At 62.5% G+C, this 227,325-nt stretch carries 203 protein-coding genes and 28 pseudogenes (2 of these 231 cut by a window edge); 101 read left to right on the top strand and 130 right to left on the bottom strand.

Annotated features, from left to right (window positions below; all coding sequences use genetic code 11):
- The 3 genes from ahcY to ACNJYB_RS26215 form a co-directional block, all read right to left on the bottom strand.
- Window positions 1-829: the 5' portion of an adenosylhomocysteinase gene (ahcY, locus tag ACNJYB_RS26205; RefSeq protein ID WP_439369359.1), read on the bottom strand. 593 nt of this gene lie to the left of the window's left edge; 829 of the gene's 1,422 nt are visible here — the first part of the coding sequence; its start codon is at window positions 827-829; its stop codon lies beyond the left edge, outside the window.
- Between the two features lie 122 nt (window positions 830-951).
- On the bottom strand, window positions 952-2,148 hold the full coding sequence (gene metK, locus ACNJYB_RS26210) for a methionine adenosyltransferase (RefSeq protein ID WP_439369360.1): 1,197 nt from the start codon (window positions 2,146-2,148) through the stop codon (window positions 952-954).
- Between the two features lie 62 nt (window positions 2,149-2,210).
- Window positions 2,211-3,566: a hypothetical protein gene (locus ACNJYB_RS26215; RefSeq protein ID WP_439369361.1), complete on the bottom strand. Its 1,356-nt coding sequence runs from the start codon at window positions 3,564-3,566 to the stop codon at window positions 2,211-2,213.
- A 174-nt stretch (window positions 3,567-3,740) separates the two neighbouring features.
- On the opposite strand from ACNJYB_RS26215, the gene ACNJYB_RS26220 reads away from it, so the two are divergent.
- On the top strand, window positions 3,741-5,459 hold the full coding sequence (locus ACNJYB_RS26220; RefSeq protein WP_439369362.1) for a caspase family protein: 1,719 nt from the start codon (window positions 3,741-3,743) through the stop codon (window positions 5,457-5,459).
- A gap of 504 nt (window positions 5,460-5,963) precedes the next feature.
- Window positions 5,964-7,079: an acyltransferase family protein gene (locus tag ACNJYB_RS26225; RefSeq protein ID WP_439369364.1), complete on the top strand. Its 1,116-nt coding sequence runs from the start codon at window positions 5,964-5,966 to the stop codon at window positions 7,077-7,079.
- Between the two features lie 57 nt (window positions 7,080-7,136).
- On the opposite strand, the gene ACNJYB_RS26230 is transcribed toward ACNJYB_RS26225, so the two are convergent.
- The 6 genes from ACNJYB_RS26230 to ACNJYB_RS26255 all read right to left on the bottom strand — a co-directional run bounded on the left by ACNJYB_RS26230 (window position 7,137) and on the right by ACNJYB_RS26255 (window position 13,077).
- The gene (locus tag ACNJYB_RS26230; protein WP_439369366.1) at window positions 7,137-8,255 is read right to left on the bottom strand and encodes a cobalamin-independent methionine synthase II family protein; all 1,119 of its coding nucleotides are present in this window, start codon (window positions 8,253-8,255) and stop codon (window positions 7,137-7,139) included.
- A gap of 68 nt (window positions 8,256-8,323) precedes the next feature.
- Window positions 8,324-9,037, bottom strand: coding sequence for an ABC transporter ATP-binding protein (locus tag ACNJYB_RS26235; protein WP_439369367.1), 714 nt, complete (start codon window positions 9,035-9,037; stop codon window positions 8,324-8,326).
- Window positions 9,030-9,785 carry an ABC transporter ATP-binding protein gene (locus ACNJYB_RS26240; RefSeq protein WP_439369368.1) on the bottom strand — a complete coding sequence of 252 codons (756 nt, stop codon included), beginning with the start codon at window positions 9,783-9,785 and terminating at the stop codon, window positions 9,030-9,032. The genes ACNJYB_RS26235 and ACNJYB_RS26240 overlap by 8 nt, the downstream gene beginning before the upstream one ends.
- Window positions 9,782-10,810, bottom strand: coding sequence for a branched-chain amino acid ABC transporter permease (locus tag ACNJYB_RS26245; RefSeq protein ID WP_439369369.1), 1,029 nt, complete (start codon window positions 10,808-10,810; stop codon window positions 9,782-9,784). Before ACNJYB_RS26245 ends, ACNJYB_RS26240 begins: the two co-directional genes overlap by 4 nt.
- Before the next feature lie 8 nt (window positions 10,811-10,818).
- Window positions 10,819-11,688, bottom strand: coding sequence for a branched-chain amino acid ABC transporter permease (locus tag ACNJYB_RS26250; protein ID WP_439369370.1), 870 nt, complete (start codon window positions 11,686-11,688; stop codon window positions 10,819-10,821).
- 210 nt (window positions 11,689-11,898) lie between these two features.
- Window positions 11,899-13,077, bottom strand: coding sequence for an ABC transporter substrate-binding protein (locus ACNJYB_RS26255; protein WP_439369371.1), 1,179 nt, complete (start codon window positions 13,075-13,077; stop codon window positions 11,899-11,901).
- 564 nt (window positions 13,078-13,641) lie between these two features.
- Here ACNJYB_RS26255 and ACNJYB_RS26260 point away from each other — a divergent pair.
- Window positions 13,642-13,935: a hypothetical protein gene (locus ACNJYB_RS26260; protein WP_439369372.1), complete on the top strand. Its 294-nt coding sequence runs from the start codon at window positions 13,642-13,644 to the stop codon at window positions 13,933-13,935.
- A 145-nt stretch (window positions 13,936-14,080) separates the two neighbouring features.
- Here the strand turns inward: ACNJYB_RS26260 and purU are convergent, their stop codons facing one another.
- Window positions 14,081-14,944, bottom strand: coding sequence for a formyltetrahydrofolate deformylase (gene purU / locus ACNJYB_RS26265; RefSeq protein ID WP_439369374.1), 864 nt, complete (start codon window positions 14,942-14,944; stop codon window positions 14,081-14,083).
- A gap of 139 nt (window positions 14,945-15,083) precedes the next feature.
- On the opposite strand from purU, the gene ACNJYB_RS26270 reads away from it, so the two are divergent.
- Together ACNJYB_RS26270 and ACNJYB_RS26275 are read left to right on the top strand one after the other, a co-directional pair.
- Window positions 15,084-15,926, top strand: a complete 843-nt coding sequence (locus ACNJYB_RS26270; RefSeq protein ID WP_439369375.1) for a uroporphyrinogen-III synthase — start codon at window positions 15,084-15,086, stop codon at window positions 15,924-15,926.
- 123 nt (window positions 15,927-16,049) lie between these two features.
- Window positions 16,050-17,312: an MFS transporter gene (locus tag ACNJYB_RS26275; RefSeq protein WP_439369377.1), complete on the top strand. Its 1,263-nt coding sequence runs from the start codon at window positions 16,050-16,052 to the stop codon at window positions 17,310-17,312.
- Between the two features lie 6 nt (window positions 17,313-17,318).
- Here the strand turns inward: ACNJYB_RS26275 and ACNJYB_RS26280 are convergent, their stop codons facing one another.
- Window positions 17,319-17,993, bottom strand: a complete 675-nt coding sequence (locus ACNJYB_RS26280; RefSeq protein WP_439369378.1) for a Crp/Fnr family transcriptional regulator — start codon at window positions 17,991-17,993, stop codon at window positions 17,319-17,321.
- A gap of 334 nt (window positions 17,994-18,327) precedes the next feature.
- Here ACNJYB_RS26280 and ACNJYB_RS26285 point away from each other — a divergent pair, with 334 nt between their 5' ends.
- The 6 genes from ACNJYB_RS26285 (at window position 18,328) to ACNJYB_RS26310 (ending at window position 25,594) form a co-directional block, all read left to right on the top strand.
- On the top strand, window positions 18,328-19,149 hold the full coding sequence (locus ACNJYB_RS26285) for an ABC transporter ATP-binding protein (protein ID WP_439369379.1): 822 nt from the start codon (window positions 18,328-18,330) through the stop codon (window positions 19,147-19,149).
- Entirely contained in the window at window positions 19,146-21,077 is a 1,932-nt protein-coding gene (locus tag ACNJYB_RS26290) for a long-chain fatty acid--CoA ligase (protein WP_439369381.1), read from the top strand. Before ACNJYB_RS26285 ends, ACNJYB_RS26290 begins: the two co-directional genes overlap by 4 nt.
- 220 nt (window positions 21,078-21,297) lie before the next feature.
- Entirely contained in the window at window positions 21,298-22,191 is an 894-nt protein-coding gene (locus tag ACNJYB_RS26295; protein WP_439369383.1) for a branched-chain amino acid ABC transporter permease, read from the top strand.
- A 3-nt stretch (window positions 22,192-22,194) separates the two neighbouring features.
- Window positions 22,195-23,268, top strand: a complete 1,074-nt coding sequence (locus ACNJYB_RS26300; RefSeq protein WP_439369384.1) for a branched-chain amino acid ABC transporter permease — start codon at window positions 22,195-22,197, stop codon at window positions 23,266-23,268.
- A 42-nt stretch (window positions 23,269-23,310) separates the two neighbouring features.
- Window positions 23,311-24,594, top strand: a complete 1,284-nt coding sequence (locus ACNJYB_RS26305) for an ABC transporter substrate-binding protein (RefSeq protein ID WP_439369385.1) — start codon at window positions 23,311-23,313, stop codon at window positions 24,592-24,594.
- A 160-nt stretch (window positions 24,595-24,754) separates the two neighbouring features.
- The gene (locus ACNJYB_RS26310) at window positions 24,755-25,594 is read left to right on the top strand and encodes an ABC transporter ATP-binding protein (RefSeq protein ID WP_439369387.1); all 840 of its coding nucleotides are present in this window, start codon (window positions 24,755-24,757) and stop codon (window positions 25,592-25,594) included.
- Between the two features lie 58 nt (window positions 25,595-25,652).
- Here ACNJYB_RS26310 and ACNJYB_RS26315 read toward each other — a convergent pair whose 3' ends face one another.
- Window positions 25,653-26,807, bottom strand: coding sequence for an AGE family epimerase/isomerase (locus ACNJYB_RS26315; RefSeq protein ID WP_439369389.1), 1,155 nt, complete (start codon window positions 26,805-26,807; stop codon window positions 25,653-25,655).
- Between the two features lie 86 nt (window positions 26,808-26,893).
- Between ACNJYB_RS26315 and ACNJYB_RS26320 the strand changes: the two genes are divergently transcribed.
- The 5 genes from ACNJYB_RS26320 to terL all read left to right on the top strand — a co-directional run bounded on the left by ACNJYB_RS26320 (window position 26,894) and on the right by terL (window position 32,964).
- Window positions 26,894-28,117 (top strand): phenylacetate--CoA ligase family protein, encoded by a 1,224-nt coding sequence (locus ACNJYB_RS26320; protein WP_439369390.1) that lies wholly within the window; start codon window positions 26,894-26,896, stop codon window positions 28,115-28,117.
- 705 nt (window positions 28,118-28,822) lie between these two features.
- Window positions 28,823-29,746, top strand: coding sequence for a hypothetical protein (locus tag ACNJYB_RS26325; protein WP_439369392.1), 924 nt, complete (start codon window positions 28,823-28,825; stop codon window positions 29,744-29,746).
- A 59-nt stretch (window positions 29,747-29,805) separates the two neighbouring features.
- On the top strand, window positions 29,806-31,137 hold the full coding sequence (locus ACNJYB_RS26330) for a site-specific DNA-methyltransferase (RefSeq protein WP_439369394.1): 1,332 nt from the start codon (window positions 29,806-29,808) through the stop codon (window positions 31,135-31,137).
- Entirely contained in the window at window positions 31,130-31,528 is a 399-nt protein-coding gene (locus ACNJYB_RS26335; protein WP_439369395.1) for a DUF5681 domain-containing protein, read from the top strand. Before ACNJYB_RS26330 ends, ACNJYB_RS26335 begins: the two co-directional genes overlap by 8 nt.
- A complete protein-coding gene (terL, locus tag ACNJYB_RS26340; protein ID WP_439369396.1) occupies window positions 31,525-32,964 on the top strand; it encodes a phage terminase large subunit in 1,440 nt (479 codons plus the stop codon). Before ACNJYB_RS26335 ends, terL begins: the two co-directional genes overlap by 4 nt.
- Window positions 32,965-33,026: 62 nt before the next feature.
- On the opposite strand, the gene ACNJYB_RS26345 is transcribed toward terL, so the two are convergent.
- Window positions 33,027-33,416, bottom strand: coding sequence for a hypothetical protein (locus tag ACNJYB_RS26345; protein WP_439369398.1), 390 nt, complete (start codon window positions 33,414-33,416; stop codon window positions 33,027-33,029).
- 240 nt (window positions 33,417-33,656) lie between these two features.
- Here ACNJYB_RS26345 and ACNJYB_RS26350 point away from each other — a divergent pair, with 240 nt between their 5' ends.
- Genes ACNJYB_RS26350 through ACNJYB_RS26360 form a run of 3 tightly spaced genes read left to right on the top strand, consistent with a single transcriptional unit; the run spans window position 33,657 to window position 36,215 of the window.
- Entirely contained in the window at window positions 33,657-34,517 is an 861-nt protein-coding gene (locus tag ACNJYB_RS26350) for a YqaJ viral recombinase family protein (protein WP_439369399.1), read from the top strand.
- On the top strand, window positions 34,501-35,658 hold the full coding sequence (locus tag ACNJYB_RS26355) for an ERF family protein (protein WP_439369400.1): 1,158 nt from the start codon (window positions 34,501-34,503) through the stop codon (window positions 35,656-35,658). The genes ACNJYB_RS26350 and ACNJYB_RS26355 overlap by 17 nt, the downstream gene beginning before the upstream one ends.
- Complete coding sequence (locus ACNJYB_RS26360; protein ID WP_439369401.1) at window positions 35,655-36,215, top strand: hypothetical protein; 561 nt, start codon at window positions 35,655-35,657, stop codon at window positions 36,213-36,215. Before ACNJYB_RS26355 ends, ACNJYB_RS26360 begins: the two co-directional genes overlap by 4 nt.
- A 623-nt stretch (window positions 36,216-36,838) precedes the next feature.
- Here ACNJYB_RS26360 and ACNJYB_RS26365 read toward each other — a convergent pair.
- From ACNJYB_RS26365 to ACNJYB_RS26375, 3 genes are all read right to left on the bottom strand, one after another.
- Window positions 36,839-38,440: a right-handed parallel beta-helix repeat-containing protein gene (locus ACNJYB_RS26365; protein WP_439369402.1), complete on the bottom strand. Its 1,602-nt coding sequence runs from the start codon at window positions 38,438-38,440 to the stop codon at window positions 36,839-36,841.
- 153 nt (window positions 38,441-38,593) lie between these two features.
- Window positions 38,594-38,773: a hypothetical protein gene (locus ACNJYB_RS26370; protein WP_439369403.1), complete on the bottom strand. Its 180-nt coding sequence runs from the start codon at window positions 38,771-38,773 to the stop codon at window positions 38,594-38,596.
- A gap of 28 nt (window positions 38,774-38,801) precedes the next feature.
- Window positions 38,802-38,987: a hypothetical protein gene (locus tag ACNJYB_RS26375; RefSeq protein ID WP_439369405.1), complete on the bottom strand. Its 186-nt coding sequence runs from the start codon at window positions 38,985-38,987 to the stop codon at window positions 38,802-38,804.
- A 640-nt stretch (window positions 38,988-39,627) separates the two neighbouring features.
- On the opposite strand from ACNJYB_RS26375, the gene ACNJYB_RS26380 reads away from it, so the two are divergent.
- The gene (locus ACNJYB_RS26380; protein WP_439369407.1) at window positions 39,628-39,789 is read left to right on the top strand and encodes a hypothetical protein; all 162 of its coding nucleotides are present in this window, start codon (window positions 39,628-39,630) and stop codon (window positions 39,787-39,789) included.
- A 376-nt stretch (window positions 39,790-40,165) separates the two neighbouring features.
- On the opposite strand, the gene ACNJYB_RS26385 is transcribed toward ACNJYB_RS26380, so the two are convergent.
- Window positions 40,166-40,774, bottom strand: coding sequence for an IS3 family transposase (locus ACNJYB_RS26385; protein WP_439369408.1), 609 nt, complete (start codon window positions 40,772-40,774; stop codon window positions 40,166-40,168).
- A gap of 1,056 nt (window positions 40,775-41,830) precedes the next feature.
- Here ACNJYB_RS26385 and ACNJYB_RS26390 point away from each other — a divergent pair.
- Window positions 41,831-42,187 carry a hypothetical protein gene (locus ACNJYB_RS26390; protein ID WP_439369409.1) on the top strand — a complete coding sequence of 119 codons (357 nt, stop codon included), beginning with the start codon at window positions 41,831-41,833 and terminating at the stop codon, window positions 42,185-42,187.
- A gap of 1,226 nt (window positions 42,188-43,413) precedes the next feature.
- On the opposite strand, the pseudogene ACNJYB_RS26395 reads toward ACNJYB_RS26390, so the two are convergent.
- The 3 pseudogenes from ACNJYB_RS26395 to ACNJYB_RS26405 all read right to left on the bottom strand — a co-directional run.
- Window positions 43,414-43,851: pseudogene (locus ACNJYB_RS26395) on the bottom strand (ATP-binding protein); the annotation flags it as partial.
- Between the two features lie 63 nt (window positions 43,852-43,914).
- A pseudogene (locus ACNJYB_RS26400) lies at window positions 43,915-44,058 on the bottom strand (transposase domain-containing protein); the annotation flags it as partial.
- A gap of 113 nt (window positions 44,059-44,171) precedes the next feature.
- Window positions 44,172-44,918 (bottom strand): annotated as a pseudogene (locus ACNJYB_RS26405) (tyrosine-type recombinase/integrase); the annotation flags it as partial.
- A 72-nt stretch (window positions 44,919-44,990) separates the two neighbouring features.
- Between ACNJYB_RS26405 and tnpA (ACNJYB_RS26410) the strand changes: the two are divergent.
- Genes tnpA (ACNJYB_RS26410) through ACNJYB_RS26425 form a run of 4 tightly spaced genes read left to right on the top strand, consistent with a single transcriptional unit; the run spans window position 44,991 to window position 48,032 of the window.
- A complete protein-coding gene (gene tnpA / locus ACNJYB_RS26410) occupies window positions 44,991-45,452 on the top strand; it encodes an IS66-like element accessory protein TnpA (RefSeq protein WP_439369410.1) in 462 nt (153 codons plus the stop codon).
- Complete coding sequence (tnpB, locus tag ACNJYB_RS26415; protein WP_027577378.1) at window positions 45,449-45,802, top strand: IS66 family insertion sequence element accessory protein TnpB; 354 nt, start codon at window positions 45,449-45,451, stop codon at window positions 45,800-45,802. Before tnpA (ACNJYB_RS26410) ends, tnpB (ACNJYB_RS26415) begins: the two co-directional genes overlap by 4 nt.
- Before the next feature lie 50 nt (window positions 45,803-45,852).
- Window positions 45,853-47,412 (top strand): IS66 family transposase, encoded by a 1,560-nt coding sequence (tnpC, locus tag ACNJYB_RS26420; protein WP_439375492.1) that lies wholly within the window; start codon window positions 45,853-45,855, stop codon window positions 47,410-47,412.
- The gene (locus ACNJYB_RS26425) at window positions 47,409-48,032 is read left to right on the top strand and encodes a UPF0149 family protein (protein ID WP_439369411.1); all 624 of its coding nucleotides are present in this window, start codon (window positions 47,409-47,411) and stop codon (window positions 48,030-48,032) included. The genes tnpC (ACNJYB_RS26420) and ACNJYB_RS26425 overlap by 4 nt, the downstream gene beginning before the upstream one ends.
- 32 nt (window positions 48,033-48,064) lie before the next feature.
- On the opposite strand, the pseudogene ACNJYB_RS26430 reads toward ACNJYB_RS26425, so the two are convergent.
- The 7 genes and pseudogenes from ACNJYB_RS26430 to ACNJYB_RS26460 form a co-directional block, all read right to left on the bottom strand.
- Window positions 48,065-48,328, bottom strand: a pseudogene (locus ACNJYB_RS26430) (site-specific integrase); the annotation flags it as partial.
- Window positions 48,325-48,531 (bottom strand): hypothetical protein, encoded by a 207-nt coding sequence (locus tag ACNJYB_RS26435; RefSeq protein WP_438102164.1) that lies wholly within the window; start codon window positions 48,529-48,531, stop codon window positions 48,325-48,327. The gene ACNJYB_RS26435 and the pseudogene ACNJYB_RS26430, both read right to left, overlap by 4 nt.
- Window positions 48,532-48,585: 54 nt before the next feature.
- A complete protein-coding gene (locus ACNJYB_RS26440; protein ID WP_439375648.1) occupies window positions 48,586-49,251 on the bottom strand; it encodes a tyrosine-type recombinase/integrase in 666 nt (221 codons plus the stop codon).
- Between the two features lie 14 nt (window positions 49,252-49,265).
- Window positions 49,266-49,478, bottom strand: a complete 213-nt coding sequence (locus ACNJYB_RS26445) for a tyrosine-type recombinase/integrase (protein ID WP_439375649.1) — start codon at window positions 49,476-49,478, stop codon at window positions 49,266-49,268.
- 184 nt (window positions 49,479-49,662) lie between these two features.
- Window positions 49,663-49,845: pseudogene (locus ACNJYB_RS26450) on the bottom strand (integrase); the annotation flags it as partial.
- A 32-nt stretch (window positions 49,846-49,877) separates the two neighbouring features.
- A complete protein-coding gene (locus ACNJYB_RS26455) occupies window positions 49,878-50,207 on the bottom strand; it encodes a site-specific integrase (protein WP_439369412.1) in 330 nt (109 codons plus the stop codon).
- Between the two features lie 430 nt (window positions 50,208-50,637).
- Window positions 50,638-50,757 (bottom strand): annotated as a pseudogene (locus ACNJYB_RS26460) (IS66 family transposase); the annotation flags it as partial.
- Window positions 50,758-51,005: 248 nt separating this feature from the next.
- Here ACNJYB_RS26460 and ACNJYB_RS26465 point away from each other — a divergent pair.
- Window positions 51,006-52,192: pseudogene (locus ACNJYB_RS26465) on the top strand (IS110 family transposase).
- 63 nt (window positions 52,193-52,255) lie between these two features.
- Here ACNJYB_RS26465 and ACNJYB_RS26470 read toward each other — a convergent pair.
- Window positions 52,256-52,588, bottom strand: a pseudogene (locus ACNJYB_RS26470) (IS66 family transposase); the annotation flags it as partial.
- A gap of 162 nt (window positions 52,589-52,750) precedes the next feature.
- Between ACNJYB_RS26470 and istA the strand changes: the two are divergent.
- Window positions 52,751-54,263: pseudogene (gene istA, locus ACNJYB_RS26475) on the top strand (IS21 family transposase).
- 36 nt (window positions 54,264-54,299) lie between these two features.
- Window positions 54,300-55,072, top strand: a pseudogene (istB, locus tag ACNJYB_RS26480) (IS21-like element ISBj11 family helper ATPase IstB).
- Between the two features lie 137 nt (window positions 55,073-55,209).
- Here istB and tnpC (ACNJYB_RS26485) read toward each other — a convergent pair.
- Together tnpC (ACNJYB_RS26485) and tnpB (ACNJYB_RS26490) are read right to left on the bottom strand one after the other, a co-directional pair.
- Window positions 55,210-56,142 (bottom strand): annotated as a pseudogene (gene tnpC / locus ACNJYB_RS26485) (IS66 family transposase); the annotation flags it as partial.
- A 114-nt stretch (window positions 56,143-56,256) separates the two neighbouring features.
- On the bottom strand, window positions 56,257-56,604 hold the full coding sequence (gene tnpB / locus ACNJYB_RS26490) for an IS66 family insertion sequence element accessory protein TnpB (protein WP_439369413.1): 348 nt from the start codon (window positions 56,602-56,604) through the stop codon (window positions 56,257-56,259).
- A 305-nt stretch (window positions 56,605-56,909) separates the two neighbouring features.
- Here tnpB (ACNJYB_RS26490) and tnpA (ACNJYB_RS26495) point away from each other — a divergent pair, with 305 nt between their 5' ends.
- The 4 genes from tnpA (ACNJYB_RS26495) to ACNJYB_RS26510 are packed head-to-tail and all read left to right on the top strand — an operon-like array spanning window position 56,910 to window position 59,951.
- The gene (tnpA, locus tag ACNJYB_RS26495; RefSeq protein WP_439369410.1) at window positions 56,910-57,371 is read left to right on the top strand and encodes an IS66-like element accessory protein TnpA; all 462 of its coding nucleotides are present in this window, start codon (window positions 56,910-56,912) and stop codon (window positions 57,369-57,371) included.
- Entirely contained in the window at window positions 57,368-57,721 is a 354-nt protein-coding gene (tnpB, locus tag ACNJYB_RS26500; protein WP_027577378.1) for an IS66 family insertion sequence element accessory protein TnpB, read from the top strand. Before tnpA (ACNJYB_RS26495) ends, tnpB (ACNJYB_RS26500) begins: the two co-directional genes overlap by 4 nt.
- A 50-nt stretch (window positions 57,722-57,771) precedes the next feature.
- On the top strand, window positions 57,772-59,331 hold the full coding sequence (tnpC, locus tag ACNJYB_RS26505) for an IS66 family transposase (RefSeq protein WP_439375492.1): 1,560 nt from the start codon (window positions 57,772-57,774) through the stop codon (window positions 59,329-59,331).
- A complete protein-coding gene (locus ACNJYB_RS26510) occupies window positions 59,328-59,951 on the top strand; it encodes a UPF0149 family protein (RefSeq protein ID WP_439369411.1) in 624 nt (207 codons plus the stop codon). The genes tnpC (ACNJYB_RS26505) and ACNJYB_RS26510 overlap by 4 nt, the downstream gene beginning before the upstream one ends.
- Before the next feature lie 39 nt (window positions 59,952-59,990).
- Here ACNJYB_RS26510 and ACNJYB_RS26515 read toward each other — a convergent pair.
- From ACNJYB_RS26515 to ACNJYB_RS26550, 8 genes and pseudogenes are all read right to left on the bottom strand, one after another.
- Window positions 59,991-60,179 (bottom strand): annotated as a pseudogene (locus ACNJYB_RS26515) (transposase); the annotation flags it as partial.
- 320 nt (window positions 60,180-60,499) lie between these two features.
- On the bottom strand, window positions 60,500-61,003 hold the full coding sequence (locus ACNJYB_RS26520; RefSeq protein ID WP_439369414.1) for a D-glycero-alpha-D-manno-heptose-1,7-bisphosphate 7-phosphatase: 504 nt from the start codon (window positions 61,001-61,003) through the stop codon (window positions 60,500-60,502).
- A 690-nt stretch (window positions 61,004-61,693) separates the two neighbouring features.
- Window positions 61,694-62,308, bottom strand: coding sequence for a hypothetical protein (locus tag ACNJYB_RS26525; RefSeq protein WP_439375650.1), 615 nt, complete (start codon window positions 62,306-62,308; stop codon window positions 61,694-61,696).
- A 420-nt stretch (window positions 62,309-62,728) separates the two neighbouring features.
- Complete coding sequence (locus ACNJYB_RS26530) at window positions 62,729-62,950, bottom strand: hypothetical protein (RefSeq protein WP_439369415.1); 222 nt, start codon at window positions 62,948-62,950, stop codon at window positions 62,729-62,731.
- Between the two features lie 250 nt (window positions 62,951-63,200).
- Window positions 63,201-64,142 carry a GDP-L-fucose synthase gene (fcl, locus tag ACNJYB_RS26535; protein ID WP_439369416.1) on the bottom strand — a complete coding sequence of 314 codons (942 nt, stop codon included), beginning with the start codon at window positions 64,140-64,142 and terminating at the stop codon, window positions 63,201-63,203.
- Window positions 64,123-65,193 carry a GDP-mannose 4,6-dehydratase gene (gene gmd / locus ACNJYB_RS26540; protein WP_439369417.1) on the bottom strand — a complete coding sequence of 357 codons (1,071 nt, stop codon included), beginning with the start codon at window positions 65,191-65,193 and terminating at the stop codon, window positions 64,123-64,125. Before gmd ends, fcl begins: the two co-directional genes overlap by 20 nt.
- Window positions 65,194-66,329: 1,136 nt before the next feature.
- On the bottom strand, window positions 66,330-66,572 hold the full coding sequence (locus ACNJYB_RS26545; RefSeq protein ID WP_439369418.1) for a hypothetical protein: 243 nt from the start codon (window positions 66,570-66,572) through the stop codon (window positions 66,330-66,332).
- 195 nt (window positions 66,573-66,767) lie between these two features.
- Entirely contained in the window at window positions 66,768-68,180 is a 1,413-nt protein-coding gene (locus tag ACNJYB_RS26550) for a mannose-1-phosphate guanylyltransferase/mannose-6-phosphate isomerase (protein WP_439369420.1), read from the bottom strand.
- Between the two features lie 210 nt (window positions 68,181-68,390).
- Between ACNJYB_RS26550 and ACNJYB_RS26555 the strand changes: the two are divergent.
- Window positions 68,391-68,619, top strand: a pseudogene (locus ACNJYB_RS26555) (capsular biosynthesis protein); the annotation flags it as partial.
- A 285-nt stretch (window positions 68,620-68,904) separates the two neighbouring features.
- Here ACNJYB_RS26555 and ACNJYB_RS26560 read toward each other — a convergent pair.
- From ACNJYB_RS26560 to ACNJYB_RS26615, 12 genes are all read right to left on the bottom strand, one after another.
- The gene (locus tag ACNJYB_RS26560) at window positions 68,905-69,846 is read right to left on the bottom strand and encodes an NAD-dependent epimerase/dehydratase family protein (RefSeq protein ID WP_439369421.1); all 942 of its coding nucleotides are present in this window, start codon (window positions 69,844-69,846) and stop codon (window positions 68,905-68,907) included.
- Window positions 69,843-71,090, bottom strand: coding sequence for a glycosyltransferase family 4 protein (locus ACNJYB_RS26565; RefSeq protein ID WP_439369422.1), 1,248 nt, complete (start codon window positions 71,088-71,090; stop codon window positions 69,843-69,845). The genes ACNJYB_RS26560 and ACNJYB_RS26565 overlap by 4 nt, the downstream gene beginning before the upstream one ends.
- Before the next feature lie 24 nt (window positions 71,091-71,114).
- Window positions 71,115-72,296: a glycosyltransferase family 4 protein gene (locus ACNJYB_RS26570; protein WP_439369423.1), complete on the bottom strand. Its 1,182-nt coding sequence runs from the start codon at window positions 72,294-72,296 to the stop codon at window positions 71,115-71,117.
- On the bottom strand, window positions 72,293-73,222 hold the full coding sequence (locus tag ACNJYB_RS26575; RefSeq protein ID WP_439369424.1) for an NAD-dependent epimerase/dehydratase family protein: 930 nt from the start codon (window positions 73,220-73,222) through the stop codon (window positions 72,293-72,295). The genes ACNJYB_RS26570 and ACNJYB_RS26575 overlap by 4 nt, the downstream gene beginning before the upstream one ends.
- Before the next feature lie 2 nt (window positions 73,223-73,224).
- Window positions 73,225-74,076, bottom strand: coding sequence for a class I SAM-dependent methyltransferase (locus ACNJYB_RS26580; RefSeq protein WP_439369425.1), 852 nt, complete (start codon window positions 74,074-74,076; stop codon window positions 73,225-73,227).
- Entirely contained in the window at window positions 74,066-74,635 is a 570-nt protein-coding gene (locus tag ACNJYB_RS26585; RefSeq protein WP_439369426.1) for an acyltransferase, read from the bottom strand. Before ACNJYB_RS26585 ends, ACNJYB_RS26580 begins: the two co-directional genes overlap by 11 nt.
- A gap of 125 nt (window positions 74,636-74,760) precedes the next feature.
- Entirely contained in the window at window positions 74,761-75,849 is a 1,089-nt protein-coding gene (locus ACNJYB_RS26590) for a glycosyltransferase family protein (protein ID WP_439369427.1), read from the bottom strand.
- Between the two features lie 3 nt (window positions 75,850-75,852).
- The gene (asnB, locus tag ACNJYB_RS26595; RefSeq protein WP_439369428.1) at window positions 75,853-77,670 is read right to left on the bottom strand and encodes an asparagine synthase (glutamine-hydrolyzing); all 1,818 of its coding nucleotides are present in this window, start codon (window positions 77,668-77,670) and stop codon (window positions 75,853-75,855) included.
- 23 nt (window positions 77,671-77,693) lie between these two features.
- A complete protein-coding gene (locus ACNJYB_RS26600) occupies window positions 77,694-79,253 on the bottom strand; it encodes a lipopolysaccharide biosynthesis protein (protein WP_439369430.1) in 1,560 nt (519 codons plus the stop codon).
- Window positions 79,243-80,379, bottom strand: a complete 1,137-nt coding sequence (locus tag ACNJYB_RS26605; RefSeq protein WP_439369432.1) for a DegT/DnrJ/EryC1/StrS family aminotransferase — start codon at window positions 80,377-80,379, stop codon at window positions 79,243-79,245. The genes ACNJYB_RS26600 and ACNJYB_RS26605 overlap by 11 nt, the downstream gene beginning before the upstream one ends.
- A 13-nt stretch (window positions 80,380-80,392) precedes the next feature.
- The gene (locus tag ACNJYB_RS26610; RefSeq protein WP_439369434.1) at window positions 80,393-80,860 is read right to left on the bottom strand and encodes an acyltransferase; all 468 of its coding nucleotides are present in this window, start codon (window positions 80,858-80,860) and stop codon (window positions 80,393-80,395) included.
- Complete coding sequence (locus ACNJYB_RS26615) at window positions 80,857-82,020, bottom strand: Gfo/Idh/MocA family protein (protein WP_439369435.1); 1,164 nt, start codon at window positions 82,018-82,020, stop codon at window positions 80,857-80,859. The genes ACNJYB_RS26610 and ACNJYB_RS26615 overlap by 4 nt, the downstream gene beginning before the upstream one ends.
- A 412-nt stretch (window positions 82,021-82,432) precedes the next feature.
- Here ACNJYB_RS26615 and ACNJYB_RS26620 point away from each other — a divergent pair, with 412 nt between their 5' ends.
- A complete protein-coding gene (locus ACNJYB_RS26620; RefSeq protein WP_439369436.1) occupies window positions 82,433-83,737 on the top strand; it encodes a hypothetical protein in 1,305 nt (434 codons plus the stop codon).
- 40 nt (window positions 83,738-83,777) lie between these two features.
- Here the strand turns inward: ACNJYB_RS26620 and ACNJYB_RS26625 are convergent.
- Window positions 83,778-84,431: pseudogene (locus ACNJYB_RS26625) on the bottom strand (integrase core domain-containing protein); the annotation flags it as partial.
- Between the two features lie 68 nt (window positions 84,432-84,499).
- On the opposite strand from ACNJYB_RS26625, the gene ACNJYB_RS26630 reads away from it, so the two are divergent.
- On the top strand, window positions 84,500-85,552 hold the full coding sequence (locus tag ACNJYB_RS26630; protein ID WP_439369438.1) for an IS110 family transposase: 1,053 nt from the start codon (window positions 84,500-84,502) through the stop codon (window positions 85,550-85,552).
- A gap of 239 nt (window positions 85,553-85,791) precedes the next feature.
- Here the strand turns inward: ACNJYB_RS26630 and ACNJYB_RS26635 are convergent.
- A pseudogene (locus ACNJYB_RS26635) lies at window positions 85,792-86,055 on the bottom strand (transposase); the annotation flags it as partial.
- Between the two features lie 210 nt (window positions 86,056-86,265).
- Complete coding sequence (locus ACNJYB_RS26640; protein ID WP_439369440.1) at window positions 86,266-87,099, bottom strand: hypothetical protein; 834 nt, start codon at window positions 87,097-87,099, stop codon at window positions 86,266-86,268.
- 264 nt (window positions 87,100-87,363) lie between these two features.
- On the opposite strand from ACNJYB_RS26640, the gene ACNJYB_RS26645 reads away from it, so the two are divergent.
- The 7 genes and pseudogenes from ACNJYB_RS26645 (at window position 87,364) to ACNJYB_RS26675 (ending at window position 95,666) form a co-directional block, all read left to right on the top strand.
- A protein-coding gene (locus ACNJYB_RS26645) for an IS3 family transposase (RefSeq protein WP_439369441.1) occupies window positions 87,364-88,586 on the top strand; the annotation gives its coding sequence in 2 pieces (ribosomal slippage) (window positions 87,364-87,700 and window positions 87,700-88,586; 1,224 coding nt in all).
- Window positions 88,587-88,785: 199 nt separating this feature from the next.
- A complete protein-coding gene (locus ACNJYB_RS26650) occupies window positions 88,786-89,646 on the top strand; it encodes a tyrosine-type recombinase/integrase (RefSeq protein WP_439368084.1) in 861 nt (286 codons plus the stop codon).
- 6 nt (window positions 89,647-89,652) lie between these two features.
- Window positions 89,653-90,834 carry an IS91 family transposase gene (locus ACNJYB_RS26655; protein WP_439375460.1) on the top strand — a complete coding sequence of 394 codons (1,182 nt, stop codon included), beginning with the start codon at window positions 89,653-89,655 and terminating at the stop codon, window positions 90,832-90,834.
- Window positions 90,835-91,237: 403 nt separating this feature from the next.
- A pseudogene (locus ACNJYB_RS26660) lies at window positions 91,238-92,143 on the top strand (IS5 family transposase); the annotation flags it as partial.
- Window positions 92,144-92,166: 23 nt separating this feature from the next.
- The gene (locus tag ACNJYB_RS26665) at window positions 92,167-93,210 is read left to right on the top strand and encodes an IS110 family transposase (RefSeq protein WP_128944741.1); all 1,044 of its coding nucleotides are present in this window, start codon (window positions 92,167-92,169) and stop codon (window positions 93,208-93,210) included.
- A 286-nt stretch (window positions 93,211-93,496) separates the two neighbouring features.
- Window positions 93,497-93,985 (top strand): annotated as a pseudogene (locus ACNJYB_RS26670) (IS5/IS1182 family transposase); the annotation flags it as partial.
- 820 nt (window positions 93,986-94,805) lie between these two features.
- Window positions 94,806-95,666, top strand: a complete 861-nt coding sequence (locus ACNJYB_RS26675; protein WP_439369442.1) for a hypothetical protein — start codon at window positions 94,806-94,808, stop codon at window positions 95,664-95,666.
- A gap of 251 nt (window positions 95,667-95,917) precedes the next feature.
- On the opposite strand, the pseudogene ACNJYB_RS26680 reads toward ACNJYB_RS26675, so the two are convergent.
- A pseudogene (locus tag ACNJYB_RS26680) lies at window positions 95,918-96,358 on the bottom strand (IS630 family transposase); the annotation flags it as partial.
- A 97-nt stretch (window positions 96,359-96,455) separates the two neighbouring features.
- On the bottom strand, window positions 96,456-99,248 hold the full coding sequence (locus ACNJYB_RS26685) for an NF038122 family metalloprotease (protein ID WP_439369443.1): 2,793 nt from the start codon (window positions 99,246-99,248) through the stop codon (window positions 96,456-96,458).
- 1,513 nt (window positions 99,249-100,761) lie between these two features.
- On the opposite strand from ACNJYB_RS26685, the gene ACNJYB_RS26690 reads away from it, so the two are divergent.
- The gene (locus ACNJYB_RS26690) at window positions 100,762-101,955 is read left to right on the top strand and encodes a CaiB/BaiF CoA transferase family protein (RefSeq protein ID WP_439369445.1); all 1,194 of its coding nucleotides are present in this window, start codon (window positions 100,762-100,764) and stop codon (window positions 101,953-101,955) included.
- A gap of 791 nt (window positions 101,956-102,746) precedes the next feature.
- Window positions 102,747-103,154 (top strand): hypothetical protein, encoded by a 408-nt coding sequence (locus ACNJYB_RS26695; protein ID WP_439369446.1) that lies wholly within the window; start codon window positions 102,747-102,749, stop codon window positions 103,152-103,154.
- Window positions 103,155-103,652: 498 nt separating this feature from the next.
- Here the strand turns inward: ACNJYB_RS26695 and ACNJYB_RS26700 are convergent, their stop codons facing one another.
- The 8 genes from ACNJYB_RS26700 to ACNJYB_RS26735 all read right to left on the bottom strand — a co-directional run bounded on the left by ACNJYB_RS26700 (window position 103,653) and on the right by ACNJYB_RS26735 (window position 112,044).
- Window positions 103,653-103,925 (bottom strand): hypothetical protein, encoded by a 273-nt coding sequence (locus ACNJYB_RS26700; protein ID WP_439369447.1) that lies wholly within the window; start codon window positions 103,923-103,925, stop codon window positions 103,653-103,655.
- Window positions 103,926-103,992: 67 nt separating this feature from the next.
- On the bottom strand, window positions 103,993-104,931 hold the full coding sequence (locus tag ACNJYB_RS26705; RefSeq protein ID WP_439369448.1) for a leishmanolysin-related zinc metalloendopeptidase: 939 nt from the start codon (window positions 104,929-104,931) through the stop codon (window positions 103,993-103,995).
- A 258-nt stretch (window positions 104,932-105,189) separates the two neighbouring features.
- Window positions 105,190-106,707, bottom strand: a complete 1,518-nt coding sequence (locus ACNJYB_RS26710; RefSeq protein ID WP_439369449.1) for a tripartite tricarboxylate transporter permease — start codon at window positions 106,705-106,707, stop codon at window positions 105,190-105,192.
- Between the two features lie 12 nt (window positions 106,708-106,719).
- Window positions 106,720-107,262: a tripartite tricarboxylate transporter TctB family protein gene (locus ACNJYB_RS26715; protein ID WP_439369450.1), complete on the bottom strand. Its 543-nt coding sequence runs from the start codon at window positions 107,260-107,262 to the stop codon at window positions 106,720-106,722.
- Between the two features lie 181 nt (window positions 107,263-107,443).
- The gene (locus tag ACNJYB_RS26720) at window positions 107,444-108,418 is read right to left on the bottom strand and encodes a Bug family tripartite tricarboxylate transporter substrate binding protein (protein WP_439375651.1); all 975 of its coding nucleotides are present in this window, start codon (window positions 108,416-108,418) and stop codon (window positions 107,444-107,446) included.
- Window positions 108,419-108,561: 143 nt separating this feature from the next.
- Window positions 108,562-109,359 (bottom strand): enoyl-CoA hydratase/isomerase family protein, encoded by a 798-nt coding sequence (locus ACNJYB_RS26725; protein ID WP_439369451.1) that lies wholly within the window; start codon window positions 109,357-109,359, stop codon window positions 108,562-108,564.
- A gap of 137 nt (window positions 109,360-109,496) precedes the next feature.
- Complete coding sequence (locus tag ACNJYB_RS26730) at window positions 109,497-110,696, bottom strand: pyridoxal-phosphate-dependent aminotransferase family protein (RefSeq protein WP_439369452.1); 1,200 nt, start codon at window positions 110,694-110,696, stop codon at window positions 109,497-109,499.
- A gap of 94 nt (window positions 110,697-110,790) precedes the next feature.
- Window positions 110,791-112,044, bottom strand: a complete 1,254-nt coding sequence (locus ACNJYB_RS26735) for a pyridoxal-phosphate-dependent aminotransferase family protein (protein WP_439369453.1) — start codon at window positions 112,042-112,044, stop codon at window positions 110,791-110,793.
- A gap of 82 nt (window positions 112,045-112,126) precedes the next feature.
- Between ACNJYB_RS26735 and ACNJYB_RS26740 the strand changes: the two genes are divergently transcribed.
- From ACNJYB_RS26740 to ACNJYB_RS26750, 3 genes are all read left to right on the top strand, one after another.
- On the top strand, window positions 112,127-112,876 hold the full coding sequence (locus tag ACNJYB_RS26740; RefSeq protein ID WP_439375652.1) for a GntR family transcriptional regulator: 750 nt from the start codon (window positions 112,127-112,129) through the stop codon (window positions 112,874-112,876).
- Between the two features lie 103 nt (window positions 112,877-112,979).
- Window positions 112,980-115,952 carry an FAD-binding and (Fe-S)-binding domain-containing protein gene (locus tag ACNJYB_RS26745; protein ID WP_439369454.1) on the top strand — a complete coding sequence of 991 codons (2,973 nt, stop codon included), beginning with the start codon at window positions 112,980-112,982 and terminating at the stop codon, window positions 115,950-115,952.
- Window positions 115,945-116,373, top strand: a complete 429-nt coding sequence (locus tag ACNJYB_RS26750) for a GlcG/HbpS family heme-binding protein (protein WP_439369455.1) — start codon at window positions 115,945-115,947, stop codon at window positions 116,371-116,373. The genes ACNJYB_RS26745 and ACNJYB_RS26750 overlap by 8 nt, the downstream gene beginning before the upstream one ends.
- A gap of 129 nt (window positions 116,374-116,502) precedes the next feature.
- Here the strand turns inward: ACNJYB_RS26750 and ACNJYB_RS26755 are convergent, their stop codons facing one another.
- Together ACNJYB_RS26755 and ACNJYB_RS26760 are read right to left on the bottom strand one after the other, a co-directional pair.
- Window positions 116,503-117,285 (bottom strand): enoyl-CoA hydratase/isomerase family protein, encoded by a 783-nt coding sequence (locus ACNJYB_RS26755; protein ID WP_439369456.1) that lies wholly within the window; start codon window positions 117,283-117,285, stop codon window positions 116,503-116,505.
- 129 nt (window positions 117,286-117,414) lie between these two features.
- Window positions 117,415-119,502: a molybdopterin oxidoreductase family protein gene (locus tag ACNJYB_RS26760; protein ID WP_439369457.1), complete on the bottom strand. Its 2,088-nt coding sequence runs from the start codon at window positions 119,500-119,502 to the stop codon at window positions 117,415-117,417.
- Window positions 119,503-119,712: 210 nt separating this feature from the next.
- Here ACNJYB_RS26760 and ACNJYB_RS26765 point away from each other — a divergent pair.
- From ACNJYB_RS26765 to ACNJYB_RS26780, 4 genes and pseudogenes are all read left to right on the top strand, one after another.
- A pseudogene (locus ACNJYB_RS26765) lies at window positions 119,713-120,686 on the top strand (Bug family tripartite tricarboxylate transporter substrate binding protein).
- 13 nt (window positions 120,687-120,699) lie between these two features.
- The gene (locus ACNJYB_RS26770; RefSeq protein ID WP_439369459.1) at window positions 120,700-121,170 is read left to right on the top strand and encodes a (2Fe-2S)-binding protein; all 471 of its coding nucleotides are present in this window, start codon (window positions 120,700-120,702) and stop codon (window positions 121,168-121,170) included.
- Entirely contained in the window at window positions 121,167-123,293 is a 2,127-nt protein-coding gene (locus tag ACNJYB_RS26775) for a molybdopterin cofactor-binding domain-containing protein (protein WP_439369460.1), read from the top strand. The genes ACNJYB_RS26770 and ACNJYB_RS26775 overlap by 4 nt, the downstream gene beginning before the upstream one ends.
- Window positions 123,290-123,988: a molybdate ABC transporter substrate-binding protein gene (locus ACNJYB_RS26780; protein ID WP_439369461.1), complete on the top strand. Its 699-nt coding sequence runs from the start codon at window positions 123,290-123,292 to the stop codon at window positions 123,986-123,988. The genes ACNJYB_RS26775 and ACNJYB_RS26780 overlap by 4 nt, the downstream gene beginning before the upstream one ends.
- Before the next feature lie 14 nt (window positions 123,989-124,002).
- Here ACNJYB_RS26780 and ACNJYB_RS26785 read toward each other — a convergent pair whose 3' ends face one another.
- The 4 genes from ACNJYB_RS26785 to ACNJYB_RS26800 all read right to left on the bottom strand — a co-directional run bounded on the left by ACNJYB_RS26785 (window position 124,003) and on the right by ACNJYB_RS26800 (window position 127,760).
- Window positions 124,003-124,809 carry an SDR family NAD(P)-dependent oxidoreductase gene (locus ACNJYB_RS26785; protein ID WP_439369462.1) on the bottom strand — a complete coding sequence of 269 codons (807 nt, stop codon included), beginning with the start codon at window positions 124,807-124,809 and terminating at the stop codon, window positions 124,003-124,005.
- A gap of 78 nt (window positions 124,810-124,887) precedes the next feature.
- Window positions 124,888-126,180 (bottom strand): TRAP transporter large permease, encoded by a 1,293-nt coding sequence (locus ACNJYB_RS26790; RefSeq protein ID WP_439369464.1) that lies wholly within the window; start codon window positions 126,178-126,180, stop codon window positions 124,888-124,890.
- Entirely contained in the window at window positions 126,171-126,722 is a 552-nt protein-coding gene (locus ACNJYB_RS26795) for a TRAP transporter small permease (protein ID WP_439369465.1), read from the bottom strand. The genes ACNJYB_RS26790 and ACNJYB_RS26795 overlap by 10 nt, the downstream gene beginning before the upstream one ends.
- 66 nt (window positions 126,723-126,788) lie before the next feature.
- Complete coding sequence (locus tag ACNJYB_RS26800; protein WP_439369466.1) at window positions 126,789-127,760, bottom strand: TRAP transporter substrate-binding protein; 972 nt, start codon at window positions 127,758-127,760, stop codon at window positions 126,789-126,791.
- Between the two features lie 296 nt (window positions 127,761-128,056).
- Between ACNJYB_RS26800 and ACNJYB_RS26805 the strand changes: the two genes are divergently transcribed.
- Window positions 128,057-128,833, top strand: a complete 777-nt coding sequence (locus ACNJYB_RS26805; RefSeq protein ID WP_439369467.1) for a cyclase family protein — start codon at window positions 128,057-128,059, stop codon at window positions 128,831-128,833.
- A gap of 10 nt (window positions 128,834-128,843) precedes the next feature.
- Here ACNJYB_RS26805 and ACNJYB_RS26810 read toward each other — a convergent pair whose 3' ends face one another.
- The 3 genes from ACNJYB_RS26810 to ACNJYB_RS26820 all read right to left on the bottom strand — a co-directional run bounded on the left by ACNJYB_RS26810 (window position 128,844) and on the right by ACNJYB_RS26820 (window position 130,775).
- Entirely contained in the window at window positions 128,844-129,572 is a 729-nt protein-coding gene (locus ACNJYB_RS26810) for a Crp/Fnr family transcriptional regulator (RefSeq protein ID WP_183239786.1), read from the bottom strand.
- Window positions 129,573-129,840: 268 nt separating this feature from the next.
- Complete coding sequence (locus tag ACNJYB_RS26815) at window positions 129,841-129,966, bottom strand: hypothetical protein (RefSeq protein WP_439369468.1); 126 nt, start codon at window positions 129,964-129,966, stop codon at window positions 129,841-129,843.
- Window positions 129,967-130,061: 95 nt separating this feature from the next.
- On the bottom strand, window positions 130,062-130,775 hold the full coding sequence (locus tag ACNJYB_RS26820) for a Crp/Fnr family transcriptional regulator (protein ID WP_439369470.1): 714 nt from the start codon (window positions 130,773-130,775) through the stop codon (window positions 130,062-130,064).
- A gap of 158 nt (window positions 130,776-130,933) precedes the next feature.
- Between ACNJYB_RS26820 and ACNJYB_RS26825 the strand changes: the two genes are divergently transcribed.
- Window positions 130,934-131,251, top strand: coding sequence for a c-type cytochrome (locus ACNJYB_RS26825; protein WP_439369471.1), 318 nt, complete (start codon window positions 130,934-130,936; stop codon window positions 131,249-131,251).
- Window positions 131,252-131,257: 6 nt separating this feature from the next.
- Here ACNJYB_RS26825 and ACNJYB_RS26830 read toward each other — a convergent pair whose 3' ends face one another.
- The 3 genes from ACNJYB_RS26830 to ACNJYB_RS26840 are packed head-to-tail and all read right to left on the bottom strand — an operon-like array spanning window position 131,258 to window position 134,271.
- Window positions 131,258-132,361, bottom strand: a complete 1,104-nt coding sequence (locus tag ACNJYB_RS26830) for an ABC-type transport auxiliary lipoprotein family protein (RefSeq protein ID WP_439369472.1) — start codon at window positions 132,359-132,361, stop codon at window positions 131,258-131,260.
- A gap of 3 nt (window positions 132,362-132,364) precedes the next feature.
- Window positions 132,365-133,132, bottom strand: coding sequence for an ABC transporter ATP-binding protein (locus ACNJYB_RS26835; protein ID WP_439369474.1), 768 nt, complete (start codon window positions 133,130-133,132; stop codon window positions 132,365-132,367).
- A gap of 2 nt (window positions 133,133-133,134) precedes the next feature.
- Complete coding sequence (locus ACNJYB_RS26840) at window positions 133,135-134,271, bottom strand: ABC transporter permease (RefSeq protein ID WP_439369476.1); 1,137 nt, start codon at window positions 134,269-134,271, stop codon at window positions 133,135-133,137.
- A 175-nt stretch (window positions 134,272-134,446) separates the two neighbouring features.
- Here ACNJYB_RS26840 and ACNJYB_RS26845 point away from each other — a divergent pair, with 175 nt between their 5' ends.
- A complete protein-coding gene (locus ACNJYB_RS26845) occupies window positions 134,447-134,722 on the top strand; it encodes a hypothetical protein (protein ID WP_439369478.1) in 276 nt (91 codons plus the stop codon).
- Window positions 134,723-135,220 (top strand): phage holin family protein, encoded by a 498-nt coding sequence (locus ACNJYB_RS26850; protein ID WP_439369480.1) that lies wholly within the window; start codon window positions 134,723-134,725, stop codon window positions 135,218-135,220.
- 9 nt (window positions 135,221-135,229) lie between these two features.
- Here ACNJYB_RS26850 and ACNJYB_RS26855 read toward each other — a convergent pair whose 3' ends face one another.
- Entirely contained in the window at window positions 135,230-137,923 is a 2,694-nt protein-coding gene (locus tag ACNJYB_RS26855; RefSeq protein ID WP_439369482.1) for a bifunctional acetate--CoA ligase family protein/GNAT family N-acetyltransferase, read from the bottom strand.
- A gap of 70 nt (window positions 137,924-137,993) precedes the next feature.
- On the bottom strand, window positions 137,994-138,833 hold the full coding sequence (locus tag ACNJYB_RS26860) for a universal stress protein (protein WP_439369484.1): 840 nt from the start codon (window positions 138,831-138,833) through the stop codon (window positions 137,994-137,996).
- A 175-nt stretch (window positions 138,834-139,008) separates the two neighbouring features.
- Between ACNJYB_RS26860 and ACNJYB_RS26865 the strand changes: the two are divergent.
- The 3 genes and pseudogenes from ACNJYB_RS26865 to ACNJYB_RS26875 all read left to right on the top strand — a co-directional run bounded on the left by ACNJYB_RS26865 (window position 139,009) and on the right by ACNJYB_RS26875 (window position 142,537).
- Window positions 139,009-139,991, top strand: a pseudogene (locus ACNJYB_RS26865) (zinc-dependent alcohol dehydrogenase family protein).
- A 24-nt stretch (window positions 139,992-140,015) separates the two neighbouring features.
- The gene (locus ACNJYB_RS26870; protein ID WP_439369486.1) at window positions 140,016-141,551 is read left to right on the top strand and encodes an AAA family ATPase; all 1,536 of its coding nucleotides are present in this window, start codon (window positions 140,016-140,018) and stop codon (window positions 141,549-141,551) included.
- Window positions 141,552-141,562: 11 nt separating this feature from the next.
- Window positions 141,563-142,537: a CHAD domain-containing protein gene (locus ACNJYB_RS26875; RefSeq protein WP_439369488.1), complete on the top strand. Its 975-nt coding sequence runs from the start codon at window positions 141,563-141,565 to the stop codon at window positions 142,535-142,537.
- Here ACNJYB_RS26875 and ACNJYB_RS26880 read toward each other — a convergent pair.
- The gene (locus ACNJYB_RS26880) at window positions 142,534-144,372 is read right to left on the bottom strand and encodes a PHA/PHB synthase family protein (protein WP_439369490.1); all 1,839 of its coding nucleotides are present in this window, start codon (window positions 144,370-144,372) and stop codon (window positions 142,534-142,536) included. The two genes, ACNJYB_RS26875 and ACNJYB_RS26880, sit on opposite strands and share 4 nt — an antisense overlap.
- Before the next feature lie 188 nt (window positions 144,373-144,560).
- On the opposite strand from ACNJYB_RS26880, the gene ACNJYB_RS26885 reads away from it, so the two are divergent.
- Entirely contained in the window at window positions 144,561-145,289 is a 729-nt protein-coding gene (locus ACNJYB_RS26885; protein ID WP_439375653.1) for a CBS domain-containing protein, read from the top strand.
- A 15-nt stretch (window positions 145,290-145,304) separates the two neighbouring features.
- On the opposite strand, the gene ACNJYB_RS26890 is transcribed toward ACNJYB_RS26885, so the two are convergent.
- The 3 genes from ACNJYB_RS26890 to ACNJYB_RS26900 all read right to left on the bottom strand — a co-directional run bounded on the left by ACNJYB_RS26890 (window position 145,305) and on the right by ACNJYB_RS26900 (window position 148,115).
- Window positions 145,305-145,769: a RidA family protein gene (locus tag ACNJYB_RS26890; protein WP_439369492.1), complete on the bottom strand. Its 465-nt coding sequence runs from the start codon at window positions 145,767-145,769 to the stop codon at window positions 145,305-145,307.
- 15 nt (window positions 145,770-145,784) lie between these two features.
- The gene (locus ACNJYB_RS26895) at window positions 145,785-147,476 is read right to left on the bottom strand and encodes a benzoate-CoA ligase family protein (protein WP_439369494.1); all 1,692 of its coding nucleotides are present in this window, start codon (window positions 147,474-147,476) and stop codon (window positions 145,785-145,787) included.
- 147 nt (window positions 147,477-147,623) lie between these two features.
- On the bottom strand, window positions 147,624-148,115 hold the full coding sequence (locus ACNJYB_RS26900) for a MarR family winged helix-turn-helix transcriptional regulator (protein ID WP_035971233.1): 492 nt from the start codon (window positions 148,113-148,115) through the stop codon (window positions 147,624-147,626).
- A gap of 278 nt (window positions 148,116-148,393) precedes the next feature.
- Here ACNJYB_RS26900 and ACNJYB_RS26905 point away from each other — a divergent pair, with 278 nt between their 5' ends.
- Both ACNJYB_RS26905 and ACNJYB_RS26910 read left to right on the top strand, forming a co-directional pair.
- Entirely contained in the window at window positions 148,394-149,569 is a 1,176-nt protein-coding gene (locus ACNJYB_RS26905) for an ABC transporter substrate-binding protein (RefSeq protein ID WP_439369497.1), read from the top strand.
- A 30-nt stretch (window positions 149,570-149,599) separates the two neighbouring features.
- A complete protein-coding gene (locus ACNJYB_RS26910; protein WP_439369499.1) occupies window positions 149,600-150,058 on the top strand; it encodes a cupin domain-containing protein in 459 nt (152 codons plus the stop codon).
- Window positions 150,059-150,122: 64 nt separating this feature from the next.
- Here the strand turns inward: ACNJYB_RS26910 and ACNJYB_RS26915 are convergent, their stop codons facing one another.
- The 4 genes from ACNJYB_RS26915 to ACNJYB_RS26930 all read right to left on the bottom strand — a co-directional run bounded on the left by ACNJYB_RS26915 (window position 150,123) and on the right by ACNJYB_RS26930 (window position 155,518).
- Entirely contained in the window at window positions 150,123-151,373 is a 1,251-nt protein-coding gene (locus tag ACNJYB_RS26915) for a flavin-dependent oxidoreductase (protein WP_439369500.1), read from the bottom strand.
- 52 nt (window positions 151,374-151,425) lie between these two features.
- Window positions 151,426-153,777: a bifunctional salicylyl-CoA 5-hydroxylase/oxidoreductase gene (locus ACNJYB_RS26920; protein ID WP_439369502.1), complete on the bottom strand. Its 2,352-nt coding sequence runs from the start codon at window positions 153,775-153,777 to the stop codon at window positions 151,426-151,428.
- A gap of 103 nt (window positions 153,778-153,880) precedes the next feature.
- The gene (locus ACNJYB_RS26925) at window positions 153,881-154,717 is read right to left on the bottom strand and encodes an enoyl-CoA hydratase family protein (protein WP_439369504.1); all 837 of its coding nucleotides are present in this window, start codon (window positions 154,715-154,717) and stop codon (window positions 153,881-153,883) included.
- A 39-nt stretch (window positions 154,718-154,756) separates the two neighbouring features.
- A complete protein-coding gene (locus tag ACNJYB_RS26930; protein ID WP_439369506.1) occupies window positions 154,757-155,518 on the bottom strand; it encodes an SDR family NAD(P)-dependent oxidoreductase in 762 nt (253 codons plus the stop codon).
- Between the two features lie 213 nt (window positions 155,519-155,731).
- On the opposite strand from ACNJYB_RS26930, the gene ACNJYB_RS26935 reads away from it, so the two are divergent.
- From ACNJYB_RS26935 to ACNJYB_RS26955, 5 genes and pseudogenes are all read left to right on the top strand, one after another.
- Window positions 155,732-156,529: an alpha/beta fold hydrolase gene (locus tag ACNJYB_RS26935; RefSeq protein ID WP_439369508.1), complete on the top strand. Its 798-nt coding sequence runs from the start codon at window positions 155,732-155,734 to the stop codon at window positions 156,527-156,529.
- Window positions 156,530-156,541: 12 nt separating this feature from the next.
- Window positions 156,542-157,831: an acyl-CoA dehydrogenase family protein gene (locus ACNJYB_RS26940; protein WP_439369510.1), complete on the top strand. Its 1,290-nt coding sequence runs from the start codon at window positions 156,542-156,544 to the stop codon at window positions 157,829-157,831.
- A 2-nt stretch (window positions 157,832-157,833) separates the two neighbouring features.
- The gene (locus ACNJYB_RS26945; protein WP_439369512.1) at window positions 157,834-159,360 is read left to right on the top strand and encodes a class I adenylate-forming enzyme family protein; all 1,527 of its coding nucleotides are present in this window, start codon (window positions 157,834-157,836) and stop codon (window positions 159,358-159,360) included.
- Window positions 159,357-160,445, top strand: coding sequence for an NAD/NADP octopine/nopaline dehydrogenase family protein (locus tag ACNJYB_RS26950; protein WP_439369514.1), 1,089 nt, complete (start codon window positions 159,357-159,359; stop codon window positions 160,443-160,445). The genes ACNJYB_RS26945 and ACNJYB_RS26950 overlap by 4 nt, the downstream gene beginning before the upstream one ends.
- A gap of 3 nt (window positions 160,446-160,448) precedes the next feature.
- Window positions 160,449-161,439: pseudogene (locus tag ACNJYB_RS26955) on the top strand (3-hydroxybutyryl-CoA dehydrogenase).
- Here ACNJYB_RS26955 and ACNJYB_RS26960 read toward each other — a convergent pair.
- The 6 genes from ACNJYB_RS26960 to ACNJYB_RS26985 form a co-directional block, all read right to left on the bottom strand.
- Complete coding sequence (locus tag ACNJYB_RS26960; RefSeq protein WP_439369516.1) at window positions 161,436-162,482, bottom strand: peptidase M29; 1,047 nt, start codon at window positions 162,480-162,482, stop codon at window positions 161,436-161,438. The pseudogene ACNJYB_RS26955 and the gene ACNJYB_RS26960 sit on opposite strands and share 4 nt — an antisense overlap.
- A 39-nt stretch (window positions 162,483-162,521) precedes the next feature.
- Entirely contained in the window at window positions 162,522-163,289 is a 768-nt protein-coding gene (locus tag ACNJYB_RS26965) for an ABC transporter permease (protein ID WP_439369518.1), read from the bottom strand.
- A complete protein-coding gene (locus ACNJYB_RS26970) occupies window positions 163,286-164,071 on the bottom strand; it encodes an ABC transporter permease (protein WP_439369520.1) in 786 nt (261 codons plus the stop codon). Before ACNJYB_RS26970 ends, ACNJYB_RS26965 begins: the two co-directional genes overlap by 4 nt.
- Window positions 164,068-164,913, bottom strand: a complete 846-nt coding sequence (locus tag ACNJYB_RS26975; protein ID WP_439369522.1) for an ABC transporter ATP-binding protein — start codon at window positions 164,911-164,913, stop codon at window positions 164,068-164,070. The genes ACNJYB_RS26970 and ACNJYB_RS26975 overlap by 4 nt, the downstream gene beginning before the upstream one ends.
- A 125-nt stretch (window positions 164,914-165,038) precedes the next feature.
- Window positions 165,039-166,733: a dihydroxy-acid dehydratase gene (ilvD, locus tag ACNJYB_RS26980; protein WP_439369524.1), complete on the bottom strand. Its 1,695-nt coding sequence runs from the start codon at window positions 166,731-166,733 to the stop codon at window positions 165,039-165,041.
- Window positions 166,734-166,810: 77 nt separating this feature from the next.
- On the bottom strand, window positions 166,811-167,794 hold the full coding sequence (locus ACNJYB_RS26985) for an ABC transporter substrate-binding protein (RefSeq protein ID WP_439375654.1): 984 nt from the start codon (window positions 167,792-167,794) through the stop codon (window positions 166,811-166,813).
- Window positions 167,795-167,972: 178 nt separating this feature from the next.
- On the opposite strand from ACNJYB_RS26985, the pseudogene ACNJYB_RS26990 reads away from it, so the two are divergent.
- A pseudogene (locus tag ACNJYB_RS26990) lies at window positions 167,973-168,140 on the top strand (NAD(P)-binding domain-containing protein); the annotation flags it as partial.
- Between the two features lie 67 nt (window positions 168,141-168,207).
- Here ACNJYB_RS26990 and ACNJYB_RS26995 read toward each other — a convergent pair.
- The 9 genes from ACNJYB_RS26995 to ACNJYB_RS27035 form a co-directional block, all read right to left on the bottom strand.
- On the bottom strand, window positions 168,208-168,771 hold the full coding sequence (locus tag ACNJYB_RS26995; protein WP_439369526.1) for a flavin reductase family protein: 564 nt from the start codon (window positions 168,769-168,771) through the stop codon (window positions 168,208-168,210).
- A 9-nt stretch (window positions 168,772-168,780) separates the two neighbouring features.
- Window positions 168,781-170,010: an acyl-CoA dehydrogenase family protein gene (locus ACNJYB_RS27000; RefSeq protein WP_439369528.1), complete on the bottom strand. Its 1,230-nt coding sequence runs from the start codon at window positions 170,008-170,010 to the stop codon at window positions 168,781-168,783.
- A gap of 161 nt (window positions 170,011-170,171) precedes the next feature.
- A complete protein-coding gene (locus ACNJYB_RS27005; RefSeq protein ID WP_439369530.1) occupies window positions 170,172-171,434 on the bottom strand; it encodes a CaiB/BaiF CoA transferase family protein in 1,263 nt (420 codons plus the stop codon).
- Window positions 171,435-171,662: 228 nt separating this feature from the next.
- On the bottom strand, window positions 171,663-172,091 hold the full coding sequence (locus tag ACNJYB_RS27010; protein WP_439369532.1) for a GNAT family N-acetyltransferase: 429 nt from the start codon (window positions 172,089-172,091) through the stop codon (window positions 171,663-171,665).
- A 53-nt stretch (window positions 172,092-172,144) separates the two neighbouring features.
- Window positions 172,145-172,444 carry a hypothetical protein gene (locus ACNJYB_RS27015; protein ID WP_439369533.1) on the bottom strand — a complete coding sequence of 100 codons (300 nt, stop codon included), beginning with the start codon at window positions 172,442-172,444 and terminating at the stop codon, window positions 172,145-172,147.
- Entirely contained in the window at window positions 172,441-172,824 is a 384-nt protein-coding gene (locus tag ACNJYB_RS27020; protein ID WP_439369534.1) for a hypothetical protein, read from the bottom strand. Before ACNJYB_RS27020 ends, ACNJYB_RS27015 begins: the two co-directional genes overlap by 4 nt.
- On the bottom strand, window positions 172,815-173,030 hold the full coding sequence (locus ACNJYB_RS27025; protein ID WP_439369536.1) for a hypothetical protein: 216 nt from the start codon (window positions 173,028-173,030) through the stop codon (window positions 172,815-172,817). The genes ACNJYB_RS27020 and ACNJYB_RS27025 overlap by 10 nt, the downstream gene beginning before the upstream one ends.
- 35 nt (window positions 173,031-173,065) lie before the next feature.
- On the bottom strand, window positions 173,066-173,215 hold the full coding sequence (locus ACNJYB_RS27030) for a hypothetical protein (RefSeq protein WP_439369538.1): 150 nt from the start codon (window positions 173,213-173,215) through the stop codon (window positions 173,066-173,068).
- A gap of 2 nt (window positions 173,216-173,217) precedes the next feature.
- Window positions 173,218-173,856 carry a hypothetical protein gene (locus ACNJYB_RS27035; RefSeq protein ID WP_439369540.1) on the bottom strand — a complete coding sequence of 213 codons (639 nt, stop codon included), beginning with the start codon at window positions 173,854-173,856 and terminating at the stop codon, window positions 173,218-173,220.
- A gap of 145 nt (window positions 173,857-174,001) precedes the next feature.
- Between ACNJYB_RS27035 and ACNJYB_RS27040 the strand changes: the two genes are divergently transcribed.
- On the top strand, window positions 174,002-174,667 hold the full coding sequence (locus ACNJYB_RS27040) for an FkbM family methyltransferase (RefSeq protein WP_439369541.1): 666 nt from the start codon (window positions 174,002-174,004) through the stop codon (window positions 174,665-174,667).
- Here ACNJYB_RS27040 and ACNJYB_RS27045 read toward each other — a convergent pair.
- From ACNJYB_RS27045 to ACNJYB_RS27080, 8 genes and pseudogenes are all read right to left on the bottom strand, one after another.
- On the bottom strand, window positions 174,664-175,677 hold the full coding sequence (locus tag ACNJYB_RS27045) for a phage tail protein (RefSeq protein WP_439369543.1): 1,014 nt from the start codon (window positions 175,675-175,677) through the stop codon (window positions 174,664-174,666). The genes ACNJYB_RS27040 and ACNJYB_RS27045 overlap by 4 nt on opposite strands.
- A gap of 77 nt (window positions 175,678-175,754) precedes the next feature.
- Window positions 175,755-175,976 carry a hypothetical protein gene (locus ACNJYB_RS27050; protein ID WP_439369545.1) on the bottom strand — a complete coding sequence of 74 codons (222 nt, stop codon included), beginning with the start codon at window positions 175,974-175,976 and terminating at the stop codon, window positions 175,755-175,757.
- Between the two features lie 128 nt (window positions 175,977-176,104).
- Entirely contained in the window at window positions 176,105-176,425 is a 321-nt protein-coding gene (locus ACNJYB_RS27055) for a hypothetical protein (RefSeq protein ID WP_439369547.1), read from the bottom strand.
- A complete protein-coding gene (locus tag ACNJYB_RS27060) occupies window positions 176,422-176,688 on the bottom strand; it encodes a hypothetical protein (RefSeq protein ID WP_439369549.1) in 267 nt (88 codons plus the stop codon). The genes ACNJYB_RS27055 and ACNJYB_RS27060 overlap by 4 nt, the downstream gene beginning before the upstream one ends.
- A 30-nt stretch (window positions 176,689-176,718) precedes the next feature.
- Complete coding sequence (locus ACNJYB_RS27065; RefSeq protein WP_439369551.1) at window positions 176,719-177,312, bottom strand: hypothetical protein; 594 nt, start codon at window positions 177,310-177,312, stop codon at window positions 176,719-176,721.
- A 264-nt stretch (window positions 177,313-177,576) separates the two neighbouring features.
- Window positions 177,577-178,035 carry a hypothetical protein gene (locus ACNJYB_RS27070; RefSeq protein WP_439369552.1) on the bottom strand — a complete coding sequence of 153 codons (459 nt, stop codon included), beginning with the start codon at window positions 178,033-178,035 and terminating at the stop codon, window positions 177,577-177,579.
- Window positions 178,036-178,342: 307 nt separating this feature from the next.
- Window positions 178,343-178,657 (bottom strand): annotated as a pseudogene (locus tag ACNJYB_RS27075) (phage terminase large subunit); the annotation flags it as partial.
- Window positions 178,645-178,881 carry a hypothetical protein gene (locus ACNJYB_RS27080; protein ID WP_439369554.1) on the bottom strand — a complete coding sequence of 79 codons (237 nt, stop codon included), beginning with the start codon at window positions 178,879-178,881 and terminating at the stop codon, window positions 178,645-178,647. The gene ACNJYB_RS27080 and the pseudogene ACNJYB_RS27075, both read right to left, overlap by 13 nt.
- A 316-nt stretch (window positions 178,882-179,197) precedes the next feature.
- On the opposite strand from ACNJYB_RS27080, the gene ACNJYB_RS27085 reads away from it, so the two are divergent.
- Complete coding sequence (locus tag ACNJYB_RS27085; RefSeq protein WP_439369556.1) at window positions 179,198-179,755, top strand: hypothetical protein; 558 nt, start codon at window positions 179,198-179,200, stop codon at window positions 179,753-179,755.
- Here the strand turns inward: ACNJYB_RS27085 and ACNJYB_RS27090 are convergent.
- Window positions 179,749-180,063: a hypothetical protein gene (locus ACNJYB_RS27090; RefSeq protein WP_439375655.1), complete on the bottom strand. Its 315-nt coding sequence runs from the start codon at window positions 180,061-180,063 to the stop codon at window positions 179,749-179,751. The two genes, ACNJYB_RS27085 and ACNJYB_RS27090, sit on opposite strands and share 7 nt — an antisense overlap.
- A gap of 698 nt (window positions 180,064-180,761) precedes the next feature.
- Here ACNJYB_RS27090 and ACNJYB_RS27095 point away from each other — a divergent pair.
- Together ACNJYB_RS27095 and ACNJYB_RS27100 are read left to right on the top strand one after the other, a co-directional pair.
- Window positions 180,762-180,950 (top strand): hypothetical protein, encoded by a 189-nt coding sequence (locus ACNJYB_RS27095; protein WP_439369557.1) that lies wholly within the window; start codon window positions 180,762-180,764, stop codon window positions 180,948-180,950.
- 187 nt (window positions 180,951-181,137) lie between these two features.
- Complete coding sequence (locus tag ACNJYB_RS27100; RefSeq protein ID WP_439369560.1) at window positions 181,138-182,649, top strand: FAD-dependent monooxygenase; 1,512 nt, start codon at window positions 181,138-181,140, stop codon at window positions 182,647-182,649.
- Window positions 182,650-182,800: 151 nt separating this feature from the next.
- On the opposite strand, the gene ACNJYB_RS27105 is transcribed toward ACNJYB_RS27100, so the two are convergent.
- The 3 genes from ACNJYB_RS27105 to ACNJYB_RS27115 all read right to left on the bottom strand — a co-directional run bounded on the left by ACNJYB_RS27105 (window position 182,801) and on the right by ACNJYB_RS27115 (window position 186,380).
- Window positions 182,801-184,375: a hypothetical protein gene (locus ACNJYB_RS27105; RefSeq protein WP_439369561.1), complete on the bottom strand. Its 1,575-nt coding sequence runs from the start codon at window positions 184,373-184,375 to the stop codon at window positions 182,801-182,803.
- 450 nt (window positions 184,376-184,825) lie between these two features.
- Window positions 184,826-185,449, bottom strand: coding sequence for an imm11 family protein (locus ACNJYB_RS27110; RefSeq protein ID WP_439369563.1), 624 nt, complete (start codon window positions 185,447-185,449; stop codon window positions 184,826-184,828).
- A gap of 157 nt (window positions 185,450-185,606) precedes the next feature.
- Entirely contained in the window at window positions 185,607-186,380 is a 774-nt protein-coding gene (locus ACNJYB_RS27115) for a DUF4261 domain-containing protein (RefSeq protein ID WP_439369565.1), read from the bottom strand.
- A gap of 157 nt (window positions 186,381-186,537) precedes the next feature.
- Here ACNJYB_RS27115 and ACNJYB_RS27120 point away from each other — a divergent pair, with 157 nt between their 5' ends.
- The 3 genes from ACNJYB_RS27120 to ACNJYB_RS27130 all read left to right on the top strand — a co-directional run bounded on the left by ACNJYB_RS27120 (window position 186,538) and on the right by ACNJYB_RS27130 (window position 188,314).
- On the top strand, window positions 186,538-186,852 hold the full coding sequence (locus ACNJYB_RS27120; protein ID WP_439369566.1) for a hypothetical protein: 315 nt from the start codon (window positions 186,538-186,540) through the stop codon (window positions 186,850-186,852).
- Window positions 186,853-187,859: 1,007 nt separating this feature from the next.
- Window positions 187,860-188,060, top strand: a complete 201-nt coding sequence (locus tag ACNJYB_RS27125; protein ID WP_439369568.1) for a hypothetical protein — start codon at window positions 187,860-187,862, stop codon at window positions 188,058-188,060.
- Window positions 188,057-188,314, top strand: a complete 258-nt coding sequence (locus tag ACNJYB_RS27130; protein ID WP_439369570.1) for a hypothetical protein — start codon at window positions 188,057-188,059, stop codon at window positions 188,312-188,314. Before ACNJYB_RS27125 ends, ACNJYB_RS27130 begins: the two co-directional genes overlap by 4 nt.
- On the opposite strand, the gene ACNJYB_RS27135 is transcribed toward ACNJYB_RS27130, so the two are convergent.
- Window positions 188,284-188,532, bottom strand: a complete 249-nt coding sequence (locus tag ACNJYB_RS27135; protein WP_439369571.1) for a hypothetical protein — start codon at window positions 188,530-188,532, stop codon at window positions 188,284-188,286. The two genes, ACNJYB_RS27130 and ACNJYB_RS27135, sit on opposite strands and share 31 nt — an antisense overlap.
- Before the next feature lie 797 nt (window positions 188,533-189,329).
- Between ACNJYB_RS27135 and ACNJYB_RS27140 the strand changes: the two genes are divergently transcribed.
- Window positions 189,330-189,515 carry a hypothetical protein gene (locus ACNJYB_RS27140; RefSeq protein ID WP_439369574.1) on the top strand — a complete coding sequence of 62 codons (186 nt, stop codon included), beginning with the start codon at window positions 189,330-189,332 and terminating at the stop codon, window positions 189,513-189,515.
- Here ACNJYB_RS27140 and ACNJYB_RS27145 read toward each other — a convergent pair.
- On the bottom strand, window positions 189,508-189,714 hold the full coding sequence (locus ACNJYB_RS27145) for a DUF3606 domain-containing protein (protein ID WP_439369575.1): 207 nt from the start codon (window positions 189,712-189,714) through the stop codon (window positions 189,508-189,510). The two genes, ACNJYB_RS27140 and ACNJYB_RS27145, sit on opposite strands and share 8 nt — an antisense overlap.
- Before the next feature lie 533 nt (window positions 189,715-190,247).
- Here ACNJYB_RS27145 and ACNJYB_RS27150 point away from each other — a divergent pair.
- The 3 genes from ACNJYB_RS27150 to ACNJYB_RS27160 all read left to right on the top strand — a co-directional run bounded on the left by ACNJYB_RS27150 (window position 190,248) and on the right by ACNJYB_RS27160 (window position 193,918).
- Window positions 190,248-190,979 carry a Crp/Fnr family transcriptional regulator gene (locus ACNJYB_RS27150; RefSeq protein WP_439369577.1) on the top strand — a complete coding sequence of 244 codons (732 nt, stop codon included), beginning with the start codon at window positions 190,248-190,250 and terminating at the stop codon, window positions 190,977-190,979.
- A gap of 260 nt (window positions 190,980-191,239) precedes the next feature.
- Window positions 191,240-192,526, top strand: coding sequence for an NRAMP family divalent metal transporter (locus tag ACNJYB_RS27155; RefSeq protein ID WP_439369579.1), 1,287 nt, complete (start codon window positions 191,240-191,242; stop codon window positions 192,524-192,526).
- A gap of 177 nt (window positions 192,527-192,703) precedes the next feature.
- On the top strand, window positions 192,704-193,918 hold the full coding sequence (locus ACNJYB_RS27160) for a mandelate racemase/muconate lactonizing enzyme family protein (RefSeq protein ID WP_439369582.1): 1,215 nt from the start codon (window positions 192,704-192,706) through the stop codon (window positions 193,916-193,918).
- 6 nt (window positions 193,919-193,924) lie between these two features.
- Here ACNJYB_RS27160 and ACNJYB_RS27165 read toward each other — a convergent pair whose 3' ends face one another.
- The 4 genes from ACNJYB_RS27165 to rocF all read right to left on the bottom strand — a co-directional run bounded on the left by ACNJYB_RS27165 (window position 193,925) and on the right by rocF (window position 197,251).
- On the bottom strand, window positions 193,925-194,206 hold the full coding sequence (locus ACNJYB_RS27165; RefSeq protein ID WP_439369583.1) for a hypothetical protein: 282 nt from the start codon (window positions 194,204-194,206) through the stop codon (window positions 193,925-193,927).
- 104 nt (window positions 194,207-194,310) lie between these two features.
- On the bottom strand, window positions 194,311-194,853 hold the full coding sequence (locus tag ACNJYB_RS27170; RefSeq protein WP_439369584.1) for a c-type cytochrome: 543 nt from the start codon (window positions 194,851-194,853) through the stop codon (window positions 194,311-194,313).
- On the bottom strand, window positions 194,840-196,108 hold the full coding sequence (gene soxC, locus ACNJYB_RS27175; RefSeq protein WP_439369585.1) for a sulfite dehydrogenase: 1,269 nt from the start codon (window positions 196,106-196,108) through the stop codon (window positions 194,840-194,842). Before soxC ends, ACNJYB_RS27170 begins: the two co-directional genes overlap by 14 nt.
- Window positions 196,109-196,273: 165 nt before the next feature.
- Window positions 196,274-197,251 (bottom strand): arginase, encoded by a 978-nt coding sequence (gene rocF / locus ACNJYB_RS27180; protein ID WP_439369586.1) that lies wholly within the window; start codon window positions 197,249-197,251, stop codon window positions 196,274-196,276.
- 216 nt (window positions 197,252-197,467) lie between these two features.
- Here rocF and ACNJYB_RS27185 point away from each other — a divergent pair, with 216 nt between their 5' ends.
- Window positions 197,468-197,758 (top strand): hypothetical protein, encoded by a 291-nt coding sequence (locus ACNJYB_RS27185; protein ID WP_439369587.1) that lies wholly within the window; start codon window positions 197,468-197,470, stop codon window positions 197,756-197,758.
- Between the two features lie 16 nt (window positions 197,759-197,774).
- Here ACNJYB_RS27185 and ACNJYB_RS27190 read toward each other — a convergent pair.
- Window positions 197,775-198,281 (bottom strand): annotated as a pseudogene (locus ACNJYB_RS27190) (EAL domain-containing protein); the annotation flags it as partial.
- On the opposite strand from ACNJYB_RS27190, the pseudogene ACNJYB_RS27195 reads away from it, so the two are divergent.
- Window positions 198,282-198,497: pseudogene (locus tag ACNJYB_RS27195) on the top strand (hypothetical protein); the annotation flags it as partial.
- 271 nt (window positions 198,498-198,768) lie between these two features.
- Entirely contained in the window at window positions 198,769-199,101 is a 333-nt protein-coding gene (locus ACNJYB_RS27200) for a c-type cytochrome (protein WP_439369588.1), read from the top strand.
- A 192-nt stretch (window positions 199,102-199,293) separates the two neighbouring features.
- On the opposite strand, the gene ACNJYB_RS27205 is transcribed toward ACNJYB_RS27200, so the two are convergent.
- From ACNJYB_RS27205 to ACNJYB_RS27215, 3 genes are all read right to left on the bottom strand, one after another.
- Entirely contained in the window at window positions 199,294-199,635 is a 342-nt protein-coding gene (locus tag ACNJYB_RS27205) for a phasin (protein WP_018644784.1), read from the bottom strand.
- A 139-nt stretch (window positions 199,636-199,774) separates the two neighbouring features.
- The gene (locus ACNJYB_RS27210; RefSeq protein ID WP_439369589.1) at window positions 199,775-199,960 is read right to left on the bottom strand and encodes a hypothetical protein; all 186 of its coding nucleotides are present in this window, start codon (window positions 199,958-199,960) and stop codon (window positions 199,775-199,777) included.
- A 373-nt stretch (window positions 199,961-200,333) separates the two neighbouring features.
- Window positions 200,334-200,774: a hypothetical protein gene (locus ACNJYB_RS27215; protein WP_439375656.1), complete on the bottom strand. Its 441-nt coding sequence runs from the start codon at window positions 200,772-200,774 to the stop codon at window positions 200,334-200,336.
- Between ACNJYB_RS27215 and ACNJYB_RS27220 the strand changes: the two are divergent.
- Window positions 200,655-200,967, top strand: a pseudogene (locus tag ACNJYB_RS27220) (hypothetical protein). The gene ACNJYB_RS27215 and the pseudogene ACNJYB_RS27220 overlap by 120 nt on opposite strands.
- A 45-nt stretch (window positions 200,968-201,012) precedes the next feature.
- Here ACNJYB_RS27220 and ACNJYB_RS27225 read toward each other — a convergent pair.
- Together ACNJYB_RS27225 and ACNJYB_RS27230 are read right to left on the bottom strand one after the other, a co-directional pair.
- The gene (locus tag ACNJYB_RS27225) at window positions 201,013-201,588 is read right to left on the bottom strand and encodes a hypothetical protein (RefSeq protein WP_439369590.1); all 576 of its coding nucleotides are present in this window, start codon (window positions 201,586-201,588) and stop codon (window positions 201,013-201,015) included.
- 45 nt (window positions 201,589-201,633) lie between these two features.
- Complete coding sequence (locus tag ACNJYB_RS27230) at window positions 201,634-202,164, bottom strand: GcrA family cell cycle regulator (RefSeq protein ID WP_439369591.1); 531 nt, start codon at window positions 202,162-202,164, stop codon at window positions 201,634-201,636.
- Between the two features lie 163 nt (window positions 202,165-202,327).
- On the opposite strand from ACNJYB_RS27230, the gene ACNJYB_RS27235 reads away from it, so the two are divergent.
- Window positions 202,328-202,936 carry a S24 family peptidase gene (locus ACNJYB_RS27235; RefSeq protein ID WP_439369593.1) on the top strand — a complete coding sequence of 203 codons (609 nt, stop codon included), beginning with the start codon at window positions 202,328-202,330 and terminating at the stop codon, window positions 202,934-202,936.
- A gap of 103 nt (window positions 202,937-203,039) precedes the next feature.
- Window positions 203,040-203,315, top strand: coding sequence for a hypothetical protein (locus ACNJYB_RS27240; protein ID WP_439375657.1), 276 nt, complete (start codon window positions 203,040-203,042; stop codon window positions 203,313-203,315).
- A gap of 38 nt (window positions 203,316-203,353) precedes the next feature.
- On the opposite strand, the gene ACNJYB_RS27245 is transcribed toward ACNJYB_RS27240, so the two are convergent.
- Window positions 203,354-204,328 carry a quinone oxidoreductase family protein gene (locus ACNJYB_RS27245; RefSeq protein ID WP_439369594.1) on the bottom strand — a complete coding sequence of 325 codons (975 nt, stop codon included), beginning with the start codon at window positions 204,326-204,328 and terminating at the stop codon, window positions 203,354-203,356.
- Between the two features lie 226 nt (window positions 204,329-204,554).
- Here ACNJYB_RS27245 and ACNJYB_RS27250 point away from each other — a divergent pair, with 226 nt between their 5' ends.
- The 3 genes from ACNJYB_RS27250 to ACNJYB_RS27260 all read left to right on the top strand — a co-directional run bounded on the left by ACNJYB_RS27250 (window position 204,555) and on the right by ACNJYB_RS27260 (window position 207,229).
- Window positions 204,555-204,755 carry a hypothetical protein gene (locus tag ACNJYB_RS27250; RefSeq protein WP_439369596.1) on the top strand — a complete coding sequence of 67 codons (201 nt, stop codon included), beginning with the start codon at window positions 204,555-204,557 and terminating at the stop codon, window positions 204,753-204,755.
- A gap of 144 nt (window positions 204,756-204,899) precedes the next feature.
- Window positions 204,900-205,847, top strand: coding sequence for an AAA family ATPase (locus tag ACNJYB_RS27255; RefSeq protein ID WP_439369598.1), 948 nt, complete (start codon window positions 204,900-204,902; stop codon window positions 205,845-205,847).
- Between the two features lie 5 nt (window positions 205,848-205,852).
- Complete coding sequence (locus ACNJYB_RS27260) at window positions 205,853-207,229, top strand: vWA domain-containing protein (RefSeq protein WP_439369600.1); 1,377 nt, start codon at window positions 205,853-205,855, stop codon at window positions 207,227-207,229.
- A gap of 15 nt (window positions 207,230-207,244) precedes the next feature.
- On the opposite strand, the gene ACNJYB_RS27265 is transcribed toward ACNJYB_RS27260, so the two are convergent.
- Window positions 207,245-207,427 carry a hypothetical protein gene (locus tag ACNJYB_RS27265; protein WP_439369601.1) on the bottom strand — a complete coding sequence of 61 codons (183 nt, stop codon included), beginning with the start codon at window positions 207,425-207,427 and terminating at the stop codon, window positions 207,245-207,247.
- A 347-nt stretch (window positions 207,428-207,774) separates the two neighbouring features.
- Here ACNJYB_RS27265 and ACNJYB_RS27270 point away from each other — a divergent pair, with 347 nt between their 5' ends.
- The 3 genes and pseudogenes from ACNJYB_RS27270 to ACNJYB_RS27280 all read left to right on the top strand — a co-directional run bounded on the left by ACNJYB_RS27270 (window position 207,775) and on the right by ACNJYB_RS27280 (window position 209,864).
- Window positions 207,775-207,996, top strand: coding sequence for a hypothetical protein (locus ACNJYB_RS27270; RefSeq protein ID WP_439369602.1), 222 nt, complete (start codon window positions 207,775-207,777; stop codon window positions 207,994-207,996).
- A gap of 124 nt (window positions 207,997-208,120) precedes the next feature.
- Window positions 208,121-208,454: pseudogene (gene amiF, locus ACNJYB_RS27275) on the top strand (formamidase); the annotation flags it as partial.
- Window positions 208,455-208,544: 90 nt separating this feature from the next.
- A complete protein-coding gene (locus ACNJYB_RS27280; RefSeq protein ID WP_439369603.1) occupies window positions 208,545-209,864 on the top strand; it encodes a dicarboxylate/amino acid:cation symporter in 1,320 nt (439 codons plus the stop codon).
- An 8-nt stretch (window positions 209,865-209,872) separates the two neighbouring features.
- Here the strand turns inward: ACNJYB_RS27280 and ACNJYB_RS27285 are convergent, their stop codons facing one another.
- Complete coding sequence (locus ACNJYB_RS27285) at window positions 209,873-211,243, bottom strand: hypothetical protein (protein ID WP_439369604.1); 1,371 nt, start codon at window positions 211,241-211,243, stop codon at window positions 209,873-209,875.
- Window positions 211,244-211,349: 106 nt separating this feature from the next.
- Window positions 211,350-212,606, bottom strand: a complete 1,257-nt coding sequence (locus ACNJYB_RS27290) for an allantoate amidohydrolase (RefSeq protein WP_439369605.1) — start codon at window positions 212,604-212,606, stop codon at window positions 211,350-211,352.
- 404 nt (window positions 212,607-213,010) lie between these two features.
- Here ACNJYB_RS27290 and ACNJYB_RS27295 point away from each other — a divergent pair, with 404 nt between their 5' ends.
- The 6 genes and pseudogenes from ACNJYB_RS27295 to ACNJYB_RS27320 all read left to right on the top strand — a co-directional run bounded on the left by ACNJYB_RS27295 (window position 213,011) and on the right by ACNJYB_RS27320 (window position 218,885).
- On the top strand, window positions 213,011-214,123 hold the full coding sequence (locus ACNJYB_RS27295) for a BMP family ABC transporter substrate-binding protein (RefSeq protein ID WP_439369607.1): 1,113 nt from the start codon (window positions 213,011-213,013) through the stop codon (window positions 214,121-214,123).
- A pseudogene (locus tag ACNJYB_RS27300) lies at window positions 214,120-215,231 on the top strand (ABC transporter permease). Before ACNJYB_RS27295 ends, ACNJYB_RS27300 begins: the two are co-directional and overlap by 4 nt.
- Entirely contained in the window at window positions 215,231-216,157 is a 927-nt protein-coding gene (locus ACNJYB_RS27305) for an ABC transporter permease (RefSeq protein ID WP_439369608.1), read from the top strand. The pseudogene ACNJYB_RS27300 and the gene ACNJYB_RS27305 overlap by 1 nt, the downstream one beginning before the upstream one ends.
- A gap of 18 nt (window positions 216,158-216,175) precedes the next feature.
- Window positions 216,176-216,859 (top strand): biuret amidohydrolase, encoded by a 684-nt coding sequence (gene biuH / locus ACNJYB_RS27310; RefSeq protein ID WP_439369609.1) that lies wholly within the window; start codon window positions 216,176-216,178, stop codon window positions 216,857-216,859.
- Window positions 216,856-218,388 carry an ABC transporter ATP-binding protein gene (locus ACNJYB_RS27315; RefSeq protein ID WP_439369611.1) on the top strand — a complete coding sequence of 511 codons (1,533 nt, stop codon included), beginning with the start codon at window positions 216,856-216,858 and terminating at the stop codon, window positions 218,386-218,388. Before biuH ends, ACNJYB_RS27315 begins: the two co-directional genes overlap by 4 nt.
- Window positions 218,389-218,399: 11 nt before the next feature.
- Window positions 218,400-218,885: a nucleoside deaminase gene (locus ACNJYB_RS27320; protein WP_439369612.1), complete on the top strand. Its 486-nt coding sequence runs from the start codon at window positions 218,400-218,402 to the stop codon at window positions 218,883-218,885.
- A 207-nt stretch (window positions 218,886-219,092) separates the two neighbouring features.
- Here ACNJYB_RS27320 and ACNJYB_RS27325 read toward each other — a convergent pair whose 3' ends face one another.
- The gene (locus ACNJYB_RS27325; RefSeq protein WP_439369613.1) at window positions 219,093-220,199 is read right to left on the bottom strand and encodes a hypothetical protein; all 1,107 of its coding nucleotides are present in this window, start codon (window positions 220,197-220,199) and stop codon (window positions 219,093-219,095) included.
- Window positions 220,200-220,775: 576 nt separating this feature from the next.
- Here ACNJYB_RS27325 and ACNJYB_RS27330 point away from each other — a divergent pair.
- The 4 genes from ACNJYB_RS27330 to ACNJYB_RS27345 all read left to right on the top strand — a co-directional run bounded on the left by ACNJYB_RS27330 (window position 220,776) and on the right by ACNJYB_RS27345 (window position 225,480).
- Entirely contained in the window at window positions 220,776-222,347 is a 1,572-nt protein-coding gene (locus ACNJYB_RS27330) for an ABC transporter ATP-binding protein (RefSeq protein ID WP_439369614.1), read from the top strand.
- Entirely contained in the window at window positions 222,331-223,422 is a 1,092-nt protein-coding gene (locus ACNJYB_RS27335; protein ID WP_439369616.1) for an ABC transporter permease, read from the top strand. Before ACNJYB_RS27330 ends, ACNJYB_RS27335 begins: the two co-directional genes overlap by 17 nt.
- Window positions 223,409-224,326, top strand: coding sequence for an ABC transporter permease (locus ACNJYB_RS27340; protein ID WP_439369617.1), 918 nt, complete (start codon window positions 223,409-223,411; stop codon window positions 224,324-224,326). Before ACNJYB_RS27335 ends, ACNJYB_RS27340 begins: the two co-directional genes overlap by 14 nt.
- A 77-nt stretch (window positions 224,327-224,403) precedes the next feature.
- A complete protein-coding gene (locus ACNJYB_RS27345) occupies window positions 224,404-225,480 on the top strand; it encodes a BMP family ABC transporter substrate-binding protein (RefSeq protein ID WP_439375658.1) in 1,077 nt (358 codons plus the stop codon).
- Between the two features lie 110 nt (window positions 225,481-225,590).
- Here ACNJYB_RS27345 and ACNJYB_RS27350 read toward each other — a convergent pair whose 3' ends face one another.
- Window positions 225,591-226,940: an 8-oxoguanine deaminase gene (locus tag ACNJYB_RS27350; RefSeq protein WP_439369618.1), complete on the bottom strand. Its 1,350-nt coding sequence runs from the start codon at window positions 226,938-226,940 to the stop codon at window positions 225,591-225,593.
- 150 nt (window positions 226,941-227,090) lie between these two features.
- On the opposite strand from ACNJYB_RS27350, the gene ACNJYB_RS27355 reads away from it, so the two are divergent.
- Window positions 227,091-227,325, top strand: partial view of an FAD binding domain-containing protein gene (locus ACNJYB_RS27355; RefSeq protein ID WP_439369619.1) — the beginning only. It continues 590 nt past the right edge of the window; the window shows 235 of its 825 coding nt (coding positions 1-235); it begins with the start codon at window positions 227,091-227,093; its stop codon lies off the right edge, out of view.

Genomic DNA, 227,325 nt, shown 5'->3' on the forward strand with positions numbered 1-227,325 from the left:
CGGCCTGGCGCAGCGAGGCGGCCGAGCCCTTGCCGACGTCGCCGAAGCCGGCGACCATCGCGACCTTGCCCGACAGCATCACGTCGGTGCCGCGGCGGATGCCGTCGACCAGCGATTCACGGCAGCCGTAGAGGTTGTCGAACTTGGACTTGGTGACGCTGTCGTTGACGTTGATCGCCGGCCACAGCAGCGTGCCCGCCTTCTGCATGTCATAGAGACGATGCACGCCGGTGGTGGTCTCTTCGGAAACGCCCTTGATGCTCTCGGCGATGGCGGCGAAGTAGCCCTTCGGCTTTTCCTTGAGCTGCTTCTTCAGAAGCGCAAAGAACACTTCCTCTTCCTCGGAGCCGGGCTTGTCGAGGAAGGCGGTGTCGCCCTTCTCGGCGCGCAGGCCGAGATGGACGTACATGGTGGCGTCGCCGCCGTCATCGAGGATCATGTTCGGGTGACCGCCGCCGTGCCAGTCGAACAGCTTTGCGGTGTAGTCCCAGTACTCGGTCAGCGTCTCGCCCTTGACGGCAAAGACGGGAATGCCGGCGGCCGCGATCGCGGCGGCGGCGTGATCCTGCGTCGAATAGATGTTGCAGGAGACCCAGCGGATGTCGGCGCCGAGTGCGGCCAGCGTCTCGATCAGCACGCCGGTCTGGATCGTCATGTGCAGGGAGCCCGCGATGCGCGCGCCCTTCAGCGGCTGCTTCGGGCCGAACTCCTCGCGGGTGGCCATCAGGCCGGGCATTTCGGTCTCGGCGAGCGAGAGCTCCTTGCGGCCGAAATCGGCGAGCGAAATGTCCTTGACGATGTAATCGGTGAAGCCGGGCTTCGCGTTCATGGGGGTTCCTGTTTGTTGGGATCGTCATTCCGGGACGCTCGCAAAACGAGCGGACCCGGAATCCGTAAGGTGCGAGATTCCGGGCTCGCCGCTGTCGCGGCGCCCGGAAGGACGCAAGAGAACTAGAGCGCGCGCTTCAGCGGCTCGACGAGATCGGTCTTCTCCCAGGAGAAGCCGCCCTCGTTGTCGGGCGTGCGGCCGAAATGACCGTAGGCCGAGGTGCGCGCGTAGATCGGGCGGTTGAGGTCGAGATGGCTGCGGATGCCGCGCGGGGTGAGGTCCATCGCCTTGGCGGCGGCCTTCTCGAGCTGGTCCTCGGACACTTTACCGGTGCCGTGGGTGTCGATGTAGATCGACAGCGGACGCGCCACGCCGATGGCGTAGGCGAGTTGCAGCGTGCAGCGGTCGGCAAGACCGGCGGCGACGATGTTCTTGGCGACGTAGCGCGCCGCATAGGCCGCCGAACGGTCGACCTTGGTCGGATCCTTGCCGGAGAACGCGCCGCCGCCATGCGGGGCCGCGCCGCCATAGGTGTCGACGATGATCTTGCGGCCGGTCAGGCCGGAATCGCCATCGGGACCGCCGATGTAGAACTTGCCGGTCGGGTTGATGTGCCAGATGGTCTTCGGCGTGATCCAGTCCTTCGGCAGCGCCTCGCGCACATATGGCTCGACGATCTCGCGGACCTGGTTCGAGGTGAGGTCCGGAACCAGGTGTTGGTGCGAGACCACGATCTCGCGCACGCCGACAGGCTTGCCATTCTCGTACTGCACGGTGACCTGGCTCTTGGAGTCCGGACCGAGCACCTTCTCCTTGCCGGAGTGACGGGCTTCGGAAATGAGGCGGAGGATCTTGTGGGCGTAGAAGATCGGCGCCGGCATCAGATCCGGCGTCTCGTTGGTGGCGTAACCGAACATGATGCCCTGGTCGCCCGCGCCCTCTTCCTTGACCTCGCCGGGCTGCAGCGCATCGACGCCCTGGGCGATGTCGGCCGACTGCGGATGCAGCAGGATCTCGATGTCAGCAGTCTTCCAGTGGAAGCCTTCCTGCTCGTAGCCGATGTCCTTGATCGCGCCGCGCACGACGCTCTCGATCTGCTCGTTGGTGACCGACTTCGGACCGCGCGTCTCGCCCGCAATCACGACCTTGTTGGTGGTCGCAAGCGTCTCGCAGGCGGCGCGGATCTGCCACGGGTCGATGCCGGCTTTCGGCCCCTCGCGGTAGAACAGATCGACGATTTCATCGGAGATCCGGTCGCAGACCTTGTCCGGATGGCCCTCGGACACGGACTCGCTGGTGAAGAGATAGGACGCGCGCATCAAGTAACCCCTTGTTCCGCCACTCACGGCGGTTCGTTTACGATGTTTACCGTTGGATTGTGTCAATCACGCCGGCGCGAGATGACGTAGGATTCGTCAAGAAACCAGAGCCCGTTGTACTTTCTCAGCACGTCCCTGGCGGCATCCAGAGTGCGGCCGTTTTCAGCCATTTCTGTCAATCGGTCGTCCTCGATTTGCGCCACATACACCGCCGCGTTCCAGGCTGCAAAGGCTGTCGAGGTTCCGATGGAACCCGTTACCTCGTTGGGCAGCGCCTCCATGTCATACCTGAAGATTGAGCGGTTGTCTGCATAAGCGTTGAAATTTAAGTCGCGTCCCAACGATCCGAGTTCATACTTTACGGCGCGCAATAGTTCATGACGGCTGACCGCGAAAGGATTTTCTCCAGGCCAGATGGCCTGGATCATTTCCATGCCCGGATCCTGGCCATGGGAGTGGATACCGATCAGGCGCCCCCCCGGCCGCAGGGCACGCGCCAGAGGCGCAATGATCCGTTTTGCCCGGAAATTGACCGAGGACAGCGCGCGGTATGGCTGGGATGCAATCACGAGGTCGAAATTGGCCTCGGTCTGACCCGGCCGCGGAATGGTCGAATCCAGCAGGAACCTGTGGTCCTCGCGATAGAGAACGAGGACGACCGGCCGCTCATAGAGCGGCATGGCCGTTCGGGGACTGATCGCGGCGCGCCAGTTCTGCTCCAGGAACGGCCGGAGCTCGGCGATCTGCTGCTCGAACTCGCCCGATGAAGCGCCCCGCAGCGGGACCTCATGCCAGACGGTGGCCGCCGCAGCAGCAGGCGATGCCGGCGTCAGCCAAGGTGCCTCCGAATAGAACATATTTGTAAAGACAAAAACCGACGCCGGATGCTCGAAAATGCGGTCCGGAACCCTCTCCAGCGTCAGTCGCAGGTCCTCGAGGCTGAGCTCCTTGCCGGCCACGTAGAACGGCATATGCGGGTAACGCTGGTGCGTGGCGCGCAGCACCCGCGCCAGCACCGTGCCGTCGCCGACGCCGGCGTCGAAAATGCGCAGTGCCGGCGGACGCGGATGGATGGCGGAAAGCTCCAGCGCGACCCGGTCCGCGATCACCCGCTTCTCGCTGCAGGTGTGGACAAACAGCAGATATTTCTGGCGATTCTCGAAGAAGCGGAAATTGCCGCGGGGATCGCGCTTCTCGGGCGGCACCTGAAGCCCCCGTGGCGGCGGCAGGCCGCCGGTCGTCGATGCGGCGATATAGGCCTGGATCCGCTCCAGCGTATCGATGGTGATACGCTTGCCCTCACGCAGGCGCTGCACGAGCTTCCCATCGTTCACCGCACGACGGCCGAAGGTCGATTCGGCCATGCCCGCCTTGCGGCAGAACTCGGTGATTTGGCTCAGGATTTCGTCGTTCTTCATGGGTGGGAAGATGGTGGGCAGAGTAAATCGGCGACTGCCTCATAGCAAATTCTGCCCACCGGGGAAATAGGGACGAAATCCCTTCCTCCGCAGCGTTCGCATTGGCCGGAGGGGTGAACCCCTTGGCGCGGCCGCGCAACAAACAAGCGCCTCTCCTCCTCTGGGACGACCATCATGCGCCGCCTGCTTGTCGCGCTCTGCCTGCTCACCGCCGCGCTGTGGCCCGCATCCGCCTTGGCGCAGGCGCGCAACCAGCTCGGTCCGCTCTGCACCACCGAGACCACCCCGGCGGACCAGATGGTGGACGCCTGCACCAAGATCATCGCGCTCAAGGTGTTCAAGGGCGAGCAGCTCGCGACAGTCTATTTCTGGCGGGCCGTGGGCTGGAATAAGAAGGGTGACTACGCCAGGGTCATCACTGATGCCACCGAAGCGATCCGGCTGCAGCCGAGCCAGGCCGTCTTTAACCTCAGGGGCTCGGCCTATTACGACAAGGGCGACTACGACATCGCGATCGCCGATTTCGACGATGCGCTGAAGCTTGGGCCTCCCAGCGGCATCATCTTCCACAATCGCGGCAATGCCTGGCGCGGCAAGCGCGATTGCGCCAAGGCGATCGCGGACTACGATGCCGCAATCAAGATTGATCCGAAATCGGCGTTCTCGTTCCAGAACCGTGGCATCTCGAAAGAAGCGCTCGGCGATCTCGACGGCGCGCTCGCCGACATCAACCAGGCGATCCGGCTCGACCCGTCGCTGCCGCAGCCGCTGATCAACCGCACCTCGATCTGGCGCGCCAAGGGCGATTTCGATCGCGCCATCGCCGACGCCAGCGAAGCGATCCGGCTCGCCAAGGACAAGCCCCCGGTCAACATCATGACCCCGCCCAACAGCGTGCTGATCTCGGGCTACACCCATCGCGCGCAGGCCTATGAAGCCAAAGGCGACTACGCACGCGCGCGCGACGACTACAAGGCGACGCTGGCGATCGTGGCGTCCGACGCCGGCAGCAAGGCCAACCAGGCCACCGCAAAGGTGCGGCTATCGCTGGTGACGGATACAGCCGCGCCGATCCCGCGTGATGCGCCTTCGCCCGCGACGCAGCCAGCGGCATCCCCTGCCCCGCAGCAGACCGGCCCGGCACCTCTCCCCTCGCCCGCTCCGACGGTTCGCGGCACGCGCATGGCGCTGATCATCGGCAACGGCGCCTATGCGCATGTGAAGGCGCTGCCCAATCCGCCCAACGATGCGCGCGCGGTCGCGAAAAGCCTGCGCGAGATCGGCTTTATCGTTGCGGAGGGCATCGACCTCGACCGCGCGGCGATGCAGAAGATGACGCGCGACTTCCTGCGCGAGGCCGCCCGGGCGCAGGTCGCATTGGTCTACTATGCGGGCCACGGCGTGCAGGTCGACGGCCGCAACTATCTCATTCCCGTCGACGTCGAGCTCAAGCCTGGCACCGGCATGACCGACGCGATGATCGACATGGACACGATCATGGCCGGCCTCGACGACCAGGTCCGCACCAACATCCTGATCTTCGATGCCTGCCGCAACAATCCGATGGCGCAGCAGGTGGCGAGCGCCGGCACCAATCGCGGCATCGAGGGTGCCTCGGGCCTCGCCGCGCCCACGAGCCTGGGCGCCGGCGCGACGTTGGGGGCCGGCACGCTGATCGCGTTCGCCACCGCACCGGGCCAGGTCGCGCTCGACGGCGAAGGCGCCAACTCGCCGTTTTCCTCCGCGTTGTCCCGCCATATCGGCACGCCCGGGCTGGAGGTGCAGCAGATGCTCACGCGGGTGCGGGCGGAGGTGGTCTCGAGCACGAAGAACAAGCAGGTTCCGTGGTCGAATTCGTCGCTGCTGGGGGAGGTCTATCTTGCGGAGAAGTGAGGGCGAACATCCGATTACGACTGCGGCTCTAGCGGCCATAACGACACCACGCACCAGCGCGCTAAAATTGCAACAGCCAGCAAGATAGTCGAACGCAACCTGCGGCTGCTCTGTCCTGTCGCCTATCGTTATCCTACGATACCGATAACACCAACGAGTTGGTGGACTGGTGGTTGGGGGAACTTGTGGGAAAATTCGTTGCCGCCATCGGCATCGCCCTGTCTGTCTTGTTCGGATCACAACCTGGTTTCTCGCAAGGTGTACCATCGAGCGAAGCGGCGTTTGCCGCCGGCCCCGCCGACATTCCGCTGATCGATCAGGCAACACTGAAACTCTGGCAGGCGACTTCTTCGTGCCGAAGGCTGAAGTGGCATGGGTCATGCGCGCTCTCGGCGACCATTCGTCGGGCTCGTGCTCGGCACCCGGGAGAACGACCACTGGGTGGTCGTGATCAACTGCATCAAGGAAGGCTGACACCGCGGGGTTAGCCGAGGCAATATCGTCATGCCGAAAACGTCGACGTCGCCGGAGGCCCAGAAGCTCCTGGGATTGGAGGGGTTGCGCTTCCTTGCAACCGTCGCCGTCCTGCTCTGGCACTATCAGCACTTCGCCTTCACTGCCGGGCGCGCCGGCAATCTCACCAGAAGCGAGCTGCCATTCTACCGCGCTCTGTTCCCGTTCTACGAGGCCGGCGAATACGGCGTCTGGTTCTTCTGGTGCATCTCGGGATTCATCTTCTTCTGGAAGTATCGCGCCATCGTCGCCGATCGCAAGATCGACGGCCGGACCTTCTTCGTGTACCGGCTGTCGCGACTCTACCCGCTCCATATCGCGACGCTGCTCCTGGTCGCCGTGCTGCAGCCGATCTATTTCGCGCGGCTTGGCTTCTACTTCGTCTATCAGAACAACGATCTCCCGCACTTCATCGCGCAGCTGTTCATGGCGAGCGACTGGCTCCCGCCACGCAGCGAAAGCTTCAACGGACCGATCTGGTCGGTCTCGGTCGAGATCGTGGATTATGCGATCTTCTTCCTGGCGCTACGCTTTGTGACCGCATCCCCGCTGCTCAATCTGGTCGTGATCCTCGCCTCGATCACGTTCGGTACTCAGCTCGGGACCAGCCTGGCTTTCTTCTATGCGGGCGGGCTTGCCGCCATGGTCCGGCAGGCCGTTGCCTTGTCCCGGCATCGACGGACGTTGGAGGCAATGGCCGGGTGCGCCGTCATCGCGGTGCCCGCGGCGCTCTGGCTGGCGGACATCGAGCTGGTCCCGGTCGCCGGACCGCTGATGCTGACCTATGCCCCGATCCTGTTGTTCTGCTGCTCGCGCCAGCTCACCTTGCCGCGGCGGATCGAGACATTGCTGGAGACGGTCGGCAATATGACCTATTCCTGCTATCTCCTGCATTTCCCCATCCAGCTCGTCGTCGCGCTTGCCTGCGCCGCTCTGCAGCGCCCCATTCCCTATGGCAGCCACCTGTTCTGGGCGGCCTTCGTGCTGCCGTCGCTCGTCGCCTCGCACCTCACCTATCGCTGGTTCGAGGCGCCGGCGCAGCGACTGATCCGCAGCACTCTGCTGCGCAAAACAGAAGCGGGGCGGACAAGTCCGGCCCCGCTCTGATGTCGCCGATCGAGCAGCCCTGATGCCTCGCTCACGCGATGGCCCGGCTGCGCCGGATCACTGGCCCCACACTTCCTTGGCGATCTCGACCGCGAGGCCGAGCTTGGCCCACTGCTCCTCCTCGGAGAGGATGTTGCCCTCTTCGGTCGAGGCGAAGCCGCATTGCGGAGAGAGCGCGAGCTGCTCCAGCGGTGCGAACTTGGCGGCTTCCTCCAGACGGCGCTTGATGTCGTCCTTCTTCTCGAGCTCGCCGAACTTGGAGGTGATGACGCCGACCACCACGACCTTGTTGCCCTTGGGCAGGAAGCGCAGCGGCTCGAAGCCGCCGGCGCGGTCAGAGTCGTACTCAAGGAAGTAACCGTCGTAATTGGTGCCGGCGAGCAGGGTCTCGGCCACCGGCTCGTAGCCGCCCGAGGAAATCCAGGTCGAGCGGAAATTGCCGCGGCACACATGCGTCGTCACCACCATGTCGGCGGGCTTCTCGGCCAGCGCATAGTTGATGATGCGGGCATAGATCTGCTGCAGGCCGTCGGGATTGTCGCCGCGCTCGCGCGCCTTCTGCAATTCGTCCTGCGAACAGAGATAGGCCCAGACGGTGTCGTCGAACTGGAGGTAGCGGCAGCCGGCCTCGTAGAACGCCTTCACCGCCTTGCGGTAGGTCTTGCCGAGGTCCTCGTAGAAGGGGTCGAGATCGGGATAGACGTCCTTGGAGATCGACTTGCGGCCGCCGCGGAAGTGCAGCACGGCCGGCGACGGGATCGTCATCTTGGCGGTGACGTGGGCCTGATCGGCGACCTTCTTCAGGAAGCGGAAATGGTCCAGCATCGGGTGGTCGTCGGGGAAATCGAGCTTGCCGATCACACGCACCGCATCGTGGCGGGTCTGCACGCCGGTGAACTGGATGCCGGTGTCGGGGTGGAACAGCTCGCAGCCGGTGAGCTTGGCCAGGAAGTCGAAATGCCACCAGGAGCGGCGGAATTCGCCGTCGGTGGCGAGCTTCAGGCCCACCGAGGCCTGCTTGTGCACGACCTTCTCGATCTCCATGTCCTCGATCTTGCGCAGATCATCGGCCGAGATTTCGCCCTTCTCGAGCTTGGCGCGCGCTTCCTTGATCTTGGCCGGACGCAGGAGGCTGCCGACCTCGTCGGCGCGGAAGGGGGCTTTGGTTCGCTGCATTCTTGTTTCTCCCGAATTTCAGTCGGCGCTCGTTTTACTCCCTCTCCCGCTGGCGGAAGAGGCGAAGATTAGTGGGCCGCCCCTGCCACGCCAAGGTGGCGCTCCAGAACCGACGGGTCGGCCTTCAGCGCGGCGCTCGGGGCGTCGTGCACGATCGTTCCGCGCTCCAATATCACAACGCGGTCGGCGAGCCCCAGAATCTTTTGGGCATTCTGCTCGACGATGATGGAGCAGATGCCCCCAGCCCGGGTGATGGTCCCGATCGCTTTGAGCAGCTCCTCGACAATGATGGGGGCAAGCCCCTCGGTCGGCTCGTCCAGCAGCAGGACCTTCGGGTTGAGGGTCAGCGCGCGGCCGATCGCCAGCATCTGCTGCTCGCCGCCGGAGAGCTGGTTGCCGAAATTGCTCCGCCGCTCCTTCAGTCGCGGGAACATCTCGTAGACCTTCTCGACCGTCCAGGGGCCCGGCTGAGCCACGGCTGTCATGTTTTCCTCCACGGTGAGCGAGCGGAAGATGTTGCGCTCCTGCGGCACCCAGCCGATGCCGGCGCGCGCCCGCTGGTCGGGCCGCAAGGTCGTGACGTCGGTGCCGGCCAGTGCGACAGTGCCGGAGAAGCGGCGGGTGACGCCGACGATGGAGTTGATCAGCGTGGTCTTGCCGGTGCCGTTGCGGCCGAGCAGCGCCAGCACCTGCCCCTCGGCGAGGCTGAGCGTCATCTTCGGCAGCACCACCGCCTCGCCATAGCCGGCGCGAAGTGCATCGATTGCGAGCAGGTCAGACATTGACCGCCTCCTCGCCGAGATAGACCGCCTTTACCTGCGGATCGCGCGCGACCTGCTCGGGCGGGCCCTCGGTCAGCAGCGCGCCGGACACCAGCACAGAGATGCGGTCGGCAAAGGAGAAGACGAGATCCATGTCGTGCTCGATCAGCAGCACCGTGACGTCGCGCGGCAGCGCGCCGACCACGGCGAGAATGTCGTGCCTCTCGCTCTCGGGCACGCCGGCCGCGGGCTCGTCGAGCAACAGCACGCGCGGCTTGGCGGCGATCGCAACCGCGATCTCGAGCAGGCGCTGCTTGCCGTAAGGCAGCGTCACGGTCTCTTCGTTCATGACGTCGAGCAGGTGGAAGCGTGTCAGCAGCTCTGCGATCTCGCCGTTGACGTCGCCGCGCGTCCCCATGCGCCGCCACCAGTCGCCGCCATGGCCGAGGCGCTCTGAGACCGCAAGACCGATGGTCTCGAGCGGGGTCAGGTCGGGATAGAGCTGATTGATCTGGAAGGTGCGCGACAGGCCGCGCAGCACGCGCTTGTGCACGGGCAGGTCGGTGATGTCCTGGCCTTCGAGCAGGATGCGGCCCGAGTTCGGCTTCAGCACGCCGGTGAACTGGTTGATCACGGTGGTCTTGCCGGCGCCGTTCGGCCCGATCAGCGCGTGGCGGGCCCCCTGCTCGATCTTGAGGGACAAGTCGCGCGTGACGCGCAGACCACCAAAGGTCTTTTCGAGATTTTGGGTTTCGAGCGCGATGGTCATGCGTCGCTTTCCGGCACGGCGACGACCGCTCTACGTCCGGCAACCTGCCTGATGATCAGGTTCGGCACATACAGCACCCAGCGATGCAGGCGCTGGCGGCCGACCAGCACGATCACGACCAGCACGAGGCCGATCCAGAACTGCCAGTACTGCGGCGTGATGGTGGAGAACAATTCCTGGAGCATGCGGAACACCACCGCGCCGATCAGCCCGCCATAGAGATAACCGGTGCCGCCGATCACGAGCACCAGCATCAGGTCGGCGGAGCGCTCGAAGGCGAACACGTCGAGCGAGGCGATTGCGGTGGTCTGGGTGAACAGCGCGCCCGCAATGCCGGCATAGAACGCCGCGAGCGTGTAGATCGCAATCAGGCGCCGATTGACGGGGATGCCGATGGCGGCGGCGCGCAGCGGGTTGTTCTTGATGGCGCGCAGCGACAGGCCGAACGGGGAATGCACAACGCGGCGGGCGGACAGGAACAGCACGAACAGCACGGCGAGCGAATAGAAGAAGCCGGCCTTGCCGAACATGTCGAACGGGATCTCTCCCAAGATCGGCTGCATCTCGATGCCCTGCAGGCCGTCGGTGCCGCCGGTGATGTTGGAGAAGCGCTCGGCGAGCGCTTCCAGCAGCAACGCGATGCCGAGCGTCACCATCAGGCGCGTCAGATCGACGCCGCGGATCACCAGGAAGCTGGTGGCAAAGCCCAGCACCATCGCGGCGAGGCCCGCGACGATCAACGCCAGCACGGGCTCGTTGACGATGCCGTGCAGCGCCAGCAGCCCCGCCGCATAGGCGCCGACGCCGAAGAAGGCGGCATGGCCAAGCGAGACGATGCCGGCATAGCCGAGGATGAGATCGAGCGACATCGTGAACAGCGCGAGGCGCAGGATGTCCGTCATGATCAGATAGCGCGAGGGAAACAGAAAGCCGCAGGCCAGCACGATGAGCCAGAAGGCGACTTCGCCATAGTGCCAGCGCGCCTGGCGCTGGGCGTGATACCCGACGTCGGAGGCAGCGGTCATCGGCGTACTCAACGCGCGGCCGCGCGGCCGAACAGGCCGTTCGGGCGCCAGATCAGGATCACGATCATCATGGTGTAGATCACAAAGGGCCCCATCTTCGGCACGTAATATTTGGCGGCGACGTCACCGATGCCGAGCAGGAGCGAGGCCAGGAACGGGCCTGTTATGGAGGAGGAGCCGCCGACGGTGACCACGATCAGGAAGTAGATCATGAACTTCAGCGGGAAATACGGATCGAGACCGAGGATCTCGGCGCTGAGTGCGCCGCCGAGGCCGGCGAGCCCGCATCCGAAGGCAAAAGTGAAGGCGAACACTTGCGGCACGTTGATGCCGAGGCCGCTGGCGGCGCGGGGATCGTCGACTGCTGCGCGCAGACGGCTGCCGAAGCGGGTCTTGGCCAGCACCATCTGAAGCCCGATGGTGAGCAGGCCGCAGATCACGATGATCATCAGGCGGTAGCGGCCGATGCCGACGCCGAACAGGTCGAACTGCCCCTGCAGTGCGGCCGGCAGGTTGATGAACACGCGCGAGGAGCCCTGGATGTAGTCGACGGCCGCGACCGACATGAAGGTCAGGCCGATGGTGAACAGCACCTGGTCGAGATGGCTGCGCGTGTAGAGATGGCGGTAGAGCGTGCGCTCCAGTGCGATGCCGATCGCGGCGGCCGAGACGAAGGCGAGCGGCAGCGCGGCGAAGAACGGCCAGCCCATCCGGTTGACCAGCACCATGCAGACATAGCCGCCCGCCATGGCGAAGGCGCCATGGGCGAGGTTGACGAAGTTCATCAAGCCGAGCGTGACCGCGAGCCCGCAGGCGAGCACGAACAGCAGCATGCCGTAGGCAACGCCATCGAACAGGTTGGTGAGGATCGCGGTCATCAGCAGTCGAGGATCATCTCAAGTGTGGCCAAGGGCCGTGCTGCACTCCCTCTCCCGCTTGCGGGAGAGGGTTGGGGAGAGGGTGCTTCAACAACGAAGACTCCCCCAGAGGTGAGAGCCCTCACCCGGCGCTTCGCGCCGACCTCTCCCGCAAGCGGGAGAGGTAAGGCGAGCATGCCGAGAGAGCCCGGGATGACGCGCTTTCGAGCGTCACTTCTTGGTCTTGCCGAGATCCTTGACGGCCTCGAAAGTCGCGAACTCGACATTGTAGAGCTCGCCGTCGACCTTCTCGACCTTGCGGATGTAGATGTTCTGAACGATGTCGCGGGTCTCGGGATCGATCGAGATCGGACCGCGCGGGCTCTCCCACTTCTGGCCCTTCATCGCCTCGATCAGCTTGTCGCCATTGGTATCGCCATTGGTCTTCTTCAGCGCCTCGTAGATCAGGTGGATGCCGTCATAGCCGCTCACCGCCATGAAGCCCGGACGGTTGCCGAAGGCCTTCTTGTAGCCCGCGACGAAGTCCTTGTTCATCTGCGAGGGGTGCGCCGCCGAGTAGAGATGGGCGGTGACCGTGCCGAGCACGGCGTCGCCCATGTTGTTGAGCAGGTCGTCGTCGGTAACGTCGCCGGGTCCGATCACCTTGATGCCGGCCTTGTCGAGACCACGCTCGGCATATTGCTTCATGAAGTTGCCGCCCTGGCCCGCCGGCACGAACACGAAGATCGCGTCGGGCTTGGCATCCTTCATGCGCTGCAGGAACGGCGCGAAGTCCGGGTTGGCGAGCGGCGTCTTGACCTCCTCGACCACCTCGCCGCCGCCCGCGGTGAAGTTCTGCTTGAAGAAGTTGAGCGCGTCATTGCCGGGCGCGTAATCCGAGGTCAGCGTCGCGACCTTCTTGATTCCGTTCTTCACCGCCCAGTCCGCAATGATGGTCGAGGACTGCGCCAGCGTGAAGCTGGTGCGCACGATATAGGGCGAGCGTTCAGTGATGATGGACGTGCCGGCTGCCATGACGACTTCCGGAATCTTCGCCTGCGTCGCCAGCGGCGCGGCGGCGAGCGCTGCCGGCGTCACCCCGAAGCCGGCGATGAAGTTGACCTTGTCGTTGACGATCAGTTCCTGCGCGGCGGTCTTGGTCTTGTCCGGGATCGCGGCATCGTCCTTGAGGATGATCTCGATCTTCTTGCCGGCGACGGTGTCGCCCTTCTGCTGCATGTAGAGCTTGATCGCGTTCTCGATCTGCTTACCGGTCGAGGCCTGGCCGCCGGTCATCGGCAGGATGAGGCCGACCTTGACCGTGTCTTCCGCCTTGGCGGGCGCGACGGCCGCGAGGCCCGCGATGGCCGCGGCCGCTGCGGTACGCGAAAAAATCTTGAGTTCGAACATCAGATGTCCCTCCCCTTCATTTCTGCTTGTGAGCCGGACCGAGTGCCCGGTCCTTGCCGCGCTTTACCTACGGACGAGCCATGCCGTGCGGCCACATGGCGTCCTCTGCAACCCCGTTGTCAATCGGACGTTGGGCGACCATGCGGCCCGAGCCGCGTGATCTGCCTCGACAAGGGCAGGAGAGATTTGTACGATTGTACAAATATAATGGTCCTGTCAACGAAAAAGCCCTCATCGCGCCGGCCGATTTGGGCGGTGATTGTTGAGGCGCCACTTTAGGAAGTCCACACGACGCCGCAGATGGAGGATTCCGCCTCTCACTTGCAGAATCTGGACATTTCACCTGCTTCGCGGTGAAGACGCGCCACTGAGCCGAAATACGCGATGTATACCGTACCAGCTAAAGTCACCCCTTCAAGAGCAAAATCTACTTATTATAATACCTTCTTTGTATACAGCCCTACCGACCCTCGAATAGGCCAATTTTACTTTGAGGGCTATAGTTCGCACTGACGCCCATTCCGCGTCCCCTCATCCCGCGCCCGATCGGGCACGACCAAGAAGATGTCCATGCTTTCCCGTCCGCTTTCGATCGCTGCTGCAGTCGCCCTGCTCGCTTCCAGCCTGGCAGGCTGCGGCACGGTCAACGAGAAACTCTCGGCCGGCATGGGCGACTACGTCCCGCAATGGGCCGGCGGCCTGCCGGCGGATGCCCCGCCGCGACCGGGCACGCCGCAATACGACGCATACATGAAGGAACGCGAACGCAAGCGGCTGATGCCGGCGGCTGATCGCGAAAAGGAAGAACAGGCGCAGAAGGGCACGACAGGGACAGCGGCGGCCGGCGCGGTGCGTTGAGACGGTGCGCTCCCTCGCCCCGCTTGTGGGGAGAGGGGAGTCTCCACAGGGACGGTGAGAGCCGGACTCGCGGAGAGCCCTCTCACCCGAATTCGAGCTTTGCTCGAATTCGACCTCTCCCGCACGCGGGGAGAGGTGAAGCAGATCAATCCACGAACACCACGGTCTTGCGGCCGTTGAGGATGACGCGATCGTCGAGATGGTAGCGGATTGCGCGGGCGAGCACGCGACGTTCGATGTCGCGGCCCTTGCGGACGAGATCTTCCGGCGTGTCGCGATGGCTGATGCGCTCGACGTCCTGGTCGATGATCGGGCCTTCATCGAGGTCACGCGTGACGTAGTGCGCGGTGGCGCCTATCAGCTTCACCCCGCGCTCATGCGCCTGGTGATAGGGTTTTGCGCCTTTGAAGCCCGGCAGGAACGAGTGGTGGATGTTGATGCAGCGTCCCGAGAGCTTTGCCGACAGGTCGTCCGACAGGATCTGCATGTAGCGGGCGAGCACGACGAGATCGGTCTTCGTCTCGTCGACGAGATCCATGATCTGCGCCTCCTGCTCGCGCTTGGTCTGCTTGGTAACGGGCAAATGGTGGAACGGAATGCCGCCGAAATCGAGCCCGGCATAGACCTCGCGGGGATGGTTGGAGACGATCGCGGTCGGGATCATCGGCAATTCACCGGTGCGCCAGCGATAGAGGATGTCGACCAGGCAATGGTCGGATTTCGAGACCAGCACCATCACCTTGCGATGCGCGGCGCGGTCGCGCATCTGCCACTCCATGCCGAAACGCTCGGCAATCGCGGCAAAGCCGGTCTGGAGCGCCGCAAGCGCCACGGCAAGATCGGCCGCGGTGAACACCACGCGCATGAAGAACTTGTTGGTCTCGACGTCGTCGAACTGTTGGGCGTCGAGGATGTTCTGTCCATTGTGGGCCAGGAAGGTCGACACCGCCGAGACGATGCCGGGACGATCCGGACAGGACAGGGTCAGGACATATTGATGATCAGGCATGGCTCGTGATGAAGCTTTGTGCAACGGCCGCGGAACACCGCGATTTGGGCCCTGCTCTAGCACCGACGCTGGCCTTGCGCCAATCCCGCGCCCAGAGTCAGGATGAACGTACCATTGCGATTTATACCGGAGCTCGCCCATGGCCGACCGATTGAACGGCACCCGCATCCTGATCCTGGAAACACGCGAGGAGGCGCAGTTCTCGAAGCTTCTGGCCGAGCAAGGCGCCGAGGTCGTGCAATGCCCGATGTTCACCATCGAGGATGCGCCGGACCCCGCCCCGATCGAGGCCTGGATCCGCCGCGCCATCGCCAGGCCGTTTGACGATCTCGTGCTGATGACCGGCGAAGGCCTGCGGCGGATCATGAAGCTCGCGCGCGCTCGCGGGCTCGATCAGGCTCTGGTCACCTCGCTCGCGAAATCGCGAAAATTCACCCGCGGGCCGAAACCCGGCAAGGCACTGCGCGAGATCTCGCTCGAGGCGCAGCAGACCACGGAGAAGCCGACCACCGAGGGCGTGATCGAGATGCTGGGCAGGCTCGACCTGAAGGGGCGGCGCCTTGGCCTGCAGCTCTATCCCGACAAGGACCACAACGCGCTGACCGGCGCGCTCGCCGCGCAAGGCGCCGAGATCGATACCGTGCTGCCCTATGTCTATGATTCCAAGACCGCTGACGCCAATATCGTCGCCGCCATAGACGAGATGGCGGAGGGACGAATCGATTCCATCGCGCTGACCAATCTCGGCCAGGTCCGCCGCCTGATCGAAGCCGCCAAGGCGCATGGCAGCGAGGCGAAACTGCGCGCCGGTCTCGAGCGCACGTTGATCGCATCAGTCGGCCCGGCGGTTTCCGGCGAGCTCGCGGCGCATGGCTTGCGCACCGACGTGTCGCCGGCCGAAGAGGCCTATTTCATGCGGCCGCTGATCTCGGCGATGGCGAGAGCGCTGGCGGAACGGAAGGCGGCAAGCGCAGCGAGGTAAGAGCCGAGCGCGGGTGCGGCCTGCGCCAGCTGCGATTGACAGGCTCAGCCTCAGCGCTACGTTGCCGAACAGCAAGAAGAAACAACAAAGGCAGGGAATCGCCGTGACACGCGTCATCGCCTCTTGAGCAGAGGCGCGCGACCTTCAGCGCTCGCACCGTTCCGCATTCGCAACTATCGGTTCCAGTGGCCATCCGACCTGCTCACCTCGTGGGCGTTCGAGATTGAAACGCTGGTGCTCGGCTGGTACATTCTGGTCGAGACCGGATCGGTGCTGCTGCTGACCATTCTCGCCTCGCTGCAATATCTGGGAACGCTGATTGCACCGGCGCTCGGGATGGTCGGCGACCGTATCGGTCACCGCGATCTCCTCGTCGTGCTGCGCCTGACCTATACGGCGCTGGCCTCGACCATCATGGCGCTGGCGATCACCGGCCATCTGGCGCCGCTCAACGTCATGATCATCGTGACGATCATGGGCCTGATCCGCTCCTCCGATCTCGGCCTCCGGAGCGCGTTGCTCGCCGACATCATGCCGGCCGAGCAGCTGGTCGGCGCGATCAGCCTGTCACGCACGACCCAGGACAGCGCCCGCATTGCCGGAGCGCTGACCGGAGCCGGCCTCTTCGCCGTTCTCGGCATCGGATTGGTCTATGCGGCGGTCGCCGGCCTCTACCTCGCGGCGGCAATTCTCATGTCCTGCCTGACCCGACCGGAAAGGACCGTTGCCACGACCGATCTGCCGGCGAACAGCCGCGCCGTTTCAAAACTGCTGGGCGAGCTGAAGGAAGGGATTGTCTACGCCTGGAATGGCCCTGGAATGGGCGCTGCGCTGTGCGTCGCCTTCCTCGCCAATCTGACCGCGTTTCCCTTCACCGGCGGATTGCTGCCCTACATCGCGCGCGAAATCTTTCACACCGACCAGACCGGCCTCGGCTATCTCTCCGCGAGCTTCGCCGTCGGATCGCTGATCGGCTCGATCACGCTCAGCCTGGTCGGCGGATTGCGCATTGCCCGGCTTCTGATCGGCGCGACGCTGGCCTGGTACGCCATGTTGCTGGTGTTCGTCGAGATCAGGACGATGCCCGTCGCCATGGCCTGCCTCGTTCTCGCCGGCATCGCCCAGAGCATGTCGATGATCTCGGCGGCCGTCATCCTGATGCGCACGGCGAGCGCGCATCTGCGCGGCCGCGTGATGGGCGTGCGCATGATGGTGATCTACGGCCTGCCGCTCGGATTGCTCGCGGCCGGCAGCCTGATCGACACGATCGGCTATTCCGCGACAGGGTCACTTTACGCCGTCGCCGGCTTCCTCGCGATGCTGGCAATCGCGATCCACTGGCGCGCCGACCTCTGGCCGCTGCACGCCCCCGCCAACGCGCGGTGACGGTTTCTAATCCCCATACCCGCGCAGCCGCTCGACATTAAGGATGGTGACGCCGCCATATTCCAGCCGCAGCAGCCCTTCCTTCTCCAGCCGGTTCAGCGCGCGGTTGGCGTTCTGGCGGGACATGCCGGAGAGCGCACCGATCTCCTCCTGGGTGATCTCCAGATGCGCCGTCGATTCCGGATAAAGGATCGGGTTGAACAGCGAGGCGATGCTGCGTGCGAGCCGCGAGGTGGCATCGAGCGTGCGGTTGACCTCGAGCATGCCGATGAACTGGCCGAGCCGCTCGTTGAGCTGGCGCACCAGGAAGCGGTTGAAGCCGACGCTGTTCTCGAACAGCCACATGAAGGCGCTGCGCTCCATCAGCGCGACGCGGCTGCTGCGCAGCGCCACCACGTCGTAGCGGCGCGGCTCGTTCTTGAGCACGCTGCCCTCGCCGAACCAGGCCCCCGCCGTCAGCCCGGCAAGGCTGGTCTCCTTGCCGTCGCGCGACACCCCGCCCATCCGGGCAAGGCCGAAGACCATGCCGGCCCAATAGTCGAAATTGTCGCCGCGCATGAACACGGTCTCGCCGGTGCCGTAGGACCGCTCCGTGATTCCGGCGCGGGCGACCTCGATCTCCGCTTGCGTGAGCTCGCGCGACCAGGCGGCAACGCGCTTCAGATGATCCTCTGAAATCATGATCCCGAAGTCAGCCGCACCGTGTCGTCACTCCGCTCTTATGCTGCATCGCAACATCATCGTTCCGGCTCCCATCCGACGAAAGATGAAGGCCGCCTCGGTCCGAAAAACTTTGTCCAGAATTGTCAGGCCGGAGACATTTCAAAATAGCGCTTTCCCTTATTGAGAGCCACCTCGGGTGATGCGGCTTTTGATCCCAAACGGGGCCAAAGCGGCGACCGTCCGGTCGAGACCAATAGCTGCATGGTCTGGCCGGCACGGCCGTATTAGGATCGCCCGACAGAACCGACGAAGAGCGCCGCAGAATGCGCCATCACCGGGAGGGATTTGTTTGGTGGCTACCAGTCTCGAAGTGCGCGGCGTGTCCCTGCGATTCGGCGGCGTTCGTGCGCTGACCGATGTCAGCTTCGCCATCAAGGAGGGGGAGCTGTTCTCGATCATTGGCCCCAACGGCGCCGGCAAGACCTCGATCGTGAACTGTATTTCCGGTCGCTACAAGCCGACCGAAGGCCAGCTGTTCTACCAGGGCCAGGACATCACGGGGCTGACGCCGAACGCGCGGCCCAAGCTCGGCATCGGCCGCACCTTCCAGAACCTCGCGCTGTTCCACCACATGAGCGTGCTCGACAACATCATGGTGGGCCGCCATCACCTCCTGAAGAACAATTTCCTCACGGGCTCGCTGTACTGGCTCACCGGCGCGCGCAAGGAAGAGCTCGAACACCGCCGCAAGGTGGAAGAGATCATCGACTTCCTTGACCTGCAGTCGGTGCGCAAGGCAACCGCCGGCACCCTCCCCTACGGCCTGCGCAAGCGCGTCGAGCTCGCCCGGGCCATGGCGCTGGAGCCGCGCCTCATCCTGCTCGACGAGCCGATGGCCGGCATGAACTTCGAGGAGAAGGAGGACATGGCCCGCTACATCGTCGATCTCAACGAGGAGTTCGGCATGACGGTGGTGATGATCGAGCATGACATGGGCGTGGTGATGGATATCTCCCACCGCGTGATGGTGCTGGATTTCGGCCGCAAGATCGCCGAGGGCGATCCGGGCGCAGTGCTCGCCGATCCCCACGTCAAGCGCGCCTACCTGGGTGAAGAAGACGAGGCGCTGGTCGATCCCGACGATGCTCCTCCGGCGCAGGAGAGCGCGGCATGATGGATTACGCAGGCCGCGTCGCGCAGGCCGACACCTATCCCAAGATGCTGCGGCTCAATGCGAAAGAGCACGGCAACGAGATCGCGCTGCGCGAGAAGGACCTCGGGCTGTGGCGCATCTTCACCTGGAACGACTACCAGACGCGCGTGCGCGATTTCGCGCTCGGCCTGGTCGAGCTAGGTCTTGGTCGTGGTGACGTCATCGGCATCATCGGCGACAACCGGCCGGACTGGGTGGCGGCGGAAGTCGCTACCCATGCCATTGGCGGCCTCAGCCTCGGGCTCTATCGCGACGTGCTGGATGAAGAGGCCTCCTATCTCCTCAATTATGGCGAGGCGCAGCTGGTTTTTGCCGAGGACGAGGAGCAGGTGGACAAGCTGCTCACGCTCGCCGACCGCGTCGCGAAGCTGAAGCACATCATCTATTCCGATCCGCGCGGCATGCGGAAATACGACGACCCGCGCCTGATGTCGGCGGAGAAGTTTGCCGAGCTCGGCCGGGCCCGCGCCGCGCGCGAGCCGGAACTCTACGACAAGCTCGTCGATGCGACCAAGGGCGAGGACGTCGCGATCCTCTGCACGACGTCGGGCACCACCTCGCATCCAAAACTCGCGATGCTCGCCGCCGGCCGCGTACTCGGCCATTGCGCGACCTATCTTGCCTTCGATCCAAAGGGGCCGGACGACGAGTATGTCTCGGTGCTGCCGCTGCCGTGGATCATGGAGCAGGTCTACGTGCTCGGCAAGGGCCTGCTCTGCCGGATGAAGATCAACTTCGTCGAAGAGCCTGACACGTTGATGAACGATCTGCGCGAGATCGCGCCGACATTCGTGCTCTTTGCCCCACGTGTCTGGGAATCCATCGCCGCCGACGTCCGCGCCAAGGTGATGGATGCGACGCCGTTCAAGCAGCGCCTGTTCGATATCGGGATGAAGTCGGGCCTCGCCGCGCTGGAGCAGGGCAGGCGTTCGGGTTTCGCCGACGCGATCCTGTTCCGCGCGCTGCGCGACCGCCTCGGCTTCACCCGCCTGCGCTCGGCCGCCACCGGCGGCGCGGCGCTCGGCCCCGACACCTTCAAGTTCTTCCAGGCCATGGGCGTGCCGCTGCGCACGCTCTACGGCCAGACCGAATTGCTGGGCGCTTACACGCTGCACCCCGAGGGCAAGGTCGATCCTGACACGACTGGCGTGCCGATGGCCGACAGCGTCGAGATCCGCATCGACAATGCCGACATTCACGGCGTCGGCGAGATCGTGGTGCGGCACCCCAACATGTTCCTGGGGTACTACAAGAATCCCGAGGCCAGCATCGCCGACATCAAGGACGGCTGGATGTGCTCCGGCGATGCCGGCTACTTCAATGCCAACCAGCAGCTCGTCGTCATCGACCGCATCAAGGATCTCGCCGAAACCTCGCGCGGCGAGCGCTTCTCGCCGCAATTCATCGAGAACAAGCTGAAATTCTCGCCCTATATCGCGGAGGCCGTGGTGCTGGGCGCAGGGCGCGACGCGCTCGCGGCGATGATCTGCATCCGCTACTCGATCATCTCGAAATGGGCGGAGAAGAACCGCCTCTCCTTCACCACCTACAGCGACCTCGCATCGCGGCCGGAGGTCTATGCGCTGCTGCAGAAGGAGGTCGAGACCGTCAACGCCACGCTGCCGCCGGCACAGCGCATCTCGCGCTTCCTCTTGCTCTACAAGGAGCTGGACGCCGACGACGGCGAGCTCACCCGCACGCGAAAGGTGCGCCGCGGCGTCATCAACGAGAAGTACGAAGGCATCATCGACGCCATCTACCGCGGTGATTCCGACATCCCCGTCGATACCGTGATCCGCTTCCAGGACGGCACCACGCAGCGCGTGCGAACGACGCTGCGGGTGGTGGACCTCGGCGGACATGGCCACATGGCGGAGGCTGCGGAGTGAGCTTGCTTCCAGTCCAGCGCGCGATGCCTGCCGATGCGCCCTCTCCCCTTCTGGGAGAGGGCATCTTCGCCATCAGCCACACCCTCACTCGGGTGAGGGGTCCTCTCTCCGCACCGTCAGTGCGGAGACAACCCCTCACCCGCCTTCGCTTCGCGAAGCCACCCTCTCCCACAAGGGGAGAGGGGAAGAGCGCGCCGGAATTTTCAGCGAGCATCACTGCATGAACACAGCCTTCCTCGTTCAGCTCCTGGTCAACGGCCTCGTGGTCGGCACGCTCTATGGCGTGGTCGCGATGTCGTTCGTGCTGATCTACAAAGCGACGCAGGTCGTCAATTTCGCGCAAGGTGAGTTGCTGCTGGTCGGCGCCTGGGTGTGCTGGGCGCTGCTCGCCAAATACCAGGTGCCGTTCTGGATCGGCATGCCGATCACGCTGGTGTTCATGTTCGTGTTCGGCATCGCGGTGCAGGTCCTGATCCTGCGGCCGATGATCGGCGAGCCCATCATCTCGGTGATCATGGTGACAATCGGCCTCTCAACCGTGCTCCAGGCCACGCTGAAATGGATGTTCGGCGTCAACCCGCAACCGTTCCCGCGCGTGTTCGAGAGCCAGTCGGTCAGCCTGTTCGGCCTCCAGATCCAGACCGTCTATGTCATGAGTCTCATCGTCTCGGTCGCGATGATGATCGGCATGGCCTGGTTCTTCCGCGCCTCGAAATACGGCCTCGCGATGCGCGCCACCGCATTCAACCAGCAGGTCGCGCAGTCGCTCGGCATCTCCGTCAAAAGCGTGTTCGCGATGGCCTGGGCCATCTCGGCCACGGTGTCGGCCGTCGCAGGGGTCGTCGTCGCCGTGGTGAACGGTGTCTCATCGGGCCTCGCCGCCTACGGCATAAAAGTGTTCCCGGCGGCGATCCTCGGCGGGCTCGATTCGGTCGGCGGCGCCGTGCTCGGCGGCATCATCATCGGGCTGCTCGAGAACGTCGCCCAATATGTCGACAGCCAGTATCTTCACTGGGGCAATCTCTACGAGATCGCGCCGTTCTACGTCCTCATCATCGTGCTGATGATCAAACCCTATGGCCTGTTCGGCACCCACGACATCGAGCGGATCTGACCCATGGCCGGCCCTGCCCTCATCCCCGCTGGTGACTTCCGCACCTCGTACGCCGCGGACACCACGATCTTCCCGACCACCACCAGCCGCAACTTCGCGATCGCGGGCGTGCTGCTGCTGTGCCTCGCGCCGCAATTCTTCAGCGGCTATTGGCTCAGCATCCTGATCCAGATCGGCATTTTCTCGATCGCCGCGCTCGGCCTGAACATCCTCGTCGGCTTCACCGGCCAGATCTCGATCGGGCACGCCGCCTTCTTCCTGCTCGGCGCCTTCACCTCCGCCTACATCTCCAACAACGCACCGATCCCGGTGTTCTTCGCGATTCCGCTCGCGGGCGTGGTCACCGCGATGGTCGGGCTGATCTTCGGCATCCCGGCGGCGCGGCTGAAGGGCCTCTATCTCGTCATCGCGACGCTGGCCGCGCAATACATCCTGCTCGACTTCTTCTCGCGCGCCGAATGGTTCTCCGGCGGCTCGGTGCCGGCAAGCGCCGAGCCGTTCTCGATCTTGGGCTACACGCTGCGCGGCGACAGGCAGTATTTCTACGTCGTGCTGGCCTATGTGCTGGCGAGCTACATTCTCGTCACCAATTTGATGCGCACGCGCGACGGCCGCGCGCTGGTGGCGATCCGCGACCACTATCTCTCCGCCGAGATCATGGGCATCAACCTCACCAAGTACCGCACCCTGTCGTTTGGGCTGGCTGCCTTCTTCGCCGGCATCGCCGGCGCGCTCTACGCCCACTACCAGCTCGTGGTCTCGCAGGAGGGTTTCGGCATCGAGCGCTCGATCCTGTTCCTGGCCATGATCATCATCGGCGGCACCGGCTCCATCATGGGCACGCTGATGGGCACCGCCTTCGTGGTGCTGCTGCCTGAATCGATGGAGTTCGTCAGCCTCTATCTGAAGGGCGGCGCGATCGACAAGGCGCTGTCGCTCAACAACAACATCACCTTCCTGCGCGAGATCGCGATCGGGGTGATCATCATCGCATTCCTGATGTTCGAGCCCGACGGGCTGGCGCATCGCTGGCGGCAGATCAAGGCGTACTGGAAACTCTACCCGTTCTCACATTGAGTCGGGAAATCTCACTCAAACAATAACAGGAGGAACCGACCCATGAAGGCAAAATCCCTTTTGAGCACCGCATCGCTCGCGATCGCGGTCGCAGCCTTTTCGGCGAGCGCGCAGGCACAGATCGCGATCGGGCACCTTGCCGATTATTCCGGCGGCACCTCCGACGTCGGCACGCCCTACGGCCAGGCCGTCGCCGACACCTTCGCCTGGGTCAACAAGAACGGGGGCGTCGGCGGCAAGCAGCTCAATGTCGACACCAACGATTACGGCTACCAGGTGCCGCGCGCGATCGCGCTGTACAAGAAATGGTCGGCGCCGGACAGCAAGGTCGCCGCGATCATGGGCTGGGGCACCGCCGATACCGAGGCACTGACGGGGTTCCTCGCCCAGGACAAGATCCCGGATCTCTCCGGCTCCTACGCCGCCGCCCTGACCGATCCCGAAGGTGTCAGCGGCAAGGCCAAGCCCGCGCCCTACAATTTCTTCTACGGCCCGAGCTATTCGGACTCGCTGCGCGCGATGCTGATCTGGGCGGCCGAGGACTGGAAGGCCAAGGGCAAGTCCGGCAAGCCGAAGTTCGTGCACATGGGCGCCAACCATCCCTATCCGAACGCGCCGAAGGCCGCGGGTGAAGCGATGGCGCAGGAGCTCGGCTTCGAGGTGCTGCCGCCGCTGGTGTTCGCGCTGACGCCGGGCGACTACAGCGCGCAGTGCCTCAGCCTGAAATCGTCGGGCGCCAATTACGCCTATCTCGGCAACACCGCGGCCTCCAACATCTCGGTGATGAAGGCGTGCAAGACCGCTGGCGTCGAGATCCAGTTCCTCGGCAATGTCTGGGGCATGGACGAGAACGCCGCCAAGACGGCCGGAGATTCCGCCAACGGCGTGATCTTCCCCTTGCGCACCGCGGTAAGCTGGGGCGGCGATGCGCCCGGCATGAAGACGGTGATGGAGATCTCCAAGATGTCCGACCCGAGCGGCAAGGTCTATCGCCCGGTGCACTACATCGCCGCGGTCTGCTCGGCGCTGTACATGAAGGAGGCGCTCGACTGGGCCGCCAAGAACGGCGGCGCTACCGGCGAGAACGTCGCCAAGGGCTTCTACCAGAAGAAGGACTGGGTGCCGGCAGGCATGGAAGGCGTCTGCAATCCCTCGACCTGGACCGACAAGGACCATCGCGGCACGCTGAAGGTCGACCTCTACCGCACCAAGGTGTCAGGCGCGACCGACGGCGAGCTCAACGACCTCATGGCCAAGGGCACGATCAAGCTCGAGAAGGTCAAGACCGTCGAGCTGCCGCGCAAGCCGGAGCTGCTGGGATGGTGAGGCCGACTTTAACCACACGAACACTGTCATCCCCTGCCTTGCGCGCAATGCGCACTGGAGCGGGGGATACAGTACACCGAGGCTTCTCCGGGAATCTCAGGCGCCTCTGGAATACTGGGTCGTCCGGTCAAGCCGGGCGACGACAGCGGAGTAACAAAGCATGAGCGATACCGCAGACGCCGTTCGCCCCTCCCCGAGCATCGTGCCCGCACCGCCCCTCCTCGGCGTCCGCAACATCGAGGTCGTCTATGACGACGTGATCCTGGTGCTGCGTGGCCTCAGCCTCGACGTGCCCAAGGGCGCGATCGTGGCGCTGCTGGGGGCCAACGGCGCCGGCAAATCGACCACGCTGAAGGCGATCTCCGGGCTGCTCAAGACCGAGGACGGCGAGGTCACGCGCGGCGAAATCCTGTTCGAAGGCGAGCGCATCAACGGCATCGATCCCGACAAGATCGTCCGCCGCGGCATCTTCCAGGTGATGGAGGGCCGGCGCATCGTCGCCGACATGACGTCGCTGGAGAACCTCAAGCTCGGCGCCTTCACCCGCAGGGACGGCGAGGTCGATGCCGATCTCGACATGGTCTTCAACTATTTCCCGCGCCTGAAGGAACGCACCGGCCTTGCCGGCTATCTCTCCGGCGGCGAGCAGCAGATGCTCGCGATCGGCCGCGCGCTGATGGCACGACCTAAGATGATCTTGATGGACGAGCCGTCGATGGGCCTGTCGCCGCTGCTGGTGAAGGAGGTGTTTTCCATCATCCAGAAGATCAACCGCGACCTCGGGGTCACCATCCTCCTGGTCGAGCAGAACGCGCGCGCCGCGCTGTCGGTGGCGAGCCACGGCTACATCATGGAACAGGGCAAGGTCGTGCTCGACGGCACCGCCGACGAGCTGCGCGACAACGAGGACGTCAAGGAGTTCTACCTCGGCGGCGCCGGCGACCAGCGCAAGAGCTTTAAGAACCTCAAGAGCTTCAAGCGGCGCAAGCGTTGGCTGTAGCGTTTTCAAGCGAAGTGGGAACGGTCGCGTGAAGAAAACGCGTCAAAACAAGACAGCTCTAACCTTCCAAAACCTGCTCCGCTTCCGTGACTGCACAGAGAACATGATAGAACGACGACGCAGGAATGGTGTCGACCAGCGATTTGCCGTCGCGATCGAACTGGTCGTACCAGCCGCCCTTGACGGGATGGCTGAGATAATGCCGTTCAAGCCGCACCAGCGACGCGCGCGCTTCCGCCGCCGCGCCCGCCTCGCCGGACTCCGCCTGCGCGATCCACGCTTTGGCGATCTCGGTCTGCGGCCACAGCCGGCGCGTGCTGCGGCGGATGTTGCCGCTCGCGTCGCCCTCGTCGATCAGGCAGCCCGTCGCCTCGTCGCGATAGCGCAGCGCAGTCGTCAGCAGCTCCGCGCGCCGCTGCCCGGTCGGACACCCCGTGATGCGCTCAAATCCCTTCAGCAGCCAGACCCATTCCGCCTGATGGCCCGGCTCGACGCTGACCGGCTCGATCTTCGACCAGTCCTCCTCGAAATACTCCGACAACACGTGCTTCTCCTTGTCGTAGAGGTTGGCGAGGAACAGCGCGAAGAACTCGCCGGCACGGTTCTGGAACGCCAAGTCGTGGGTCGCGTCGAAGCACGCGATCAGCGCTTCGAACAGATGCATGTGCGGGTTCTGCCGACGCGGCAGCGAGACCGGCAGGCCTTCGTGGACGCCGCCGTGCGGCGAGCGCAGATGGCCGTCGAGAAAGGCGAGCAGCGTATCGATCTCGGCGCGCACCTGCGCATCCTTGTCGAGCGCGTAGACAGTCGCGAGCGCAAACAGGATGAACGCGTGGTCATAGGCATCGCGCCGGCCGTCCAGCACGGCGCCCTCCGGCGTCAGCCGGTGCACATAGCCGGGCCTGCCGTCGGGTGCCTTGGCCTTGGCCAGCAGGTGCTCCAGCCCCTTCAGCGCGATGGCGCGACCTTCCGGATACCAGCCCATCTGTGCCGCCTTGGCGTAGCAGTAGATCTGGCGCGCCTGCACGAACACCCGCCGCGGCGCGGCGGCATCCGCCGTGCCGTCCCGATGCAGCCGGTCGATGAAGCCGCCCGCTTGATGATCCCAGCCGAGGGTCGACCACAGCGGCATCGCATCCTCGATCATGCGGCGCTTCAGGCGCGCGACGACGCCAGCCGTCTCCTCCGCCGCCCTGATCGCTTCCTCCGCCATCTCTCACCCTCCACGTCCCGACAATGGCCGTCTGATACCCATGCCAGCGGCGGCGTGCAACGGATGCCACCCGGGAAAGATCAGCCATGACCGCCCATTACGACGCCCTCGAGACGCGCGAGCAGGCTTCGCGCGAGGCCGACTTGTTTTCGCGCCTGCCCGGCGTGCTGCGCAGCGCGATGACGGCACCCGCCTATGCCGAGCGGCTGAAGGGCGTGAATCCGGACGCCGTGACCACGCGAGCGGCGCTAGCGCGCCTGCCGGTGCTGCGCAAGTCGGAACTGCCGGCCCTGCACAAGGCCGCCGCGCCCTTCGGCGGCTTTGTGGCGGCGGCACCAGGCTCGTTCGCACGGCTTTTCACCTCCCCGGGGCCGATCTTCGAGCCGGAGGGACGGCAGGCTGATCCGTGGCGTGGCGCACGGGCGCTGTTCGCGGCCGGGTTCCGGGACGGTGATATCGTGCTCAACACCTTCAGCTACCATCTCACCCCCGGCGGCTTCATTTTCGACTCGTCCGCACGCGCACTCGGTTGCGCGGTGATTCCCGCGGGTCCCGGCAATGCCGAGCAGCAATTCGAGTTGATCGAAGCCTATCGTCCCGTCGGCTACAGCGGCACGCCGGACTTTTTGAAGATCCTGCTCGACGCGGCCGCAACCGCGGGCCGCGACGTCTCCTCGATCAAGCGCGCGCTTGTCTCGGGCGCGGCCTTCCCGCCCTCGCTCCAGGCCGAGATCAAGGCGCGCGGCATCGACGCCTACCAGGCCTTCGGCACCGCCGATCTCGGCCTCATCGCCTTCGAGACCGAGGCGCGTGAAGGCATGGTCGTGAACGAGGACCTGATCATGGAGATCGTCAAGCCCGGCACCGGCGATCCCGTGGCCCCGGGCGACGTCGGCGAGATCGTCGTCACCTCGCTCGACCCGCACCATCCCTGGATCCGGCTTGCGCTCGGCGACCTCACCTCCGCGCTGCCGGGCACCAGCCCCTGCGGTCGCACCAACATGCGCATCAGGGGCTGGATGGGCCGCGCCGACCAGACCACCAAGGTCAAGGGCATGTTCGTCCGTCCCGAGCAGGTCGCCGAGATCGGCAAGCGCCATCCCGCGCTCGGCCGCCTGCGCCTCGTCGTCACGCGCCAGGGCGAAACCGACGTGATGACGCTGAAAGCGGAAACTGCGGCAGCAAGCGAGGCTTTGCGCGAGGAGATTGCGGGCACCTTACGGGCGGTGACGAAGCTCGGCGGCGCGATCGAGCTGGTCGGCCACGGCGCGTTGCCGAACGACGGCAAGGTGATCGCGGACGAGCGCTAGCCCTCGTATCCCTGCTTACAGGGAATTCTGCAGGGAAAACACACGCACGAGCCAGGCCATCGAGTGAAACATTGCCAAAAAGTGCCTTTAAAATAGGGGATCCGGGCCGCGAAGCGTCAAGCCCGGATCAGGGAAATTTCGGCAGCGACCAGGGAATATCTGCGCACCGAACACGGAAGCTATAGTCGTCCATGTCTCGCACACTGCTCCTATGATCCGTTCTGTGCCGCAACAGCGGAATGAGGCGGCGCCCGATAGGTGCCTCATCGTTGCGTTCTGCGCTCCGCTCGAGCATCGAAATAGATGACGACTGCGAATGTAGCGCCCACTGCCACGACGCCAATACAGCCTGTGATCAACAAACCCGTAGCTTGATCAGTATTTCTGCCGTCATCTGGAAGGGCAATTCACGATTGATTAGCGCCTGAGGTAAACCGGCCGTGATCGATATTGGCCGATCGAGGCTGGGGCGACCCCGCACGTGGAACGGCATCCCGCGGCCGCCCCGACGAGTTCGCATCCTGGACTGGCGACCAACATGGTCGTCGGTTCTTATCAAACGGACGCTTATCCGATCCGTGGTCCGTAGTAGCCCGGTGCTCCAGACTCCTAGCCTAGGTCCACGGATCCGCTAAGGTTGATGGGCAAGCATTGCCGGGGGGAGCTACATTGATGCGCGCGTACCCACAATGGGGACGGATTGGAATGGTGCGGCTCGACGGACAATGCGATCCGCACAAGTGCGCAGCGCTCGCCGCAAATTCCGAGCTGCGTCAGGAGGATCGCGCGCCGCCGAGCCGTCTGCTGAGTGACGCGCAATTCGCCGAACTCAGGGCGCATCTGCCGCCGTTAGCCGGCCGCGACGCCGAGTGCCGAGCCTGGCTCGACCGCATCCGCGAGGTCGTACGGCAAGATAGCCTGCAAATGGCGCAGCAACCTAGCCGACGCGAGGTGCACGCCGGGTTGGCCGCGCTGCAGCAGCTTGTGCGCGATTTCCTGGAGCGCGTGGCAGTCCTGGGATCGCTGCCGGATTGGCAGGTCGAACAAGCGTCAATGGCACCCGACGGGCCGCTCAACGTCTTCTGCGCGATGCCCACGGCGCTCTATCACTTCGCGCGCTGCGCCCGGCATCAAGCCGAATGCAGCAGCGGGCTTGACGCGCATCTGGTCGCCTTCGCGGCGGCAGCGGTCGATCTGGCGGACGGTTTAAAATGGGCCGACGTCGTGTCGCAGGGCAAAGCCTCCGACGCGCTGCCACAAACCGGCGACTACGCGGTGCGCAGTTGGGCCGATGTCGTTCGGATCGCGCAACGACTGGATGTCGCGCTCGGCGCCGCCCTCAAGACTAGCAAGAGGTGCGGCGGCCCGGTGCCCAAGCGGATCATGGTCCAGGCCGTCGTGTGGCTCGCCAAGCTGTGGGAATATTATGGCGGCGAATTCACCCACAATCCCTACGTCGGAACCCGCTATGACGGCGAGCCACAAACACCTGCAGGTCACTTTGTGGTCAAATTCTTAGGGACGTGCGATTCTGGCCTTTTCGCGACGGCGGTCAGCCAATTCATCGCGCAAGCCGTCGCATCAAGAAACCGTCGCCGCCGGCAATTGTCGGGCGTAACGTCTTCCTAATAGCCGGCTGGCCCGCCCTGCCCCTTCAATTGGACATCGTCCATTGAGGGAGACAGCAGGTGCGCAACAATCCGCCGACGAATGGGTATACGCTTCGGCATGACCTCACGCCGACCTTGGTACCTATCAAGGAACTAAAGCCGCTCGGGCGCGAGACCCGCCGGCATCCCAAGAGCCAGATCGAGAAAATAGCGGCGAGCTTGCGGGAGTTCGGTTTCGTTCTTCCCGTTGTCGTTGACACCCTGCGCCAGGTCGTAGCTGGCTGGGCACTGGTGCTGGCAGCCCAGCTGCTCGGTCTGGATCAAGTGCCTGCGTTGACCATTGTCGATCTCAGCCAGGTGCAGCTACGGACTCTGAAGCTTACACTCAACCGGCTGGCCGAAGAAGCCAGTTGGGATGTCCAGGCCTTACGCCTTGAATTGACCGAGCTTCTGACCCTCGACCCCCACCTCGACCTGCAACTGACCGGGTTTTCGACCGGTGAACTCGACGTTGCGATTTCGGATTCAGAGGATTTGGAAGACGAGGTGCCTTCACCTGAGGCAGGGGCCTTGGTCACCTGGCCGGGCGATCTCTGGAACTTGGGGGAGCATCGTCTCGCCTGCGCCGATGCGCGGCAGGCGGCGAGCTATGGACGGCTGATGGAAGGTGCGCAGGCGCGCATGATTTTTGCCGATCCACCCTACAACGTCCCGATCCCTGGCCACGCGTCGGGCCTCGGCAAAATCAAGCACGCCGACTTTGCGATGGCATCGGGCGAAATGTCGAGCGTCGAGTTCGAGGCGTTCTTGGCCGAAGTCTGCACGCGGGTCTGCGACCACGCAGTCGAGGGCTCGCTACACTACATATGCATGGACTGGCGCGGTATGGGTCACCTGCTCAACGCCACCGGCCCCATCTATGACGAACAACTCAATTTGTGCGTTTGGAACAAACCGCGCCCGGGCATGGGGAGCTTCTACCGGTCCAAACATGAGCTCGTTTTCATCTTCAAGAAGGGCCGTGCGCCCCACCTCAACAATGTTCAGCTCGGCCGGCATGGCCGCAACCGCTGCAACGTGTGGGACTACCAAAACTCTTGGGCGCGGTCGCCGAAATCCAAGCTCGAGCTGCATCCGACCGTCAAGCCGGTCGGACTCGTGGCCGACGCGATCCGCGATTGCACCAACGAGCATGACATCGTGCTCGACCCGTTTGGCGGCGCCGGCACCACGCTCATCGCAGCGGAGCGGACCCGCCGCCGGGCGCGGCTGATCGAAATCGATCCCGCCTACGCCGATGTCACGATCCGCCGCTGGCAGCATCTGACCGGCAAGGTGGCGATTCACGCCGAGACCGGCGAGCCGTTCGGCCAGACCCGCACCGCTAACCCGGAGCGCGCCGGTGGCTAAGAAATCGGACCCCGGCATTGGCTATGGCAAACCTCCACTTCATAGCCGGTTCAAAAAAGGGCAGTCCGGCAACCCCCGTGGTCGTCCGAAAGGAAGTCTGAACTTCGCCACGGACCTGAAAAGAACGCTTCAGGCACCCGTCACGCTGAGCGACGGGGGGAAGTCACGACGTGTCACCACGCAAGAAGCCGCGCTGCTTCGCTTGCGGGAAAAGGCGCTCAAGGGCGACGTCAAGGCACTCGATCGTTTGCTCTCCTATGCGATGGCGGTGAGCGCCGACGCCGCGGAGCAGACCACGAAGGGCCCGTCTGCCGACGATGAGGCAATCCTTGATGCATTTCGCGCACAGCTTCTGGCCGAAGCCAACGGCGAGGAAGGTGGTGGCTCATGAAAGACGTTGTCGCCGCGCTGATCCGACGCGAGCTGCGCTTCTTCATCCAAAAGGCCTTCTACACGGTGTTCCCAGGCTCCACCTATCTGCACAACTGGCACATCGACGCAGTCGTCTATCAGCTGCTGCGTCTGGGATCAGGTGGAGGCGGCCGCCTCCACATCAACCAGCCGCCGCGTTCCCTGAAATCGCTGTCCATCTCGGTCGCCTACCCGGCCTGGCTGCTGGGCCACGATCCCACCCGCCGCGTCATCGTGGTCAGCTATTCCAACGATCTTGCCGCCGAGTTGCATCGGCAGTTCCGAATGGTGATCGATTCCGCTTGGTACCAAAATTTGTTTCCTGCCGTGCGCGTGGCAAAGGACACGGGGTCGGAGCTGGTGACCACGGCCGGAGGGAGCCGATACGCCACGTCCGTGGGCGGGACGCTGACCGGGCGTGGCGCCGACCTGATCATCGTCGACGATCCGCTGAAAGCGGAGGACGCGATGTCGGAGCCGGCGCGCAAGCGTGTGATCGATTGGTATGGCGGCACGCTCGTCTCTCGGCTCAACGATAAAGCGACAGGCCAGATCATTGTCGTCATGCAACGTCTGCATGAGGACGATCTGGCAGGTCATCTGCTGCAAACGGGCGAGTGGCACCATCTCGATCTTCCCGCCATCGCGGTCGAAGATGCTGAAATTCCGGTCGGGGCCAATCGATCCGTTCGGCGACACGTCGGCGATGTGCTGCATGCCGCACGCGAAGAGAGGGCAGTGCTCGACCGGATCAAGACCGAGATCGGCAGCCTGCAGTTCTCGGCGCAATACCAGCAACGGCCCATTCCAACCGAGGGAAACCTGATCAAGCGGGAATGGTTTCGCTTCTATGATCAGCTGCCGAGCGGCGGTGCAGCCGACGCTGTCGTCCAGAGCTGGGATACCGCCATGATGACCGGCAGCGCCAACGACTGGTCGGTCTGCACCACCTGGTGGATCAAGAAAAACGACTTCTACCTGGTTGATCTCTATCGCGGACGCCAACAATATCCCGATCTGCGGCGCTCCGTGACAGCGCTGGCAGCAAAATACCAGGCGGAAGCGATTTTGATCGAGGACGCCGGCCCCGGCATGATGATGTTGCAGGATCTGCAACACGATACGCCGAACGGCATGCCGCGCCCGATTGGCATCAAGCCGCTAGGCAGCAAGGTCGATCGAATGGCTGCGCAATCCTTCCGGATCGAAGCCGGGCAGGTTCACCTGCCGGCAAATGCACCATGGCTCGATGCCTATTTGCTGGAGTTGCTCGCGTTTCCGCAGGGCAAACACGACGATCAGGTCGACAGCACGTCGCAATTTCTGAAATGGGCGAGCAGCCGTGCCATGTTCGACGAGACCGGACTCAACATCATTTCGGTCGGCCGAGGGGACTACGATTATGGGTTTCCATAGCCGGCGGTCCCAGTTCGAGCGGGCGAGTTTCTCCAAAACAAAGCCAATAGCGCGTCGCGAATTCAGCCTTGCCCTGACGACCGAAGCGCGCGCTTCTGTTTCGCCAGAGCGGCCCGCTCGTAGCGCTCAAGGCCCTTAAGTCGCTTCACCTTTGCTGCGACGAGGCAATCCGACAGATCGGCCAACATCGCTTGGCGGATCCGTCGCACGCGCCAGAGCTCGCACTTGGCCTGCGCAACGGCGGCTGCGGTATGCGATCCGATCTCGCGCCCGAGGCCCGAGCCAATTGCGACCATCAGCGGCGCGAACGCTGGGTCGTCCTGTTTGCAGGTGCTGGCGAGTCCATGGCGCAAGGCGTTGTGGCTAGACTTGGCCTTGCCGCGCACCGTTTTTGGCCCGGTGCTGCGCTTCGCATTGCTGCGATTGGCTTCGATTTGTCGATGTGACGCCATGTCCGAAGTCCTTGGCCGTCGCTCGTAGCGACACCCCAAAAACTCGCTCCAAGATCTTGGAACTTCAAGATTTTTCTAGCCAAAAAGAGCAACAAACTTGCTGCAAAAGGACTGGCATTCTGCGGCAAAAGGAGCGTTACTGAATAGACCGGGCGCAACCGATGGCCCCGGTATCTCACCCCGCAGGTGCGGGGCCTTTGCTGGTGCGGCGGCAGGCCGCGTCGAGCTAAGGAGATACCGATGGCCACGATCTCAGTCCAAGACGCCGAGGTGCCACATCGCATCATCACGTTCAATCCCAGCGACCGGCGCGCCTTTGTCGGCGGCTCGGATGCCCGCATTATCATGGGCGATGACCAGGACGAACTCATTCGCTTGTGGCGGGAAAAGCGCGGCGAGATCGCGCCGCAAGATTTCGCGCAGAACCTGATCGTTCAGCTCGGCACCGTCACCGAAGAGCTCAACCGCAGCTGGTACCAGCGCTGCACCGGACAGGCGATCGCCGACATTCAGAAGCGGGTGCGGCATCCCGTCCACAGCTGGATGGCGGCAACGCTCGACGGCATTGTGGCTGAAACCGGTGCGGTGTTCGAGGCCAAGTTCATGCTGCCCTGGGCCTTCACCGAAGAGGCTGCGGCCGAGAAGCATATGGCGCAGCTGCAGCACAACATGTGGGTGGTCGCCGCCCGTTCGGCCGTGCTCTCGATCATCACCGGTGGCGGCAAATGGGTCGAGATCACCGTGCATGCCGATCCGCTCTACCAGCACCTGTTGCTGACGGCGGAAAAGAAGTTCTGGCGCTGCGTGCAGAGCGGCGAGCCGCCGCTCCTGTTCAACATCGAGCCGCCACGCCCGCGGCTTGCCGCCGTCAAGGTCATCGACATGACCGCCTCCAATCTGTGGGCCGAATGCGCGGCGACCTATCTGCGCACCCGGGACGCGCATGGCGAGCACGAACTCGCCAAGGCCGAGCTCAAGAAGCTCATGCCGGAGGATGCCAAGGAAGCGTTTGGCCACGGCGTTCGCGCCAAGCGCTCCAAGGCCGGCGCCGTCAGCTTTGATCCGGTTGAGATGGAGCGCGTCCATGCACCAGGCCAGTGAGCATATCGGCGCGATCGCAGTGGCGCTGGCCAAAGCGCAAGGCCAACTGACCAACCCGGAAAAGACCCTCACCGCTCAGATCCGCTCGCCATTCCTACGCGATGACGACCGGACTTTTCGCTACGCCTCGCTGGCCTCGGGACTTGAGATCGTGCGCAAAACTCTGAGCCAACAGGAGATCGCCATCATCCAGACCACGAGGGTCGAGGAAAACACCGGCACCATCCATCTCACCACCCTGCTTGCCCATTCCTCCGGCGAGTGGATTTCCTCGGACTGGCCGGTCTGCGCCGTCAGGGACGTCGAGGCGCCGCACCGGATGGGCGCGGCGCTCACCTATGCCCGCCGCTATGCCCTGTTCGCGCTGGTTGGGATTGCCGGCGAGGATGATCTCGACCCGCCTGATACCGTTGGCCCGCCGGGCACGGAGCCGCAAGCGCCCCTGAGCGCCAAACTCAAGCCGGCCATGGCCAACCGCGCACCTGTGCTGGGGCTGCCGCAATCCGCCGAGCTCCGCGAGCAGCTCTTGAGCCAGCTCGCCCCCCTAACCGCCAGCAACGACCTGCTCGCCTGGGCCAAGACCAGCCTGCCCCGCAAGAACGTCCTGCAGGAAGCCGACGCCCGGGTCGTCGAAGCCGCCTATCAGGTCAAGCTTGACGACGCCGGGCGTCCCACTGACCATGCGGCAGCAACGGAACCGGGGCCCTCGCCAGCGCCGCCCTTGGCGTCCGGTTCGGATACCGAAGCCGCGCTGCAGCCATCGCTGCCCGCCCCATCCGAGACAGGGCTCGCCCTTCCCAAGGAACCGCCCCGCAAGCGCAGCAAGGCGCACCTGTTATTTGTCCGCGAGCAACCCTGCCTCGTGTGCCAGCAAACCCCGTGCGATGCCCACCATCTGAAATTCGCTCAGCCCCGGGCGCTCGGCCGCAAGGTCAGCGATGAGTTTACTGTCCCCTTGTGCCGCGCCCATCACGAAGAACTACACCGGCACAGCAACGAACGCGCCTGGTGGGCGAACCTCCAGATCGCACCGTTGCCGGTGGCGCAAGACTTGTGGGCAGCGAGTTCTGTCCACGTGGCGACCACCGCGGCGATCAGCGGCACCGCATCCGCACAGCTTGGACCGGAGGCCTCCCGATGAACGGTCCCTGTCAACCGGCGCAGCTCACCGCCGCCGCCTTGCCGGTCGAGCTTGAAGTCCTGGCACCCCCGCCGCTACTATTGCCAGGCGAACAGCCTGAGCACTACCAGGCCCTGCGGCAGGCGATCTTTGCAGACCTTGTGCCGCGATCCGCCATCGAGTGGCTGCTTGCGATTGACGTCACCGAACTGTCCTGGGAAATCCAGCGCTACCGCATGTTACGGCACAAGCTGCTCGAAACCTATCGCCAACAGGCGATTGAGGCGGCGCTCCGGCGCATCGACCTGGTCGGGATTGCGCCCGACTTCGAAGAGGAGGCCGCCTATCACACCCTGCAAAATGCCTTAAGTTGGCGGATCGATCCGATCGCTGCCAGCGAGATCGACGCCCGGCTTGCAGCCTACGGCTTCGACGCAAACGCCATCAACACGGAAGTGTACGTGCAGGCGCGCGAAATCCTGGTCCTGTTCGAGGGGCTGCTCAATGCCGCTCAAACGAAACGCATGTTGCTGCTCCGCGAGATTCGGAATCAGCGCCTCGGACGACCGACGCGATGAAGGATGAGCTGATGACACGACAAAGAAGACGAAATACGCGCTCGAGGATCGGCTCACGCGGCTGCAAGCCTCCGAACCGTCCACGCCAAGGCCCGGAATCTGCGGACAACGATGGCGCAACCGGCTGGGGTCGCATGCGCGTTGGAAAGCTGCAGCGACGCCGCGATCGCGAACACCTGCGCTTCGTCGCCAAGCAGCCCTGCCTCGTTTGCGGCCGTACCCCGTCCGATCCGCACCAATCGCGGTTCGCGCAGCCCAAAGGCCTTCCGCCTCAAGGTGAGCGACGAATTCACCGTGCCGCTCTGCCGTGCCCATCACCGAGAGCTGCATCGAGCAAGCAACGAAGTCGCGTGGTGGTCTCGCGGCTAGCCATCGAGCCGTTGGAAGTGGCCCGCAGGCTTTGGCTGACAACGCACGACATCAAGCCATTGTAGCCGCACCTGCACGCGCTTCAGAGCTGCCGATCCGCGATTGCGTGCTTTTTGGCGACGCATCCGTTGCAACTCTGAAAACGAGGCAATGAATGCGATTAGAGCGATGACTGCAATAACCCAGGGAAAGGCCTTTCTCTTGGGCCGGCGCTCACCTTTTTGGGACGCAGACTCGGCATTGTTTTCAGCAGTTCAAAAATATCTGGAGCGTGCAGATATTGTCCTGGGCGATCTGGCACTGCTTGGCACCCTGCGAACCAAATTATCGGCAAGCTGGACGGTGCTCCTAGAAGCGAGTTGACTGATGTCGATACCGTGGCGAGTTGGCGAATCCACCAAATTGTGTGAGACCGAGACGTTCGACAGCTTCCGCGAAGCCGAGTCCGATAAGAATAAGATGCCGTAGCTTCCTTTTTGGATGTTGTTACTGTCGATCTTTAGATAGGCATAGGTGGCTCTACGAAACACACGGACTAGGATGCCAACGGCGCCCGCTATGTTGGCGACCGTATTGTTCGCAACGGTGATCTTGCCTGCATTGTTACCGGAGTTTAGCAGCCTGATTCCACCCAGCCTTGCGCTCACATAGTTGTTCGCGATCACCCATTCACTGTCCATAGTCGATGGCGCTATCAAAGTGATGCCATCCGCGGCGATATTAGACAGCCGATTGCCTGTAACGGTTGTTCCGACGGTACCGTTGAGGCTAATGCCTCCTTTCGGTAGCGTCGCAGTCGCGATCGAGGTTTGATGTTCGCAAATGTTGCCCTTGACTAGAGAGTTGGTCCACTGCCCGGCCATGTAGATGCAGTTGTCGCGGGCATTAAAGATGTAGTTGTTTTCGATGATAGCGTGCGCGCTGTATAGCGTGGTGCTCGGACTCTCGTTCTCATACGTCATGATGGCGTATGAGCCAACATCGTTGAAGATGCCGCCAAGCTGGCCGTTGTTGTAGATTTGATTGCCGGAGATCACCACGTCCTGGACATTGTGAAACGCCTGCACGCCGGTCTTGATGTAGTCGGCGCGCATGTGATTGTTGGTGATTTGCACGGACTTCACGAAGGAATTCGGCGTTGGATTGTTGCTGCCATCGTGGCCGACGCCGTAGACCAGAACGAAACTGGAGTTGATCCCAATTTTAGTGGGGCCGCGAGCGTTGCCGTTCTGCGAGAGAAAAACGTTTCGGTTCACCTTGACGTTCTGAATCGACGCGGTGAAAGGGCTTAGGGTCTGGACATAGATCCAGTAGTCGCCTTTGAAATTTTTGAACGAGCAATCTTCCACCAAAAGATCCTGAATATCTACGGTTGTATTCGTAAAGGCAATCGCACCGCCGTATGCGTAGACGTTGCCGACGGAGTTGCCGACGAAGCTGATGTTCTTGTAGTGAATGCGCGAATGGTCGGCGGACTGAAACACCTCCTTCATCGGCGAGGCGCCGGTCACGGTAATCGTTCCGCCGAGGCCCTCGATCGTCACATTATCCCGCGTGATGATCAGTCCGCTCGGAAGGGTGGATGACCCAATCTGGCAATTTCCAGCCCCCAGTTCGGCGACTACAGAAGCAGCCATGCTTCCGTTGATCGCTGCAATCCAGGCGCTCAGCGCCTTAGTGTCGTCCGCCAGACCATCGCAGGTCGCACCATAGGCCTTCGCCGTGATGGTCTCGCTTTGGTTGGATCTGGACGGCGGGGAGCCCAACGCCGACAGGTCCGCCTGTGCGAGAGCGAAGGAACACAAAATGAGGTAGAAAATGAGTGAAAGTAGCCTGAGCATAGTGGCACGGTTCAAACTCAGTTCAGCCGCGAACCACCCAAAACCGCCTTTATGGCTTCCTTATGCTCAGTGCTACAAGTCGATACAACTCGCAATAAGAGACAATCCGAATCCGGCCGTTCATGGGGATTGTTCGCCTTACGTCGATCGCGACCATCGCTAAGCTCTCTAAGGCGTGATGACCTGCGCGACGGGCGTTGTTATGTCGATCACGGGCGGCGTCGGGTCGCGCGTCACGATCTGAATGACCACGCCGGGCGATGAGGCCGACGGCAGCGCGGCGCGCGCGGTCTGAAGCGAGATGCCGGCCAGGCCGAGAACATACGAACTTGCGCGATCCCGAACCATCTCGTTGGGACTTTCCAAGAGCTCGGTTTTAACCGCGCCGGCGCGCGCGGCGGTGATGGTCTTGGCATCGCCCCGACACGAGTGCTTTGATGCGCTTGCTGATGCGCTTCGGCTTCGTTGGCTTGTCTGCGACAGGTGCGGGAAGATTGTCGGTCATCGTCTTACTCAGGTCGTTGCTCGCGAGCGAACTGACGCCGAGCACGCGCCTGATCAAGATCAAGCGCTCCATCATCGCATCGAGCGCAATGGGCCGAGCGTGGGGCCGCCGAACAAAACAAGGCGCAGCATTCGCTGTTCTGTCTCAGGCCTCATCGTCCACGAATTCCCAAGAACCGAGGACCTGGTTTGCGACATTTGGCGGTGACCGTTAGGTCCCCGTGCATCGCCACACCGCTGGTGAAAGCTTGTTTGGCCTGGTCGAGCAGCTTAGCGACCTTGTGCCGATGCGCCGTCGGTGCGAGCGAATGAACATGCCCGTAAGGTCGAGCGCAAGCGTGAAGGTGATCGCCATGGGCTAGTAGACCATTTGTTTTGGATTGATCTTTCCGTCAGTGGCGCCTTCGAAGGCGCCGGCGGCGCCGGTTTCTCCTCGTCAAACTTCATAGCGGGCCGGGATTTCATCCGCGGCGGATCGGGATGGCGGATGACTTTCATGCTTCCTTCTCCATGGTTCGAGAGCGTGATTTCAAGTGCCGAACTTGATGCTCATTGCGCACCGGCATGCGCGCAGCGATCTTCTCGAAAGCTGCGTCATTGGCGATCGCAATCAGCCGCACCGACAGCGCCCGTAACATTGGGCCCAACGTGAGCGATCCGACCTTTCGGATAGGCGGATCACACAAGATTTTTGAGGCATGGCCGTCAGCCAAGCCCGCGGCGCCAGTTTCCCGATCGTCGGCTCATCAGGAACCTTGCCCGCGCACTCGAATTCACACGCGATGAAGCGTCTGGTTTTCGGGCTTGCGGCGCTTTGCGGCACGCTGCTTTTGGCGCTGGTCTGGCTGGGCCAGCACTAAGGCCAGGCAGCCATTGAGCGATTGGAGAGGTACGAGTTCTCGCCTCGCTGAGACGCAAACAGCGCCCCGTGGTGTCGGAGCACTGTGACGGCAGTGACGGTCGATGCGGTATGGCTGAAGCCACCCACTGCTAACGCACGAGGCGCGGACTCTCCCGCACTGGTGCGCTCAGCCACAGGGCCATGTGCCCTTCGGTGGCAGATCACCGACAGATCGACAAATTGTGGGCACCTGGGTTGCCACTATGATCGATCCGTTCGCCACCGCACGTCCACCAACGCGGATGGTCGCCCGCTCAAGATCACGTTGCGGGAGACGGCCTTGCAAGGCGTACTGGCCTATGCCTGTGCGATCATCACCTCGCTCTGAGTGGCGCTCACTGGTCCGACGATGTTCGCCCGTCTGAGATCGAGCGCGCTTCCTCCGCCGCAGGCACCCGCGGCGCGCGGGTGGGGCCGGATTTCGCGAGCGACAAGCCCCCGCCGTTCGAGGTCGCGCGCACGTTGGCACCAGGACCGGACCACCCTGTACCTCTCGCTTGCAGGTGGACATTTGATAATGCGGGAACTGCCTCGATCCCCATCTTGCGCACCAGCCGCTGCACGCGCTTACGGTTGATCGGGACGCCATCCTCGCTCAGCAGCCACGCCATCCGCCGCAAGCCCAGAAACGGCCGCGCGGTGAACAGTTCGTCGATCTGGCGCATCAGCGTCAGATCGTCGTCATTGGCCGGCTGCGGCGTCCGGTAAACGCCCGAGCACGACAGCCCGAGCAGCCGGCACTGGTGGCGGATCGACAGCACGCCATGCGCGCGGTCGAGCTTCGCCCTGCGGTCCGGGACGCTCATCTTCGATGGCACGAAGAGTTTGAACCTTTCTCGGGGCCGAACCACTACATCTACGATCTGGAGGGCCAGAGCCATGACTACGATCGATATCGTCGGCTGAGTTTTATTGGCGGCGGTGGTGGTGGCTACGCTCAGCATAACAAACACGCCGTCGGCGTGAGCCAGGGCGCCGTCGAGTTAGCCAGCATCGCTCGCGCGTCACCAGGGAAGCTTAGCGATGTCGTAGGCAAGGAACGCCAAAAGCGCCATCCATGCCAACGATACGCACCAAGACCTGATTGCGGGATTCGAGCCGCGTGCCCTCGCCGCGCGGCTCACTGCGATATTTTCAACCATGCCATCCTCACTTGGAAATCGCCAGCATGCCAATGATATTCCCTTCGTCCAACGGTTGATGTAGCCAAGCCGCAACACTTGGTGCAGGATCTTAAGCGCAAATTTCTTACTTGAGTTAATGGCTTACCGGGAACAGAATGCACGTTAGCGGGCATGGGCTGGAAGAGTGGTCGCTAGCGTGAACCGACGCCCCGCGGACCCAATAGAGCGCCGTGCCCTGCTGGAGCGCCAGCCCACCTCCATCAACTGGATGGTTTCCCGGCTCAGCCACTCGTCCAGATCCTCGAGATCGATTTGCCAGGAAGCCGATACGCCATCCGCTGTTCGAGACGCCAGCCGGTAACCTTTCCGGCGGAGCTTGGCCGCGAATTTCTTCGCGCCGGCATCGTCACTACACTCAACGGACATGTTTCCGTAGTGTCGACCCCCGTGAAGGGCTTGGGTTTCTCAGGGTGTCGCCGCCTCGAAACGTGGCGCATGACTGTAAAGCCCAAATTCTAAACCTTCAGAGTGTACCCTGTTCACAGGTTTCGCAAAGAAAAGCAACCTAGGTGCGATTATGCCGCATGCCGCGCGAGTTGTGACTGGCGGGTACGAATAGAACATTCGGTGTATTCATTTTTGCTCCACGTGATCAACCCGAGTACTAGGCCCGCCAGGGTGAGCCGACGGGCCGCCCGGTCACCGCGGGCGGTGACCACCCGGTGACCGATGCTCAGCGAAGAGCGCGGGACCGATGCCTCGCGCTTTTGCACATCCACGACGAACACGGGCTCACGGCGGGCGTGGTGAACAACTTGCTCACCGTACCTTCCATGGGTGATGATGAGTTCGTCAAAACAAGCAGGCTGAAACGCGATGACCTACGACGAGATTTTCGAGAAGACGCCAGCCGATCGTGCGCATGCTTTCAACTATCCGATTTTGTACATGCTCTGGAAGCAACTGCGAGATGATGCGGAGCTTGCTTCCAACGAAAAGAACTTCGAGCAGTGGGACGCGGCCGTGCAGCACAACCTCACCCCCTCCGAGCGCGCATTCTATCTAAGCCCCTATGGCAACTTGGACATGAACGTGTTCGATTTCAGAGCTACTAGCCGGATGAACCACCTTACAAAGATCCTTGCTTATCGACATGGCATCAAGACCACAACCGGCTTCCAGCCGAACCCGCACGACGACGCCGCGCCGGAGGGGGGAACTTCATTCGGCTAAGCCTCTTTTGCAGGCGGACGCGAAATACGCAGGCTGTTGGAATAGCTGCAGGTGATTTGACCGCCACCCGTGGACAGCAGGCCTTACGGCCCAGCAACGAGTGCTAAAATCACATTCGAAAGTTTTTTCGCCATTTGCGCTCGCGAAGGTCATTCCGCTCGGTGAAGCAAAAAGGCCCGCGGTTGCGACGCCGGTCTTCGAGCTTTCTTCTCAGCCGAGATTGCGTGAGAGAGGGAGGTCTTCGGTTGTTCCGGGTGACCTCCACCTTGAAAGCCCGATGCGGCTGACGCAAGGCAGCGCCGAGGCCCTTTATTGCCTCAACCGAGGGCCTTGCGGGCACCACCTCAAGCGTCCGGCGGGACTCACTTATTTTCCCGAATCTCGACATGACGGCACCGCCTCAGCCGACGGGTCAGCCACTCCCTTTCAGCCGCCGGCGATGTCCCCCTAGCCGCTGCCGTTCGCGCTATGGCGCCCGACCCTGGCTTAAAAGGAGGCCCTTCGGCTCCGCAGCGCCATCTGCGTCCGTCCACGCGGATCGCCACGGCGCCACGTGATTCAGCCGTCATCACCGACGCCAATCGGTGTCATCCTGCCCATGGATGTGCGGAGCTCTGGTCCGGGTTTCCAAGCCTACGGACACGCTACACTGATTTGCTAACGAATTCACCCCCTCCCGGGGCTTCGGCGTACCTGTCCCGCGCAGGGGAAAACTGGAAGGCTGCATTTCCGAATCAGCGAAAGCAATGTCCTATTGCAATGGGCTGGGCTTCCGTGGGATGGCATCATGCAGTTTAGCCGCATCATCAGTCCAGTGAAGGATCTGGAAGTATGGAGCGCGAGCAGCGGCGGCTTCTCGTTTGTGATCAGCCATGAGGCCCCCACTGGCCCGGCTTTCACGGCCGCTCCGGCTACATCGCAAGTTGGCGTCCCCTCTGCCAGAACAAGAGCGCGATCAAGGTGGGCGGTTCGCCCTTCAACACCTTCGCCGACGCCGAGAATGCCTGCGAGGCTTTCCTGATGCACCTAACGCGATGACGAATGGCACTTGCGCTCGCCTTCCGCATAGAATCACTCAACCCCGATAATGCACGGATTGTCAAGCGACGTCCGGATTTAACCCCGTAGCGACATGAAGAAGTGACCCCCTTGTTGATTTGGCGGATGTGGAGCAAGCCGCTCGCGGAGCGCGCCCCCATAGCGCCGTAGCGAGCGAGCGGCTTGCTTCACGGCTTTTTCTCCGATTTAGCTTCTGGCCCGGCGGCCTTCTGCAAAAGCCCGCTACGACGCTTTTCCTTCAAGCGGTAGCTGTCGCCGCGGATTGTGATCACGCGACTGTGGTGTAACAGGCGATCAAGGATCGCGGTGGCGACCACAGGGTCACCGAAGACTGCGCCCCACTCGCCGACGCTGCGGTTGCTGGTGAGCAGGATCCCGCCTCTCTCGTAACGGCGGCTGACGAGCTGGAAGAAGAGATGTGCGGCATTGGGCTCAAAGGGCAGATAGCCGAGTTCATCGATGATCAGGAGCTTTGGCTTGGCAAATTGCGCGAGCCGCTCGTCAAGCCTGTCTTCGCTGTGTCCTTTGGCAAGTTGCGCAACGACCGTCGTGGCTGCGACGAACTGCACGGAATGCCCAGCCAGGATCGCTTCACGCCCCAGCGACCGTCACCGCCGATTTATCTGCCGCGGACAGACCGCTCGCTCGCTCTCATGTGGCCTCTTGGCTCACGCCGCTTCGATATGGCTCGGCACGGGCTTTCGCCAGTTCCAGGGCAGAAGCTCGTCCAGCCTATGGATAGCGTGATCGTTGATACGCGCGAGCACGTCGGCGAGCCATGCCTGTGGATCGATGTCGTTGAGCTTGGCAGTTTATGCCGCCCGCCGAACTATGCCGAACGGATTTGGTATGGCACGCCCTTGTCACGCTGGCACCGTCGATCGCGTGCAGGGCAGCCCCATTCCATTCGGCATAGTCTGGTCATTCAGAGCGCCTCGAGGAAGGCGAGCAGGCGGTCGTTCGGCTGGAAGCGGGTTCGCCTGCCGCGCTCATACGGCTTGAGCTTCGCCAAGGCAGCTTCCTTGAGGGCGAGGTGGGCATGCAGGTACGTCTGCGTCGTCTCGACCGATTCATGACCGAGCCACAGCGCGATCACGGAGCAGTCGACGCCGGCTTGCAGCAGTTCCATCGCAGCGCTGTTTCTCAGCACGTGCGGCGACACGCTCTTGGCCTTCAAAGACGGGCAACTCTTGTGAGCGACACGAACATGCTTTCCCAGCAGGGACTGGACGCTATCGGCACTGAGCCGGCCCCCGTGCACGTTCGGGAACAACGCTGTTGCTCCTTTCCGCAACGGCTCCTTGAGCCATGCCTGGAGCGCACACCGAGCGAGTGTGGTCAGCGGAGTGGTCCGCTCCTTCCGCCCTTTACCGACGCATCGTACGTGTGCACCGGACCCGAGGTGGACGGCATCCCGGTCAAGGCCAGTCAGCTCTGAGAGGCGCAAGCCCGTCTGGGCCGCGACCAGCAGCAAGGTGTGAAGCCACGTCGTTCGATTGGGCGCGGCGAGAACCGCCTCGATCTCGGGGCGCGTCAGGAAGTGCACCTGTCGCTTGTCATGGCGTTTGCTCGGTATGGCGAGCACGCGCTGGATCAGCGCACTGTGTGCCGGTTCCTCGAAGGACACGAACCTGAAGAATGATCGGATGGCGGTCAGACGTAACCGGCGTGACGCCCCCACCTAGCCATCCCTCGGCTTGCGCGCGATACAGCCTGGCATGAGCGGTTCGGTGGAGGTGGAACGATGGCAAATGCCATGCTTGATGCCAGGCAGGAAGGCGATTCCTATCGTCGCGTCGAGGTGATCACCGGGGAGCGCCGGCGGCGACGATGGACGGGCGAGGAGAAGGCGCGGATCGCGGCGGAGAGCTTTGAGGAGGGTGCGAACATCTCCGAGGTGGCGCGGCGCAATGGCGTTTCCCGCGGGCTGCTCACGGTGTGGCGACGCCAGGTTGCGGCGGCGGTGGCCGGCAAGGCGCCGAGCTTCGTGCCGATCCAAATTGGTGCCGAGAGCGACGGCGAGACGGCCGGCGAGTCCGAGCGCAGTTCGCCATCACAGACGAGGCCTTTCGAGATCGCCGCGCCGCCGGCGAAGGCCTGCGGGGTGATCGAGATCGAGCTGAGTGGGGTTCGCATCCGGGTTGAGCCGGGCGTGGAGCTGGCGACACTTTCGACGGTGCTGTCGGCGCTTCGGGGCATCCGGTGATTGCACTACGCTCCGACCTCAAGGTGGTGCTGGCGGCGCAGCCGGTCGACTTTCGCAAGTCGGTGCACACGCTGTCGGCGCTGGTGAGCGAAGCGCTGCGTGCGAACCCGTATTGTGGCGACGTCTTCGTGTTCCGCAGCAAACGCATGGACAGAGTGAAGCTCCTGGCGTGGGACGGCAGCGGCATGGTGCTGGTGACGAAGTGGTTGCACCAGGGGCGTTTCACCTGGCCACCGATCCGCGACGGTGTGGTGCATCTAAGTGCGACGCAGCTCGCGATGCTGCTCGACGGGCTTGAGTGGACGCGTGTCTCACCCAAGCCTGTGAAGCAGCCGGCCGTTGTCGGCTGAGAGGTGAGGATTTCGCTGGAGCGTGTAGCGTGCGCATGTATCGTTCGATCATGGCGATTCGCCCCGACGCTCTGCCGACCGATCCGTCAGCTCTGACCGAGATGGTGCTCGCGCTTGACGCCGAGAACGAGAAGCTGCGTGTGGCGATGCAGACGCTCAAGGAGATGATCTTCGGGAAGCGCTCAGAGCGACTTGCGGTGCTCGTGGACGAGCAACTCGCGCTTGAGCTGGGCGATCTCGAGACCGATGCCACGTTGCCTGTGCAGGCCAACGACGATGTGCCTGCGGCGAAGCCGCCCGGCAAGGTGCGCAAGAAGGCGCGCCGCAACATCGGCGCACTCCCAAAGCACCTGCCGCGCTGCGAGCAGGTGCTGGAGCCGGAGGCGACGGCCTGCCTGTGCTGCCAGGGTCAGCTCCACAAGATCGGTGAGGACGTCAGCGAGGTGCTCGACATCATCCCGGCGATCTTGCGGGTGCTGCGCACGATCCGTCCCAAATACGGCTGCCGCAGCTGCACCGATGGCGTGGTCCAGGTGAAGGCGTTGCCGCGCCTGATCGAGAGCGGCATGGCCTCGACCGCGCTCGTGACTCACGTGGTGGTCTCGAAGTTCGCCTGGTATTTGCCGCTGTATCGGCAGGTGCAGATTCTGGCCGGCCAGGGCGTCAATCTCGACCGGGCGACGCTTGCCGGCTGGGTGAAGCGTGCAGCCTGGTGGCTCAAGAGCCTCTATGAGCTCCAGCTGCGCACAATTCAGGCCTCGCCGCGCGTGTTCTGCGACGAGACCCCGATGCCCGTGCTCGATCCCGGACGACATCGCACCCGCATCTGCCAGTTCTGGGCGCATGCCATGGATGACCGGCCATGGGGTGGCCCTTCGCCGCCGGCGGTCGCCTACGTGTTCGCCGACGGCCGCGGCACCGAGGAGATCGCCGGACAATTGACGGATTTTTCCGGCATTCTGCAGGTGGATGGTTATGCCGCCTACAAGGCGCTCGCCCGCGGCCATGGTGGCGCGATCCAGCTTGCTTTTTGTCTCGCCCATGCCCGACGCAAATTCGTCGAGATCTACAAGATGATGCAGTCGCCATTCGCGCACGAGGTGATCGAACGCCTGCAGGCGGTCTATGCTATCGAGGCGGAGATCCGCGGCAGCAGCGCCGAGCAGCGGCTGGCCGCCCGCCGCACCAGGAGCGCACCGTTGATGGCAGCGCTCAAGGCGCGACTGACCGCCATGGTCGACCAGCTCTTCTCGCAGTCGAAGCTGACGGAGGCGATCAACTACACGCTCAATCACTGGGACGGGTTGACGCTGTTTCTCCGCGACGGCCGCGTCGAGGTCGACAGCAATACGGTCGAGCGTTCCATGCGCCCGATTGCCATGGGGAGACGCAACTCATTGTTCAGCGGTAGCGACGGCGGTGCTGAGAGCTGGGCAATCCTGGCGTCGCTCGTGAACACGGCAAAACTCCATGAGCTCGATCCGCAGGCCTATCTGAACGACGTGCTGGAACGCATCGTTTCAGGGCGAACCAAGAGCCATCAGCTGCACGAGCTGCTTGCCTGGAATTGGAAGGCGGCACGCGAGCGCGTCGCACAAGCTGCCGCATGAGCCCACGTCGCCATAAAACATCGTCGTCGATGGCCGCCGCCGCGATGCCGCTTGCGGAACTCGAGAGATGGCTCCAAGCTCGCGTCGATCAGCATCCTGCCGCCACCAGTCTTCCCATGCTCGACGGCTACGTCGCCGCGATCGTGGCTGGACCAGTGTCGATGAGCCCACTCGACTGGATCTGCCCGCTGCTCGCCATCGATGCCGATGCTTTCAACCACGGCGGCACTCCGGAGTTCGCGGCGATCTCCGCCGTTGCGCTGCGTCATAACGAGATCAGCCAGACCCTTTCGACCACGCCTCGCCAGTTCGCGCCGATGCACCGGCGTGAAGTCAATGGCGATATCGATGCGCGTCCCTGGTGCCAGGGCTTCTATGTCGCGATGCGGCTCAGGCTGTCGGCGTGGGCGCCGTTGCTGGACACCAGCAACGTCAATCACGGCCTGCTGCTACCCGTCCTGCTGCACTGTCGCGACGATCAGGGCCGTCCGCTGCTCGGACCGCCGCGAAGCGGCCGCGAGACCGAGGACTTTCTCCGCAACGCCCACCTCGATATTCCAGCGGCCGTCGAGGCGCTGCGCCAATACTGGATGCCGATCCGCTACGCACGCGCCCGCTGATCACAGCGGACGTGGGAGCTCATACCGGTTACGGTCAGACGCAGGTTACGCGTCTTCGCGCTGGCGCCGCGCGTTACCTCGAGATCGGTGAGGAACGCACCGATGAACGTTGCATCCAGATCGGCGAGCGTCAGGGCGGATGGGGACTTCCGCAGCCGCACCTGTGCGAACTTGAACAGCAGCCGGAACGTGTCCCGGTAGGAGGCGATCGTGTTGCCGCTAACATTGCGCTGGCGCATGAGGCGCTCGGTGAAGAAGCGCTCGATCAACGTGGCGACATTGCAGGCGGGCTTCATGGCGTCACCTCCCATCGCCGATCGAGACGCCGTGCCGCTTCTTCCATCAACTCGGGGCAGGCCGAGAGATACCAGTAAGTATCGCGCACGCAGGCGTGGCCGAGGTAAGTGGAGAGCACTGGGAGTTGTTGCTCGACGTCCTTGCCTTCGCGATACCAGTCGAGCAGCGTCCGGATGGCGAAGCGATGACGGAAGTCGTGCACGCGTGGCCCGGTACGATCACCTGGGCGCCGCAGCCCGATCTCTCTGGACAATCGTCAGAAGACGCGATGAACGTACTGGTGCAGCAAGCGGCCTCCTTGTTCGGCAACGAAAAAGGTCGAGCCGCAGCGTGATCCGAGCATCGCGTCGCGCCGGTGGGCGTAGTCGCGCAACGCGGTTCTCGTCGTCGGATGCAATGGCACGAGCCGCGACTTGCCGAACTTGGTCAGCCGGACCGTCAGCACGCCGGCGTCGAGGTCGACGTCATCACGCTCCAGGCCCATCGCCTCGGATATACGCATGCCCGTCACCGCGATCAGCCCGAACAGGGTATGATAGCTCCATCGGCGCAGCCCGCCCGCTGGCGGCAGAGCCAGCGCCGCCGCCAGCAACGCATCGATCTCCGCGTCGCTGTAGACATAGGGCTTGGCGCGCTTCCATCCGGGCAGCATGCCGACGGGCGGTACCTCCGTTCTCGGATCGAAATTGGCGACATGGCGCGCGAACCCTCGCACGTCGCTCAATCGCAGCGCCGAGGATGCATGACGATCGGGCGGCAGCGTTGCCCATTCCATTGCCAGCCTCGTCGTGATGATCCTGGCTTTGCGCTTCTCCATGAAGGCGACGAAGTCGGCGAGCCGACGGGTCTGGTGCGCGTACTTGTATCCCAACCCCTTGCGCATGCTCAGGTACTTATCGAGTGCGGCGCGCAGATTGGTCATTGCACGCCTCCCGGTCAGGGCAGGCTCAATGTTCTCAGCGCGTCGATGTCGACCTTCGCGTAAATCCGGGTGGTGTCGTGGTTCTCGTGCCGCAGCAGCTGTCCGATCTCCGACAAGGTTGCGCCAGATCGGAGAAGCTCGGTAGCGAGACTGTGTCGGAAGATATGGGCGCCGCGGTGGGCGCACCCTTCGATTCCAACGCGATCGAGAGCGGCCTTGGCGATCATGGTGATCGCGCATCCGGAAGCAAAGCCGACGTGTGGCGCGAGTGTGCGGACGAACAGCCGTCGGCACGACGACTTTGGGCGGCCATTGCGCAGATATGCAACGATAGCCGCGCCAATGTGGCGGTATCGGCATTCGTGCACGCTGTCGGCCCTTGGCGCGAACGAGTATCTCGCTGGCGCGCCAGTCGATATCATCGAGGGTGAGCGTCGCGACCTCGTCGGCCCGCAGGCCGAGCTTGGCCAGCAACAACAGAATGGCGTAATCGCGCCGTCCCATCACCGTCTCTCGGTCGCAACCGTCGAGAGCCTTCCGCACCTGTACGGCACGCAGATAGCTCGGCAGAGTTGCGAGCTTCGATCGGCGCATCGATGGAACGCAATCCGCCAACGGCCGCGCGTTCAGCCCCAATGGTGGAGGTAACGGAGAAAGGCACGCAACGACCAGCACATCGCCTTGCCTGTTCCCGGGCTCCAATCCTGGGCGTGGCGCTCAACGTAGCGGATCACGTCCTCTTGGCTGATCTTGCTCAGGGCGCCGGCGGCGCCGCCGGAGCACACCTCGTGCAAAAACCTGCGGATGACCGGGAGATGGCGGACGATGGACCTCGGGGCCAAGCCGCGCTCTGATCGCAGGTAGGCATCGAACTCCTTGAAGATCCGTTCGTGCGGGGTGAGAGGCGGTAACACCAACGGCGCGATCGCGCCTCCTCGCGCAGCACCGACAACCATCGCTTGAGCGCAGCTCGGTCACCGGGTTGGATAGACTGCCTCCCGCCTCGATGTCGGAGGTACCGCTCAACGACCTGCTCATCGAGCTCGACCAGCTTATAGCGACGGCCCGCGATCCAACTCAGGAGCCCGCCAACCACGTTGAGGCAACGCCACGTGCCGTGCCGAACGAGCCTCTCTTCGACGAGACGAGTGGCGTAGCACTCGACAAACTGTCCGTGCGGCCCGCTTCTGAGACGCCGGTACAGCCGGCTTCTGCCCAAGTACTCTTCAACTTCCATCTTCCTGTTCTCCGCTGTTGAAACCGGAGGCACAGAACGAACTATGCCGAACCGACCAAACGCCGGTCAGCGAGAAATCTGGGGAAAACGATCCGACTCGGCATAGTTCGGCGGCCGGCATAAACAGCCCTATGCCGCACTCGGCATAGTGCCGTGGCGATGAGGGTGTAGATGGCGGCGGCGCGCCGGCCGCCCTCATCGGAACCAGCGAAGGTCCAGTTCTTCCTTCCTACGGCGACTGCCCGTAGCTCGCGCTCGGCGGCATTGTTAAAGGGCATGATGTTTGCGCTCAAACCCGGTGGAGAGGACTGGTCGTCCGGATTAGTCTGTCGAAGCCGGGATAGGGGCGCTGGAGCACGAAACGGTGGCAGGCCGCCATGACCATGAGCTGTGAGCTCGCTTTGTTACTTGGCCGCCCCTACGACTTGCCCGGCTGCGCTGCGAGCGCGGATCCGTAGATGTCGTGCAAGCCACTGGCTCCTGAGACAAAGGACAACCAAGCATGCAAATCGTCGGCATGGACATCCACCGATCGTTCGCCCAGGTGGCGATCCTGGAGGACGGAACAATAATCCGACAGCTCCGCGTAGATCTCGTCCACGATCGGCTTGTCGCCTTTGCCAAGACACTCAGCCTCGAAGATGAGGTGGTCATCGAGGTGACGGGCAACAGCGCGGCGGTCGAACGTATTCTGCGCCCGCACGTTAAGCGCGTCGCGGTCGCCAATCCGAGGCTCGTTCGGGCGATTGCCTATGCGCGAGTCAAAACGGACAAGGTCGATGCTGGGACCCTGGCAAAGTTGCATGCTGCCGGCTTCTTGCCGGAGGTCTGGGTTGCTGACGAGGACACCTACAGCCGCCGGCGCCAGATGGCCGAGCGCGCTGGCGTCTTGGCGCAGATCATCCGCATTAAAGGACGCATGAAGGCCATCCTGCATGCTAACCTCATCCCGCCCTACAAAGGCTATCTCTTCGGCAAGCGCGGACAGCATTGGCTGAACAGTCTGCCTCTTCCATCGGAGGAGCGTGCAATGCTCCGGCGTCTGATCGTGGAACTCGAACGCGTGACGAAGCAACTCGCGGAAATCGACAAGGTCGTGGCCCAGCAGGCTCTGGACGATCCAGGGGCTCTCAAGCTGATGACGATCCCGGCATGAGTTCGGTTGTCGCATCGAGTGTACTGGCCTCCATCGGCGACATCGCACGCTTCCCGTCGCCGGATAAGCTCAGCAGCTATTTCGGGTTGACACCGCGGGTTCGGCAGTCAGGCGAGCACCCGGCACGGCATGGCCGGATCTCGAAGCAGGGCAACCGTGACGCCCGCAAGATGCTGGTTGAGGCGGCGTGGTCAGCCAAGACGGCGCCGGGTCCGTTGCGAGCATTCTTCAACCGAACGCAGAAAAAGCACGGGGCCGGGGCCGCAGCCGTCGCGACGGCGCGCAAGTTCGCAGTCATGATCTGGCACGTCCTGACGACCGGAAAGGACTACGCTTACGCGCGGCCAGCGTTCACAGCGATGAAACTCCGGAAGGTGGCTCTGAAGGCTGGGGCTCCCCGTGCCTACGGCAAGGCTGGCCCGGGCCGGGACTATTGGATCAAGGAAATCCGCGAACGGGAAGCTGGTTACGTCGCACGCGTCGAGCAGGCCTACGAACGCATGGTGGCTGCCTGGAAGGAAAAACCAAAAAAAGTTGCCACGAACTGAAGGTAAGGACTTCTCAACACCATCCGTCGACATGCAAAGCCGTCCGTCATCAAGGAAGCGGGTAAATGCGTCCCAGCGGCTGAGGCAGTAATTAATCGCTTTGGTCGTGTCGTTGTTGCTGGAGAGCTTGGCGCGCTGCTCGCGCAACCACGCCTCCAGTTCGACGATCAGGGGGCGGCTACGTTCCTGGCGCACACGCAAACGCTCCTGCGCAGCAAGGCCGTTGATCTCGCGCTCGATGGCGAACAGAAGATCGACGCGCTTGACCGCCTCGGCCGCGATCGGTGCCTTGCTGAGCCGCGCGAGGTCAAAGAACTTGCGCCTGCCGTGCGCCCAGCACGCGGCCTCGATGATCGGGCCGTGTCGCGCGGCGATCAGGATGGAAGGCAGCGTCAATCAAGGTGAGAGAGTTTCGCTGGGCTCGTGACGTAGGGAGGGCGTAGCCCGACCGGAGTTACGAGCCCAGCGTCGGCGCGATCCCGAGGAGGACCGCGCCGACTGGTGATCGCGGCCGGCGGGGTTATGCAAGTGGTTCTTCCGCCAAGAGGAATCACTCGCTTGCCCGGCCGACACATCACAGATCACCAGATGAGGCTCTACATGAAGTACCGTCAGACCGATAGCCCGCCAGTGGCGGCGGCCAAGGCGTCATTCAGTGCGTCGACCGCCTATCGGATCGAGAGGGACCCCCGACTTCCATCGCAAAGGAAGGCTCCCCGCGGCCGGCGCCGACCGGACCCGTTGAGCGACGTGTTCGAGACCGAGATCGTCCCAATCCTGAAGGCGGCACCTGGCTTACGCCCGGTGGCGGTCTTCGAGGAGATGCTACGACGTCATCCGGATCTCGGCACCGGTATCCGTCGTACCCTGGAACGTCGGATCCGTGCATGGCGGGCGATCCACGGCGCGGAGCAGGAGGTAATCTTCCGCCAAACCCACGAGCCTGGCCAGCTCGGCCTCTCCGACTTCACCGACATGGGCGAGTTGGGTGTTACGATCGCGGGTGTTCCGTTGGATCATCGTCTCTATCACTTCCGTTTGGCCTATTGCGGGTTCGAGCACGCCCACGTCGTGCTTGGCGGCGAGAGCTTCGTTGCCCTGGCCGAAGGCCTGCAGAATGCCCTCTGGTCGCTCGGTGGGGCGCCGCGGGAGCATCGGACCGACAGTCTGTCGGCCGCATTCTGCAATCTCGATCGCGATGCACGGGACGATCTGACGCAGCGATACGAGGCCCTTTGTGCCCACTACGGCATGCGGCCTTCCCGCAACAATCGAGGCGTTGCTCACGAGAATGGTTCGATCGAAGGGCCCCACGGTCATCTCAAGCGAGCAATCGCGGACGCCTTGCTGCTGCGGGACTGTCGACTTCGACGATCTTGCCACCTATCGCGGCTTCATCGACGAGATCGTCAGCCGCCGCAATGCCCGCAACGCCAAGCGGATCGATAGCGAGCGCGTGGTGTTGCAGGAGCTGCCCGATCGCCGCACCTCCGACTACGAAGAGGTGATCGTCCGCGTGACATCGTCCGGCGGCTTCACCCTGCGCAAGGTGTTCTACACGGTGCCATCGCGCCTGATCGGTCACCGGTTGCGGACGCGGCTCTACGACGATCACCTCGACGTGTTTGTCGGCGGCACGCACCTCCTTACCTTGCCGCGCGGGCGACCGCATCCCAATGGCAAGTACGATCAGGTCGTCGATTATCGGCACGTGATCCATTCTCTGCGGCGCAAGCCAATGGCGCTTCTCAATCTGGTCTACCGAGATCGGCTGTTCCCGCGCGAGAGCTATCGGAGAACATTCGACCGATTGCGCGAGCGCTTGCCGGACAAGAAGGCCTGCCGGATCATGGTCGATCTCCTCGCGCTCGCTCATGAGCGCGGCTGCGAGGCCGAACTCGCCGATCAGCTCACGGCTGACCTTGACGCCGGCCAACTGCCCGACCTCAACCGGCTGCGCGCTCACTTCGCCCCGGATCCCGCTCAGCTGCCGAACGTCGTGGTGCAGCTCGCGCCGCTTGCCACCTACGAATGCCTCATCGGAGCCGCCAAGATCGGAGGTGCCGCATGAGCATGGCCAACACCCGTCGACACCGCGCGCCTCAATCTGTTGCTCAACGAGCTGCGCTGCCCGCCATCAAGGTGCTGTGGCCGCAATTTGCCGAGCAGTCCGACAAGGAAAGTTGGCCGGCGGCCCGCTTCCTCGCCACCATCACCGAGCACGAGATCGCCGAACGCGGCCGCCGCCGCATCGAGCGCCATCTCGTCGAGGCGCGGCTGCCCACTGGAAAAACCTTCGACAGCTTCGACTTCGAGGCCGTGCCGATGATCTCCAAGGCGCAGGTGACCGCGCTCGCCGCCGGTGACAGCTGGCTGGGCAAGGGCGCCAATTTGCTCCTGTTCGGCCCGCCCGGCGGCGGAAAGAGCCACTTGGCGGCAGCGATTGGCCTGGCCCTCATCGAGAACGGATGGCGCGTCCTCTTCACCCGGACCACCGATCTCGTGCAGAAGCTCCAGCTGGCGCGACGCGAGCTCAACCTCGAGGCGGCCATCAATCGTCTCGATCGCTTCGATCTCCTGATCCTTGATGACCTCGCTTACGTCACCAAGGATCAGGCCGAGACCAGCGTGCTGTTCGAACTCATCAGTGCACGCTACGAGCGACGCTCGATGCTGATCACGGCCAATCAGCCATTCGGCGAATGGAACAGGGTCTTCCCGGACCCCGCCATGACCCTCGCCGCTATCGATCGCCTCGTTCACCACGCCACCATCGTCGAGATGAACGTCGAGAGCTATCGCAGACGGACCGCCCTCGAACGAAAACGCGGTCCCGGACGGCCGCCATCGCACGCGACACCCAAAACCGTCGCTGATTGACGCTGCGCGACAATCAGAGTTCAATAAAACTCTTGCGCGCGACAATCATCGCGGCAATCATCATCAGGCCGCGACACTGCCTCGCCATCCTGATTGCCGCGCACTTCCTACCCAGATTGCCGCGCTACAGGGCCGCCCTTGCGATTGGCCTCGTAGAGCCTGCCAAAGCCGGCGTAGGCGTCGGCCTGCATCAGTCCGGCATAGCCCGCCAGATGCTGCTCCGGATGCGCACCGCCACGATCGGGCGAGTAGAAGAACACGGCCGCCGGCGGATCTGGACCGGCAAACGGACGGTCGTCGCGCACATAGGTCCAGAGCCGGCCGGTCCGGGTCTTGCCCTTCGCCAAGACCGGCACGTCATCCGCATGGATGCGCTCGGCTGCGAAGACGTGGCTCCGGATCGCATCGACCAGAGGCATCAGGGTTGCCGCGGAGGCACCTACCCAGTCCGCGAGCGTCGATACGTCGAGGTCGATGCCTTCACGCTGGTAGACCTCGCTCTGACGATGAAGCGGCAGGTGCAGGCCGTACTTGGCGAACAGGACATGGGCCAGCAGCTTGGGCCCTGCGCGCCCGCGCGCAATCGGATGCGAGGGAGCCGGCGGCTGGGTGATCGCTTCGCAGGCCCGGCAGACGAGCTTCTCGCGTACGTGCTGGATCACCTTCCACTGGCGCGGAACGAGCTCCAGCGTCTCGGTCACGTCCTCGCTGATCTTGCGCAATCGACTATCGCCGCAGCATGGGCAGGTGGCTGGCACCGGATAGACAATGCGCTCCCGCGGCAAATGCTCCGGCAGCGGCCGACGGGCTGGCCTGCGGCGCTCGAACGATGGCACCGCTATCTTCTCGGCTGCCATCTGCGCCACGGTCTCAGCTGCCGCGGTCTCCTCCAGGTCGGCAAGCTGTAACTCGAGTTGGTCCAGCAACGCGCCTCGCTCGGAGGGCTGCCCGAACTGCTCATGCCGCAGCTTCTTGATCGTGAGTTTGAGCTTCTCGATCAGCAATGTCCCCGCCTGGGCTTCCGCCTCCGCGGCCAACCGGGCCGCTCGCTCGGCGCCAGCATCGCCTGCAGCGTGGTCACATCGTCGGGGAGAGAATCATCAGCGCCCATCGCCGACCAGAGAATCACAACACGCAGTGTCTGTCCGGACTGCTGATCGTGCCACCGATTCAAATCCCAGCGATCAGCCGGCCGCCTGCGATCGCCAGGTCTGTTGCGGCATCCGCCAGTCGATGCCCTTCAGCAGGTAGCCAAGCTGGGCTGGGGTGATGGTCACCACGCCATCAGCCGATAACGGCCACAGGAAGCGGCCGCGCTCCAGCCGCTTGGCGTAGAGCGACATGCCCAGTCCATCGTGCCAAAGGATCTTCATCAGCTTGCCGCTCCTGCCACGGAACACATAGAGATCGCCGCCGTGCGGGTCTCGCTTAAAGGCTTCCTGCACCAGCAAGGCCAGCGAGTTCATGCCGCGACGCATATCGGTGTGGCCGGTCGCAATCCACACCCGCACGCCCGACGCAATGGGGATCACCGTAGGCGTCCATCTGCCAGCGCCGCGACGGCGGCCTTCACCGTCGCCGCGTCGACCGTACCCGTGATCCGCATCCGAACCCCGGCCGCAAACTCGATCTCGATCGACCCCCCGCTTGCTTGCCGGCGCGACTGGACAAGGCATCGACACTGATTCCGCGACCACCATCGCCGGTACGAAGCCAGGTTGATCGGCGGCATCCTTCGGCTCCGGCTCAAACGTAACCGGCGTGACGCCCCCACCTAGCCATCCCTCGGCTTGCGCGCGATACAGCCTGGCATGAGCGGTTCGGTGGAGGTGGAACGATGGCAAATGCCATGCTTGATGCCAGGCAGGAAGGCGATTCCTATCGTCGCGTCGAGGTGATCACCGGGGAGCGCCGGCGGCGACGATGGACGGGCGAGGAGAAGGCGCGGATCGCGGCGGAGAGCTTTGAGGAGGGTGCGAACATCTCCGAGGTGGCGCGGCGCAATGGCGTTTCCCGCGGGCTGCTCACGGTGTGGCGACGCCAGGTTGCGGCGGCGGTGGCCGGCAAGGCGCCGAGCTTCGTGCCGATCCAAATTGGTGCCGAGAGCGACGGCGAGACGGCCGGCGAGTCCGAGCGCAGTTCGCCATCACAGACGAGGCCTTTCGAGATCGCCGCGCCGCCGGCGAAGGCCTGCGGGGTGATCGAGATCGAGCTGAGTGGGGTTCGCATCCGGGTTGAGCCGGGCGTGGAGCTGGCGACACTTTCGACGGTGCTGTCGGCGCTTCGGGGCATCCGGTGATTGCACTACGCTCCGACCTCAAGGTGGTGCTGGCGGCGCAGCCGGTCGACTTTCGCAAGTCGGTGCACACGCTGTCGGCGCTGGTGAGCGAAGCGCTGCGTGCGAACCCGTATTGTGGCGACGTCTTCGTGTTCCGCAGCAAACGCATGGACAGAGTGAAGCTCCTGGCGTGGGACGGCAGCGGCATGGTGCTGGTGACGAAGTGGTTGCACCAGGGGCGTTTCACCTGGCCACCGATCCGCGACGGTGTGGTGCATCTAAGTGCGACGCAGCTCGCGATGCTGCTCGACGGGCTTGAGTGGACGCGTGTCTCACCCAAGCCTGTGAAGCAGCCGGCCGTTGTCGGCTGAGAGGTGAGGATTTCGCTGGAGCGTGTAGCGTGCGCATGTATCGTTCGATCATGGCGATTCGCCCCGACGCTCTGCCGACCGATCCGTCAGCTCTGACCGAGATGGTGCTCGCGCTTGACGCCGAGAACGAGAAGCTGCGTGTGGCGATGCAGACGCTCAAGGAGATGATCTTCGGGAAGCGCTCAGAGCGACTTGCGGTGCTCGTGGACGAGCAACTCGCGCTTGAGCTGGGCGATCTCGAGACCGATGCCACGTTGCCTGTGCAGGCCAACGACGATGTGCCTGCGGCGAAGCCGCCCGGCAAGGTGCGCAAGAAGGCGCGCCGCAACATCGGCGCACTCCCAAAGCACCTGCCGCGCTGCGAGCAGGTGCTGGAGCCGGAGGCGACGGCCTGCCTGTGCTGCCAGGGTCAGCTCCACAAGATCGGTGAGGACGTCAGCGAGGTGCTCGACATCATCCCGGCGATCTTGCGGGTGCTGCGCACGATCCGTCCCAAATACGGCTGCCGCAGCTGCACCGATGGCGTGGTCCAGGTGAAGGCGTTGCCGCGCCTGATCGAGAGCGGCATGGCCTCGACCGCGCTCGTGACTCACGTGGTGGTCTCGAAGTTCGCCTGGTATTTGCCGCTGTATCGGCAGGTGCAGATTCTGGCCGGCCAGGGCGTCAATCTCGACCGGGCGACGCTTGCCGGCTGGGTGAAGCGTGCAGCCTGGTGGCTCAAGAGCCTCTATGAGCTCCAGCTGCGCACAATTCAGGCCTCGCCGCGCGTGTTCTGCGACGAGACCCCGATGCCCGTGCTCGATCCCGGACGACATCGCACCCGCATCTGCCAGTTCTGGGCGCATGCCATGGATGACCGGCCATGGGGTGGCCCTTCGCCGCCGGCAGTCGCCTACGTGTTCGCCGACGGCCGCGGCACCGAGGAGATCGCCGGACAATTGACGGATTTTTCCGGCATTCTGCAGGTGGATGGTTATGCCGCCTACAAGGCGCTCGCCCGCGGCCATGGTGGCGCGATCCAGCTTGCTTTTTGTCTCGCCCATGCCCGACGCAAATTCGTCGAGATCTACAAGATGATGCAGTCGCCATTCGCGCACGAGGTGATCGAACGCCTGCAGGCGGTCTATGCTATCGAGGCGGAGATCCGCGGCAGCAGCGCCGAGCAGCGGCTGGCCGCCCGCCGCACCAGGAGCGCACCGTTGATGGCAGCGCTCAAGGCGCGACTGACCGCCATGGTCGACCAGCTCTTCTCGCAGTCGAAGCTGACGGAGGCGATCAACTACACGCTCAATCACTGGGACGGGTTGACGCTGTTTCTCCGCGACGGCCGCGTCGAGGTCGACAGCAATACGGTCGAGCGTTCCATGCGCCCGATTGCCATGGGGAGACGCAACTCATTGTTCAGCGGTAGCGACGGCGGTGCTGAGAGCTGGGCAATCCTGGCGTCGCTCGTGAACACGGCAAAACTCCATGAGCTCGATCCGCAGGCCTATCTGAACGACGTGCTGGAACGCATCGTTTCAGGGCGAACCAAGAGCCATCAGCTGCACGAGCTGCTTGCCTGGAATTGGAAGGCGGCACGCGAGCGCGTCGCACAAGCTGCCGCATGAGCCCACGTCGCCATAAAACATCGTCGTCGATGGCCGCCGCCGCGATGCCGCTTGCGGAACTCGAGAGATGGCTCCAAGCTCGCGTCGATCAGCATCCTGCCGCCACCAGTCTTCCCATGCTCGACGGCTACGTCGCCGCGATCGTGGCTGGACCAGTGTCGATGAGCCCACTCGACTGGATCTGCCCGCTGCTCGCCATCGATGCCGATGCTTTCAACCACGGCGGCACTCCGGAGTTCGCGGCGATCTCCGCCGTTGCGCTGCGTCATAACGAGATCAGCCAGACCCTTTCGACCACGCCTCGCCAGTTCGCGCCGATGCACCGGCGTGAAGTCAATGGCGATATCGATGCGCGTCCCTGGTGCCAGGGCTTCTATGTCGCGATGCGGCTCAGGCTGTCGGCGTGGGCGCCGTTGCTGGACACCAGCAACGTCAATCACGGCCTGCTGCTACCCGTCCTGCTGCACTGTCGCGACGATCAGGGCCGTCCGCTGCTCGGACCGCCGCGAAGCGGCCGCGAGACCGAGGACTTTCTCCGCAACGCCCACCTCGATATTCCAGCGGCCGTCGAGGCGCTGCGCCAATACTGGATGCCGATCCGCTACGCACGCGCCCGCTGATCACAGCGGACGTGGGAGCTCATACCGGTTACGCTCAAACGACCGTCGCCATCGCAGCAGCAACGAGCGCGAAACGCCATACCGCCGCGCTGTTGCCGCGACCTGGCGCGGCGCCTTTAAGCTCTCCAGGACGATCTTGAGCTTCTCATCCTCGGACCAGCGCCGCCGCCGGCCTGTGTCCACTACTTCGAGCCGTTCGACTTGGGCACTGCGCAAGGCGGCCTTCACCGGATGGATGCGATTCAAGTTTTCGCCGATCAGCGGATCAGCCCGAATGGTCAAAGTTATGGGTAATTGAACCGGACGGATACCTTCGACATGACAGCCGGCGGAAGTTAACTGAGATTTCGACCGGGTTAGTGGTCGCCACTCAATGTTAGCACAGGGTCGCCAGCGAAACAGCCGGTGGCTGCACCGCAGAAGTAGAAGCGAAACCTTGGAGCTCGATGTTGCTTTCAGGCTTGTTTGCGGGCAAACTCCTTCGCTCCGTTTGCCCGATTGGCTTCAATTGGCCGCTTTGACGCCAACTTGCCTCTGGGGGATCGGAATCAATCCATCAACAGCGATGCGAGGAACGCCTGGAGATTTGAGCCGTCAAACAGATAGGCTGCGATACCGGCCGCTTGTGCCGCAGCAAGATCACTCTGCTTGTCGCCGATCATGAAGCTAGCATCGATATCCACCGGGTATCTCTCAAGCAGAGCTTTGATCATCCCAGGTTGCGGCTTGCGGCAGCTGCAGAGCAAACGGTATCGCGGAATTAGCCCATCGGGGTGATGTGGGCAAAATTCGAAGGCATCAATATGCGCACCGATCTTCGCGAGCTCACGCGACATCCATTCGTGCAGATTTCGAACATGCCGCTCCTCGTAAAACCCCCTGGCGATTCCTGATTGGTTCGTCACGACAAACGCGAAATATCCCGCATCGTTGACCGCTTTCACTGCCTGTTGGGCTCCTCTCACCCACCTGATCCTGTTCGGATCAAAAGCATAGCCGTCATCCTCGTTGAGGACGCCATCACGATCAAAGAAAACTGCGGGACGCATCAAATCTTACTTGGCCCACCTTGCATGGAACTCACCGGCATCTTCGGACAATCCCGGGTCCATTTCAACGTGCCACGCGGTTATTGACCCGCTCGTAACGGCAAAATTATGCTCCCACTTCACCGGGGAAGCCGCAACCGGAGAAGAAAATGGCGGAACCAGTGCGACGAAATTGCAGACCATCGCCCTGTGATCGTTCCTCTGACGTATCGAGATTTTGTTGGTCGCCATCATCGTTGATCTGACTGCACCGGTCTATTCATTCGACAGGCGCCAAACCGACGGTGGAAAAGCTACTCCCACTCTCGCAGCAACCTCAATGCCGCGCCAGCGGCTTCGTTCAATCCTACGAATTCAATTCGACCCCAACTCGCTCTAAGATCGGCGAACCTCCTTCGCCGCACCAACTATTACTCACACCCTGCGGCGATCTGTTGGGGCGCCATTGACGGTTCTCGTGTCGGGAAACCACCGGGTCCAATCTCAGGTCCAAAAAACTGAAAACGGCGATGGCCGCCGAATTGGTTAGTCGTCGCGCGAAATACAGAAGGCTTACGGAGCAGAGCGCGAGGTTCAAAATGATCGCCCTGCCGTCAACGAAAGTCCAGACAACGTCGACATCGTTCGAGGTATTCCCGTCAGGTCGAACAGGAAATATGCAATCAGATGATGGGTCAGATATGCCGCATATGATCAATCTTCCACAAATTTAAGAGCCCGATGTCGCAGAAAACTGATCCTTGATGACCCAAGATTTTGGAGCGTTAGATAAAGAGAGATGCCGAAAAACGCTCCAGCAATCGTATGAGAAAATGCCACAGACCATCGGCTAGTGCCGAATATCCAGAGAAGAGGCAGGCACAAGAGCGTGACCTTGAACCAGCGCTTAGTACCCCCGACCGGCAAAACGTACATTCTCTGCAAGGCGATGAGGGCTCCGATTGCGAGCGAATCTGCACGGAAGTACGGCAACACGTAGTATCCGTAGGATCGTTTGAGGGCGCATCGAGAAGGCGCCCTATAGGGCATAGAATTATGGGCACCACGAGGATATTGAATCCGATTGTCCGAAGACACTTTTCTGACGATTAGAGGAAACAGCCGATAGAATTGTTCCTCGATCGACAACGACCACGTTCCCGCAAGCCAGTAGGCGCCATCGGTTTGCACGAGCGCCATTGCGATATTCTGTAAGCCTACGAAGTAGACCCAGCCGGGGACCCCTTGTGCGCCAGTGACAGCAGGAAACAGCCCAAGCTGTTGGAAGACCAGCCAAAGAAAGCACATCGCGAAATAGAGCGGGAATATGCGAAGTGCGCGGCGGCCGTAGAAAGCAGAATAATAATTCTTGGACTCGGTGCTTCAGCAGGATGCATGTGATCCAGTAGCCGGATAGCACAAAGAAAAGGTCTACCCGAAGCGACCAACATTCAATGCTTTCCACAACCAGTAGTCTTTGCCGTCCGGGATGCCGATGAAGTGCCACCCCATCACCAGCAAAATGGCAATGGCCCTCGCCCGTCCAGCTCGGGTGTGCGTTTCTCTGCCATTTCCGGTGGTGGCCGCCCCTACGAGATAATTCTAAATACCACTTCGCAAACAAGCGAGGCAACCCCATGCCAAGGCCCCGTTCCTTGGTCAATAGATCCTTGTGCTGAAAGCAGTTGAGCGAACAACGCGGCGCGACGTCTCTCATGCACGATCGAGATCTGCGTCCTTGACGTCTGGCTAGAGCAGCGCGGCGGCGAAGATCACCGCGACGATGGTAGCGCTGACGAACCAGCCGACCGCAGTCGCCGGGCGGCGGCGCACCTCAAGTAGCGCCGCGACTAGCGGCAGCAGCACGATGACGATCGCGAAGGCAATCAGGAACTTGGCGTTTGCGCTACCGAACCGCGCCTCGATCCGGAAGCCGCCAACCGGATGTTGGGATTCAGTGCCCGTCAACATCAAGGCGGCAGGTACCACCTCGTGCTATGGGACGTTGCGGGATGCGCTTGCCATCTCTTAGCGCTCTGACACATCAGTGGAGCCTTAGGCGGCCGCTGCGCTGACAAACCAAAGCGCGCGAGCTTCGTGTGGGACACTACTAAGACGGCTGAAAGTAAGCCTTCTTGCAGAGCGGCATCTAAAACTTCTGGCAGCCGAATTGTGGAGAACCTAGAAACCTACATAGGCGTCCGATGGCCCCTTTCTGCGTCTAGTGGCTTCCTATAAATGCTCTATACGCGCGCCCAATACCATCTTTAAGGGAGGTCGTCGCACGCCAGCCGAGCTTGTCGAGACGGCTGACGTCGAGCAGCTTGCGCGGGGTGCCATCGGGCCGCGAGGTGTCGAAAGAGATCTCGCCGCTGTAGCCGACGATGTCGGCGACGAGGCGCGCGAATTCGGCAATGGTGATGTCCTCGCCGGTGCCGATGTTGACCAGCTCCGCACTGGAATAGGTCTTCATCAGGTGCACGCAGGCATCCGCCATGTCGTCGACATAGAGGAACTCGCGCCGCGGCGTGCCGGTGCCCCACACCACGACGCTTTTGGCGCCTGCCATCTTCGCCTCATGGAAGCGGCGGATCAGGGCGGCGACGACGTGGCTCATCTCCGGGTGATAATTGTCGCCAGGGCCGTAGAGATTGGTCGGCATCACGCTGATGAAGTCGCAGCCATACTGGCTGCGATAGGCCTCCACCATCTTGATCCCTGCGATCTTCGCGATCGCATAGGGCTCGTTGGTCGGCTCCAGCGGGCCTGTCAGCACCGAGTCCTCGCGCAAGGGCTGCGGCGCCAGCTTCGGATAGATGCAGGAGGAGCCCAGAAACATCAGCTTCTCGGCGCCGTTCTGACGCGCAGCCTGGATCACGTTCGCGGCGATCGCGATGTTGTCGTAGATGAACTCGGCCCGCAGCGTGTCGTTGGCGACGATGCCGCCGACCTTGGCCGCGGCGAGGAACACCACCTGCGGCCGCACCCTTGCGAACCAGTCGAACACGGCGGCCTGGTTGCGCAGATCGAGCTCGCCCCTGGCCACCGTGACGAGCTGGACGTCCTCCGCTGCGAGCCGGCGCACGAGCGCGCTGCCGACCATGCCGCGGTGGCCGGCGACATAGACCCGTCTGCCTTTCAGTTCAAACGCTGCCTTTGCCATGGCCTGCATCCCGCTTCGCCTCGGCCAGATCGCTTCTCATCATCTCCGCGACCAGTTCTGCGAACGTCCGCTTCGGCGTCCAGCCCAGCACCTCGCGCGCCTTGCTGGCATCGCCGAGCAGGACATCGACCTCGGTCGGGCGGAAATAGGTCGGGTCGATCTTCACGACCGTCTTGCCGCTCTTTTCGTCGATGCCGGTTTCCTCGACGCCCTTGCCGCGCCAGGCGATGCGGCGGCCGACCTCCGCAAAGGACAGCTCGACCATCTCGCGGACCGAGTGCATCTCGCCGGTGGCGAGCACGAAGTCGTCAGGCTTGTCGGCCTGCAGGATCTTGTGCATGCCCTCGACGTAGTCCTTGGCATGGCCCCAGTCGCGCCTCGCCTCGAGATTGCCGAGATAGAGCGTGTCCTCGAGACCGACCTCGATCCGCGACACGCCGCGCGTAATCTTGCGCGTGACGAAAGTCTCGCCGCGGATCGGGCTCTCGTGGTTGAATAGGATGCCGTTGCTGGCGAACATGCCATAGGCTTCGCGGTAGTTCACCGTAATCCAATAGCCGTAGAGTTTGGCCACGCCGTAAGGCGAGCGCGGATAGAACGGCGTCGTCTCCTTCTGCGGGATCTCCTGCACGAGACCGTAGAGCTCGGAGGTCGAGGCCTGGTAGAACCGCGTCTCCTTCTCCATGCCGAGGATGCGGATCGCCTCCAGGAGCCGCAGCACGCCGATGGCGTCGGCATTGGCGGTATATTCCGGGCTCTCGAAGCTGACGCCGACGTGGCTCTGGGCGGCGAGATTGTAGATCTCGGTCGGCCTGATCTGTTGCACGAGGCGGATCAGGTTGGTCGAGTCGGTCATGTCGCCGTAGTGCATCAGGAACGGCACGTTGCCAGCATGCGGATCCTGATAGAGGTGATCGACGCGGGCGGTGTTGAACGAGGACGAGCGCCGCTTTATGCCGTGCACGACATAGCCAAGCGACAGCAGATATTCGGCGAGATAGGCGCCGTCCTGTCCGGTAACGCCGGTGATCAGAGCGACCCGTTTATTCATCTCAAGTCCTGTTGGCATTAAATCGGTCCACGATCCAGAAATTCTGCGGTCGCTTTCCCGACAAAGATGATACACATCTGTCGGGCAATCACACCCTTCTGGACACATCGACCCCCCTGGTCAACCCCTTTGCCAGGCAAGAAACGCTTGCGGTCCCTCGCCGAGGTGTGTAGGTTCGGAGTCGTTGAAACCGGTTTGCGAAGCTTTGGCCCTGCCATCTGGCCCGATGGCGGGGCTTCGCTCTTTGGGTCTAAGGAGAGGTCGCATTTGGCGACCACCCATATACCTTCCATTCTGAACCACATAACTTGTCTGTACTATCAGTAGGTGAAAATCTTTGAAGACGCTTAGACCTGTCATCAGATTTTGATTCCGTCCATTCGGGGGTTCGATCCCTGCCCAGCTAAAAGCTGCGGGCGAGATCCCCGTTGCCAACCTACGGAAAGTCGAGGGGCAGCTCGACGACACCCAAGAGCAGATTTCCTTGCGCGCCCGCTCTGGTTGAGATCAGGCAAGGTCGATCGAGATCCCACATTTCCGGTTCCGGGAGTGTCAGTTGGGGGAAATGCGCGTTTTATGGATCGTGGCAGATGCGCGGCACCGGGTAAGTGCACGGGCGCCGATAGTCATGCCCTCGTCCCTGCTTTAATGCGCGCAAGAGAGCCCTCACCGCCCGTGCCTGACAACCACTGCAAGTCGCAGCGATTGTTGCGCGCAGCTGGATTCAGTCTTTTTGACAAGCTCGGTCCCTCGCGACGTCGCAGCGTCGTCTGTATGAGGAAACAGACGTTCACGCCCTCCATAGCGTTATGGCAGAGGAATTGGGCGCCCGCGTCGATGCATTTGAGTACTGCTTCATCATCGGGACGGGACAGTGCAGGGGTACCGCCCGCCGAGCAGTCGTAGGGAGCCCGCTCTGGCATGATCATCGACTTGATGAACCGTTTTATGGTGGATGTTCGTCGAAGCTTTCTCGTTGGCGACAAGCCAATCAAGGTTGCCTCCGGAGAACAGATAACGTGTTATGCTCGCAGCGTGCGCTGCCGTTGCGCTGGCAGTAGCATTCGATTTTGACCGAACGCCACGAACGGACCAAACATCTCTTGCATCGATCAGATACACTTGAGAGACAAGGGCTAGCCTAGGCTTATATCGCCGCGCAGCACATTGGGCAATTGCGGCAACTCGTCAATCTTGAAGCCTGAAGAGCTGGAACATCGGCCGTCCCCAAGAACATCGTCCGATAATTGCAACAAACGAACGGGCACCCGTGCCTTCCTAGCTTTAATCCGCCGTCGTCCCGGATCAGCGCGCCCCTCATTTGCTTGAAAAATGACCAGACCCGCACTTTCAGTCCGGCTTGCCACTGCAACAACCAAGAGGATCGGCCGGAGCGAAAGAAGGAGAACCGCGCTTATGCCGATGTCAAGCGCTCGTTTCAGTAGTCGTTAACTTCTGTCGGGAAACACTCCTGTGTTAACCTTAGCTCGTTATCCAAATCAGCCGGCTGGACCGACCATTGACGCAAATCAGCGCCGGACCATCCAGCTTCATCTACTCTCAAAAACGTATTTTCACAATCTTTGATAGTCGTCTTCAATCCGGATGATGTCGTCCTCCCCGAGATAGGAGCCGGTCTGGACCTCGATCAGCTCCAGCATGATTTTACCGGGGTTTTCAAGGCGATGGACCGCGCCCATGGGGATGTAGATCGACTCGTTCTCGTGCACGGTCTTCACGGTCTCGTTGACGGTGACCTGGGCCGCGCCGCGGACCACGATCCAGTGCTCGGCACGATGGTGGTGCTTCTGCAGCGACAGCCGTCCGCCCGGCTTCACCACGATGCGCTTGACCTGGTGGCGTGCGCCGTTGTCGACGGACTGATAGCTGCCCCACGGACGGTGCACCTTGAGATGCTCCTCGGTGACCTTCGGCGCGACCGTCTTGAGCTTGGTCACCAGACGCTTCAGGCCGTTGGCATCCTTCTGGCGCGAGACCAGCACCGCGTCCGCAGTCGCGACCACGACGAGATCATCGACGCCTTCGAGCGCGACCAGCGCGGAATCGGAGGTGACGTTGCAGTTGCGGGAATCCTCGAACACCGCGGTGCCATGCGCCGCGTTGCCCTGCGCGTCCTTCTCGGACAGCTCCCACACCGCATGCCAGGAGCCGACATCGGACCAGCCGCAGGACACCGGCACCACGGCGGCGCGCGAGGTCTTCTCCATCACGGCGTAGTCGATCGAGATCGCCTTGGCCGCACCGAAGGCCTCGGGCTCCAGCGTCACGAAGCCGAGATCGCGGCCGGCATTGTTGACCGCGTTGGAGATCGCCTCGACGCTGGCCGCATCGACCTTGCGGTATTCATCGAGCAGGAGGCTGGCCGGGAACATGAAGTTGCCGCTGTTCCAGAGATAGCCCGAATTGACGTAGTCGGCGGCCGTCACGGCATCAGGCTTCTCGACGAAGCGGACGACCGCATGCACCTGGCCGGAGATCACCTCGCCCGGGCTGATATAGCCGTATTCGGTCGCCGGCCGCTCCGGCTTGACACCGAAGGTGACGATGCGCCCGACGCTCGCGGCGGTGAGGCCCTCGCGGCACGCCGCGACGAAAGCGGCATTGTCCTGCACAACGTGATCGGCGGCGAGCGCGAGCACGATCGCTTCACTGGTGCGGTTCTGCGCGAACACGGCGCCCGCGGCGATCGCGGGGCCGGAGTCGCGCCGCATCGGCTCGAGGATCACGTCGGCCTCGATGCCGATCTCGGCGAGCTGCTCCAGCACCATGAAGCGATAGGCCGCATTGGTGATGACGATCGGGCGATCGAACAACGATGCATCGGAGACGCGCAGCAGCGTGTCCTGGAAGGTCGAGCGGGCGCCGAACAGCGGCAGGAACTGTTTCGGGCGCACCTCGCGCGAGGCGGGCCACAACCGCGTGCCGGCACCGCCGCACATGATCAGGGGAATAATGCGTTTGTCCATCGCTACAAATCACCCCTTGCCACGAAACGATGGCCCCAAGCACTAGCCAATTTTGGCGAACGTAGATAAAGAGAGATGCGATCCCTCGATTTAGCGGCTTTAAACACTAGAACCTACGACTTCGCAACTGCAGAGCCGCGCATAAGCGCTCAGAATACAAAGGAAACCTGCGAAAACGAAGTCACTACGATAGTTGGCCATTGCGCACCTGTGACACGTCTTTCGCATCTCACTTTTCGCAATTTCATGATCGCGCTCCACGACCTGCTTGCGACGGCGGCGGCGCTGTTCATCGCGTTCTACGTGCGTTTCGAGGGTGGCGAAGGCTTCTTCGTCCGTCTGCCACTCCTGCTCCGGATCCTGCCCTATTTCCTCGCCTTCAGCGTGGTCGTGTTCTTCGTCTTCAACCTCCACGACGAAATGGCGTTCCATTTCGCTGCACTGGCGAGGACATCACATTGCTGTATTCGCTCGTCTCGTTGCTGCGGTCGTCGGTTATCGCGACATAGCTTGCGATTCGTCACGCTCCGATGGCACGCCGCGCAAATTGCTCTACGTCAGTCGTCTGGCGAACTTGGGCTGGCATGCTCGTATTTCACAAGATGGAATCGCTCCTAGCTTATCGGGAGTACTTAAGGCAGACTCAGACTGAAGGGGCATGAAACAGCTCTTCACCCCCGTGGAATTTTCCGTTCACGCAGCCGAGGTACAGTCAGTCCACTGGTTAAAAATTTGATCGGCTATTCACTGCCAATTTCAATCCTTCCTCCATCGTAAGAAGGGGTCTCCAGCCGGTCGACACAGCTCTGGATACATCAATCTCCATAGAGCCCACCAGACTGTCGCGCAGCTCAGGTTTGGTCATACGAAGGGCAAGTTCCAAGAGATTCATAGGTACGGGAAGCAGCGATGCTCGTTTGTTCATTGCCTCACCAATGAGGGTGACAAACTCTGGAGTGGAGATCTGCTCACTGTCTGCTACGAGGTAAGCTTGTGATCCATTTCCTTCGCAATGGAGCAGTCTAAGGATAAACGACGTCAGGTTCTGAACACTTATAAAAGCTCTCCGGTTGCGAATTGACGCTAAGGGAAGTGGAACACCCAAACGGACGGCCTTCACCAAGTGCCTGAAATTACCGACTGCATCAGCCCCATACACCAGCGGCGGCCTAACTATGGCTATCCTCATGCGCGAGCGCTCCGCAAGGCTGTTTAGCCCCACCTCCGCATTCGCTTTGGACAACCCGTAAACTCCTCGAGGATGGATGGCATCGTTCTCGTTGAACGCCGCGCGTCCATCAGTGCAACCTCCGTTCACGAGTATAGTACTCAAGAAGACAAACGTTCGCACTCCTGCGTGAGCCGCGGCGCGCGCCAGCTGTAGGGTCCCTTCAGTATTCACAGACTTGTATAGTTCAGCTGCATGCTCTTCATTTGGATGATGTACTCGAGCTGCAAGATGAACAACGGCATCTACTCCGATGAGCGCAGGTTCCCAGATCGTTGTCGGCCCAATCGAGCCCACAACCACCTCATCCTCTGAAGACGATGATCGCCGCACGACGCGCCGAACAATCCAGCCCTCTCGTTCAAGCAGCGGGACTAAGTTGCGGCCGACAAAACCACTGGCTCCTGTCACGAGAACAACGGGACTACCGTCTTTCATGGCCTCCCTACCAATTCTGGGCCGCGCAGCAATTCTTCCATCAGTTCAACATAAGATTGCATTGCGGTATTTCGGCTGAACTTTGCAGCGACTTGGACCGCTCGCTCCGGCATCGATTTGTCGTCGGATCGGAACGCAGCACGGATTGCGCCCGCCAGTTCATCCGGCTGGCCTGGCGCTACAACCCATCCGAGTTTGTTCTCTGCCACCGTCAATGCAGCTTCTGCTTCCGCCTCTGAGACCAGGACGACCGGACGTCCGACCGCAAGCAGATTATAGAACCGACTCGGCACCGACACGCCTGCAACATTCCCCCGATAGGGAATGACCCAGATGTCCGCTGCGGCTAGAAATTCCTCTAGCTGTGCATCATCTACCCGCTCGACGAACGTGACATTGGGTAAATTGGCTTCCGCCTGCAAGCGCCGCAATCGTTCGAAGCCCAAACCCCATCCTGAAAGAAGAAAATGGATGTCCGCCTGATGCTTCAGTAAATTGGCAGCCTCGAATACGATTTCAGGATCGTGGGTGAAGCCGAGATTGCCGGAAAGACCAACGACGAAGCGGCCAGGGAGCGTCCGGCGATAACGGTTCTCCGCGTTCACGGGACGTAAGCTCGGAGTTAGTGTGGCCCAGTTTGGGATGAAACGGATCTTGCTTTGACGTATGCCGCGGTAGCGCATCAGCGGTCGTTCGGCATCGCGTCCGATGGTCACGACCGCACTGACCGCGTAAAACATCAAGGAGTTGGCCGCTCGTATTACTATCGCAGCTGGCGAGCGGGATTTCAGCAGACCGGCCATAACGAGCACATCGGGGAAAAGATCGTGCATGATCAGTGCCGACCGCGCACCCTTCAACCACGCAGCTACCGCGACTGCATACGGCAGCATGAAGGGAGCGGTCACCGTCAGCACCACATCGCCCCGCTGCAAATGCTTGATGAGAGCAAGAAAGGTTCTTAACGCAAACAACATTTCGGCGATCGCGCGCCCAACCAGGGCCTCTTTTGCTGCCATCCGGTTCTTGATCGTGATGACAACTGGCTTGTTTGAACCGGGATCGAGCGGCTGCAGAGGATCAGGGGTTCCGGAAAGTACGGTGACTTTGTGCTTTAATGCCAACCAACAGGCGATCTCGGACAGGATCGTCGCCGTGGTGCTTGAGTCCGGGGGATAATGCTGGGTCGCGACGATGATCTTTCCGGAAATTTGCAGGGACCTGTCTATCGAGTGCTTGGCCATAGGGGTGCTTCGCTAGCGACGATGTTAGCTGTGATTGGATGAACGATGGAACGTTGTAATGGCGCGCCGGACTGTCAGCACAAAATCTCTCGCGAAACGAGCCACGCGATCTCCCGTTTCTCCGTTCATGTTCCGAATCCTCCGAGGGCAATTGGTGAACTTCTGTAATTGATCAGCTAGGGCTTCCGGCTTATCGGGGTCGAAATATAGGGCAAAGTCGTGCGCCTGCTCTCGATGGACCTGAATGTCCGAGAGGACCATCGGCACGTTGAATGACTTGGCCTCCTCGACGGTCGTGCTCCACCCCTCGAATCGAGAAGGGTTGATCAGCGCCGCGCTGGCTCTAAGCAACGCATATACCTCCGTGAGAGGGATCATTCCCAAATACCGGAATGCTTTTTCTAGACCGCGCTGCTCGCTCTGCCGCATCAGCTTGTTTAAGTATTCCGGCTCGTTGGGATCGCTGCCGCCGGATACCGCCACAACGGCTTGCTCGCCGCGACTAGCCAGGATAGCAAGAGCATCGATAACGATTTGATGATTTTTGTGACGCCAGAATTGGTTCGGAAGATAGAAGTAGTCGGGTGGCAAATCGTACTTTCCGATAATAGCGAGCGGATCAGTCGTCAGCAGTTCCGGTGGTGGCTGGCTTGCAAACTTGACAACCGCCGTTCGTCCGCGGCAGCCCGGGTAATACTCAAGGCAATCTCGCTGGGCGCTCTCACTACTGAGCAGGATAGTGCGGCCCGACATGATCTGCAGACGAAAACCGATCTCGCGTCGCCATCGCGCGCGCTTAGAGAAAAGATGCGGCAGCGCCCGATGTTGCATGTCGGGTATCCATGCAATGCTCGGGTAAGGAGAAAGCCAGCCGAAGAAGCGAGCAGATTCGAAGACTGCATCGATCTGTCTCCTGCGGAACTCCGATATCGCCGCGATATCCTTACCCATGCATATTGATGGGATAGAGTAAAGAACCCCTCTATCAAAGGCGCTGGAGCGCACGATTTCGACATCCGGAATCTTGCCCAACACATCGAGATCAGACCCATCGTCGCGCTCGCCCGCAAATACGACGGGTGCAATGGCCCCGGCACAGTACCGATGCAAGGCGGTAAATAGATTTCGCTGATAGTTATATCCCCCCGCCCAGTGCTGACGAGAAATCATCGTGAAGGCCAGGCGAATTGGGCTCTCGCTGCTCAACGTGCATCATCCTTGAACCAGCGTACGTAATCGGCTATGCCTTGCGACACTGGAATTTGCCATGTGAATGACATCGCTCTTAACTTCTCTCCGTTTGCAACGAGGCTAAACGGATCCCCCGGACGGGCAATACCGGAGAAGCGTACGCCGGCCTCATCGCCCCAGCTGCTTGCTACGATAGAGGCAATCTCGGCGACCGTGATCGCCATACCACCTCCCCCGTTTACCAGATCGAGACTTTCCGCTTGTGGCTGTGTGGCCAATCTTGCAAAGAGCCTGGCGACATCACGTACATCGACCCAATCGCGCAGTTCGCCCCCTGTTCCGCCGAGGATAAGCTCGCGCTCCCCTCTTTGCAGCCGCGAGCACATATCCCACAAGAGCTGCTTGCGAAGAGACGCACCATAGACCGAAAACAGGCGAACTACGATCGCACGTAGTCCGAAACAAGCAACGTAGCTCCTACAGAGCTGCTCCATCATGAGCTTGTGATATCCGTAAGGCGAAAGCGGCCGCGGTTCGGCCTCTTCAGGAATATTTCCAGAGTGCTGCGCGCCATACACAGCTGCGCTGGAGGCGGCAATCAGCCGGCAATCTGGTGCGGAGCGGCGCAGCCACTCAAGCAAGCGCGCCGTACTGTTGACCGTGCGCGAAAAATCCTCAAAAGGCTGCGCAATAGACAACCCGACCGAAGATCCGCCGGCGAGATGAAAAACCGCCGCCGGCAGTCCGGATCGACCTGCAAGCGCGTCGAGGTTGGTTGCATCGATTTCGCCATTGAGCCAATGTTCAAGGCCAATGCGCTTTTGTTCGGCATCAGCGATCGCGCCGTGCCCGATGCCATGAACGTTATGACCCCGGTCGGCCAACACCCGAGCGAGGTGCCGGCCGATGAAGCCATTCGCGCCTGTGACCCATAAATTCATGGTTACGCCTTGTGACAGATAAACGAATAGAGCCGGCCAGGTCGGTGGTCGAAGTGCTCTGCAATCGAAAGCAGGGAGCTGAAAACAGTCGGAGAAGCGAGTGCAGCCCGCCAAACCGGCTCAACCGGAATCTTCCGCGTCAATCTTTCCACAACGGTCGCGCGCAGCGTCTCAATCGTGTAGGGAAAAAGATTAATCGGACTCTTGAGCGGAGAAAGCACCTCGATTGCGGCAAATCCCGCATCTTTCAGCGCACCGCGATATCGATCGAGAAGATATGCATGCTCGCCGCCGTAAAGACGATGCAGCGGATGGTGAGCAAGGAATTGCGCGAGATCGGATTCCTTGCTGATCACGTGTTCGCGTGCAGCAATGAGCACTCCGCCCGGACGAAGCACGCGAAACATTTCGCGGCAAGCGCTGTCGAGATCGCTAGTATGATGCAGCACGGCCCGGGCAAATACCACATCGAATATTCCGTCGGCGAACGGCAACCGTTCGGAAAATTCCTCGACCACTTCGATCGGCAAACGGGTTTCGGCGGCAAGGGTACGGATCGCCGCCGCCCCGACGATGGGGCTAGCATCAGGTTCGAGCGCCGTAACCGCAAATCCGATGCGCGCGAGTGCAAAGCTCGCGATGCCGCGCCCGGCGCCGACATCAAGCGCCTTGCCGGTCCGATTCTGCAGCAGTCCAGACACCACCTGCCATTCAGCGCTAGCAAAATAGCGTTCGGCCGCAGCAATCAGGGGATCATCGTAGAAGGCGTCGAGCACGAGCTGGCGCTGATCCGGCTGATTGCGAAGCCAAACGACGGCCTCTTCCCACGTTGTGAATTTTTGCTTATCTTGCATCGGGTGCGATCTCCCGAATGAGCACAGCGGGATTTCCCGCCACGATGGAAAAGGCTGGAACATCCTTGGTGACCACGGCACCGGCTGCCACCACGCCGCCCTCACCCACGGTCACCCCGCGCAAGATCGTCGCGCCGGCGCCAATCCAGGCGTCGTCCCAAATCCTGACCGGGCTCTCGTCGAGTGAGATTTCGCGCGGGTGGCCGCGCGTGAAGATTTGCTTGATCTGCTCGTGCCGAGCCGACGCTCGGAGCGGATGCGTAAGGCTGTCAAAAATATTCGCGTTGTGCGAGATCAGGACGCGATTTCCAATGACGATGGAGGCAGCCGACCAGATCCGGCTTCCCTCGCCGACGTAGCACCATTCGCCAATCTTGATTTCACCGCCATGCGCGAACGTAAAGAGCTCTCCCAGTATGCGGCTGTGTCGGCCAACAACGATCTTGTCAGTATCACCACGGGCATTCTTGATCCTGGCACCGGACCCGAGCACGGCATCATGCTCGAGACGACACGTGGCGCGCCCAATCAACCGTTTGATCAAGTAATCCATGTTCATGCAATCAACTCGAGGTCATGTGGCGGCAGCTATGATATGGCGTCTTATGTCATGAACTACACGATCACGCATGATTGACGCCCGATTGTCCGCTCCTCCAACCGCCCTGTGACGCTCTAGCACAGCTAAATCAGCGCGACGAGATCGGCAAAATGTTTCCACTGTGAGGCCTTGCTGTAGGCTTCCGCAACACGGCTCCTTGCCCGCGCAGCTACTGCAGCCGGTTTCGGCCACTCTTGCAGACATTTTGCGATGATTTCGGTGGCCTGCTCCGGCGAGTCGTAGGTTTCCATGGTGACGCCCGCTTGCAATCCAGGCGGATATCCGCCGGAATCGGACACCAGCAGCGCGCCGCATCCCATCGTCTCAAAGCAACGCATGTTGCCCCGATCCGTCCCCGCCATATCAATAGCGCCGTTCAGCACGATCTTCGACGAACCGATCAGTTCGTAAAGCTGTCTGCCAAACACCGGGGGCTCCGCGATCTTGGCGATCGCAGCCGGGCGTCGGTGCTTTTGCAACGGCAGCCAGGCGCCAATCGTGCTTTCCGCGAACTTGGTCAGCCGCGACGCATCGAGGCAATAGACGATCTGGTAGGTGCTGGCCAGGCTTGCGACCTGTTCGAGCGTCCGCGCTCGGGCGGTATGGTGGCGCGAATAGCCGCCGACAAAGAGCACGTCGATCGGCCGGTCGTCATGGCCATACTGGTCCATAATCGGATCAAGCGCGGGGAAAAACAGCTCTGCTCGACAGCCAATGCGGCGCCATGACTCCAGGATCGAGGGAAAGTTGCCGAGCACCGCACCGTAGGCCGTCAGATCGGCATTTCCCGATGGGGCAGCACGCCAGCAAAACGTCTTCTTGACGCAGCCTGGGAGCTTGCCAACGAACGCGCTCGGGTAGCGCACCGGATCGAGATTGTAGAAGACTTCGGTCCGGTGATGTTCTATCTGGGCGAGCAATATATTTTCGAGCACAGGCTTCCCCGGAATTCCCTGCTCGCGCGCCCACTGGCGCTGCAGGATTTCGTCGTCGCCATTGGTGAAGAAGGCCTCGGCTTCCCCTTCGAGCACCGGCTTCAGGAAATGCAGCGCGCCAAAACGATCGTTCAGAAAGATCTGACGCCGCGCCTCGAAGCTCGACGCGTCGGCCGCAAGCTGGTTCAGGCGCGCGAGATAAGACGGATAGAGCCCGCTGTTTTGAAACAACCGCATCGTTCATGCATACCTTGCCAGCATCCATTTCATGTTAATGTATGGCCAGATCCGGCCGACCGTTTCCCAATCCCATTGCTTGGAGGAAGTCAGATGCCTGACCGCCCAACGCAAGCGGGTCTCGTCTACGAATTCAGCGAAAGCCGGCACCTTCTGGTCGAGGAGGCTCGCAGTCCATCCGGCGAGAGGCCCGTTCAACCACTCCGGCATCGGTGAATTGAACCCGACCTTCCGGCGGCCCATACGAATCGACTCGGGCATCAGATTGGCCATCGCCCGCCGTGCGATGACCTTGGTGTAGCCGTTGGAAGACTTGCTGGTTTCCGGCAATGCCATCGCATAGGTCACCAGGCGCCAGTCCATGAACGGCATCCGCACTTCGATGCCATGGGCCATCGAGAGGCGATCGAAGTTTCGCAAGATCGTGGGCAGCACGGTACTGTGGAACATTCGATAGAGCCGCCGATCAAGCGAGCCCCAATCGCGTGGCAACACATCCTCTTCGCCGACCAGCGGAAGCGGGGGCGGAACATTCATGAAGCCACCGCGCAGGAAGTAGTGTCCCTGGTGCCTGATCATCAGCGCCCGAAGGAGATCGACGCCGCGCCTTGCCAATGGCGATTTGGAGCCAAATCCTTCCGCCCAGTTGCGTATCCGAAATACCGCCGGTTGACCTTCTTGGAGATAGGCCCCCATTAACTCGTCCGCCCCGTGGCCATCAAGCGAAACCGTCACATTGTGTCGTCTGAGCTCTCGATAGATCAACCAGGCTGCGCTTGGAAGCCCGATATAAACGTCGTCATTGTCGTCGAGGATTCGGTCGAGCTCGCACAACGCATCGGCCCGGCCGATCTCGAGAAAATTCGGAACGACGTCCGCCCAGGCCGCCGCTTCCTCGGCCATTGGCCGCTCATCGTTCGAGGCGCCGGGAAACGTCGCGACAAAGGCGTGGCGCCAGGAGGTGCTGTCTCGCGGTCCCATTCCAGCCTTTTCGTGCGCCGCCATGGTGCAGATCACGGCCGACGAGTCGAAGCCGCCGGACAAGCAGGTCCCAATCGGTACGTCGCTGCGCATGCGCAGGGCGACTGCATCCTGGAAGATCTCGCGAAAGCGTTCCACCCGTTCCACTTCGCTGTTCGGTATTGTCGGCAAGTGATCCACAGTTCGCCACCAACGGCGGACCTCCAATCTTCCCCGGCGCAACCACATGCAGTGGCCGGCCTGAAGGCGGCGCACCTCCCTGCAAAGCGTCCGCTCGCTGCCCTCGACCCCGAAGGCATCGAGCAGCAGCCGTCGCGCCACATCGACATCAAGCGAGGTGTCGATCAGACCGCTTCGCACCAAGGCGCGCTGCTCGGATGCAAAGACAAAGCGCTCCAGTGACATCGCATACAACAGCGGCTTGATGCCGAAGCGGTCGCGCGCCAGGAACAATTCTTCTGTTTGGGTGTCGAAAATCGCCAGTGCCCACATTCCGTTGAAGCGCAGCAACATGCCTTCCTGCCAGGCTTGCCAAGCGGCCAGGATAACCTCGGTGTCCGACTGGCTGCGGAAGATAGCACCCCGTGCTTCGAGTTCTCGCCGAAGCTCGAGGAAGTTGTAGATTTCGCCGTTGAAGACGATCACATGGCGACGGTCCGCGGACAGCATCGGCTGATAGCCTCCCGCGCCGGGATCGATGATCGCCAGCCGGCGGTGCCCGAAAGCCAGATTTCGCTTTGCGCTGAACCAGTTTCCGTCGCCGAACGGCCCGCGATGCGCAACCAAGTTGGTCAATCGCGAGATTTCCGACAGCTCGACCGCATTGCCGCGGAGGTTCACGATACCTGCAATTCCACACATTGTTAGATCGCCTTCAGGAAGCGAGTGGCGATGAAGCGAAGATCGCGCCAGCAGACGGGTCCGTGCGGCCCCACACCCGAAACAGCAACAACGACCACAAGGATGACTCCGGCGGCCAGAGCATATGCCCCGCCGACATACCACCAATGCGGCGCAACCTCGGACAAAAACCCGGCAGCGCTATATCGCATGCCAAGCGCTACCATAATCCCCGCACCAAGCGGTAGCAGCACAAAGTGAGCCAGCCGCGACCACATCCCGGCTAGGCGGAAGCTTTGTCGTAGCAGGATCATGGTTACAATGATCTGGGCGATCATGCCAACGCAGGAACTCCAGCCCGCCGCGCGCCAACCAAAATGAGGCAGTGCCACCGCGCTAGTGGCGAGGGTAAGTACCGCAGTCACGAGCGAGATCACGGCGCTGGAGCGGGACCGCCCGCAGGCAACGAGATAGAATGCGAAGACGTTAGCGCTGCATCCGAGCATGCCGGCAACCGCCAGCACCACCAGCAATTGCTGGGCCTGATCACCGACCTCTCGTCCGGCCCAAAACTGAAGCAGGGGGCCCGCCACCGGAATCAGGGCTCCGAGGGCAGTCGCGGCCAACACGTTGAGGACCCAAGAGGAACGAAACAGCAAATCCGCAATGCGCTCACTTGACTCATTTTGAAGGGCACTGAAGAACGGGAACAGGATCTCTCCAACCTTCAGGATACCGATGTACATCGCTTCCTCAAGCCGCTGGGTGATGGTGTACAGACCAACGAACTGAGGCTGGAGAAACGCACCGAGCAGGTAGCGATCTGCCTGCCCTGCGACAAGGCCGCTCATTTGTGCGGCGAATTGCCAGCCGCCTAAATGGATGAGATCGCCAAGTGGAACTCGATGAAGCGCCGGACGCGCCGGCCACTCCCCGACCACAAGGCGCGAGAGCAGCATTGCGCTTAGCAGGCTTGTCGCAAAACCCAAGGCCTGGCAGCCAATGAACGTCGACGCCTGCGGCCAACGCGGCACTAAGACGACCATTGATCCCGTAGAAACGAGCGCGCTGACGATGCTGACCAAAGCGATACGCCGGTAGTCCTGGCGCGACGTAAACAAGGCGAGGAACACCGCCGAAAGGGATTGGCACAGCCACCCGCTGGCACCCAACAGAAAGGTCAAGCTGAGATCGTCGGCGGCGCTGCCCTGCAGGCTGAAAGCTAAGCGCGCGGCCGGCGGGCCACCCAGAGAGAGAATCATCGCGATCATCAGGCCTATGCCGCCCGCCAGCAGCAATGCCGTACCGAAGAAGCGGCGCGACGCCTCACGCTCGCTCGGCGACAAGCGCTGCGCCAGTTCCCGCGTCGTTGCCATCGCCAGTGCATTGCTGAATGCCAGCGCTGGCGCGACGCACGCCGTCACCAGGCCGGCGACGCCAAAGGCGGCGAGCCCGAGGCGAAACGCCACGAACGGCAAAACTACGAGGTTTAGCCCCACGCTGATGAGAAAGGCGGCCACATTCCATGCGGAATTTCCCAACAGTCGATGACTTTTCCTTTCTGCCGTTAGATCAGCGACCATGCTGCAACTTTTTCAGACCATTTTTCATCTCAAACGCCTTGATTAGATCAATCACCTCGCCCTGCTGTTCCGGCGTAATTTCCGCGAACATCGGTAGAGACAGGATCCGGCCCTGGTCGGCAAAGGCATTCGGGAACTGTTCTGGTCGATGCCCGAACCGCTCATAGGCAGCGAGAAACGGCAGCGCCGTCGGGTAATTGATCGCAGTCTGCACGCCATTGGCGCTCAGATGCGCAGCCAACGCGTCGCGGTGCGGATGCTTGATCGTGTAGAGATGGTAGACGTGGCTCCGCTCCGGCGCCACTTGTGGCACGATGACATCTTCGAGCTGGTTGAGGCCGACGTCGTAAATCCTGGCGGCGTCCTGCCGCGCCTTTGTCCAGGCGGGCAGATGCGGCAGCTTGGCCGACAAGATCGCCGCCTGCATGCCGTCCAGCCGGCTGTTGATGCCCTCGATGCGGTGCTGGTGCTTCATGAGGCCGCCGTGACGGGCCAGCATCGTCATGTGCTCGGCCAACACGGCATCATTGGTCACGACGGCACCGGCATCGCCCATCGCGCCGAGATTCTTGCCCGGATAGAACGAATAGGTTGCCGCCTCCCCGAACGTTCCGATCATCTTGCCTTTGTAGCGCGCCAGATGCGCCTGCGCGCAATCCTCGATGACCCAGAGCTTGTGCTTGCGCGCGATCGCCATGATCGCGTCCATGTCGGCGGGCTGGCCGTACAGATGGACCGGAATGATGCCGACCGTGCGCGGCGTGATCGCCGCCTCGATCGCCGCCGGATCGATGGTGAAGGCGGAGCCATCGGTGTCGCAGAACACGACAGTGGCGCCGGCGTGCGTAATCATCGCCGAGGTCGAGATCCAGGAGTGAGCCGTGGTGATCACCTCATCGCCAGGCTTCACCTTTAGCCCCGCCATGGCCAAGTAAAGCGCGTCGGTACCATTGGCACAGGAAACGCAATGTTTGACGTCCACCGCCTCAGCGAATTTCCGCTCGAAGTCGTCGACATAGCGGCCCCGAATGAACGCGCTATCGCGGATCACGCCGGCGATCGCAGCGTCGATTTCCCTCTTGATGGTCTGATACTGCAGCTGCAGATCGGCAAACGGCACCGGCATCGATCATGTTCCCTTACTTGCCCGTCAGCAGCCGGCGCGCCGGATTACCGGCGTAAGTGCCGGCTGCGGTGATATCCTTGGTTACCACTGCCCCCGCCCCAATGACGACATCATCGGCAATCCTGACTGGCATGATGGTGGCGTTGGAGCCTATCGACACACGGTTGCCGATCACAGTGTCGCGCCAAAGTTCCTTTCGTCCGCGCGCCGGGCGCCCAGTGGAAAAGGTATCGTTGACGAACATTACGCCGTGGCCGACGAAGCAGTCCTCACCGATCGTCACCAACTCGCAGATGAAAGCATGCGATTGCACCCGCGTCCGCGCACCGATCACAACGCCCTTCTGGACCTCGGTGAACGGACCGACAAAGCACTCGTCACCAATCTTGCAACCATACAGGTTGCACGGCTCGACAATCTTGACCCGCGCGCCAAATTCGACGTCGCGAACGGCGGCTTGATGCACGACTGGTCCGGTCACGAGGCAACGCCCAGCCGGCTCAAACGGGGGGAGAAGCGCAGCGCCACTTCGTGGCCGGTCTCGATCGATTCATAGAGCGCGGAGATCAGTTCCAGACTCTTGCGTCCCTCAAGACCATCGACCAGGGCGGCACGCTGATTGGCCAGGCAATCCACGACATGGTGATAGTAGGCCTGATGTCCGAAGCCATAGACGTTCGGTGGATTGACAGAGAACTTTTCGATCACGTCCTCGTCTGACGGCAACCCGTCGACAAAGCGCCAATGCCTGATTTGATTGACGGCAAATCCCGCGATTTCCACTGTACCTTTCTCGCCCAAGATTGAGAGCGACCCCTCAAGATCGGTCGGGCGCGCGGCGGTGGTCGCCTCTATGATCCCGAGCGCGCCATTTCGAAACTTCAGCGTCGCGACCGCGGTGTCCTCGGTATCGATCTTCACAAGCGCAGTAGCCGAGCGCGCATGAACGCTGACCACATCGCCGAAAAACCATTCGAGCATATCGATATGGTGACTCGCCTGGTTGGTGAGCACACCACCGTCAAGTGCCCAGGTGCCGCGCCATGCATCTTGATCGTAGTAAGCCTGGTCTCGACACCACCGTACACGCACTGTCCCGAGAACCAGTTTTCCGAAGCGGCCCGCCTCTAATGCCTCACGAGCCTTGACCACAGGAACATTGAAGCGATTTTGCTTCACAACAAATAGCTTGACGCCAGCCTCGTCACACGCCCGGATCATCTCGTCGGCGTCCTGAAGTCGCAGCGCCATGGGCTTTTCAACCAAGACATGCTTTCCCGCCCTCGCACACGCGATCACGTGCGCAGCATGCATACCACTTGGGGACAGCACCGCGATTGCGTCGATGTCTTTCCGCGAAATTAAGTCCTCTAGGTCGTAATGCGCTGGCACTCCGAACCTTGATGAAATCGCGTCGGCGCGCGCCCTGATCGGATCGCAGACGGCCGCGAGTTCCGCACCATGAATGTGACCGCCGCCCAAAATTTCGGAGTGGCGGTTCGCGATACGCCCGCAGCCGAGCAGACCGAATCTGATCATCAAATTTCCCAACGTTTCCTGGAAGGCTTGGAGTTCGGCCCAGTACACCGAACCAGAGTTCAGCAGCGCTTGTCTATATTCGAAAAATTCCTTTGCGATCAAGTGTTTTCCGGGAAATTCCGTCTCTCAAGATAGGGCGTTATTGGTCGATTGAAGTTCGCAAAGACATGTTGTATTTGAGCTACTTAGACCCGGGCAGACAGTGCGACAACTGTTTGCCCCAGACTTTCGCGCACCAAAAGACCTCCGTTCGACAGCGATCGTCGGATGTACATCTGTTCCTGTCTGGTACCTCCAGGATCGGCTTATCCAGAACAAGAACGGAAACCAGAGACTCAACGGCGCCTCGTATTCCAAAGTAGCATGTCATGTCGGCGACATCCGCATCTGATCGGATTGGTTATTACTCCGTGCATTGGGTTAGTATTGCACCGGCTCAGATTCCTTGAAGCCGGCATCGTCTCGCGTTTTCATTGTCTCAGGATCTAAGATTGAGCCATTTAGGGATCGAACATTGAGCCATTTAGAAACTGATGAGCCGCTTTCCGAAGCGACGAACAGGAAGGTGCGGCAAGGACCGAGCTTGCTCATCCTATTCCACATCTTTGTTTGCTGCTTATCGCTCGTTTTTGTCTCGGACTGGTATTCGGATTTTCACATCTTCTTTGACGAGCAAAACGTATACCAGGCTTCGTTAGGCATAGCCCTGCTGTCTCTGACTTCGATCTTCTTCACCGTGGCCGAATTCAGCTTTGGTTATTTCGTATGTTTCTATCTTTACACGATGGTCATCGGTTACGTGTGGCTAAGCTTCTTCACGAAATTCGACTACGATGTAAGTCTGGCTCGCTTTTCCGCCACAGCATCACTTCTCGCGCTAGTTGTTCCAGCACTCCTCATTGGATCACCCGTACCTCAAATTTGCGCAATTCCAGACAATATCTTTCGGAAACTTCCCACGGCCATTCTCATTTTGTCAGCCGCGACGATCGTATTCGGGGCAACTTACGGCTTTAGAATCGTCGCACTCGCGGATATCTATAAGTTCCAGTCAGAAATCGCCTATCCCAGCTGGATGAACTATCTTATTGGAGTTACCTCTACGGTGTTGCTACCGTTCTCGTTCGCATGTTGCTTTCTCAGGCGCGAAAAAGTGCGGGCGACTTTCTGCTTACTCCTGTCAGTACTTTTCTATCCAATCACTCTCAACAAGCTCACCTTGTTTACGCCAATTTGGCTTCTGTTGATGGCGGCATCGGTGAAATTTTTTAGCGAGCGCACTGCGGCGATATTGTCTCTGCTTATACCGGTGAGCGCCGGGATTATCTTGATGCTTCTATTCGGGGCCTCGATGATACCATTCTTCGGTACTGTGAATTTTCGCATGCTCGCAATCCCTTCGAGCGCAATGGATATTTACAATGATTTCTTTGCTCAACACAGCCTCACGTATTTCTGCCAAATCTCTATCCTAAAGTTTTCGGATTGTGCCTACCAATCCCAATTAGGGGTCGTGATGGCCGATCGCTATCACTTGGGCAATATCAATGCATCGCTGCTCGCAACCGAAGGCATTGCGTCCGTGGGACTTCAGTTTGCACCGGTTACTGCGTTCATATGTGGACTTGTAATCTCATTCGGAAACCGGGTATCTGCGGGATTACCCCCATCATTCATTCTAATTTCAAGCTCGATCCTGCCCCAGGTGTTTCTAAACGTACCACTCTCAACAATCTTACTCACATACGGAGCCGCGCTCCTTTTCGTGCTATGGTACGTGACACCCAGAGGCTATTTTGAGCCGGAGACAGCACGCTAGTGTCTAATTGACCTGCCACTGCATTTTCATCCAGCGGCAGTTAGAGTCTCGGGTTTTGTACGCCAAGTGGCGCGGATGGAGCAACGGACGATCGGCGGAGCTGGTCGGGGTTGCGCAGCCGATCGTCCGTTGCGGTGAGGTGGGCGGCGTAGGCCGCGGGGGTCAGGTATTTCAGCGACGAGTGGGGACGCTGGAGATTGTAGTCGGCGACCCAGTTGGCGATCTTGGCGCGGGCGTCATCGAGATCGAAGAACAGGGTCTCGTTGAGTAGCTCATCGGCTCATCGCGCATCCAGTGGCGAACTGGTCGTGGACGAAGTCCAGCGACCAGCGCGCGTTCGGCCTCGCCTCGACCAGGATGGGGGCACGGGTCCCCACGGCCTTGCGGCGAGCCCGCCGTTTGCGGACGGTGAGCCCTTCCTCGCGGTAAAGCCGGTAGATCCGGTTGATCCCCGATGGCTCGCCCTCCCGCCGCAGCAAGACGAACAACCGGCGATAGCCGAAACGCCGCCGCTCGTTGGCGAGATCGCGCAATCGGCCACGCAGAACTGCAGAACTGCGTCCGGCGGCCGGCTGGAGCGATAGCGGATCATCTTCCGATCCGCCCCCACAATCGAGCAGGCCCGCCGTTCCGACAGGCTTATGACGGCCTGCAGATGCGCGATCGCAGCGCGCTTGGCGGCGGGCCCTACCATTAATGGGATGGTCCGCACCGTCCTCCTCCCTCATCATGGGGGAGGTCAGATCAATAGAGGAGAGTATCATGGCCCATCGCAATTTGCCGCGACCTGCGGCTGTCTATGGAATCGACATTGGCAAGAACCTGTTCCACGTCGTTGGCCTGAGCTGCGACGGCACACCTGTTCAGAAAGTTCGCTTTCGACGGGACACTCTTCTTCAGTTCTTTGCTCGCGCACAACCAAGCATAGTTGGCATGGAATCCTGCGCCGGTTCACAGTGGCTCGCCCGGAAGATACAGGCACTTGGTCACAAGGTGCGCCTGATCCCCGCGCAATTCGTGAAGCCCTACGTGAAGTCAAACAAGAACGACATCATCGACGCCGAGGCGATCGCTGAGGCCACGACGCGACCGACAATGCGCTTCGTCGCCGTGAAGGAGGAGGACCAGGTCGATCTTCAAGCGCTGCATCGAATCCGTGACCAGATGGTCGGCGCGAGGACACGCCTGATCAATCAGATGCGGGCTTTCTGCCTCGAGTATGGCGTACCTTTGCGTCAGGGTGCTGGAATATTCAAGCTCGAGCTACCGCTCGCTTTGAAAGACGAAGGAAACGGTATATCACCGGTGATGCGGCGTCTGGTCGGCGATCTCTACGCCGATCTCTGCCGCCTCGAAGAACGGATCCGCCAAGTGACAAGGGAGATCGAAGCGGTCGCTAACCGAGAGGACGTTACACGCCGGCTGATGACAATCCCTGGTATCGGCGCATTAGGTGCGACCGCTGTGCTTGCCGCGATCGGTGATGGGCTGCAGTTTCGCAAGGCTCGCGACCTTGCTGCCTGGCTGGGGTTGGTGCCCAGACAATACTCGACCGGCGGAAAACAGACGTTGCTTGGCATCAGCAAACGCGGCAATCGTTATTTGAGAAAACTTCTAGTGCATGGCGCGCGATCCTGCTTCCGGCATCTGGACCGAACGCGCGATCGCTTGGGAAGCTGGCTCGACGGGCTCCAAGCTCGGATGCATCCGAATAAGGCCGTTGTCGCACTAGCCGCCAAGATGGCTCGCATTGTCTGGGTGGTCTTGAACAAGCCAGGAGCACTCTACGAACGCAGGGATCCTGCTTTCACCTGACGACTTCTGGCGAGATTGCAAGGCTCGGGAATAGTGATGACGAAACAGTGGATCAACATGCCGTAAGCCCTGTGCAAAAAAGCGGGCTTCGTGCCCGAACCATTTATTGGGAACGGCGTGCGCGGATCTCATCATGGCCTGGCTGCAACAGCAGTCCACTCGCGAGAGGCCGGATACATTTATGCAACTGGAAGCGTCATTTTCGCTGTTACGATCCCTTGCACGGACGGTGCGGACCATACATTTTTTGAAAGGAGCTCGCGAAGGGCGGCCGCATCGAGCATCTGCTCGGCCAGAAGCTTCTTCAGCTTCGCGTTCTCCTCTTCCAAGGCCCTCAGCCGCTTCGCTTCGGAAACGTCCATGCCGCCGAATCTGGCTTTCCAATTGTAGATCGTCGCCTCGGAAACACCGTACTTGCGAGCCAGGTCGGCTGTCTTCGCCCCAGCCTCATGCTCCTTCAATACCGCGATAATCTGCTCTTCCGTGAACCTTGCTCGCTTCATCTGTCCGTCCTTCTTCGGGCCGGACTCTAACTCCTTCTGGAGGAAATACGCAGTGGCAGGTCACCACGTTTCAAGGCGGCGACGATCAGTGCCGAGTGCGCTGCGACCTTGCCCTCGAGTTTCGCCTCGTTGCCGCTCGAAATAACGCCAGGTCTCAAGGTTCATTGCTTCTCGGGTGCAAGGTACAGCCGCCACAGCGGTTTGTGTCGCTCAGCATTGATTGGGAAGCCGCGTTGGTTCATTCAGATTGGCGAAACGCCGAAGCCATTGTTGGCGCGACACCATAAGCCCGAACATCACAACGAGCGATAGAATAGCGGAAATCGTTAGCCAGGCGAATAGTCTCGTATGGTCTGCTCGCGTGGCTAGCGTTGGCTGCAAAACAACATCGGTTTGTTGGTGGCCCTGAAGCGCACGTTCGATTTCCGCAATCCGGTTTTGTTTTGCCGCAATGTCGCTTACAAGCGAAACAAACGCCCGCGCGTACCGCTCGCCTTCATCGCCTGGTTTGACATTGCCCGAATTTCTTTCGAGAGTCTGAGCGAGACTTTTCAGTTCATCTGACGCGCGCTTCAAGTTTGCGGACTCCTGCAATAGAGCAGCGCGGACGGTGCCCTCTGGTTTAGAAGCGCCGAGGACATGCGTGATGATCTGTTGCAGCACAGCCTGAGCTCGCTCCGGCGACCCGTCAGCGAAAGTTATTAGAAATAGGCCAGATCCAGATCCCAACTCCGAAATGTCTAGGTTATCGGAGAGGCGCTTGCGCGCGGATTGCAGATCCAGTGTTTCTTTTTCTAGCTGAGCAGCCCGCGTTACCCGATCCAAGATCGCTTCGGTTTTGATCAGAGCTCGCGCACGGTCTGTCAATGGCAGTACAGCACGGGACGAGTACTTCGGTTCCGCGATCAAAGACACGACTGTGATCGCAATAATCACTAGACTAAGATACCCGAGAAGAAAAACTCCCCATTTTTTTGGAAGGATTTCAGTTCCGATGCAAGCCGTTACTTTCGGAAAAAGCTTGCGACCGCCCCACTCGTTCATTGCTGCCCTCCAAACAAACGTACAATAAAATTTGATGATGCAACTTGCCGGCGAATTTGTAAATATCGCATAAAATCCCTTTACGCACGAGCCCCCCTTCGAACGAGTGTCGGTCCGCTGCCGAGAATCTGATGCTCCAGCCGAGGCACCCGCATGAAAGTTACTCATGGAGGCTGCAATCCAGGAGCCGTGTGAACTGCTCCCTGTTTTGACCGGACATCGGCGTTAGCCGGAGGAGCTAGGCCTAGTCCTAGGCATACGCCTATGTCCGAGACGTTTTCAAAGGTGGAAGTCATCACCGGCGTTGCCCGCCGGCGACGGTTTACGACGGAGCAGAAGCTCCTGGTCGTTAACGAGACGCTGCAACCGGGCATGTCGATCAGCTATGTTGCCCGTCGCCATGGGCTCTCCCCGAGCCTGGTCTTCCGATGGAGGCGGCTGATGAGCGAAGGAGGCAAGGAAGCAGTGCGGGCGGATGAGGAGGTGGTCGCCGGATCCGAGGTCCGTCGGCTGGAGGAACGGGTTCGAGACCTCGAACGCATGCTCGGCCGCAAGACCCTGGAGGTCGAGATCCTCAAGGAGGCTCTTGACCTTGCGCGGGTAAAAAAACCGACCTTGCTGTCGCGATCGCATGCGCCGGAGGATATCCCGTGAAACGGATCGCAGAGACCCTCGGGGTGGCCCGTTCCAACCTATTTGAGCGAGTTGACGGCAAGCGTCCGAAGCGCGGTCCCCAGATCCGCGCCGGGGATGTGGAGCTCACGTCTGATATCCGGCGCTTGGTGGATAGCCGGCCGAGCTATGGATACCGGCGGATCGCCGCGCTCCTCAAGCGCGCGCGGCGATCCGCCGGCCACGATCCCGTCAACGCCAAGCGCGTCTACCGGCTGATGAAGAAGGGCGGCTTGTTGCTGGCGCGGCATACAGGGCGCCGCATCCCGCGGGCTCATGATGGAACGATCATGACAAGCCACTCCAACGTGCGTTGGTGTTCGGACGCGCTGGAATTCACCTGCTGGAATGGTGAGATCGTGCGGGTTGCCTTTGCCCTGGACAGCCATGACCGCGAGGTCATCAGCTGGGTGGCCACAACGGCTGGGATCTCCGGCGAGATGATCCGGGACATGATGGTCCACTGTGTCGAGCAACGGTTTGGCGACATGCGAGCTCCACGCAAGGTGCAATGGCTGACCGACAATGGCGCCATCTTCGCTGCCTATCGCACCCTTGAGATTGCCGCGGCCCTGAACCTCGAGCCTTGCTTCACGCCTGTCGAAAGCCCCGAGAGCAACGGCATGGCCGAGGCGTTCGTGAAGACCTTCAAGCGCGACTATGTTCGTGTGAACCCGATCCCCGACGCCCGCACCGCGCTGCTGCGGATCGACAATTGGATGGAGGATTACAACTCAGAACACCCGCATTCCCGGCTGGGCTACCGCTCGCCGCGGGAGTACATTGTCGTCCGTGAAGAGTGGCTAAGCGATTGAGCTAGAATCGCATTTGTCGTTGTGGACTGTTTTGCGTTTGCAGGGGTTTGATGCTTCGGGCGTCGGAACCTTGCAATTTCATTTTCAAGATTGAACGAAGCCGCTGGCGCGGCATGTAGGGAGGCATAGCAAGGATTGCCTCCTGTCTGAGAGGATTGCGGGTTTTCGAAGCCCAACCCTTTAGACAGGAGGTTTTCCGATGGCTGAGATCAGCCCACTTCGCCGCCGCATGATCGAGGACATGACGGTCCGCAATCTGTCACCGGCGACGCAGCAATCCTACCTCAACGCCGTAGCGAAGTTGAGCCGATATTTCGGTCGTTCTCCTGACCGCCTCGACCTGGAGGATATCCGTGCTTTCCAGGTTCATCTGGTTGCGACGGGGATGTCCTGGCCGGCGCTGAACCAGATCGTCTGCGCACTGCGGTTTTTCTACGGTGTGACGCTGGGTCATGACACCGTTCCGGAGCGCATCGCCTATGCGCGTAAACCGCGCAAACTGCCGGTGGTGCTGAGCGCCGACGAGGTCGTGCGCTTCCTGGAAGCAATCCCAAGCCTCAAGAGCCGTACCGCGCTGACCACCGTCTATGCCGCAGGCTTGCGCGTATCGGAAGTGGTCCTCTTGAAGGTTGTCGACATTGATAGCCAGCGGATGTTGATCCGGGTCGAGCACGGCAAGGGCGGCAAGGACCGTTACGTTATGCTCTCGCCGCAGCTTTTGAGGATTCTGCGGACGTATTGGCGGCTCACTCGGCCCAAACGATGGCTATTTCCCGGCCGCGACGACGAGCGTCCGCTCGTCCCTAACGTGCTGCACGCCGCCTGCCGTTCAGCCTGTACGGCGGCCGGCTTGAGCAAGTCGGTGACAGTGCATACGCTGCGGCACACATTCGCGACCCATCTCCTGGAGAACGGGGCCGACGTGCGCATCATCCAGGTGCTGCTCGGCCATGCCAGTCTGCAGAGCACGGCGCGCTATACCCAAGTCGCCACAAAGACCATCAGCAATACGCCAAGTCCGCTTGACCGGCTCCGCCTGGAGGTCGTGCCGCCCGGCTGAGCGGACCTGATGACTCCAGTTCTGGAAGTGGCGGATATCTTCCGCCGCCACGGCGAAGCGTTTCGGCAAGCTCGTGCCGGACATCTGGGTCGCGTCGAGCGGCGCGTCATGGGCGCGATCACGGCATGCCGGACGGCTGTGCTTGGCGGCCACATCGAGCAATGCGACGACTGCGGTGCCACCCGGATCGCCTACAACTCCTGTCGCAATCGGCATTGCCCGAAGTGCCAAGGCTCGGCGCGCGCGCAATGGCTTGCCGAGCGACAATCCGAACTCCTTCCCGTGCCATACTTCCACGTCGTCTTCACCTTGCCGGCGCCGGCCAGAGAGATTGCTTTCCAGAACAAGGCGGTGGTCTATGCCATTCTGTTCCGCTGCGCGGCCGAGACGCTCACCACCATCGCGGCCGACCCCAAGCATCTCGGCGCTCAGCTCGGTCTGACCGCCGTCCTCCATACTTGGGGTCAAACCCTGCAACACCATCCGCATATCCACTGCGTCGTGCCTGGTGGTGGACCTTCACTCGACGGCACACACTGGGTCGCTTGCCGGCCCGGCTTCTTCCTGCCGGTGCGCGTCCTCTCCAGGCTGTTCCGCCGCCTGTTTCTGCAAGAGCTGCAAGCTGCCTTCGCGGCTGGCCAGTTGGGCTTCTTTGGCGATCTCGCCCGTCTCGCCGATCCCGCCGCATTCGCCGAGCGCCTCGCTCAACTTCGATGGACCGACTGGGTCGTCTATGCCAAGCCGCCATTCGGTGGGCCCGAACAGGTGCTGGCTTATCTCGGCCGCTATACGCATCGCGTCGCCATCGCCAACAGTAGGCTGATCTCGCTTGCCGACGGCAAGGTGAGCTTTGCCTGGAAGGACTATCGGCAGAATCGTAAAACCAAAGTGATGACGCTTAAGGCCGATGAGTTCATTCGTCGCTTTCTCCTGCACACCCTGCCGGACAGCTTCCACCGCATCCGCCACTATGGTTTCCTCGCCAATGGCGGACGCAACGATAAAATCGCTTTCTGCCGTCAACTCCTTGCTGTCCGCAACGCTCCGACTGATCAAGAAGCCGGCGCCGATCCCCTCACCAAATGCGAGATCCCCGTCTGCCCGCATTGTGGCGGCACCATGCGGCGCGTCGATATCGTCCCGCGAGCCTGCGCGCGCGACCAGCCGTTTCATTGTGATACGTCATGACCAGCGTCTGTACCATCCACCCCTTCCGTAATCACCTTCTTGGTGGCAACGTCCGAAGTCGCCGTGGCCGCGCTCGTCACCGAACACCCCGCCAATCGTTCGGTAGCGCATCCCAGCGCTGCAAATCGCTCGCTGGATCGCGCCCTTGGCCCGATCAATCGGGCCCCTCACATCCGATGAATGACTCGCGGACGCGCGGCGACCACAGGCGAGCGTTCCCCGCAGCCGCACCCGCTGCACTATTCCCATAGCGCCCACAACTCCGCAGCTTCGTTCAATCCGGCTTCTATGAGGTCGCACGCACCACAGAGCGCGCGGCTCGCGCCTGCCACGCGACCTCACAGAACCCTCAAGATTCCGTCGAATCGCCAACCATGATTCCGTCATCACATCGGAGGTGGCGATGCGACCGAAGAAGCACAGGACGACGGGATCGGGCGATCTGTTCCGGGCCAGGCTGGACCAAATCATCAATATGAAGCACGAGCTGGTTCAGCTCGCCGGCAAGGTCGATTGGGACTGGATCGACGGCGAGATCGCGCCGCTCTATAGCGAGAATGGTCGGCCCGGGATCGCGAGCCGCTTCATGATCGGGCTGTTGCTGCTCAAGCACATTTACGGGCTGTCCGATGAGGGGGTGTGCGAGCGCTGGGTCCACGACCCATATTTCCAGTACTTCACCGGCGAAGAGTTCTTCCAGCACGCATTCCCGCACGAGCGCTCGGACCTGAGCCACTGGCGCAAGCGGCTCGGCGACAAGCTGGAGCTGTTGCTGGCCGAGAGCTTGCGGGTGGCACACGAGGCCGGCGCGTTACGCAGCCAGGACATCAAGCGGGTCACAGTCGATACCACCGTGCAGCCGAAGGCGATCACCTTCCCGACCGATGCCAAGCTCTTGCACGCGGCGATCAAGGGGCTCAACCGTCTGGCGAGGAAGCACGGGGTCAAGCTGCGGCAGTCCTATCTGCGCATTGCCAAAACCGCGACAATGATGGCGGGACGCTACGGCCATGCCAAGCAATTCAAGCGGCATCAGCGGCAGTTGCGCATCCTGCGCAGCCGACTGGGCCGGATCATCCGCGATATCCGCCGCAAGATCGAAGGTCAGGCTGTGCTTGAGAACACGTTCGCCCTCCCGCTCAGCCGGGCCTCGCAGATCCGCTCGCAGCAGCAGCGCCAGCGCGGCTTCAAGCTTTATTCCTTCCACGCCCCGGAGGTGGAGTGCATCGGCAAGGGCAAAGCAGCCGCGCCTTACGAGTTAATGGCATGGACCACGCCCGCTCTCAGCGGCAACGTGCAGCCCGGCGGGGGGCAGCAGCAGGAGCGCAAGCCATGTCGAATACGAACCTTGTCACAATCGGCATCGATCTCGGGAAGAACACATTCCACGTCGTCGGTCTCGATGCCACAGGCGCAATTACGCTACGCAAGAAGCGGTCGAGAAATCAGCTTGACCAGTCGCTGGGCAATATTCCGCGTTGTCTGATCGGAATGGAGGCGTGTGCAGGCGCACATCATCTGGGGCGCAGGCTCGAGAAATTAGGCCATCAAGTACGGCTCTTGCCGGCGCAGTACGTCAAACCATACCTCAAGGGTCACAAGAATGACTTTCGGGATGCTGAAGCGATCGCCGAGGCCGCTCAGCGGCCGACAATGCGGTTCGTTCCAGTGAAGTCAGCCGAACAACTTGATTTACAGGCACTACACAGAGTTCGCAGTCGATTGGTGACGCAGAGAACGGCGGTCATCAATCAAATCCGGGGCTTTTTGCTTGAGCGAGGGCTACCAGTGCGGCAGGGAGCGGCAGCACTCCGACTGGCACTTCCTCAGATTCTCTCAGCGCCAAACGACAACTTATCGCCTCGCGTGATCCAGCTCATTCAGGACTTGGCCGAGGACTGGCGCTATCTCGACCGACGGGTCGCGTCAATGACGAAAGAAATCGACGAACTCGCTGATCAAGATCCACACTGTCGCCGCCTAATGAGTGCGCCCGGCGTCGGGCCGATCATCTCAAGCGCGATGGTCGCCGCCATCGGAACCGGTGATGCCTTCCATAAAGGCCGAGACTTTGCAGCATGGCTTGGTCTGGTACCAAAGCAAATCTCGACCGGCGATCGAACCATTCTCGGGCGCATATCGAGGCGCGGTAATCGGTACCTGCGAACGCTGTTTATTCAAGGTGCCAGAGCCGTACTTCTGCAGCGTCAGAGTTGGCCTCGGCATGGCTTCGCAGCCTGGTTAGAGGCAGCGTCGAAGCGGCTCCACTCCAATGTCTTGGTTGTTGCCCTGGCCGCAAAACTTGCGCGCATGGCCTGGAGCATGCTCGCAAAGGGCCGTGACTACGACGCCAACCTCCTGGGCCGCACCGCATAAGAAACAGGGCCGGAAAGGAAAATCCAAGGTCGGGATCAGAAGGCACAATAACCCGCCGAGGTTTGCGAGACGGAAAGGACGAATGGAGAAACGGTTCCACCGACACTTCTGAAGCCTGGTTCGACTCCATGGCCCTTCTTGAGGCCGGCGAGTTATTGAGGACAGAAGTGAGCGGATATCCATGATGGCTCGGGGCAACAGCCCCAAATTGAAGCCGGATAGATTGGCGCAAACCGCTTCATCCCTTTGTCGATTCCTCTTGCAACGCGGGCGTGGTCCATAGATCGGCGTCAAAGCCTCCATCGTCACCAACAACCGCCGTTCTCCCGGGGGCCTGTTCGTGCTGCACGCCAGGGCGCTACCCGATAACCCGTACGACGGTCACACCTTGCGGGACGTCATCGACCGCACCGAGACACTCACCGGCTGCGCGATCGAGCGGGCCTATGTCGACAAGGGATACCGCGGCCACGACGCACAAAATCCCCGACGGATCTTCATCTCCGGCCAGAAGCGCGGCGTCTTCGGTGTCATCAAGCGCGAGCTGCGCCGCCGCTCCGCCATCGAACCCATCATCGGACACCTGAAGGCCGATGGTCACCTCGGCCGCTGCTACCTCAAAGGCCGCGCCGGCGATGCGGCTAACGTCATCCTCTCAGCCGTGGGCCACAACTTCCGCCGCATCCTCGCCTGGCTCAGAGAACTCTTGTGCCTCATCCTGCTCCAGCTATGGCGCACGTTCGGCCGTCCCGCCCCGCTCAATTCGCCTTCTTAACGGACGACTACATTGCATCACTCAAACCAGCCGAGTGTCCGGTCTAACGGGGTCAACTCCACCGTGAAGTCTCATTTTCGGCCTAGGGGCAGATCTTCTACAGGCAGCCAGGATTGAACGAGACTACGTCAAGTGGCCCCGCCCCGAATGTCATAGTGGGCTGTAGGCTTGGGTTCCGCAATCCTCAACAAGTACAGAGTTCGGAAAGCGACTAGCTAGTTGTCGTAGAAGAAAATAGCATAAGTTCGAAGTTTCCTCTCTTCTGTTTGCTCCACTTCGAAAACACACTATCCACCGTATCAAACTAACAGGCGTCGCGGGGATTGGCCGCGATATTTCGACTGGACGCTGCAGCTTTGCTTGCTCCGCCGTCGCCCTCAGGTAGTTTCTCACGCCGAGTAATGAGAGATCCGGAGGGGTCTGGTTGAGACCTGCCGAGCGCTCTGGATCATGTGAACAGGCTGACGAGGTTGCGACCATGAGTGTGATCCCGAGCATACGCCCAATTGGTATTGGCGATGGAAAATCCCGCAACAGCTCTGAGCGCTGATACACTCCAATCAAGCGCCGAACAAGGGCGTTCACCCCAACCAGTGACGGCGGCCGTTGAAAGAGGTGATTGCATTGACAGATGCATCTTCCGCCTGCCCGTTCCATACCGCTTATCAGCCCGCACCGGTGCTCCGAAACGGGAATCGCAGGTTCCTCGTGGCAACGAAACTGAACGTGGTGCTGGGCGGGTAATGTGCTTGACCTGTCGTCGCGACGGCGTTAACTGCCCAAAATCGGCTTGTTCGCGTGTGACACTGTTGGAGGTCGGATGGGCAGCTTTAGCGATGAGCGACCCAATTTTGCGGAGGCGTTGACCCACCTATTGGCCATATTGGCGGTGTATTGGAAGGCTTTTCTGATTGGATATGTTGGCTTGGCAGCAGCTGGGGTTGCGATTGCGTTGCTAACATCACATCCGCAATATTCTTCACGAATGGTACTGCCGTTAGCTCCCACTGCTCGAGCTCTAATTAAGACGGAAGCGATACTGGACCCCGTCGCACTGGAGGCGCATATGGCAGCCGAGTTGTCAAACCTTCCAAACGCACGTGGCGAGCTCGCGGACAAAATTGTCGTATCACCCGAATTGGCACCAGGATCGGGCATATATTCGGTAACGGTGACCGACCAGGCGCCACAACGCGCTCAAGAGATCCTTCAGGTACTCCTTGCCCACGTCCTTGCTACATCGAAGCCCACCGGCTCGGTGCGTATCGCCCTCCTGCAAGAAATCGAGACTTTGAAGAATGCCTTGGCCGATCTCAAAAAGCTAGCTCAAGCACTCAGTGGAAACGCTAATCGCGTAAAAGGTGGAGACGAGGGCGAACAATATGCACGAGCATTTGTGTCACTAGTTTCTGAGATCGCGGCAAAGGAAAACAGGATCGCCGAACTCGAACGTGGACTTGAGGGCCTCAAGCCAGATGATGTTTTGCTACGTCCTACTCTGGCTAACCAGCCGGACCGGGCAAATCTTCGTGCGAAGATTGGACTTGCTGTTTCATGCTCCTTTCTTTTAATGTTTGGTGCGATCCTACTGCGACACCAATGGCTCCAGCGCTCCAGCAGCTTTGCTGAAGATATCAACAGATCGCATTTCCGTCGTCCTAACCTTGCCCCACGGGCTTAATCCACTTGAAGTTCGCGTCTGGCCCCTGACAAGGACCAGAACACGAACCGCAGCTTCTTTTCCGACGAGCACATCATCAAGATTTGAAGGAGCACGATCTGTCCCGCAAGCACGGCGTCAGTCAGGCGGGCCGTTCCACAGATGGGGGCAAGGTCATTCGGCGAACAAGCTGTCGATGACCTTCAGCGCACTGGCTTCGCCGCGCTCGCACGCTTCGAGCTGACACGGAGGTTGGTCCAGCACCTCCATCACTGCTCGATCGGATTGAGGTCAGGGCTATATGGCGGCAAGAAGATGCGGTGGGCGCCTCTGGCACGGATGGCTTGGCGAGCCGCTTTGCCCTTGTGGCTGCCAAGATTGTCGAGAACGACGATCTCGCCCGGTGCGAGGGTGGGTGCCAACACCTTCTCGACGTATAGCGTGAAGAGCTCATCATTGATGGGACCATCAATCACCCAAGGCACGCTGATCCGATCGTGACGCAGCGCCGCGATAAAGGTGGTCTTCCAATGGCCGAAGGGCGCAGAGGCCTGGAGGCGCTGCCCACAGGGGCCCCAGCCGCGTAGCGGCGCCATATTGGTCTTGATCCACGTCTCGTCGATAAAAAAACAACCGCGCTACGTCGATCTGCCTTGATGCGCTTTCCAGCGGGTCCGCTTACGGGCGACGTCGGGCCGATCCTGCGATGTGGACTTTTGTTCACGCCGAGGGGCTCAGCTTCAAAAAAAACGCTTCGGCCCGAACGTCTGTCTTGATCCCGTGCAGCCAGTTCCTGCGTCAGCTCGAAGCTTATCGGATAATGAAGTCACCCCAATGCAAGATAATGAAGTCACCCCAATGCAAATCCGCGATATGGATGTTAGGCACATCGCCGGTCGTGTGCTGCGCGTGTTGCGCATGTGGGGTACTGGAGAACGCGACTGAATCATGTCGCACGCTGTCGCTCCACGCTCGCGCGACGTCGATCAAATCCGATTCTACGATCCTTCCGTTAGCAATTGTCGCTCCCGCAGGAGTCGCGAGCTTATCGAAATTGAACTTGTCAGCTGCGGATATTGCGGGCGAGACAGCAGTGGGGACGCCGATGACACCATCTCCGTTTAGATCCTGGTGGAAGCTTGACTCGAAATTTTCAAGCGCCGAGCTGGTACCGACCACAATGGCGGTTGGGTTGCCCAGGTAGTTACCGGCATTGTCGGTATTCCAGATCGTGAAATATTTCGTGCCGGGCTGCTTAAAGGCGATCTCGTAGCCCGTTACGGTCTGCTCGGCCCCGATCAGCGTCCACGGATTAAATTGGCCGGAAACGACTGCTGCCCCGCCATATTTCAGCTCAGGGCCCGTGCCTCCTCCAACAGGATCGAGGTAATAATTGTTGCCGAGTTGTACCAAACTAGTTGAGCCAAACGATTCTACCGCAACGGGGACGCCGATGACACCATCTCCGTTTAGATCCTGGTGAAAGCTTGACTCGAAATTTTCAAGCGCCGAGCTAGTACCGAGCACAATGCCGGTTGGATTGCCCAGGTAGCTACCGGCATTGTCGGTGTTCCAGATCGTGAAATAATTCGTGCCGGGCTGCTTAAAGGCGATCTCGTACCCCGTTGCGGTTTGCTCGGCCCCGATCAGCGTCCATGGATTAAATTGGCCGGAAACGACTGCTGCCCCGCCATATTTCAGCTCAGGGCCTGTGCCTCCTCCAACAGGATCGAGGTAATAATTGTTGCCGAGTTGTACCAAACTAGTTGAGCCAAACGATTCTAAAACCGCAACGGGGACGCCGATGACACCATCTCCGTTTAGATCCTGGTGAAAGCTTGACTCGAAATTTTCAAGCGCCGAGTTAGTACCGAGCACAATGCCGGTTGGATTGCCCAGGTAGTTACCGGCATTGTCGGTGTTCCAGATCGTGAAATAATTCGTGCCGGGTTGCTTAAAGGCGATCTCGTAGCCCGTTGCGGTCTGCTCGGCCCCGATCAGCGTCCACGGATTAAATTGGCCGGAAACGACTGCTGCCCCGCCATATTTCAGCTCAGGGCCCGTGCCTCCTCCAACAGGATCGAGGTAATAATTGTTGCCGAGTTGTACCAAGCTAGTTGAGCCAAACGATTCTAAAACCGCAACGGGGACGCCGATGACACCATCTCCGTTTAGATCCTGGTGAAAGCTTGACTCGAAATTTTCAAGCGCCGAGCTAGTACCGAGCACAATGCCGGTTGGATTGCCCAGGTAGCTACCGGCATTGTCGGTGTTCCAGATCGTGAAATAATTCGTGCCGGGCTGCTTAAAGGCGATCTCGTACCCCGTTGCGGTTTGCTCGGCCCCGATCAGCGTCCATGGATTAAATTGGCCGGAAACGACTGCTGCCCCGCCATATTTCAGCTCAGGGCCTGTGCCTCCTCCAACAGGATCGAGGTAATAATTGTTGCCGAGTTGTACCAAACTAGTTGAGCCAAATGATTCTAAAACCGTAACCGGGACCCCGATGACACCATCTCCGTTTAGATCCTGGTGAAAGCTTGACTCGAAATTTTCAAGCGCCGAGCTAGTACCGAGCACAATGCCGGTTGGATTGCCCAGGTAGTTACCGGCATTGTCGGTGTTCCAGATCGTGAAATAATTCGTGCCGGGTTGCTTAAAGGCGATCTCGTAGCCCGTTGCGGTCTGCTCGGCCCCGATCAGCGTCCACGGATTAAATTGGCCGGAAACGACTGCTGCCCCGCCATATATCAATTCGGGACCTGCGCCGCCAACGGTCGGGTCAAGGAAGTAATTCTTTCCGACCTGCACAAGGCTCGTCAAACCGTAGGACTCGATGGTTGTGGGCGAATTGATGGCGAGGTGGAATCCCAGAGCGTCAAGCTGCGTTAGATCGACTGACGTCAATCCCTGAATCGTGGTGCTCGTGTAATACTCGTTGAAGGGATCGTTGGGCCCCTGCACACCGGTATTGAGGAAGTCGCTGGGGTCGGAATTCTGGCCGTAATCAGCGAGCTTCGTCGCGCCGTTGTCCAGCGAGAAATACGCCGCTCGCGCGGTCGCGTCCCCCTCGAACAAGTGGACGCCTGGACTCGTGAATCGATAGAAATCAAAGACGTCGGGGGCCGACCCGTAGGGCACGCGGCCCATCGCATGGGTTAGCTCGTGCAAGGCGACACCGACCAGCAGGTTCGGATTGATGTCGCTGGAAAAATGCGCGCTGGCGTCGTCAGTCGTGGTGTCATTGGCACCGATGACGCCCCACAGTTTCAGTTGCGCGTTCCAGACAGCGACATTTGACTGTCCCTGGATTGAGGTGCCTGAGGGAAGGTTATTGAAGGTCGTATCGCCGGCACTCGCGTGGTTGACCAGCTGCGAGCGGACCCACGAATAGCTCTCGTAATACCCGGAGTCCGGGCCGGCAGCGGCGCCTCCGCCGGTGCCGCTGTAATCGATATTGATGTTGACGGTGATCTGGTCGGTGATGTTGGAGGCCAGGATCGCGACGGCTTGCTGTAGTCCGTTTTTGAAGCTGGTCGGCGCGGCCTGCGCAGCCGCATCGAGGATCAGATTGATCGTGATGCCACCCGAGGTCACCGACATGACGGAATCGGGTGTAAAGCCACCGGTCGTCGAGGCCGCAGTGGCCGGGATGTAGCTGCCCTGGATGCTCTTACCGACGACTGTGTAAAAGGGATCGTCTGAAAGCAGATTAGATGACGTCATCGTTTCGTCCCGACTCTGAACATCTTCTAGATGTTTTCAGCGCAAGGATCGATGCCTCGCGTTAATTTGTCATTTCTAGGAGCTCAGCAGACGCGATCCAAGGCGCCAAATGTTTGTCCGACGATGCGCTCGGATGAAGCTACTGCTCAATTTGAAGGCAACGAGGTAGCATAGTACTGCCCCTGCGACGTATGCAGAGCCCGGACCGTGTGCACCCGAACGCGCGACATACCTGTTTCCATGGGCGCTTTCGCGCGTACGTACTGTTTGACCGGCATCCCTCTGCGTGGCTGCGCGCGGTTGGTCGCGCGCCGAGGTCGCCACGGTCCGCGCTGCCGGGCCATGTTTCACAGCGTCTAGAGGCGCTTAAACTGGAACAATGCCATCTTGAACATCTAGATCATCGCCTGGTTATGATCCCGGTGAATCCTATCTTGTCAAAAGGACAGAGAGTAGGCCACCATCGGCGCAAGCTCGTTCAATTCGGCGACGCCAGCGGGAATCTCTCACCTCTCGCCTCGTAGTCGGCCGCAAGTCGCCACCCGGCGATGTCGTTGGCAGTCTTGCACGCATCGCAAACCACCTCCTCCTCGCTCACTGACCATCGCCTTCGCGCGACCGCCTCGCCGGACGCAACCATGAAACAGTTTGGACAAACAAGGGGCAAGCGCCTGGCCTTCCACTGATCTAGGAGCCTAAGCAAACCTCCAAAAAACAAAGAGCAAAAGCTATCTTCTCGCATGGTTCTTCCGAGATGTGCTTAGGGCGATGGCGCTGCGACTTGAGCAATTTGCTCAGAAAATCGCAGAATGCAAGCAGGTATTGGACCTGGCAGCGACACGTTCAGATTGTGTTTGAAGCGAATACTACCATGCACCGCTGGATGGCGCAGGTCGGCGCGCATATCGACGCGTTCGAATATTGCTCTGACCACCCCGAAGGCACCGTCGCGCGGTATTGCCGCAAGAGCGCGCGGCGTAAGCCACGCGGTGCATAATCACCGCAGACGAGAACCATGAACCTTGACTCTTTCTCAGCCCGCCTCATCGGCGTCCTGGCGGTGGTCCGGGTCGGATCGTCTCCGCATCGGAGATGAGACCGTCATGGTCGGGAAAGTCAAAGCGACTAAGAACGACCATGGACGGTGGCCTCTTCCGCTACGGTCGCGGACGGGTACGAAGCCGCCCGTCCGGCAAGGCACACGAGAAGCCTTGGAGCTCTTGATTGCGGCCTCGGAGACGAGCCGTTGGCTGAGCAGGCGCGCGCTTGTGCAGCGCGGCAAAATGCCTCTGGCATTGCATTTCGACAAGCGGCATCCGCGTGGCCCAGGCTTGCTGCATGGTCATTCGGCACTATGGTGGTTCCGCAATCCGTCCCGGAGCCTTTCAAGATGCCTTTTCCGCATGCCTCCGAAGCCCTGTCGCGCTTCATCGTGCTCGATCTGACACGTGTCCGGTCCGGGCCCACCTGCGTGCGTCAGCTCGCCGATTGGGGCGCCAACGTCATCAAGATCGACGCACTGACAGAGGATGCCGGCGGCGAGCAGCCGGGCGGGCCACGCCGCGGTTCCGACTTCCAGAATTTGCATCGCAACAAGCGGGCGATGACGCTGAACCTGAAGGACGAGCGCGGGCTCGCCGTGTTCAAGCGCCTCGCCGCCAGGGCCGACGTCGTGGTCGAAAACTTCCGTCCCGACGTGAAGAAGAAACTCGGCATCGACTATGAGAGCCTCGCCGCGATCAATCCGCGCATCGTCTATGGCAGCATCTCCGGCTTCGGCCAGGACGGCCCCTATCACAAGCGGCCGGGCTTCGATCAGATCGCGCAAGGCATGGGCGGGCTGATGTCGATCACCGGCGCGCCGGGCGAAGGACCGATGCGGGTCGGCATTCCCGTCGCGGACCTCACTGCGGGCCTGTTCTGCGCCATGGGCATCCTCACCGCGCTGCTCGAGCGCGAGGTCTCGGGCAAGGGCCAGTGGGTGCAGACCTCGCTGCTGCAGGCGCAGATCTTCATGCTCGACTTCCAGGCAGCGCGCTGGCTGATGGACAAGGAGGTCGCCAAGCAAGCCGGCAACAACCACCCGACCAGCATTCCGACCGGCGTGTTCAAGACCTCGGACGGGTACATCAACATTGCCACGACCGGTGGGCGGATCTGGGAGCGCTGTGCGCAGGCGATCGGCGCGCCGGAACTCTACAATCATCCCGATTATGCGACGGCCCCCGTCCGCTCCAGGAATCGCGATGCGCTCAACGCCGAGATCGAGAAGCGCACTGTGACGAAGTCGACCGAGACCTGGGTCCGCGAGCTCAACGAGGCCGGCGTGCCCTGCGGCCCGATCTACGCCATCGACCAGATGTTCGAGGACGCGCAGGTCAAGCATCTCGGCATTGCGCAGGACGTGCCGAACGACGAAGGTCGGCATATCTGTCTGGTCGGCCAGCCCGTGACCCTCTCGCGCACGCCGAGCAGGATGGTGGCGCGGCCGCCGGAATTTGGGGAACAGACGGACGAGGTGCTTGAGGAGTTCGGCTTTGGTTTGGAGGAGATCGAACGCCTCAAAGAAGCCCGTGTCATCTAAGGCACTCGGCCTCATTTGAGCACTTCTTGACATATCGGGCGCGTGTCATGCTGGCTTCTACGCTGTTGAGCGCGCCGTTTGGCGCATAAGAGCATCAACGGGTCATGGACCGGGCCTTTGACCCGAAACCCAGCCTTTCGAACGGTAGGTAAGCCGCCAGCCGAAACCGAACGCATTAGTTTGCCTGAGGCTGGAAGGAGAACTCGAATGGCAACGGGCCTGAGGTGATGAGGCTGATTTGAAGCTGAAACAGCCGGCAGGCGGCAGCAAGTCTGCAGCCGGAATCAGCAAAGATGGGCCGCAGCACATCATCGGTGCGCAAGCGAGCCAACCTTCTTAGATTGGCGCTGAAAAAGATCCCCTAGAGCGAAGGCCTGGAAAGATCGGCCATCGACGCAATCGTTCGCCAGCACAATATTTTAACCGGCATTGGGCGGCGCACGATGCGCAACGCTCTTAGCAAAACGATGGATCGAGCAGCATGATGCGAGCTGTGAGAATTCGCTCAGGTATCGCGTCATGTCGAAGCGATGCAGCCGTCCGAGCAAAGATCCCAATTGAGTCATAAGCGAAGAAAGAAATCAAACTGGTTGACTTAGATCCTACCCACGCCGGCAACCGTGACGCACTTGTCACTTGACAATTTTAGCGCGCGAAGGGCAGGCTCATCAACATGGTCGGGGTTCGCGTGATGGCTGCCGGAAATCGCTGAATCATACTTGACCTCCGTCCCTGCAACCATGCCGACACGTGGACGTTAATTCCTCCTTTGACGACTCAGGGACCTCAGCATGGACGCGTCTTTGCCATCTAACTCCCGCAGCCGTTCACTCTCTCAGTGGCTGGCTTTGATCTTGGTAGCGATCTTCGCTGCAGGCGCCGCATTTTGGTTGAACCAGAAAATCGATGCAGTACAGGCCGCAGCGGCTCCGCGCCAAGAGAGCGGGGCCGCCGAAACTCAGCAGGCCATCACCGCGATCAAACAATCTATCGCCGAGATCCAAACCTCCCAGCAGAAGCTAGAGGAGCAGATGGGTCAGCTGCAGCGCGCGACGGCGACAGATCAAGGAGAGCGCAAGCTCCTTTCTGATCAACTTAGCGCCTTAAGTTCAAGGGTTGACTCGCTTGGATCATCGCGAGCTGAAACCAGCTCGGTTCCACAGCAACAGCTCCCAAGCGCGAATCGCAGAAAGCGGTAGCCGCGAAAGGCCCCTAGTAGAATGCAAGATATTGGAATGCAAAATATGCCCCCGCGCCACGATGATAGAGTGTCTGCGTCAGCAATATCGCACCACAACGGGTTCAGGTTGCTTGGCTCAATTGGCCATCGGTCATAAGGTGGGCTATGAATTGGATAGCTCTCCTAGCTGCATTGGCTGCGGCGACGGTCACGCTGGGCGTCGTCGTTGACGCTCAAAGCACGACCTGCCGCGCCGCCTCAGTGTGGGCAACACTCGGCATCTGCTCGCCTGCTCAACCACAGCCCGCAACCAAGTCTGTGGACTAGCGGTTTCAGGGCGACACCTGCTAAGTTGGCACCTTTCGAAGCTGGCTAATCGTGTTGATCGAGTCGCTTTATGTTGCTCTGGAACAGAACGCTCGTTTCTTGAGCCCTACACTTACTTCATAGAGACGGATGCTCACTTGCACTCGGGCTCGAAGTTTACCACCGGCGCGCCGACGGCTTGCGCTAGCCTCTAAAGCTTGCGCAAACCGTCGAACCGCGTATCGACATAGTGGCCAGCTGCATCGACAACCCGGCAAAGCTCTCCGCCGTCATGGTAAAGCAGAACGACCTTGGCGCCCGCTTCGAATTGCCCGGCCGGCGGCCCGCTCGGCAGACCGCGCGAGGCGTAGAACGGCTGCGATCTCGCCACCTCGTGAGTGAACTGGTTGGGCGGCGGCGAGATCAGACAGTCCGACGGGATCAATGATGAATCCGGCAGCACGATCACTTCCGGTCGCTTCATGCCTTCCATGATCCCTAATCCCTGAACTACGCGAGGCTTGGCAGCGCGCCGGCTTAGGAGTCCTGACTCAAGAGCCGAGGCTGTCCTCGGGCAACGTGATCGGAATCCGCCGGAGCACGATGCCTCTTGTGTTGTCGGCATGCGCCGCAACTATTCCTGCTTCGGCCATACGGAGGTGATTGGGCAGGTGATAGGGCTCAGCGGCGTCCAAGTTCACCTGATAGCCGAGATCCTGCAGGCTCGCGATCGTCATCCGGCTCATCGGATTGCCGCCTTCATTGACGAAGCCGGTCATCATCTCCGCGCCGAACACAGAGTCGCGCCAATGCGAGTCCACCGTCCCTTCACCGCCCGTGTTTTCGACCGGTACGGGCAGTGGCGTCGCGGAGCCGCGGAGCTTGGCGTATTCGCGCATGGCGTTCGCACCGTGGAACGTGGGATTGTGGGTATGGGCGCCTTTCAGCAATTTCTTGTTCGTCCAGATCGTTCCGATGCCGATCACGTGTCCCATCTCGTGCGTGATGACGTCGTTCAGGGTGCCGTCGGCTTCCATGGCGGCGAGATCGGCCGTGTCGAATTGCATGTCGCCGGTCGCCGGCAGGAACGCGGCGGCCCCGGCATTCTTCGGACGCAGGCGGTTCGGCCCCGCCTGGCCGAGAACATTGCCGGGCCCGTCGATGTCGGTGCCTTGCGCCGTGATACGGAGATTGCTGATCCTTTCGCCGCCGACCGTGACGTCAGGCAAATCCCCGATGATGGCGTGTGTCCACCGGTTTGCCGCGAGCTTGAAAGCGGCCTTTTGCTTATCGGTCAGTCCGCCCAGGAAGTGAACCTCGATCGTGTAGCCTCCGGCGGCCGCGACCGGGGCTGAAATCTCAGCGCCTTTGCGAGCTCGATAGCGTTCAATAGCCATGACATTCTCCAAAAAAAATGAGATCAATAAACTTCTATCTAAGCTTGTATTTTGACCCTGATTAGCGTCGCTGACAAGGAGAGAATGCGTCATGGGGCCTGACGGTTTTCACCAGAAAAGCACGAAAGCCAGACGCGGCCGCCGGGCATTCGACTCGCTGGCGCTTCCTGTGAGCACGTCGCTCAGGTGCCGCCTTGGCGTTGAACTACCGCTTCAGCGGTGCGAGCGATAACCGACGAGCTGTGCTGCACCGCTGAGTGCGATGACAGGCGTCGCGGCGACCAACAACTGATGCCGAAGCGCCACCGCCTCCCCTACGTCATTGATTTGAAACAATGCTGGTTGACAGCGCTAACGCGGTGTCGCGCTACTCCGCTGCGTCAGTCCGACCCGGCCCAGCAGTCCGTCGATAACCGGCCAGAACAGCAGCATGAACGCCAGCGTCGTGATCGACCCGACCAGGCCGTTCGACCAGAACACCCCGAGCTTCCCGCCGGAGCCGATCATCGACAGCCGGAAGGCATCCTCGGCGCGGTTGCCGAGCACGAGCGCCAGCGTGAACGGCGCCAGGGGAATGCCGATCTTCTTGAAGACGTAGCCAACCACGCCGAAGCCCAGCATCAGCCAGATGTCGAACATCGCGTTCTGGATCGCATAGGCACCGATCGCGCAGGACACCACGATCATCGGCGCCACCGCCGCGAACGGCACGCGCAGGATCGAGGCGAAGACCGGCACCGTCGTCAGCACCAGCACGAGGCCGACGACATTGCCGAGATACATCGAGGCGATCAGGCCCCAGACGAAATCCTTGTGTTCGACGAACAGCAGCGGCCCCGGATTGAGCCCCCACACCATCAGGCCGCCGAGCAGGATCGCCGCGGTGCCGGAGCCGGGAATACCGAGCGCCAGCATCGGCAGTAGCGCCGAGGTGCCGGAGGCATGCGCCGCCGTCTCAGGCGCGAACACACCTTCGATGCGGCCCGTGCCAAAACTCTCGGGATCCTTGGCGAAGCGCTTGGCCAGATTGTAGCCCATGAAGGAGGCAGCGATCGCACCGCCCGGCGTGATGCCGAGCCAGCAGCCGATGAAGGAGGAGCGCAGCAGCGTCACCCAATATTTCGGCAGGTCCTTCCAGACGCCCAGCACGACGCGAAGCGAGATGCTCGCCGCATGTCCGCGCAGCGCGAGGCGCTCTTCCATCGTCAGCAGGATCTCGCTGATCCCGAACAGGCCGATGACGGCGACCAGGAAGTTGATGCCGCGGAGCAGCTCGGCCGAGCCGAAGGTCATGCGCAGATTGCCTGACACGGTGTCCATGCCGACGCCGGCAAGCAGAAGGCCGAGCGACATCGAGATGACCGTCTTGTGCTTGGCTTCGCGCCCGAGGCCGACGAAGGAGCAGAAGGTCAGCAGATAGACCGCGAAGAACTCGGGCGGCCCGAACTTCAGCGCAAAGGACGAGATCATCGGCGCGAGGAATGTGATCAGCAGCACCGCGACCAGGGAGCCGACGAAGGAGGACGTGAACGCTGCCGTCAGCGCCTCCGCTGCCCTGCCCTGCTGGGCCATCGGATAGCCGTCAAAGGTGGTTGCGACCGACCAGGCTTCACCGGGAATGTTGAACAGGATCGAGGTGATGGCACCGCCGAACAGTGCTCCCCAGTAGATACAGGACAGCATCACGATGGCCGAGGTCGGGTCCATCGTGAAGGTCAGCGGCAGCAGGATGGCGACGCCGTTGGGGCCGCCGAGCCCGGGCAGCACACCGACGAAGATGCCGAGCACCAGCCCGACCATCATCAGCAGGATCGTCTTCCAGGTGAGCAGGACGGCGAAGCCGTGGAGCAGGAGACCGAGTGCTTCCATCGCTGGCTCGCCCTAGCGGCCGAAGGCCGCTTCGAGCGGCCCTTTCGGCATGATGACGTCGAAGGCGACGTCGAAGGTGACGAACATGATCGCCGTGAACACCAGCGCGGTGAGCAGCGACTTCCACAATGGGATCTTGCCGACGAGGCGCATGAAGCCCGCGATCAAGAGGAAGCTCGCGACATAGAGGCCGAGGAACTGCGTCACCAGGCAGAACAGCAGCGTCGGCACGAACACTGCCATCACGCGGCGGGCCTGGGCGCGGGTGACAAACGTCCCGGATGCCGCTCGCCGCGCCAGCAGCGCCACGATCAGGCCATAGAGGCTGCCGCCGCCGAGGATGACGGACAGATAGAACGGGAAATAGCCGGGCTCAGGCCCCGTCGCATCCCAGGATGCGCCGGTGAGCCAATTGTCGTAGCCGAGCGTGACGGCGAGCGCGAGCAGAAGGAGACAGACGACGATCTCGATCGTGCCGGAGGAGACGACGGAGGGCGAGTCGTCTTCGGGGGCGGTCGGATCGTCGACGACGATTTCAAGATCGGTTTGGGACATGCTCTGCCAAGGACGGAGTGCCGCCGATTCCCCCTCCCCGCTAGCGGGCAGAGGGTCGGGGGTGAGAGGAGTCTCCACGAGGACGGTGAGAGTTGAGCTGGCGGAGAGTCCCCCTCACCCGGATTGCATCTTCGATGCAATCCGACCTCTCCCCGCAAGCGGGGAGAGATGAAGAAGACGGTTACTTCGCGACGAATCCGGCTTCCGTCATCAGCGCCTTGTTGATGGCATCGTCCTCCTCGAGGAATTGCACCATGTCCTTGCCGGTGAGGAAGATCGGCTTCAGGGCCTGCTTCTCCATGTAGTCCTTGTATTCGGCGGTCTGCGTCACCTTGTGGAACAGCTCGACGTAGAATGCCTGCTGCTCGGCCGTGACCTTGCCGGGCAGGAACATCGCGCGCAGCATCTGATACTGCACGTCGACACCCTGCTCCTTGCAAGTCGGGATGTCGGCCCAGGACTGGGTCTCCGTCACCTTGCTGGTGTAGGAGATGCGCTCCTTGTCGAACACGCAGAGCGGCCGGACCTGGCCGGCGCGCCAGACCTCGAGATTTTCGGATGGATTGTTGACGTTGGCTTCGGTGTGGTTGCCGACGAGCTGGGTCGCGGCCTCGCCGCCGGACTTGTAGGGCAGATAGGAAAATTTGGCGCCGGTCTTCTGCTCCAGGAACACGGTGAGGACGTGATCCTCGCGCTTGGAGCCGGTGCCGCCCATCTTGAACGGCGAACTCGCCGCCTTCGCGGCCTCGATGAATTCCTTCACCGTCTTGGGGCCGGCGCTGTTGTCCCACAGCACGAACTGGTCGAGCGCGATCACCGAGACCGGCGTGAGCTCGCGCCAGTTGAACGGGATCTTCGCAGACAGCGGCAGCATGTAGATCAGCGAATAGGCGATCAGCACCTTGTTCGGGTCGCCCTCGCTGGACTTCATGTACATCAGCGCTTCCGCGCCCGAGGCGCCGCCCTTGAGCGAGACCACCATGGGCTGCTTCATCAGATTGTTCTTCTGGATCGCAGCCTGCATCATCCGGGCCATCTGATCGGAGGCACCGCCCGCACCCGCCGCGACGACGATCTCGACGGGCTTGGTTGGCTCCCAGCCGGCAAAGGAAGGCGTGCTCAACAACAAGGCCGTCGCAGCCCCGACGGCTTTCACTGGAATTCGCACGAGTTTCGTCCCCTGGTTTATTATTGGCTTTGTGACGCCGGGAAATCTTATCGATGCATTGTGCGGATTAAAGGTTGTGAGTTCAAGCCGGCGGACATTCCGCCGCATATGACTTTCGGCTGACAAGCGTGCTACTTGCCCTTCCAGACAGGCGCACGCTTGTTGAGGAAGGCGTCCATGCCCTCGCGGAAATCTTCGCTCATATAGGCCTTGAGGATCAAATCCTCGCCTTCCTCGCGCGACAGCGTGCGGCGGATACGGCGCACCGCTTCCTTGGTCGCTTCCAGCGTGAGCGGCGCGTGGCTGGCGACGAGCTTTGCGGTCTCGTCGGCACGGCGCTGCAGCGTCTCGACGTCGGGCACGATCTCGTTGAGCAGGCCGAGCGACAACGCTTCCTGCGCCTCGACCAGGCGCGCCTTGAAGATCAGATCCTTGGTGCGGGCAGGTCCCACCAGCGCGACGACACGGCTGATGTTCGACATCGACAGGCAATTGCCGAGCGTGCGCGCGATCGGAAAGCCGATCCGCGTCGTCTCGGTGCCGATGCGGATGTCGCAGCAGGCCGCGATGCCGGCGCCGCCGCCGGTGCAGGCGCCGGCGATAGCGGCGATCACCGGCACGCGGCACTGCTCAAGCGTGCCGAGCACGCGGTCGATCCGCGCCTCGTAGTCAAGCGCGTCCTGCGCGGTCTTGAATGCACGGAACTGGGAAATGTCGGTGCCGGAGGCAAAGGCCTTGTCGCCCGCGCCGGTGAGGATCAGCGCCTTGATCGAACGGTCGGCGTTGATCTCCTGGCAGATCTCCGCCATGCGGTCATACATGGCGAAGGTCATGGCGTTGCGCGCCTGAGGGCGGTTGAAGGTGATCCGCGCGATGCCGTCCGTGACGGAGTAGAGCAGGTCTTCGTTGGCAGCCGTCGGTGCGTTCATGGCGCGCTCACTTTCTTCACTTCAGTTCGGTCAGGCCGCCCTTGAGCGACCTGGTCGTTAAGCGACTTGGTCCCCAAGCGACTTGGTTCTCAAGCGACTTGGTTCTCAAGCGACTTGGATCTCAAGCGACTTGGATCTCAAGCGACTTGGGCTTTGGCCATCGGCACCACGTCGCGTCCCTTCAGGACGTCCATGGCCGCCAGCACGCCACCGCTCCGGTGCGGAATCTTTGCAAGATCGAGGCCCATCTCGACGCCGGCGAGCGTGCCCATCAGCATCAGATCGTTGAAATGGCCGATATGGCCGATGCGGAACACCTTGCCCTTGACCTTGTTCAGGCCGGTGCCGAGCGACATGTCGAAGTTGTCCAGCACGACCTTCCGGAAGGCATCGGCGTCGTGGCCCTCGGGCACGCGCACGCCGGTCAGCGCCGGCGAATGCGCGGCGGGATCGGCGCACTGCGTCTCGAGGCCCCAGACCTTGACCGCGGCGCGCGTCGCCGCGCTGTGGCGCTTGTGGCGGGACCAGACGTTCTCCAGCCCCTCCTCCTCCAGCATCTTCACCCCTTCGCGCAACCCGTAGAGCAGGTTGGTCGCGGGCGTATAGGGGAAGGTGCCGAGCTTGTTGAAGCTGATCACTTCCTGCCAGTCCCAATAGGAGCGCATGCCCGGATTCGCCTTGGCAACGGCGAGCGCCTTCTCCGAGACGGCGTTGAAGCCGAGGCCCGGCGGCAGCATCAAGCCCTTCTGCGAGCCGGCGACCGAGACGTCGATGCCCCAGGCATCGTGCTCGTATTCCATCGAGCCGAGGCCGGAGATGGTGTCGACCATCAGCAGCGCCGGATGCTTCGTGCGGTCGAGGATCTTGCGCACCTCGGCGGGCGGCGTGACGCAGCCGGTCGAGGTCTCGTTGTGGACGACGCAGACCGCCTTGATCGTGTGCTGCTTGTCGGCGGCAAGGCGCGCCTCGATCTCGACGAGATCGGCGCCATGGCGCCAGTCGCTCGGAATGAAGTCGACGTCGAGCTTGAACTTGTCGGCAATGCCGCGCCACAGCACGGCGAACTGGCCGGTCTCGCACATCAAAACCTTGTCGCCGGGCGAGAACACATTGACCATCGCCGCTTCCCAGGCGCCGGTGCCGGACGAGGGGAAGATGATCACGGGCTGCTTGGTGCGGAACACGCGCTGCATCGAGGCGAGGACCGCGAAACCGAGCTCGGCGAACTCCGGACCGCGATGGTCCAGCGTCGGCATGTCCATCGCCCGCAGCACGCGGTCGGGCACGTTGGTCGGCCCTGGAATCTGTAGGAAATGCCTTCCAGTATGCACGGTCATAGGCGCCCTTCCCGGTCTAGCCTTGGTTTTGATGGCCGCCGAATAGCACCATTTGACCGGCTTGTCCCCTCTCCTAAAGACGCCCCGCGCGATTTTAGGTGCCGACCACTTTCAGGTGCGGCGATGTGTTGCCTTGCGGACGCTGCTCCAAGAGCTTCATCGCGACATCGACGCCGCCGGAGCGATGCGGCACGCCCGCGACCGAGAGGCCCATCTCCACGCCAGTGAGCGCGCCGAGCAACGTGAGCGCATTGCATTCGCCGAGATGGCCGATGCGGAAGACTTTTCCGGCGACCTTCGACAGGCCCGAACCGAGCGACATGTTGTAGTTGTCGAGCACGACTTTCCGGAACTGATCGGCATCATGGCCGGGCGGCATCAGCACGGCCGTCAGCACCGGCGAGAACTCCGAAGGCTCCTGGCAGAGCACTTCGAGGCCCCAATGATTGACGGCGGCGCGGGTCGCGGCGGCAAGCCGCTGATGCCTGGCGAAAACGTTGGCGAGCCCCTCATCGAGCAGCATCGCGATCGCCTCGCGCAGGCCGTAGAGCAGATTGGTCGCCGGCGTGTAGGGGAAGAAGCCCTTGGCGTTGGGCTTGAGCATCTCCTCCCAGTCGAAATAGGAGCGCGGCATCTTGTTGCTCTTGGACGCAGCCAGCGCCTTCTCCGAGATCGCGTTGAAGCCGAGGCCGGGCGGCAGCATAAAGCCCTTTTGCGAGCAGCTGACGCTGACGTCGACCTTCCACTCGTCGTGGCGATAGTCGACCGAGCCGAGCGAGGAGATGGTGTCGACCATCAGCAGCGCCGGATGCGAGGCACGGTCTAGCGCGGCCCGGATCTCGGCGATGCGGCTGGTCGCGCCGGTCGAGGTCTCGTTGTGCACGACCATGACGGCCTTGATCGTATGCGCCTTGTCCTCGGTGAGCTTGGCCTCGATCACCGCGGGATCGGCGCCGCGGCGCCAGTCGCCGGGCACGAAGTCGACCTCGATGCCGAAGCGGCCGGCCATCTGCCGCCACAGTGTGGCGAAATGGCCGGTCTCGACCATCAGCACCCTGTCGCCCGGCGACAGCGTGTTGACGATCGCGGCCTCCCAGGCGCCAGTCCCCGACGAGGGGAAGATGATGACCGGCCCCTTGGTCTGGAAAATCTTCTGGCTGCCTTCGAGCACGGTGCGGCCGAGGTCGCCGAACTCCGCGCTGCGATGGTCGATGACAGGCATGTCCATGGCGCGCAGAACGCGCTCGGGGACCGGGCTGGGGCCCGGAATCTGAAGGAAATGGCGTCCCTGGTGCACGAGAATCTCCTTGTCTGCGTATCCTGGCCGGCTGTGCCTGCCATTTTGCATTCATTTTTTGTACTTTCAATCGATATTTGGTATTCAATTGCGGACGTCGACGCGACCAACCGGGCAAACTACTGTGCTGCAAATGAAATCCACGATTCCGGACAACGGGGTTCCGATCACTCTGTCCGCCGGCAATGGCGGCGACAGCCAGGAAAACCGTCACGAGGCCTCGCTCCACGGCGAAATCCTGCTGCGGCTGCGCGACTACGTGGTCGAAGGCAACATCCCCGAGGGCGGCCGCGTTCCTGAGCGGCAACTCTGCGAGATGCTCGGCATCTCCCGCACGCCGCTGCGCGAGGCCCTGAAAGTGCTCGCGGCCGAGGGCCTCATCGAACTATTGCCCAACCGCGGCGCACGCGTCCGCCAGCTCGGCCAGCGCGACCTCGAAGAACTGTTCGACGTGATGGCGGGGCTGGAAAGCCTGGCCGGGCGCCTCGCCTGCGAGGCGATTACGGACGCCGAAATCACCGCGATCGAGCAGCTGCACTACGAGATGTACGGCCACTATCTGCACCGCGACATGCACGGCTATTTCCAGACCAACCAGCGCATCCACGAGAGCATCGTCGCGGCCGCGCGCAACGAGACACTTAAAACCGCCTACGCCAACTTCGCCGGCCGCATTCGCCGCGTCCGCTACTCCGCCAATTTCGCCCGCAAGCGGCAGCGCTGGGCGGAAGCGATGCGCGAGCATGAGGCCATCCTCGATGCGCTGCGCCGCCGCGCCGGTAGCGAACTCAGCGACATCCTGTTCCAGCACCTGCGCAACAAGCGGACGGCGGCGATCGAGCACCTGACCGAGCCGCAAGAGGACGCGCCGCCCCCGGTTTGAGAGCGGCCGGCTTGCTCATTTTGAATTCATAATATAATCGGTCAGGAACAATAATGAATAACTCAGCAAGGCTGAGCCTTACTGGGTCAGTCCGGGATCAGGGATGACAAACGCCTCCTCGCTCGAACGGCGCCTGCGGTCGGAATTGACCGGTGACGTCCTGTTCGACGGCTTTAGCCGCGGTCGCTACGCCACCGACGCCTCGTTCTACCAGATCATGCCGGCGGGCGTGGTGGTGCCGAAGACCATGGACGAGGCCTTGAGGGCGCTGGCGATCGCCCGCGACGAGGGGGTGACGGTCACCCCGCGCGGAGGCGGCACCTCGCAGTGTGGCCAGACCGTCAATGACGGCCTGGTGATCGATCTCTCCAAGCACCTCAACCGCATCCTGTCGCTCGACGTCGAGGGCCGCACCTGCGTGGTAGAGCCCGGCATCGTGCTCGACGAGCTCAACCGACAGCTGAAAAAGCACGGCCTGTGGTTTCCCGTCGACGTCTCCACCGCCTCGCGCGCCACCATCGGCGGGATGGCCGGCAACAATTCCTGCGGCGGCCGCTCGCTTCGCTATGGCACCATGCGCGACAACACGCTGTCGATGGAGGCATCGCTCGCCGACGGCACGCTGAGTCGGTTCGGCGAGGTCTCGCGCGACCTCTCCGAGCTTGAGGCACCCGACAGCACCCGCGCCCTGTTCCGCGACATGCTCGATCTCGGCACGCGCGAGGCTGACGAGATCGCGGCGCGCTTTCCGAAAGTGCAGCGCCGGGTCGGAGGCTACAATCTCGATGCGCTGGTGCCGCGCAACGCGCCCAACAACATGGCGCATCTGCTGGTCGGCTCGGAAGGCACCCTCGCCTTCAGCACCAGGGTCGAGCTCAAGCTCTGGCCCGTGATCCGCAACAAGGCGCTCGGCGTCTGCCATTTCGGCAGCTTCTACGAGGCGATGGACGCGGCCCAGCACCTCGTCAAGCTGAAGCCGATTGCGGTCGAGCTGGTGGACCGAACCATGATCGCGCTCGGCCGTGATATCACGATGTTCCGCCCGATCATCTCCGCGGCGATCAAGGGCGATCCGGACGCCGTGCTGGTGGTCGAGTTCGCCGAAGAAGATCAGGCCGACAATCTGGTGCGTCTCAAGCAGCTCGGCGAGCTGATGGGCGATCTCGGCTTCGGATGGAACAACGAGCCGCGCAAATGGGGCGGCGTGGTCGAGATATCAGAGCCCGCGCTGCAGAGCGGCATCGCCGATTTCCGCGCGGCCGGCCTCAATGTCATGATGTCGATGAAGCAGGAGGGCAAGCCGGTCTCCTTCGTCGAGGACTGCGCCGTGCCGCTGCCGCACCTCGCCGACTACACCGCGCGGCTGAACGAGGTGTTTGCGAAGCACGGCACCAGCGGCACGATGTACGCCCACGCCTCCGAAGGCTGCCTGCATGTGCGCCCGGTGCTGAACCTGAAGCTCGAGAAAGACGTCAAGGCGATGCGCGCCATCGCCGAGGAGGCCTTCGCCTTGGTGCGCGAGTACAAGGGCTCGCATTCCGGCGAGCATGGCGACGGCCTGGTGCGCTCCGAATTCCACGAGACCATGTTCGGCGAGCGCCTGGTCGCCGACTTCAGGGAGGTGAAGCAGCGCTTCGATCCCGAGGGCGTGCTCAATCCCGGCAAGATCGTTGATGCGCCCAGGATGGACGACCGCACGCTGTTCCGCTTCAAGCCCGACTACCGCGTCGGCGATCTCAAGACGAAGCTCGATTGGTCCGCCTACCCCGGCGCCGGCGGCGGTTTCCAGGGCGCGGTCGAGATGTGCAACAACAACGGCGCCTGCCGCAAGCTCGAGGGCGGCGTGATGTGCCCGTCCTATCGCGCGACGCGCAACGAGAAGGACGTCACGCGCGGCCGCGCCAACACCTTGCGCCTGGCGATCTCCGGCCAGCTCGGCCCCGACGCGCTCGCCTCCGACGAGATGATGGAGACGCTCAAACTCTGCGTCTCCTGCAAGGCCTGCCGCCATGAATGCCCGACGGGCGTCGACATGGCCAAGATGAAGATCGAGGTGTTGGCCGCGCGCGCCACCTCCCACGGCCTGACGCTGCGCGATCGCCTGGTCGGCTACCTGCCGCGCTATGCCGGCCTCGCCTCCCGCTTTGCGCCGCTGGCGAACCTGCGCAACCGCAGTCCGCTGCTGCGAAAGCTGTTCGAGCGGTTTGCCGGCATCAGCGCGCGCCGTGCGCTACCGGCCTTCCGCAGCGATGTGTTCGTGCCGCCAGCTGACAGTGTCGGCCCGGAGAGCGGCCGCGAGGTCGTGCTCTTTACAGATACTTTCAATCGCGTCTATGAGCGCGAGAACCTCGACGCTGCGCTGCGCGTGCTCACCGCGGGCGGCTATCGCGTGCACCTGCCAAAGCCTGCGAGTGGCCGCCGGCCGCTGTGCTGCGGCCGAACCTTCCTCTCGGCCGGCCTCGTCGACGAAGCCGAAGCCGAGCTCGACCGGCTGGTCTCCGCCTTCGCGCCGTTCGCGGCGCGCGGCGTGCCGATCGTCGGCCTGGAGCCGAGCTGCCTCATGACGCTGCGCGACGAGCTCGCATCTCTGCGCAAGGACGACGACGCCAAGGCCGTCGGCGCCCATGCGCTGACGTTCGAGGAATTTCTGGTGCGCGAGGCCGAGGCCGGACGGCTGCAGCTGCCGCTCGGCACCGTCGCCGACAAGGCCGTGGTGCACGGCCATTGCCATCAAAAATCCTTCGGCGCCTTCAAGCCGGTCGAGCAGGTGCTGCGTCTCGTCCCCGGCCTCAAGGTCGAAACGATCGAGTCCAGTTGCTGCGGCATGGCCGGCGCCTTCGGCTACGGCGTGGACACTTACGATGCATCGATCGAGATGGCCGAGCTCTCGCTGCTGCCGGCCGTGCGGCGCGCGGCTCCAGATACGCTTGTCGTTGCCGACGGCACCTCCTGCCGGCATCAAATCCACGACGGCGCACAGCGCGAGGCGCTTCACGTCGCGCGCGTGCTGGCGATGAGCCTCGATCGCGCTGAAACCGATTCCACTCCCGTTACAAAGGAAACAAGTCATGGCTGAACTCACCCTCGACACGGCTCGCAAGATCCTCGACGCCGCCTTCGCGAAGGCCGGCGAGCTGAAGCTCAAGCCGCTGGTCGTCACCATCCTCGACGCCCGCGGCGTGCTCAAGCTCGCGGCGGCGCAGGACGGCACCAGCCTGATGCGCGCCGAGATCGCGCACGGCAAGGCCTATGGCGCCCTCGCGATGGGCATGGGCTCGCGCGCGCTGTTTCAGCGCGCGCAGGAGCAGGCCTATTTCATCGATGCAGTGAACACCATCGCCAAGGGCGCCTTGGTGCCGGTCCCCGGCGGCGTGCTGATCATGGACGGCACGACCTTGCTCGGCGCGGTGGGTGTGTCCGGCGATACGTCGGACAATGACGAAGCCTGTGCGGTGGCGGGCATTCAGGCGGCGGGGCTGAAGCCGAACGCGGGGTAGACGGCGCCATCCCCGTCACCCCGAAACGCCGGAGCGAAGTGGAGGCCTCGAAGGGCAATGGCCGAGCTGCATCTCGGCCGTGCATCCTTCGAGGCTCCCGGTGCGATGCTGATTGCGTCGCACCGACCCTCACCTCCCCGTCCAGACCGGCTTGCGCTTCTCGCTGAACGCCTTCAGCCCTTCCTTGGCGTCCTCGGTCATCGCCAGCAGCGCGATCTGGCTTTCGGTGTATGCGATGCTCTCGTCGAACGACATCGCGGCGATGGCGCGCATGGCGTATTTGCCGCGACGGATCGCGGTCGGAGATTTGTCGACGATGCGACCGATCAGCCAGTCGACCTTGGCGTCGAGCTCGGCCGCCGGCACGACGTAGTTGAGCAGGCCCGCCCCTTGTGCGGCCTTCGCATCGAACGGCTCGCCCGTGAGCGCCCATTCGTTGACGAGCCGCGGCGGCGCGATCCTCTGCATCAGGCTCAGAACCTGCATCGGGAATACGCCGACCTTCACCTCGGGCAGGCCGAAGACGACGTGATCGGCCGCAACAGCCATGTCGGTCATGCAGAGCAGGCCCATGCCGCCGGCCATGCAGACGCCGCCGACCCGCGCAATCGCTGGCTTGGTCGCGTTCTGCGACAGGCGCAGAAGATCGGCATAGTCGACATTCGGCTTGGAATGATCCATCGCGAAGGCGGCACCGGAGTTCTGCAGGTCCGCGCCCGCGCAGAATGCCTTGTCGCCCGCGCCCGTCAGCACGATGACACGGACGTCCTTGTCCTCATGCGCGTCGCGATAACCCTTGCTGATGCCGGCGATCACGTCGCCGTTCAGCGCGTTGCGCTTCTCCGGCCGGTTGATCGTGATCCAGAACGCCTGCCCGCGCTTTTCGGTGATGACGGCTGTGGTGTCGGTCATGGCACCCTCGCTTCCTTGCTCCCGCTTGCCGCTATTTGCGGCAGCTCGGGCGAGAGGTGCAAGCGCAAACTGTGGCGCGGCGCCGCTTTAGCGCCTCGACACAAATCGTGCGGCGATCGCCGGGCGCGCTCAGGCGACCGCTCTCCTGATCCAGACCTTGTTGTCGTGGAATGCGGCCCCGCCGATCGGCGCGATGGTGTCCGCGCCGGTCAGCATGTTGATGCCGCGGCCGCCGATATGGTTCTTGTTCGGGTGAACGGACTCCGCAATCAGCACGCCGCGTCTCACGCCCTCGAACAGCGTCGCAGTCAGCGTGGTTTCGCCGCGAGCATTGCCAAGCGTCACCGCGTCGCCATCGGCGATATCGAGCGCGGCGGCATCGAGCGGATGAATCATCACGCTCGCCTTGCCCTCGCGCGCCTGCGAAGACGGCGTCTCGTTGAAGGTGGTGTTGAGAAAGCTGCGCGAGGGGCTGGTGGCGAGCCGGAACGGATGGGCCTGATCGGCGTGCTCGATCACCGCCCAATGGTCCGGCAATCCGGGCATCTTGTCGAAATCGCCCATCGTCACGCCGAACGGCGGGTGCGCCCAATCCGCCCTGAAGTGGAATTTCTTGTCGGCATGGGCAAAGCCGTCGAGAAAATGCGAGGTGCGGAAATCCGGCTGCAGGTCGCGCCACAGATCCGCTTCAAGAGCAGCGATATCGCCGTGGTCGCTGAGCTTCAGCGTCGCATCGATCAATTCGCGCGGCGTCATCTCGAAGCCCTGATGTTTCGCGCCAAGCCGCGGCGCCAGCGCCTGCAGGACCTCATGATTGGAGCGGCATTCGCCGGGCGGATCGATCAGCTTCGGCCCGACCGAGATGTGCTGGTGGCCGCCGCCGTAATAGAGGTCGTCGTGCTCCATGAACATGGTTGCCGGCAGCACGATGTCGGCCATCTGCGCCGTCTCGGTCATGAACTGCTCGTGCACCGCCACGAACAGATCCTCGCGCGCAAAGCCCTGCCGGACCAGCGCCTGCTCCGGCGCCACCGTCATCGGGTTGGTGTTCTGGATCAGCATCGCCTTGACCGGCCCCTTGCCGCGCAGCGCCTCGGCGTCGCCGGTGAGGATGCGGCCGATCTTGGACTGGTCGAGCGCGCGGACGCTGTGATCGATCGCGTCGTGCCCCTCGATGATGGATTCGTTGAAGTGCCACAGCGCGTAATTGTTGAAGAAAGCGCCGCCGCCTTCATATTGCCAGGCGCCGGTCACCGCGGGAATGCAATTCGCCGCGTGCATCTGCACGGCGCCGTTGCGGCTGCGCGTAAAGCCGTAGCCATAACGGAAGAACGTCCGCTTGGTTTCGCCGACGGCCTTGGCAAACGCCTCGATCTCCGCCACCGGCACGCCGCAGATGGACGAAGCCCATTCCGGCGTGCGCGTCTTCAGATGCGCCTCGAGCTCGGCAGGGCAGTCCGTGTATTTGTCCATGTAGGCACGGTCGGCATAGCCGTCGCGGAACAGGACATGCATGACGCCGCAGGCGAACGCGCCGTCGGTGCCCGGACGCAGGAGGATCTTGATATCAGCCTGCTTCATCGTCTCGTTGTCGTAGATATCGACGGCGGCGATTCTGGCGCCGCGCTCTTTGCGGGCCCGCGAGGCGTGCGTCATCACGTTGACCTGGGTGTTGACCGGATTGGTGCCCCAGATCACCACGAGATCGGACAACGCCATCTCGCGGGGATCGACGCCGGCGATCTTGCCGGTGCCGATCGCATAGCCGATGCGCCCCACATTGGCGCAGATGGTCTGATAGAAGCGCGAATACTTTTTCACATGCGTGAGACGGTTGAGCCCGTCGCGCATCACGAGGCCCATCGTGCCGGCGTAGTAATAGGGCCAGATCGATTCCGCGCCGAACTCGCGCTCCGCCCGGTTGAAGCGCTCCGCGATCTCGTCCAGCGCCTCGTCCCACGAGATCCGCGCAAACTGGCCCGAGCCCTTCGGCCCGATCCGGCGCATCGGGAATGTCACCCGCTCAGGGTGATGGATGCGCTCGGCGTAGCGGGCGACCTTGGCGCAGACGACGCCGGCCGTATAGGTCTGTTTCTTCGAGCCGCGGACGCGGCCGATGCTGCGGCCCTCGACCACCTCGACATCGAGGGCACAGGCCGAGGGGCAATCATGCGGACAGGTGGAATGGCGGATTTCGATCTTGGCGTGGTGGTTCATGTTCCAGTTCGTAACACCAAAATACCAGCCAGCCGAGTGCATTTTGCCGGCAATGCCCATGCGATTTGCTCAAACGGCGCGCGCCAGCGGTTCCTGCCGCGACCGCGAAAACCGTGTGTTCCCGGCCGGATCGGCGTTGTGAGGCGTCGACAGTCCGCCTTCCCGGCCGTTAGAGTGCCGGCCAACAAGAACGACATCAGGGAGGTGGGCATGACAGCCCGAAGCTTCATGCTTGCGCTGGCCGCCGGCCTGCTCGGCGCATTCGCCGCATCCTCCTCATTGGCACAGGACTATCCCACGCACGCGGTGCGGATCGTCGTCCCGTTCGGGCCGGCGGGCCGGCAGATGTAGCGGCCCGGCTGATCGGCAACATCTTCCAGGAGAGCTTTGGCCAGCCGTTCGTGATCGAGAACCGCACCGGCGCCGGCGGCGTCATCGGCACGGTCGAAGCGGCAAAGTCGCCGCCCGACGGCTACACCCTGCTGATGATGTCCAACACCCAGACCGCGAATGAATCGCTGCTGACACCGGACAAGCGCAAATACGAGCTGATGCGCGACCTCGCGCCGATCGCGCCGGTGAACTATTCCGATCTCGTGATCGTCGTGAATCCGCAAGTCCCGGTGAAGACGCTTGCCGAGTTCATCGCGCTCGCAAAGGCGCAGCCCGGAAACCTGAACTATGCCTCCTCCGGCCAGGGTACGCCGTACCACATGGCAGGCGAGCTGTTCAAAGCGATAACGGGCATCGACATCGTCCACGTTCCCTACCGCAACAGCGGCGAAGCGCGCAGCGGCGTGATCGGCGGACAGGTGCAGATGATGATCGACGCGGTGCCGGCAATGACGCCGAACATTTCCGAAAACCAGGTTCGCCCGCTCGCAACCACAGGCAAGCAGCGCTCCGCGGTGCTGCCGAACGTGCCGACCACGATCGAAGCCGGCGTTCCCGGCTATGAAGCCACCATCTGGCTTGGCCTGATGGCGCCGGCCGGCACGCCCAAGCCCGTCATCGACAAGCTCAATGCCGCCGTGAACGCAATGGTGAAGAGGCCGGACATCATAAAAATCTGGACCGAGCAGGGCGCCCTGCCCATGTCAATGACACCGCAGGAATTCGAAAAATTCCTGCGTGGCGACATCGAGAAATGGGCCGATGTCGTCAAGAAGTTCGACAAGTCCTGAGGCCGTCCCGCTCATGCCCGCCCTTCAATTCCGACTCAACGGCGCTGCGATCGCCGTGGATTCTGATCCCGACCAGATGCTGCTCGACGTACTGCACAGCCGGCTCGGCATCACCGGAGCGCATTTCGGCTGCGGCGCCGGAGAGTGCGGCGCCTGCCATGTCATGGTCGATGACCGCGCAATGACCTCATGCGACATGCCGATGTGGGCGGTCGCGGACAAGGACGTCGTAACGCTGGAGGGCCTCGGCACGGCAGGGCAGCCGCATCCGCTGCAACGCGCCTTTATCGCCGAACAGGCGATGCAATGCGGCTATTGCGTTTCGGGCATCCTGATCAGCGCAGCGGCACTGCTGAAGCGCAATGCATCGCCGACCGAGGCCGACGTGAGAGAGGCACTCGATCGCAATCTGTGCCGCTGCGGATCGCATAACCGCATGGTGCGTGCGGTGTTGCGCGCGGCGTCGGAGATGGCGGCGTCATGAGCTCCCCTGCCCCGAAGCTGCCGGTCAGCCTAGTGGCCAATCCAAGGCTGTCGTCCTGGGTGAAATTCACCGCGGACGGACGCGTGGCGATCTCGCCGGGCAAGGTCGAGATCGGCCAGGGCATCGTCACGGCGCTGGCGCAGATCGCAGCGGACGAGCTCGACGTCGAGATATCAAGGATCGAGATGATCCGTGCCTCGACGGCAGCCAGCCCGAACGAAGGCGTCACTTCAGGCAGCCTTTCGATCCAGCAATCCGGCCGCGCGCTCCGCCACGTCTGTGCCGAGGTGCGGCAGCGTTTCGTGTTTGCGGCCTCCGAGCGTCTCGGCGTCGGCGCAGCGTTGCTCGCTGTCGATGACGGCACCATCTCGGGTCCTGGCAATGTCAGGACCAGTTATTGGGAGCTGGCGGGCGATGTTTCGCTCGACCACGACGCTACCCCAGGCGCGACAGCGAAGCTCGCCACGAGGCGCGCCGTCGCCGGATATTCCGTCCAGCGTGCGGACATTCCCGACAAGGTGTTCGCTCAGCCGCGCTTCATTCATGACCGGGCGTTGCCTGGTTTGCTGCACGGACGCGTGCTGCGGCCGGACATCTCGGGCGCAAGGCTAATCGCGCTGGACGACACAGCCGCACGTGCGGTCCCGGGCCTCCTCGCGATCGCCCGCGATGGCGGCTTTGCCGGCGTGGTCGCTGACCATGAGGCAGCGGCGGACTCTGCGCTGAAAGCCTTGCGCAAGGGCGCGGCATGGTCGGCCGGCGAGCCGTTGCCCGATGAAGATGATCTCGCGAGCTTCCTGAAGAGCCAACCGGTCGAGACCACCGTGATCGACACCCGGCGGCCGTCGTCGCCGCGCGCGCCTGCCCAAACCCTCCGCAGGCAATACACCCGCCCCTACATTGCCCATGCCTCGATCGCGCCGTCCTGCGCCATGGCCCGCTGGGACGGCGATCGTGTCCACGTCTGGACGCACAGCCAGGGCGTCTATCTGCTCCGCGCCGATCTCGCCATCGTGCTCAAGCTGCCGGCCGAGAACATCGTCGTTGAGCACATGGAGGGCGCCGGCTGCTACGGACACAACGCGGCCGACGACGTCGCGCTCGATGCCGTGCTGCTGGCAAAAGCCGCCGGCGGCCGACCCGTCCGGGTGCAGTGGTCGCGCCACGACGAGATGTCGCATGCGCCGTTTGGTGCGGCGATGGCCATCGAGATCGAGGCCGATCTCGACGCGAACCATGAAATCGTCGGCTGGCGCCATGCGATCTGGAGCAACGGCCACGCCGCGCGGCCGGGGCGTGCGGCGCATCCCGCGTTGCTTGCGGCAACCGAGCTCGCGAACCCCCACCTGCGCACGATCTCGACCAATCCGCCCGTCGCCAATGGCGGCGGTGGCGATCGCAACTCTGTTCCCCTCTATGACCTCCCGGCCTGGACGATCACGAGCCACCGGCTGCTGACGATGCCGGTGCGCACCTCGGCGCTGCGGACGCTGGGCGGACAAGGCAATGTGTTCGCCATCGAGTCCCTGCTCGATGAGATCGCCGCTTTGCGCGGCGAGGACCCGGTCGCATTCCGCCTGCGCCATCTCCGCGACGAGCGGGCGCGCGACGTCATCCGCGCTGCAGCCCGACGCGCGCAATGGAAATCTGAGAAGCAGGCCGGCATCGGCCACGGCGTCGGCTTTGCGCGCTACAAGAACACGGGCGCCTATTGCGCCGCGATTGCAGAGATCGAAGGCGCCGACGACATCCGCGTAAAATGGCTGACGCTCGCGGTCGATGTCGGCGAGGCCATCAATCCGGACGGCGTCATCAACCAGATCGAAGGCGGCGCGATCCAGGCGACGAGCTGGGTACTGAAGGAGCGCGTTCGTTTCGACCGTACACGCATCACCTCGACTTCGTGGACGGATTATCCGATCCTGACCTTCCGCGAAGCGCCGGCGGTGGATGTCGAGATCATCCAGCGGCCGGAGATCGAGCCGGTCGGCGCCGGCGAAGCCGCGCACGGACCGGTGACGGCGGCGATCGCGAATGCCGTGTTTGATTGTCTCGGCGTGCGCGTGCGTGACCTGCCGATCACGCGCGACAGGATCATTGCAGCCATGGAGCCCGCATCGTGACGACAGTGAACATCTTGAGCGGCGGCGCGGCGCAAGGCCTGGTGCGCGACCTCACTGATGCCTTCAAGGCGCAGACCGGCTGTAGCATTGACGGCGAATTCGGCGCCGTTGGTATCATGGCCGACAAGCTGCGCGCAGGTACGCCGGCCGATCTCGTGATCCTGACGCAGGCCCTGCTTGCGAAGCTTGCCGAGGAGAAGCTCGTTACCCCCACCTCAATCGCGGATGTCGGCCGGGTGGAGACCGCGCTGGCGGTCCGCAGCCGCGATCCCAGGCCGATGGTGAAGACCGAAGCCGATTTGCGCGACGTGCTGCGTTCCGCCGACGCCATCTACGTCCCGGACACGAAGGCGTCGACCGCGGGACAGCACGTCGTAAAGGTGCTGGATCAGCTCGGCATCGCCTACGAGGTGGCCTCGCGCCTCAGGATTTTTGCCAACGGTGCGACGGCTATGCGGGAGCTTGCAGCTTCAACTGCGAAACGGCCGATCGGATGCACCCAGGCGACTGAGATCATCGCCACCGACGGCATCGCGCTGTCGGGGGCGCTGCCGCCGGGCTACGAGCTCGTGACGATGTACACGGCCGGCGTGACCGCGCGGGCCGCACACCCGAAAGAAGCAGCCGCGCTGGTCGCGTTGCTGACCGGCGCCGGTCACAAGGAACTGCGCCAGCGCCTAGGCTTTGCCGGCTAGACGCGGCTGACCCGCTATTTGTGCAACTGGGTGAGACCGGTGGGAGGACCGTCGACGGCGGTCCAGCCGCCGTCGACGAACAGCGTGCTGCCGCTGACATAGCTTGCGGCGTCCGAGGCCAGATAGGCAACGGCGGTGGCGACCTCGTCGGCACTGCTCCAGCGGTTGAACACGGTGTGGCCGGCGTAGAGATTGTAGATGTCGGGACGCTGCTTGAACGGGCCGGTCAGCGCGGTCTCGGCGATGCTCGGCGCGATCGCGTTGACACGAACACCGGCATGGCCGACCTCGGAGGCAAAGCCCTTCACCAACAGCCCGATCGCCGCCTTGGTGGAGCCGTAGACGCCAAGGCCAGGCTCGATGGTCACCGCGCGCACCGAGGAGCAGGCAATGATGCTGCCGCCCTTCTGCGCGACCATGATGCGACCGAAGGCCTGGAAGAACCAGACCGTGCCCTTGACGTTGAGGTTGAGGACGCGGTCGAGATCCTCCTCTGTGTAGTCGAGAATGGTCTTTCGGATATTCAGTCCGGGCGTGGTCACGGCGATGTCGAGCCGCGGAAATTTCTGCATCACGGTTTTGGCGAGCGCATTGACGTCCGCAGCGCTCGCAGCGTCACAGCTGGCTGCTTCCGCCCAGCCGCCCTTGTCGCGAATGCCGCCGGCAGTCGCGTCCGCCGCGTCAAGAGCGCGATCGGCGCAGACGACGCGGGCGCCGAGCCCCGCCAATGCCTCGGCCGACGATTTGCCGATTCCTGAGGCGGCGCCGAGCACCACGGCCGTCTTGCCGGTGAGATCGAAGAGCTTGCGATAGTCGGTCACGGACGGATTCTCCCTGTTGTCGTGACGCAAACTACGAAAGGGCGGCCCGCCGGCCAAGGGCCGGCGCAAGCACGGCAGCTATCCCTTGTATCCCATCAAGAGACGCGGCAGCCACAGCGAGAAGGCGGGAACGTAGGTCACGAACATCAGCGCCGCGATCAGCGCGGCGTAGAACGGCAGGATGGTGCGCATCACCGCGCCCACCGAAATGCCGCCGATGGCGCAGCCGACGAACTGCGTCGTTCCGACCGGCGGGGTGTTCAGACCGAGTGCGCAGTTGATCAGCATCAGCATGCCGAACTGCACCGGATCCATACCGGCCTTCATCGCGATCGGCAGGAAGATCGGCGTGCAGATCAGGATGGTCGCGGCCATGTCCATGAACGTGCCGAGTACGAACAGGATGACGTTGATGAGCAGGAAGATCATCCAGGGCTCCGTCGAGACCTTGCTCATGAGATCGCCGGCGAAATCGGCCACCTCGTAGAGTCCCATCAGGTACTGGAACATGGTGGAGACGCCGATCAGCAGCAGCACCACGCCCGTCGTCTTCACCGCCTTGGCCGCGGCCCGCAGGAAGTTCTGCAGGGTCATGGTGCGGTAGATGAAGAAGGTCAGCAGGATCGTGTAGGTGACCGCGACGGCCGCCGATTCAGTTGCCGTGAAGACGCCGGACAGGATGCCGGCCAGAATGATCCCGACGATCAAAAGGCCAGGCAGTGCGGCGGCGAGCGAACGGAACACTTCGGCCCAGCCCGGGAACTTGCCGGCCGGATAGCCGCGCTTCACCGCGACAGCGTAGGCAGCGACCAGCATGCACACCATCAGCACCAGCGCCGGGAGGAGGCCCGCGGCGATCAGCGCACCGATCGAGACCTTGCCGCCGGCGGCCAGCGCATAGATGATCATGTTGTGGCTGGTCGGCATCAGCGCGCCCACCAGCGAGGCGTGGGTGGTGACGTTGACGGCGTAGTCGGTGTCGAACCCTTCCTTTTTCATCATCGGGATCATCACCGCGCCCATCGCCGACACGTCGGCCACGGGCGAGCCGGAGACGCCGCCGAACAGCGTGCAAGCGACCACGTTCGACATGCCGAGGCCGCCGCGGATGTGTCCGACGAGATTCTTGGCGAGCTTCACGATCTTGTCGGCGACGCCGCCATGCAGCATCAGCTCGCCGCTGAAGACGAAGAACGGGATGGCCAGGAAGGAGAAGATGTTCATCCCCGACATCATCTGCTGGAAGATGACGGCGACCGGCAGGCCTTCGTAGAGGATGGTGCAGATTGCGGAGAGGCCGATCGCGAAGGCTACCGGGACGCCGAGGATCAGGAAGCCGAAGAAGGTGGCGCCGAGGATGATCAGTTCCATGAGGGGACGACCTCTTCGCCGCGCAGGAGAGCAACGATGTGCTCGATGGAAAAGGAAACGATGAGGATGCCCGAGGCGATCAGCGGCACGTAGCGGATCACTTCAGGCAAGCCGAGATTGGGGATTTTCACGGTTCCAACCGATGCGCCGAGAATCCAGCCGTTATAGGCCATCGCGATGCCGAACACGGCGACCAGAACGTGGATGACGATCTCGATCTTTTCCCGCGCGCGATCCGGAAGCATGACCAGCAGACTGTCCATGCCGATGTGGCCGGCATCGCGGACGCCGACGGCAGCACCGATGAGTGTGACGTATAGAATGAGGACCAGCGCGAGATTCTCTGTCCACGTCGGGCTGGAGTTGAGCACGTAGCGTCCGAACACCTGGTAGAAGACGATGGTGACGATGACGAGCAGTCCGGTCACCGACAGGTACATGCCGAGGCGCGCGATGGGTGCATTGATCCGCGACAGCAGGCCGGTGGACGGGCGTCCGGTGACCGCCTCCTGCTCGTTATCTGCAACGTGTGGGTCTGTCATCCCGCGCCTCCCTTGCGAAGGGTCCGGTGTCACCTGGCGGCGACGCCGGACCCGATCCGCGTGCGCTTACTTCGTGTCCTGGATACGCCTGACGAGGCTCTGCAGCTTCTCGTCACCGGCGAACTTCTGGTACACCGGCTTCATCGCGTCGACGAACTCCTGCTTGTTGCCGACGGTCACCACCTGAACGCCGGCCGCCTCGACGGTCTTGCGGGAGGCCTGCTCGCGCTCGTCCCAGAGCTTGCGCATGACGGGCACCGATTCCTTTGCCGCCTTGCGCACCAACGCCTGATCCTCCTTGCTCAGCGTGTCCCAGACCTTTTTGGACATCACGAGAACTTCGGGGGCGAGCGAGTGCTCGGTGACGTTGTAGAACTTGGCCGCCTCGAAATGGCGCGAAGACTCGTAGGAGGGCCAGTTGTTCTCGGCGGCGTCCACGAGACCGGTCTTGAGAGCGGTATAGACCTCGCCATAGGGCATGGGCGTGGGGTTGGCGCCGAGGCTCTGGATCATGCCGACCCAGAGGTCGGATTGCTGGACGCGGATCTTGAGGCCCTTGACGTCGGCAAGCGACTTGACCGGAGCCTTGACGGTGTAGATGGACCGGGCGCCGCTGTCGTAATAGGCAAGGCCGACCAGGCCCGCGGGCTCCATGGCCGCCAGGATCTCGTCGCCGATTGGCCCATCAAGGACGGTGCGCATGTGCTGCGTGTCGCGGAACACGAAGGGCAGGCACAGGGCGATGGTTTCGGGCACGAAGTTGTTGAGCGGCGATGCGTTGATCCGCATCATATCCAGCGCGCCGATCTTGAGCTGCTCGATGGTGTCCTTTTCCGAGCCCAGGGCGCCGTTCGGAAACACCTTCACGCCGAGCTTGCCGCCGCTCGCCGTCGCGAGCTGCTTGCCCATGAACTTGACGGCCTCGACGGTGGGATAATCGGCGGGATGGATGTCGGCGGAGCGGAAATCGCGTGCAGTCGCCAGCGGCGCTGAGACAGCCAGCACAGCGGCTGCGATGATACCGGTCAGTGTCTTCATCTGGGGCTTCCTCCTGAGGTGATTATGTCGTTGTCGGGCAGGCTGCAGGCCGTCTTGGGTCGCTCCACTTCAGGTGCGAAGTCAAGCGCCAATGTCGTCCCTAGGGCGGGCGGCATTCCCTGTCCAAGCCAAATCCGGCATCGATCGATGCAAGAGTTGCATCGATCGATTTCTGGCGCAGTTCGCATTATGGTGGGTATGGCGGGCTGGCTCGACGTCGCCGGCACGTGACTTGACGCCTCCAATCGAGGCCCCTCAGGATGTCCCAAACACCGGACTGTCGCGAAGGAATGCCCATGCCGCGGAAGCTGATCGATATTTCCGTGCCGCTCCGAAACGACGTGACATCCGATCCGCCCGGCAATCACCCGACCATCACCTATATCGACCACCAGCAGGGCCTGCCGCGCATGCTGCAGTTCTTCGACGGCCTCAAGGCGGAAGACCTGCCGGACGGCCAGGGCTGGGCCGTCGAGCAGGTCTCGCTGTCGACCCATAACGGTACGCATCTTGATGCGCCCTGGCACTTTCATCCGACCATGAACCGCGGCGAGCGGTCATGGACCATCGACGAAGTGCCGCTGGAATGGTGCTTTCAGCCCGGCGTGAAGCTCGACTTCCGGCATCTGGCTGACGGCTATGTCGTGACTGCCGGCGACGTCGAGACGGAGCTCAAGCGCATCGGACACACGCTATCCCCGCTGGAGATCGTGGTCGTCAACACCAGTGCCGGCGCCAAATTCGGCGAGGCCAGTTACGTCAACTCCGGTTGCGGCATGGGCTATGAGGCGACGATGTATCTGCTCGAGCGCGGCGTGCGGCTGACCGGCACCGATGGCTGGAGCTGGGACGCGCCGTTCGTCTTCACCGCGCAGAAATATGCCGAAACAAAAGACGCCGGCCTGATCTGGGAAGGCCACAAGGCGGGCCGGCACATTGGTTATTGCCATCTCGAGAAGCTGCATAATCTCGATCGATTGCCCTCGACCGGATTCACGGTCTCATGCTTCCCCGTGAAGATCGAGCGCGCCTCGGCGGGTTGGACCCGCGCGGTCGCCATTATCGACGATTAGGCGCGACGCATTACTCGCCGTCGAGGCCGCTCTCGGCGAGCTCGCGCAGCGCATCGGTGTCGAGCACCACGATGGCACCATGCTCGAGACGAACCCAGCCGCGACCGGCCCAGGCGCGCAGTTGCTTGTTGATGCTCTCGCGCGTCATCCCCACCATCTCGCTGATCTCCTGCTGGGTGATGGCGAGCGTGCCACTGCCGGAGTCGAGCTTGCGCTCCTCGGTGAGGCCGAGCAGCGCGCTTGCGAGCCGGCCCGGCAGATTTTGCAGGATCACCTGCTCGACCTGCTGGCTGGTCCAGCGCAGGCGCGCGCAGAGCAGTTCGATAAACTTCATTGCCAGCGCCGGCTGACTCTTCACGAACGGCAGGAAGTCGCGGCGGTCGATGATGTAGAGCTCGCAATTGGTGTTGGCGGTCGCATCCGCGGATCGCGGCGCACCGTCGAGAACCGCGATCTCGCCAAAGATCTCGCCGGGGCCGATCAGGTTGAGAATCGCATTCCGCCCGTCGGGCGATGAAGAGGATATCTTCACAGTCCCCGTGATCACCGCGAACAGGTTATTGCCGGGATCGCCCTTGGCGGCGATCGTCGCGCCGCGCTTTACGGTCGTGTGCTTGGCGTAGCGGCAAAGCTGATCGAGCGCTTCCGGCTCCAGATCCGCGAAGATCGGGTGCTTGCGCAGGACCGATAATTTGTTGCCCGCCGATTGTCGGGGGTCGCCGGTCTTGTCCTGAGGCACGCCGCTGGGCTCCTAAGGCTGCGAGGCACTGGAGTTCCTGCGTAGTCAGTGTTGTCCGGCTTTTCAACCGGAAAGCATGCCCACCGCTTGAGGCAAATGCGGCGAAAAGGCCTCCGCCCGGCCCGAAGCCCGCATCCAAAGGATGCACCAATGCACCACATCGATGCAGAGTTGTGGGGCCCCTGCAGGTCGTTGTTGTGTCGAGGCGCCGCCGACTGCGCGCGGGTGGGCGGCAGGCACATTGGACCGGAATCTACGATTGAGAGCATCAACGCCTGGAATCGAGGTCGATCCGGCCTGCGCTGGTTTGCCGATCCGCCCACGCCAGAGCTGCGGCGAAAGTGACGAAGATCGGGACGACGACAATGGTCATCAGCAACGCGTCTGTGGGCATCGTGCTCCTCCCGGATTGTTTGAGGGCACTATGCGCGACCGCTCCTCGGCGTCATTGATCGGGATCAAAAATTCGGGAGCGTCGCGGAAAGTGTCTCAGGCTGCGGCGAGAGCCTCGACGCGCGCCGGGTCGCGCACGCTGATTCCGCCGTGAACGATCTCGATCGCACCGTGGCGTTCGAGCTTGGTGAAGGTGCGGCTGACGGTTTCGATGGTGAGGCCGAGATAGTCGGCGATGTCCTGGCGGCTCATCGGAAGCGAAACCGTGTCCGACGGCTCCTCGAGTGCCAACAGCCGTTCGCGCCAGCCGAGCAGGAAAGCGGCGACCTTCTCGTCCGCCGAGCGGCGGCCGAGCAGGACCATGTGGTCGCGTGCCTGGCTCAACTCGCGAACGGCCAGCTCGTTGATGCGCCTCAGCAGCTGCGGACGGTCCTCGATGAAACGGCTGAAGGGCGCTTTTGCGAACTGGCAGACGATCACCGCGCCGATTGCATCGGCCGAAAAATTGTGACGGCCTGAAAGGTTCATCCCGAGGAAATCACCGGGCAACGCGAAACCCACGATCTGCCGCCGGCCGTCCGGCAGCAGCTTGTACAGCCGCATCACGCCCTCGAGGACGTTGTAGAACGAGGTCGTGATGTCCTCCTCGGAGAACACGGTCTCGCCCGAGGAAAAATGGACACGCCGTCCGAGATGCTCGAACTCCCTGAGCTCGGCCGCATCCAACGACGAACAAACCGCCGATCCACGTACGGCGCAATCGCTGCAGAAATGTCCGTTCGGCTCAATCGTGACCCCGGAAGGCTTCATCCACCGCTCCAAGCGCGGGGTCCAGCTCCGCCCCCGGCCGAGTCCGCCACGCGCGGCTTGCATTTTACTGCGCCGCCACAAACGCGATTGACCCAGATCAATTTTGGCCTCCCGCTCCCCTTTATTCTGCATCGTGAGTTCGACGGGATCCTCCTTCCATGTTTCAGCACGCGCTCCGCCAAGGACTGATTGGCCTGCTTCTGATCACGCCGGTCCTGGCCGTCCCCACCGCCGAACAACGCGGCAAAGCCTTTGCACGGACCAATTGCGCCCGCTGTCACGCGATCGACCGCGTGTCCGAGAGCCCGCTCAAGATCGCGCCCCCGCTACGCACCCTGCACCGGCGCTATCCGGTCGAGACCCTTGGCGAGGCACTGGCGGAAGGCATCTACACCGGTCACGCCGACATGCCCGCCTTCGAGCTCAGTCCGGACCAGATCCACGATTTGCTGTCCTACCTGAAGACGCTGGAATAGACGGCTTTAGACCGCCTGCACCGTCCAGCCGATCAGCTCCCTGGCGATGCGGGCGAAAGCCGCATCGAACGCCGCGACGGCAGCCGCTGGCTCGACCTTGTCGAGCTTCTCGCTGGCCGCAATGATGCGGGACGCGACCACCTTGCCGTTCTTGTCGACGATCCGCGCCGACAGGGCGATCTCGGCCCTTGTCTCGCCCTCCGTGGCAATCCGGAAGCGCCTGATGTCGATCAGAAGCTGGTAGTCTGCCTGTCCGAGATCGCTCGTGCGCAGCGGCGCATGCGCGATGTCGTAGTTCTCGAAGCTGTCGATCAGTCGCGCCTGCACCAGTTTTGGAATGCTGTCGGCCCAGATAAATTCGGCAAAGCCTGGATTGTCACCGACGGGAGAGAAGAGCATGCGCTGGGTCTGGAGCATTGCAACGGCGGTCGGCTCGGGAATGGCCAGCGACGCAGAGAACGTCTTGCCGGGAGGGCCGAGGTTCTGCGGCGCGCGCAGGTCGTAGGTGATCTTCTGCGCCGGTGCCCCGCCGCCCGTCATCTTCTCGAGGCCAGCCAGGATGCCGTCGATCTTGCCGGTGTTGCGCGCGAGCCCGTCGGAGAAAGTCTTGAGATTGGCGATGGTGTCCTTCAGCGGACCGGAGTTATCCTCCAGCACGGTGTCGACCCGCCGCAGCGCGTCGCGCGCGGCCTGAGTCATGCTCTGACCTGCGCCGGCCTCGGCAATCAGGGTCAGGGGCTCGCCGGATTTGGCGACGATCGTGCCGCCCTCCAGCGTCACCACGGGCACGCCGGTGAGCCCCTGGAAATCGAGCCCGACCCTGGTGTCGGCGCGCACGGGCGTTGCCGAGGCAACCGAGATCGTCGCGTTGACGAAGCGCGGACTATCCGGCGCCAGTCCGAGCTGGGTCACCTCGCCGACGCGGATGCCATTGAACAGCACGCCGGCGCCGACCAGCAGCCCCGGCACCGGTCCCTGGAATTGCACGTGATAGTTCGTCCGCGGCCCGATGCCGCCGGTGTTGTTCAGCCAATAGACGAAGCCGAACACCGCGACAATCGCGGCCAGCACGAAGCTGCCGATCAGCACGTAGGGAGCGCGGGTTTCCATGTCTCATCTCATCTCGTGTTGCAGCATCTGCGAGCGCTTGCCGTGGAAATAGGCGCGCACCCAGGGATGCTCGGATTGCAGCAGTTCGCGCATCGGCCCGATCGCGACGATCTTGCCGTCGGCGAGCGCGGCGACGCGGTCGCAGACCGTGGTTAGGCTGGCAAGATCGTGGGTGACCATGAACACGGTCAGCCCCAGGGTCATTTGCAGGGTCCTGATCAGCGCGTCGAAATCGCCGGCGGCGATCGGATCGAGGCCGGAAGTCGGCTCGTCCAGGAACAGGATCGGCGGATCCAGCGCAAGCGCGCGCGCCAGCGCCACGCGCTTGGTCATGCCGCCCGACAGCTCCGCCGGATATTTGTCGGCGTCCTGCGCCCGCAGTCCAACCATCTCGAGCTTGGCGATCGCGATCTCGTCCATCAACTCCTGCGACAGGACGAGATTTTCGCGCAGCGGAAACTGGACGTTCTGACGGACTGTCAACGAGGAGAACAGCGCGCCCTGCTGGAACAGGATGCCCCAGGCGGTGGCCGCGCCTTGCGCGCCGCCACCGATCGGCTGTCCCATGACCTCGATGGTGCCGCTGCGGCGCTGGATCAGGCCGATGATGGTCCGCATCAGCACCGACTTGCCGCCGCCGGACGCGCCCACCAGCCCGATGATCTCGCCGCGGCGGACGTCGAGCGACAGGTGGTCGAGTACGGTCTGGCGGCCGAAGCCTACCACGAGGTCGCGAACCCTGATCGCGAACTCTTCCTGCTGGGCGTTCATCGTCACATTCCGATCGAAGCGAAGAAGATCGCGAACAGGCCGTCGAGCACGATCACCAGGAAGATCGACTTCACCACCGACGTCGTGGTCTGCCGCCCAAGCGACTCGGCGCTGCCCTTGACCCGCAGGCCCTCGCTGCAGGCAACGATGCCGATCACCAGCGCCATGAACGGCGCCTTCAGGATGCCGACCTCGAAATGGGTGACGGAAATCGCCTCATGCAGCCGTGCAATGTAGATCGCCGGTCCCATGTCGCCATAGAACTGCGCAACCAAGCCGCCGCCATAGAGCGCCGCAATCGATCCGATGAAGGCCAGGATCGGCAGCGCGATGACGAGAGCCGCGACGCGGGGCAGGATCAGGACGTCGACGGGATCGAGCCCCATGGTCGAGAGCGCGTCGATCTCCTCGCGCATCTTCATCGAGCCGAGCTCGGCGGTGTAGGCGCTTCCCGAACGTCCCGCGACCATGATGGCGACGATCAACACGCCGAGCTCGCGCAGCACCAGGATGCCGACCATGTCGACGGTGTAGGATTCCGCGCCGAACCTGCGGAAGTGGAAGAATCCCTGCTGGGCGATGATGGCGCCGATCAGGAACGTGATCAGGACGACGATGGGGATCGCCTGCCACCCGATGCGGTAGAGCTGGTAGACCACCGACGTCAGCCGCAGCGTTCGCGGCCGGCGCAGCACGCCCGCGACGGCCACGAACAAAGCGCCGAGCATTTGCAGGAAGATGGTGATGTCTTCGCGCGCACCGACCGTGGCCTTGCCGAGATCGTTCAACCTGAGCAGAACCGGATTGGCCGCGGACGTCGGCGCTGGCGGATGGCGGTTGACCTGCCGCACCTCCTCCATGAGACCGCTGAAATGGTCGGCGACGCCGACGAATTCGGCCGGTCTGCCGGACGAGGCGGCCCGGCGCGACAATTTCTCCAGAACCCAGGCGCCGAGCGTATCCAGTGCGCTGACGCCCGACATGTCCAGGGTCACAACTCGCGACCGATCGACCTCGGCTCCGACCGAGCGGGAAAGCGTTTCGAGCGCCGTTACGTTCGCCGCGGTCCAGGGCCCTTCCGGACGCAATTTCAGCGCGTCGCCAGAGGGCGTTGCCAGCAACAGCGGTTCGGAGTTCACGCTTCCACCTCATCGGGACGATTGATCCCCATTCAGCCGCTACTTCTAGGCCGAGCGTGTGGCGGCCGGTTTGATCTGTCTCAAGAGCAGGACCGGCCCACGTCTTGACGCAAGTCAAGCGCGGTCGTGCCCGCGGGCCCTAGGGTTCGCTTCATTCAATGGAAACATCAAATCCATGTTCGACAGCGACGCGTTGAGCGAAGAACTGCGGACCTTGAAAGTGGACGTCACGCGCCTTTTGAGCACCGCCGGCGAAGAGATGTTCGACAGCTCGAAAGAGCGTGCCGAGGCGCTGGCCGATCAGATCAAGGCCGCGCTGGCCGAACTCGGTGAAACCGTCAGCGACGAGCAGGAGCAGCTTCAGGGCCTCATCGCGTATCGCCCGATCACCTCGCTCGCCTCGGCCTTCGCACTCGGCGTCGTCGTCGGCTTCATGCTGAGGAGACACTAGGTGAATAGCGAAAATGTCGTCAAACATCTGCGCCTCTTGTGGCGTACTGACAGGATCATCGCGGACATCAGGCTGCGCCACCTCCTGATGGGCCTCGGTCTGCGCGCCTTTGCGGCGCTGATCGCGGCGTTCGGGCTCCTGATGCTGGAGCTGTCGGCCTATTTCGCGCTGGTCCAGGTCTGGAGCGCGATTGCCGCAGCCGCCATTCTCGGCGCCGTCAATTTTGCCATCGCGGCGCTTCTCTTCGTCATCGCCGGCCGTGCTCCGTCCGGCCGCGACATCGAGCTCGCCAATGAAATTCACGGCGCCTCCATCGAGGCCCTTCAGCTCGAGGCTCGCGCGCTTCAGGCCCAGGTGTCGGGCGCGGTGCATCATCCGCTGAGCTCGATTGTACCGATGCTGGTGCCCCTGATCGCGATTATCGTCAAGTCGTTGCGAAGTACTGCGAAGACATCCGCCAAGACATCCGCCGCTGCAAATGGTGAGGCGCCCTCCTAGCGGGGGCGCTCAGAGCTTCAGCCGGACATCGCAGATATCAGGCTCGGTCGGATTCGGCTTGACCTCGAAACCGAGCTGCCGGCACATCTCGAGCATCACGGTGTTCTCCCGAAGCACGTCGCCCGAAATCGCCTTCAGGCCTTCCGACCTCGCATAGTCGATGATCAACTGCATCAGGGCCCATCCCAGCCCCCTGCCCTTGAGATCAGACCGCAGCAGGATCGCATATTCGCCGCTCTCGTAGATCGAGTCCGAATGCAGCCGGACGACGCCGACCATCTCGCCGGTCGCCTCGTCGAAAGCGATGAAGGCCATGGCGCGGGCATAGTCGAGCTGGGTCAGCCGTGCGATGAATTCATGGGTGAACTCCTTCATCGGCGCGAAGAAGCGCAGGCGAAGGTCGTGAGGCGTCACATGGCGCAGGAACTCATGGATGGTCGGCTCGTCCTCGGGACGCAACGGCCGCACGAAAATCCGCCAATCGTCCTTGAGCTTGAGGCGCCGCTCCCACTGCGACGGGTAGGCGCGAACGGCGAAATTGGCGGGTCCTGAGCCCGCGAACTTCCGCTGCGGCGGCCCGACCGCGACACGGGCGTCGACCGCCGTCACGCCGGTCTCATCCGCAAGCAGCGGGTTGATGTCGAACTCGCGAATCTCCGGAATGTCGGCTGCCATCTGCACAAGCTTGACCAGCACCATGGCGACGGCGTCCTGCTTGACGGCAGGCACGTCCCGATAGGCGCGCAACAGCCGCGAGACCCGCGTGCGATCGATTACATCACGGGCGAGCTGCAGATCGAGCGGCGGCAGCGCCAGCGCCTTGTCATTGATGATCTCAACCGCCGTCCCGCCCCGGCCGAAGACCACGACGGTGCCGAAGGTGGGATCGTCGGCAAGGCCGAGGATCAGCTCGCGCGCCTTCGCCTTGATGACCATTGCCTGGACGATGACGCCGCCGATGCGGGCCTCGGGCCGCAGCTTCCTGGCCCGGGCGAGAATATCGGTCGCGGCCGCACGCACCGCCTCCGGCGTCGTCAGATTGAGCACCACGCCGCCGACATCGGATTTGTGCACGATGTCGCGCGACATGATCTTCAGCACGACGGTCCCGCCTTGTGCAAATATCTCGTTGGCACAGATCACCGCCTGCTCGACATCACCGGCGGCATAGGTCGGCACCATCGCGATGTCGTAGGCTTCGAGCAGGTGCTTGATTTCGACAGGCTCGAGCCATTTGCGGCCGTCGGCGATCGCACCGGCGACGATCAGGCGCGCAGCGCGAGCATCCGGCACAAATGTATCAGGCATCGCGGGAGGAACCTGGCTCAGCTCCTCCACCACTTCGCGGTGTCGAACGAGGTGCATGAAGCCGCGCACGGCGTCATCTTCGGTCGGATAATTCGGCATGCCGGCATCGGACAGTGCCTGAACGATCTTCTGGTCGGCTCCAACCCAGGCGGCCAGGACAGGCTTCGACCATCGGCCGTGCTGCTTGCGATATGTGCCGACGAGCTCCGTCACGGTCGTCGCGATGTCGGCAGCCGAAGCGATCGCTGTCTGCACATTGAGGACGAGAACGGCGTCATTGTCGGAGTCGGCCAACAGCGCCTCGAGTGCAGCCGCGTAGCGCGATGCATCGGCATCGCCGACGATGTCGACAGGATTTCCGCCGGACCAGGTCGACGGCAGCTCGTCGTCGAGTTTCTTGCGGACGTCCGCCGAGATCGACGCGGGAATCCCGCCGAGCTCGACCAACCGGTCGACGGCGAGGACACCGATGCCGCCGCCATTGGTGAGGATGGCCAGCCGCTTTCCGGCCGGCGATTCGACGCGGCCGAGCGTCTCGGCGCAGTCGAACAGCTCGCGCAGATCGGAGACCCGCAGGACACCCGCACGGCGGAACGCCGCGTCATAGACGGCATCGGCGCCCGCGAGCGCACCGGTATGGGTCGCGGCCGCCCTCGCCCCCTGCGCCATGCGGCCGGACTTCACCACGACGACCGGCTTGACGCGCGCCGCAGCGCGCGCCGCCGACATGAACTTGCGCGCGTCCTTGATGGCCTCGATATAGAGCAGGATCGCGCGGGTCTTGTGATCCAACGCGAAATAGTCGAGCAGGTCGGCAATGTCGACGTCGATCTGATCACCGATCGAGACGATGCCGGAGAAGCCGACGCCACGCTGCGCGGCCCAATCAACCATGCCGGCAGCGATCGCGCCGGATTGCGAAATCAGCGCGAGATTTCCTGCGCCGGGCATGTGCGCGGCAAAAGTGGCATTGAGGCTCACGCCGGGCATCATGATGCCGAGGCAGTTCGGCCCAATCAGCCGCATGCCGTATTTGCGCGCTGCGGTGATTGTGGCCTCCTGCAGCGATCCCGGCCCATGGCCTAGTCCAGCCGAGACGATCAGAGCGCCGGCCGAGCCGCGCCGCCCGGCCTGGTCGATGATGCCCGGAACTTCGCGCGCCGGCGCGGTGATGACCACCAGCTCGGGCACGAAGTCCAGCCGGTCCAGGCTCTTGACCGAGGCAACGCCGGCGATCTCCGCATGGCGCGGATTCACCAGGCCGAACTGTCCCGTGAACTCGGCCTTACGAATGTTTTCCAGAACGGCGCGGCCCACGGAGACGGGACGGGCGCTCGCCCCGACGAGCGCGACCGAACGCGGTGACAGCAGGTTCTTCAGGCGATAGGTGGACATTAAAGCAAATGCGCCCGGTCGGTGGTGGTTCCGGTGGTCCAAAAGATCAGGCCCGAAACGGGTGGCCAGCCTAGTGAGAGATCATAACCCAGCACGGTGGCTGGCCAATGACGGTCTTCGTCACACCGCCCCAAACGATCTCGTTGAGGCGTGAATGATGGTAGGCTCCCATAACGATCGCATCGACGGCATTGGAATTCGCCCAGCTTCCGAGCACCTTCCCGATCGAGCTGCCGCCGCCCACTGCCGTTTCGAACGAGGCTTGGACACCGTGTTCCCTCAAATGGTCGACGAGCGAGGTTCCGGACTGCAGGATCTCGTCAGTCTTGTCGTCCGTCACGGTCACCACGCGGACCGAGGCCGCAGCCTGGAGGATAGGCATCGCGTCGCCGACGGCGCGCGCCACGCGCGCGGAGTGATCCCAGGCGATCATGACGTTCTCGAATTCCGGTCGCAGAACGTCGACGTGTTGTTCCGGACACAGCAGTAGCGGTCGCCCGGATTCAAACAGAAGCGTCTCGATGATGTGCTCCGTTCGGCTGTCATGCGGCTGCACGGGGACAAGGGTGAGATCGCTGAAACGGGCATGTTCAGCCAGGATCTGCGCGATCTGGTCCGCCGGCACCTTGCCCGATCGGCTTTGGGCCCGAATGTTGGCGCGAGACGCCGCACCGGTGAAGGCATCCAGCAGACGTTGCATCTCGACCGCTCCAGGAGCACCCTTTGCCTCGACGGCATCGGAGGCGTCGGGGAGCAGCACCTTCGGTCGCAGGAAGAGATCTTCCTCCAGCGCAAGCGCGGTGATTCTGGCGCCGAGGTCGGCGGCGACAGAAACGCATTTCTCGATTGCTGCGAGGGCCGGTCCACGCGGCTGGCCGACAAGCGGCAGAAAGACGTCCTTGATGGGCATCGGAATTCTCCTTAACTGCCAGAATAGGCCCGGCTTTCGGGAGGGTGCTTGATCCTCGTCAAGCCTCGGGAACTGACCGAGCGGGCAAGGCGGGCATTGACGGAAGTCAAGGACTGACCGCGCGCTGCCATTCTATGGATGGTTCGATCGGAGCGGTCCGCCCCGGAGACAATTGATGCGTGCGATGGTGTTGGCGGCCCCGCGAGCGCGGCTCCGGATGGAGGAGCGCCCCGATCCAATCCCCGGCGAAGGCGAGACCGGGTCGGGGTCAGCGCTTGCGGCGTCTGCCGGACCGATCTTCATGTCGTCGATGCCGAACTGCCCGACATCCGCTATCCCATCGTGCCCGGCCATGAAATCGTCGGCCGCGTCGATCTCATCGGCCCCGATGTCGCAACGCATGTGCCGGGCGATCGGGTCGGCATTCCCTGGCTTGGGTTCACCTGCGGAAACTGCCGGTTTTGCCGCGAGGGCATGGAGAACCTCTGCGACCGCCCGCTCTTCACCGGCTATACAAGGGACGGCGGCTATGCAACGCACGTGGTGGCCGACGCGCGCTACGCCTTTCCGCTCGGCGAGACCGGCGACGACGTGGCTCTTGCTCCTCTGCTGTGTGCAGGCCTGATCGGCTGGCGTTCGCTGGTGCTGGCCGGCGAGGCCGAGCGGCTCGGCATCTACGGTTTCGGCGCCGCTGGCCACATCGTCGCGCAAGTCGCAGTCTGGCAGGGACGCTCTGTCCATGCGTTTACACGGCGCGGCGATCTGGCCGCACAGGACCTCGCCCGCCGGCTCGGCGTCGTCTGGGCCGGCGCTTCGGACGAGATGCCGGACACGCCGCTCGACGCGGCGATCATCTACGCCCCTGCCGGCGAGCTCGTGCCGGCCGCATTGCGCGCCATTCGCAAGGGCGGGCGCGTGGTTTGCGCCGGAATCCATATGAGCGACATTCCGAGCTTCGCGTATGATCTGCTCTGGCAGGAACGGCAGTTGATCTCCGTTGCCAATCTCACCCGACAGGACGGCCTCGATTTTCTGAGCATCGCCCCGCAGGCTGGCGTACGCACCGAAACGACCGCATTCCCGCTCGATCAGGCCAATGAAGTGCTGGACATGCTGCGGAATGGACAAATTCTCGGCGCAGCCGTGCTGAAGCCCTGACCGCATCTTGGAACCCCAGCTTCGATGACAGACGAAACGGCTGCCCAGGAACGGATCTTCGCGACACTCTGCGCGCATGCCGGCGTGAGGCGGATCGATACGCATGCCGCTTCGGTCTTTCTCGACGGACCGCGCGCGCTGAAGATCAAGCGGGCGGTGCGGTTTCCGTTCCTCGACTATTCGACGCTCGAGAAACGCAAGAGCGCCTGCGAGGAAGAGATCAGGATCAACCGGCCGCTGGCGCCGCAGATCTATCATCGCGTCGTGGCGATTACAGAGGAGACGGATGGATCGCTGAAGGTCGACGGCAGCGGCCGGCCGGTCGAGTATGCGGTCGATATGTCCCGCTTCGACGAAAGCCGGACGCTGGATCATCTGGCGAAGGCCGGCCCGCTCGATGCGAACCTCGCCTCGGCGATCGCCGACGCCATCGCGGCTTCGCATGCGGCGGCGTCCCGCGCCGACGGCAAGGCATGGGTTGCCTCCATCTCCCGCCTCATCGATGCAAACAGCAACGGCCTCCGAAAGGGCAACCATCTCGCAGCCGAGAAGATCGAGCGGCTCGGCGAGGCCTCGCACGGGATGTTCCTGCGCCTGCGAACGCTGCTCGAGGAGCGCGGCCGGCAGGGCTTCGTGCGCCGCTGCCATGGCGACCTGCATCTTGCGAACATCGTCTTGATCGGCGAACAGCCCGTGCTGTTCGATGCCGTCGAGTTCGATGCGCAGATGGCCACCGTCGATGTGCTCTACGATCTCGCATTCGCCTTGATGGACCTGCTCAGCCATGACCAGGCCGCGGCAGCCAACATCGTGCTGAACCAGTATCTGACCACCGCGCCCGTCGAAACTCTCGACGCGCTGTCCGCTCTGCCGCTGTTCATGTCGATTCGCGCGGCCATCCGTGCGCAGGTGGCACTGGCGCGGCTGACGCGGCCCGATGCCGACCGGAGCGGAATTCTCGACGAAGTACGGCGCTATTTCGATCTCGCCCGGGCTCTGATCGCTCCCCCCGTCCCGCGCCTGATTGCGGTCGGCGGACTATCGGGCACCGGCAAGTCCGTCCTCGCCCGCACCCTGGCGCCCCACGTCGGGCCGCAGCCGGGGGCCGTCGTGCTGCGCAGCGACGTCGTTCGCAAGCAGCTGTTTCAGGTGGGACATACCGACCGCCTGCCGCCGTCCACGTACCGGCCCGACGTCACGGCACGCGTCTACGAGACACTGGTGCAGCGCGCCCGACAGGCGCTGCTACAAGGCCATTCCGTCATCGTCGACGCCGTCTTTGCACGCGAATCCGAACGGGACGAATTGGCCGCTCTGGGGCGCGAATGCAACGTGCCGATGAGCGGGCTCTTCCTCGTCGCCGACCTCGCGACCCGGCAGGCCCGCATCGGCAGCCGCCACTGCGATGCCTCCGACGCCACGCAGGAGGTTGCTGCACAGCAAGAGCACTATAATATCGGTCACCTCGGGTGGGCGACCATCGATGCATCCGGTCCGCCGGAGCAGACGCTCCAGAGCTGCCTGGACGCGATCGCGAGGCAAGCAAGGCAATCTGATTGACGCGGGCAAGGATGTCGGGACCCACCACGAGTTCGACGGCGACCGCGCCCGCCAAGCGGGCGACGCGGCGCAATGTCCTGCCCGGCCGCCTCAGCCCCGGCATGGCCTGCGATACCGCCTTCCGCATCATCGCCCGCCGTAACCTCGATGCCGTCCTTGCCCAGCACGACGGCACGTGTCGCGGCGATCCCGACGCGCTGCATCAGATCCGCATCGCGCTGACTCATCTGCGCACGGCCATCCGCTTCTTCTCACCGATGGTCGATGACGCGCTGCGACCGAACGTCTGGGCCGAGCTGAAATGGCTGAATAGCCAGCTCGGCATGGTCCGGGACCTCGATGTCGCGATCGAGCGGGTCGTCGCCGAAAGCGGCGAAAAGCTCGCCGTGGCCGCCGAGCTCCAGCACTGGGACGAGAAACGCGCCGAGAGCCACCGCTTGCTCGCGCGCGCGCTGCAGTCCGCGCGCTTTCGGCGCCTGATCGAGCAGACCTCGGCCTGGATCGAGAGCGGCCCCTGGTCGACCCGGCGCAGCAAGGAGGCAGTCAGGTTGCGCCGGTGCCCGCTTGCCGACCATGCGACGGCCCGCCTGACCGAGTGGGAGGCGACGCTGCTCAGGAAGGCCCGGAAGCTGCGCAAGCTCGACGTCGAAAAGCGTCACAAGCTGCGGCTTCTCAACAAGCGGATGACCTATTCTGTCGAGTCGCTCGCGGACCTTTTCGCTGACGAATCCTTGACGAAGCAGAAATCGATCCTCAAGCAATTGAGGAAGGCGCAAAGATCTCTTGGACAATTGAACGACGACGCGCGTGGGCAGGCGCTGGCCGCCTCGTTGAACGGCGCCGGCCCCGAGGCCGGCATTCGTTTCCTCGACCCCAAACGGGAAAAGAAGCTGTTGCGGACCGCCTCGAAAGCGTACCGGAAACTGGACAAGGCAAAGCCGTTCCGCTCGTCAGATCTTGCGCCGAATTCTACGCCTGACGATTAAGTGTGAACGTAGTCGCCCGGCGCGTCGGGCAGGCCGTCAATGTCTCCGCCCCCGATCGACGGTGGGTCGCAAGGCGCCCCCGAGCGCGCCGCCAGCCATTCGGTCCATTCCGGCCACCACGATCCCTCGACATGGGGCGCCAGCTTCAGCCACTCCTCCGGACCGACATAGGGCGCGTCCGCGGCCTTGGTCTTGACCTGGTAGTTGTGCCAGGACTCGTCAGGAGGCGCGACCACACCGGCATTGTGACCGCCGCTGGCCAAGACGAACGTCACGTCGGCATCGACCTGGTAGTGGATCTTGTAGACCGATCGCCACGGTGCGACATGGTCCGTGAGCGTGCCGACCACGAACATCGGCGTGTGAATGTCGGACAGCGAGACGCTCCTGCATTCGACGCGATAACGACCTTCGGCCAGATCGTTATCCAGGAACAGCTTGCGCAGATACTCCGAGTGCATGCGATAGGGCAGCCGCGTGGCATCGGCGTTCCACGCCATCAGGTCGCTCGACGGTGAGCCCTCGCCCATCAGATAGTCGCGCGACAGCCGCGACCAGATCAGCTCGTTGGAGCGCAAGAGCTGGAACGCGCCGGCCATCTGTGTCGTGTCGAGATAGCCGCGCTGCCACATCATGTCTTCCAGGAAGGCAACCTGGCTCTCGTTGATGAAGAGCGTCAATTCGCCTGCCTCCGTGAAATCGGTTTCCGCGGCGAGGAGCGTGATGGTGGCGAGACGGCCATCGCCGTCGCGTCCCATGGCGGCAGCGGCGATCGACAGCAAAGTGCCCCCCAGACAGTAGCCGAGCGCATGGATCTTCCGGCCCGGCAGGATCTGACCGATCTTGTCCAGTGCGGCCATCACGCCCAGCTTGCGATAGTCGTCGAAGGCCACATCGCGGTCGTTCTCATCCGGATTGCGCCAGGAGATCGCGAACACGGTGAAACCTTGAGCAGTCAGATATTTGACCAGGGAATTCTGCGGCGACAGATCGAGGATGTAATACTTCATGATCCAGGCCGGCACCATGAGGATGGGCTCCGGCCGCACCTGCGTGGTCGTCGGATGGTATTGGATCAGCTCGATCAGATCGTTCCGATAGACGACCTTGCCGGGCGAGGCCGCCACCGTCTTGCCGACGACAAACTGATCGTCGCCAACCGGGTTCGATACGGAGAGCAGGCGCATCAGATCGCTGCACCAGTTTTGCCAGCCAAACACGAAATTCTCTCCGCCGCTCTGGAACGCCTTTTCCAGAACCTGCGGGTTGGTGGCCGCGAAGTTCGAAGGCGCCAGCATGTCGAGCATCTGGCGCATCGAGAATTCGACGATGGCTTCATTTGCGGGGGACACGCCGCGTATGCCGGTCGTCGCATCGTGCCACCAGCGCTCCGTAAGCAGAAAGGCCTGCGCAAGCAGATTGAACGGCGCGGCTTCCCATTGCCGATCCCTGAAGCGGCGGTCCATTCCCTGCGGTCGGACGACGGACCACGGCTCTCGCGACGTCGCGTGCGCGACGGCTTCCAGGAATCGCCCGGTATCGCGCAGAATGCTGCGGGAAAGCTCCATCTGGTGCTGCGGCGCCGCGGCAAGATGCGTGCTCCAATCGAGCCAGGCGAGCGACAAGGCCACGGGCGAAATCCCGCCGGTGAATCGTGCCAGCAAGGCATGAAAGGCGCGATCAAGCGGATACGAATCTGATGCCCGCGGGCAATCGCAGGTAAACGGCGTCCCTAAGGCCCTTTTGGCAATCGCGCCAGAACCCTCTGCTACCGGCTTGGCGAGGGGAACTTGCAGCGGCTCTTCGGCCCGTGGAAATATCTTCACGACGCTCATGGCTGAATGTTCCTGCGGGCCGCTGTTCTACGCCTGCGGCAGGATACGGCGGCACTTCCGGTCCGCGTTGAGCTGCATCAAATCCCCGACACGGACAACGACCTTGTGCGCTTGACCTGGGTCAAACCGCACCTCGATGGACGGGCTAGGTTTTGCGCATCGAATTCGACATGCCAGCGGAGTTTGCCATGCGCGCCCATCAGATCATGACCCGGTCGGTCATCTCGGTCACCCCCGACACTGGCATCGTCGAGGCGGCGAACATCATGCTTAAGCGGCACGTCAGCGGCCTCACGGTGGTGGACGACGCCGGCAGGCTGGTCGGCGTCGTTTCGGAAGGAGATTTCATCCGCCGCGGCGAAATCGGCACCGGGCGCAAGCGGGGGCGCTGGTTGCGGTTCATCCTGGGTCCGGGAACGTCGGCCAGCGACTTCGTCCAGGAACACGGCCGTAAGGTTTCCGAGGTGATGACCCCCTCGCCCGTGACCATCACCGAAGACACGGCGCTTGCGGAGATCGTCGATCTCATGGAGCGGAACAACGTGAAGCGCCTGCCGGTGGTGCGCGGCGATATGGTCGTCGGGATCGTGTCCCGCGCCAACCTGTTGCAGGCCGTTGCGGGGCTCGCCCGCGACGTGCCGGATCCAACGGCCGATGACGATCACGTTCGCAGCCGCATCATCGATACCATGGAGAAGAACGACTGGTGCCCGTTCGGCCTCAACGTCGTCGTCCGCGACGGTATCGTTCACCTCAGCGGCGTCATCACCGAAGAGCGCGTACGGCAGGCCGCGGTGGTCGCGGCGGAGAACGTCGAGGGCGTCAAGAAAGTGCACGACCATCTATGCTGGGTCGACACCATGTCAGGCGTGTATCTGAACTCGCCTGAAGACCGCGATCTCGCCAAGGCGAGCTGAAGCAGTAGACGCGACTCAGCGAGGAATGACGGCGGTGGCCTCGATCTCGACTCGAGCCGCCTTCTCGACGAGCCGCACGACCTGCACCAGGGCCATCGCCGGATAATGCGCGCCGAAGACGGTGCGGTACACCCTGCCGAGTTCCTTCAGGTTCGCCAGATATTCGTCGATGTCGACGACGTACCAGGTCAGCCGCACGAGGTGTTCGGGGCGCGCGCCGCCCTCATTCAGGATCGCGGCGATGTTGCTCAGGGCCTGGTGGACCTGCGCGACGAATCCATCGGCGAGCCGCTCGTCGGCATCCCAGCCTATCACGCCACCGGTAACGACAATTCGCCCCTCGGCAGCCATGCCATTGGCATAGCCCTTCGGCATCGGCCAGCCGGACGGCTGGAGCACCTGCGCGCCCCGGCGAGTGTCGTCCTCGGTTGCGGTCGGCAGCACTGCGAGCTGCGGACCTTTCGGAGGCGTCACGGACAATTCTCTATCCTTCTCTCATTCTGCCGCGACGCCCGAAGACGCCGCTGCCGCCTGTGCAAGCTGTCGCAGGGCAAAACGTTTCAACTTGCCGGTCTCGGTCTTCGGAAGTTGCGTCACGAACTCGATGGCGCGCGGATATTTGTAAGGCGCGATTTCGCGTTTGACATGCTCCTGCAACTCGGCCACGAGTTGAGAGTCCGGCGTCACGCCGGGCGCAGCGATGACATAAGCCTTCACGATCATCCCGCGGGCCTCGTCCGGCGCACCGACCACGCCGCACTCGGCGACGGCCGGATGCGTGAGGAGCGCGGCCTCCACATCCGTACCCGCAATGTTATAGCCGGCTGAGACGATCATGTCGTCGGAGCGCGACTGGTACCAGAAATAGCCATCGCTATCCATCAAATAGGTGTCGCCGGTGATATTCCAGCCATTCTGGACATATTTGCGCTGCCGCTCGTCGGCAAGATAGCGGCAGCCGGTCGGCCCGCGCACGGCTAGCAGCCCCATGGTCCCAGGCGGCACATCATGGCCCGCCTCGTCGACGATCTTGGCTTCATAGCCCGGCACCGGCTTGCCTGTCGCGCCCGGGCGGATGTCGTCCTCGGTTGCGCTGATGAAGATGTGCAGCATCTCGGTCGAACCGATACCGTCCATCAGCTTGATGCCGGTCGCCTTGAGCCAGGTGTCGAATGTCGGCTTCGGCAGTGTCTCACCGGCCGAGACGCACTTCCGAAGCGATGAAATGTCGCGTCCCGGCAGCTTGCCGATCATGGCGCGATAGGCGGTCGGTGCGGTGAAGCAAACTGTGGTCTTGTATTGCTCGATGGCCGTGAGGATGTCGTCCGGTGTCGTCTTCTCCAGCAGCACGAAGGAGGCGCCGATATGCATCGGAAACAACACGCCGCCGAAGCCGAAAGTGAAGGCGAGCGGCGCCGAGCCGATGAAGCGATCCTTCTGCTCGGCCCGCAGGATGTTGCGCGCGTAGCCATCGCAGACCGCCAGCATGTCGCGGTGGAAATGCATGGTGCCCTTGGGATCGCCTGTCGTGCCCGATGTGAAGGCGATCAGGCAGATATCGTCGGACGCGGTATCGACGGCCGTGAACTCGGAGCTGGCATCGGCGGTCAGCGCCTCGAGCGAGTCGGGCGCGCCATTACCCCAATAGACGACCTGCTTGAGACCCGGTGCAGCTAGCTTCGCCTTTTCCATCTCCTCGGCGAGTTTTCCGTCGCAGAGCGCCAGCGTGATCTCCGCCTTCTGGATCGGATAGGACAACTCCTTGGCGCGCAGCAGCGGCATCGTTGCCACGCAAATTCCGCCGGCCTTGATCACAGCGAGATAGGTCGCAACCATCATGGGATTATTGGCCGAACGCAGCAGCACGCGCCCGCCGGTGACGAGGCCCAGCTTGCCGACCAGCACGTTGGCGATGCGATTCACGAGCGCCTGCAGCTCGCGATAGGTGTAGCTCACCGCGGGACTGATCACGCAAGGCGCATCACCGTGGCCCTGCTCCACCCACCGATCGAGAAAATAGCTGACGCAATTCAATCGCGGCGGATAGTGCAGCTCCGGCCGCGTGAAGATGAAGTCGGGCCAGAGTTCGCGCGGCGGCAGATGCTGCCGCGCAAATGTATCGACATGGGCCGTCGCGGCGTTGCCGTCAGACGAGCCCGACGCTTGAACCTTGGCGGCGTTGGCCATCGCACGCTCCTTTGCGCATGGAAAGCACCCGGCAGCACTATCTGGAAAACATTTTAGGCTTAAAACAATTTGGCGCAATAGGGGATTTGGGCATTCCGTGCTTTTTCCTGCGCCAAAAGCGATTGGCGGGCCGGCCCGGATGCGGGCTCAGGGCCGTCTGCGCGCGGCCGATTTCTGCGCCGACGCCTTGGTCTTGGCGAGGAGGCGCATCAGCTCGCGCACGTCCTTCGGCGTCAGGTCGGCGAACAGATCGGCAATCCAGGTCTCGTGTTCCGCGGCCATCCTGCGAAACTCGGCGCGACCGAGCTTCGTCAGGCGGATCACCTGGACGCGGCGGTCGGTTTCCGAGGTGCGGCGATCGAGATGGCCCGATTCGACCAGACGCTCGACAAGACCGGTGACGTTGCCGTTGGAGACCATCATGCGCTTGGAGACGTCGGACAGCGTCATGCCGTCGGGCGCCTTGTCGAGCTGCGCCATCAGGTCGAACCGGGGCAACGTGACGTCGAAGCGCTGCCGCAGCCGGCCGCGCACCTCACCCTCGATCAGTGTGGTGCAGGTCAACAAGCGCAGCCACAGCCGAAGCTCTTCGGCATGATCTTCCGGCGTCTCGACGGCCTTGGTCTCGGAATCAAGCATCTGATGCAGTCATTGACGGCAGGCATTGGCGCCGGCACGGATTCCCCAACGTTTTGAGCTTCAAATAAATTGAAGCCGGCCGCAAGTCCAAAGCTGCAGCAATCGACCGCACCCCAATTTCTTTAGGCTTCAAATAATTGGCGCGCCGCTTGCATGCGCGCCGTGCCGCGGGACGGCAACGTCTTGAGCCTTGCTTGCCGTGGCAGCCATCATCGGCATAAGCTTGGATTGGAGTAGGCGGCTTGCTGCGCAGGCCCTGATGTCACGAGGGACGGAAGATGAAAATGCAATTGACCTTGACCGCAGCCGCCTTGCTGCTCGGCACCGCAATGAGCCCCGCCCTCGCCCAGGAGAAGGTCAAGCTCGGCGTGATCGTGACCCTGTCAGGGCCCGCCGCCGCGCTCGGCCAGCAGGTTCGCGACGGCTTTGCGCTCGCGGTCAAGGACCTCGGCAGCAAGATGGGTGGCCGCGATGTCGAGGTCGTGGTGGTCGACGACGAGCTCAAGCCGGACGCAGCGGTGACCAAGGTCAAGGGCCTGCTCGAGCGCGAGAAGGTCGATTTCGTGGTCGGCCCGATCTTCTCCAACATCCTTCAGGCGATCCACCGCCCCGTGACCGAATCGAAGGTGTTCCTGATCAGCCCCAATGCCGGGCCATCGACCTTTGCCGGCAAGGACTGCAACCCGTTCTTCTACGTTACGTCGTACCAGAACGACCAGGTCCACGAGATCCTCGGCAAGGTCGCGCAGGACCGCGGCTACAAGCGCATGTACCTGATGGTGCCGAACTATCAGGCCGGCAAGGACTCGGTCGCCGGCTTCAAACTCGACTACAAGGGCGAGATCGTCGAAGAATCCTACATGCCGCTGAACACGCTGGACTTCCAGCCGGAGCTCTCCAAGATCTCCTCGCAGAAGCCCGATGCACTGTTCACGTTCATGCCGGGCGGACTCGGCGTCAATCTCGTCAAGCAGTACCGCCAGGCGGGCCTCGCCGATACGATTCCGGTGCTCTCGGCGTTCACGGTCGACGAGTCGACGCTGCCGGCGCAGCAGGACGCGGCCGTCGGCATGTTCGGCGGCGCGAACTGGGCGCCCAATCTCGACAATCCCCAGAACAAGAAGTTCGTCGCAGCCTATGAGGCCGCCTACAACGTTGTGCCCGGCACCTACGCCTTCCAGGCTTATGATGCCGCGATGCTGATCGACAGCGCCATCAAGGGCGTGAAAGGCGACCTCTCCAACAAGGATGCCGTTGGAGCCGCGCTGAAGAAGGCGGACTTCACCTCGCTGCGTGGCGCCTTCAAGTTCAACACCAACGGCTATCCGATCCAGGATTTCTATCTGACCAAGGTCGCCAAGCGTCCGGACGGCAAGTTCCAGACCGAGATCGTCCAGAAGGTTTTTGAGAATTACGGCGATCGCTATGCCAAGGACTGCAAGGCTGTAAATTGAGGCCGCGCGTCGCGTTGAGGGAGGACTGCAATGAAGAACGAAATCACCGGCATCACGCGGGCCAATGAGGGAATCCAGGGCATTTCCTGGAACATCCTCGGCCAGACCTACGTGCCGAAAAGCTACGCGGAGAACAGCTTCTCCTGGCACGCGACGCTGCCGCCCGGCACGTTCGTCCCCCCGCACATTCATCCCGACCAGGATGAGTATCTCTACATGCTGGAGGGCAAGCTCGATTTCGTGCTCGGCAATTCGGAGGCGCAGGCGACTGCGGGCGACCTGATCCGTCTCGGCATGGGCGTGCCGCACGGTATCTTCAACAAATCGGAGCAGACCGCAAAAGTGCTGTTCTGGGTCTCGCCGAGCCGCAAACTGTTCGACCTGTTCTGGGGCCTGCACAACATGAAGGAGCAGAAACCCGAGGACGTGGTGGCGATGGCCGCGGAGTTCAACATCCACTTCCTGCCGCCGCCTCCCGGCGCCGGCTAGGAGCATGCCCCCCGGAAAAGTGTGAAGCGGTTTTCCGGAAGGGGCATGCTCAATCAAAAGTGCATCAAGCACGCACCGCCGCAAGCCCCGGCACGGCGGCAAAGCCCGCCTTGGTGGCGTAGCCGCGCACGATCGCCTCGCGCTGGGAATAGCTCAGCACGTTATCGACATTGTCGAAGCCGTCGGGAGCGAGCTGCTCGACGGCGTCGATGACACCCTCGGGGCCGCCGCGGCGGTTGGAGCGGACGATTTCCGCTGTCATCGGCAGGCGCTTCTTCTCATATTCGAGCAAGGCCTGGCGCGGATGCTCGGCGCGCAGCAGCGCGTCCGTAAGGCAGCGTGCGTCGAGGATCGCCTGCGAGGCGCCGTTGGAACCGACCGGATACATGGGATGCGCGGCGTCGCCGAGCAGCGTGACGCGCCCCGAGGACCAATAGGGCAAGGGATCGCGGTCGCAGGTCGGATATTCGTAGAATTCCGGCGTCGCCGAAATGAGGCTCTTCACGTCGATATAGGGCACGGAGAAGCGCGCCACATGCGGCATCAGCTCCTCGCGGCGGCCCGGCCGCGACCAGTCCTCTTTTCGCGGCGGCGGGGCATTGCCCTCGCCGACCTTCACCAGCACCGCCCAATTGGTCAGTCGGCTCGCGGGGCTGGATCCTTCCGCGATTGGATAAATCACGACCTTGGCGTTGAGGCCGCCGGCCACGATCATCGACTTGCCGGTGAGGAAGAGCGGCCAGTCGCGGGCACCGCGCCACAACATCAGGCCATTCCAGCACGGCGGTCCCTCGTTCGGGAACAAGGTCTCGCGGACGCGCGAATGGATACCGTCGGCGCCGATCAGGATATCGCCACGCGTCGTGTGGATGTGCGCGCCGGCACGATCGAAGAAATAGGCCGTGACGCCGCCCTCGTCCTGCGTGAAGGCCCCGAGCCGGCAGCCGGTGTGAATTGCATCCTGCCCGAGCCGTTCTTCGACGGCGCGGTGGATGACGCCCTGAAGGCGGCCGCGATGGATCGAAAATTGCGGCACGTCATGGCCGGCGTCGACGCCGCGGGCTTCGCGCCAGACCTCCTGGCCGTGGCGGTTGAGGTAGTAGAGCTGGTCGGTGCGGATCGCGACATCGTCGAGCTTCTGCAGCAGGCCGAGGCCTGCCAGTTCACGCATCGCATGCGGCAGCGTGTTGATGCCGACACCGAGTTCGCGGATGGTCTCGGCCTGTTCGAAGATCTCGCATCCAATGCCGCGCGAGCGCAGCATCAATGCCGTGGTGAGACCTCCGATACCGCCGCCGACGATAATCGCCTTCATCGCCCAAACTCCACTCGAAACACAGGCAATGGGGTTAAGGTCGCATGGGCGGTCACTCCGCCGCAAGCGGCTTTGTTGCCTCCGCCTTCAGCTCGGCCCGGGTCTTGGGCTTAGCCTTAATTCTCAGCTCATCGAGATCCTGCCGGTCGCGCACGCTGTTGCGGAAAATCTGATCTTTTCCGGGGAGATATTGCGGCGGGCAGAACGTGCTGTCCGCGCCGTACCAGGCCGCCGCCTTCATGGTGAAGAAGGGGTCGACCAGATGCGGGCGCCCGAGCGCGACGAGATCCGCCCGGCCGGCCGCCAGGATGGTGTTGGCTTGATCCGCCGTCGTGATGTTGCCGACGCACATGGTGGCCACCCGTGCCTCGTTGCGGACCTGGTCGGAGAACGGCGTCTGGAACATCCGGCCATAGATCGGCTGCGCATCGCGCACGGTCTGCCCGGTCGAGACGTCGACGAGATCGACGCCGGCCTCGGCGAAGGCCCGCGCGATTGCCACCGCGTCGTCACCGGTGACGCCACCCTCCGCCCAGTCCGTCGCGGAGATGCGCACGGACATCGGCTTGTGCGACGGCCAGACAGCGCGCAGTGCTTCGAAGACCTCGAGTGGGAAGCGCAGGCGATTTTCGAGCGAGCCGCCGTACTCGTCGGTCCTGGTGTTTGTCAGCGGCGAAATGAAGCTCGCGAGCAGATAGCCGTGGGCGCAGTGCAGCTCCAGCATGTCGAAGCCGCAGCGTTCGCCGCGCTCGGCCGCCGCGACGAAAGAGTCCCTCACCGCATTCATGCCGGCACGATCAAGTTCGCGCGGCACCTGACTATCGGGGAAGTAGGGCAGCGGCGATGCGGAGACCACGTCCCAGCCGCCGTCTTCGAGCGGACGGTCCATGCCGTCCCACATCAGCTTGGTCGCGCCCTTGCGGCCGGCATGGCCGAGTTGCAGGCAGATCTTTGCAGCCGAATTGCCGTGGACGAAATCGACGATGCGGCGCCACGCGACCTCCTGCTCGTCATTCCACAGGCCGGCACACCCCGGCGTAATCCGGGCATCGCGGCTGACACAGGTCATCTCGGTGAAGATCAAGCCGGCGCCACCGATCGCCCGCGAGCCGTAATGCACGAGATGGAAGTCGCCAGGAACGCCCTCCTTCGCCGAATACATGCACATCGGCGACATCACGGCACGGTTGGCGATCTCCATCTCGCGCAGGCGGAACGGCTGGAACAGCGGCACCATCGGCTTGTTGGCGTCAACGTCGAAGCCGCTGCTGCGAACCTGCCTTGCGAAGGATTTTTCCACCTCAGCCACAAAATCGGGCGCACGAAGTTTCAGATTGTCGTAGGTGATCGCCTTCGAGCGCGTCATCACGCCGAAGGCGAATTGCACGGGATCGAAATCCCAGAAGCGGTCGACGTGCTCGAACCACACCAGGGAGACGTCGGCGGCGTGCTGCGTCTTCTCGACCTCCTCACGGCGGCCGTGCTCGTAGACTTCTAGCGCCGCCTTGATGCCGGGCGCCTTCTCCATCGCCTCGGCGAGCGCGATCGCATCTTCCATCGCGAGCTTGGTGCCGGAGCCGATCGAGAAATGCGCGCTCGCCTTGGCGTCGCCGAGCAGCACCATGTTGTCCTTGACCCAGCGCTTGCTGCGGATCATGGGGAAATTCCGCCACATCGAGCGGTTGGTCAGCAGCTTGTGGCCTTCGAGAAACCAGCCGAAGATGTCGGCCATCCGCGCGGCGGACTCTTGCTCGTTCAGCCCGGTCAGACCTGCCCGCTCGAAAGTCTGCGGATCGGTCTCAAAGATCCAGGTCGAGTGCCCGGCCTCGTACTGATAGGCGTGCGCGATGAACGGCCCCCACTCCGTTTCCTGGAAGATGAAGGTGAAGGCATCAAGCGGCCTGGTCGAGCCCATCCAGGCGAACTTGTTGGTGCGGACATCGACCTCCGGCTGGAAATGATTGATGTATTTCTCGCGAAAGCGGCTGTTGATGCCATCGGCGAGCAGGACGAGATCGGCATCGGCGAAGCGGGATTCATCCTCGACATCCACCTCGAACTGCAGCGCGACGCCGAGCTCCCGCGCACGCTCCTGGAGGATCAGGAGCAGCTTCTGCCGTGAGCAGCCGCAAAACCCGTTACCGCCGACCCGGTGGACGGTGCCGCGGAACTGCACGGCAATGTCGTCCCAATAGGCGAATTCCTGAGTGATGCGGCGGTAGCTCGGAAGGTCGTGCTTCTCGAAATTGTCGAGCGTGGCGTCAGAGAACACCACGCCGAAGCCGAAGGTATCATCGGCCCGGTTTCGCTCATAAACGGCAATGTCGGCGCCGGGCCGCTGCTTCTTCAGCAGGATCGCAGCGTAGAGACCCGCAGGTCCGCCACCGATGATCGCGACTTTCATGGGAGCCTCGCCAATTCACCCGGCCATGAAAACTATTTTAAGCCTAAAATAATTTCGCGCAAGTCCCCGTGGCTGGTTTGGCTACGGATAGTGGCAAGCCGGCTCAGTCGCCCCTGAAGACCGGCTTGACCTTGTTGGCGAAGGCTTCGAACGCGCGCTCGAAATCCGCTGTCGTCATGCACAGCGCTTGGGCAACGGCTTCCGCCTCGATCGCCTCCTCCACCGACATCGCCCATTCCATCGCCAGCATCCGCTTGGTCATGGTGTTGGCGAAGGTCGGCCCTTCCGCGACCTGCCTGGCCAGAATCTGCGCCTGGGGAAGCACCTGCTCCGGCGTGACGGTTCGGCTGAAGAAGCCCCAGCGTTCGCCCTCCTCCGCTGTCATGAACCGGCCGGTATAGAGCAGTTCGGAGGCGCGGGACTGCCCGATGATGCGCGGCAGGATGGCACAGGCGCCCATGTCACAGCCGGCAAGGCCGACCTTGTTGAACAGGAACGCGACCTTGGCACCGCTGGCCGCAAGCCTCATGTCGGATGCCATGGCTATGATCGCGCCGGCGCCGGCGCAGATGCCCTCGACCGCGGCCACGATCGGCTGCGGACAAGCCCGCATCGCCTTGACGAGGTCGCCGGTCATCCGCGTGAAAGCGGTCAGCCCCTTCGTGTCCATCTTGACGAGCGGGCCGATGATCTCGAATACATCGCCGCCGGACGAGAAATTGCCGCCTGCGCCGGTGACGACGATCGTCTTGACCGCGTCGTCAAATGCGCAAGCGCGGAAGAAATCGGTCAGTTCCCGATAACTCTCGAACGTCAGAGGGTTCTTCCGTTCGGGACGATTCAGCGTCACGGTCGCAACACCGTCGACAACGGCCAGCAGGAAGTGCCGCGGCGAATAGTCCGCAAGCGGTACGGTTACGGGATTGGCTGGTCTGCTCATATGATCTCCTTGGCGGTCCTGTTCTGAACCCGCGTCACGCTAGATCTCGCCACCGGCAACTGCGATCGCCTGCCCGGTGATCGCTCCGGCGCCCTCGCCGCACAACCAGAGCACGGCGTCCGCGACCTCTTGGGGCGCGATCAGCCGCCCTTGCGGATTGTGCTTGGCGAGGTCCGCAATCGCCTGCTCGCGGGTTCGCCCCGTCTTTTTCATGATGTTTTCGATGCTGCCGGCGACGAGATCCGTGTCCGTGAAGCCCGGACATACCGCATTCACCGTGACATTGCTGCCGGCCGTTTCGAGGGCGAGCGACCGCACGAGACCGACCACGGCGTGCTTGGCTGCGGTGTACGCGCTGACATAGGCATAGCCTTTGAGCCCGGCCGTCGATGCGACCGCCACGATGCGTCCATAGGGACGATCCTTCATTCCGGGCAAGACTGCTCGGATAGCATGCACCACGCCCATGAAATTGACGTCCATCATGCGTGCGAAAAGTGCACTGTCCGATTTCGCGAACGGTGCGGATTCGGCACTGCCCGCATTGGCGACCAGTATATCGATCGGCTTTCGCGCATGGGCCTCGGCGATGGCGGCGTTGAGCGACATCTCATCCGACACGTCAGCGACGGCTGCAAAATGCGCGGCTCCCGACTTAATCGCCTCTTCAAGAGTTGCGGCATTCCGACCGAGCACCGTCACCGTCGCGCCGGCCCGGACGAGGGCGGCTGCGATCGCGCGGCCGATGCCGCGGCCGCCACCGGTCACCAGCGCGTGCGGCGATTGCGGCAATGCGGACATGCGCTGGCTCCTCGGGGGTTGATCGCTCTTTCCGATATATTTTAAACTTCAAATTTTTGCAACGAAGGCGCCAATCGGCGCCGTGAACAGTTGCGCGCCAGAGACCCGCTCCCGAAATTGCTTTAAGTATAAAATTATCGCTTTCCATCCTTCACAGGCCTGTTAGCATCACGGGGCCAAGCAAAGGGATGTCGCGTGTCGCAGCCTGCGCCAATGATAACAAAGGAAGGCCGCTTCGCCTATGAAGCTGCGGGCGACCCTGGCGCGACACCCCTGGTTTTCCTGCATGGCATCGGCGGTGCGGCGCGCGCCTGGCGACGCCAGTTGGCTACATTCGGCAACCGATTCCGCGCGATTGCATGGGACATGCCGGGTTATGGAGGGTCCGAACCGCTCGCCAGCGTCAGTATCGCTGCCCTGGCCGATGCACTCCAGCAGTTCATCGAGCAGCTTGGTGCGGCCAAGCCTATTCTGGTCGGCCATTCCATCGGCGGCATGATCGTCCAGAAATGGCTGGTGCAATCGCCGAAACTGGCACGTGCAGTCGTCCTGGCGCAGACCAGTCCGGCTTTCGGCAAGGCCGACGGCGACTGGCAGAAATCGTTCATCGCCGCCCGGCTCGGGCCGCTCGACCGCGGCGAGACGATGAAATCGCTGGCGCCTTCGCTGGTGAAGGAACTTGTCGGAGATGATCCTGATCCGGAAGGGATGGAGCTTGCGCGCGAATGCATGGGAAGCGTGCCGGAGGCGAGCTATCGCGCCATGATGCTGGCCCTGATCGGCTTCGATCAGCGCAGCACGCTCCAGGATATTTCTGTTCCGACGCTGCTGCTCTCCGGCTCCAAGGACAACAACGCGCCGGCGCCAATGATGGCAAAGACGGCGACCTATATCCCTTCCGCCGAATATGTCGAACTCGCCGGCGTCGGCCATCTCGCCAACCTCGAGCGGCCCGGCGCCTTTGACGAGGCACTCGGCCGGTTCCTGAATTCCGTCGCGACCAAAGCGTAAGGTGACTGCGCAATGACAATGCAAGTCAGCAAGACTATCGGTGCAACCGGCAAGGTCGTGCTGGATACGCCGATCTTCGACCCCGTCGCCTTCCGCCTGAGCGACGAGCAAGCCGGCATCATCACGCGCGCCCGCGAAATCGGCCAGAGTGTGTTCGCCGGCCGCGCGGCGGTCTACGATCGGGGGGCGGTCTTCCCGACGGAGAATTATCGCGATCTGCACCGAGTCGGTCTGCTCGGTATTGCCATCCCCAAGAAGCATGGCGGGCTTGGCGCGAATTACCAGACTTATGCCCTCGCAGCCGCTGAGATCGGCCGCTATTGCGGCGCCACCGCGTTGACCTGGAACATGCATGTCTGCTCGACCCTGTGGTCGGGGCCCCTCGCCGACGATCTCGATATGGATACGGAAACCCGTGCAGAGCACGAGCGGCGCCGCGCAGTGCACTACAAGCGCATCGTCGAGGACGGCGCGATCTACTCGCAACCCTTTTCCGAGGGCGGCGCGGCCGCCGCGGGCGGCGTTGCATTCGGCACGGAAGCCAGGCCCGTCGAGGGTGGCTGGATCGTCAACGGCAAGAAGATCTTCGCGTCGCTCTCCGGCCATGCCGACTATTACGGCGTGCTTTGCACCGAGATCGAGAAAGGCGAGAAGGCCTCGCGCCGAAACACGCTTTATCTCGCGATCCCCGCGACATCGCAAGGCGTCTCGGTGGTCGGTGACTGGGATCCGCTCGGCATGCGCGGAACGGTCTCGCGCACGCTGCTGTTCAAGGACGTGTTCGTCCCGGAGGATTCGGCGCTGATGCCGCGCGGCGTCTATTTCCAGGCTGCGATGCGCTGGCCGCACATGTTCCTGACGCTGTCGCCGACCTATATGGGCCTCGCGCAAGCCGCCTACGACTTCACGGTGCGCTATCTGCGCGGCGAGGTCCCCGGTATGCCGCCGGTCAAGCGCCGGATGTATCCGACCAAGCAGATCGCGGTCGCGCAGATGCAGATCAAGCTGGAGCAGATCAAGTCGATCTGGTTCCAGGCCGTCACCGAAGCCCGCGCCAATCCGAGCAAGGAACAGGTGCTGCGCGCTTACGCCGCACAGTATTCGGTGATGGAGGGGGCAAACGAGCTCGCCGCGCTCGCAATCCGCACCTGCGGTGGCCAGGCCATGCTCAAGTCATTGCCGCTGGAGCGCATCTATCGCGACAGCCGCTGCGGCTCCCTGATGCTGCCTTGGACGGCGGAGCTTTGCCTCGACCGCATCGGGCGCGAGGCGTTGTACGAGCCCGGTGAAACGGACGATTGACGGTGGACCTCTGTAGTCTGATCGATCGCAACGCGGCGTTTTCGCCAGACAAGACAGCGATTGCCTTCGATGGCGAGCGACTGAGCTATGCGGCATTCGCTGCCCGTATCGAGCGGACTGCCACGGCCTTGAAGCAGGAACTCGGCGTCGGCCGCGGCGACCGCGTGGCGATCCTGAGCCTGAACCGGCCGGACTATCTGGTTCTGCTTTATGCCTGCGCGCGGCTTGGCGCCATTCTGGTTCCCTTGAACTGGCGGCTGGCGGTCGCCGAGCAGCTCTTCATTCTCACCGACGCGGGTGCCAAGGTGCTGGTGCTCGAGCAAGCCTTTGAGGGAGTTCTTTCCGAACTTGCACCAGCAACATCTATCGTCGGCCTCGACTTTACGCCACCACGCGGCAGGACATTCGAAAGCCTGCTGGCTCGCGGCGAAGGCAACGGTCGCAACCCGCACACCGATCTCTCCTGCCCGCTCCTGATCGTCTACACGTCGGGAACGACCGGCAGGCCGAAGGGCGCCGTATTGCGCCAGGAGGCACTGTTCTGGAACGGCGTCATGAGCCAGCACATGCACAACATGACGTCCGACGATCATGTGCTGACGGTGCTGCCGTTCTTCCACGTCGGCGGCCTTAACATCCAGACCACGCCAGCGCTTCAGCTCGGCGCGACAGTTACGATGCACGCGCGCTTCGCGCCTGATAAAGCGCTCGCTGCCGTTGAACAGGAACGGCCAACCTTGACGGTCATGGTACCCGCGATCATCCAGGCTGTGAGCGAGCACCCCGCTTGGGCCACAACCGACCTCTCGTCACTCAAAGCCGTCGCCACAGGCTCGACCATCGTACCGCCCCACCTAATCGAGCGCTTCGTCGCGCGCGGCGTCCCGGTGCTTCAGGTCTACGGCTCGACGGAAACCTGCCCCATCGCGATCTACACGCGACTTGGCGGTGATCTTTCGCGCGCGGGATCGACCGGACTTGCCGGCTTGTGCTGCGAAGCGAAGGTGATCGACCATGACGGCGCTGACATGCCGGCGGGCACGCCGGGTGAAATCGCCGTGCGCGGCCCCAACGTGTTTTTCGAGTATTGGGGCAACGCAGACGCCACACGCGATGCGCTGCACGACGCCTGGTATCGCACCGGCGATATCGGCCTGTGCGATGCCGAGGGCTATTTCTGGGTCCGCGACCGCAAGAAGAACATGATCATTTCCGGCGGCGAGAACATCTATCCGGCCGAGGTCGAACGCGTTCTGCTCGAGCACCCCGACGTCAGTGAATGTGCCGTGATCGGCCGACCCGACCCGCGCTGGGACGAGGTGCCGATCGCCTATGTCATCCGGCGGTCAGGTTGCCGGCTCGAAGCGGACGAACTGAGAGTGCATCTTCAGGCGCAGCTCGCACGTTACAAGGTGCCGCGTGACTTCGTCTTCGTCGCCGACCTGCCACGTACGGCGCTGGGCAAGGTCCAGCATTTCCTGCTGAAACAGCTTGATGCGCGCTCGCATGCGCAAGGAGAAGCATCTTGAGGATTGCGGTCCTGGGTGGGGGAAACGGCTCTTTCGCCGCCGCTGGCGATTTTGCCCTGTCGGAGCACGACGTCCGACTCTGGCGCCGCGACGCAGACCAGGTGGCGGCACATCGTGACGCCGGCTCGCGCATCGTGGTGAAGGACCATGACGGTCGCCACGATGTGAAACTGACGATGGTCACGACCGATATCGCCGAAGCCATCAGTGGCGCCGAGCTGATCCTCTGCCCTGCCCCGGCTTTCGCACAGCCGGAAATTGCCAGCCTGCTGGCCCCGCATTTGCGGGACGGCCAGGTCGTGTTTCTGCCGCCGGCGACATTCGGCTCGATGATCTTCGCGCAGGCCACACGCGAGGCCGGCAACCGCGCCAAGGTGAGCTTTGCCGAAAGCGGCACACTGCCCTGGCTCACGCGCAAGCACGGGCCATTCGAGGTCGCAATCACCATCCGCGCCAAGCGGCTGCCGGTCGGCGTGTTTCCGCTCGACGAGGCGCCGCATGCGCTCGACGTGATCGGACGCGCCTTTCCCGGTGTGATCGAGGCCTGCGGAGACGCGTTATCCGGCGCGCTGATGAATGCGGGTCCGATCATACATCCGCCGCTGATCGTGATGAATGCGGGCCCGATCGAGCACTTCGAACGATGGGATATCCACAAGGAGGGAACGCAAGCCGCGATCCGCCGGGTGACCGATGCGCTCGATGCTGAACGGATCGCGGTGCGCGAGGCGCTCGGCTACGGCGCACCGCATTATCCGCTCGCGCATCATTACGCGAAGGACGGCGAAATCTGGATGTATGGCCGCGGCTCGCATGACCGGCTGACCGATTCCGGCGACTGGCGGGAACGGATCGTGCTGACGGAACACCGTTACATGCGTGAGGATTTGCGGCTCGGGCTCTCGCTGCTGGTCTCCGTCGCCACACTGGCGGGCGTGGCGACGCCGCTGGCCAAGGCTTTCCTGGCGGTCGGCGGCGCGGTCTGCGGCGAGGATTTCGGACGAGGCGGCCGAACGCTGGATACGCTTGGCCTTGGCAGCCTCAGCAAGGCCGAATTGCAGACACTGCTTCGCAATGGATTCTGATCGATGACACGTCGCGCCAAGATCGCCTGTCTCGGGGCCGGCCGTATGGGGCGCGGCATTGCTGTCGCGTTCGCCTATGCCGGGCATACGGTCACGATGGTCGACGTCAAGGTCCGTTCGGCGGAAGATTTCGCCAAGCTGGAGGCGGACGCACTCGGCGAAGTCCGAAAGACCTTTGGTAGCCTTTCGGAGTTGGGGCTGCTCACCGAGGCAGATGTCGATCCCCTCATCGCTCGTGTGTCGGTGGTATCGGCCAGCCGGAGCCACGCAGCGCTCGCCGATGCCGGATTAGTCTTTGAAGTTCCCCGAAGTCGTCGAGCTTAAGCGCGAGGTGCTGAGCGCTGCGTCAAAGCAAGCCGGCCCAGGTACGATCATCGCATCGACCACGTCGACCATCCTCGTCGACGATCTCTCGGGCGCGATCGTGAACCCTCATCGCTTTCTCAACGTGCACTGGCTAAATCCGGCCTATCTGATCCCGCTGGTCGAGGTTTCACCCGGCAAAGCCACCGATCCCGTCGTCGTCGAGGAGGTCAAGACGCTGCTTGAAGGCATTGGGAAGGTCCCGGTGGTCTGTGCCGCGACGCCCGGCTTCATCGTCCCGCGCATCCAGGCGCTGGCGATGAACGAGGCCGCACGCATGGTCGAGGAAGGCGTCGCGAGCGCCGAGGAAATCGATAAGGCGATCCGCTATGGCTTCGGCTTCCGCTATGCCGTGCTCGGGCTGCTGGAATTCATCGATTGGGGCGGCGGCGACATCCTCTACTACGCGAGCCGCTACCTCGAAGGCGCACTCGGCAGCGATCGCTATCGGGCGCCCGAGGTGATTTCGAAGAACATGCACGAAGGCCGGATCGGTCTCCGCACGGGCGCCGGCTTCCTCGATTACTCCGGCCTTGACGTCGATGCCTATCGGGTCAAGCGGCTTCAGGCCATGGTGGACCTGCTCCGGCACTTCGACCTGGCGCGCCCGCCCGTGCTCGACCGCGGCTAGCCGAAGACGTCCTGCAGGACGCCCTCCCGGACCACCGCAACGCCATCGAGCTCGATGGTCGTTCCCATCATCGGCAGATCGAAATGCCCTGCCGTGTACCGGCCGGCGAATTCGTTCGCGCCGGTGGAGAACAGGAAATTGCCGCAGACAGCACGGATCTCGGTGCCGTTGGTGTCGCGCTGGTCATACATCGACAGCGCCTCGTAGCGCGCGCCCGGATTCATGCCGAAGCCGACATGCGAGACAGCGTAGGCCTCGCGGTCGCCCCAGGCGGCGAGATAGGCGCGCATCATCGCGGCATCCGTGCCCTCGCCCTCCAGTTCGACGACATAGTCGTCCTTCAAGATCATCTTCACGGGCGAGGCCAGGTAGCGCTTGAAGGTCAGATTGATGTCACCGGGTGCCATCACCAGCGTGCCGTTGATCGTTCCGCTCTTGGGAAAGCTGACCACGATGCCACCGGGCCAATGCGCCAGCGTGCCGGGCTTGTCGGTCCAGCCCCACACACCGACCGTTGAAGCACCAACCATGTCGACGTCGAGCGCCGTGCCGGCCTTCGACGTCACCCGCATGCGCTTGGTTCCGCGCAGCATCTTCGCCGCAGCGCGGACGCGCTTTTCCAAGGCCGGATCCGGCACCATGCGTTCCAGCGCCTCGGGATGTTCGTTCGAGACCACCAGGATTCGCGCACCGGCTTTGAGAATTTCAGGCGTTTCCACCGCGTGCATCAGCCCCTCGATGGTGCAATCCACGACGAAGCCGGCCTGTTGAAGTGCGGTGATGACCGGACCAAGCTTTTGGATCGCCTCGCTGGCCCCGGTCGAGCGAACCGGAACGATATTCCGGTTGCGTGGCGTCGGCATCACCAGATGGAACGGCCGCGCGCCCATGCGCAGCAGCGCGAGTTCTGCCAGATGAACATTCAACGCGCGCGATTGGGTCTCCGACAGGATCGCCGCGGTATCGCCGGGCTTGACGGCGCATCGCTCAAAAATCTCGGAAAATGCGTCGATCCATTTTGCCTCGACGCGATCGGCCAGCATGGTTCACTCCCGGTATCTTGGTTTTCTCGTTCAGTCAGATCACGCTTCGGGGAAGCCCCGCAAGAGGTATGATCGCAGGGCGCCCAACAGGGCGTTCAGGATCAACCCCAGCAGCGAGATCGTGATCAACGGCACGAACATGTCGACGGCTTGGAACGTTCGGGCCGCCGTGACGAGAGCATGGCCCAGCCCATCGGTCGACGTGATCATCTCAGCCAGAAACACCACGATGCAGGAAATGACAAGGCCGATCCGGCAGCCGGTCAGGATCGACGGCATCGCCGCGGGCAATACCACCTTGAACAGGATTTCGTAGCGCGGCGTCCCCGCCGCCATGGCCGACCAGATCAGCTTCTGCTCGACGGTCGACGCGCCGTAATAGGTTGACAAAAGAATAGGGAAAAGTGCGTCCGCAGTCACCAACGTGATCTTCGATCCGTGGCCGAAACCGAGCAGTAGCAGGAGTGCAGGATAGAGTGCGACCTTGGGCAACGGCGCCAATACGCGTACGATCGGCCGGACCGCGGCGTTGATTGACGGATTGGCTGCGGCGGCGATACCGATACTGACGCCCAGCACGACCGCGATCGCAAAGCCGGCAAACAGCCGGATCAGGGTCGCCGCGATCTCCTGCTGGAACGTCCACGTCAGGAGCTGTTGAAAGAGGCGACTGAAGACGTAGCCCGGGGCCGGCAGCAAGGCCGCCGGCGCAAAGCCGAACGAGACGAGGCTCTGCCAAACCGCGACCACCAGCGCGATCGGCGCGAGGCCAAGCAGGAGGTTTGCTGAGATGAGGCGCGATGTCATGAGAAGCTCAGCGGCATGTCGAACTGAGGCTCGGACCAGCGCACCAGCCTCGCACGGATCCGCTCGAAGATCGCGTCGAGGCAGATGCCCATGGCCCCCACGATGATGATCATCGCGAAGACTGTGTCGTACTGCCCCATGTCCAGCGCATTGAACAGGATGTTGCCCGCGCCCGACTGGCGCGCGATCATCTCGCTGGTGATCATGGTGATCAGCGCCAGGACCAATCCCGTACGGCATCCCGTCAGGATCTCCGGCAGCGCGGCAGGCAGCACGATCCGGATCAGGCGCTGCAGAGGCGAGAGACCCATAGCGGCACCTGACCACAGCATTTTCTCCTCGACGGCCTTGGCGCCCTCGAAGCTGTGATAGATCACGGGCAGACTGACGCCGAGGAAGATCACCAGCGTCTTTGTGGTGTCGCCGACGCCCAACCACAGCATGATGATGGGCATCAATGCTGCCTTCGGGACCGGATAGATCACCATTAGAAGCGGGTTGAAGAAAGCTGCGACGGCCCGGCTGCGCCCCATCAACAAGCCAAGTGGAATCGAAAAAAGCACGGCTACACCGAACCCCGTCGCCATGCGGCGAAGCGAAGCCAGGATGTTCATCAGGGATTCCTTATCGCCAAGGATATCGGGAATCGCGCGGATCGCCTCGATCGCCGTTGGAAAGCTGTCGTTCTTCAGCACCAGCGCAGCCGCCTGCCATATTGCCAATAACCCGACGCAGGCAAGCACCGGGGCGGCACGCTTGAGCACGGCAGCCGACGACATCATGAGGCGGCCCCGCCCTCGTCGCTTTCGTCGAACATGCGTTCGATGTCCACGACGTATTTCTGATAACGCGGATCGAGGAGCAATTCGTTACGGCGCCGCGGTCGCGGAAGATCGATGTCGATCACCTGCCGGATACACCCTGGCGATTTCGACATCATCACCACCTTGTCGGAGAGAAAGACGGCTTCGTCGACCGAGTGGGTGACGAACAACACCGTCTTGCGATCGCGCTCCCAGATGTTCAGGAGATCGTTCTGCAAGCGTGTCCTGGTATGGGCGTCGAGCGCGCCAAACGGCTCGTCCATCAACAGGACTTCAGGATGGTAGGCGAGCGTCCGGGCCAGGGCGACGCGCTGCTTCATGCCGCCTGACAGCTCCTTGGGATAGAAGTTCTCGTAGCCCTTGAGGCCGACCATCTCAATCAGCGAGCGGCTCTGCGCTTCCGCCTCGCTCGCCCGCACGCCTTGCTGGCGCGGCCCGTACATCACATTGCCCAGGACCGTCTTCCAGGGAAACAATGCAAACTCCTGGAAGACCGGTCCGCGATCCGGACCGGGTCCTGTGATCGCTTGGCCCTTGATCTTCGCCGCGCCGCTGGTTGGGCTGACAAAGCCTCCGACAATGTAGAGCAGTGTCGACTTGCCGCAGCCGGACGGCCCGAGAATCGAGACGAAAGCTCCTTCGTCGATCGTCAGCGAGATGTCCGATAGCGCCAAATGGTCCTTGCGCGCCGAGGTCTGGAAAACCTGCGAGACGCGATCGATCTCGATGATCGCAGAAGCCGGCTTTTGCGACGTCACCGGTCTCACCCATCCGCTCGATCTCGAAGGCACCACCTTCATCCCGCTCTCACTTCACGCGTCCGCGAACGTCACGCAATCGACCTGCTGAATGTCATCCACCAGCCGCATGAGCGTAGCAAAAAGCCTGCCAGACGGGCGGTTGCCTTCGGCAACACCGCGGCTTGTCACTCGAACCAGAGCCATTCCGCCGGGCCCTCGTGCGTAACCGCTCCACCCGGCGCTTGGCCAACCAATCGCGCATACTTCGCCAGTGCGCCGGCCCGATGCCGTGGCGGTCGCTGCTTCCAGTCGCGCCGGCGTGCAGCGAGCTCCGGCTCGTCGATCAACACGTCCATGCGCCGGCCAGCCGCGTCGATCCGGATCTTGTCGCCATCTCGCACGAGCGCAAGTGGGCCGCCAACAAATGCTTCGGGGGAGACATAGCCGATGCACATGCCACGGGTGGCACCGGAGAACCGCCCGTCGGTGATCAGCGCCACTTTTTCGCCCATGCCCTGCCCGTAGATCAGAGCGGTGACACCGAGCATCTCGCGCATGCCGGGGCCGCCGACCGGCCCCTCATTGCGGATCACAAGGACGTCGCCGGCCTTGTAGCTGCGGTCCCGCACAGCCGCGACACAGCCTTCCTCGTCTTCGAAAACGCGCGCGATGCCCTCAAAGACCAGGCTCTTGAGACCTGCGACCTTGATAACCGCGCCGTCAGGACAAAGATTGCCCTTCAGCACCGCCACGCCGCCATCCGGCATGATCGGCGCGCGAGCCGAGTAAACGATTTCCCCATCAGGCGTGTTGGCTGTACCGTATTCTTCGGCAAGTGAGCGGCCCGTGATGGTTATGCAGCTGCCATCCATGTGGCCGCTCTGGATCAGCTCGCGGATGACCACGGCCGCGCCGCCGATGTCATAGACGTCCTTCGCAGTGTACTTACCCCCCGGGCGCAGGTTTCCGATCAGTGGCGTCCTGGTGAAGACCTCGCCAACATCATCGATCGTGAACGCGATGCCTGCTTCATTCGCAATCGCGGGCAAATGCAGCGCGGCGTTGGTCGACCCGCCAGTGGCCGCCACGATGGCCGCGCCATTCTCGAGGGATTTCCGCGTCACGATGTCGCGCGGGAGCGGCCCGCCGCGTTCCAGCATCTCCATGATCAGGCGTCCGGCGCGCCGCGAGATCTGCGCGCGCTCGGCGTAGATGCCAGGCACCATCGACACGTTGGGGATGGTAAGGCCCATCGCCTCCGACACCATCCCCATGGTGTTCGCCGTGAATTGGCCCGCGCACGCACCGATGGTCGGCAGGCAAGCACGCTCGATCCGCTCAAGCATGGCACCGTCGATCTCACCCGTCATGAAACTGCCGACGGCCTCGTAGGAGTCGAGGACTGTGAGGGTCCGCCCATCAACGCGCCCCGGTAGCGAGCTGCCGCCATAGATGAAAATGGACGGCACATTGCAACGAACCATGCCCATCATCACGCCGGGAAGCGTCTTGTCGCATCCGCCGTATCCAATCAACGCATCGTAGGCGAGGCCATGTACGACTGCCTCGATCGAGTCGGCAATCAGCTCGCGCGAAAACAGGGAAAACTTCATTCCCTCATGATTCATACTGATGCCGTCGGAGACCGACACGGTCGAGAATTCGCGCGGCGTCCCGCCGGCCTCTTCGATTCCGGTCTTGGCTGCGGCCACCTGGAAATCATGGGTCATGTTGCAGGGCGTCTGCTCGCCCTTCATGCTGACGACGCCGACCATCGGCCTGGCAATCGCGGTGTCGTCGAGGCCCATCGCGCGCATGAAAGCGCGGTGCGGAGCCCGGTCGAGCCCGTCCGTCGTCACCCGTGATCGCAACTTCTTCATGCCTGCATCTTCTTCATGCAATGTCCCGGGCGACCGGGACGTTGCGATCTCACTCGCCGGATAGCTCGTTCGACCACCTATTGCAGTGGGGCAACGATCGTCGGATGTTTGAACTGAGCGACATCGAGCTTCGGCAGCATTCCCGTCTCTGCGTAGATGTCGAGCATCTTCTGAATGGCGGGGAAGTTCGGCGCAGCTCCCGGGTCACGGCCGAAATCGTTCTCCTTGAGCAGGTACGTCTCGAGAATCGGAACGGGGGCCTTCAGTACTTCGGACACGACTTTCAAGGTCTCTTCGCGGTTCGCCAAGGCCTTCTTCATGCCCGACGTGATGTCACGAACATATGCTTTGACCAGTTCCGGGTTCTTGTCGACGAAATCGGCACGGCAGGCTTCCAAAATGTGCACGATGTTCGGCATGGCCTGCGACAGCGAGAACAGTTTCCTTGTCCCGCCCTTCGCTTCGGCGCGCGCGGCAAACGGCTGGTTCATGTTGACTGCGTCGACACGTCCCTGACGCAGCGCATCTTCAGAAACAGCAAAGCCGACCTCGACCAGCTTGATGTCCTTGGCCGGATCGATGCCATTCTGCTTCAGGAGCAGGTTGAACGGCCCCTGCGTGCCGCCGCCGATCACGGAAATGCCGACAGTCTTGCCCTTGAGGTCGGCAATGGTCTTGATCGACGAGTCATCCATCACGGCCCAATAGACCGAAAAGCCGCCGGGCTTCTCGAAGACATGCTGCGCCACGATGTAGGCCTTGAGATTGCCCCCAACCACGCCGTTGGAAAGCGATAGCGGTGCCTGCGTCGCGCAATCCAGAGCGCCCGCCGCCAATGCCTGCGTCATTGGGGCGGTGCCCTGAAACTGGGTCCATTCGATGTTGTAGGTCTTGCCGATATCGGGGAATTCAGCCGGGCGGCGCATCATCCAGTACTTGGACTCCTCGGCGGGGATCGTCCAGCCGACGCGGATCGTCTGCTGCGCCCGTGAGGGAGCCGCGACCGCAATCGCGGCGGCTACCGCCCCAGTTGCCAGCATCAACCTCGAAACCGTCCGCATCGCGCCCACTCCGTTGCTCCGGCGCCGACCGGCGCCACCGAACCCGACCGATCCAAATGTTTCATGGTTCAAACAATCAGGCAAGCCATGCAAGCCGGCCCGGTCTCGTCCAAGAGCGCGCAATGTATGGTATGGGGGCGGTCGTGCACCATTGCGCTGCGACCGGAGGAGGCAACCTATGGCTGAGACGAGCAAGACAAACCCGCAGGGCGGCGAGCGGCTCGGGTATGTCGGCCTCGGGCTGATGGGAACGCCGATGACCCGCCGCCTGCTCAAGGCCGGCTATCAGGTCACCGTTTGGAACCGTTCGGAGAGCAAGATCGCTCCGCTGGTAGAAGCCGGTGCTGACGCGCTGGAAATCTACAAGCTCTCGGCAACAGAACATTGAGCTTCCAAATAGAACCAGAGGTGCCTTACGGGGACTTCTTGCGCTCATCATCGGCCAGGAATCGGCCATATGTCCCCCGTGCAAACAGCAGAGGTTCCTTGGCATTGTAGACATAGGCCTCGACTGCTCCGAGAAAGATCACGTGATCGCCGCCATAATAGCGGTTGACGGAGCGGCATTGAAAACTGGCGACGCTCTCGGCGAGCACTGGAGCGTTGCCGAGGCCTGGCGCCCAATCGACACCGGCGAACTTGTCTTCGGATGATTTCGCAAACGTGTTCGCGAGCGCCTGTTGCGCCGTGCCCAGGACATGGATGACGAAGTGGCTGGCGTTCTGGAACACAGGCAGGCTTGAGGAATAGACCCCGAGGCTCCAGAGGACCAGGGGCGGATTCAAGGAGACCGAAGCAAATGAATTGCACGTGATGCCATACGGCTTTCCATCGGCCGCAGTGGCGGTGATGATCGTTACGCCCGTTCCGTATGTGCCCAGCGCATTTCGAAAATCGCGAGGATCGATGAGCGAGCTGTCGCTCGCGAGTTCGTTGGCTGGATCGGGCACGGCCGGCTGCTTCGGCAGATCATTCATCGGCCGGCCTCACAGCGTGAGATTTTCGGACGGCAGGCCTAGCGCCACGCGTCCATAGTTGGTTCCAGCCGCATCAAAATTGAAGGCGAGATGTGAGTTGATCGCGTGGGCATCGCGGAATTGCCGCTGCAACACCCCCGTCGTGAACAAGCCGCGCGCTCCGCTCGCTGCAAACAGCATCGAGACCGCATCCGTACACAAGTTCACCGAGAAGGCTCCGTCGCGCCGATATCGGGTCTTGGCTGACATATCTGGAATATGGCCACGCCTTGCGTTCTCCATGGCATCGATGCAAGCCGAACGCATGATCAGGCGGGCAGCGTCGATCTTGGCGGAAGCCTCTGCGATCTTGATCTGCGTGCTCTGAAAGTCGCTCAGCTTGGCACGGTTGTAGGTGGAAATGCGATGACGCGCGATCTCGATGTAGTCATTCAGGCACGCCTGGGCATTTCCCAACGCAACACCGGACAAGACGTAAGGGAATAGCGAGAACACAGGTAACGTATACAACGGATTGGAATTAACTTTGCTTCCCGGCGACCGGCCACCAGTTAGCTCGCCAACCGCGACAGTCATATGGTCGGCTACGAAGGCGTCCCGGACCTCCACATCGCAAGAGCCGGTGCCTCGCAGCCCGGCGACATTCCAGGTGTCGAGGACTCTATAATCGCCCTTCGGAAGCAGAAATATCCGGTACTCGATACCATCTGCCTCGTCTTCAGAGGAGACCACGCTTGCAAGCATGTTCCATTCGCACGACGCGACGCCGGACGAAAACGGCCAACTTCCGTGCAACTGGTATCCGCCCTTGACCCTCGTGGCGCGCCCGGCTGGAAAGATGAAGGAGGAGGCAATTAACGTGTCCGGATCACGGCCCCAAACCAGATCTTGCGCCCTCTGCTCGAACATGCCGAGCATCCAGTGATGGCTCGCCAGATTGGCGAGATTCCAGGCCACCGACGCATCCGCCTGTCCAAGCAGATCGGCGCAATCAATCAGGGCGACATAATCGAGCTCGGCGCCGCCAATGCGCCTGGGCTGGAGCATCCGGAACAGACCGGCGTCGTGCAGATCCCGTTCGGTCTCGGGCGGAAGGTACCGGAGCTCTTCGGTTCGGGTAGCTCGCTCTCGCAGTCGTGGCAGGAGCGCCCGAGCGTTCGCGATCATTGCTGCGTAAGCGCGCTCGCCGGATCCCGGCCCGTTAGGCTGACCCACGCTCGGCTCTTGACCAGGCGCCATTCCGCATCCCTCACTTTCGCACATTTATGCGGCGGGAATATCGCCAAATCAAGCCGACCGATCCGAGCCGGCTGGCGGAAAGTAGGCGATATCGCGGCCAGCATCGTGAAGCAACGATCTGGAAGCCCCGCGATGCCTCCGACAAAGTTAAGCGTTCAGTCTCAAACTGAGGGCTTGCCCGATCCAAAAGCTCCCCTTTTGGCAAACTCAGTTATCCGACGCTGGTCATAACCAAGCGTGTCACGCAAGACGTCCGTGGTATGCTCGCCCAACAAAGGTGCGGCCACGGGATCGATCGAGGCGGTTAGACTCATGGTAATCGGCGTCTCGATGTTCGGGACCCAGTCGGCGGTAGGATGCGGGATCCGGCTCAGGCGATGTCGGTCGCGGGCCTCGGGTGCGTTAAAGCCCTCCTCGACGGTGCGGAGATAGCCGACCGGAATATTGGCCCGCTTCATCTTCGCCATCCAGTTCTCGAGGGTATCGCTTGCGAAGACTTCCGCGATGGTTGCCCGCAGCAGCTCCTTGTTCTCCGAACGCGCCTTGCGCGTTGCGAATTGCGGGTCGGTGACGAGATCAGGCCGATCCAGCACCTCGACGACCAGCCGGCGATAGAGCCGGTCGTTGGCGCAGGCCATGTAGAGTGGGCCATCGGAAGCCTCATAGACCCCGACAGTGGGAGATCCGCTCGGCGAATTTCCGAACCGGCCGGGATTTTGACCATTGATCAGATAGGCCATACCGTAGAAACCTGTCATTGCCATTGCTATGTCGAACAGGGCAACCTCGACGTGCTGGCCGCGGCCCAGGCGATCCCGCGCCAGCAGAGCGAGAAGAATTGCGTTACACGCCGACATTCCCGTGGCAATGTCCACGATGGGTGGGCCGGTGCGAACCGGGGGACCGTCGGCAAATCCGTTGAGCGACATGAAGCCGCTTTCCGCCTGGGTGATGGGATCGAAGCCGGGACGCGAGGCGAAAGGCCCGGAGCGCCCATAGGCTGAGATCGAGCAATAGACCAGCCGAGGGTTGAGCGGCGAGACCGCGTCGTAGTCAAGGCCGAATTTCTTCATGACCCCGCTCGAAAAATTCTCGACGACCACGTCGGCCCTGCGGATCAGATCCAGGGCGATCTCGCGGCCCTCGGGCACAGCGAGGTCCAGCGCGATGCCGAGCTTGTTGCGGTTGAGGCTAAGATAAGCAGCGCTCTCGCCGCCGATTTCGGCGTGCTCATATGCGCGTGTATCGTCACCACCGTCCGGATTCTCGATCTTGATGACACGCGCGCCGAAATCAGCCAGCGTCTGCGTGCAGGCGGGGCCGGCAACCACGCGCGTAAAATCGACGACCAGCAGACCATCGAGCGCCGCAGGCCCTTCCGTTGCTCGCGGGGGACGCTCGGGCAATTGGGGCTTGGTAGACATCGATGACGCTCCCTTACATCGGCTTGTGGTCGCCGATTTCCTGCGAGAGCAAACTTAAAGCCCGGCGCAACCAACTTCGCAAGTGCTTCAACCACATACCTGAAAACGCAAAAAGGGCCCGGCAGCCATCAAGCTGCCGGGCCGTTCGACATTGTGCGCGCACGAGGCTGTGCTGCAACTCGCGCTACTGCGCATGAGGGCTACGTTCCGCATCGCGGGAAACCCTGCTCAGCGAAGCAACTTTCGCCAATAAAGCGAATGCGACCAAGCCCAGGGCGCCTCTGGTTCAAACAGCCGATAGCCCGCCTGGATGAAGTTGTTCGCAGAAACGGGATTGTCCGTCGTATCAGAGACGATACTGCCCCATCCGATACGCCGTCCCCTCGCCTCAACCACACGCATCATCCTGCGCTGAAGGCCTCGTCCCCAGTGTCGCTGCAGCACCCCGACTCTGGAGAAGTAGCCGCCATTTCTGACATGCGTCGATGGAAGGACACCGGCGAAGGCGACGGCATCATCACCCTGATAGGCCAACCACCACGCTCCCAACTCAAATTGAGGCATTCCAGCGGCATCGAAGAACGTCAATCGATGCAGATCGGATAATGTATCGACGATGTCGTCGTCGGATGTATCGACAATGCGAATTCTGTACATGAGACGACCTATTCGCCAGGAAACGCGCGGCCGCCGGCGCGCCTACCGAACGTTCATTTGCTCAGCACGACCTTGACTCCGAGCCAGACGGCTCCCATCAGGCCGGTGGCAAGCACTGTGATTACGGCTTTGAAAGTGTAACTCTGTGCCTGCTCCACGCTCTTTCGCCACCTTCGCAGATGCTGAAAGTCAGCCCTCAGTTCCTTCCGATCGTCGTCCTCGATTCCGAAAGAAGCCAGCACCGACGCCACCGCTTTCAATACGATCGCATCGATGTTGTCCTGCTGCAGCCTGTGCTGCTCGATCAACGTCTCCGCAACTATCGCTCTGATTTCGTCGTCTGGCGTCTTCACCGCTTGATGATCCTTGCAACATTTTCGAAACCGCGTTTGGCGAAATAGAAGGCGACGACGAGATTGGCCGTCTTCGCCGCGAATCCCGCCAAAGGATCAGTGGATCCGAGGCCGAAAACCTTGTCGAAGACGAGGAGTTTCGCAAAATAGAGAGCGACGCAGTAGCCCATCAGTTTGTCCGGCTCATACCAGTGCCCGATCTCCGCGATTCTGTATTGCATGACTGCTTTAGTTTCAGCCGTCTGCGCCGAAATCTCACTCGCGGCGAGATCCGCCGCAATCTTTGTGTCGACATTCTCGGCTTTCAGTTTCGCGCTATAGGCTTCGATCAGCGCCTTAACGACGGGGCCGCCAAGAAACGAGATGAGCGTCATCCACATCGATCTTTCCTCCGAAGGGTGCGCAGCCGTGCGATAACCGTCACGACGGAGATCACCAGCAGGATTCGTCCCGTTGTCTTGACGTCACCGATGGCCGCGCTGATCTGATCCTTGACGTCAGGATTGCCCAGCGCGTCGGCGAGGTCGTCGATGGTCGACGCCAGTGCGCCGGCGACTGCGACGCAATAGCTCCAGGCGATGGTCATGGAGTGCAGGCAGATCGCCTTTATTCTTGCGAGCATCACGATTTGCTCCGCGGCGTCGCAAGTCTTGCCTCGAGCGACTTGATCAGGGTGTCGGTGCCAGTCTGGAGCCGAAGGATCGGGTCCTTGCAAAACCAGCTGGTGGCAAAGCCAGCCGCGAAGAGGGTAATGTCGAGCAGTGTCCGCATGTTCACTTCCTTCCAAAGATCGCTCTGACCAGATTGACCACGAACGCGCCGATCGAGCCCTTCGACGGGTTCGTCAGTGAAGGCTTTGTCGGGGTGCCGGACGGCAGGCTCTTCGCGGCCGCTCCCGCGAAGCTGATTTCGGAATCGAGCCCCATCAGAGCGATCATCAGCGCCGCACAACCGAGTTGCGGGTCGACCTTGCCTGGATCGTAGACGCCGTCCCGAACATATTTGCCGGCGCGGTATTGGTTGGTACCGGCCCAAAGGTAGGGCGACGGCACGCCCCGTGCCGCGTAGCCGATGCCGTTGTAGGTCTCGAGCGCGGTCAGCGCTGCGGCGATCGACCAATCCTTGTGGCGCGCAAGGAAGGGCGGGCACTTGACCAGAGCGTCGATCGCGGCCTCCTCCCACGAGGCGAACGGGCCTCGCCCAGCCGGAACATGGACCGAGACGCGGTTCCAGGGGTCACCCTGCGCCAGGGAAGCCTTCCAGTCCTGAGAGGATTCCCGTTCGTGAATGACGGCAATCACCGGCCAAGGGACGCCTGTCTCTTGTTCGACGGCTTGGTATCGGCGCCTGGCCTTGTAAAGGCGCAAAGCGACTTTGGCAGCCTCGGCTTGGCGGGTTGGCTTGGCTTTCAACCAGCGTGTCTCGTTCGCCCGCGTGAGGGCGTTTAGGTCTACCATGGGTTGACTCGAATGGGGGGTTTAGTAGTAGCCTCAAGTCATGCTTGAGGATGTCCATTTTTTGCTCCGGTGCCTGCGCTACAGGTTCAGGACCGAGAGCTTGCAACTCAAAACTCTTCTGCACTTGCAGCTTACCGGCGCCACCGTCTTGGACATTGGCGCCAATAAGGGCATTTACTCGTATTGGTTAGCAAAAGCTGTTGGACCTCACGGGCGGGTTCTCGCAATCGAACCTCAGCCAGAGATGGCCCAGTATATTCGTCAGCGCCGCCTTGGACCGAATGTTGAGATTGTGAATCTTGCTTTGTCCGACACCGACGGCGTATCTCAGCTGTCAAGAAAGCGCCCCGGAGACGGGAGCGCTTCTCTCTCTAGGGACATCGGCAGTTCAATACCCGTTAAACTCGCGAGAGTAGATGATCTCGGACCAATCTCGAACTTGAAATTCATCAAGTGCGACGTAGAAGGGCACGAACTCAACGTTTTTCGTGGCGGAGAGCATCTAATCCGTCGATTCTCTCCGGTTGTCCAGTTTGAGAGCATGCTCGGGGAAATTGCCCCGTTGCTAGAGTTCTTCAGCGATCTCGGCTATTTAGGAATTATGTTTCTTGGGAAAAGGTACGCACGAATAGAAGAACTCTCACAGAGTCCTCATCCCAAATTTGGATTGACCGGCCATCGAGATTTTATCTTTTTTCCAAGAGATGCTGTCGGGTCCATCATCCCGCGAGATCACCAAATGATGCGGTGGCACAGATCGCTCTAAACAATCCGCAACAGCTTATTGGCGATAATCGTCGGTTGCGTATTATTGTGACCGTTGCCACCGCCCGCTGCGACGTTGTTGATAGTGATCCCAGTGGCCGCCGCCCCCGTATTTTGCGAGGAATAGGTAGCAAACGGCGCATTGCCGCCGGACGACGGCTTCTGTTCGCCGAACTCAGCACGTTGATACGAGTGCACGTGTCCAGGATCGGACAACGTATTCAAGTGTGTATGTGAGGCCAATTGTGCAGCGGTCAGGGTATGGCTCTCCGAGCCGCCGGTCGCACCAAGATTGGTTGCTGCACCACCAAAATAAGACGCCGTAAGACGGCTAGCCGAGGAACCGCCCATATCATCCTTGCCAGCAACCACTCGCCCTCGGAGATCCGGGATATTGAACGTGGTAGAGCCGTCTCCAGTCCCGTAGGTCGTTCCGAGCAGCGAAAATAGCGTCGCATAGGTCGTTCGCGAGATAGCCTGCCCGTAGGCCAAGGCAAACGCGCTGCTCGGAGCGGTCGGCCCCCAATAGTCGATGCTGGACCCAAGCGGGATGCTGAACGGATCAGGCATGAAGCCCTGCAGATAGAAGGCGCCGTCAGCATGATTGTAGGTGGCGACATATGGTGTGCCTTGGATCAGCACGCCAGCCTGTAGTTCGACGTTAGGAAATCCTGACAAGCCAATCGGAGCTAGGCGCAATGGCTTTGCTCCAAGACCATCCACATTGAGCGTCACGGTCGCGCCGCAGGTGACATGAGGCGCGAAGGCGATCATCTGTCCATTAAGGTGGGCAAGCGTGTCAAAAACCTGATATGTCGTCACTGTGTAGGCCGTTGACGTGCCGCCGGTCGCGATCACCCCAGAGATATCGTCTCGATACTTGGCTACCGCCGCCATCATCGCGCGCGCCGAGTCGTTGACACTGGAGGGCGACTGGCCCTCCGTCCAGTTGATCGTCGAATCGGCCGTTGCGTCGGCGGAGGCCGTTTGAGACCATTTGTAGAGCGTCATTTCTGAATCCTGAATGTGAAAGAGACAGCGCCATTGGTCGTCGCTGCACGGTTGAAAAAGTCGTCCTAGCCCGATCGTCAGTCCTGCGTCTTGGCATCCTTGACGCACAGTTCGATATACTGCGCGCAGCGGCAGGACGGCGCCCGGGCGGTCAGGAGGTTGCGGATCACGCCTGCGGGGACGCCGGGGCTCTCGCCTGCGATCGCGGCCACACGCGCGTCGATGATGCCGTCAATCTCGCCGCGCAGCTCCTCGATCCTGTCCTCAATCGTCATCAGGCGCTGATGCTTCGTTGCCATTGGTCTTTCCGTCCTTCTTTTGTGCCTTGAGTGCCGCCAACGCCCGGCGGGCGGATGCAGCATCGTTCTGCGCGCGCCGGAGCGCGCGTTCCCGTTGAGCTTCCCGAGAGGCGAGATGAATCTGGATGTCATACGGTAAGGTGGCGAACCGGCGCTTGAACGGGTCCGGCCAGGACCGCGGCGGAGGAATGGCCGCGATCGAGCTCACTTGCCGCCGCGCCACCGAGTGTTGGGTCCGCAAGACCCAGCGCCACATGCATCCGCGATATGTCCTGCACAGCTGGCCACAGCCGATCCATGCCGAGCGACGCACAATCGGTCACAAAACGCGCCACCGACGCAGGCGCCGCTGGACAGGCGCTCAAGCCATTCAGCTCGCACCACTTGGCGAACATCGGTGCATCGCGCAGGCGCGCCTGCGCAAGCGCCGTGAGCAACGGATGAGTCATCGCTTTGCTTTGCGCAGTGCTTCATGCACGTCGCCCATGCGTCGGCGCAGATCGACGAGCCGAACGCGCTTCCGCAGACTATGCGGACTCGAGTCGATCTCGCCAGCCAATTCTGCATCGAACCTCTCGAGTGCCGCCACGCGCTTCTTCAGCCCGTAGAGTGCGAAGTTCTCCGCGATCCGCTTCGGTGACATCGGCTCGCCGTAGAGATTTCCGGTGATGGACTCCGCACGTTCGACAAAGTCTCGTTGATCGTCGGACATGATTCCCTCCTTGTTGACGTGGACGGCCGGTCAGTACGGCGAGAAGAAGATCGGCGGCGAGATCCGACGCTCCGGTCTTTCGGCGTCCGATGATGAACTGGTCTGGGCCTCGGCGCCCGCTCGAACTCCCGTAGCTGCAGACGCGTTCATCTCGTCCATGGGATAGCCGAGCGTCGGATAGGGGTTGAGTTCACGTCGAATCTTGTGATCCGGCCAAGACCAGATGAATTTGCCCCCCTCGTTCGGGCCGGGAAGAATTCCCGTCCCATATCCCTCCGTCACGACATATAGATCGTCGCCTCTCTGTACGATCGAACGGAACACGTTGCCCGGATGGAGAACGTGACCAGGCATCGTCGTGTTCACGATCGTCAATCGGTCGTCATCCACGTGTTGCCGTATCGGGCCCAAACCTCGGACATCGATGACGGCTCCATCAGCGCTGATCTGATCGCCTTGAAAAGGTGTCGCGTGCCTTTTGAGCGATTCAAAAGCGGATTGAGGCGTATTGCCCTGCGTCGTGCTCCCGACCCACTGCTCCCTTTGGTAGTGGTGCGGCCCGCTCGGCACGGTGATCTGGCGACCGCCTGAAAAGGGAATTTTACGTTGGATTGGTGATTGCATCGTGGGATCCACGCGGAATACTCCGATTGGTTGCAACGAAAATTAACGCGCGACTTGAGGCACGCGAGTTTCGATGATCGAGGATTGGACATCGGTAACGTAGGTCGCTCGTGACGACCGAAGGGTAGCAATGGCGCGGATGCGGGGCTCACCCTCCGCTGATCGCAGCGGCGACACGCGGCCGATGAACATCGGACCCGCGCGACTTCCTGTCTCAACGTTGAGAGTCCAACCTCGGAAACTGGAAGATCCGCAAAAAGCCGGCTACGCCGCTGGGGAGGATTCGTCAGCGCGTCTCGCCGGCTTAAGCCGCCTGATCAGGCAGCCGGCGGCAGCAACGGCGAACAGCGCAACGAGATTGGTCGCGGCCAAGACAAGAGCCGCGACAATGGGTCCGTCCGCGGTTCGCGGGATGTCGTTCGGACCAGGCCACATCAAGACCACAAGGACGCCGACAAACAACATGTTGGCGAGCGCCACGCTCGCTATGAACCTCGGTATCGGCGACAATCGGATCCCAAATAGCTCCGGCGTCACGACAAGAGTTGCCCCCGCGAAGAGGCAGACAAAATGCAACAGCGATAGTGAGATGGCCGCCATGACCAGCGAATCGAGGGATATGAGACCATAAGTCACAAGAAGACCCACGGCCGTCACGAGCACGAACTTGATGAGAACATCGAGGACGATGGTCGATAGCCATTGGAACGCCGAAAAATTCAATTCATTCTCCGGGGAAGGCAAACCCGTCTAGGTTGTCGGGCAACAATTGAACGAATGAAGAACATTGTCAACCTGCGCCGACGGGCCATGACCTTTTTCTTCACTCGCCGCGCGCTCTCCTCGCTTGATACAGTGCGACCGCGTCCTTCAGTTCGCCCGTGTTCGAAAGCCGGGCGCTCAATGTTCGCAGATCGTGCTGGTTACGCTCACCTCTGCTCGCCGCCAGGCCCGGCCGCTGCACCGGCGGCATCGACTTTGCCGTGACGGCATCCCTCGCCTTCATCATTAGCCGGTATTTTCCGGCGTCGTCCTGAAGCCCGCGGAAGATGATCAGCCCGTTCCCGGGCGTCTCGATCTTGTCGCTGAACAGCTTGAAGCCGTGGCCGAGACCGAGGCTTGCAATCTTCCCTTCGATCAAACGCTTCGACGATTGCGCCAGCGTGCGTTGCGCCTCGCGGATGCAGACCGCGAGCGTGCCGCGTTCGGCCTGGCAGGTCTCGACCAGAAGCTCGCCGAAAAAATGCGATTTGCCCGAGCCGCGCCCCCCGTAAATCCCCTTGTAGCGCGCGGGTTGCAGCAGCGGCTCGAAGATCTTGGCCGTCGGAATTTTCAGGATGGACAATGGATGCGCTCGCTCGCCCTAAGGCAGGCCGGTGAGCCTGCGCCACAAGGCTTGAGGCGACGACCGGCGGGGTCCTTCAGCTGATAATGAAGATGATGATCGCCGCTTTCGATATACGGCTCGATCACTCCTGTGTTGCCCATCGAGCCGACCAACTGCCCTGCAACGACCGGATCGCCTACGCTGACATATCTGGGGTGCGTGTGCAGAAGCTCGTGCGACATGCCATTGGCATCCCTGATCGCGCTTCTACCCGCCAGCATTTGGCACGATGCCGTTGACTGGAGAGTGCGACGCAGGATGCGTCAGATTGATACCCCGCTGCCCATTCGGGCTGACGTTGTAGTTTCCGTCTATGCCCTGATGTGGTGACGTACCACGGTCCCGTATCGCATCGTATGGGCTGGTTGTATGCGGGTTCGAAGCCTGCAGCTGTTGGCCAAGAAGCCCCGCCGATAGCTGCCGACAAATGCGTGGCGTGCGGCCTACTGCCCTCTGGAGACGCAGCGCGCGCTGGCCGAGGCGACCCCGAGAGCCAAGGTGGAAGCGAGGCGGAAGTCCGAGCAGGATCGAGCCCTCAAGCAGGCCGATCCGCGGGATGGCGTCTACGCGACGGCAGGCGCCGATTTCGATGACCGCTGCGCGAAATTCAACGACACCATCGTTACGTTCGCCGGCAAATCGATCACGACGGCCTCCAACATTTGCAAGATAGAAAATACGCGAGGTCAGCTTCCCGACACCGTCAGGATCGGCGCGGCCTGCAGGATGCAGCCTGCTTCGGGCTCGGAGGCTGCCAGCGTGCAAGACAAGGCCTCTACTCCGGACCACGAGAACCTGATGTTCAAGAAGATCGACGACAAGACCGTCATCCTCTGGATCATCGACAACGGACACTTCACCGGCGATGGCCGAAAGCTGTCTTATTGCAGCGACCAGGTGCAGCGCCTATGCCGGACAGCGCCCGGCGGGCAAGCAGACCAGGAACTAGCCGAAAGCATCAAGACGAAAGACCCGCGCCGGACTGCGTCCGCGCGGGCAACACCAACTTCTGTCGATGATGCCATTCTGCCAGTGTTTTGCCCGACGGATCAATGATCAATCGAGGTGAGCTTGCAGATCGGGATCTCCGCGGTCTCATGAACAGCGTCACCGCTACCCGGCCTTGCCGGGTGCACGATGATGCGTTCGATCCGGTGGATCAATTCGAGCACTCCGTCTTCGCCATTTTCGACCGGCTGGGCGGCCTTGCCCCAGCCGCGATCCAGGATCGCATTGGCAGCCGAGACGCGCGCCGCCGGCGTTGCGTCCTCACTGCGCATGACGCCGACGAGCACCCTGATGGCGGTTCTTGTGTGGCTCCGCGCAAGAGAGCGAATTTCGGTCAGGGTGTGTGCCCTCGACATCTTGCCGCGCGCGGGCAAGCGGACCGGTGCAGGCTCGGGCTCACATTCCATGATCTCCTCGCTCACGACAACGTCTCCCACAGCACGATTGCGACGAGGCCCGCCAGGGCCAGCGATATCAGATAGGCGGTCATCGTCTCTCCCGAAAACAATATGCGCGGCAGATCGCGCAATGAGGCGCGATCGTTTCGGGCGCGAACCCTATCTCCGGTCCCGGAGACCGCAGCGGCGCGGGCAACAAGCCCGGCGCCGCGAGCCGGCACGTTCGCGCGTGCACGGCCAGCAATGGTTCGGACGGCGGCACGCCGATCGGCGCTCCAAGAACGCGTATCAAGCGAGTGCGTGGCCGTGATGCGTGGGCCGCCGTCCGATTCCAAAAAACAGGCAACGAAAAACCCGCGGCGGATGAATTCCGCGCGGGTGTTACGAACTTTGCGATGATGTCACTATGCCAGTGTTTTGCCCGACGGGTCAACACTCAAGTTCGCTTTTTGCGAAATTAAGCTTCGATCGGCCCGGTCGGGCATCACAGGGAAACGAATTCCGTCTCGGCGTCGAAATGATAAAGCCCGCTAGCGGATTGCTCCGCGCGGGCCGAACCATACTCGTTTCGATGATGCCATTCTGCCAGTGTTTTGCCCGACGTGTCAATCGAACGAACTCACGAAGGCCGCGTTAGGCGATCAGGAGAACCCGCCATGACGGTCAGGACGGCGTCACGAAATCTTCCAAGCTCAAAGCCGCGCGGCGACAAGGAGCGCGCCACGCAGGAAGCGATGATCGAAGAGGCCGGGGAAACGGAAGACAACAACCGCGACCTCGTGCATGGCGACGGCGGCACCATCGATCTGCCCACAAAACCCGGCGATTTGTCGAAGGACGATTAGGCCGCGACGTGCGGCACGCATCTGGATGATGCCATTCTGCCGGTGTTCTGCCCGACGCGTCAACGCGGCGAGCGCTGAAGCGGAAGTCCCTCCTCCCAACTCAATATGTGGTGCGCAAGGGGCTTGCTTCAAGCCCCCTGTCATCGCGTAGAAGCCTCGACCCGAACAACGGCTCGAGGGTCACGAGATGCCAATCCTGCTTCCGACGACCCGCTCACGAACGAGCGCAACGCGCACGGCAGCCACCGGCCATGCTGTAGTGATCGCCGGCGGCGGCCCGACCGGGCTGATGCTCGCCGCGGAACTCGCGCTGGCGCAGATCGACGTCGCAATCGTCGAGCGCCGCGCGAGCCAGGACCTCGGTGGCATGCGCGCCGGCGGACTGCACGCGCGCAGCATCGAGATCCTCGATCAGCGCGGCGTCGCGGAGCGCTTCCTGCGCGAAGGACAGATCGTCCAACTCGCCGGCTTCGCCTGGACGAAGCTCGACATCAGCGACCTCCCGACCCGCCACGCTTACGGGCTGGCCCTGCGGCAGAGCCATATCGAGCGCATCCTGGCCTATTGGGCCGACGAGCTCGCGGTGCCAGTCTATCGGAACTGCGAGGTCACGGGCTTCGCACAGGACGAGATGGGCATCGACATCGCGCTATCGAGCGGCGGCACATTGCGTGCGAATTATCTGGTCGGCTGCGACGGTGGCCGCAGCCTGGTGCGCAAGATAGTGGGCATCGACTTCGCCGGCTCGGATCCGACGCTCAGCAACCTCATGGCCGAGGTCGAGATGCGCGAGGAGCCCGCATGGGGCCTGCGTCACGATGCGCTCGGCTATCACGGTCTCAGCAAGACGGAGAGCGGGCGCGTGCTGGTCGTCGTGACGGAAGCAATGCGCGAGCGCGGCGAGCCGAGCTTGCGCGATCTCGGCGAGGCGCTCGTCGCCGTGTACGGCACCGACTTCGGCGTGAAAAATCCCACCCGGATCTCCCGCTTCACCGATGCGGCGCGGCAGGCCGCCTCCTATCGCAGGGGACGCGTGCTGCTCGCCGGCGATGCCGCGCATATCCATCACTCCGTGGGCGGACAGGGCCTCAACACCGGCCTGCAGGATGCGGTCAATCTCGGCTGGAAGCTGGCGCAGGTCGTCAAGGGCATCTCGCCCCCAAACCTGCTCGACACCTACCACACCGAACGTCATCCCGTGGCCGCGCGCGTGCTGCGCAACACGAGGGCGCAGATCGCCCTGCTCCGCCGCGCCGAGGACGGCCTCATCGCCGCGCGCGAGGTCATGTCCGAGCTGCTCGCCATGGACGAGCCGCGCAGGCGTTTCGGAGCCATGATGAGCGGTCTCGACATAAGCTACGATCTCGGCGAAGGCCACGCGCTGCTCGGACGCCGCATGCCCGATCTCGACCTGATGGTCGACGGCCGGCCGCTGCGATTGTTCACGCTGCTGCATGACGCGCAAGCGCTGCTGCTGAATTTCGGCGAGGCGCCCGATCTCGACATCGCCTCTTGGGCAGATCGCGTCAATCTCATCCGCGCCGGTTACGACGGCGCGTGGGAGCTTCCGGCGATCGGGCAAGTCGTCGCGCCAAAAGCCGTGCTGGTGCGTCCCGACGGGCACGTGGCCTGGGTTGGAGACGATCGCGGATGCGGACTTGCGGAGGCGCTCACGAGGTGGTTCGGACCAGCTGCATAGCGGACGAACGTCTCGCTCGCCCTCGAAAACAAACAAGCCTACAGCATCCCGCGGGCCTGTTCCGAATTCTTGCGATGATGCCATTCTGCCAGTGTTTTGCCCGACGTGGCAAACAATCGATGTTGAGCGACATGCGAAGAGCTCAACTTCTTCACTCTCGCCCAAGCATCGGCCGTATCCAGCGCGAGAACCACTCTTCAGCGTCGTTGTGGGGATTGCCTGAACTTTCCACTCCGAAGATCGGTGGCGGAATAAGATAGCTCGGCTCATCCGCGGATACACCTATCGGCCTGCTCGTCTGGGCTGGCCGGCCATCAGCGGTCGGCACGGTCCAGCTTCCGAACCGAGCGTCGAAATCGGGGGAAGGCAGATAGGGGACCGGTGCACTCCCGGACGAGAATACACTGGTCGCGTTGGACTCGTTGACACGGGCGAGACGCCGAACCTCATCGGGCGCGACGGCTCCCGCAGCAGGAGCGGGCGGCGCTTCTGGCGTATTCGACGTCTGCGCAGGCACAGTGCCTGCCGGAGTGTCGATCCAGTTCGCGAAGCGATCTGCAAAGGTGCTGGACCGAGCCGCCTCCGGGTCGTCTGCAGGACTGGCGAAGTCGAACGGATCGTAAGAAGCCGCCCCTTTCGCGAAAACACTTCCATCTGCAACTTGGGTAGCACCCGAGGCACTCGCAGAGAAAGCAGGTCGGGTGAGAGCGGCAGCAGCCGCACCTGAGAGTATCGCAGCACCGAGCCCCTCCAGTCCAGGTATCATCAGGGCGCCTGTGCCAATCACACCAGCTCCCATCAGCAACGCGGAGCCTTGATCAGGAGGTGCCGGCGGGCCTAGAACATGCGACCCATCTGAAAGATACGTAAGCGGCTGGCCTGTCTCTGGATGGAATTGCAGGACTTGAGGGTCGGGCGGCAATGCCGTGCTGGGAGGCAATTGCATGCCACGCTGCCATTCAGGCGATAGGACCGGAAATCCCGGCGATCCAAAAGTCGCGAGCGGGTCGCTTGGTGCAAACCCTTCCGGCTTGTTCACTCCCTCAAGACGAGGCGGGATGAAGCCTGGCAAGCGGGTATCCACAAACGGCGGAACGAGGCCAGGCAAATCGGGAACAGGTCCAACAGCTGTGAAGTGCTGCGAAATAGGCGAGCCTTTGGGATATCGCGCTAGTATCGCTATCTTGTCGGCGAGACTGCGGGTGCCGTCCGGAAGGAGAACGGGGGCGCGCAAAGCGTTTTCCCATTGGCCGGCGGCGTGGAGTTGATCGACAGTCTCCCGCATTTGCTGAATGCTGTCTCGATTTTCTTCAGCATACGTTTTCCAATTTGCGTACCAATCTTCAATGCGCTTATTCCCCTCCTCGCTCGTCATGCCTAAAGGTGCATTGGCAAGCAAATGCCCCTTCGCCAGTGCGTGCTTGGCAGCGGCGAGAAAGCTGTTCAGTTCGGCATGCAGTTGATCAACAGCAGCGGCATCGCCTTCCTGAGCGGCGGCAAAGGATGGATGGGACTGGAGTACACCGAGAAACTTGCAGAATATCTTGCTATAGCTTCCGAGATGACCTCCCGTATGAGGACTTGATCCTAGCTCTCGAGCTGCTTGCAGATCTGATGGCAGAGCCATCAAATTCGTGATGCTATTGAGGTTGAAACGATTACCCAAGACCTTCAGCGTGAAGTGGCCAGCAAGGATCTGTGGCAAGATGTGATGAATCTGGATCATGTTAGCCTCTTGCGTCCGCCAAGGCATCAATCAGCGCGGCCCAAAGACGTTTGGCCCGCATGCGAGTGAAGGAAATGAACTGTGAGGTTGGATTGCTTGTCTGTCGGGCGAAGCGGCAGCTTGCGACGAGTAGGGCCGTCGAGATTCATGACGTCCGCGCCGAGCAATTGCTCGAAGCGAGGTTCTCGCATGAGCCGCCAAGAGACGCCTGCCGCTGCAAAGAACGGGCAACAAAAAAGCCCGCGACAGCGTCGCGGGCCCACCTTTCTCTAGATCATACCACAGTGTTTTGCCCGACGTGTCAACGAGCAGCCCCGACAGCAGACGCGGCAAACCCCTTACATTCCTCCCGCGAGATGAGACCACGGAAGGAGAGCGAGGTTTTTCCCGCCCTACTCGGCGGACTTCCATGCGACAGGATTTCAGAATCGGCAGCAGCTACGCTTCAGCTCAATACTTGGTCGCATCAGTGAATCCGATGCCCCGCATACCCGCCTCTTTGCACGCATCCTTGAACACCTGGTCGCAGACGATCATGGGATAGAAGGGCAGCCTGAAGATATGGGCCGCTCCGACAGCGTCCTCTTTGAAGAGAAGGCAACTTCTACTATTCAGGTTGTAAACCTTACGATCGGGCCTGGGATACTCGATCTCGAGTACGGAGTTCGCTTCGTCGACGGCATCGAGAACCCTGACGACGTCGCAGAGCCAATACGTTTGCGCCGGTGGGCCGTGTCGATACCATGTCTCGCATCTGACAAAACGAACTCCCTCTAAATCCAACGCCTCAAGAAGGCTCTTCATCCGGTCGGACACGAGGTGGTAGTCGTGAAAGAGCTCCCAGTCCGTAGGAGCCCGGCCGAGAGATTTGTCGATGACAAGTCGCGGTGGTTCAGGGAAGGCCACGAAGCCTCGCCCCGGTGGTGGAATAAGTACCTCGCGCTTGCCGGCGAGAGCAACGAGATTCTCCATCTCCCATCCCGGTGCCGTTTGAAACCTGAAGTCCAGACCTACGACATAGAACCTTCGGACCTTTGTTTTGCTCTGGCGCCTCTCTGGAAGGGAACGAACCATCCGTCTTCTCTCGTTTACATACAGGTCCAATGCACTCTAGAGCATTGTGCCGACGCTGCCCACTGCCAGTGCTCCTACCCGACGCGTCAGACGACCTTCCTGACCACGACGCGCGTAATTCCTTCCGCGCACCATCATGACTCTGTCATGCCGCCTATTACGCCGAACCGTCGCTGCAGAAGAACACGGGCAAGCCACCGAACTGATCGGAGTTCTTGTATCTGACCGCGAAGCGCTCGTGCTCGTCGCGGCCGAACGTGTGACCGTCCTTGACCACAGGCCCGTGCTCGACCAGATAGACGGCAAGCCCGTCCACCTTGGACATCAAGGTTGCAAGCGTCAGCTTGCGGGTCTCGAACTGAATTTCACGCTGGGCAAATGCCGATAGACCCATCGTCACTGCGCCGATGCCGGCCGCTGAACGGAACGGCAGTATGTCGACCCATAGCGAGGACGGATAGTCGGGGTAAGGCGCGAACGATTGCATGGACATATCCAGCCATAGATCGGCCGATCGTGCGACCTTGCCGTTCCAGACCACGCCGCAGCATTGCGGCATCGTCGCAATCAAAGCGCCGATGACGGCAGTCGTCAGACGAGCAGCGGACAACGGTTGCTGCTTCTGGCCAAGTACCGAAACGATCACATGGCCTCGGTGCCGGGCTGCAACTGCCTTGCCCTCCGGCCATGTCGTGGCAGCGCGTGACCACAGTCCTGAATCGTCTGGAACGGGCGCCGGCATCGACATCACTGCCACGAATTCGTTGCCACAGCGGAGCAGCGGCGAACCCTGCTGCATGCCGCCCTCGCCGCCTCCGTCCACCTCCATCGGCAGTTCGGGATGTCGCGCACGGACGGCTGCAGCAAGCGCAACCATGTCCGGGGTTGCGGGTGTTTCCAGCAAGACCAGGGCGAGAAAAGACTTACTCATCGGCCGCCTCACGGAAGCTTTGCGGCGTGATGTGGTCCTATCACGGCTCGCTTACAGGTTGAGTTTTCGTGTCATAGAACAAAAAGAGAACAATGTCAAATTGCACCCGTGCTGGAGGGTTCGCGAGAGTCCACATGCCGTGAGACCCGAAGCCCATGTGAAGAGCTATGCCGCGGCATCTCGCCTAGCGGCGCCACTCCAAACGCGTATCGCGCCCGAGGCTCCGATCCGGAACATTCGTCAGCATACCGATTCGCTTCTCATGCAGGACACAACACCGGATCCGCTCCTGGCGCGCGCCGACGCTGCGCTGGAGGAAGCAAGTCAGCTTCGACTCGCGCTGATGCGCAATGCTTCAGCGGCGCAAGCCATCTGCAGCCATGCAAGCCAAAGCCGTCTTCTGCTGTCCGGCCTGATCCCCGCGATCGCCATCGCACTGGCCGTCAGCGATCATCCATTTGGGGATCGATAGGCCCCGCCCGGAATGTCGGCTCACGAGTACCGACGCGGAAATCTTGTGATTGGCCGGAGGATTACTGCTGCTGTCGCACAGCGAGCTTCCCGGAGGGACACTCGACAAATTAACTTATGACACTCTCGGAACCATAGGCCAGATGCCGAGTTTTCCCGGTACACTGGATGAGGATGAATGACGCGCCACTCGGGAGGGTGGTCGGCCCCAGCCTCCTGCGCTGGGGCCGCTTCATTTTGGCAGCTAGTATCACGTAGACGTCGCCCCGGATCGGGCCGGGGGCCGCTTGGCTCGTACCTGGTACAGTGATGCGTTGCGCAGGCTGGCGCAGGTTCGGTTGGGTTTGAGAACCGCACGCAACACCAACGCTTGGGAACTTTGGAAGGCCCCGCCAACTTTTAAGGGACGACAGCAAGCGCGTATGGAGCACGCTCATGTATCGGCCGTTGGCGGTTTTGGCATTTGCTATTTTTGTTCTACCGCAGCATGCGACTGCCACCGAGTTCAGTTCTCGCGCCAATTGTGCTTGCAGCACTACGTGGCACCGGCACACTGCCGTCGTGCGACACAGGCTCTACAGGGTGAGAACTGCGTATTTGATTGGCTACGACCCACTGCCATACCGCTTCGGCTCGACATACGTTTTTGAGCGTCCCTACCGCTATGTGCGGCGCTAAAACACCCCTTGCCGCGGCCAGCCGACCTGAAACGCAATCGGTCTCTCAGCCACCGGCGCCTATGGACGAAGCCTCGGCCAGTGATTTGTGCAAACTACCAGAGATGGCTTTGTTCAAAAGTGAACTTTGGAAGCGTGCTTCGCACAAAAATGAGTAAGTGGCTCAAACTGCAGAAAGTACTAGCGAAAATAATTACTTTGCACCCATCAATTGTTATGTCCCCTGCGCTCCAGCAAGCCTAGCCTCATCCCATCACCGCAAGGCCCACGGCAACGATCGGTGATGAGAGCGCGATTGCGCTCCCGCCTACTCCAGCAAGGAGCCGGCGTCATGCTGAAGCGTCGACGTTACAAGCAGACCAAAACGCTCGATCAGCGGCTGGCCGAGGAAGCGGCACACCTTCGCGACGAGGCGCGCGCGCTACCGCCCGGACGCGCGCGTGAGATGCTGCTGCGAAAGGCGCGGCAGGACGAGACGGCGTTGCAGATCGAAGCCTGGCTTCGCTCGCCCGGCCTGAGGGCTCCGACATGATGCAGCAATATCGCGCCTATCTGGTCGGGGAAAACGGGGTGTTTCAGTCCGCCGAGGCTTTCGAGGCGCGGTCCGATGCGTCGGCGCTCCTGTTCGCGCGGCGCTTCACGGGACGGGGCGACGTCGAGGTCTGGCAGCTCGACCGCAAGATCGGCCTGCTGAAACAGGCGACGTTGCCCGCCACAGCCTCGCCCGAAGACGCAGGCCCCGGCAAGCAGCACGGTCACTCCTCCGCGAGCTTCCGCTCGATATAGGCATCCACCGTTTCGGCAAAGGATCGCTGCACGTCGACCGCGGCAACATGCAGGTCGAGCGCATCGCGTTGCAGCACACGCAGGCCGCGCCCGCGGGCACTGACCGGAGCAGTGTTGAGATATTGGTCGATGGCGCCCTTGGCTTGCGGGATCGCCTTCGGATCGCCCCTGGCGATCAGAAGACGCAAAAGGCTCTGGCATTCGGCCAAGCCCGGCATGGGTTTTGGGCCTCAGCCTTGCCGCGATTTCGGCTTCGGTCGCTTGACCGGCTGGGTGTGGGTGCCGAACAGCATCAGCAGAAACGCGACTTCTTCCTTCGAACCGACCTGGATCATGGTGATCTCCCTTTCGCCTGGTTGGTCGAGACGAGCGGAAAAGGCGTTCAGGACAATCGGGTTTCGGGATTGTTTCAGGACAGTTTCGTCGTACCATGGGCCAGAAGCCCGACATCGATACGACTGACGATCGCCAACCAGTCGGCCTCTAGTTTGCGCGCCTGCAATTGCAGGCAACCCTATCTTCGTTTGTGGCGAGCGAATCGTAGTCGTCTGCAAGCCTGAGGTAGACCTTACGCAGGCCTTCGTCCGGTGTGCATGACGCCATTGTTCGGTATTCCTCGGCTACGTGCCGATGCCGGGCGGCTTCCGCCATGTAATCCGTGTTCATCGCAAGCTTCCTGGGCCCGACCGTCGGCCCCGGCGCGACGGGACCATTGCGATAGATCAACGACTGCAAGACGCATCAGCAACCGACGCCTTATAGGAACACCGCCAACCAAATCGCGGGACCGCCCGACGCCGCGAAAAGCAAGCAGCACCCTCCGCTCCGCTGGGGGCGCAGGCGGACGTCCAGCGGCACTCGGCCGATCCTGCCATCATGCCAGTGTTTTGCCCGACGGATCAAATTTTAACCAAATCCGGCAATTCGGATTTGGCCGACCGAAATTTGTTCGCGCCAAGCTGGGACATGTCGCCCGCGAGGGGGCGAGGATCGAAAAGCTTCGGAGAGACGATCGATGTACTACGTCGCCGCCGCATTGCTGGGGCTGTCGGGACTGTTCTACTCTGCGGGCCATCACGAGCTCGGCCAGTTCGGCACGAACGTGTGCCGCTATGGCGGCACGTTCTGCGACAACCCCGTGGTCGTCTTCACCGGCGCGGCGCTGGCCGCCGCCTGGGGCATGTTCGTCAGCATCAAGTAGAGGACCTCGTCCCAGGCTCGCCCGCGCCGGCCGCCAGCTCCTTGCGGACGGCGGCGGCGGAATTGCCGACCTTGTCGACGGCCTTTTGCAGCTCCTCCTTCGTGACGCCGAGTGCGTGGGTCCAGTACTTGACCTCGAAGGCCTCCTGCATGTTGATCTTGCTGCGGTCCGGCTGCGCGCGCTTCGTCAGATTGTCCATGCGGCTGATCCTCCTTGCCGCGGGAAAACGCTGCAACGGAGCTGCCGTTCCTGAGCTCGCCGATCGAGCAAGCTTTCGTGCCGACAGCAGGCCTCACACGCTCAGCCATACCATCGAGGCGAGCACCGCCGCGAACGCGAACAAGGCAATGATGGCGACTTTGAAAATCAGATCGGCTGCCAAGCGAGCCCCCTTTTCACGTCCACCGTCCGCGCTCGAAACACAGATGGTCCCTGTCTCCGGAAGGACGGCAAGCGGCGTGACACGCTGTGGCCACGACCATGAAACGGCAGCGCAACGGCTCCATCGCCGTTTGGTTCCTATTACCGGGCCCGCAGCCCGACGAATGTTCGGGCGTCATTGCCAGCGGTGCGGGCCGTGACTTTAACATTTGTTATAATCACTCATTTTCGAAACGCATCGTCTACAATGTTGCGAAGCGGCGGCCGCCGATTTAACCTTTGTCATCAACATCAACGCCGGCTTCGTGCTCTTTGCCTCCCACGCGCTCTGTCGCGTGGGGATGGGTTGACGTGACAAGCGACAGAATTTGGGCACCGCTGTTCGAGCGCCTGAAAACAACCACGGGCGCCGATGACAAGGAACTGCTTTCCCTGGCAGCACTGCCGGTCTCCTTGCGCGATTTCCACGAGAACCAGACCGTGCTGCGCGATGGCGAGGAGCCGAGCGAGTGCTGCCTGATCGTCGACGGCTTCTGCGTCCGGTCCAAGACCCTTCCGGACGGCAGGCGCCAGATCCTGGCGATTCACATTCCCGGCGACCTGCCCAACCTGCAGAACCTGCACTATGCGACCGTGGACCACGACCTCGTCGCGTTGTCCGACTGCACGCTCGCCTTCATAGGCCACAGGGCGCTGAAGGAGCTGATCAGGGAGCGGCCCGGCGTCGGCGAGATGTTCTGGCGCGATACCCTGGTCGACGCCGCCATCTCGCGGGAGTGGCTCGTCAATGTCGGCCAGCGCTCGACCCATAACCGCCTGGCGCATCTGATCGTCGAGTTGCGCGAGCGGCTTCGCCTTGTCGGCCGCGTCATCGACAACACCTTCGCCATACCGCTGACGCAGGAGCAACTCGGCGAGGCCATGGGCGTCACCAGCGTTCACACTAACCGCATCCTGCGCGATCTCCGCATGGACGGGGTCCTGGAGCTGCAGCGCGGCACCGTGCGCATTTTCAACGAGCACAAGCTGCAGGAGCTGGCGCAGTTCGACGGGCGCCACCTGTATCTGTCGCCCTCGTCATGAGCAGGCCCGACAGGTCGCTCAGAGGGGCGCATTCCACCTCGAGGGCTCGGCAGAGAGCCCTAGCCGCGCCGCCTGCATCGACAGCTGTTGCGTTGATCTACTTCGACAGCTGTTTTGCCCCACGGGTCAAACCGAGTTCGAATAATCGGAATTTCCCCACCAGCACCGCTTTTTTCCTGCCCGGGAACAATTGTTCCCCCGCGGGGTTTTTTTTCGGACTTCCTCTTCGCAAAAGGCAAGCCGGAAAGACCCCGAGATACATGAGCGACAGCGCCCTCGCCCAGCCGAAATCCGCCTCGACCCTGCTGAAGCGGCTGGGGCCGGGTCTCATCACCGGGGCGGCCGACGACGATCCTTCCGGCATTGCCACCTATTCGCAGGCGGGCGCACAATTCGGCTACGGGCTGCTCTGGACGGTGTTTCTGACCACGCCGTTCATGATCGCCATTCAGCTCGTCAGCGCGCAGATCGGCCGGGTCACCGGCAAGGGACTGGCCGCCAACGTGATGCGAGTCGCGCCGCGGTGGGTGGTGCTGGCGCTCGTCTTCATGCTCGTCGCCGCAAACACCTTCAACATCGCCGCCGACATCGCCGCGATGGCCGAGGCGCTCTCGCTCGTCATCGGAGGCCTCAACCACGAGCACGCTCTGATCTTCGCGGCTGGCTCGACCCTGCTCCAGGTGTTCGTGCCCTATCGCCGCTATTCGCCGGTGCTGAAGTTTCTCACGCTCGCGCTGTTCGCCTATGTCGCGACCGCCTTCACCGTTAAGATTCCGTGGAGCACGGCACTGCTCGCCGCAGTGTGGCCGGAGGTGAATGTCAGCGCCGGCTATTTCATGATGGTGGTGGCCGTGCTCGGCACCACCATCAGCCCGTATCTGTTCTTCTGGCAGGCCTCGCAGGAGGTCGAGGAGATGAACCAGGGCAAGCGCGACAAGCCGCTTCGCGAGCTGAAGCATGGCGGCAGGCCGGAGCTCGCGCGCATCAGGGCCGACACCATCACCGGGATGCTGCTCTCCAACGGCATCGCTTTCTTCATCATCCTCACCACGGCGTCGGTACTGCACGCCAACGGCGTCACCAACGTCAATTCCGCGACCGACGCCGCCGAGGCGCTGCGGCCGCTCGCCGGCGATTTCACCTTCGCGCTGTTCGCGCTCGGCATCATCGGCACCGGCCTGCTCGCGATCCCCGTGCTGGCGGGCTCGGCGGCTTATGGCGTTGCCGAGATTTTCGGCTGGCACGCCACCCTCGAGGCGAAACCCGACGAGGCCGTCGGCTTCTACACCATCATCGCGACCGCGACCGCGATCGGCTTCGGGCTGGGATTCACCGGCATCGATTCCATGCACATGCTGGTCTGGAGCGCCGTGCTCAACGGCATTGTCGCCGTGCCGATCATGGCGATGATGATGCTCATCGTCTCGAGCCGCACGATCATGGGCCGTTTCAGGGCCCGGTCGTGGCTGATCGCATTGGGCTGGCTGGGCACAGCGCTGATGGCGCTGGCGGTGCTTGCGCTGCTCGGCTCCTCAGTGATCGGCTGACGAACCGTACGACAATGCCGCTGTCTACACGCCACCCTGCCGAGGTGGGCGTAAGGCGCCCGGCACGCGCTCTACAGCGGGCTTCACGCCGGTCCGTTGTTAGCCTAACAGTTGCAACCTGGGCCTTTCGAGCTCGCCACAACAAACATAAAACCCCGCCGGGGGACAGGGAGCGACATGACCAAATCATCAAAAGCAACAAACCTCGAAATCCTCGCCTGCGATGCCGGCTGGAGAAATTACCATTTCGTCAAGTTGACGACCGAAGACGGCATCGTCGGCTGGAGCGAGTTCGACGAGGGCTTTGGCTCGCCCGGGGTCGGCGCAGCGATCCAGCGCCTGTCCGCCCGCGTGATCGGGCAGAACGTCTTCCAGCACGAGCGCATCTACGCCGAGCTGTTCGCGGCCACCCGCCCCGCTGCCGGCGGCGTCGTGGCGCAGGCGCTCGGAGCGATCGAGAACGCGCTGCTCGATGCCAAGGCGAAGTGTCTCGGCGTGCCCTGCTACGAGCTGATCGGCGGCAGGATCCGCGATCGTGTCCGGGTGTACTGGTCGCATTGCGCGACGTGGCGGATCAATCATCCCTCCTGGTACAAGCCGCCGATCGAAAGCCTCGATGGCGTCAAGGCGATGGGCCGCGAGGTGCGCGAGAAGAAATTCACCGCGCTCAAGACCAACATCTTTTCCTACGACGATGGCAAGCCGACCGGCTGGCGTCCCGGCTTCGGCTCACCCTTTGCGCCGGAGATCAATGTGGACAGGAAAATTCTGCGCGACCTGCGCATGCATCTCGAAGCGATCCGCGAGGGCGCGGGCCCCGACGTCGACATCCTGCTCGACTGCAACTTCAACGCCAAGACCGAGGGCTACCTGAATATCCTGCGTCTCATCGCTGACCTCGACATGTTCTGGATCGAGATCGACAGTTTCAATCCGGAGGCGCTCGGCTACATCCGCAGGCAAAGCCCGCATCCGATCTCGTCCTGCGAGACGCTGCTGGGCTTGCGTGAATTCCTGCCCTTTTTCCACGAGCAGGCGATGGATGTCGCGATCATCGACACGCCCTGGAACGGCGTCTGGCAATCGATGAAGATCGCCGCGGCGGCCGAAGCGTTCGAGGTCAACGTCGCCCCGCACAATTTCTACGGCCATCTCTGCTCGATGATGAACGCGCATTTCTGCGCCGCCGTGCCGAACCTGCGCATCATGGAGATCGACATCGATCGTCTGTCCTGGGACCGCGAGCTGTTCACGCACGAGCCGGAGATCCACAACGGCCATCTCATCATCCCGGACCGGCCCGGCTGGGGCACCGAACCGAACGAGGAAGCATTGCGCGCGCACCCGCCGAGGACGAGCGGCGGCCTTCTCAACTACGGCCGCAGGGGCTAACGAAGATTATGGCGTCACCGGATTGACGGTCGGGGATGTCTTCGGCCCCGGCCGTGTCGGCTCGATCGGCGACTTCGGTTCGGTCGGAAGCACCGCAGCGCCTGCGGCGCGTGCAGCTTCCCCTGTCGTCGCATACATCGCGACATGGGCCGGCTGGGTCTTGGCGCGGCTCCAGGGTCCGTGGTCGACGATCAGCATGGCCGCAATCGTCAGGCCAGCCACGACAAATGCGATCACACCGGGATGACGGAGCGCCGTCGAGATGGAGTTCGCGAAACGATCAGTCATTGAGGGGTCCGCTATTTTCCTATCGCAGGTTAACCAATTGTGCCCCTCGGAGTTCCCCATTCAATCCAAGCAAGTTCCGCGCCAGCCGTCGGAACTTGCTCCGTTCATCTTTTCACATCCGGGCGAGCATCGCCGACGAATCCGTCGCGGTTCGGCATCTTCACAGCCGCCAGCGATTTCGCATCAAGGATTGTATCCGCACCCACCAGGCCATTCATGTTCAGGATAAAGGCGGACACCGCATAGACATCCTCATCGCTCAGCGACTGCGGCGCGTTCTGCGGCATGGCGCGACGGATGTAGTCGAATAATGTCGGGGCATAGGGCCAGTAGCTGCCGACCGTGCGAATCGGCCTGGCCGTTCCGATTGTGCCCTGGCCACCGGCGAGCCGATCGCCCAAACCGCCTTCGCCCTTCTCGCCATGGCACGAGGCACATTGCTGCGCGAATACTGCACGTCCCTGACTGACCGAACCGCTCCCCTCCGGAAGATTGCTGCCGTCGCGTCCGACATCGATATTCCACCCCGCAATCTCGGCGGTCGTCGCCGGTCGGCCGATGCCGTAAGGACTCTGCCCCTGTGCTGCGTTCGAAGAGGCCCACAGCACGATTGCGAAGCCAATCCCGCAAGTCTCACGCCAGCGCATTGGTCACCTCGCCATCATCGGCGATGCGCCAGGGCCAGATGGCATTGTTGTGGTAGAAATAGTTCTCTCCACGCACGGCGAGCAACTCGGCCAGGGTGGGCTGCACGTAGCCGGTCTCGTCAATGGCGCGGCTCTGAATCACGGCGGGCTTGCCGTCCCATCGCCACGGCAGGCGGAAGCGCGTCAGGGCACGCGTCAGCACTGGCTCCTGCAAGAAGGCGTTCTGCCAGCCCTTCCCCTCATCGATGGATACCTCGACGCGCGCGATCTTGCCGTGCCCACTCCAGGCGAGGCCCGTGATCTCATGAAAGCCCGGTGCGCTCAGACGCTGACCGCCGGAGGGACGGGTGATGATCGACTTCGCTTCCATATAAAAGGAGAATTCCCGCGCCGTGCCGTCGGGCAGGAGGTCGGTGTATTTCGAGGTTTCCTCGCGCGAATAAACCGGCTCCGCGGTCACATGCAGGCGGCGCAGCCATTTCACGCTCATATTGCCTTCGAATCCCGGCAGAAGCAGCCGTAGTGGATAACCTTGCTGCGGACGGAGCCGCTCGCCATTCTGGCTGTAGACCAGCATCGCATCCTCGAGACATTTCTCGATCGGGACGCTTCGCGTCAGCGCGGCCGCGTCGGCGCCTTCCGCGACCACCCATTTGGCCTCCGGCTTCAGCCCGGCCTCCTGAAGCACCAGCTTCAGGCTCACGCCGGTCCATTCGGCACAACTCACGAGACCGACGAGGTCAGATACCGTCTTGCCATAGGGCTTGCTGTAACCGGGGTTGCCGGAGCATTCGAGGAAGTGGATGCGGGACTCCGACGGAAAGCGCCGGAGATCGTCCATCGTGAAGACCAGGGGACGCTCGACCAGCCCATGCAGCATTAGCCGGTGCTGCGCGGGATCGATGGTCGGAACACCGCCATGATGTCGCTCGTAAAACAGCCCATTTGGCGTGATGATGCCGTCGAGCTCCTGCAAGGGCGTCCGACTGGACGCAGAGATGTATTGCTTGAGGGACTTCGAGATGTTCCTGACGACGCCCTTCTCGAACGGCGATGGCGTGCCGTAGGGCTGGCCTCCCGTCGGATCCCCCGGCGCCTTCATCCATTCAGGAACGTTGGGCGGAAGGTTGTCTGCCTCTGCGGCAACGCAAGCGTCCGCGCCAAGAACGGCGCCTCCCGCTGCTGCGGTGGCGGCTGTCAGAAAGCGACGGCGTGTCGACGTCACGGAATCATTGTCGGGATCTGTCGTGCTCATTGCGGTCCCTCGGCTGGCGCGGAGCCCTCATCAAACCGTTCCACAGCGGCATTTGCAATTCGCAGCCGTTTCAAAAGCGAGCGATTTCGATCAGGGCTGATCTAAATCGAGTGGCTGCGAGAGCAGGTCCTTTCCTCGCAGCGCACAAACACTGCCCCGCACGATTCACTCACCCGGAGCGATCGCGTTGCTCGGCGTGGGCCGGTCGGTGATCTGCTGCCCGAACAGGCTGCCGATCAGCTCGACCGCAGTGCGCGCAGTCCGGCCACGCTCGTCGAGGAAAGGATTGAGCTCGACGATGTCGACCGATCCCACCACGCCTGAATCGTGCAGCAGCTCCATGATAAGATGTGCCTCACGATAGGTCGCCCCGCCCGGCACTGTGGTCCCCACGCCCGGCGCAACGCTGGGGTCGAGGAAGTCGACGTCGAAGCTGACATGCAGCACGCCGTTGCACGTCTTGACGCGTTCGATGACGCGCCGGATCAGCACCGCGACACCGAATTCGTCGATCTGTCGCATGTCGACAACCCTGATCCGGCGCGAGCGCATCAGCTCCTTTTCGAGCTTGTCGATCGAACGCGCGCCGAACAGATCGAGTCTGTCAGGGGCGATCGACGCACGCGGGTCATCGCCGAGCAGGCCTTCGAGACCCGGCTCACCGCACAGAAACGCCGCCGACATGCCGTGCATGTTCGCCGTGATCGTCGTCTCCGGCGTATTGTAGTCGGCATGCGCGTCCAGCCAGAGCACGAAAAGCTCCCGCTCGCGCTCCTGCCAGTGGCGCGCCATGGCATTGACCGAGCCCATCGACAGCGTGTGATCGCCGCCGAGGAAGATCGGCAGCGCACCGGTTTTCGCGATGTCATAGCCTCTGCGGCTCAGCACGCGCGTCCAGCGCTGGATTTCGCGGTAATGATTGGCTTTTTCCGGCGGCCTGTCAGCGAGGTCGCCGACCTCGCCCACGGAGAGATCGCCGTAATCGACGACTTCAAGATCCAGGCTTTCGAGCAGTGTCGCAAGGCCCGCGGTGCGCAGCGCCGCGGGGCCCATCAGGGTACCGCGCTGCGAAGCCCCCATGTCGATGGGAGCACCAAGCAAGGCGATGCGCCGGGCTCGATCCGTCATGGTCCGGTCGGTCACGGCCGTCTCCTGAGAACAGCAAGGCTGGTGCGAGCCTAACAGAGATTCGCATCCGTCGTTTCACGGACTCGACGGGAACAAAATCCCGCGCGCCGAATTGCCCATCCAAGGCCGGTACCCGCCGTCAATCACGGCGCCTGTCGCGGATAGCCAAAGGTCGTCAGACCCGCTGTTCGAAACGAGCGCTCGCGCGGATAGCCAAAGGTGCCGGCCTCCATGGCTACGTCCAGTCTGGAGGTCGCAAGCTTGAGCACGGAGATACCGCAGCCTAATCCCCAGCCCGGCGTGGGCGAGCGTGCCATCGACGTCGCGACCGACGTATCCCGTACGATCGGCGAAGTCGCCGGCGGCTTGCACGCGGCGGTCGATCGCCTCACCGCCGCGATCGACGAAGCTCGAAAGCCCGGCCGGCCGCTCGCGACAGTTGCCGCCATCACGCGCGAGGCCCCCTTGGCTAGCCTGTTCGTGGCATTCCTCTTTGGCGTTGCCGTCGCGCGGCGGCGCTGAAATCGAAAGATCCCGTTCAGGCAGCGCTGACCGCTTCGTACCCAGGCTGGAATTGCTTCTCGAAGGCCTCTACAAGCAGCGGGCGCCCGAAGAATACCCTTCCTCGCACCCCATGCTGACGAGGAAATCGGCTGTAGCCCGGTTCTCGATTCCTTCGGCCACGATCTTGAGCCCGAGCTGCTTGCTGAGGGCGATGGTCGAGCCGACGATCGCGCGTCGTCGGAATCAGTCAGCAGATCGAGCACGAAGGACCGGTCGATCTTGGGCCCGTCGAGCGGAAACTTCTCCAGATGGCTCAGGCTGGCGTAGCCGGTGCCGAAATCGTCGAACAGCACGCCGACGCAAAGCTGCTGGATCCGCTTGAACATGTCGAGCACGCGCCCTTCATCATTGAGCAGGATTCTTCGGTGACCTCGAGCTCGAGCAGCGAGGGCGCGAGCCCCGTCGCCTCGAGCAGCCCCGCAACCGAATGCGCGAGGTCGCCGGAGTCGAGCTGCAAGGGCGAGAGATTAATGCAACGCCGCTGACGTCAGCCGGACCGGGCGTGCGCTCCTTCCTGTGGGATGACCTCCAGGCCGATCTCGGCGTTGCCGTCCCGTTGAGCTACCGGGCGCCGGACAATGTACGTCGCAGCCCGCGCTTCCTGTTCACGCTGTCGAGTGCGTTTCGGCTTTGCCCCGAGCGCGGCCGGGGACGTCTCGATGTGTGTCGCCCACCAGCACCCACTCGCTCCAGCTGATACCAAAAGTCCGATGGTCATGAATCCCGGCGACTATTAGCCGCGAGCACCTTTGCGGCAGATCAAGGCAGCTCCGGGCCGGCAGGCTAGAAAGGCCATATAACGTCGGAGGGGCACGTGTCGCACCACACCGAAAGTCTCGATACGAAGGGCGCCGGCCTGCCCACAACGAGAACGCCGTCATTCGTGCGGCATCTCTATCGTGCGACCCGCAGGCTGCTGCGGTCGCTCATCGCCCGCATCGATCTCTCGCAATTTCCGGGATCATGCTGTGGATAAGCACGGCCGCCAGCGTTTGAGACGAATTTGCCTGCTGCTCGTCGTGACCTCGACGTTGGGCACGTCCTCTGTTCTGGCCGCCGACGCCGGTCACGGTGCCGACCTCGCCAAGCGCTGGTGCGCAAGCTGCCACGTCGTGGCCAGTGACCAGACGCAAGCCAGCGCCGACGTCCCCTCCTTTGCTTCCATTGCGCGACGGCCGGACTTCAGTTCGGAGAAGCTCGCCTTCTTCCTGCTCGACCCGCATCCAAGGATGCCGAACTTCCCCCTGAGCCGGAGCGAAGCTGGCGACATCGCGGCTTACATCGGATCACTGCGTCCCTAGAGGCGGGTCGATCGCGAGACCTGCCACAAATGCAAATCCCTGCCGGAGGACCGACAGGGATCAGCAGAAAGGATGATGGACGGCGAATGAGACATCATTCGGTGGCCCATCATGGACCTGCGCGAGCATCGAAATGCGGATCTTCATGCCGCGCAAGATCAATTTGTAGGCAGCCGGCGCACAGACCCGGAATCAGGATTTGCCCTTGCCTGACTGCATGAGACTGCCGGTCATCTGGCGCATGTGATCTCCGGCGCTGGTGAACTGGCTGCGCAGGAAATCGGACTGGATCCGCATCGCTTCCTGAAGGTCGGTGGCATGCACGAGCTTGCGTGCATGCTCGAATGCCGACTTCATGTTCTGCTCGGTGAAAGCAAGCGCCTGCTTCGACACCTCCGTCCCGGCTCCCGGAACGGACGTCATCGATTTCGTGGCGGCTTCGAAAAACATGCCGAACGCTTTTTCTGCCTGGTCAATTGTCTTCTCGGCCAGGTCGCGCAGTTCGGCCGGAACTTCGAGCTTCGGTTCGATCATGGTCGCACTCCTCCCTTTTTATTGACTGTTACCACATTTGCCTGACCGCCTTCCAGCAGCGAACGCCGGGGCAAATACCCCCGGAAGGCCGGCTTGGGCAGGAAACGGAAGGAAAAAGGCGTGAGACGCGCGGTCCGGCTCACGACAGGGGGTGTTCGGGAAGGGCTTCTTCGGTGGCGAGGTCTTCAACCAGTTTGATCACCTCGAAACGCTCCCGCGGCGCGAGCTTCAGAAAGGCGCGGAGCAGGCGCAGGCTTTCGACCGTGCCGGTCGCGGGCGCGCCGAGCTTGAGGTGCAGTTCAGCCACGAAGTTGAGGTTCTTCATCTCGCACCTATGACAAGCACCGGCCATCCTGAACTAACATCGAGGTCCACGCGAGCGCCAAACCACCACCACCGGACACGATGGCCTCTCGGCCGGAGGGCCCGGCAGGTCAGCACCGCCAACGACGCATCCAGGCTCAACCGAGGAGGTTGTAATTATGCCAATGAACAACCCATCCGGCAAGCCCAACCACCGGCGCCGGCGATGCTTCGTCTGCATCCGTCGCATCGCAATTCCGGATAACAGGAATATGGGCCGTCGTCACTCCACCTCCGTCAAGAAGCTGCATTAAATCACGCGCGCGGTACCGATTGCTGGCAACCGCACTGCGTTTCGCCTCGTTTCAAGTGTGGATGGGCATTGGTGGAGACGCCTAGCGCTTCTTCAGCGTATACACGTAATTGTTGAGTCCCAGCTCGGCGGTTGTATCGTCGACGACATGAACGTCGATCTTACAGCCGGTTTCCAAAGTCTTGATTGACGCGCCGCCAAAGCCGAGCGAGGCGGCAAGCGCCTTCGGATCGGCGACTCGCCTCTTCGCATCGAGGTTCATCGCTCCCGGGATATTTCCGCCCGTCCCCTGAACTGTTGCTCGAGATCGAACGACCAAGCGTTTGAAACGGCCACGCAGATCACGGCGCCATGGCTGATGAACTGATCGATTCGGGGCGCGCCTCAGCACAAGGACGACGGCATGCTTTCTCGCTGCGATCTCATACAAGGCGCATGGGCGCAGGAGATCAAGATGAACCTGTTCAAGATCGTCGCCATCAAGGACGAAATTGTCATCGGATTGTCGGCGCAGGAGCTGCAGGCACTCGGCGGCAATGACGCGAGCGCCGTTGCACATGCGCTGGCACAGAAGGGCGACCTCACCGTCTGGCAATACAACGTGCATCGCGGCCCGAATGCAGCAGGCGCCGACCGCCAAAATCGGGCTTTTGGCCAACGCCTCGCTGCGTGTCGAGCCCTACACCACGCCCTACCAGATTGTACCTCATCCGTAAGGAACAGAACCGCGCCCCGGCGGCCGGATCGCCCGGGCGCCGCGGTCACCTGCGCCGGCCCCCACCCTCTGTCCCGGTCTCGGTCGCAAAGCCGTAGATCAGCGCCAGCCGGTCCAGGCATTCGCGAAAGCGCCGCCCGAAATAATCATTCCAGCGCTGGGTACGGACGGCACGACGCTGCCCGATTTGATCCATGGTCAGACCCAGGACCAGCACGTCGTGCACCAGCGCGGCGCCGTCGGTGCCGAGTTCCCGCTCGATCCGATTCAGTCGCAGCACCGCCTGTCGCTGGCTTTCGGTGACGGGCTCGCGCGTACCGGTCCCATCGACATATTCGCGGGTCGTATCCACCGCCTGAGGGCCTCGCTCCGCCCGCTCCCAATCGTTCTGGAAGGCACGCCCACCGCGGTATTGCGCTTCGTCGATCTGGTGGTGTGCGTGCAGCCGGCCGAGCGGATCGCTGCGGAACGACCGGAGGGCCAGGATCTTCTCGCCGGCATCGAGCGCGAGTGGATTGTCGACCTCCACCTCGGCCACCTCGGCATTGAACGGAACCTCCCGGGATCGCCGGTCGTAAATCTGCGCCAGTTTGTAGGACTTGTTGCGTCGGGGACGTGCCACTCGGATACTCCTTGCAAGGCTGACGATTGGATGGACGGCGCGGCTTCAGGCGGGGGAGACCAGCCTCAGCACGACGGGAGTTGCGATGCGGGCTGACGCAGCTCCGGAACGGCGCGTCAGGCGCGCATGCGGTGCGCAATAGCTGGAGCCCGGCTGGCGCGGATGGCCGCAGAAGGTAATTTCCTCCCCGTCCTTGTCGCCGCCGTAGGGATAGCGGCAGTCGGCCGCCTCGAGCTCGACCAGCTCGATCAGGCGCGGCTGGACGCCGACGCAGCGCAACTTGGCCCGTGCGGCGGGCTTCATTGCCGACTTCGGCGGCCGGTTCAGGTTCGGCAGTGCCGACCGGCGTGGCAAAGCCAGAGCCTCGCCGGGCAAAGGCGGAACGATCGACGGGCTCGTTATCCATTCCGGCACGACGAGTCCGAGCCGCTTGGCGCGGCCGACGACCGCGTTGCGTGTGTAAGCCGTTCCGTATCTTGCATTAATCTGCCTTCCGATCTCCGCATAAGACATTCCCTTGAGAAAATAATCGCGAAGCGCGTCGGAATGCTCCGACGGCCAACGGCCCGGTTCCATGATGCTGCCCTGTGTGATGCGCCCTCCGACCGCTCGATGCGGAGGCCGGACACACATTCTGGTATTCCGAAGCAAGTGTCAAGCTGAATTTCTGATATTCATAATTGCATCAATTCCGAATTTCGGATTACAAGAGGCGACACGGGCAATCGAGGGAATCACCATGTTGGATGTCGCGATGATCGAGCGGGGCTTGGAGAAGACGGGCAAGAGCAAGGGCGGCCTGGCGGCCGCTATGGGCGTGCGGCCCGGCGCCGTGTCCGAGATCCTCGGTGGCGAGCGCCTGGTGAAGGCGTCGGAAATCATTCCGATCATGGAATATCTCGAACTCAACCTCGCGCCGATCATGGGCCGCGTCGGGGCCGGCGCCGTGATCGAACCGGACTATGAGCAGGTTCCTTCGGAAGGGCTCGGTGACATCACGCTGCCGTTCCCGATCATGGAAGAGACTGTTGCCTTCGAGATCGTGGGCGATTCGATGCTGCCGAAGTACGAGAACGGCGACGTGATCGTGGTCTACAAGGACCAGCGCCATCCGCTGTCGAGCTTCTACGGCGAAGAGGCAGTGGTCCGGCTCAAGACCGGCGAACGCTATTTGAAGACCATCGAGAGGGGCAAATCCCCCTCCGTCGTCAATCTCACCAGCTTCAACGCCAAGCCGATCGTCGGCGTCAAGCTCGACTGGGTCGGCGAGATCTGCCTGTCCATGCCCAAGGGGCAACTCGAAAGGCTGCGTGCCAAGTCGGCGCGTCCCCGCAAGAAGGGCAAGTAGGCGCTGGATGATTTCCGATTTTCGGAAATACATCTTGACTTCATTCTGTTTTTTAGAAATACTCTGCCGCACACCCGATCACAGGGCGCGGCAGGATTGCATGATGCAGTATTTCGTCGTGATGATCGACTACGGGCGGCGCGGCCGCGAGGCGGTCGTCGATCCTGAAATCACCAGGCGCGAGATCATCTCCCGCCTCGCCTCGGGTGAGTATCGGAACGTCTCGTTCATCCACGAGATCGTGGAGAACTCGGTCGAGGACGTCACCGAGGCCGTCCTGGCCGAGGCGGCCCTCCCGCAGGTCGAGCCCGAGGACGTTGACCTCCAGGCGATTAGCCTCGATCACCTCCGCGACCTGCGCAAGCACGAACGGACGTGATGCAGGCCGCGCCGGCCTGCATCACGTCTGGACGAATATTACACCAGGAGAACGGTAGATCCCGTCGTCTTGCGCGCGGCGAGATCGGCATGCGCCTTGGCCGCGTCCTTGAGCGGATAGGTCTGGTGCACCTCGATCTTCACCGCGCCGGACTTGACGACGTCGAACAGCTCGGCCGCCATGGCCACAAGGTTCTCGCGTTTGGCCGCATAGGTGAACAGCGTCGGCCGGGTGACGTAGAGCGAGCCCTTCTGCGCGAGCAGGCCGAGATTGAGTGGCTCGACCGCGCCTGAAGACTGACCAAACAGCGCGGCGACGCCGAGCGGCGCGAGGCAATCCAGCGATTTCAGGAACGTATCCTTGCCGACGGAATCGTACACCACCGGCACCTTCTTGCCGCCGGTGATCTCGTCGACCCGCTTCACGAAATCCTCGCGCGTGTAGATGATCACATGGTCGCAGCCATGCGCCTTGGCGAGCTTCGCCTTCTCGTCATTGCTGACGGTGCCGATCACAGTCGCGCCGAGATGCTTGGCCCACTGGCTGAGAATGAGGCCGACGCCCCCGGCTGCGGCATGGAGCAGGATCGAGTCACCGGCCTTCACCCGATAGGTCTGCCGGATCAGGTACTGCGTCGTCAGTCCCTTCAGCATCATCGCCGCCGCGGTCTTGTCATCGACACCATCGGGCAGCTTCAAGAGACGGTCGGCAGGGATCAGCCGCGCCTCCGAATAGGCACCGAGCGGCGAAGCGCCATAGGCGACGCGGTCGCCCGGCTTCAGATCGGTGACACCCGGACCGACCTCCTCAACAACGCCGGCCGCCTCGCTGCCGAGCCCGCTCGGCAATTGCGCGGGATAGAGACCGGAACGGTTGTAGATGTCGACGAAGTTGAGACCGACGGCCGTGTGACGAATTCGCGTCTCGCCGGGGCCGGGCTTGCCGACACTGACCTCTTCCCAGACCAGGACTTCCGGTCCGCCGGTCTTGTGAAATCGAATGGCATGGGTCATGGGCGTTGCTCCCTTATGGTTGCAGTGAGGGTCCGAGAAACGCGGATCAGCCGCAGAAATAGGCATTTGGTCCGCCCGTTACGGTGCAGAGGCGTAACAAGAATGTCACAGCAAACGACAAACGCCCGGTGTTCCGCCTCTGTTCGAAAGAGTTGATGACGGCCTTGGGGCAACCGGCAGTACCTTTTCCGCGGGGATTGGTGGTCGTCTGCGAAGGAGAGCCGAGATGCCAGCTTATGTACAGCATCATCAGGACGTCGAAATCGCGCCTGTGATTTGCCCGACATGCATGGGGTTCCTGCCGATGTATGTGCGCGAGGTCGAGCCGCACTGGAGCCTTGCCAAGATCGACTTCGTCTACGAATGCGCCGATTGCGGCGCCGAGGTCCGGCAGACCATTCGCAAGCCGGAGCTGCTGCACCACTGAGCGCGACCGAAGAACCGCTCAACTATTTGCGCTGAACGGAAAAAACGCCGTTCACGCGGATCTGATGTCTCCCAAACGAGGCTTGTTCTTTGCCCGGAACGCAGGCAGAACAAACTTAAGCAAGACCTTTGGGAGCGCCATTTCGTGGCAGAACAGAAAGCCTCGGCGTCGATCGAGGCAGTGGAGAGCGGCCTCGCCGCGCAGGGTTATATCGCGAGCCGGCAGATCGCGACCGCCGTCTATTTGTCGCAACAGATCGAGAAGCCGATCCTGGTCGAGGGCCCAGCGGGAGTGGGCAAGACCGAGCTTGCCAAGGCGATTGCCGCCTGGCGCGGCAAGAAGATGATCCGCCTGCAGTGCTATGAGGGTCTCGACGAGGCCAAGGCGCTCTACGAGTGGAAATACGCAAAACAGCTTCTCTATACACAGATCCTCAAGGACAAGCTCGGTGAAGTGCTCGGCGGCGCGCAGACGCTGCACGCCGCGCTCGACCAACTGCACGATTTCGGCGACGTGTTCTTCTCCAAGGAATTCGTCGAACCGCGGCCGCTGCTCCAGGCGCTTGAGCAGCCAGGCGGCTGCGTGCTGCTGATCGATGAGATCGACAAGTCGGATGCGGAATTCGAATCGCTGCTGCTGGAAATCCTGTCCGACTTCCAGGTCACCATCCCCGAGCTCGGCACCGTCTCGGCAATCACCCCGCCGACGGTGATCCTCACCTCCAACAGCGAACGTGACCTCGGCGACGCCCTGAAGCGACGCTGCCTGCATCTGCATATCGGTTTCCCCGAGCAGCGGCTGGAGGAGCGCATCGTCGAGAGCCGCGTGCCCGGCATCTCGCAGACGCTGCGCCGGCAGATCGTCGGCTTCATCCACGAAATACGCTCGCTGGATCTGAAGAAGCTGCCCTCCGTCAGTGAGACCATCGACTGGGCGCGCGTGCTGGTGCTGCTCCAGGCTTCCGAACTCGACACCGATATCGTCAAGGACACGCTCAACGTGCTCCTGAAATACGAGGCCGATATCGAGGCGGCGGCCCCGCAAGTCACGACCTTCATTGCCAAGGCAGCACGATCCAACGTCTTCGGTTGACGCCGATGCGCGAGAATCTCCATCGTTTCTTTCGGGCGGCGCGCGGCGTCGGCGTCCACGTCTCGCCCGCCGAAAGCATCGATGCGATGCGCGCAGTGTCGCAGGTCGGCTTTTCCGATCGGACCATCCTGCGCGATGCGCTGCTCCTGACGCTTGCCAAGTCACAGGACGAGAAGCTCGCGCTCGGCGACTGCTTCGATCTGTTCTTCAGCCAGCCCGAACCGCGGCAGGAGCAGCCCGAGGGCGCCGACCAGGACATCGCCCGGGGCGCGGCTCAAACGCCCAATTCCGGGGCGGCCAGTGATGCCGCAGGCGGCTCACCGCAACAGGAACTGGGCCCGCTCGCACAGATGCTGCTGTCGCAGGATCGCAATGCCATCGCGGCCGCGATTGCCGGCGCGGCCGGCGCGGCGTCCCTGTCCGACATCCGTTACTCCACCCAGCGCGGCATCTTCTCCAGCCGCATCCTCGACGCCATGGGCCTGCAGCGCCTGCGCGACGATCTCGACGAGCTCACCGCGATCAATCCGTCGCTTGCCGAACGCCTGCGCGCTGCACTCGATGGTTTGCGCGAGGCGGTGCGCGACACGGTCTCGCAGGGGCTTGCGCTCTATGCCCGCGAGGAAGCTGAAAATCTCCGCAACGAGATCCTGCGCAACGCGCCGCTCGCCCGCATCGAGCGGCGCCAGGTCGCCGAGATGCGCGCGCTGATCCGCCAGATCGCGCGCCGGCTCCGCGAACGATACTCGAAGCCGCGCAAGCGCCAGCGTCGCGGCCATCTCGACGTGCGACGCACACTCCGCCGGAACGCGGCCTGGGGCGGCGTGCCCTTTCTCACCGCGTGGAAGCGCAAGCACCGCGACCGGCCGAAAATCGTTGCCCTGTGCGACGTCTCGGGCTCGGTCGCACAGGTCTCAGATTTCTTCCTGCTGCTGATCCACTCCCTGCACGAGGTCGTCGACGACGTCCGCTCCTTCGCCTTCTCATCGCACCTGATCGAGGTCAGTAACATCCTGGAAGCTAAGTCGCCGGAAGAGGCGATGGCAGAGATCATGTCCAAGGTCGGCTTCGGATCGTCCGACTATGGCTCTTCGCTGATCGATTTCGAGAAGGATTTCATGAGCACGCTGACGCCACAGACCACGGTGATCGTGCTCGGCGATGCCCGCAGCAACAATCTCGATCCGCGCGCCGACATCCTGCGCCGGATTTCCGAGCGCTCGAAACGGCTGGTCTGGCTCAATCCCGAGGGGCGGCTCGCCTGGGGCTTTGGCGATTCCGAGATGCCGCGCTACGGGACCTTTTGCAGCGTCGTGCGCCAATGCGCCACTGCGCAGCAGCTCGAGCGCGCGGTGTCGGACATCGTAGCGACTTATCAGTAGACGGCGACGATCGCGTCAAGCGGCGGTAAACTCGGCCTGGACGAGATTGCACTCCCGAAAGTGATACGCGATTTCGTCGAGCGCCCGCTGCTCCCACTCCTGGGCCTGCGCGAGCCAGAACATCCGGCGCTCCGAATCCAGCGCAGCACGCTCGCGACACAGGGATTCCTGGTTGCGAATTTCCACCAGCCTGTTCATGCACTCCACTCCCACCGTGTGAAGCCATTCCCTGCGAATCAACCTAACAGACTCCAGAGCCCCTCGCCTCATGATTTCTGTGCGTATCGCGACGCAGCATGGACCGCAATGCTCCCTCTGCACCGCGGCAATTCGCAGCGCAGCATGAAATGCGGATCATCAATTAGTGATCGTTGGGACGATATTCGTGCGCAAACGATCTTAACTCCTGTGGCCGCAATGAAGTGCCGCAGTTTGTGAAGAGATGTTCTAAACAGGCTGACCGATTCCCGACTCATTGTCGTCGCACGGTCTTCATGCGGCGCCGCTAACAGGGGCACGCGAACTGGATGATCGCCTGAGGCAATATGAGCAACGATTTCGACTTCGATCTTTCATCCGGCCAGTGGGAAGCGCTGAAGGCGCTTCGCACTCCGGTGTCGAATGTCCGCCTCTCGAAGGCTTATCTCGTCGAAAGCCTCATCGAGCTCGGCCTCGTTGTCATGAATGACGGCATCCCTGCGATCACCCCCGCCGGACGCAAGGTGCTGGTACGTGGCTCGTGCCGGCTGCTGGATCTCGTCGCATGACGAGATCGCCTGCTGCCGCGTAACCACGTGATCGCTGGAAAAATAATCTTTAGCTCCTCGCCGAATCGGGTTTGCTTCTTGCGACAGGTTCCGACCCGCAACGACGCAGCGCCGGAGAGACAAGGGCGAAGGCATGATCGTCAATTTCGTCGGCACCGTGCTGGCCGATGGCACCACCGGCCGCGTCGACGAGATGATCACCTCGGAGGTCCGCCCGGACCTCGTGCGCGAGGCCCGCATCAACTGGGGCCTCGAGAGCAACATCTACCAGCTCTGGCACCGCGGTCATCTCGCAGTGACGGACGGCGCGATGGACTGCCCTAGACCTTCATGCAGGACATGGTCGCCGGCACCTTCCGCCTGCCTTGGAAAGAAAAGGGGAAGGTCACCGACGGCACCTCCTGCGGCTTCCCGCGCCGACGCGGATGTTCGGCAGGACAGCCAAGGGGGCGGAATAGCCGGATTCCCAAGGGGTGACCCCGACATTCTGGCACGGTTGTTGCTCTCGTTTTGACGCCCAAGACGCGTCAAAAGGGGGAGTCCACCATATGTCGACCATCGCTGCGGCACCGACCGCCGAGCCGAAGCCGCTCTACACCTCGCTGTTCGTCCAAGTCCTGACCGCGCTGGTGCTCGGCGTCATTCTGGGAATGGCCGTTCCGGATTTCGCGATCGGGCTCAAGATCCTCAGCGACGCCTTCCTGAAGCTGATCTCGATGATCGTGGCCCCGATCGTGTTCTGCGTCGTCGTTCATGGCATTGCCGGCGCCGGCGACCTCAAGAAGGTCGGTCGGGTCGGCGTCAAGGCGCTGGTCTATTTCGAGGTCATGACGACGGTAGCCCTCGTGGTCGGCCTGCTGCTCGCCTACATCTTCGGCCCCGGCCATGGCATGAACATCGATCCCTCGACGCTCGATGCCAAGGCGCTCAACACCTATGCCGACAACGCCCACAAGCTGTCCGGCGGTGGCATCGGCGCCTTCCTGATGAACGTGATCCCGACCACCTCCTTCGATGCGCTGTCGCGCAACGACGTGCTCCAGGTGCTGTTCTTCGCGGTGCTCTTCGGCGTCGGCCTCGCGCTCGTCGGCGGCGAGAAGGGCGCGCTCGTCACCTCCATCATCGACGCGGCCTCTACCGTGCTGTTCCGCGTCATGGGGCTGATCGTCCGTGTCGCGCCGCTCGGCGTGCTCGGCGCGGTCGCCTACACCGTCGGCAAATACGGCGTCGGCTCCTTGAAGCAGCTCGTCTCGCTGGTGATGCTGTTCTACGTCTCGGTCGGCATCTTCGTGCTGGGCGTGCTCGGCGGCGTGATGGCACTTGCCGGAATCAACATCCTCAAATTCCTCGCCTACCTGCGCGAGGAGCTAACCATAGTGCTCGCCACTGCCTCATCGGACGCAGTGCTGCCCCAGATCATGAAGAAGCTCGAGCGCATGGGCGTGAAGGATTCGGTCGTGGGCCTCGTCATCCCCACCGGTTATTCCTTCAATCTCGACGCCTTCTCGATCTACCTGACGCTCGCCGTCGTCTTCATCGCGCAAGCGACCAACACGCCGCTCTCGTTCGGCGACCTCTTGCTGGTGCTCGGCGTTTCCCTCATCACGTCGAAGGGCGCACACGGCGTGCCCGGCTCGGCGATCGTGATCCTGGCCGCGACCCTGAACGCGGTACCGAGCATCCCCGCGATCGGGCTCGTGCTGGTGCTATCGGTCGACTGGTTCATCGGCATGGCCCGCGCGCTCGGCAATCTCGTCGGCAATTGCGTGGCGACGGTCGTGGTGGCGGCCTGGGAAGGCGATCTCGACCGCGCCAAGGCGGCCAAGGTGCTCGAGGGCGGCGAGCTCGTGGACGTGACCGCGGGATAACCCGCGGATCAGTCATGCCACTGGAGGAGTGGCGTTCCGTACGCCCGCCTCCACACGGACAGGAAGCGCGGAAACCAGGAATGGGCCACCGCGCCCCTGTAGGCCCAGGTGCGATATTTCAGCCCCTGCTCCGAGATCAGTTCCTGATATCCGCCGTGGACCTCGGTCGCGGTCCGAATGTCTTTCAAGATCCCCTGCGCACAAGCGCGATAGGTATCGCTCTCCGAGGCTTCATCGAAGTCCAGCATGCGATCGGCGAATTCGACATTGAACGTCGGCCACGACGAGCGCCCCTGATAGGCGGGCGCCGCGATCTTGTGGATCATCTTGTTGCGCGGATTATCCGCCGACACCAGGAAGTGGAACGTGCTCGGGATGCGGAAGCGCGGCTCGGCGATGATCAGGTCGGTTGTCGCCGCGAACAGCTCGCGCTCGCTGGCATCGTTCATATCCCAAAATCCGCGATGCACGCTGACGAAATCCAGCGCGACCAGCGACACCGGCGGGCCCGCCGGACCCAGGGAATGCCTGATATAGCCGTCCTGGCCGAACAGGCGGAGCAGGTCCCTCTTGTACTGCGCGAGGTCGCGTCCGAGCAGCCGCTTCAGCTCGTTCTCGCCGACGATCCCGAGCTGCACACCCCACAAGAACGTCGTGTAGACGCAGGCATTGGTGACGAAACGCCGGCGCTCGGCGCGGGTATCCGTTGCTGCAGAGCGAGGCCCGGCGGCGTCGCAGAGCAAATATCTTGTGCCGTCAGCGTCGAACGACTCCAGCTCGCTCGCAAGCTTCAGGATCGCACGCTTCAGGTCCCCGCCATACTCGGCCAGCAACAGACGGCCGGCATGTGCGCATTGCGACATCGCCAGAAAGGACGACGCCCTCTCCTCGGCAGAGAGCATCTGCTGGAGGCCGGCGACAATGCCGAGCAGCGTGTCCGAGGGCCGCGAGAAATAGTTCACGCCGAGATAGCGTCCCCGTCCCGCCGGCACGATGGTCGTCGTGACGACGTCGGTGCGGACCGCCTCCAGCAACAGACGCACGCTCTTTTCGAGCAGACGGACCCGGCGCAGGGCGTCGTGCGCATCCATGATGGTCTCTGGATCAAGGACGTCGGGATAGAACCAGGCGAAGTCGCGCGGGTAATAGGCTGAGGCGTGCGGCGCGCCGGTGACCAGGAACGCCTCGGTCACCGAAAAGGCGCTGTCCATCGAGTGCCGGTAAAGGTCCTCGATGGCTGACAACGAATGGGGCGATTGTCTCAGGAATCGATCACCAAGAAAATTCACTGCCTGGAGAGCGTTGGCGACAAGGGTCGCAGCCATGCCCTGGTAAAACCGGTTCTCACGGTGCGATGGAAAAGAGATGTCGCGGTTCATGTCCGTCAATCGGCTGGTGTCTCGTGACCCCCGCGATGGAGGCCACCATTTTAAACATGACCGATTCGTAACTCTACCCGGTGACTTGCGGGTTTATGACGCTCGGCTAGGCCACCCGTGGCCTGAAATCCTCGATCACCCTGAGCAGCACCCGCGCGCCGGCGTCGGCATCGGCAAGCTCGACATGCTCGTCCGGGTGATGGCTGATGCCGCCGCGGCAGCGCACGAAGATCATGCCGACATCGGCGATGTCGATCATGGCCATGCCGTCATGACCTGCTCCGCTCGGCAGCTCGAACACGGAGAGGCCTTCCGCAGCGATCGCCTGCGCGATCTGCTGCTTCAGCCAGGGTGCGCAAGGCGCGGTGCGGTTCTCGTGGGTGACATCGAGCTGGAGCGCCAATTGCCTCCCCTTTGCGATCGACTCGATCTGGCGGACGATATCTGCGACTGCGCGCTTGCGATGCATGTCGGTTGGAGCGCGCATGTCGATGGTGAACGACACTTCACCCGGAATGACATTGGTCGCGCCGGGCCTTGCCTGGATGTAACCGACGGTGCCGACCAGGCCGCCCTCGTCGGTCCGGCAAAACTGCTCGATCGCGGCGATGCATTCGGCAGCACCGGTGAGCGCGTCCCGGCGGAGCGCCATCGGCACCGTGCCGGCATGACCGGCCATGCCGGTCAGCCGGGCGGCAAGCCGCGTCGCGCCAGCGATCGCGGTAACCACGCCCACAGGCAGGTTCTGCGCTTCCAGCACCGGTCCCTGCTCGATGTGCAATTCGAGATAGGCGAGCAGCTCGCGCCGGGCCCGTGCGGCCGCGCCGACGTGATCGGGATCGAGCCCAAACTGAACGAGGGCATCGCGCATCGACACGCCAGCGCGGTCGCGCGTGTTCAAAACGCTCTCGTCAAAGGTGCCAGCCACCGCGCGGCTGCCGAGCAGGGTCGAGGCAAAGCGCACCCCTTCCTCGTCGGCAAAGCCGATGACCTCGATCGCAAACGGCAGGCGCTTGCCGCGGCGATTGAGATCGGCGACGCAGGCGATCGCGGTGATCACGCCAAGCGGCCCGTCCCATTTGCCGGCATCGCGCACCGTGTCATAATGCGAGCCGAGCATCAGGCAGGGCGCGCCCTGCCGCTCACCTTCATACCGGCCGCAGACATTGCCGATGGCGTCGAGATGCGCGCTCATGCCGGCGTCGCGCATCCAGCCCAGAATCAGGTCCGCGGCCGTGCGCAATTCCTTGCTGAGGTAGATGCGGGTGAGCTTGTCAGGCTCTTCCGAGATCGCAGCAAGCTCGTTGATGCGGCGAACGATCTCCTTGCCAAGCGATGCATCGTAAACGGTACCAGCGCCCATCTTGGCGAGCTTTCCATCTTCTTGGGGACCACGGCAGCGGCGGTCCTGACGACAATCGATACAAGTTCGGTGCCAGCGAACTTCCGCCGGCGCCGTCCCAGTCAGCGCGTGATTAGCATGAATGCGCCTTGTCGGCCGACCGTCCGAAGCCGGTCATGCACATGTGGGAGCCGGTTAAGAGTGCTTAACTACTCTGCATACAATCAGATGATCATGCTCATAAATTAATCTGCCACTTTCCTCGCCAAGTTCTTGGCAATCAATATAGTTCATACATTTCAGTTGCTTAATTGCATGTGCTCCATTGATAGCCTCTGGCACGAAGCTTGCGACATCCCGTTCCGGCTCCGCCAGGCCGGCGCAGCCGCGAGATCAAGGCGGGTCATCCGCCAAGGGAGCGAGCAATGGACATTGGCAGGATTTCACGACGTCATTTGTTGCAGGGCGGCGCGGCCCTCACCCTCGGCGCAGCGGCGGGCCTCCGCCCGGCCTTCGCGGCCGAGACCACCATCGGCTTCATCTATGTCGGTTCGCGCGACGACTATGGCTACAACCAGGCCCATGCGCAGGGCGCGGCGGCACTGAAGAAGATTCCCGGCCTCAAGGTGGTCGAGGAGGAGAAGGTGCCGGAGACCGACGCGGTCGAGAAGACGATCGAGTCCATGATCAATCTCGATGGCGCCACCCTGCTCTTCCCGACCTCGTTCGGCTACTACAATCCGCACATGATCAAGATGGCCACCAAGTACCCGAAGCTGCGCTTCGAGCACTGCGGCGGCCTCTGGAGTGACAAGGATCCCAAGAACGCCGGCAGCTATTTCGGCTACATCGACGAGGCCCAGTACATCTCGGGCATCGTCGCCGGACTGACGTCGAAGAGCAGCAAGCTCGGCTTCGTCGCGGCCAAGCCGATCCCTCAAGTGCTACGCAACATCAACGCCTTCACGCTTGGCGCCAAGTCCGTCAACCCAAAGGCCACCACGCAGGTGATCTTCACCGGCGACTGGTCGATGCCGGTCAAGGAGGCCGAAGCCACCAACAGCCTGATCGACCAGGGCGTGGACGTTCTCACCTGTCATGTCGATGGCCCCAAGACCATGGTCGAGAACGCCGCACGGCGCGGCGCCTTCGTCTGCGGCTATCACACCAATCAGTCGGCGCTGGCACCCAAGGCCTATCTCACCGGCGCCGAGTGGAACTGGGAAGCGCTCTATCCGAAGTTCGTCAAGATGATCGCGGCCGGCGAAGACATCCCGAATTTCTACCGCGGCGGCCTGAAGGAAGAGATCGTGAAGGTCTCGCCCTACGGCGAGGCCGTCTCCGCCGAAGCGCGCAAGGCGGCCGACGAGGCCAAGGCGAAATTCCTGTCGGCAGAAGGCTACGCCATCTTCAGGGGTGGGCTGGTCGACAACAAGGGCAAGACGGTGATCCCCGCCGGTACCGACCGAGGCCAGAAGGATCCTGAACTCGAGAAGATGGACTACCTCGTCGAAGGCGTGATCGGAGCGACTTCTTGACCGCGGAAACGGCGGATTCCACTGAAGCGGTCGGGACAGTTGCCCCGGCCGCCGATTCCGGTTTCCTCCAGCGTTACGGCGGCACGATCGAATATGTCCTGCTCCCGGGCGCGGCGCTTGTCGGCGCGCTCGCGGTGTTCGGCATCTTCGTCGCGATGTTCGGCAAGAACCCGCTCGATCTCTATTTCTACATGTATTACGGCGCGTTCGGCACCTGGTTCTCCTGGCAGAACACGCTGACGCGCGCAGCGCCCTTGATCCTGACCGCGCTCTGCACCGCGCTGCCGGCGCAGCTCGGCATGGTCATCATCGGCGGCGAAGGCGCTCTGCTGATCGGCGCATTGTCGGCGACCAGCGCCGCGCTCGCGCTTCAGGGCATGCCGCCGTTCGTCGTCCATATCGCCATGGTCTGCGCCGGCGTGATCGGCGGGGGCTTGTGGATCACGCTCTCCGGCGCGCTGCGGCAGTATCGCGGCGTGAACGAGACAATCTCGAGCCTGCTGCTGGTCTACATCGCGCTCGCGATCCTCAACCATCTCGTCGAGGGGCTGATGCGCGATCCCGCCAGCCTCAACAAACCGTCGACCCGAGAGATCGGCGCCGCCAACATGATCGGCTCCATTCCCGGCACCGACGTGCATTGGGGTCTCGTCTTCGGCCTGATTGCCGCGATCGCCTCTTACATTCTGATCTATCACACCGTATTCGGCTTTGCCGCACGCGTCGCCGGTGGCAACATCCGTGCTGCGAAGATCGTCGGCCTCGGCGTCAGCAAGCTGATCCTGACCGTCTGCTTCCTCGCCGGCGGCGCGGCGGGTCTTGCCGGCATGATCGAGGTCGCCGCCGTGCAGGGGCGCACCAACGCCAACCTCGCAGCGGGCTACGGCTTCACCGGCATCCTCGTTGCCTTCCTCGCGCGGCAAAATCCGCTCGCCATCATTCCGGTCGCGATCCTGCTCGGCGGCATCAGCGCCAGCGGCGGCCTGCTGCAACGCCGCCTGGCTTGCCGGATGCGTCCGTGCTGGTGCTCCAGGGCATCATCTTCGTCTTCGTGCTCGCCAGCGATGCGCTCTACGGCCGCATCGGATTTTTGAAGGGAAAATCCTGATGGCAGACGGCTCGATCGGCCTCTGGACCGTCCCGCTCGCCGTCCTCGGCGGCGCCATTCGCGTGTCGACGCCCTTCCTGTTCGTAAGTCTGGGCGAATGCATCACCGAGCGATCGGGCCGCATCAATCTCGGCCTCGAGGGCACGCTGGTGATGGGCGCGATGAGCGCCTACGGCATCTCCTATCTCACGGGATCGCCATGGCTCGGAGTGCTCGCCGCCGGCATCACCGGCGCGCTGCTGGGCGCACTGCATGCCGGCATTTGCTCGCTGCCGCGCGTCAACGACGTTGCGGTCGGCATCGCCTTGATGCTGTTTAGCACCGGCCTTGCCTTCTATCTCGGCAAGCCGCTGATCGAGCCGACTGCGCCGCGGCTACCCGCCATCGACTTCGGCTGGTGGAGCGACATCCCGCAGGTCCGCGCCGCCCTGCGCATCAACGTGCTCTTCCTGATCGGCGTGGTGCTGGCGCCGATTCTCTATTGGGCCTTCCGCACCACGCGCTGGGGCCTGCTCATCCGCACCGCCGGCGAGAGTTCGGATGCCGCACGCGCGATGGGCCATTCCGTGCTGCTGATCCGTCTGCACGCCACCATGGTTGGCGGCTTCCTCGCCGGCATCGGCGGGTCCTTCCTATCGCTGTTCTATCCGGGAAGCTGGAACGAGGGCCTCTCCTCCGGTCAGGGCATCACCGCCGTGGCGCTCGTGATCTTCGCGCGCTGGGATCCCCTGCTGTGCCTGTGGGCCTCGCTCGCCTTCGGCGGCGCGGCGGCGCTGGGTCCTGCGCTGCAATCGGTCGGCGTCACCTCCGGCTACCACCTCTTCAACGCCGCGCCCTACATCCTGACGCTGGCCATCATGATCATCACCTGCTCGCCGAAGCGCACGTTGACCGGCGCGCCCGCCGAACTCTCGATCACCCGGTAAACACGCACGAGGTCGTCCATGCCCGAGCGCTACATCAAGTCCGAGCCCTATGCCTGGCCGTACAATGGCGATCTTCGCCCTGAGAACACGGCGCTGATCATCATCGACATGCAGACCGATTTCTGCGGCGTCGGCGGCTATGTCGACAAGATGGGCTATGACCTCTCCTTGACGCGGGCGCCGATCGAGCCCATCAAGAGGCTGCTCGCAGCGATGCGCAAGCAGGGCTTCCACATCATCCATACCCGCGAGGGCCACCGCCCCGATTTCTCCGACCTGCCCGCCAACAAGCGCTGGCGCTCGCGCCAGATCGGCGCCGGCATCGGCGATCCCGGTCCGTGCGGCCGCATCCTGGTGCGCGGCGAGCCCGGATGGGACATCATCGAGGAGCTCAGCCCCCTGCCGGGCGAGCCGATCATCGACAAGCCCGGCAAGGGCTCGTTCTGCGCGACCGACCTCGAGCTGATCCTGCGCGTCCGCGGCATCGAGAACATCGTGCTGACCGGCATCACCACCGACGTCTGCGTCCACACCACCATGCGCGAGGCCAACGACCGCGGCTTCGAATGCGTGCTGCTGCACGATTGCTGCGGCGCCACCGACAAGAGCAACCACGACCACGCGCTGAAGATGATCAAGATGCAGGGCGGCGTGTTCGGCGCGGTCTCGACGTCGGACTCCTTCATCGGAGCGATTTCGTGATCATCGGCGAAACGCCACCGCCATCGGGCGCCTTCGGCGTCGACGCCATCGCCATGACCATGCGCTTCGGCGACTTTCTGGCGCTCGACAACGTCGAGCTGAAGGTGCGGCCGGGCTCGTTCCACGCCCTGCTCGGTGAGAATGGTGCCGGCAAGTCGACCCTCGTCAAATGCATCATGGGCTACTACCACGCGACCCAAGGCGACATCATCGTCGGCGGCCGCGAACAAGCCATCGCCAATCCCAAGGACGCCCACGCGATCGGCCTCGGCATGGTCTACCAACACTTTACCCTGGTCCCAGCCATGACGGTTGCCGAAAACCTCGTACTGGCGCGCGACGACGTGCCGGCCGTGGTGAATTGGCCCAAGGAGATGAAGGAGCTCGAGGCGTTCCTTGCCCGGATGCCCCTCAAGGTGCCGCTCTCAGCCAAGGTCTCCGACATCTCCGCCGGCGAGCGGCAAAAGTGCGAGATCCTCAAGCAGCTTTATCTGAAGCGGCGCTTCCTGATCCTGGACGAGCCGACCTCGGTACTGACGCCGGCGGAAGCCGACGAAGTTCTCGGCATGCTCCGCGACATGGTGGTCAGGGGCGAGCTGACGATCCTGATGATCACCCACAAGTTCCGCGAGGTCATGGCCTTCGCCGACGAGGTCACCATCCTGCGCCGCGGCAAGCTCGCCGGCGCCGGCAAGGTCGCCGAGCTGACGCCGGATGCAATGGCGCGCACCATGATCGGCGCCGAGGAGCTGACCGTGCAGCCGCCGCGCACGGGCGAAGCCGGACAGGCGAGGCTGGAACTGCAGAAGCTCCGCGCCCTCGACGATGCGGGCGCCGTCGCCGTGCACGATGTCTCGCTCACGGTGCGCGCCGGAGAAATCGTCGGCATCGCCGGCGTTTCCGGCAACGGCCAGCGCCAGCTCGTCGAAGTGCTGGCCGGCCAGCGTAAGGCCGAGAGCGGCCATATCCGGGTCGCCGGCGCTCCCTATCATGCCAGCCGCGAGGAGATGCGACGCCACAGGATGTCGCTGCTGCCCGAGGAGCCGCTGAAGAACGCCTGCGTCGGCGGCATGAGCGTCGCCGACAACATCGCCTTCCGCGAATTCGACCGCGCGCCTTTCGCCAGCGGCGGCTGGTGGCTCAATCGCAGCGCCTTCCGCAACGCCGCCAGGAAGAAGATCGGCCAGTACAAGATCAAGACCCGTACGCCGGACACGCCGATCTCGGCGCTGTCGGGCGGCAACATCCAGCGCGCCGTGCTTGCCCGCGAGCTTGCAGGCGACGTTGAGGTGCTGATCGCCGCCAATCCCTGCTTCGGCCTCGATTTCGCGGCGGTGGCGCAGATCCACGCCGAGATCATGGCCGCGCGCAACCGCGGCGCCGCGGTGCTGCTCGTCAGCGAGGACCTCGACGAATTGCTCGAACTGTCCGACCGGCTGGTGGTGATGTTCCACGGCGAATTCGTGTATGAAGCACGGACCAGCGAAGCCGATCTCACCGTGGTCGGCCGGCACATGGCGGGTCATTGAACGGAGGATCTATGGACGACGCAGCAGGGCGCGACGAGCACTTCCTGCGGCTGTCCATCGCGGTCGCCCGCCGTTCGCTCACCCACGGCAACCATCCCTTCGGCTGCATCCTCGTCGATGCCGACGGCGAGGTGCTGATCGAAGCCGAAAACGGCTACATGCCGGATCATGACGGCACCGCGCATGCGGAGCGCCTCGCGGCGACGCAGGCTTGCCGCACGCTCGATCGCGATGTGCTGGCCAAGGCCACGCTCTATTCGTCGGCCGAACCCTGCGCCATGTGCGCCGGCGCGATCTACTGGGCCGGCATCGGCCGGGTCGTCTATGGGCTCAGCGAGCGCCGCCTGCGCGGCGTCACCGGCAACCATCCGGAGAACCCGACGCTGGACCTGCCCTGCCGTGACGTCTTCGCCAGCGGCCAGCGACCGACGGAGGTCGTCGGGCCGCTGCTCGAAGACGAAGCCGCAGCGCTACACGACGGCGTGTGGACGAAGTAGGCCGTCGCCCCAAACTCCGATCGATAGGCTGGTTAGCTGGCGGCTGCGCGAAGCGCAGTCCGCTGGCGTGACCCACCACGCGCTTCCGCACCGCCGAACGAAGTTGGTGGCTCACGCAAGGGACTGCGCTTCGCGCAGCCGGGGCGAAAGCGAATAGCGCCGCGCAAATCTGCCCGGCGCCATCCGAACCTGGAGATGTTCAGTCGATCAGAACTTCACAGTGATGCCACCATAGACCGTCGACTCGGTGCAGCTCTTGGTGCTCTGGCCGGTCGCGGCGACGGTGCAGACGCCGGGCATGGCGTTGTGGTCGAGGCCGAACTTGTTCTGCCAGTAGCGGTAGGCGACCCAGAGGTCGACGAAGTGGGAGTACTTGTCACCCCAGACCGCCTTCGAGGCGTCGAAGGTCAGGCGGATCGGTTCGCTGTTCAGCTCGGTCTTCGACGCGGTGGAGAAACGGCCGACACCCGAGAGCGCAGGCAGGCCGTTGGAATCGCCCTTCGAGCCGTACCAGCCGGCGCGGCCGCTGATCGACCAGAACTGCATGTTCGGCGGCAGGAAACCGAGATCCATGTAGTAGTTGATTTCGACGGCCCAGGTCGGACGATAGCTGACGTTGCCATCCGAGTTACAGGTCACGCCCGGCACGCCCGGTCCGAACAAGCCGCACTGGGTGAAGGCGTTGTGGTTCAGGAACTCGTAATACATCAACGGCGCGAGGTTGAAGTAGCCCTTGTAGGGAAGGTCGAAAGCGAACTGCAGACCGGCAACGACGTCGCGCTTGGCCGGCGCGAGGAAGTTGTTCTCGGTGTTGCCGTCCATACCGACTTCGAACGAGATGTTGTGCAGCGGCCCCATCGTGAAGGCCTTGGTGTCGAACAGCTCGTTCCAGCCGAAGGTCGAGCGGAACAGGCCATAGATCTCGGTCGCGCCGGCGCAATCGGCGGCGCCGCCGGTAATGGTCACGCCCGGCGCGACGCAGGGGTTGGCAGGATCGTTCTTCCCCGACTTGAACATCGAGATCGTGAAGAAGTTGGTGCCGTAGGTCCAGAGGTCGAAGTGCGTGAAGGAGTAGACCTGCTTGGCGGTGGTGCCGTTGATGCTGCCATCGGGGCCGACGCTCCACATACCGGGATCGGTGCCCTTGGGCATCCAGGAGAACGTCACGCGGTTGTCGATCACCAGGAAGAATGGAAGATCCGGCGCCTTCTTGGCGGCCTTGACCGGCAGGTCCGCCGCGTGAGCCCAGCCACCGATGGCCAGCGTAGCAAGTGACAGCGCCGTTGCTGCAATTGCCTTGAAACGAAACGACATCCTGAATACCCCCAAGTTGGACACGTAAATGAACGCCCTTGGGTGCGACACTTGCGCCTATATCCCGGAGTGAGAAGCCTCAACTTTTTTCAAGGCATGCCGCTTGTTTCGGCAGCAGACGACGTCCCTTTCGGAATTTTAAAGGCATTTGCCGACCTTGCGGATTGTCACGCAGCAACGCGAGGCTGGCCATTGCCAGACATTCCCGTTTGATTTTGTTCGCATTTCGTCTCGAACGAACAAGCCGGCAGAATTGCCGAAGGCGCACGATGCGGCAGTCCGGCATTGCATACGCGTGCTGGCGCGATTTTGCTCAACTTCCCGTCAAGCCTGCACAGCGGGTTCCGATTTGGATTGAACCGTCACAAATTTGCAACAGGCGTCACGCGCGAGCACGGCCCTCACCGGAGTCCGACGGCCGCCCGAGCACGATTCGCGCCCGACGAGGACCACGACTCGCCGACACCACCCGCCTGCCGAAGCGTTGAGCAAGGGATGACGCTTTTTCACACCTTACGCGGCGGGTCAAACTGGCCCACTATTGAGGCACTTCACCCCATGCCAGCGCATCAGCGAATGTTAGATCCGACGCCTAACGGCCTGCATTCCGGCGAGTCCCCGTTGCTGAGGACGATCGGGCTCACCAAGTGCTATGGCGATTTCCTCGCCAACGATTCCATCGACATCGACGTCTGGCCGAAGCAGATTCACGCCCTGCTCGGCGAGAATGGCGCCGGCAAGTCGACGCTGGTCAAGGCGATCTATGGGCTGATCCAGCCAAGCGCCGGCAAGATTCTTTGGCAAGGGCAACCAATTGTGCTGTCCGGTCCGTCCGAAGCGCGCAGTCGCGGTATCGGCATGGTGTTCCAGCACTTCTCGCTATTCGACAATCTCACCGTCGCCGAGAACGTCGCGCTCGGCCTCGACGGTAAGGAATCCTTCAGGGACATGTCGGCGCGGCTGGAGCAGGTTTCGAAGACCTACGGCCTGCCGCTCGATCCCAGGCGCGAGGTCTGGCAATTGTCGGTCGGCGAGCGCCAGCGCATCGAGATCGTCCGCGCCCTGATGCAGGACCCTAAATTCCTGATCCTGGACGAGCCCACCGCGGTGCTGACGCCGCAGGAAGCCGATCAGCTTTTCATCGTGCTGGAGCGCCTCAAGGCCGAGGGCCGCGCCATCCTCTACATCAGCCACAAGCTGGAAGAGGTGAAGCGGCTCTGCGACACCGCCACGATCCTGCGTGGCGGCAAGAAGGTCGAGACCTGCAATCCCAGGCTCGAGACCGCAGCTTCGCTCGCCCGTATGATGGTCGGCGCCGAGATCAAGGAAGTGAAGGCCCCCGTCGGCCGGAAGACCACGGTGCCGCGCCTGGTGGTCAACGATCTCTCGCTCGCGCCAAGCGAGGCGCACGGCGTGGCACTCGAGCACATCTCGTTCGAGCTGAAGGGCGGCGAGATCCTCGGCATCGCCGGCGTCGCCGGCAACGGTCAGGACGAGCTCTTTGCCGCGCTCTCCGGCGAGCGGCTGTCCAAGGATCCCGGCACGGTCGTGATCGAAGGCATCGCCGCCGGTCATCTCTCGATCACGCAGCGCCGCAAGCTCGGCGCGGCCTTCGTGCCCGAGGAACGGCTCGGCCACGGTACCGCGCCGCGCATGAAGCTGTCCGAGAATGCGCTGCTGACCGGACACGCCGCGAGCGGCATGGTCCATCACGGCTTCATCGACACTGCGGCCACGCTCAAGACCGTCGACCGCGCGACCGAAACCTTTGATGTGCGCAAAGCCAAGCGCGATCCCGAGGCCGCAAGCCTGTCCGGCGGCAATCTGCAGAAGTTCATCGTGGGACGCGAGATCCTGCGCAATCCGGCGGTGCTGGTGGTGAGCCAGCCGACATGGGGCGTCGACGCCGGCGCCGCCGCTGTCATCCGTCAGGCGCTGCTCGATCTCGCAACTGCGGGCGCGGCCGTGCTCGTGACCAGCCAGGATCTCGACGAACTCGCCGAGATCGCCGACCGCATCGCCGTGATGTTCCACGGCCGGCTCTCGGCGCCGCTCGCGACAAGCGAAGCGACCCGCGAAAAGCTCGGCCTCCTCATGGGCGGCAGCAGCCTCGAACCGAAGGAGGCCGCGCATGCAATTGGTGCTTGAGAAGCGCGCCGAGCGCTCCAAGGTGATCGCGCTGGTCTCACCGCTGATCGCAATCGGCCTGACGATCGTCACCATGACCATCCTGTTCGCGATCCTCGGCAAGAATCCGCTGCTCGCGCTGCAAGCCTATTTCGTCGCGCCCCTCACCGATGGCTATTCGCTGCAGGAGATCGCGGTGAAGGCGACGCCGCTGGTGATGATCGCGATCGGCTTGTCGCTCTGCTATCTCGCCAACGCCTGGAACATCGGCGCCGAGGGGCAGTTCCTGATCGGCGCCGTTGCCGGAAGTTGGATCGCGGTGAAGACGCAAGGCACCGATGCCGGCGCCTGGGTGCTGCCGGCGATGCTCGTGCTCGCAGCCGCCGCCGGCGCGCTCTATGCGCTGATCCCTGCGATCTGCAAGGTGAAGTTTGGCGCCAGCGAGATCCTGACCAGCCTGATGCTGGTTTATGTCGCCGACCTCTTTCTCGACTATCTCGTGCGCGGCCCCTGGCGCGATCCGCACGGCTTCAACTTCCCGACCACCGCGGAGTTCGATCCGGTCGCAACCGTTCCGCTGCTGATCGAAGGCGGGCGGCTGCATCTCGGCTCGATCATCGCCCTGCTCGTCGTCGCTGCGGCCGCGATCCTGCTCGGGCGCACCATCAAGGGTTTCGAGATCCGCGTGGTCGGCGCAGCGCCGCGCGCGGCGCGGTTCGGCGGCTTCAACGCCAACCAGCTGATCATCCTGACCTTCGCAGTTTCCGGCGCCCTGGCAGGCCTTGCCGGCATCATCGAGGTCGCAGGTCCCGTCGGGCATCTGCAGCCGGGCATCTCTCCAGGTTACGGTTTTACCGCGATCATCGTCGCGTTCCTCGGCCGGCTGAATCCGCTTGGAATATTTATTGCAGGGCTTTTTCTCGCACTGACCTTTATCGGCGGCGAGCAGGCGCAGATCGCGATGAAGATCCCGTTGGATGTCACCAAGGTGTTTCAGGGCATTCTGCTGTTCTACGTGCTCGCCTGCGACTCCCTCATCCTCTACCGCTTCAGGCTGGTGTTCCCGAACCGACAGGTGGCCAGTGGAACTCATTGAGGCCATCATCCTCGCGGTGCTTGCCGCCTCGACACCGCTGCTGATCGCGGCGACCGGCGAGCTCGTGACCGAACGCTCCGGCGTGCTCAATCTCGGCGTCGAAGGCATGATGATCGTCGGTGCGGCCTGCGGTTTTGCCGGCGCCTGGCTCACCGGCTCCATTCTGGTCGGCGCACTGTTCGGCATCGTCGCGGGCATCCTGATGTCGCTGGTGTTTGCACTGATGGCTCTCGGGCTCGCCGTCAATCAGGTCGCGACCGGTCTCGCACTGACCATCCTCGGCATCGGACTGTCAGGCCTGATCGGCGCCGGCTTCGTCGGAGAACGCATTACGCCGGCCTTGCACCTCTCTGTTCCCGGCCTCACCGACATTCCGCTGATCGGCCGCGTGCTGTTCGGCGAAGATGGTTTCGTCTATTTCTCGGTCGCACTGATCATCGGTGTCTGGTGGTTCCTGTACCGCACGCGAGCGGGATTGATCCTGCGCGCCTGCGGTGACAATCACGTCTCCGCGCATGCGCTCGGCTATCCCGTGCTGCGCATCCGCACCTTCGCCGTGATGTTCGGCGGCGCCTGCGCTGGCTTAGCCGGCGCCTATCTGCCGCTCGCCTACACGCCCTTCTTCATTCCCGGCATGACCGCCGGCCGAGGCTGGATCGCACTGGCGCTGGTGGTGTTCGCGTCCTGGCGGCCGGGCCGGCTTGTGATCGGCGCCTATCTGTTCGGCGCGGTGACGATCCTGCAACTGCACGCGCAGGGCTGGGGCGTCGGCATTCCCTCGCAATTCATGTCGGCGCTGCCTTACCTCGCGACGGTCATCGTGCTGGTCCTGCTCTCCCGCGCGCGCACCGGCGGCTCGACCGCGCCGGCCGCGCTCGGCACCGTGTTCGTGCCTGATCGCTGAGTTTCGCTTCCGCGGCGTGCGGGATGGGGCGCGCACGTTGCGGACCGTGGCTTTCCCCTGATGTTTGGAGATTGATGATGAGGAAATCACTTCTTGCGCTGACTGCCGGGCTCTTGCTTGCCGGGAGCGTCAGCGCAGCCTCCGCCGCCGACAAGCTGAAGGTCGGCTTCATTTACCTGGGCCCGATCGGAGACCTCGGCTGGACCTACCAGCACGACCTCGGCCGCCAGGCGCTGGTGAAGGAGTTGGGCGACAAGATCGAGACCACCTATCTCGAGAATGTGCCTGAAGGTCCCGACGCCGAGCGCGCCATCGAGCAGCTCGTCCGCGCCGGCAACAAGCTGATCTTCACCACGTCGTTCGGCTACATGGACCCGACGCTGAAGGTCGCCAAGAAGTATCCCAACGTGCATTTCGAGCACGCCACCGGTTACAAGCGCGACAAGAACATGTCGACCTATTCGGCCAAATGGTACCAGGGCCGCTACATCCAGGGCCTTATCGCGGCCAAGATGTCGAAGTCGGGCGTGCTCGGCTACATCGGCTCGTTCCCGATCCCCGAAGTCGTTTCCGGCATCAACGCGACGATGCTGGCGGCGCAGACCATCAACCCGAACATCAAGGTCAAGATCATCTGGGCCAACACCTGGTTCGACCCGGGCAAGGAAGCCGACGCCGCCAAGGCGCTGATCGACCAGGGTGCCGACGTCATCATGCAGCACACCGATTCGCCAGCCGCGATGCAGATCGCGAGCGAGCGCGGCAAGCTCGCCTTCGGCCAGGACTCCGAGATGATCAAGTTCGGGCCCAAGACCCAGCTGACCTCGATCCTCGACACCTGGGGTCCCTACTACATCGAACGCGTCAAGGCCGAGCTCGCCGGAACCTGGAAATCCGAGGACACCTGGGGCGGCCTCGACAGCCACATGTTCGCGATGGCGCCCTACACCAACATGCCCGACGACGTGAAAAAGATGGCCGAGGATGCCCAGGCCGCGATCACCGCGGGCAAGTTGCACCCGTTCAAGTGCCCGATTGTTGCGCAGGACGGCAAGGAGGTCGAGTGCAAGGGCGGCGCCAATCTCGACGACGGCCAGATTCTCGGCATGAATTTCTACGTGAAGGGCATCGACGACAAGCTGCCGGGCAAGTAGCACGCTTCTTGCTTTGACTAAATCACCTGCTCCTCCCGGAGGAGGTTCGGAGGGGGTGGCCAGAAGCACCCGGCACTTGTGGTCGCCCCCTCTTTCAATTTTCTGCCAGATTATCCCGCCTGCATGGCCCGCGCCGCCGAACTGTGGCGGCGGATGAGGTCGGCGACATCCAGGCCCGGGATCGCACCGTCGATCACGGCCCATTTCCCCGCCACCATGACCCGGTCGGCCCGATGCGCCCCGCACAGCACCAGCGCGGCGAGCGGGTCGCCATGCCCGGAGAAGCGCAGCTCGTCGAGCTTGAATAGCGCGACATCCGCCGCCTTGCCGACCGCGATCTCGCCGAGCTCCGGACGGCCGACGCAAGCCGCCGAGCCCTTGGTGGCCCAGCGCAGCGCGTCCCTGTGGCTGACTTTCTTTACCCCGTAGCGCGCCCGTTGCAGCAGGAAGGCCGCGCGCACCTCCTGCATCAGGTTCGATCCATCGTTCGAGGCCGAACCGTCTACGCCGATGCCGATCCCGACGCCGGCCTCCTCCATCTCGCACACCGGGCAGCACCCGGATGCCAGCAGCTGGTTGCTGCAGGCGCAATGGCTGACGGCCGTGCCGGCCTTGCCGAGCCGCCTCATCTCGTCCGGATTGAAGAAGATGCCGTGGGCCAGCCAGGTCCGCGCATTGAGCCAGCCGCATTGCTCGAGATAGTCGAGCGGACGGCAACCGTACATCTGCTGGCAGAATCTGTTCTCATCCTCGGTCTCGGCAAGATGAGTGTGCAGGCGCACGTCGAGCTTGTCGGCGAGATCGGCGGTGGCGCGCATCAGCGACGTCGTCACCGAGAACGGCGAGCACGGCGCCAGCGCGATCTGCACCATCGCATCCGCGCCGCGCTGGTGATGCTTGGCCACCACGCGCGCGCTGTCGGCGAGGATCGTGTCCTCGTCCTGCACGACGCTGTCGGGCGGCAGGCCGCCGTCGCGCTGCGACAGGTTCATCGAGCCGCGCGTGAGCAGCACGCGCATGCCGAGCCGCTTTGCGACGCCAACCTCGATATCGACGGACTCCTCGAGGCCCGCCGGAAAGACGTAATGGTGATCCGTCGTGGTGGCGCAGCCCGACAGCAGCAGCTCGGACATCGCCACGGTGACACCGAGCTCGAGCCGCTCCGGCGTCAGCTTCGCCCACACCGGATAGAGCGCCTGGAGCCAGGGAAACAGCTCGCGGTCCATCGCCGCCGGCAGCGCCCGCGTCAGCGTCTGGTAGAAGTGATGATGCGTGTTGATGAGCCCCGGCAACACGACATGCTCGCCCGCGTCGAACACCGCGACATCCGCGGTCGCAGGCATGCCGCCGGCCGGCACGAGCTCGACGATCCAGCCATCCCGGACCACGATTCCACGCTCGGCACCGTCGGCGAGGATAGCCAGCGGATCCCTGATCCAGATCGGCGTTGCATCGCTCATCAGCCGCTTCTCCTCACATGTGCTGACGACAGGCCTGCAAGGCGGGCGCCAGCCAAACCGCGTTCATGCCACGACTTTGCTTGTTGCGACTTGGCTCCGGTCTTGCAAGACTCTATCGCACGATTCACCGGCGGAAGCTTTTGGCGCAGCATGGATTTGAATACCATCACAGCGGTCGCCCATCCGCAAACGCGCGCGCAGCTGCCCGTTTGGACGCCAGGTGATGCTTGGCTCGCAGGCGGCACCTGGCTGTTCTCGGAGCCGCAAGCCCACCTCACGCGGCTGATCGATCTCACCGATCTGAATTGGCCGGCGCTGGCGATCACGGACAGCCATCTCAGCATCGCGGCCACATGCACCGTCGCACAGCTCGATGGACTCGCCT

Origin of the sequence: Bradyrhizobium sp. SMVTL-02, assembly GCF_051853005.1 — a bacterium.
Taxonomy (GTDB): Bacteria; Pseudomonadota; Alphaproteobacteria; order Rhizobiales; family Xanthobacteraceae; genus Bradyrhizobium.

Coding starts and splice junctions, on each gene's coding strand:
- ACNJYB_RS27145 (WP_439369575.1), bottom strand. CDS start 189,714: ATGGACAATCTGACGAAGCGCGCGCAGCCGGACCGCAGCAAGATCAAC.
- ACNJYB_RS26695 (WP_439369446.1), top strand. CDS start 102,747: ATGGACGCGTCTTTGCCATCTAACTCCCGCAGCCGTTCACTCTCTCAG.
- ACNJYB_RS26710 (WP_439369449.1), bottom strand. CDS start 106,707: ATGGAAGCACTCGGTCTCCTGCTCCACGGCTTCGCCGTCCTGCTCACC.
- fcl (WP_439369416.1), bottom strand. CDS start 64,142: ATGGCAAAGGCAGCGTTTGAACTGAAAGGCAGACGGGTCTATGTCGCC.
- ACNJYB_RS26215 (WP_439369361.1), bottom strand. CDS start 3,566: ATGAAGAACGACGAAATCCTGAGCCAAATCACCGAGTTCTGCCGCAAG.
- ACNJYB_RS26925 (WP_439369504.1), bottom strand. CDS start 154,717: ATGAGCAGACCAGCCAATCCCGTAACCGTACCGCTTGCGGACTATTCG.
- tnpA (WP_439369410.1), top strand. CDS start 56,910: ATGGCAAATGCCATGCTTGATGCCAGGCAGGAAGGCGATTCCTATCGT.
- ACNJYB_RS26600 (WP_439369430.1), bottom strand. CDS start 79,253: ATGGTCGCTGATCTAACGGCAGAAAGGAAAAGTCATCGACTGTTGGGA.
- ACNJYB_RS26845 (WP_439369478.1), top strand. CDS start 134,447: ATGTTCGACAGCGACGCGTTGAGCGAAGAACTGCGGACCTTGAAAGTG.
- ACNJYB_RS27105 (WP_439369561.1), bottom strand. CDS start 184,375: ATGATCCAGATTCATCACATCTTGCCACAGATCCTTGCTGGCCACTTC.
- ACNJYB_RS26935 (WP_439369508.1), top strand. CDS start 155,732: ATGATAACAAAGGAAGGCCGCTTCGCCTATGAAGCTGCGGGCGACCCT.
- ACNJYB_RS26250 (WP_439369370.1), bottom strand. CDS start 11,688: ATGACCGCGATCCTCACCAACCTGTTCGATGGCGTTGCCTACGGCATG.
- ACNJYB_RS27230 (WP_439369591.1), bottom strand. CDS start 202,164: ATGGAACCGGGCCGTTGGCCGTCGGAGCATTCCGACGCGCTTCGCGAT.
- ACNJYB_RS26805 (WP_439369467.1), top strand. CDS start 128,057: ATGCCGCGGAAGCTGATCGATATTTCCGTGCCGCTCCGAAACGACGTG.
- ACNJYB_RS26220 (WP_439369362.1), top strand. CDS start 3,741: ATGCGCCGCCTGCTTGTCGCGCTCTGCCTGCTCACCGCCGCGCTGTGG.
- ACNJYB_RS26315 (WP_439369389.1), bottom strand. CDS start 26,807: ATGGCGGAGGAAGCGATCAGGGCGGCGGAGGAGACGGCTGGCGTCGTC.
- ACNJYB_RS26885 (WP_439375653.1), top strand. CDS start 144,561: ATGCGCGCCCATCAGATCATGACCCGGTCGGTCATCTCGGTCACCCCC.
- ACNJYB_RS26795 (WP_439369465.1), bottom strand. CDS start 126,722: ATGACAGACCCACACGTTGCAGATAACGAGCAGGAGGCGGTCACCGGA.
- ACNJYB_RS26895 (WP_439369494.1), bottom strand. CDS start 147,476: ATGGCCAACGCCGCCAAGGTTCAAGCGTCGGGCTCGTCTGACGGCAAC.
- ACNJYB_RS26745 (WP_439369454.1), top strand. CDS start 112,980: ATGACAAACGCCTCCTCGCTCGAACGGCGCCTGCGGTCGGAATTGACC.
- ACNJYB_RS27125 (WP_439369568.1), top strand. CDS start 187,860: ATGCTGAAGCGTCGACGTTACAAGCAGACCAAAACGCTCGATCAGCGG.
- ACNJYB_RS26740 (WP_439375652.1), top strand. CDS start 112,127: ATGAAATCCACGATTCCGGACAACGGGGTTCCGATCACTCTGTCCGCC.
- purU (WP_439369374.1), bottom strand. CDS start 14,944: ATGCCTGATCATCAATATGTCCTGACCCTGTCCTGTCCGGATCGTCCC.
- ACNJYB_RS26425 (WP_439369411.1), top strand. CDS start 47,409: ATGAGCCCACGTCGCCATAAAACATCGTCGTCGATGGCCGCCGCCGCG.
- ACNJYB_RS27265 (WP_439369601.1), bottom strand. CDS start 207,427: ATGAACAGGCTGGTGGAAATTCGCAACCAGGAATCCCTGTGTCGCGAG.
- terL (WP_439369396.1), top strand. CDS start 31,525: ATGAAAGACGTTGTCGCCGCGCTGATCCGACGCGAGCTGCGCTTCTTC.
- ACNJYB_RS26630 (WP_439369438.1), top strand. CDS start 84,500: ATGGCCCATCGCAATTTGCCGCGACCTGCGGCTGTCTATGGAATCGAC.
- ACNJYB_RS26975 (WP_439369522.1), bottom strand. CDS start 164,913: ATGAAGGTGGTGCCTTCGAGATCGAGCGGATGGGTGAGACCGGTGACG.
- ACNJYB_RS26685 (WP_439369443.1), bottom strand. CDS start 99,248: ATGTCGGTGACCTCGGGTGGCATCACGATCAATCTGATCCTCGATGCG.
- ACNJYB_RS27020 (WP_439369534.1), bottom strand. CDS start 172,824: ATGTGGATGACGCTCATCTCGTTTCTTGGCGGCCCCGTCGTTAAGGCG.
- ACNJYB_RS26715 (WP_439369450.1), bottom strand. CDS start 107,262: ATGTCCCAAACCGATCTTGAAATCGTCGTCGACGATCCGACCGCCCCC.
- ACNJYB_RS27295 (WP_439369607.1), top strand. CDS start 213,011: ATGGACATTGGCAGGATTTCACGACGTCATTTGTTGCAGGGCGGCGCG.
- ACNJYB_RS26800 (WP_439369466.1), bottom strand. CDS start 127,760: ATGAAGACACTGACCGGTATCATCGCAGCCGCTGTGCTGGCTGTCTCA.
- ACNJYB_RS26910 (WP_439369499.1), top strand. CDS start 149,600: ATGAAGAACGAAATCACCGGCATCACGCGGGCCAATGAGGGAATCCAG.
- ACNJYB_RS26360 (WP_439369401.1), top strand. CDS start 35,655: ATGAACGGTCCCTGTCAACCGGCGCAGCTCACCGCCGCCGCCTTGCCG.
- ACNJYB_RS26565 (WP_439369422.1), bottom strand. CDS start 71,090: ATGGCCAAGCACTCGATAGACAGGTCCCTGCAAATTTCCGGAAAGATC.
- ACNJYB_RS26760 (WP_439369457.1), bottom strand. CDS start 119,502: ATGAACCACCACGCCAAGATCGAAATCCGCCATTCCACCTGTCCGCAT.
- ACNJYB_RS26835 (WP_439369474.1), bottom strand. CDS start 133,132: ATGAACGCCCAGCAGGAAGAGTTCGCGATCAGGGTTCGCGACCTCGTG.
- ACNJYB_RS26690 (WP_439369445.1), top strand. CDS start 100,762: ATGCCTTTTCCGCATGCCTCCGAAGCCCTGTCGCGCTTCATCGTGCTC.
- ACNJYB_RS26750 (WP_439369455.1), top strand. CDS start 115,945: ATGGCTGAACTCACCCTCGACACGGCTCGCAAGATCCTCGACGCCGCC.
- ACNJYB_RS27170 (WP_439369584.1), bottom strand. CDS start 194,853: ATGCGCTGGCGTGAGACTTGCGGGATTGGCTTCGCAATCGTGCTGTGG.
- ACNJYB_RS26590 (WP_439369427.1), bottom strand. CDS start 75,849: ATGCGGTTGTTTCAAAACAGCGGGCTCTATCCGTCTTATCTCGCGCGC.
- ACNJYB_RS26550 (WP_439369420.1), bottom strand. CDS start 68,180: ATGGACAAACGCATTATTCCCCTGATCATGTGCGGCGGTGCCGGCACG.
- ACNJYB_RS27135 (WP_439369571.1), bottom strand. CDS start 188,532: ATGCCGGGCTTGGCCGAATGCCAGAGCCTTTTGCGTCTTCTGATCGCC.
- ACNJYB_RS26580 (WP_439369425.1), bottom strand. CDS start 74,076: ATGCAAGATAAGCAAAAATTCACAACGTGGGAAGAGGCCGTCGTTTGG.
- ACNJYB_RS26725 (WP_439369451.1), bottom strand. CDS start 109,359: ATGAACGCACCGACGGCTGCCAACGAAGACCTGCTCTACTCCGTCACG.
- ACNJYB_RS26370 (WP_439369403.1), bottom strand. CDS start 38,773: ATGGTTCGGGATCGCGCAAGTTCGTATGTTCTCGGCCTGGCCGGCATC.
- tnpC (WP_439375492.1), top strand. CDS start 45,853: ATGGCGATTCGCCCCGACGCTCTGCCGACCGATCCGTCAGCTCTGACC.
- ACNJYB_RS27100 (WP_439369560.1), top strand. CDS start 181,138: ATGCCAATCCTGCTTCCGACGACCCGCTCACGAACGAGCGCAACGCGC.
- ACNJYB_RS26240 (WP_439369368.1), bottom strand. CDS start 9,785: ATGACCATCGCGCTCGAAACCCAAAATCTCGAAAAGACCTTTGGTGGT.
- ACNJYB_RS27055 (WP_439369547.1), bottom strand. CDS start 176,425: ATGACTCATCCGTTGCTCACGGCGCTTGCGCAGGCGCGCCTGCGCGAT.
- ACNJYB_RS26825 (WP_439369471.1), top strand. CDS start 130,934: ATGTTTCAGCACGCGCTCCGCCAAGGACTGATTGGCCTGCTTCTGATC.
- ACNJYB_RS26390 (WP_439369409.1), top strand. CDS start 41,831: ATGACCTACGACGAGATTTTCGAGAAGACGCCAGCCGATCGTGCGCAT.
- ACNJYB_RS27290 (WP_439369605.1), bottom strand. CDS start 212,606: ATGGGCGCTGGTACCGTTTACGATGCATCGCTTGGCAAGGAGATCGTT.
- ACNJYB_RS26455 (WP_439369412.1), bottom strand. CDS start 50,207: ATGGTTGTCGGTGCTGCGCGAGGAGGCGCGATCGCGCCGTTGGTGTTA.
- ACNJYB_RS26705 (WP_439369448.1), bottom strand. CDS start 104,931: ATGACGCATTCTCTCCTTGTCAGCGACGCTAATCAGGGTCAAAATACA.
- ACNJYB_RS27005 (WP_439369530.1), bottom strand. CDS start 171,434: ATGTCTACCAAGCCCCAATTGCCCGAGCGTCCCCCGCGAGCAACGGAA.
- ACNJYB_RS26510 (WP_439369411.1), top strand. CDS start 59,328: ATGAGCCCACGTCGCCATAAAACATCGTCGTCGATGGCCGCCGCCGCG.
- ACNJYB_RS26940 (WP_439369510.1), top strand. CDS start 156,542: ATGACAATGCAAGTCAGCAAGACTATCGGTGCAACCGGCAAGGTCGTG.
- ACNJYB_RS26270 (WP_439369375.1), top strand. CDS start 15,084: ATGGCCGACCGATTGAACGGCACCCGCATCCTGATCCTGGAAACACGC.
- ACNJYB_RS26445 (WP_439375649.1), bottom strand. CDS start 49,478: ATGATCGCCAAGGCCGCTCTCGATCGCGTTGGAATCGAAGGGTGCGCC.
- ACNJYB_RS26675 (WP_439369442.1), top strand. CDS start 94,806: ATGGGCAGCTTTAGCGATGAGCGACCCAATTTTGCGGAGGCGTTGACC.
- ACNJYB_RS27065 (WP_439369551.1), bottom strand. CDS start 177,312: ATGCAATCACCAATCCAACGTAAAATTCCCTTTTCAGGCGGTCGCCAG.
- ACNJYB_RS26345 (WP_439369398.1), bottom strand. CDS start 33,416: ATGGCGTCACATCGACAAATCGAAGCCAATCGCAGCAATGCGAAGCGC.
- ACNJYB_RS26385 (WP_439369408.1), bottom strand. CDS start 40,774: ATGCTGAGCGTAGCCACCACCACCGCCGCCAATAAAACTCAGCCGACG.
- ACNJYB_RS26770 (WP_439369459.1), top strand. CDS start 120,700: ATGCCCGCCCTTCAATTCCGACTCAACGGCGCTGCGATCGCCGTGGAT.
- ACNJYB_RS26605 (WP_439369432.1), bottom strand. CDS start 80,379: ATGCCGGTGCCGTTTGCCGATCTGCAGCTGCAGTATCAGACCATCAAG.
- ACNJYB_RS26355 (WP_439369400.1), top strand. CDS start 34,501: ATGCACCAGGCCAGTGAGCATATCGGCGCGATCGCAGTGGCGCTGGCC.
- ACNJYB_RS26735 (WP_439369453.1), bottom strand. CDS start 112,044: ATGCAAAATGGCAGGCACAGCCGGCCAGGATACGCAGACAAGGAGATT.
- ACNJYB_RS26960 (WP_439369516.1), bottom strand. CDS start 162,482: ATGCTGGCCGATCGCGTCGAGGCAAAATGGATCGACGCATTTTCCGAG.
- ACNJYB_RS27335 (WP_439369616.1), top strand. CDS start 222,331: ATGCAATTGGTGCTTGAGAAGCGCGCCGAGCGCTCCAAGGTGATCGCG.
- ACNJYB_RS26325 (WP_439369392.1), top strand. CDS start 28,823: ATGGTGCGGCTCGACGGACAATGCGATCCGCACAAGTGCGCAGCGCTC.
- ACNJYB_RS26965 (WP_439369518.1), bottom strand. CDS start 163,289: ATGACATCGCGCCTCATCTCAGCAAACCTCCTGCTTGGCCTCGCGCCG.
- ACNJYB_RS27250 (WP_439369596.1), top strand. CDS start 204,555: ATGCCAGCTTATGTACAGCATCATCAGGACGTCGAAATCGCGCCTGTG.
- ACNJYB_RS27060 (WP_439369549.1), bottom strand. CDS start 176,688: ATGTCCGACGATCAACGAGACTTTGTCGAACGTGCGGAGTCCATCACC.
- ACNJYB_RS27185 (WP_439369587.1), top strand. CDS start 197,468: ATGGCTACGTCCAGTCTGGAGGTCGCAAGCTTGAGCACGGAGATACCG.
- ACNJYB_RS26575 (WP_439369424.1), bottom strand. CDS start 73,222: ATGAATTTATGGGTCACAGGCGCGAATGGCTTCATCGGCCGGCACCTC.
- ACNJYB_RS26855 (WP_439369482.1), bottom strand. CDS start 137,923: ATGTCCACCTATCGCCTGAAGAACCTGCTGTCACCGCGTTCGGTCGCG.
- ACNJYB_RS27305 (WP_439369608.1), top strand. CDS start 215,231: ATGGCAGACGGCTCGATCGGCCTCTGGACCGTCCCGCTCGCCGTCCTC.
- ACNJYB_RS27285 (WP_439369604.1), bottom strand. CDS start 211,243: ATGAACCGCGACATCTCTTTTCCATCGCACCGTGAGAACCGGTTTTAC.
- ACNJYB_RS26650 (WP_439368084.1), top strand. CDS start 88,786: ATGGCTGAGATCAGCCCACTTCGCCGCCGCATGATCGAGGACATGACG.
- ACNJYB_RS26230 (WP_439369366.1), bottom strand. CDS start 8,255: ATGCAGCGAACCAAAGCCCCCTTCCGCGCCGACGAGGTCGGCAGCCTC.
- ACNJYB_RS26260 (WP_439369372.1), top strand. CDS start 13,642: ATGTCCATGCTTTCCCGTCCGCTTTCGATCGCTGCTGCAGTCGCCCTG.
- tnpA (WP_439369410.1), top strand. CDS start 44,991: ATGGCAAATGCCATGCTTGATGCCAGGCAGGAAGGCGATTCCTATCGT.
- ACNJYB_RS27000 (WP_439369528.1), bottom strand. CDS start 170,010: ATGGCGCCTGGTCAAGAGCCGAGCGTGGGTCAGCCTAACGGGCCGGGA.
- ACNJYB_RS26920 (WP_439369502.1), bottom strand. CDS start 153,777: ATGAAAGTCGCGATCATCGGTGGCGGACCTGCGGGTCTCTACGCTGCG.
- ACNJYB_RS27345 (WP_439375658.1), top strand. CDS start 224,404: ATGAGGAAATCACTTCTTGCGCTGACTGCCGGGCTCTTGCTTGCCGGG.
- ACNJYB_RS26905 (WP_439369497.1), top strand. CDS start 148,394: ATGAAAATGCAATTGACCTTGACCGCAGCCGCCTTGCTGCTCGGCACC.
- metK (WP_439369360.1), bottom strand. CDS start 2,148: ATGCGCGCGTCCTATCTCTTCACCAGCGAGTCCGTGTCCGAGGGCCAT.
- ACNJYB_RS27160 (WP_439369582.1), top strand. CDS start 192,704: ATGACCAAATCATCAAAAGCAACAAACCTCGAAATCCTCGCCTGCGAT.
- ACNJYB_RS26290 (WP_439369381.1), top strand. CDS start 19,146: ATGATGGATTACGCAGGCCGCGTCGCGCAGGCCGACACCTATCCCAAG.
- ACNJYB_RS26585 (WP_439369426.1), bottom strand. CDS start 74,635: ATGAACATGGATTACTTGATCAAACGGTTGATTGGGCGCGCCACGTGT.
- ACNJYB_RS26900 (WP_035971233.1), bottom strand. CDS start 148,115: ATGCTTGATTCCGAGACCAAGGCCGTCGAGACGCCGGAAGATCATGCC.
- ACNJYB_RS27045 (WP_439369543.1), bottom strand. CDS start 175,677: ATGACGCTCTACAAATGGTCTCAAACGGCCTCCGCCGACGCAACGGCC.
- ACNJYB_RS26860 (WP_439369484.1), bottom strand. CDS start 138,833: ATGCCCATCAAGGACGTCTTTCTGCCGCTTGTCGGCCAGCCGCGTGGA.
- ACNJYB_RS27325 (WP_439369613.1), bottom strand. CDS start 220,199: ATGTCGTTTCGTTTCAAGGCAATTGCAGCAACGGCGCTGTCACTTGCT.
- ACNJYB_RS27155 (WP_439369579.1), top strand. CDS start 191,240: ATGAGCGACAGCGCCCTCGCCCAGCCGAAATCCGCCTCGACCCTGCTG.
- ACNJYB_RS27140 (WP_439369574.1), top strand. CDS start 189,330: ATGTACTACGTCGCCGCCGCATTGCTGGGGCTGTCGGGACTGTTCTAC.
- ACNJYB_RS27010 (WP_439369532.1), bottom strand. CDS start 172,091: ATGTACAGAATTCGCATTGTCGATACATCCGACGACGACATCGTCGAT.
- ACNJYB_RS27240 (WP_439375657.1), top strand. CDS start 203,040: ATGCAGTATTTCGTCGTGATGATCGACTACGGGCGGCGCGGCCGCGAG.
- ACNJYB_RS26560 (WP_439369421.1), bottom strand. CDS start 69,846: ATGAAAGACGGTAGTCCCGTTGTTCTCGTGACAGGAGCCAGTGGTTTT.
- ACNJYB_RS26915 (WP_439369500.1), bottom strand. CDS start 151,373: ATGAAGGCGATTATCGTCGGCGGCGGTATCGGAGGTCTCACCACGGCA.
- ACNJYB_RS26300 (WP_439369384.1), top strand. CDS start 22,195: ATGGCCGGCCCTGCCCTCATCCCCGCTGGTGACTTCCGCACCTCGTAC.
- ilvD (WP_439369524.1), bottom strand. CDS start 166,733: ATGAAGAAGTTGCGATCACGGGTGACGACGGACGGGCTCGACCGGGCT.
- ACNJYB_RS26235 (WP_439369367.1), bottom strand. CDS start 9,037: ATGTCTGACCTGCTCGCAATCGATGCACTTCGCGCCGGCTATGGCGAG.
- ACNJYB_RS26995 (WP_439369526.1), bottom strand. CDS start 168,771: ATGAATGATCTGCCGAAGCAGCCGGCCGTGCCCGATCCAGCCAACGAA.
- ACNJYB_RS27080 (WP_439369554.1), bottom strand. CDS start 178,881: ATGTCGCACGAGCTTCTGCACACGCACCCCAGATATGTCAGCGTAGGC.
- ACNJYB_RS27205 (WP_018644784.1), bottom strand. CDS start 199,635: ATGATCGAACCGAAGCTCGAAGTTCCGGCCGAACTGCGCGACCTGGCC.
- ACNJYB_RS27330 (WP_439369614.1), top strand. CDS start 220,776: ATGTTAGATCCGACGCCTAACGGCCTGCATTCCGGCGAGTCCCCGTTG.
- ACNJYB_RS26640 (WP_439369440.1), bottom strand. CDS start 87,099: ATGAACGAGTGGGGCGGTCGCAAGCTTTTTCCGAAAGTAACGGCTTGC.
- ACNJYB_RS27320 (WP_439369612.1), top strand. CDS start 218,400: ATGGACGACGCAGCAGGGCGCGACGAGCACTTCCTGCGGCTGTCCATC.
- ACNJYB_RS27025 (WP_439369536.1), bottom strand. CDS start 173,030: ATGACCATCGCCTGGAGCTATTGCGTCGCAGTCGCCGGCGCACTGGCG.
- ACNJYB_RS27130 (WP_439369570.1), top strand. CDS start 188,057: ATGATGCAGCAATATCGCGCCTATCTGGTCGGGGAAAACGGGGTGTTT.
- ACNJYB_RS26970 (WP_439369520.1), bottom strand. CDS start 164,071: ATGATGTCGTCGGCTGCCGTGCTCAAGCGTGCCGCCCCGGTGCTTGCC.
- ACNJYB_RS27050 (WP_439369545.1), bottom strand. CDS start 175,976: ATGGCAACGAAGCATCAGCGCCTGATGACGATTGAGGACAGGATCGAG.
- ACNJYB_RS27280 (WP_439369603.1), top strand. CDS start 208,545: ATGTCGACCATCGCTGCGGCACCGACCGCCGAGCCGAAGCCGCTCTAC.
- ACNJYB_RS26755 (WP_439369456.1), bottom strand. CDS start 117,285: ATGACCGACACCACAGCCGTCATCACCGAAAAGCGCGGGCAGGCGTTC.
- ACNJYB_RS26775 (WP_439369460.1), top strand. CDS start 121,167: ATGAGCTCCCCTGCCCCGAAGCTGCCGGTCAGCCTAGTGGCCAATCCA.
- tnpC (WP_439375492.1), top strand. CDS start 57,772: ATGGCGATTCGCCCCGACGCTCTGCCGACCGATCCGTCAGCTCTGACC.
- ACNJYB_RS27350 (WP_439369618.1), bottom strand. CDS start 226,940: ATGAGCGATGCAACGCCGATCTGGATCAGGGATCCGCTGGCTATCCTC.
- ACNJYB_RS26280 (WP_439369378.1), bottom strand. CDS start 17,993: ATGATTTCAGAGGATCATCTGAAGCGCGTTGCCGCCTGGTCGCGCGAG.
- ACNJYB_RS26245 (WP_439369369.1), bottom strand. CDS start 10,810: ATGACCGCTGCCTCCGACGTCGGGTATCACGCCCAGCGCCAGGCGCGC.
- ACNJYB_RS27270 (WP_439369602.1), top strand. CDS start 207,775: ATGAGCAACGATTTCGACTTCGATCTTTCATCCGGCCAGTGGGAAGCG.
- ACNJYB_RS26225 (WP_439369364.1), top strand. CDS start 5,964: ATGCCGAAAACGTCGACGTCGCCGGAGGCCCAGAAGCTCCTGGGATTG.
- ACNJYB_RS27090 (WP_439375655.1), bottom strand. CDS start 180,063: ATGTCGAGGGCACACACCCTGACCGAAATTCGCTCTCTTGCGCGGAGC.
- ACNJYB_RS26985 (WP_439375654.1), bottom strand. CDS start 167,794: ATGCGGACGGTTTCGAGGTTGATGCTGGCAACTGGGGCGGTAGCCGCC.
- ACNJYB_RS27245 (WP_439369594.1), bottom strand. CDS start 204,328: ATGACCCATGCCATTCGATTTCACAAGACCGGCGGACCGGAAGTCCTG.
- soxC (WP_439369585.1), bottom strand. CDS start 196,108: ATGAGCACGACAGATCCCGACAATGATTCCGTGACGTCGACACGCCGT.
- ACNJYB_RS27095 (WP_439369557.1), top strand. CDS start 180,762: ATGACGGTCAGGACGGCGTCACGAAATCTTCCAAGCTCAAAGCCGCGC.
- ACNJYB_RS26320 (WP_439369390.1), top strand. CDS start 26,894: ATGACCGCCCATTACGACGCCCTCGAGACGCGCGAGCAGGCTTCGCGC.
- ACNJYB_RS26530 (WP_439369415.1), bottom strand. CDS start 62,950: ATGTTGACGGGCACTGAATCCCAACATCCGGTTGGCGGCTTCCGGATC.
- ACNJYB_RS26790 (WP_439369464.1), bottom strand. CDS start 126,180: ATGGAACTGATCATCCTCGGCGCCACCTTCTTCGGCTTCCTGATCCTC.
- ACNJYB_RS26665 (WP_128944741.1), top strand. CDS start 92,167: ATGTCGAATACGAACCTTGTCACAATCGGCATCGATCTCGGGAAGAAC.
- ACNJYB_RS27030 (WP_439369538.1), bottom strand. CDS start 173,215: ATGCGGACACTGCTCGACATTACCCTCTTCGCGGCTGGCTTTGCCACC.
- ACNJYB_RS27165 (WP_439369583.1), bottom strand. CDS start 194,206: ATGACTGATCGTTTCGCGAACTCCATCTCGACGGCGCTCCGTCATCCC.
- ACNJYB_RS27115 (WP_439369565.1), bottom strand. CDS start 186,380: ATGAGTAAGTCTTTTCTCGCCCTGGTCTTGCTGGAAACACCCGCAACC.
- ACNJYB_RS26305 (WP_439369385.1), top strand. CDS start 23,311: ATGAAGGCAAAATCCCTTTTGAGCACCGCATCGCTCGCGATCGCGGTC.
- ACNJYB_RS27260 (WP_439369600.1), top strand. CDS start 205,853: ATGCGCGAGAATCTCCATCGTTTCTTTCGGGCGGCGCGCGGCGTCGGC.
- biuH (WP_439369609.1), top strand. CDS start 216,176: ATGCCCGAGCGCTACATCAAGTCCGAGCCCTATGCCTGGCCGTACAAT.
- ACNJYB_RS26830 (WP_439369472.1), bottom strand. CDS start 132,361: ATGGAAACCCGCGCTCCCTACGTGCTGATCGGCAGCTTCGTGCTGGCC.
- gmd (WP_439369417.1), bottom strand. CDS start 65,193: ATGAATAAACGGGTCGCTCTGATCACCGGCGTTACCGGACAGGACGGC.
- ACNJYB_RS27210 (WP_439369589.1), bottom strand. CDS start 199,960: ATGAAGAACCTCAACTTCGTGGCTGAACTGCACCTCAAGCTCGGCGCG.
- ACNJYB_RS26820 (WP_439369470.1), bottom strand. CDS start 130,775: ATGAAGCCTTCCGGGGTCACGATTGAGCCGAACGGACATTTCTGCAGC.
- ACNJYB_RS26295 (WP_439369383.1), top strand. CDS start 21,298: ATGAACACAGCCTTCCTCGTTCAGCTCCTGGTCAACGGCCTCGTGGTC.
- ACNJYB_RS26380 (WP_439369407.1), top strand. CDS start 39,628: ATGGCCGTCAGCCAAGCCCGCGGCGCCAGTTTCCCGATCGTCGGCTCA.
- ACNJYB_RS26440 (WP_439375648.1), bottom strand. CDS start 49,251: ATGACCAATCTGCGCGCCGCACTCGATAAGTACCTGAGCATGCGCAAG.
- ACNJYB_RS26930 (WP_439369506.1), bottom strand. CDS start 155,518: ATGTCCGCATTGCCGCAATCGCCGCACGCGCTGGTGACCGGTGGCGGC.
- ACNJYB_RS26310 (WP_439369387.1), top strand. CDS start 24,755: ATGAGCGATACCGCAGACGCCGTTCGCCCCTCCCCGAGCATCGTGCCC.
- ACNJYB_RS26350 (WP_439369399.1), top strand. CDS start 33,657: ATGGCCACGATCTCAGTCCAAGACGCCGAGGTGCCACATCGCATCATC.
- ACNJYB_RS26880 (WP_439369490.1), bottom strand. CDS start 144,372: ATGAGCGTCGTGAAGATATTTCCACGGGCCGAAGAGCCGCTGCAAGTT.
- ACNJYB_RS26255 (WP_439369371.1), bottom strand. CDS start 13,077: ATGTTCGAACTCAAGATTTTTTCGCGTACCGCAGCGGCCGCGGCCATC.
- ACNJYB_RS27235 (WP_439369593.1), top strand. CDS start 202,328: ATGTTGGATGTCGCGATGATCGAGCGGGGCTTGGAGAAGACGGGCAAG.
- ACNJYB_RS26700 (WP_439369447.1), bottom strand. CDS start 103,925: ATGAAGCGACCGGAAGTGATCGTGCTGCCGGATTCATCATTGATCCCG.
- ACNJYB_RS27110 (WP_439369563.1), bottom strand. CDS start 185,449: ATGGTTCGTTCCCTTCCAGAGAGGCGCCAGAGCAAAACAAAGGTCCGA.
- ACNJYB_RS26875 (WP_439369488.1), top strand. CDS start 141,563: ATGTCGGGACCCACCACGAGTTCGACGGCGACCGCGCCCGCCAAGCGG.
- ACNJYB_RS26730 (WP_439369452.1), bottom strand. CDS start 110,696: ATGACCGTGCATACTGGAAGGCATTTCCTACAGATTCCAGGGCCGACC.
- ACNJYB_RS26815 (WP_439369468.1), bottom strand. CDS start 129,966: ATGCCCACAGACGCGTTGCTGATGACCATTGTCGTCGTCCCGATCTTC.
- ACNJYB_RS26870 (WP_439369486.1), top strand. CDS start 140,016: ATGACAGACGAAACGGCTGCCCAGGAACGGATCTTCGCGACACTCTGC.